This window comes from Corynebacterium sp. ED61, from assembly GCF_015233855.1.
GTDB classification, from domain to species: Bacteria; Actinomycetota; Actinomycetes; order Mycobacteriales; family Mycobacteriaceae; genus Corynebacterium; species Corynebacterium dentalis.
Genome location: NZ_JADGIT010000001.1, coordinates 115,344 through 346,029, shown reverse-complemented (window position 1 = coordinate 346,029; position 230,686 = coordinate 115,344). Strand labels below are relative to the sequence as shown.

194 protein-coding genes, 5 tRNA genes, 1 other RNA gene and 5 pseudogenes (2 of these 205 only partly in view) are annotated in these 230,686 nt (G+C 60.6%); 132 read left to right on the top strand and 73 right to left on the bottom strand.

Annotated elements, in window-relative coordinates:
• A protein-coding gene (locus IM764_RS01535; protein WP_194186633.1) for a hypothetical protein crosses the window boundary here: on the top strand, positions 1–185 show its end. The gene continues 520 nt to the left of window position 1, outside the view; only the last 185 of its 705 coding nucleotides appear in the window; the start codon falls outside the window, past its left edge; the stop codon is at positions 183–185.
• Positions 186–205: 20 nt separating this feature from the next.
• Here the strand turns inward: IM764_RS01535 and IM764_RS01530 are convergent, their stop codons facing one another.
• The 3 genes and pseudogenes from IM764_RS01530 to pepN all read right to left on the bottom strand — a co-directional run bounded on the left by IM764_RS01530 (position 206) and on the right by pepN (position 4,300).
• Positions 206–982 carry a TSUP family transporter gene (locus tag IM764_RS01530; RefSeq protein WP_099299173.1) on the bottom strand — a complete coding sequence of 259 codons (777 nt, stop codon included), beginning with the start codon at positions 980–982 and terminating at the stop codon, positions 206–208.
• Between the two features lie 156 nt (positions 983–1,138).
• Positions 1,139–1,510: pseudogene (locus IM764_RS01525) on the bottom strand (globin); the annotation flags it as partial.
• A 66-nt stretch (positions 1,511–1,576) separates the two neighbouring features.
• Complete coding sequence (gene pepN / locus IM764_RS01520) at positions 1,577–4,300, bottom strand: aminopeptidase N (RefSeq protein WP_194186631.1); 2,724 nt, start codon at positions 4,298–4,300, stop codon at positions 1,577–1,579.
• A 122-nt stretch (positions 4,301–4,422) separates the two neighbouring features.
• On the opposite strand from pepN, the gene IM764_RS01515 reads away from it, so the two are divergent.
• A complete protein-coding gene (locus tag IM764_RS01515) occupies positions 4,423–5,070 on the top strand; it encodes a disulfide bond formation protein DsbA (protein ID WP_194186630.1) in 648 nt (215 codons plus the stop codon).
• 39 nt (positions 5,071–5,109) lie between these two features.
• A complete protein-coding gene (locus IM764_RS01510; RefSeq protein ID WP_099299176.1) occupies positions 5,110–5,583 on the top strand; it encodes a ribose-5-phosphate isomerase in 474 nt (157 codons plus the stop codon).
• 172 nt (positions 5,584–5,755) lie between these two features.
• Here the strand turns inward: IM764_RS01510 and IM764_RS01505 are convergent, their stop codons facing one another.
• Positions 5,756–5,968, bottom strand: a complete 213-nt coding sequence (locus tag IM764_RS01505) for an AlpA family transcriptional regulator (protein WP_099299177.1) — start codon at positions 5,966–5,968, stop codon at positions 5,756–5,758.
• 226 nt (positions 5,969–6,194) lie between these two features.
• Between IM764_RS01505 and IM764_RS01500 the strand changes: the two genes are divergently transcribed.
• The 7 genes from IM764_RS01500 (at position 6,195) to clpX (ending at position 13,152) form a co-directional block, all read left to right on the top strand.
• Complete coding sequence (locus IM764_RS01500) at positions 6,195–7,952, top strand: pyruvate dehydrogenase (RefSeq protein WP_194186629.1); 1,758 nt, start codon at positions 6,195–6,197, stop codon at positions 7,950–7,952.
• Between the two features lie 113 nt (positions 7,953–8,065).
• A tRNA-Gly gene (locus IM764_RS01495) sits at positions 8,066–8,137 on the top strand.
• Between the two features lie 5 nt (positions 8,138–8,142).
• Positions 8,143–8,219 (top strand) — tRNA-Pro (locus tag IM764_RS01490).
• 463 nt (positions 8,220–8,682) lie between these two features.
• Positions 8,683–10,248: a trigger factor gene (gene tig / locus IM764_RS01485; RefSeq protein WP_194186628.1), complete on the top strand. Its 1,566-nt coding sequence runs from the start codon at positions 8,683–8,685 to the stop codon at positions 10,246–10,248.
• A gap of 226 nt (positions 10,249–10,474) precedes the next feature.
• A complete protein-coding gene (locus IM764_RS01480) occupies positions 10,475–11,071 on the top strand; it encodes an ATP-dependent Clp protease proteolytic subunit (protein WP_099299179.1) in 597 nt (198 codons plus the stop codon).
• A 2-nt stretch (positions 11,072–11,073) separates the two neighbouring features.
• Entirely contained in the window at positions 11,074–11,694 is a 621-nt protein-coding gene (locus IM764_RS01475; protein WP_099299180.1) for an ATP-dependent Clp protease proteolytic subunit, read from the top strand.
• 183 nt (positions 11,695–11,877) lie between these two features.
• Positions 11,878–13,152, top strand: a complete 1,275-nt coding sequence (gene clpX, locus IM764_RS01470) for an ATP-dependent Clp protease ATP-binding subunit ClpX (protein WP_194186627.1) — start codon at positions 11,878–11,880, stop codon at positions 13,150–13,152.
• Between the two features lie 16 nt (positions 13,153–13,168).
• Here the strand turns inward: clpX and IM764_RS01465 are convergent, their stop codons facing one another.
• A complete protein-coding gene (locus IM764_RS01465) occupies positions 13,169–14,047 on the bottom strand; it encodes a hypothetical protein (RefSeq protein WP_194186626.1) in 879 nt (292 codons plus the stop codon).
• Between the two features lie 167 nt (positions 14,048–14,214).
• Between IM764_RS01465 and IM764_RS01460 the strand changes: the two genes are divergently transcribed.
• The 6 genes from IM764_RS01460 to ndk all read left to right on the top strand — a co-directional run bounded on the left by IM764_RS01460 (position 14,215) and on the right by ndk (position 21,941).
• Positions 14,215–15,255: a malate dehydrogenase gene (locus IM764_RS01460; protein WP_194186625.1), complete on the top strand. Its 1,041-nt coding sequence runs from the start codon at positions 14,215–14,217 to the stop codon at positions 15,253–15,255.
• Positions 15,256–15,320: 65 nt separating this feature from the next.
• The gene (locus IM764_RS01455) at positions 15,321–16,418 is read left to right on the top strand and encodes an alpha/beta hydrolase (protein ID WP_194186624.1); all 1,098 of its coding nucleotides are present in this window, start codon (positions 15,321–15,323) and stop codon (positions 16,416–16,418) included.
• A 39-nt stretch (positions 16,419–16,457) separates the two neighbouring features.
• On the top strand, positions 16,458–19,256 hold the full coding sequence (locus tag IM764_RS01450) for a valine--tRNA ligase (protein WP_370551502.1): 2,799 nt from the start codon (positions 16,458–16,460) through the stop codon (positions 19,254–19,256).
• A 145-nt stretch (positions 19,257–19,401) separates the two neighbouring features.
• The gene (locus tag IM764_RS01445) at positions 19,402–20,931 is read left to right on the top strand and encodes a folylpolyglutamate synthase/dihydrofolate synthase family protein (protein WP_306345852.1); all 1,530 of its coding nucleotides are present in this window, start codon (positions 19,402–19,404) and stop codon (positions 20,929–20,931) included.
• A 107-nt stretch (positions 20,932–21,038) separates the two neighbouring features.
• Entirely contained in the window at positions 21,039–21,467 is a 429-nt protein-coding gene (locus tag IM764_RS01440; RefSeq protein ID WP_099299186.1) for a DUF4233 domain-containing protein, read from the top strand.
• 63 nt (positions 21,468–21,530) lie between these two features.
• Positions 21,531–21,941, top strand: coding sequence for a nucleoside-diphosphate kinase (gene ndk, locus IM764_RS01435; RefSeq protein WP_099299187.1), 411 nt, complete (start codon positions 21,531–21,533; stop codon positions 21,939–21,941).
• Between the two features lie 116 nt (positions 21,942–22,057).
• Here ndk and IM764_RS01430 read toward each other — a convergent pair whose 3' ends face one another.
• Positions 22,058–22,858 carry a hypothetical protein gene (locus tag IM764_RS01430; RefSeq protein WP_099299188.1) on the bottom strand — a complete coding sequence of 267 codons (801 nt, stop codon included), beginning with the start codon at positions 22,856–22,858 and terminating at the stop codon, positions 22,058–22,060.
• A 213-nt stretch (positions 22,859–23,071) separates the two neighbouring features.
• Between IM764_RS01430 and IM764_RS01425 the strand changes: the two genes are divergently transcribed.
• The 6 genes from IM764_RS01425 to IM764_RS01400 all read left to right on the top strand — a co-directional run bounded on the left by IM764_RS01425 (position 23,072) and on the right by IM764_RS01400 (position 32,064).
• On the top strand, positions 23,072–26,533 hold the full coding sequence (locus IM764_RS01425; protein WP_234990891.1) for a translation initiation factor IF-2 N-terminal domain-containing protein: 3,462 nt from the start codon (positions 23,072–23,074) through the stop codon (positions 26,531–26,533).
• Between the two features lie 351 nt (positions 26,534–26,884).
• Positions 26,885–27,187: a 50S ribosomal protein L21 gene (gene rplU / locus IM764_RS01420; RefSeq protein WP_099299190.1), complete on the top strand. Its 303-nt coding sequence runs from the start codon at positions 26,885–26,887 to the stop codon at positions 27,185–27,187.
• 41 nt (positions 27,188–27,228) lie between these two features.
• Positions 27,229–27,495, top strand: coding sequence for a 50S ribosomal protein L27 (gene rpmA / locus IM764_RS01415; protein ID WP_099299191.1), 267 nt, complete (start codon positions 27,229–27,231; stop codon positions 27,493–27,495).
• Positions 27,496–27,645: 150 nt separating this feature from the next.
• Entirely contained in the window at positions 27,646–29,160 is a 1,515-nt protein-coding gene (obgE, locus tag IM764_RS01410) for a GTPase ObgE (protein ID WP_099299192.1), read from the top strand.
• A gap of 69 nt (positions 29,161–29,229) precedes the next feature.
• Positions 29,230–30,585, top strand: coding sequence for a glutamate 5-kinase (gene proB, locus IM764_RS01405; protein WP_099299193.1), 1,356 nt, complete (start codon positions 29,230–29,232; stop codon positions 30,583–30,585).
• 174 nt (positions 30,586–30,759) lie between these two features.
• Positions 30,760–32,064 carry a glutamate-5-semialdehyde dehydrogenase gene (locus tag IM764_RS01400; RefSeq protein ID WP_099299194.1) on the top strand — a complete coding sequence of 435 codons (1,305 nt, stop codon included), beginning with the start codon at positions 30,760–30,762 and terminating at the stop codon, positions 32,062–32,064.
• 53 nt (positions 32,065–32,117) lie between these two features.
• Here the strand turns inward: IM764_RS01400 and IM764_RS01395 are convergent, their stop codons facing one another.
• Entirely contained in the window at positions 32,118–33,038 is a 921-nt protein-coding gene (locus IM764_RS01395; protein ID WP_099299195.1) for a YwiC-like family protein, read from the bottom strand.
• 127 nt (positions 33,039–33,165) lie between these two features.
• Positions 33,166–34,185: a 3,4-dioxygenase subunit beta gene (locus IM764_RS01390; protein WP_099299196.1), complete on the bottom strand. Its 1,020-nt coding sequence runs from the start codon at positions 34,183–34,185 to the stop codon at positions 33,166–33,168.
• A 218-nt stretch (positions 34,186–34,403) separates the two neighbouring features.
• Here IM764_RS01390 and nadD point away from each other — a divergent pair, with 218 nt between their 5' ends.
• From nadD to holA, 7 genes are all read left to right on the top strand, one after another.
• Positions 34,404–35,111: a nicotinate-nucleotide adenylyltransferase gene (nadD, locus tag IM764_RS01385; RefSeq protein ID WP_099299258.1), complete on the top strand. Its 708-nt coding sequence runs from the start codon at positions 34,404–34,406 to the stop codon at positions 35,109–35,111.
• 159 nt (positions 35,112–35,270) lie between these two features.
• The gene (gene rsfS, locus IM764_RS01380) at positions 35,271–35,744 is read left to right on the top strand and encodes a ribosome silencing factor (RefSeq protein WP_099299197.1); all 474 of its coding nucleotides are present in this window, start codon (positions 35,271–35,273) and stop codon (positions 35,742–35,744) included.
• A gap of 37 nt (positions 35,745–35,781) precedes the next feature.
• Positions 35,782–36,552: a histidine phosphatase family protein gene (locus IM764_RS01375; protein WP_099299198.1), complete on the top strand. Its 771-nt coding sequence runs from the start codon at positions 35,782–35,784 to the stop codon at positions 36,550–36,552.
• Positions 36,549–37,424, top strand: coding sequence for a DegV family protein (locus tag IM764_RS01370; RefSeq protein WP_099299199.1), 876 nt, complete (start codon positions 36,549–36,551; stop codon positions 37,422–37,424). The genes IM764_RS01375 and IM764_RS01370 overlap by 4 nt, the downstream gene beginning before the upstream one ends.
• Positions 37,425–37,532: 108 nt before the next feature.
• Positions 37,533–38,429 (top strand): helix-hairpin-helix domain-containing protein, encoded by an 897-nt coding sequence (locus tag IM764_RS01365; protein ID WP_099299200.1) that lies wholly within the window; start codon positions 37,533–37,535, stop codon positions 38,427–38,429.
• The gene (locus IM764_RS01360; RefSeq protein WP_099299201.1) at positions 38,416–40,410 is read left to right on the top strand and encodes a ComEC/Rec2 family competence protein; all 1,995 of its coding nucleotides are present in this window, start codon (positions 38,416–38,418) and stop codon (positions 40,408–40,410) included. The genes IM764_RS01365 and IM764_RS01360 overlap by 14 nt, the downstream gene beginning before the upstream one ends.
• Positions 40,411–40,418: 8 nt before the next feature.
• Entirely contained in the window at positions 40,419–41,390 is a 972-nt protein-coding gene (gene holA / locus IM764_RS01355) for a DNA polymerase III subunit delta (protein ID WP_099299259.1), read from the top strand.
• On the opposite strand, the gene IM764_RS01350 is transcribed toward holA, so the two are convergent.
• The 3 genes from IM764_RS01350 to IM764_RS10315 all read right to left on the bottom strand — a co-directional run bounded on the left by IM764_RS01350 (position 41,387) and on the right by IM764_RS10315 (position 43,687).
• Positions 41,387–42,442 carry an ADP-ribosylglycohydrolase family protein gene (locus tag IM764_RS01350; protein ID WP_099299202.1) on the bottom strand — a complete coding sequence of 352 codons (1,056 nt, stop codon included), beginning with the start codon at positions 42,440–42,442 and terminating at the stop codon, positions 41,387–41,389. The two genes, holA and IM764_RS01350, sit on opposite strands and share 4 nt — an antisense overlap.
• Positions 42,443–42,621: 179 nt before the next feature.
• The gene (gene rpsT, locus IM764_RS01345) at positions 42,622–42,885 is read right to left on the bottom strand and encodes a 30S ribosomal protein S20 (RefSeq protein WP_099299260.1); all 264 of its coding nucleotides are present in this window, start codon (positions 42,883–42,885) and stop codon (positions 42,622–42,624) included.
• A 223-nt stretch (positions 42,886–43,108) separates the two neighbouring features.
• Positions 43,109–43,687, bottom strand: a complete 579-nt coding sequence (locus IM764_RS10315) for a type II toxin-antitoxin system PemK/MazF family toxin (protein ID WP_228073198.1) — start codon at positions 43,685–43,687, stop codon at positions 43,109–43,111.
• 121 nt (positions 43,688–43,808) lie between these two features.
• Between IM764_RS10315 and lepA the strand changes: the two genes are divergently transcribed.
• Positions 43,809–45,659: a translation elongation factor 4 gene (gene lepA / locus IM764_RS01335; protein WP_099299203.1), complete on the top strand. Its 1,851-nt coding sequence runs from the start codon at positions 43,809–43,811 to the stop codon at positions 45,657–45,659.
• Between the two features lie 92 nt (positions 45,660–45,751).
• The gene (locus IM764_RS01330) at positions 45,752–46,345 is read left to right on the top strand and encodes a hypothetical protein (protein ID WP_099299204.1); all 594 of its coding nucleotides are present in this window, start codon (positions 45,752–45,754) and stop codon (positions 46,343–46,345) included.
• Positions 46,346–46,396: 51 nt separating this feature from the next.
• Here the strand turns inward: IM764_RS01330 and IM764_RS01325 are convergent, their stop codons facing one another.
• From IM764_RS01325 to IM764_RS01315, 3 genes are all read right to left on the bottom strand, one after another.
• Positions 46,397–47,314, bottom strand: a complete 918-nt coding sequence (locus IM764_RS01325) for an NADP-dependent oxidoreductase (RefSeq protein ID WP_228073197.1) — start codon at positions 47,312–47,314, stop codon at positions 46,397–46,399.
• Between the two features lie 54 nt (positions 47,315–47,368).
• A complete protein-coding gene (locus IM764_RS01320; protein WP_194186623.1) occupies positions 47,369–48,154 on the bottom strand; it encodes a DUF2786 domain-containing protein in 786 nt (261 codons plus the stop codon).
• Between the two features lie 156 nt (positions 48,155–48,310).
• Entirely contained in the window at positions 48,311–49,354 is a 1,044-nt protein-coding gene (locus IM764_RS01315; protein WP_194186622.1) for a bile acid:sodium symporter family protein, read from the bottom strand.
• Positions 49,355–49,551: 197 nt separating this feature from the next.
• On the opposite strand from IM764_RS01315, the gene IM764_RS01310 reads away from it, so the two are divergent.
• The 4 genes from IM764_RS01310 (at position 49,552) to IM764_RS01295 (ending at position 53,693) form a co-directional block, all read left to right on the top strand.
• Positions 49,552–50,154 (top strand): metallophosphoesterase, encoded by a 603-nt coding sequence (locus tag IM764_RS01310; RefSeq protein WP_194186621.1) that lies wholly within the window; start codon positions 49,552–49,554, stop codon positions 50,152–50,154.
• 79 nt (positions 50,155–50,233) lie between these two features.
• Positions 50,234–51,166, top strand: coding sequence for a hypothetical protein (locus IM764_RS01305; RefSeq protein WP_194186620.1), 933 nt, complete (start codon positions 50,234–50,236; stop codon positions 51,164–51,166).
• Positions 51,167–51,168: 2 nt separating this feature from the next.
• Entirely contained in the window at positions 51,169–51,951 is a 783-nt protein-coding gene (locus tag IM764_RS01300) for a hypothetical protein (protein WP_194186619.1), read from the top strand.
• Positions 51,951–53,693, top strand: a complete 1,743-nt coding sequence (locus IM764_RS01295; RefSeq protein WP_194186618.1) for a thiamine pyrophosphate-binding protein — start codon at positions 51,951–51,953, stop codon at positions 53,691–53,693. The genes IM764_RS01300 and IM764_RS01295 overlap by 1 nt, the downstream gene beginning before the upstream one ends.
• A gap of 73 nt (positions 53,694–53,766) precedes the next feature.
• Here IM764_RS01295 and IM764_RS10515 read toward each other — a convergent pair whose 3' ends face one another.
• The 7 genes from IM764_RS10515 to IM764_RS01260 form a co-directional block, all read right to left on the bottom strand.
• Positions 53,767–56,274 (bottom strand): DEAD/DEAH box helicase, encoded by a 2,508-nt coding sequence (locus IM764_RS10515; protein WP_194186617.1) that lies wholly within the window; start codon positions 56,272–56,274, stop codon positions 53,767–53,769.
• A 201-nt stretch (positions 56,275–56,475) separates the two neighbouring features.
• Positions 56,476–57,237, bottom strand: coding sequence for a site-specific integrase (locus tag IM764_RS01285; protein WP_194186616.1), 762 nt, complete (start codon positions 57,235–57,237; stop codon positions 56,476–56,478).
• 141 nt (positions 57,238–57,378) lie between these two features.
• Positions 57,379–57,618, bottom strand: coding sequence for a hypothetical protein (locus tag IM764_RS01280; RefSeq protein WP_194186615.1), 240 nt, complete (start codon positions 57,616–57,618; stop codon positions 57,379–57,381).
• An 80-nt stretch (positions 57,619–57,698) separates the two neighbouring features.
• Entirely contained in the window at positions 57,699–58,619 is a 921-nt protein-coding gene (locus IM764_RS01275) for a hypothetical protein (RefSeq protein ID WP_194186614.1), read from the bottom strand.
• Positions 58,620–58,707: 88 nt separating this feature from the next.
• Positions 58,708–59,097 (bottom strand): hypothetical protein, encoded by a 390-nt coding sequence (locus IM764_RS01270; RefSeq protein WP_194186613.1) that lies wholly within the window; start codon positions 59,095–59,097, stop codon positions 58,708–58,710.
• On the bottom strand, positions 59,094–59,495 hold the full coding sequence (locus tag IM764_RS01265; RefSeq protein WP_228073196.1) for an ImmA/IrrE family metallo-endopeptidase: 402 nt from the start codon (positions 59,493–59,495) through the stop codon (positions 59,094–59,096). Before IM764_RS01265 ends, IM764_RS01270 begins: the two co-directional genes overlap by 4 nt.
• Positions 59,479–59,790 carry a hypothetical protein gene (locus IM764_RS01260; RefSeq protein ID WP_194186612.1) on the bottom strand — a complete coding sequence of 104 codons (312 nt, stop codon included), beginning with the start codon at positions 59,788–59,790 and terminating at the stop codon, positions 59,479–59,481. Before IM764_RS01260 ends, IM764_RS01265 begins: the two co-directional genes overlap by 17 nt.
• Positions 59,791–60,685: 895 nt before the next feature.
• Between IM764_RS01260 and IM764_RS01255 the strand changes: the two genes are divergently transcribed.
• The 3 genes from IM764_RS01255 (at position 60,686) to IM764_RS01245 (ending at position 63,871) form a co-directional block, all read left to right on the top strand.
• Positions 60,686–62,557, top strand: coding sequence for a BCCT family transporter (locus IM764_RS01255; protein ID WP_194186611.1), 1,872 nt, complete (start codon positions 60,686–60,688; stop codon positions 62,555–62,557).
• 124 nt (positions 62,558–62,681) lie between these two features.
• Positions 62,682–63,539: a 3-hydroxybutyryl-CoA dehydrogenase gene (locus tag IM764_RS01250; RefSeq protein WP_194186610.1), complete on the top strand. Its 858-nt coding sequence runs from the start codon at positions 62,682–62,684 to the stop codon at positions 63,537–63,539.
• Positions 63,540–63,664: 125 nt separating this feature from the next.
• A complete protein-coding gene (locus IM764_RS01245) occupies positions 63,665–63,871 on the top strand; it encodes a CsbD family protein (RefSeq protein ID WP_194186609.1) in 207 nt (68 codons plus the stop codon).
• A 113-nt stretch (positions 63,872–63,984) separates the two neighbouring features.
• On the opposite strand, the gene IM764_RS01240 is transcribed toward IM764_RS01245, so the two are convergent.
• From IM764_RS01240 to IM764_RS01225, 4 genes are all read right to left on the bottom strand, one after another.
• Positions 63,985–65,352, bottom strand: coding sequence for an aspartate aminotransferase family protein (locus tag IM764_RS01240; protein ID WP_370551510.1), 1,368 nt, complete (start codon positions 65,350–65,352; stop codon positions 63,985–63,987).
• Between the two features lie 111 nt (positions 65,353–65,463).
• A complete protein-coding gene (locus tag IM764_RS01235) occupies positions 65,464–67,422 on the bottom strand; it encodes an ABC transporter ATP-binding protein (protein ID WP_194186607.1) in 1,959 nt (652 codons plus the stop codon).
• 35 nt (positions 67,423–67,457) lie between these two features.
• Complete coding sequence (locus tag IM764_RS01230) at positions 67,458–68,666, bottom strand: MalY/PatB family protein (RefSeq protein ID WP_194186606.1); 1,209 nt, start codon at positions 68,664–68,666, stop codon at positions 67,458–67,460.
• Entirely contained in the window at positions 68,659–70,161 is a 1,503-nt protein-coding gene (locus IM764_RS01225; RefSeq protein ID WP_194186605.1) for a carboxylesterase family protein, read from the bottom strand. Before IM764_RS01225 ends, IM764_RS01230 begins: the two co-directional genes overlap by 8 nt.
• A 41-nt stretch (positions 70,162–70,202) precedes the next feature.
• Here IM764_RS01225 and IM764_RS01220 point away from each other — a divergent pair, with 41 nt between their 5' ends.
• On the top strand, positions 70,203–72,329 hold the full coding sequence (locus IM764_RS01220; RefSeq protein WP_194186604.1) for a M3 family metallopeptidase: 2,127 nt from the start codon (positions 70,203–70,205) through the stop codon (positions 72,327–72,329).
• A gap of 15 nt (positions 72,330–72,344) precedes the next feature.
• Positions 72,345–72,602, top strand: a complete 258-nt coding sequence (locus IM764_RS01215; protein ID WP_194186603.1) for a hypothetical protein — start codon at positions 72,345–72,347, stop codon at positions 72,600–72,602.
• A gap of 106 nt (positions 72,603–72,708) precedes the next feature.
• Here the strand turns inward: IM764_RS01215 and IM764_RS01210 are convergent, their stop codons facing one another.
• The gene (locus tag IM764_RS01210) at positions 72,709–74,931 is read right to left on the bottom strand and encodes a 4-alpha-glucanotransferase (RefSeq protein WP_370551501.1); all 2,223 of its coding nucleotides are present in this window, start codon (positions 74,929–74,931) and stop codon (positions 72,709–72,711) included.
• Positions 74,932–75,165: 234 nt separating this feature from the next.
• Between IM764_RS01210 and IM764_RS01205 the strand changes: the two genes are divergently transcribed.
• The 14 genes from IM764_RS01205 to IM764_RS01140 all read left to right on the top strand — a co-directional run bounded on the left by IM764_RS01205 (position 75,166) and on the right by IM764_RS01140 (position 90,025).
• Positions 75,166–76,998 carry a long-chain fatty acid--CoA ligase gene (locus tag IM764_RS01205; protein WP_194186601.1) on the top strand — a complete coding sequence of 611 codons (1,833 nt, stop codon included), beginning with the start codon at positions 75,166–75,168 and terminating at the stop codon, positions 76,996–76,998.
• 163 nt (positions 76,999–77,161) lie between these two features.
• Positions 77,162–77,881 carry a hypothetical protein gene (locus tag IM764_RS01200; RefSeq protein ID WP_099299224.1) on the top strand — a complete coding sequence of 240 codons (720 nt, stop codon included), beginning with the start codon at positions 77,162–77,164 and terminating at the stop codon, positions 77,879–77,881.
• Positions 77,882–77,888: 7 nt separating this feature from the next.
• Entirely contained in the window at positions 77,889–79,166 is a 1,278-nt protein-coding gene (gene hemW, locus IM764_RS01195) for a radical SAM family heme chaperone HemW (protein ID WP_099299225.1), read from the top strand.
• 73 nt (positions 79,167–79,239) lie between these two features.
• On the top strand, positions 79,240–80,265 hold the full coding sequence (gene hrcA, locus IM764_RS01190) for a heat-inducible transcriptional repressor HrcA (protein WP_099299226.1): 1,026 nt from the start codon (positions 79,240–79,242) through the stop codon (positions 80,263–80,265).
• A gap of 127 nt (positions 80,266–80,392) precedes the next feature.
• Positions 80,393–81,544 (top strand): molecular chaperone DnaJ, encoded by a 1,152-nt coding sequence (gene dnaJ / locus IM764_RS01185; protein WP_194186600.1) that lies wholly within the window; start codon positions 80,393–80,395, stop codon positions 81,542–81,544.
• Complete coding sequence (locus IM764_RS01180; RefSeq protein ID WP_194186599.1) at positions 81,545–82,309, top strand: 16S rRNA (uracil(1498)-N(3))-methyltransferase; 765 nt, start codon at positions 81,545–81,547, stop codon at positions 82,307–82,309.
• A gap of 1 nt (position 82,310) precedes the next feature.
• Positions 82,311–83,393, top strand: coding sequence for a PhoH family protein (locus IM764_RS01175; RefSeq protein ID WP_228073195.1), 1,083 nt, complete (start codon positions 82,311–82,313; stop codon positions 83,391–83,393).
• Positions 83,390–83,950, top strand: a complete 561-nt coding sequence (gene ybeY, locus IM764_RS01170) for an rRNA maturation RNase YbeY (protein ID WP_099299230.1) — start codon at positions 83,390–83,392, stop codon at positions 83,948–83,950. The genes IM764_RS01175 and ybeY overlap by 4 nt, the downstream gene beginning before the upstream one ends.
• 33 nt (positions 83,951–83,983) lie before the next feature.
• Positions 83,984–85,423: a hemolysin family protein gene (locus tag IM764_RS01165; protein ID WP_194186598.1), complete on the top strand. Its 1,440-nt coding sequence runs from the start codon at positions 83,984–83,986 to the stop codon at positions 85,421–85,423.
• A 69-nt stretch (positions 85,424–85,492) separates the two neighbouring features.
• Positions 85,493–86,443: a GTPase Era gene (gene era, locus IM764_RS01160; protein ID WP_194186715.1), complete on the top strand. Its 951-nt coding sequence runs from the start codon at positions 85,493–85,495 to the stop codon at positions 86,441–86,443.
• Between the two features lie 68 nt (positions 86,444–86,511).
• Complete coding sequence (locus IM764_RS01155; RefSeq protein WP_194186597.1) at positions 86,512–87,300, top strand: DUF4282 domain-containing protein; 789 nt, start codon at positions 86,512–86,514, stop codon at positions 87,298–87,300.
• Positions 87,301–87,327: 27 nt separating this feature from the next.
• Positions 87,328–88,077, top strand: coding sequence for a DNA repair protein RecO (recO, locus tag IM764_RS01150; RefSeq protein WP_194186596.1), 750 nt, complete (start codon positions 87,328–87,330; stop codon positions 88,075–88,077).
• A 97-nt stretch (positions 88,078–88,174) separates the two neighbouring features.
• The gene (locus IM764_RS01145; protein ID WP_370551500.1) at positions 88,175–88,915 is read left to right on the top strand and encodes an isoprenyl transferase; all 741 of its coding nucleotides are present in this window, start codon (positions 88,175–88,177) and stop codon (positions 88,913–88,915) included.
• Between the two features lie 9 nt (positions 88,916–88,924).
• Positions 88,925–90,025 carry a VIT1/CCC1 transporter family protein gene (locus IM764_RS01140; protein WP_194186594.1) on the top strand — a complete coding sequence of 367 codons (1,101 nt, stop codon included), beginning with the start codon at positions 88,925–88,927 and terminating at the stop codon, positions 90,023–90,025.
• Here the strand turns inward: IM764_RS01140 and IM764_RS01135 are convergent.
• From IM764_RS01135 to IM764_RS01120, 4 genes and pseudogenes are all read right to left on the bottom strand, one after another.
• On the bottom strand, positions 90,022–90,468 hold the full coding sequence (locus tag IM764_RS01135) for a Fur family transcriptional regulator (RefSeq protein ID WP_194186593.1): 447 nt from the start codon (positions 90,466–90,468) through the stop codon (positions 90,022–90,024). The genes IM764_RS01140 and IM764_RS01135 overlap by 4 nt on opposite strands.
• 485 nt (positions 90,469–90,953) lie before the next feature.
• Positions 90,954–91,235, bottom strand: coding sequence for a hypothetical protein (locus IM764_RS01130; protein ID WP_194186592.1), 282 nt, complete (start codon positions 91,233–91,235; stop codon positions 90,954–90,956).
• Between the two features lie 222 nt (positions 91,236–91,457).
• A pseudogene (locus IM764_RS10305) lies at positions 91,458–91,604 on the bottom strand (alkane 1-monooxygenase); the annotation flags it as partial.
• A gap of 166 nt (positions 91,605–91,770) precedes the next feature.
• Complete coding sequence (locus IM764_RS01120; RefSeq protein WP_194186591.1) at positions 91,771–94,437, bottom strand: excinuclease ABC subunit UvrA; 2,667 nt, start codon at positions 94,435–94,437, stop codon at positions 91,771–91,773.
• A 47-nt stretch (positions 94,438–94,484) separates the two neighbouring features.
• Between IM764_RS01120 and IM764_RS10435 the strand changes: the two genes are divergently transcribed.
• Entirely contained in the window at positions 94,485–94,766 is a 282-nt protein-coding gene (locus IM764_RS10435; protein WP_370551499.1) for a DUF488 family protein, read from the top strand.
• Positions 94,720–94,911 (top strand): DUF488 family protein, encoded by a 192-nt coding sequence (locus IM764_RS10510; protein WP_370551498.1) that lies wholly within the window; start codon positions 94,720–94,722, stop codon positions 94,909–94,911. Before IM764_RS10435 ends, IM764_RS10510 begins: the two co-directional genes overlap by 47 nt.
• 925 nt (positions 94,912–95,836) lie before the next feature.
• On the opposite strand, the pseudogene nhaA reads toward IM764_RS10510, so the two are convergent.
• Together nhaA and IM764_RS01105 are read right to left on the bottom strand one after the other, a co-directional pair.
• Positions 95,837–97,639 (bottom strand): annotated as a pseudogene (nhaA, locus tag IM764_RS01110) (Na+/H+ antiporter NhaA); the annotation flags it as partial.
• A 140-nt stretch (positions 97,640–97,779) separates the two neighbouring features.
• Positions 97,780–98,778 (bottom strand): annotated as a pseudogene (locus tag IM764_RS01105) (ISL3 family transposase).
• A gap of 167 nt (positions 98,779–98,945) precedes the next feature.
• Here IM764_RS01105 and IM764_RS01100 point away from each other — a divergent pair.
• Together IM764_RS01100 and IM764_RS01095 are read left to right on the top strand one after the other, a co-directional pair.
• Positions 98,946–99,476 (top strand): DDE-type integrase/transposase/recombinase, encoded by a 531-nt coding sequence (locus tag IM764_RS01100; RefSeq protein WP_194186590.1) that lies wholly within the window; start codon positions 98,946–98,948, stop codon positions 99,474–99,476.
• Positions 99,477–99,699: 223 nt separating this feature from the next.
• On the top strand, positions 99,700–99,840 hold the full coding sequence (locus tag IM764_RS01095; RefSeq protein ID WP_194186589.1) for a hypothetical protein: 141 nt from the start codon (positions 99,700–99,702) through the stop codon (positions 99,838–99,840).
• 346 nt (positions 99,841–100,186) lie between these two features.
• Here IM764_RS01095 and IM764_RS01090 read toward each other — a convergent pair whose 3' ends face one another.
• From IM764_RS01090 to IM764_RS01070, 5 genes and pseudogenes are all read right to left on the bottom strand, one after another.
• Positions 100,187–101,317: an FAD-binding oxidoreductase gene (locus IM764_RS01090; protein WP_194186588.1), complete on the bottom strand. Its 1,131-nt coding sequence runs from the start codon at positions 101,315–101,317 to the stop codon at positions 100,187–100,189.
• 141 nt (positions 101,318–101,458) lie between these two features.
• Positions 101,459–101,761: a putative quinol monooxygenase gene (locus tag IM764_RS01085; RefSeq protein WP_194186587.1), complete on the bottom strand. Its 303-nt coding sequence runs from the start codon at positions 101,759–101,761 to the stop codon at positions 101,459–101,461.
• Positions 101,758–102,328, bottom strand: a pseudogene (locus IM764_RS01080) (type 1 glutamine amidotransferase domain-containing protein). Before IM764_RS01080 ends, IM764_RS01085 begins: the two are co-directional and overlap by 4 nt.
• A gap of 1 nt (position 102,329) precedes the next feature.
• The gene (locus tag IM764_RS01075) at positions 102,330–103,496 is read right to left on the bottom strand and encodes a glutathione-independent formaldehyde dehydrogenase (RefSeq protein ID WP_194186586.1); all 1,167 of its coding nucleotides are present in this window, start codon (positions 103,494–103,496) and stop codon (positions 102,330–102,332) included.
• A gap of 336 nt (positions 103,497–103,832) precedes the next feature.
• Complete coding sequence (locus tag IM764_RS01070; protein WP_194186585.1) at positions 103,833–104,006, bottom strand: hypothetical protein; 174 nt, start codon at positions 104,004–104,006, stop codon at positions 103,833–103,835.
• Positions 104,007–104,547: 541 nt separating this feature from the next.
• On the opposite strand from IM764_RS01070, the gene IM764_RS01065 reads away from it, so the two are divergent.
• From IM764_RS01065 to IM764_RS01055, 3 genes are all read left to right on the top strand, one after another.
• The gene (locus IM764_RS01065; RefSeq protein ID WP_228073193.1) at positions 104,548–104,814 is read left to right on the top strand and encodes a response regulator transcription factor; all 267 of its coding nucleotides are present in this window, start codon (positions 104,548–104,550) and stop codon (positions 104,812–104,814) included.
• 1,079 nt (positions 104,815–105,893) lie between these two features.
• A complete protein-coding gene (locus IM764_RS01060) occupies positions 105,894–107,273 on the top strand; it encodes a glycine--tRNA ligase (RefSeq protein ID WP_099299238.1) in 1,380 nt (459 codons plus the stop codon).
• Positions 107,274–107,304: 31 nt separating this feature from the next.
• The gene (locus IM764_RS01055; protein ID WP_370551497.1) at positions 107,305–107,874 is read left to right on the top strand and encodes a hypothetical protein; all 570 of its coding nucleotides are present in this window, start codon (positions 107,305–107,307) and stop codon (positions 107,872–107,874) included.
• A gap of 42 nt (positions 107,875–107,916) precedes the next feature.
• On the opposite strand, the gene IM764_RS01050 is transcribed toward IM764_RS01055, so the two are convergent.
• A complete protein-coding gene (locus IM764_RS01050) occupies positions 107,917–109,947 on the bottom strand; it encodes a TPM domain-containing protein (RefSeq protein WP_228073192.1) in 2,031 nt (676 codons plus the stop codon).
• Between the two features lie 51 nt (positions 109,948–109,998).
• On the opposite strand from IM764_RS01050, the gene IM764_RS01045 reads away from it, so the two are divergent.
• On the top strand, positions 109,999–110,682 hold the full coding sequence (locus IM764_RS01045; RefSeq protein ID WP_099299052.1) for a YdcF family protein: 684 nt from the start codon (positions 109,999–110,001) through the stop codon (positions 110,680–110,682).
• 4 nt (positions 110,683–110,686) lie between these two features.
• Positions 110,687–111,970, top strand: coding sequence for a deoxyguanosinetriphosphate triphosphohydrolase (locus IM764_RS01040; RefSeq protein WP_099299051.1), 1,284 nt, complete (start codon positions 110,687–110,689; stop codon positions 111,968–111,970).
• A gap of 40 nt (positions 111,971–112,010) precedes the next feature.
• Here the strand turns inward: IM764_RS01040 and IM764_RS01035 are convergent, their stop codons facing one another.
• Positions 112,011–112,472, bottom strand: a complete 462-nt coding sequence (locus IM764_RS01035; protein WP_228073191.1) for a ribonuclease domain-containing protein — start codon at positions 112,470–112,472, stop codon at positions 112,011–112,013.
• A 60-nt stretch (positions 112,473–112,532) separates the two neighbouring features.
• On the bottom strand, positions 112,533–114,329 hold the full coding sequence (locus IM764_RS01030; RefSeq protein ID WP_194186582.1) for a GMC oxidoreductase: 1,797 nt from the start codon (positions 114,327–114,329) through the stop codon (positions 112,533–112,535).
• Positions 114,330–114,548: 219 nt separating this feature from the next.
• Between IM764_RS01030 and dnaG the strand changes: the two genes are divergently transcribed.
• The gene (dnaG, locus tag IM764_RS01025) at positions 114,549–116,567 is read left to right on the top strand and encodes a DNA primase (RefSeq protein WP_194186581.1); all 2,019 of its coding nucleotides are present in this window, start codon (positions 114,549–114,551) and stop codon (positions 116,565–116,567) included.
• Between the two features lie 62 nt (positions 116,568–116,629).
• Here the strand turns inward: dnaG and IM764_RS01020 are convergent, their stop codons facing one another.
• Complete coding sequence (locus tag IM764_RS01020; RefSeq protein ID WP_194186580.1) at positions 116,630–116,962, bottom strand: hypothetical protein; 333 nt, start codon at positions 116,960–116,962, stop codon at positions 116,630–116,632.
• Positions 116,963–117,117: 155 nt separating this feature from the next.
• Between IM764_RS01020 and IM764_RS01015 the strand changes: the two genes are divergently transcribed.
• From IM764_RS01015 to IM764_RS00995, 5 genes are all read left to right on the top strand, one after another.
• Positions 117,118–118,221, top strand: a complete 1,104-nt coding sequence (locus tag IM764_RS01015) for an S-(hydroxymethyl)mycothiol dehydrogenase (RefSeq protein WP_194186579.1) — start codon at positions 117,118–117,120, stop codon at positions 118,219–118,221.
• Between the two features lie 78 nt (positions 118,222–118,299).
• A complete protein-coding gene (locus IM764_RS01010; protein ID WP_099299075.1) occupies positions 118,300–118,935 on the top strand; it encodes an MBL fold metallo-hydrolase in 636 nt (211 codons plus the stop codon).
• Between the two features lie 546 nt (positions 118,936–119,481).
• Entirely contained in the window at positions 119,482–121,959 is a 2,478-nt protein-coding gene (locus IM764_RS01005) for a cation-translocating P-type ATPase (protein WP_228073190.1), read from the top strand.
• Entirely contained in the window at positions 121,959–122,273 is a 315-nt protein-coding gene (locus tag IM764_RS01000) for a metal-sensitive transcriptional regulator (RefSeq protein ID WP_194186578.1), read from the top strand. The genes IM764_RS01005 and IM764_RS01000 overlap by 1 nt, the downstream gene beginning before the upstream one ends.
• Positions 122,274–122,482: 209 nt before the next feature.
• Positions 122,483–123,001 carry a DUF6764 family protein gene (locus IM764_RS00995; RefSeq protein WP_194186577.1) on the top strand — a complete coding sequence of 173 codons (519 nt, stop codon included), beginning with the start codon at positions 122,483–122,485 and terminating at the stop codon, positions 122,999–123,001.
• Between the two features lie 172 nt (positions 123,002–123,173).
• Here the strand turns inward: IM764_RS00995 and IM764_RS00990 are convergent, their stop codons facing one another.
• From IM764_RS00990 to IM764_RS00980, 3 genes are read right to left on the bottom strand one after another with little or no spacing between them, the layout of a single operon-like run.
• Positions 123,174–124,550, bottom strand: coding sequence for an APC family permease (locus IM764_RS00990; RefSeq protein ID WP_194186576.1), 1,377 nt, complete (start codon positions 124,548–124,550; stop codon positions 123,174–123,176).
• Positions 124,551–124,607: 57 nt separating this feature from the next.
• Positions 124,608–125,372, bottom strand: a complete 765-nt coding sequence (locus IM764_RS00985) for an anti-sigma factor (RefSeq protein ID WP_194186575.1) — start codon at positions 125,370–125,372, stop codon at positions 124,608–124,610.
• Positions 125,369–125,929 carry a sigma-70 family RNA polymerase sigma factor gene (locus tag IM764_RS00980; protein WP_194186574.1) on the bottom strand — a complete coding sequence of 187 codons (561 nt, stop codon included), beginning with the start codon at positions 125,927–125,929 and terminating at the stop codon, positions 125,369–125,371. Before IM764_RS00980 ends, IM764_RS00985 begins: the two co-directional genes overlap by 4 nt.
• Before the next feature lie 220 nt (positions 125,930–126,149).
• On the opposite strand from IM764_RS00980, the gene IM764_RS00975 reads away from it, so the two are divergent.
• The gene (locus IM764_RS00975) at positions 126,150–126,839 is read left to right on the top strand and encodes a fasciclin domain-containing protein (RefSeq protein ID WP_194186573.1); all 690 of its coding nucleotides are present in this window, start codon (positions 126,150–126,152) and stop codon (positions 126,837–126,839) included.
• A 169-nt stretch (positions 126,840–127,008) separates the two neighbouring features.
• Here IM764_RS00975 and IM764_RS00970 read toward each other — a convergent pair.
• Positions 127,009–127,081 (bottom strand) — tRNA-Asn (locus IM764_RS00970).
• 205 nt (positions 127,082–127,286) lie between these two features.
• On the opposite strand from IM764_RS00970, the gene IM764_RS00965 reads away from it, so the two are divergent.
• The 10 genes from IM764_RS00965 (at position 127,287) to IM764_RS00920 (ending at position 138,753) form a co-directional block, all read left to right on the top strand.
• Positions 127,287–127,360, top strand: a tRNA-Ile gene (locus IM764_RS00965).
• Positions 127,361–127,539: 179 nt separating this feature from the next.
• Complete coding sequence (locus IM764_RS00960; RefSeq protein WP_194186572.1) at positions 127,540–128,859, top strand: glycosyltransferase family 4 protein; 1,320 nt, start codon at positions 127,540–127,542, stop codon at positions 128,857–128,859.
• A gap of 4 nt (positions 128,860–128,863) precedes the next feature.
• Positions 128,864–129,493, top strand: coding sequence for a hypothetical protein (locus IM764_RS00955; RefSeq protein WP_194186571.1), 630 nt, complete (start codon positions 128,864–128,866; stop codon positions 129,491–129,493).
• Positions 129,494–131,611: a glycosyltransferase gene (locus tag IM764_RS00950; protein WP_194186570.1), complete on the top strand. Its 2,118-nt coding sequence runs from the start codon at positions 129,494–129,496 to the stop codon at positions 131,609–131,611.
• Positions 131,612–131,662: 51 nt separating this feature from the next.
• Positions 131,663–132,616: an ABC transporter permease gene (locus IM764_RS00945; RefSeq protein ID WP_194186569.1), complete on the top strand. Its 954-nt coding sequence runs from the start codon at positions 131,663–131,665 to the stop codon at positions 132,614–132,616.
• A gap of 4 nt (positions 132,617–132,620) precedes the next feature.
• Positions 132,621–133,490, top strand: coding sequence for an ABC transporter ATP-binding protein (locus IM764_RS00940; RefSeq protein WP_194186711.1), 870 nt, complete (start codon positions 132,621–132,623; stop codon positions 133,488–133,490).
• Positions 133,487–134,632: a hypothetical protein gene (locus IM764_RS00935; RefSeq protein ID WP_194186568.1), complete on the top strand. Its 1,146-nt coding sequence runs from the start codon at positions 133,487–133,489 to the stop codon at positions 134,630–134,632. Before IM764_RS00940 ends, IM764_RS00935 begins: the two co-directional genes overlap by 4 nt.
• A gap of 248 nt (positions 134,633–134,880) precedes the next feature.
• On the top strand, positions 134,881–135,717 hold the full coding sequence (locus IM764_RS00930) for an ATP-grasp fold amidoligase family protein (RefSeq protein WP_194186567.1): 837 nt from the start codon (positions 134,881–134,883) through the stop codon (positions 135,715–135,717).
• A gap of 98 nt (positions 135,718–135,815) precedes the next feature.
• Complete coding sequence (locus IM764_RS00925; RefSeq protein WP_194186566.1) at positions 135,816–137,792, top strand: hypothetical protein; 1,977 nt, start codon at positions 135,816–135,818, stop codon at positions 137,790–137,792.
• A gap of 1 nt (position 137,793) precedes the next feature.
• On the top strand, positions 137,794–138,753 hold the full coding sequence (locus IM764_RS00920; protein ID WP_194186565.1) for a glycosyltransferase: 960 nt from the start codon (positions 137,794–137,796) through the stop codon (positions 138,751–138,753).
• Positions 138,754–138,827: 74 nt separating this feature from the next.
• On the opposite strand, the gene wecC is transcribed toward IM764_RS00920, so the two are convergent.
• The 5 genes from wecC to IM764_RS10300 form a co-directional block, all read right to left on the bottom strand.
• Positions 138,828–140,084 (bottom strand): UDP-N-acetyl-D-mannosamine dehydrogenase, encoded by a 1,257-nt coding sequence (gene wecC / locus IM764_RS00915; RefSeq protein ID WP_194186564.1) that lies wholly within the window; start codon positions 140,082–140,084, stop codon positions 138,828–138,830.
• 78 nt (positions 140,085–140,162) lie between these two features.
• Complete coding sequence (gene wecB, locus IM764_RS00910; RefSeq protein ID WP_194186710.1) at positions 140,163–141,326, bottom strand: non-hydrolyzing UDP-N-acetylglucosamine 2-epimerase; 1,164 nt, start codon at positions 141,324–141,326, stop codon at positions 140,163–140,165.
• A 133-nt stretch (positions 141,327–141,459) separates the two neighbouring features.
• A complete protein-coding gene (locus tag IM764_RS00905; RefSeq protein ID WP_194186563.1) occupies positions 141,460–142,320 on the bottom strand; it encodes a serine hydrolase in 861 nt (286 codons plus the stop codon).
• A 436-nt stretch (positions 142,321–142,756) separates the two neighbouring features.
• A complete protein-coding gene (locus tag IM764_RS00900) occupies positions 142,757–143,476 on the bottom strand; it encodes an SDR family NAD(P)-dependent oxidoreductase (protein ID WP_370551509.1) in 720 nt (239 codons plus the stop codon).
• Between the two features lie 34 nt (positions 143,477–143,510).
• Positions 143,511–143,897, bottom strand: a complete 387-nt coding sequence (locus tag IM764_RS10300) for an acyl carrier protein (protein WP_228073188.1) — start codon at positions 143,895–143,897, stop codon at positions 143,511–143,513.
• A gap of 305 nt (positions 143,898–144,202) precedes the next feature.
• On the opposite strand from IM764_RS10300, the gene IM764_RS00890 reads away from it, so the two are divergent.
• Complete coding sequence (locus tag IM764_RS00890; RefSeq protein ID WP_194186562.1) at positions 144,203–145,210, top strand: alpha/beta fold hydrolase; 1,008 nt, start codon at positions 144,203–144,205, stop codon at positions 145,208–145,210.
• A 218-nt stretch (positions 145,211–145,428) separates the two neighbouring features.
• Here IM764_RS00890 and IM764_RS00885 read toward each other — a convergent pair whose 3' ends face one another.
• Positions 145,429–146,316, bottom strand: a complete 888-nt coding sequence (locus tag IM764_RS00885) for a pirin family protein (protein WP_194186561.1) — start codon at positions 146,314–146,316, stop codon at positions 145,429–145,431.
• A gap of 113 nt (positions 146,317–146,429) precedes the next feature.
• Positions 146,430–149,225 carry a pyruvate dehydrogenase (acetyl-transferring), homodimeric type gene (gene aceE / locus IM764_RS00880; RefSeq protein WP_194186560.1) on the bottom strand — a complete coding sequence of 932 codons (2,796 nt, stop codon included), beginning with the start codon at positions 149,223–149,225 and terminating at the stop codon, positions 146,430–146,432.
• A 416-nt stretch (positions 149,226–149,641) separates the two neighbouring features.
• Here aceE and IM764_RS00875 point away from each other — a divergent pair, with 416 nt between their 5' ends.
• From IM764_RS00875 to IM764_RS00860, 4 genes are all read left to right on the top strand, one after another.
• Positions 149,642–150,085, top strand: coding sequence for a DUF3052 domain-containing protein (locus IM764_RS00875; protein ID WP_099299015.1), 444 nt, complete (start codon positions 149,642–149,644; stop codon positions 150,083–150,085).
• A gap of 151 nt (positions 150,086–150,236) precedes the next feature.
• Positions 150,237–150,309: transfer RNA gene (locus IM764_RS00870), tRNA-Val, on the top strand.
• 59 nt (positions 150,310–150,368) lie between these two features.
• Entirely contained in the window at positions 150,369–150,551 is a 183-nt protein-coding gene (locus IM764_RS00865) for a hypothetical protein (RefSeq protein ID WP_194186559.1), read from the top strand.
• A 54-nt stretch (positions 150,552–150,605) separates the two neighbouring features.
• Positions 150,606–151,757, top strand: a complete 1,152-nt coding sequence (locus tag IM764_RS00860; protein ID WP_194186558.1) for an SURF1 family protein — start codon at positions 150,606–150,608, stop codon at positions 151,755–151,757.
• A 59-nt stretch (positions 151,758–151,816) separates the two neighbouring features.
• Here IM764_RS00860 and IM764_RS00855 read toward each other — a convergent pair whose 3' ends face one another.
• The gene (locus IM764_RS00855; RefSeq protein WP_194186557.1) at positions 151,817–152,326 is read right to left on the bottom strand and encodes a low molecular weight protein-tyrosine-phosphatase; all 510 of its coding nucleotides are present in this window, start codon (positions 152,324–152,326) and stop codon (positions 151,817–151,819) included.
• A gap of 187 nt (positions 152,327–152,513) precedes the next feature.
• On the opposite strand from IM764_RS00855, the gene IM764_RS00850 reads away from it, so the two are divergent.
• From IM764_RS00850 to IM764_RS00815, 8 genes are all read left to right on the top strand, one after another.
• Complete coding sequence (locus tag IM764_RS00850) at positions 152,514–153,683, top strand: Nif3-like dinuclear metal center hexameric protein (RefSeq protein ID WP_370551496.1); 1,170 nt, start codon at positions 152,514–152,516, stop codon at positions 153,681–153,683.
• A 3-nt stretch (positions 153,684–153,686) separates the two neighbouring features.
• The gene (locus tag IM764_RS00845) at positions 153,687–154,409 is read left to right on the top strand and encodes a zinc ribbon domain-containing protein (protein WP_099299012.1); all 723 of its coding nucleotides are present in this window, start codon (positions 153,687–153,689) and stop codon (positions 154,407–154,409) included.
• A 109-nt stretch (positions 154,410–154,518) separates the two neighbouring features.
• Entirely contained in the window at positions 154,519–155,715 is a 1,197-nt protein-coding gene (locus IM764_RS00840; RefSeq protein ID WP_194186556.1) for a bifunctional RNase H/acid phosphatase, read from the top strand.
• 63 nt (positions 155,716–155,778) lie between these two features.
• Positions 155,779–156,203: RNase P RNA component class A (rnpB, locus tag IM764_RS00835), an RNA gene on the top strand.
• A gap of 73 nt (positions 156,204–156,276) precedes the next feature.
• Positions 156,277–157,722: an RNB domain-containing ribonuclease gene (locus tag IM764_RS00830; RefSeq protein ID WP_194186555.1), complete on the top strand. Its 1,446-nt coding sequence runs from the start codon at positions 156,277–156,279 to the stop codon at positions 157,720–157,722.
• An 84-nt stretch (positions 157,723–157,806) separates the two neighbouring features.
• Complete coding sequence (locus IM764_RS00825) at positions 157,807–157,989, top strand: hypothetical protein (RefSeq protein WP_099299009.1); 183 nt, start codon at positions 157,807–157,809, stop codon at positions 157,987–157,989.
• On the top strand, positions 157,955–158,365 hold the full coding sequence (locus IM764_RS00820) for a YidH family protein (RefSeq protein ID WP_099299008.1): 411 nt from the start codon (positions 157,955–157,957) through the stop codon (positions 158,363–158,365). Before IM764_RS00825 ends, IM764_RS00820 begins: the two co-directional genes overlap by 35 nt.
• The gene (locus IM764_RS00815; protein WP_194186554.1) at positions 158,365–158,736 is read left to right on the top strand and encodes a DUF202 domain-containing protein; all 372 of its coding nucleotides are present in this window, start codon (positions 158,365–158,367) and stop codon (positions 158,734–158,736) included. The genes IM764_RS00820 and IM764_RS00815 overlap by 1 nt, the downstream gene beginning before the upstream one ends.
• A 52-nt stretch (positions 158,737–158,788) precedes the next feature.
• Here IM764_RS00815 and panB read toward each other — a convergent pair whose 3' ends face one another.
• Positions 158,789–159,649, bottom strand: coding sequence for a 3-methyl-2-oxobutanoate hydroxymethyltransferase (panB, locus tag IM764_RS00810; protein WP_194186553.1), 861 nt, complete (start codon positions 159,647–159,649; stop codon positions 158,789–158,791).
• 120 nt (positions 159,650–159,769) lie between these two features.
• On the opposite strand from panB, the gene glnA (IM764_RS00805) reads away from it, so the two are divergent.
• From glnA (IM764_RS00805) to IM764_RS00790, 4 genes are all read left to right on the top strand, one after another.
• Complete coding sequence (gene glnA / locus IM764_RS00805; protein ID WP_194186552.1) at positions 159,770–161,110, top strand: type I glutamate--ammonia ligase; 1,341 nt, start codon at positions 159,770–159,772, stop codon at positions 161,108–161,110.
• Positions 161,111–161,172: 62 nt separating this feature from the next.
• Positions 161,173–164,433 (top strand): bifunctional [glutamine synthetase] adenylyltransferase/[glutamine synthetase]-adenylyl-L-tyrosine phosphorylase, encoded by a 3,261-nt coding sequence (locus IM764_RS00800; protein WP_194186551.1) that lies wholly within the window; start codon positions 161,173–161,175, stop codon positions 164,431–164,433.
• Positions 164,434–164,557: 124 nt separating this feature from the next.
• Positions 164,558–165,202, top strand: a complete 645-nt coding sequence (locus IM764_RS00795) for a hypothetical protein (RefSeq protein ID WP_194186550.1) — start codon at positions 164,558–164,560, stop codon at positions 165,200–165,202.
• 77 nt (positions 165,203–165,279) lie between these two features.
• Complete coding sequence (locus IM764_RS00790) at positions 165,280–166,746, top strand: nitrate/nitrite transporter (RefSeq protein ID WP_370551495.1); 1,467 nt, start codon at positions 165,280–165,282, stop codon at positions 166,744–166,746.
• Here IM764_RS00790 and IM764_RS00785 read toward each other — a convergent pair.
• Complete coding sequence (locus IM764_RS00785) at positions 166,667–167,962, bottom strand: hypothetical protein (protein ID WP_194186549.1); 1,296 nt, start codon at positions 167,960–167,962, stop codon at positions 166,667–166,669. The genes IM764_RS00790 and IM764_RS00785 overlap by 80 nt on opposite strands.
• 78 nt (positions 167,963–168,040) lie before the next feature.
• Here IM764_RS00785 and IM764_RS00780 point away from each other — a divergent pair, with 78 nt between their 5' ends.
• The 3 genes from IM764_RS00780 (at position 168,041) to IM764_RS00770 (ending at position 171,312) form a co-directional block, all read left to right on the top strand.
• Positions 168,041–168,796 carry a fructosamine kinase family protein gene (locus IM764_RS00780; protein WP_194186548.1) on the top strand — a complete coding sequence of 252 codons (756 nt, stop codon included), beginning with the start codon at positions 168,041–168,043 and terminating at the stop codon, positions 168,794–168,796.
• Positions 168,797–168,914: 118 nt separating this feature from the next.
• A complete protein-coding gene (gene thrC / locus IM764_RS00775) occupies positions 168,915–170,369 on the top strand; it encodes a threonine synthase (protein ID WP_194186547.1) in 1,455 nt (484 codons plus the stop codon).
• Between the two features lie 10 nt (positions 170,370–170,379).
• Positions 170,380–171,312, top strand: a complete 933-nt coding sequence (locus IM764_RS00770; RefSeq protein ID WP_194186546.1) for a 2-dehydropantoate 2-reductase — start codon at positions 170,380–170,382, stop codon at positions 171,310–171,312.
• A gap of 16 nt (positions 171,313–171,328) precedes the next feature.
• On the opposite strand, the gene hchA is transcribed toward IM764_RS00770, so the two are convergent.
• Complete coding sequence (hchA, locus tag IM764_RS00765) at positions 171,329–172,189, bottom strand: glyoxalase III HchA (protein ID WP_194186545.1); 861 nt, start codon at positions 172,187–172,189, stop codon at positions 171,329–171,331.
• 507 nt (positions 172,190–172,696) lie between these two features.
• Positions 172,697–174,133 (bottom strand): type I glutamate--ammonia ligase, encoded by a 1,437-nt coding sequence (glnA, locus tag IM764_RS00760; RefSeq protein WP_194186544.1) that lies wholly within the window; start codon positions 174,131–174,133, stop codon positions 172,697–172,699.
• 437 nt (positions 174,134–174,570) lie between these two features.
• Between glnA (IM764_RS00760) and IM764_RS00755 the strand changes: the two genes are divergently transcribed.
• Complete coding sequence (locus tag IM764_RS00755) at positions 174,571–175,047, top strand: RDD family protein (RefSeq protein WP_194186543.1); 477 nt, start codon at positions 174,571–174,573, stop codon at positions 175,045–175,047.
• A gap of 10 nt (positions 175,048–175,057) precedes the next feature.
• Here IM764_RS00755 and IM764_RS00750 read toward each other — a convergent pair whose 3' ends face one another.
• From IM764_RS00750 to sucB, 5 genes are all read right to left on the bottom strand, one after another.
• Positions 175,058–175,717, bottom strand: coding sequence for a LysE family translocator (locus IM764_RS00750; RefSeq protein WP_194186542.1), 660 nt, complete (start codon positions 175,715–175,717; stop codon positions 175,058–175,060).
• The gene (locus IM764_RS00745) at positions 175,714–176,487 is read right to left on the bottom strand and encodes a DUF4191 domain-containing protein (RefSeq protein WP_194186541.1); all 774 of its coding nucleotides are present in this window, start codon (positions 176,485–176,487) and stop codon (positions 175,714–175,716) included. The genes IM764_RS00750 and IM764_RS00745 overlap by 4 nt, the downstream gene beginning before the upstream one ends.
• 99 nt (positions 176,488–176,586) lie before the next feature.
• Positions 176,587–177,630, bottom strand: coding sequence for a lipoyl synthase (lipA, locus tag IM764_RS00740; RefSeq protein ID WP_194186540.1), 1,044 nt, complete (start codon positions 177,628–177,630; stop codon positions 176,587–176,589).
• 10 nt (positions 177,631–177,640) lie between these two features.
• Positions 177,641–178,339 carry a lipoyl(octanoyl) transferase LipB gene (gene lipB, locus IM764_RS00735; RefSeq protein ID WP_194186539.1) on the bottom strand — a complete coding sequence of 233 codons (699 nt, stop codon included), beginning with the start codon at positions 178,337–178,339 and terminating at the stop codon, positions 177,641–177,643.
• 72 nt (positions 178,340–178,411) lie between these two features.
• A complete protein-coding gene (sucB, locus tag IM764_RS00730) occupies positions 178,412–180,697 on the bottom strand; it encodes a 2-oxoglutarate dehydrogenase, E2 component, dihydrolipoamide succinyltransferase (RefSeq protein ID WP_194186538.1) in 2,286 nt (761 codons plus the stop codon).
• Between the two features lie 219 nt (positions 180,698–180,916).
• Here sucB and IM764_RS00725 point away from each other — a divergent pair, with 219 nt between their 5' ends.
• The gene (locus tag IM764_RS00725; protein WP_194186537.1) at positions 180,917–181,303 is read left to right on the top strand and encodes an oxidoreductase; all 387 of its coding nucleotides are present in this window, start codon (positions 180,917–180,919) and stop codon (positions 181,301–181,303) included.
• 36 nt (positions 181,304–181,339) lie between these two features.
• Here the strand turns inward: IM764_RS00725 and IM764_RS00720 are convergent, their stop codons facing one another.
• Positions 181,340–182,884: a leucyl aminopeptidase gene (locus tag IM764_RS00720; RefSeq protein WP_194186536.1), complete on the bottom strand. Its 1,545-nt coding sequence runs from the start codon at positions 182,882–182,884 to the stop codon at positions 181,340–181,342.
• 81 nt (positions 182,885–182,965) lie between these two features.
• Between IM764_RS00720 and IM764_RS00715 the strand changes: the two genes are divergently transcribed.
• On the top strand, positions 182,966–184,084 hold the full coding sequence (locus IM764_RS00715) for a branched-chain amino acid aminotransferase (RefSeq protein WP_194186535.1): 1,119 nt from the start codon (positions 182,966–182,968) through the stop codon (positions 184,082–184,084).
• Between the two features lie 20 nt (positions 184,085–184,104).
• Here IM764_RS00715 and IM764_RS00710 read toward each other — a convergent pair whose 3' ends face one another.
• Positions 184,105–185,118 carry a nicotinate-nucleotide--dimethylbenzimidazole phosphoribosyltransferase gene (locus IM764_RS00710; RefSeq protein ID WP_194186534.1) on the bottom strand — a complete coding sequence of 338 codons (1,014 nt, stop codon included), beginning with the start codon at positions 185,116–185,118 and terminating at the stop codon, positions 184,105–184,107.
• A 3-nt stretch (positions 185,119–185,121) separates the two neighbouring features.
• The gene (locus IM764_RS00705) at positions 185,122–185,889 is read right to left on the bottom strand and encodes a DUF3043 domain-containing protein (RefSeq protein WP_194186704.1); all 768 of its coding nucleotides are present in this window, start codon (positions 185,887–185,889) and stop codon (positions 185,122–185,124) included.
• A 244-nt stretch (positions 185,890–186,133) separates the two neighbouring features.
• Between IM764_RS00705 and IM764_RS00700 the strand changes: the two genes are divergently transcribed.
• The gene (locus tag IM764_RS00700) at positions 186,134–186,478 is read left to right on the top strand and encodes an iron-sulfur cluster assembly accessory protein (protein WP_099298988.1); all 345 of its coding nucleotides are present in this window, start codon (positions 186,134–186,136) and stop codon (positions 186,476–186,478) included.
• Positions 186,479–186,648: 170 nt separating this feature from the next.
• On the opposite strand, the gene asnB is transcribed toward IM764_RS00700, so the two are convergent.
• Complete coding sequence (gene asnB, locus IM764_RS00695) at positions 186,649–188,586, bottom strand: asparagine synthase (glutamine-hydrolyzing) (RefSeq protein ID WP_194186533.1); 1,938 nt, start codon at positions 188,584–188,586, stop codon at positions 186,649–186,651.
• A 262-nt stretch (positions 188,587–188,848) separates the two neighbouring features.
• Between asnB and IM764_RS00690 the strand changes: the two genes are divergently transcribed.
• Positions 188,849–189,943 carry a cytochrome c oxidase subunit II gene (locus tag IM764_RS00690; RefSeq protein ID WP_194186532.1) on the top strand — a complete coding sequence of 365 codons (1,095 nt, stop codon included), beginning with the start codon at positions 188,849–188,851 and terminating at the stop codon, positions 189,941–189,943.
• Positions 189,944–189,969: 26 nt separating this feature from the next.
• Complete coding sequence (locus IM764_RS00685) at positions 189,970–190,401, top strand: cytochrome c oxidase subunit 4 (RefSeq protein WP_194186531.1); 432 nt, start codon at positions 189,970–189,972, stop codon at positions 190,399–190,401.
• A gap of 195 nt (positions 190,402–190,596) precedes the next feature.
• Here IM764_RS00685 and trpD read toward each other — a convergent pair whose 3' ends face one another.
• Positions 190,597–191,709 carry an anthranilate phosphoribosyltransferase gene (gene trpD / locus IM764_RS00680; RefSeq protein WP_194186530.1) on the bottom strand — a complete coding sequence of 371 codons (1,113 nt, stop codon included), beginning with the start codon at positions 191,707–191,709 and terminating at the stop codon, positions 190,597–190,599.
• Between the two features lie 401 nt (positions 191,710–192,110).
• On the opposite strand from trpD, the gene IM764_RS00675 reads away from it, so the two are divergent.
• From IM764_RS00675 to IM764_RS00660, 4 genes are all read left to right on the top strand, one after another.
• Positions 192,111–192,722 carry a heme-copper oxidase subunit III gene (locus tag IM764_RS00675; RefSeq protein ID WP_194186529.1) on the top strand — a complete coding sequence of 204 codons (612 nt, stop codon included), beginning with the start codon at positions 192,111–192,113 and terminating at the stop codon, positions 192,720–192,722.
• Between the two features lie 74 nt (positions 192,723–192,796).
• A complete protein-coding gene (locus IM764_RS00670; protein ID WP_194186528.1) occupies positions 192,797–193,696 on the top strand; it encodes a cytochrome c in 900 nt (299 codons plus the stop codon).
• Positions 193,693–194,901 carry a ubiquinol-cytochrome c reductase iron-sulfur subunit gene (locus IM764_RS00665; protein ID WP_194186527.1) on the top strand — a complete coding sequence of 403 codons (1,209 nt, stop codon included), beginning with the start codon at positions 193,693–193,695 and terminating at the stop codon, positions 194,899–194,901. Before IM764_RS00670 ends, IM764_RS00665 begins: the two co-directional genes overlap by 4 nt.
• Complete coding sequence (locus tag IM764_RS00660) at positions 194,898–196,523, top strand: cytochrome bc complex cytochrome b subunit (protein WP_194186526.1); 1,626 nt, start codon at positions 194,898–194,900, stop codon at positions 196,521–196,523. The genes IM764_RS00665 and IM764_RS00660 overlap by 4 nt, the downstream gene beginning before the upstream one ends.
• A gap of 138 nt (positions 196,524–196,661) precedes the next feature.
• Here the strand turns inward: IM764_RS00660 and IM764_RS00655 are convergent, their stop codons facing one another.
• Positions 196,662–197,258: a PolC-type DNA polymerase III gene (locus IM764_RS00655; RefSeq protein WP_288801830.1), complete on the bottom strand. Its 597-nt coding sequence runs from the start codon at positions 197,256–197,258 to the stop codon at positions 196,662–196,664.
• 449 nt (positions 197,259–197,707) lie between these two features.
• On the opposite strand from IM764_RS00655, the gene IM764_RS00650 reads away from it, so the two are divergent.
• The 8 genes from IM764_RS00650 (at position 197,708) to IM764_RS00615 (ending at position 206,004) form a co-directional block, all read left to right on the top strand.
• Entirely contained in the window at positions 197,708–198,307 is a 600-nt protein-coding gene (locus IM764_RS00650) for a C40 family peptidase (RefSeq protein ID WP_194186525.1), read from the top strand.
• Positions 198,308–198,510: 203 nt separating this feature from the next.
• Positions 198,511–199,665 (top strand): NlpC/P60 family protein, encoded by a 1,155-nt coding sequence (locus IM764_RS00645; RefSeq protein WP_370551494.1) that lies wholly within the window; start codon positions 198,511–198,513, stop codon positions 199,663–199,665.
• 22 nt (positions 199,666–199,687) lie between these two features.
• On the top strand, positions 199,688–200,869 hold the full coding sequence (locus IM764_RS00640) for a glycosyltransferase family 4 protein (RefSeq protein ID WP_194186524.1): 1,182 nt from the start codon (positions 199,688–199,690) through the stop codon (positions 200,867–200,869).
• A gap of 78 nt (positions 200,870–200,947) precedes the next feature.
• A complete protein-coding gene (locus IM764_RS00635; protein ID WP_194186523.1) occupies positions 200,948–201,928 on the top strand; it encodes an ROK family protein in 981 nt (326 codons plus the stop codon).
• A gap of 71 nt (positions 201,929–201,999) precedes the next feature.
• Positions 202,000–202,728 (top strand): 1-acyl-sn-glycerol-3-phosphate acyltransferase, encoded by a 729-nt coding sequence (locus IM764_RS00630; RefSeq protein WP_194186522.1) that lies wholly within the window; start codon positions 202,000–202,002, stop codon positions 202,726–202,728.
• A gap of 119 nt (positions 202,729–202,847) precedes the next feature.
• Positions 202,848–203,966, top strand: a complete 1,119-nt coding sequence (locus IM764_RS00625; protein ID WP_194186521.1) for an acyltransferase family protein — start codon at positions 202,848–202,850, stop codon at positions 203,964–203,966.
• A 10-nt stretch (positions 203,967–203,976) separates the two neighbouring features.
• On the top strand, positions 203,977–204,489 hold the full coding sequence (locus tag IM764_RS00620; protein ID WP_194186520.1) for a polyadenylate-specific 3'-exoribonuclease AS: 513 nt from the start codon (positions 203,977–203,979) through the stop codon (positions 204,487–204,489).
• Between the two features lie 123 nt (positions 204,490–204,612).
• Positions 204,613–206,004, top strand: a complete 1,392-nt coding sequence (locus IM764_RS00615; RefSeq protein WP_194186519.1) for a class II 3-deoxy-7-phosphoheptulonate synthase — start codon at positions 204,613–204,615, stop codon at positions 206,002–206,004.
• 55 nt (positions 206,005–206,059) lie between these two features.
• Here the strand turns inward: IM764_RS00615 and IM764_RS00610 are convergent, their stop codons facing one another.
• Positions 206,060–208,411, bottom strand: coding sequence for a PASTA domain-containing protein (locus tag IM764_RS00610; RefSeq protein WP_194186518.1), 2,352 nt, complete (start codon positions 208,409–208,411; stop codon positions 206,060–206,062).
• Between the two features lie 234 nt (positions 208,412–208,645).
• On the opposite strand from IM764_RS00610, the gene IM764_RS00605 reads away from it, so the two are divergent.
• Positions 208,646–209,008: an Rv2175c family DNA-binding protein gene (locus IM764_RS00605; protein WP_353955899.1), complete on the top strand. Its 363-nt coding sequence runs from the start codon at positions 208,646–208,648 to the stop codon at positions 209,006–209,008.
• On the opposite strand, the gene IM764_RS00600 is transcribed toward IM764_RS00605, so the two are convergent.
• Genes IM764_RS00600 through IM764_RS00590 form a run of 3 tightly spaced genes read right to left on the bottom strand, consistent with a single transcriptional unit; the run spans position 208,977 to position 213,413 of the window.
• Complete coding sequence (locus IM764_RS00600; protein ID WP_194186517.1) at positions 208,977–210,551, bottom strand: alpha-(1->6)-mannopyranosyltransferase A; 1,575 nt, start codon at positions 210,549–210,551, stop codon at positions 208,977–208,979. The genes IM764_RS00605 and IM764_RS00600 overlap by 32 nt on opposite strands.
• Positions 210,548–212,251 carry a phytoene desaturase family protein gene (gene crtI / locus IM764_RS00595; protein WP_194186516.1) on the bottom strand — a complete coding sequence of 568 codons (1,704 nt, stop codon included), beginning with the start codon at positions 212,249–212,251 and terminating at the stop codon, positions 210,548–210,550. Before crtI ends, IM764_RS00600 begins: the two co-directional genes overlap by 4 nt.
• 4 nt (positions 212,252–212,255) lie before the next feature.
• Entirely contained in the window at positions 212,256–213,413 is a 1,158-nt protein-coding gene (locus IM764_RS00590) for a polyprenyl synthetase family protein (RefSeq protein ID WP_194186515.1), read from the bottom strand.
• A 77-nt stretch (positions 213,414–213,490) separates the two neighbouring features.
• Here IM764_RS00590 and metF point away from each other — a divergent pair, with 77 nt between their 5' ends.
• Complete coding sequence (metF, locus tag IM764_RS00585) at positions 213,491–214,459, top strand: methylenetetrahydrofolate reductase [NAD(P)H] (RefSeq protein WP_194186514.1); 969 nt, start codon at positions 213,491–213,493, stop codon at positions 214,457–214,459.
• Positions 214,460–214,504: 45 nt separating this feature from the next.
• On the opposite strand, the gene IM764_RS00580 is transcribed toward metF, so the two are convergent.
• Complete coding sequence (locus IM764_RS00580; protein ID WP_228073187.1) at positions 214,505–215,092, bottom strand: N-acetyltransferase; 588 nt, start codon at positions 215,090–215,092, stop codon at positions 214,505–214,507.
• Positions 215,093–215,311: 219 nt separating this feature from the next.
• Here IM764_RS00580 and IM764_RS00575 point away from each other — a divergent pair, with 219 nt between their 5' ends.
• From IM764_RS00575 to murG, 12 genes are all read left to right on the top strand, one after another.
• Complete coding sequence (locus tag IM764_RS00575; RefSeq protein ID WP_194186512.1) at positions 215,312–215,722, top strand: SAV_6107 family HEPN domain-containing protein; 411 nt, start codon at positions 215,312–215,314, stop codon at positions 215,720–215,722.
• A 352-nt stretch (positions 215,723–216,074) separates the two neighbouring features.
• Positions 216,075–216,476 carry a DUF3040 domain-containing protein gene (locus IM764_RS00570; protein WP_194186511.1) on the top strand — a complete coding sequence of 134 codons (402 nt, stop codon included), beginning with the start codon at positions 216,075–216,077 and terminating at the stop codon, positions 216,474–216,476.
• Positions 216,477–217,571: 1,095 nt separating this feature from the next.
• The gene (gene mraZ, locus IM764_RS00565) at positions 217,572–218,003 is read left to right on the top strand and encodes a division/cell wall cluster transcriptional repressor MraZ (RefSeq protein WP_194186510.1); all 432 of its coding nucleotides are present in this window, start codon (positions 217,572–217,574) and stop codon (positions 218,001–218,003) included.
• A 227-nt stretch (positions 218,004–218,230) separates the two neighbouring features.
• Entirely contained in the window at positions 218,231–219,268 is a 1,038-nt protein-coding gene (rsmH, locus tag IM764_RS00560) for a 16S rRNA (cytosine(1402)-N(4))-methyltransferase RsmH (RefSeq protein ID WP_194186509.1), read from the top strand.
• 59 nt (positions 219,269–219,327) lie between these two features.
• On the top strand, positions 219,328–220,167 hold the full coding sequence (locus tag IM764_RS10500) for a hypothetical protein (protein WP_304503314.1): 840 nt from the start codon (positions 219,328–219,330) through the stop codon (positions 220,165–220,167).
• 177 nt (positions 220,168–220,344) lie between these two features.
• The gene (locus tag IM764_RS00550; protein ID WP_370551492.1) at positions 220,345–222,234 is read left to right on the top strand and encodes a peptidoglycan D,D-transpeptidase FtsI family protein; all 1,890 of its coding nucleotides are present in this window, start codon (positions 220,345–220,347) and stop codon (positions 222,232–222,234) included.
• Positions 222,235–222,236: 2 nt separating this feature from the next.
• Positions 222,237–223,883, top strand: a complete 1,647-nt coding sequence (locus IM764_RS00545; RefSeq protein ID WP_194186508.1) for a UDP-N-acetylmuramoyl-L-alanyl-D-glutamate--2,6-diaminopimelate ligase — start codon at positions 222,237–222,239, stop codon at positions 223,881–223,883.
• A gap of 6 nt (positions 223,884–223,889) precedes the next feature.
• On the top strand, positions 223,890–225,404 hold the full coding sequence (murF, locus tag IM764_RS00540; protein WP_194186507.1) for a UDP-N-acetylmuramoyl-tripeptide--D-alanyl-D-alanine ligase: 1,515 nt from the start codon (positions 223,890–223,892) through the stop codon (positions 225,402–225,404).
• 4 nt (positions 225,405–225,408) lie between these two features.
• Positions 225,409–226,509: a phospho-N-acetylmuramoyl-pentapeptide-transferase gene (mraY, locus tag IM764_RS00535; protein WP_099298958.1), complete on the top strand. Its 1,101-nt coding sequence runs from the start codon at positions 225,409–225,411 to the stop codon at positions 226,507–226,509.
• A gap of 55 nt (positions 226,510–226,564) precedes the next feature.
• Positions 226,565–228,058: a UDP-N-acetylmuramoyl-L-alanine--D-glutamate ligase gene (gene murD / locus IM764_RS00530; protein ID WP_194186506.1), complete on the top strand. Its 1,494-nt coding sequence runs from the start codon at positions 226,565–226,567 to the stop codon at positions 228,056–228,058.
• Positions 228,058–229,686, top strand: a complete 1,629-nt coding sequence (ftsW, locus tag IM764_RS00525) for a putative lipid II flippase FtsW (protein WP_194186505.1) — start codon at positions 228,058–228,060, stop codon at positions 229,684–229,686. Before murD ends, ftsW begins: the two co-directional genes overlap by 1 nt.
• Positions 229,687–229,692: 6 nt before the next feature.
• A protein-coding gene (gene murG, locus IM764_RS00520; RefSeq protein ID WP_194186504.1) for an undecaprenyldiphospho-muramoylpentapeptide beta-N-acetylglucosaminyltransferase crosses the window boundary here: on the top strand, positions 229,693–230,686 show its 5' portion. 125 nt of this gene lie beyond the right edge of the window; 994 of the gene's 1,119 nt are visible here — the first part of the coding sequence; its start codon is at positions 229,693–229,695; the stop codon falls past the right edge of the window.

Here is a 230,686-nt window from a genome sequence, read left to right as displayed (position 1 = left end):
CGGGCCGACACATCGCCGCACTGGGTGGACTCGGCATTGCGGCCAAACCAGGGGACCCGCGAATGGAAGAATACGACCTGGTGCGGGTGTCTGTGACTGGGTCGTGGATCAGAATTGACGCACTCTTTGGCACGATCTACTCGCCGCGGCCGGGCGGTCTGGCTCGGGTGCCCCAACCAAGTTAGGCTCCAACCAAGTTCGCAAGTTAGGCAGCGACGAGGTCGTAGGTGAGCTTGATGCTCATGGCGATGACCACCACCAGCAACATGAGACGTACAAAACCAGCACCTCGGGTCATGACCATGCGCGCGCCGAACTGTGCACCCACAATATTGCCGATGATCAGGGCGAAGCCCAGCGCCCACCAGACGTGACCGGACACTGCGAAGACCACGAAAGCGCCCAGGTTGGTGGAGGAGTTGATGACCTTCGTCATCGCGGAGGACTGGATAAAGCTGCGGGACAGCAGCGCCGTCAGCACGATAATCAAGAAGGTACCGGTGCCTGGGCCAAAGAAACCGTCGTACAGGCCGATGGTGCCGATCACCGCGATGGCGCCCAGCCATTTGGCCTTCGTGACGGTGGTGGCACGCTCGATCTCCGTGCCGAAACCGGGGCGCAACGTCACGTACACGCCCACGCACACCAGCAGCACGATCACCACAGGACGCATCACATCGCTGCTGATCAGGGTGGCCAGCAGAGCGCCTCCTGCGCTGCACAGACATGCCAGTGGCGCGGCGATGGTCAGCAGCCTTCGGTCCACCTTGACGCGCCGGAGCATGCTGATGGCTGCGGAAGTGGTGCCGCCAATCGAGGTGAGCTTGTTTGTACCCAGCGCCGTGGCTTCGTGCAGACCGGGAGCTGCGATGAGCAGCAGTGGGATCATGATCAGTCCGCCACCGCCGACGATGGCGTCGATGAATCCGGCGATCGCGCTGCCGCTGATCAACAACGCGATGGCATGGGGAGCTAGCTCCACGTTCTAGGAACCCGAGTGCTCATTTGGCTTGGAGCTGGTGGAGGACTCAGGCGAAGTGCCGTGAGGGATCGTCTCGGGGGTCATACCTTGGCCACTGCTGGTGCCCATGCCCGGGTGCATACCGGGGTGCATTTCGCCGTGCCCACCGGAAGGAGCATTGATGAGCATGTTGGCAACCCGCTCCATGTGCTCCCAGATCGCCGCGCGGTACTCGTTGGGCAGTTGTTCCGGGCTGATCTTTTCAAGAGCGTTGGACATCAGCTGCAGCCAGCGGTCACGACCAGCCTCATCGATGGTGAACTGCGCATGGCGCATTCGCAGGCGAGGATGCCCGCGCTTTTCATTGAATTCCTGCGGGCCGCCCCAGTATTGAGCCAAGAACCAACGCAGGCGATCTTCGGCGCCGTCGAGATCCTCGGCCGGGTACATCGGGCCGAGGATGTCATCTTCTGGAACTTGCTTGTAGAACTCGTGGACGATGGCGCGGAACGTCTGCTCCCCGCCAACGGCCTCGTAGAAGTTGCTCACTGGAGGTTCCTCCTCAAGAGAAAGTGGATCCGATACCTCCAGTGTAGAGGCACGTGAGGTCGGTTCTTAAGAGCGGTCGAACTCGCGTGCCGCCTTAGCCCGAGCAACGCGATCGCGTCCCTCGCGCAGCGTACGGCGCAAGCCTGCGGGAGTAGCTGGTGCTTCAATCAGCTCCGCGATGGCCTGATCCGTGCTGTCCCGGTGATCCCACGATGGGTACGTGCCCTCGAGAGTGCGCAAGGCCATCTCTGGGGACAGCGCCTCCCACAGCTCTGGAGCAACGGTGACGTACTTCGGGCCGAACTCGTCCAATAGGTGGCCTTGTCCGACATGCGCGAAACCGGCCATGCTGTGGCGCAGCTTGAGGTTGGACAGCTCTGGTCCGCGCACGGTGATGTCCTCCCAGACTCGTGCCTTGATCTCCGCATCAGGGAGTGCGGCCCGAGCTTGCACAGCCAACATGCTGCCGGTTGAGGAAGAATCCCGTTCCAGCTCCGCAGCGATGCGCTTCTCCACGTCCTCGGCGGATTCGCCGGTGGCATCCTGTGCACCGGACAGCGCGATGATGAAGGTCCATCGCAGGTCTTGGTCAATCTCCAGACCAGGTGCCATTTCCTGTGCAGCCTTGCCTTGCAGCGGGCCAGCCGTGCTGACTGCATCAGCTTCACCCAACAGAACGCGCAGGACATCCGCGGAGTGCTCAGAGTGCTTGGACCCCGCGAAAGCACGAGCGAAGGCCAGCTGTGCCTGGCCAGTCGAGGACGTCACCCCATTGAGCAACGCGCCACGCAGTTCGCGCCAACCTTCCGTGCGTGCCCACTGCTCGTCTGCGTAATTGCTGACCGCCGCCCGGCTCTGCAACAGCAGCTGTTCCAGGACAGCCATTTCCGTCTCGGATGCGGCTCCTCGAGCCACGAGTGCCACGAAGTCCCGCGCCTTCATCTGCGCGTTGCGCGTCATCTGCCAGGCCGCGGACCAGATCAGAGAGCGAGGCATCGGATCGGCGATCTTGTCGATGTTCTCCGTCGCCGTGCGCAGCGATTCCTGATCCATCTCGATGAACGCGTAGGTTAGATCATCGTCATTGACCAGCACCAAATCGCCGGACTGCGCACCGATCAGCTCGGTGACGTCCGTCAGCTCGCCCGCAATGTCCAGCTCGGCGCGCGCCGTGCGCTCCAACTTTCCGCTGTCCTGGTTCAGCGAGTAGACGCCCACCGCCGCGCGGTGCGTGCGGGTTTCGCCCGCGCCGGGCTGCGCACCGGACTGGCTCACGGAGAAGCTGGAATACGTGCCGTCCTCAGCAATCTCGAACTTCGGCGCCAAAGTATTAATGCCGGTGGTCTTGAGCCACTGATCTGCCCATGCGGACAAGTCGCGGCCAGAGGATTTCTCCAAGGCCTGCAACAGGTCATCAAACGTTGCATTGTCCCAAGCGTGCGCAGCGAAGTGCGCACGGATTCCGGAGAAGAAGGCTTCCAGCCCCACGTAGGCGGCCAATTGCTTGAGCACGCTGGCACCCTTGGCGTAGGTAATGCCGTCAAAGTTGGCATCCACCGTGACGATGTCCGAGGCATCGCTGAACACGGGGTGCGTGGAGGAGAGCTGATCCTGCCCGTAGGCCCACGCCTTTTCCTTGTTGGCAAAGGTCACCCACGCGGTGGTGTACTTGGTGGCTCCTGCTTGGCTCATGGCCGCAGACCACGTGGCGAAGGATTCGTTGAGCCACAGATCATCCCACCACTGCATGGTCACTAGATCGCCGAACCACATGTGCGCCAGCTCGTGCAGGATCGTGTCCGCACGGCGTTCGTACTGGTAGTGGCTGGCCGCCGAGCGGAAGATGTACTCGTCGCGAATAGTCACGCAGCCCGCGTTTTCCATCGCGCCCATGTTGTACTCGGGACAGAAGATCTGGTCGTACTTGTAGAACGGGTAGCCCACCCCGAAGTGCTCCGCGTAGTAGTCAAAGCCCTGCTTGGTAACTTCAAAGAGCTCATCCGCATCCAGGTATTCCGCCAAGGACTTGCGGCAGTACAGCGCCAGCGGCACGGTCATTTCGCCCTCGGTGGTCAATTGGCCACGCTCGCGAGCAGCTGCTGCCGCTTCCGCGGAGGTCTCTGGGTGGGAAGTCACCGTGCCCGTCCATTCGTCGCGCACCACGTGCCATGGCCCCACGCAGAATGCGATCAAGTAGGTGGACAGCAGGTAGTCCACCGTGGATGTGTGCACGGTCTTGTTTTCTTCGACGCCATGCTCCTGCGCGACCACGTTATTGGTCACCACACTCCAACCGTCCGGGATGGTCACGGAGACGTCATACGTTGCCTTGATATCTGGCTGGTCAAAGCAAGCAAATACCCGCTTGGCATCGGCTGTCTCAAACTGGGTGTACATGTACACCTCACCGTCCGCTGGGTCGGTAAAGCGGTGCAAGCCCTCGCCCGTGGTGGAGTACGCGCCATCGGCGCGGATGATCAACTCATGCTGGCCTTCAGAGAGGCCCTGAAGCTGAATGCCGTTGGTGGCGTCGAACACAGAATCAACACGGGGAACGGCAGCATCCGTGATGTCCTGACCATCCAGGATCACGCTGTGAACCTCCGGGGCACGCAGGTCAACGAAAGTGGAGCCTGCCTGGGAGGTAAAGCCGATGGTGGTGTTGGTAGCAAACGTGGTGGTGGACGGTTCGCCACCGCCGCTGAGATCCAAATCGATGGTGTAGTGCACGTCGCTGATCAACTGCGCGCGCTGTGCGGCCTCATGGCGATTCAGGTTTGTTGAAGTCATGTTTCACACCCTACTCACGGCCCAGACTAAACCGGCTCGGACAAGACCTTGAGGGGACAGGTGAAGAGCAATTTCAACCGCCAGACAGCGCCGGGGAGACTGATTTGTCTACAGTGGGTGACATGACTACTAAGCAACCCGTCACCATGTACTTCGATGTCACCTGCCCCTTTGCCTGGGTCACCAGCCGCTGGCTCAAGGAAGTAGAAAAAGTCCGCGAAATTGAGCTCAACTTCGCACCCATGAGCCTGTTCATCCTCAACGACGGACGCGAAGGCCTGTCCGAAGGCTACGAGCGCGCCATGACCGCAGCTCGTGGACCAGCACTCGTGGCTGCGGCTCTGCACACCGAAAGCCCAGAGCTGGTGGATCCGTACTACACCGTGCTGGGAACCAAGATTCACTCCGAAGGCAACAGCCACAAGCAGGATCCGCACGGCTACGACGAGCTCATCAAGGAAACCCTGGCGGAAATCGGCGCCAAGGCGGAACTGTTCGACGTAGCGCACAAGGATGCGGACGCTGAGGGCTCAGTCATGAAGCAGCTGCAAGACAGCCACGATCACGCCATCAGCCTGGTGGGCGACGACGTGGGAACCCCAGTAGTACAGCTGGGAGAGCGCGCATTCTTCGGTCCCGTGCTCACTCGCATCCCAGAAGGCGAGACGGCAGGCGAACTCTTCGACGCATCCGTGACCTTGGGCGGCTACCCGCACTTCTTCGAACTGAAGCGCTCCCGCACCGAAGACCCCAAGCCAGAATTCGCTTAAGCGAAACGGCTCGGAAGCTATTCGCTAAGATCTGCAGACATGCGTATTTATCTTGGTGCCGACCATGCCGGCTTTGAAATGAAGAACGTGATCAAAGATCACCTGACCAACAAGGGTCTGGAGGTCATCGATTGCGGTGCACACGAGTACGACGCCAACGATGACTACCCAGCATTTTGCATCGAGGCAGCACGCCGCGTTGTAGAGGACGAAGGATCCCTGGGCATCGTGCTGGGCGGTTCCGGAAACGGCGAGCAGATCGCCGCGAACAAGGTCAAGGGCGCACGCTGCGCACTGGCGTGGTCCGTGGAAACCGCCAAGCTGGCTCGCGAGCACAACAAGGCCCAGCTCATCGGACTCGGTGGCCGCATGCACTCCGAGGAAGAAGCACTGGCGATCGTGGATGCCTTCGTGGAGCAGCCGTGGAGCGGCGAAGAGCGTCACCAGCGTCGTATCGACATTCTGTCTGAATACGAGCGCACCGGAGACGCTCCGGCATTGCCGGAAAACTAAGGGCAATAGTAAAAGCACAAGCCAAAGGCGCTGAGTAGGTTTTCCTACTCAGCGCCTTTGTTCATTGGCTAACGGCTTTAGGCTCACTGCATTTTGCTGATGAGTTGAGACGCTAAGCCACGTGGTGATGTCTCAATCAGCCGTGCTCTGTGATTAATCGTGCTGGGAGGTTTTAACCCCGCTGGGCGGTGCGCTTTTCTTGCCACTGCTTAATGTCATCGGAGTTCCACAACGTCAGTCCGTGGAACTTAGTGACGGGCTTGGGAGCGCGTCCCCTGCCTGCATAGCTGGTGAATGTCCCGCGAGCCGTTCCAGAGAACTCTGCGCATTGGATTGCGGTCCACAATTCCACACTGCTGACTCGATCAATGATTACCGGTTCCATGTGTATGAACTTTAGAGGAAAACTAAGCGCACGCTAGGAAATTGCAAAGATTGCTACATTTTTTGGACAGTCCACCTCTATTTTTGCTCCGCGTAACATGGATAACGTTCACACCCACCAAGGCAGCACCCGGGTTCCGCGGCACCATCTCGACCGTGCCACTCGGTGCAGCTGAAGGCATGTGACGAACTTCCCACAAAACATTTTTCGGAAAGGTCACGAAACCGTGTCACGTACGTACGCAGAACAGTTGGTCGAAACTCTAGAAAACAACGGGGTACAGCGGATCTACGGAGTGGTGGGCGATAGCCTCAACCCGATTGTGGATGCGGTCAAGCGCAGCTCCATCGAATGGGTCCACGTGCGCAATGAAGAAGCGGCGGCATTCGCTGCGGGCGCGGAATCGTTGATGACGGACAAGCTCGCCGTGTGTGCGGGCAGCTGCGGACCGGGAAACCTCCACCTGCTGCAGGGACTTTATGATTCGCACCGAAACGGTGCAAAGGTCCTGGCCATCGCCAGCCATATCCCGAGCCAGTTCATCGGCTCGCACTTCTTCCAGGAGACCCACCCAGAGCAGCTGTTCGCCGAGTGTTCCGGCTACTGCGAGATGGCCAATTCTGCGGAGCAGGGCGCCAAGATTCTGCAGCACGGCATCCAATCCACGATGGCTGGCAAGGGAGTGTCCGTTCTGGTCATCCCCGGTGATGTGTCTTCGGAGCAAGCGGTTGATGCTCCACAGCTACAGTCCACCATTTCCGCTGCTCGTCCCACTGTGGTGCCTGCTCAGGAGCAAGTCCAACAGTTGGCAGATGCCATCAACCAAGCGGATAAAATCACCATCTTCGGCGGAGCTGGCTGTGCCAATGCCCGTGAGCAAGTCCTGGCGCTGGCGGAAAAGATCAAGGCGCCCGTGGGGCACGCCTATGGAGGCAAGGAATACCTGCACTACGACAACCCCTTTGACGTGGGCATGTCCGGCCTATTGGGCTACGGCGCCTGCTCCAAGGCGTTCCATGACGCAGACCTGCTCATCCTGATGGGCACCGATTTTCCTTACTCCGAGTTCCTGCCGGAGAAGACCCGCACGGCGCAAGTGGACATTAAGGGAGAGAACATCGGGCGCCGCACGTCCGTGGACGTTCCGGTTCACGGCGATGTGGCAGCCACGTGTGAAGCGCTGATGACGCTGGTGGAGGACAAGCCCAACCGGGACTTCCTGGATGACATGCTGGTGGAGCAGGAAAAGAACCTGAGCCATGTCGTCGAGGCTTATACGAAAAAGCACCACCAACACACGCCGATCCACCCCGAATACCTCGCGGACATCATCGATACGGTCGCGGACGAGGATGCCGTGTTCACCGCCGATACCGGCATGTGCAACGTCTGGCACGCGCGTTACATCAATCCCAACGGCAAGCGGAAGCTGCTCGCGAGTTTCCACCACGGCACGATGGCCAACGCGTTCCCGCAGGCCATTGGCGCGCAGTTCGCGGATCGGGACCGGCAGGTCATCGCCATGTGCGGCGACGGTGGCATTGGCATGTTGCTGGGTGAGCTGCTGACAGCGAAGCTGCACGACCTGCCGATGAAGGCCGTGGTGTTCAATAATTCCTCGCTGGGCATGGTCAAGCTGGAGATGATGGTGGCCGGCCTGCCGGACTTCGGCACGGACCACGAGCACGTTAACTACGCGGACATCGCCAATGCTGCCGGTATGAAGGGCTACCGCGTGGAGCGCCCCGAGGACATCGAGTCGACCTTGCGCGAAGCCTTCGCCCATCCGGGACCGGTTCTGGTGGACGTGGTTACCGATCCGAACGCGTTGAGCATCCCGCCGGAGATATCTCTGGAGCAAGTTGCGGGCTTTTCTCGAGCCGCAGTGGAGACGGTTTTGGAAGGCGGAGTGGGCAAGATGGTGGACTTGGCGCGTTCCAATTTGCGCAATGTACCTCGGCTTTCAGGTTTCAAGGGCCTGTGATTATTGCCCTTGGGAGGTGATGATGTAGAGTAACTTCTCGTGGAAATCACACGGACTTCGGTCCGCATTTCACATGGTCACCCCTTGGGGTGACACCGATTAGTGATGGACACGGGAACGTCGTATAGTGGCTAATACCTCAGCCTTCCAAGCTGAAGACGCGGGTTCGATTCCCGTCGTTCCCTCTCGTCGGGATGTGGCGCAGGTTGGTAGCGCATCCGCTTTGGGAGCGGAGGGTCGCAGGTTCAAATCCTGTCATCCCGACCATTAACGTCAACCGGCTTGTCAGAATATTCTGGCAGGCCGGTTTTCTTATTCTCTTTTTCTTCCCGTCCTTATCGTTCCGACGCCAAGCTCGTTTCCGGGGCGAGCTGAGTGCGTGACCTGGGCGAGTCTCGGCCACTGGGGGCGCGGGCGCTTGGGGTAGATCAAACTTCTGTACCAAAACTGCCGCCAGCTAGTCACATGCGCCACATTGTCCAGCGGAAATAATGGGAGCCCGGTGAGTTTTGGTACGGAAGTATGGCTGGGACGAGGTTGGCGTCGAAAAATATGGCCAACGAAGGTGCGCACGAGAGCGGGGGAACGGTTTGCTACTTGGCCAACAGAACGTGCAAAAGCGACCCCCAACGACGTGGATGTTGCCGACCAGATAAAATTGAGAGCCGACCACACAGGCATGCCCAGATCGGCCAGCCTGTAAACCAAAGAAAAACAGGAGTGTGCATTCGTGAAGAGCTCTGTAGAGAAGCTGAGCGCCACCCGCACCAAGCTCACCGTCGAGGTTCCTTTCGAGGAACTCAAGCCAGAGTTCGATCAGGCGTACAAGGCCCTGGCTCAGCAGGTTAATATGCCGGGCTTCCGTAAGGGCAAGGTCCCAGCCAAGATCCTCGAGGCTCGTCTGGGCCGCGGCGTGGTGCTGGACCAGGTGCTCAACGAGATGATTCCTTCTCGTTACAGCCAAGCCGTGGAAGAGCACGACCTCAAGGTGCTGGGCCAGCCAGACATCGACATCGCAGAGCTGAAGGACGGCGAGCAGGTCACCTTCACCGCTGAGGTGGACGTACGCCCAGAGATCGAGGTTCCTGATTTCTCCACGATCTCCGTTGAGGTTGCGCCGCTGAAGGCCGACGACGACGCGATCGCAGCCGAGCTGGAGAACCTGCAGGCACGCTTCGGCACCCTGAAGAACGTTGACCGCAAGGTCAAGAAGGGCGACTTCGTCTCCATCGACCTGTCCGCCACCATCGACGGCGAGTCAGTGGAAGAGGCCACTACCGAGGGTCTGTCCCACGAAGTCGGAACCGACTCCCTCGTTGAGGGCTTGGACGACGCACTGGTTGGCATGAAGGCCGACGAAGAGAACACCTTCACCTCCAAGTTGGTCGCCGGCGAGCACGCCGACGAAGAGGCAGAGGTCACCGTCAAGGTGAGCTCCGTCAAGGAGCGCGAGCTGCCTGAGCTGGACGATGACTTCGCTCAGCTGGCAAGTGAGTTCGACACCCTGGACGAGCTGCGCGACTCCCTGAAGACTCAGGTTGAAGAGCAGATGAAGAACACCCAGGCCGGAGAGATCCGCGACAAGGTTCTGGCCGCTGCTCTGGAGCAGACTGAGGTTGCTCTGCCTGAGGCTGTTGTCAACGACCAGGTTGAGGGACAGATCCAGCAGATCATCGGCCAGTTCGGTGGCGACGAGAAGACCTTCGAGGCCATGCTCGCAGCCCAGGACATCACCCGCGAAAAGTTTGAAGAGGACTCCCGCGAAGCTGCCGAGGATTCCGTGCGCACCCAGCTGTTCTTGGATGCCCTGGCAGACAAGGAGCAGCCTGAGGTTTCTCAGGACGAGTTGATGGATCACATCAACTTCACCGCTGCGCAGTACGGCATGGATCCCAATCAGTTCATCATGCAGCTGCAGCAGGCCGGCCAGCTGGCGAGCCTGTTTGCCGACGTTCGCCGCGGCAAGTCCTTGGCTATCAACATTGCCAAGACTTCCGTGAAGGATACGGACGGCAACGACGTTGATCCGAAGCAGTTCTTCGGCATCGACGAGGCAGCTGCCGAGGGTGCTGAGTCTGAGGAATCTGCTGACAAGGCTGAGGACAAGAAGGACGATAAGTCCGAGTCCAAGAAGTACGAAGGCAAGAAGGCTGACAAGGATGCCAAGCCATCAGCCAAGAAGGCTCCTGCGAAGAAGGCAGCAAAGAAGACCCCAGCTAAGAAGGCTGCCAAGAAGACCGAGAAGAAGGAAGAGAAGAAGACCACGAAGAAATCCACCAAGAAGGACTCTGAGTAGTCTCTGACTCTCTAAATTCTCGAAGCACCTCGAATCTGCGGCGCCTTTACGGCACAACGATTCGAGGTTTTTCGTTGCCTGGGATCGGGAGCCTCAAGGTCCGAAAAGCAGCGGCGCGGGAAGTCCGTGCGCTGTCAGCGAACAACCCCGATCCGAGGCACAACCTTGGCCTAGCGATGACTAGGCTTGAGACCCATACATCAACGTCCATTCCATGAGGAGCACCATGAGTACTCATTCCATTCCGCTGGCTAACGGCGGCGGGGAAATGCCGAACATGACTGATTCGGTATTTGAGCGTCTGCTGAAGGAGCGCATTATCTTCCTCGGTAGCCAGGTTGATGACGAGATCGCCAACAAGCTGTGCGCCCAGATCCTGCTGCTTTCTGCAGAGGATCCCACCAAGGACATTTCCTTGTACATCAACTCTCCGGGCGGATCTGTCACTGCGGGCATGGCCATCTTTGACACCATGCAGTACGCACCGTGCGATATCGCTACCTATGGCATGGGCTTGGCCGCATCCATGGGCCAATTCCTGCTCTCCGCAGGTACCAAGGGCAAGCGCTACGCTCTGCCACACTCCCGCATTATGATGCACCAGCCATCCGCTGGTGTGGGCGGCACTGCAGCGGACATCGCCATCCAGGCCGAGCAGTTTGCTCACACGAAGAAGGAAATGGCAGAGCTCATCGCTGAGTTCACTGGCCAGTCCGTGGAGCAGATCGCCAAGGATTCTGACCGCGACCGTTGGTTCACGGCCAAGCAGGCCAAGGACTACGGCTTTGTTGATCACGTCATCACTTCTGCGAAGGAGAAGTAAGAATGAAGATGCCTGATATGCGTTACATCCTTCCTTCCTTCGTGGAGCACTCCACGTACGGAGCGAAGGAATCCAACCCTTATAACAAGCTGTTCGAAGAGCGCATCATCTTCCTAGGAACCCAGGTGGACGATGCTTCTGCGAATGACATCATGGCGCAGCTTCTGGTCCTGGAGGGACTGGACCCTGATCGCGATATTACGATGTACATCAACTCCCCAGGTGGCTCTTTCACCAGCTTGATGGCCATTTATGACACGATGCAGTACGTCCGCCCAGACGTGCAGACTGTCTGCCTCGGCCAGGCTGCATCCGCAGCCGCTGTGCTGTTGGCCGCCGGCACTCCCGGCAAGCGTGCGGCACTGCCAAATGCCCGCGTCCTGATCCACCAGCCCGCTTCCGGCGGCGTACAGGGCCAGGTTTCTGACTTGGAGATCCAGGCCAAGGAAATCGAGCGCATGCGTACCTTGATGGAAAAGACGCTGGCTCGCCACACCGGCCGCACCGAGGAGCAGGTTCGCATCGATACGGACCGCGATAAGATCCTCACCGCCAAAGAAGCCAAGGAATACGGCATCATCGACCAGGTATTCGAGTACCGCAAGCTGTCCGCTCAGGAGTAATCCGCGGCAGTCACCATATGCCTGCCGATTGTTCGGCGGGTACGTTTCCCCAGTGTCCGACACGGCACTGGGGAACACCTTTTTGTCTCACCCCGGAGTATTCTTGGGGGCAGTCGTTTCAACCAGTCAATGCGCGCGGAACTCGCTTCTACGCGCGTCGATAGAAAGCAGTAGCAAAGTCGTATGCCAGAAAGTGCTGAACTGCTGAAGTGCTCCTTCTGTGGGAAGAGCCAAAAGCAAGTGCGCAAGCTCATCGCCGGCCCGGGCGTCTACATCTGCGATGAGTGCATCGAGCTGTGCAATGAAATCATCGAAGAGGAGATGCTCGCGGCTCCGTCCTCGGAGAATTCCGAGCAGCTGCCCACTCCTTCTGCTATCGCCAAGTTCTTGGACAAGTACGTCATCGGGCAGGACGAGGCCAAGCGCACTCTAGCCGTGGCTGTGTACAACCACTACAAGCGCATCCAGGTGGAGCAGTCCAACGCGACCGCCCGCCGTTCTGATGATGAGGTGGAACTGTCCAAGTCCAACATTTTGATGTTGGGCCCGACGGGTTCGGGTAAGACGTATCTTGCCCAGTCGCTGGCTCGTATGTTGGATGTTCCTTTTGCTATCGCCGACGCCACCTCTCTCACCGAAGCGGGATACGTGGGTGAAGACGTGGAGAATATTCTGCTGAAGCTGCTGCAGGCGGCGGATTTCGATGTGGATAAGGCCCAGCGCGGAATTATCTACGTGGATGAGGTGGATAAGATCTCCCGCAAGTCTGAGAACCCCTCGATTACGCGTGACGTGTCCGGCGAGGGCGTGCAGCAGGCGCTGCTGAAGATTCTGGAAGGCACTGTGGCGTCTGTTCCACCGCAGGGTGGGCGCAAGCACCCCAACCAGGAGTTCATTCAGTTTGATACGAAGAACGTTCTGTTCATCGTGGCGGGCGCTTTTGCCGGTCTGGAAGGCGTGATCGCGGAACGTCGTGGCAAGAAGGGTCTGGGCTTCGGTGCAGAGATCTCTTCTAAGTCTGAGGCGGACGATAATCCGTTCGAGTTCGTGGAGCCGGAAGATCTGGTGAAGTTCGGCCTGATACCAGAGCTCATCGGTCGCCTTCCGGTGCTCACTCACGTGGGGCACTTGGACGAAGAAGCATTGGTGCGCGTGCTCACCGAGCCGAAGAACTCACTGGTGCGTCAGTACGAGCGCCTCTTCGATATGGACGGCGTGCGCCTGACCTTTGAAGAAGATGCGCTCAAGGAGATCGCTCGGCAGGCGCTGGCTCGCGAAACTGGAGCCCGCGGATTGCGTTCCATCATGGAATCCATTCTGCTGCCAGTGATGTTCTCCATTCCGGAAGATGAGGACACCGGAGAGGTCATCATCACCGTAGACTGTGCTGCGGGCAAGGCTGAGCCCACGCTGCTGACCCACGAAGAAGTAGCTAAGCGGGACAAGAAATCCGCCTAGCGGATAAGCACACCGGCTACTCGTGCCGATACAGATCGGTAGCTGAGTAGTCGGTGTTTGCGTCGGACGAAGAAGAAACAACACCACGAGACAACGGGGCGGGGGACTGCTCGCGGGAGTACAACGTCGCTGCGACCGACGGGCCGACAGCCAACGAGAGCGACGAATGCGTGTAGCTACTGCCCTGCGAGGTGGGCATGGGGGTGGTGAGGAACGCGAGGACGGCATCAGTCGCCAGAGCTTCCAGACCAGCAGTGTTGCTGGCATCGGTGGCGTTCATGCCGTAGAGCTTGTGAAATGTTGACCCCATGGAGACGGGGAAACTGCACAGGGACAGCATGAGGACGTATACATCCTCGGCGGAGATGCCCGCGCGGAAAGCTCCGACATCGTGGCCGCGCATGAGAATTCGATCCAGCTGCAGCATCATTGGGGAATCGTCCAAGGGGACGTGACGGCGGGACAGCTGCGCGGAATCGAAGAGGTTCTCCGACACAATGAAACGCAGCGCCTGCGGATTGTTTCGTCCGCATCGGAATAACTCGCGGAACAGGGTGCGGATCGCATCGGCGGGCACGGCGGAGGAGACGGAATCGGCGGAGACCACGTCAGCCGCGGGCCACAGTTGGGATAAGGCAAAGCGCAGGCACTCGTCGTAGAGCAACTCAGTGTCCTGAAAGAGCTGGTGAGATGGCTCGTGACCGGCGGATTCCGCCAGCTCTGCGATGGTGGCCTCTGGAACCGCGGGACCAGTGCGCACTAACACGAACAGCGCCTGTTGCATGAGTTCCTGGTACTGCGTGGCGGTTAACCCATAGCGCGACCACGACGAAGGCAGCGGTACGGAGCCACTGTCTCGCCGAGATGAAGCCGCAGGATCTGATGGGGAGGACACGTCCTCATGCTAGTCACGGCCTGCCTGCTGGCACCCGGAGGGGGAGGTGAGTGGAGGGGAGACGAATGGAGGGGAATCAGCGGGAAGCTTGAGAGCGTAACCCCTAGGTGCGGGTTCGACTACCGTGGAAGTTGAACCTTAAACCATCACCATCGCAGGAGTTCACGATGACTATTCAAGAACCCACCTCCGCCAACCTCGCAGGCCAGACCCAGGGCAACGGGGAGCCGCACAATGCAGAAGTCAACGTGGCTATCACGGGCGCTGCCGGGCAGATTGGCTACTCCCTGCTGTGGCGTCTGGCCACTGGCGAGGTGTTTGGCGAGCGCCGCGTGAACCTGCGACTCATCGAGGTGGGCGAGGGCGTGAAGGCCGCCCAGGGCGTGGCTATGGAACTGCTCGATAGCGCGTTCCCGCTGCTGGGGCAGATCACCGTGACGGAGGATCTGCACGAGGGCTTCCGTGACGCTCACGCCGTGTTCTTGGTGGGTGCGAAGCCTCGGCAAAAGGGCGAGGAGCGCTCTGATCTGCTGGCGGCCAACGGGGGGATTTTTGGCCCGCAGGGCAAAGCGATCGGCGAGGTTGCCTCTCCCGATGTCCGCGTCCTGGTGGTGGGCAACCCGGCGAATACGAACGCGGCGATCGTTGCGGCGCATGCCGAGGGAATTGCTCCGCGACAGATCACGGCCATGACCCGCCTGGACCACAACCGCGCGTTGGGTCAAGTTGCAGAGAAGCTGGGTGGGGGCGTGGCCGAGCTGGATCGGATGATCGTGTGGGGCAATCACTCGGCATCACAGTTCCCCGATGTCACGGAGCTGACGCTGAAGGGAAAGCCGGTGGCGGACCAGTTGGATCAGGCCTGGCTGACCGAGGAGTTCATCCCGCGCGTGGCCAAGCGGGGCGCCGAGATCATTGAGGTGCGCGGGCGTTCTTCAGCTGCCTCCGCGGCAAGCAGCGCGGTGGATCACATGCGCGATTGGTTCAATGGCATTGAGGGTGAGTGGGTTTCTGTGGCGCTGCCTTCCGATGGGTCCTATGGGGTGCCGGAGGGCATTGTGTGCTCCTTCCCGTGCCGGTTAGTTGACGGCCAGTGGGAGATTGTCCAGGGACTGAGCATCAACGAGTTCCAGCGGGAACGCATTGAAAAGACTGTGGCGGAGCTGCAGGAGGAGTTTCAGACCGTCAAGGACCAAGGACTGGTCTAACTTCTTTCGGGCGAGTATTGCCATTACCGCCCACGGAAACGTGCGGTTATGTTTGGCTATAAAACATGACTACGCCCCACGCGCCTACCACTGTGGCACCACCGACGTTCCCGCTGGCCACGCACATCACTGCCCGTGCTGCGGGCGCGCTGACATCGCTTCCGCCCTTCGTGTTGCGCCTGTTCGGGCAACTCACTAACACCGACGGCGACACATTGGACTCTGATGTCCGCGCCTCCTTGCTGGCGCTAAAAGTGGTGTCTGGCGAGGACTTCGCGGATCTAGAGCCAACTTTCGGTCGTACCATCATTGACCACGAGGCACACCTGGGCGCGCTGACGTATATGCAGGTCGGCTCTGTCACGGAGTATCTGGTCGACGGCGTACGAGTTCGTCATTACCGGCCGGCTAGGCGAGGCGGCACCGCACCGGAGTCAGAGGACATGCCCACCTTGATCTACATGCACGGCGGAGGTTGGGTGCTCGGCTCGCTGAATTCCCACGATTCCACCTGCCGCTGGATCTGCGCAAAAGCCGAGGTGGCCGTGATCAGCGTGGATTATCGCCTGGCGCCGGAGGCACCGTTTCCTGCGGGATTGGTCGACGTCACGGCCGTGGCCAGCGCCGCCTTGTCCGGAAAGATCCCAGGGGTGGACCGTCATCGCGTGGCAGTGGGAGGTGACTCCGCAGGAGGCAACCTCGCTGCCGCACTGTGTCTGCGGCTGCGCGACGAGGGCAAAGCGCTACCTCGGCTACAAATGTTGTTTGTCCCTGTGACCGATCTGCGCACCTTGGATACCGCAAGCCACCGAGAGTTTGCGAAAAATTTCTTCCTCACGGCCAAGCACATGCGTTGGTACCGCGAGCACTACACACCCAATGAGGACGATAGGGATAGCCCGTATGTTTCCCCGCTCGCGGCGCAGGACCTATCTGGGTTGCCGCCTGCCTATGTAGCTGTGGCGGGATTCGATCCTTTGCGTGATGAGGGGGAGGAGTATGCAAGGAGGATGCGAGACGCGGGAGTGCTGGTGAGTTTGCGTCGACACCCAGGATTGGTGCACCCCTTCGTGAATTCCACCGGGGTATGGAGAGGAGCACGGGCCGCACTCGACGAAGCAGTGGGCGCATTGCGCTTGGGCTTGGGCGTGGTTACGCCTTGAATGAAGGGGCTGTCCGGAGGTCTATTACACTGGTGATTCGTGAGCACATCTAGCCTGAACCCCCAGTCCTCCGGCGCTGCTGGACGTTCCATCGGCGCCGACCGTTCCTCCCAACTACCTGCTGCATGGAACCCGGCAGAGGTAGAAAAGGACCTCTACCAAGGGTGGGTAGACAAGGGATACTTCACGGCGGATGCGTCCAGCTCGAAGCCACCTTTTAGCATCGTGTTGCCACCGCCGAACGTCACCGGCCAGCTGCACATGGGCCATGCCCTAGACCACACCCTGATGGACCATATGGCGCGCCGCAAGCGCATGCAGGGCTTTGAGGTGCTGTGGCTGCCTGGTGCTGACCACGCAGGCATCGCTACCCAGACCAAGGTAGAAGCCAGCCTGAAGGAGACCGAAGGCAAGGGCCGTTTTGATTACTCCCGCGAAGAGTTCATTGAGCGCGTGTGGGAGTGGAAGGAGCGCTACGGTGGGGTCATCCAGAACCAGATGCGGGCCATCGGTGACTCTGTGGACTGGTCCCGTGAGCGCTTCACCTTGGATGAGGGGTTGTCCCGAGCCGTGCAGAAGATCTTCAAGGCTCTGTTTGATCAAGGGCTGATCTACCGCGCGAACCGCCTGGTGAATTGGTCTACGACCTTGCAGACCGCGATTTCCGATATCGAGGTTGTGCACTCGGATGACGAGGGCGAGCTCGTTTCTATCCGCTACGGTTCCCTCAACGATGATGAGCCGCACGTGATTGTGGCCACCACTCGCGTGGAAACCATGCTGGGCGATGTGGCCGTGGCCGTGCACCCAGACGACGAGCGCTACGCAGATCTGGTGGGCACCACGCTGCCGCACCCATTCCTGGATGACCGCCGCATGATCGTGGTGGCCGATGATTATGTGGACCCCGAATTCGGAACCGGTGCGGTGAAGATCACCCCGGCGCACGATCCGAACGACTTCGAGCTGGGCAAGCGCCACGATCTGCCCATGCCGGAGATCATGGACGAAACCGGGCACATCGCCAACACGGGGACACAGTTCGATGGAATGGAACGCTACGAGGCGCGCGAGCAGATCCGCCTAGCTTTGGAGGAGCAGGGACGGATCGTAGGCCGAAAGTTCCCGTACGTTCACTCCGTGGGCCACTCCGAGCGCTCCGGTGAGGCCATCGAGCCGCGCCTGTCGCTGCAGTGGTACGTCAAGGTAGACCAGCTGGCCAAGATGGCCGGCGATGCTGTGCGCGAGGGCGATACCGTGATTCACCCCGCCTCCCAGGAACCACGTTGGTTTGACTGGGTGGATGACATGCACGATTGGTCCATTTCCCGCCAGCTGTGGTGGGGTCACCGAATCCCGATTTGGTACGGGCCAGACGGCGAAGTGGTGTGTTGTGGTCCCGACGACGATGCCCCGACCGGCGAAGGCTGGCGGCAGGACGAAGACGTTCTGGATACCTGGTTTAGCTCTGCGCTGTGGCCGTTCTCCACGATGGGCTGGCCGGATGCTACTGATGAGCTAGCCAAGTTCTATCCGACATCCGTGTTGGTCACCGGCTACGACATCCTGTTCTTCTGGGTGGCGCGCATGATGATGTTCTCCACCTTCGCGGACACCCTGGACGGTTCCCCGCTGGCGGGCGGCCCTAATGGCGTGCCGTCTGCAGAGCGCGGTGGACGTCCGCAGGTGCCGTTCCGCGACGTGTTCCTGCACGGACTGGTGCGTGATGAGCAGGGCCGCAAGATGTCCAAGTCTTTGGGCAACGGCATCGACCCTATGGATTGGGTGCGGGACTACGGCGCCGATGCGCTGCGCTTTACCCTGGCTCGTGGCGCCAACCCGGGCAGCGATCTGCCCGTGGGCGATGATTCCGCGCAGTCTTCCCGAAACTTTGCCACCAAGCTGTATAACGCCACCAAGTTTGCGCTGATGAACGGCGCTCAGGTGGGTGAACTGCCTGCCCGTGACGAGCTGACTGACGCGGACCGCTGGATCCTGGATCGCCTAGAAGCCGTGCGCGAGCACGTGGACATGGCGCTGGATCGCTACGAGTTTTCCTGGGCTAATGAGTCCCTCTACCGCTTTGCCTGGGGCGAGTTCTGCGATTGGTACCTGGAAATCGCCAAGGTGCAGATCCCACGTGATTGGGATGCTGCCAGCCAGGAGGAGATTGCTCGCGGCATCAATACCCAGCTGGTGCTGGGCCGGGTGCTGGATTCCGTGTTGCGCTTGCTGCACCCAGCGATGCCGTTTGTCACAGAGACACTGTGGACGACGCTCACTGAAGGCGTGGAGGGCTACGAAGAATCCTTGGCGATCAGCCCGTGGCCAGACCAGTCGCTGACCAACGGTGGAGCAGAGCAGGACCAGGACGCTGTGCGTCGTATGGAAGACGTGGAGAAGCTGGTCACGGAAATCCGCCGTTTCCGTAGTGATCAGGGAGTCAAGCCCACGCAGAAGGTCCCTGCCAGCGTGGACTTCGCTGCAGCTGATCTGGTGGAGCTGGAGCCAGCCGTGCGTTCGCTGGTGCGCTTGGGACAGCCGGAAGCAGATTTCACCGCTACCGCCTCGCTGGAGGTGCGCTTGTCTCAAGCCACCATCACCGTGGAACTGGATACCTCCGGCACCGTGGACGTGGCTGCCGAGCGCAAGCGACTGGAGAAGGACCTAGCCGAGGCGCAGAAGGAGCTGGACAACGCAGCCAAGAAGCTGAGCAACGAGAACTTCCTGGCCAAGGCGCCAGAGAAGGTCGTGGAAGGCATCAAGGAGCGTCAGCGCGTGGCACACGAGGAGCACGAGCGCATCTCTACCCGCTTGGCCGAACTGCCGCAGGCCTAGAGCCAGCTGTCGCATTCAGTTACTTAGCACGCACCTCGCCAGCCAGAACAGAGAAACGGAGACATCAGTGAGCAAGGACAACCGTGGCGCGGAGAACGCAGATCTCGAAGCCACAACTCAGGACGCGCCCACCGATGACGCGACGATCGAGGCGGCCCTGGAGCAACTTCCCGAGTTCGGCGAAGTCACGCTCGATGAGTCCGGACTGGCCTTGCCGATCGACGCCAACGCCGAGCACACCTCTGCAGCTGACTCCGAGGAGGCGATTGTCCGCCCCGTGACCGCCGAGGAAATGCGGGCGCTAGCGGAGACCGAAGCAGAGCTGGATTTGCGCTGGCCAGAGACGAAGATCGATCCGTCGATGGAGCGCATCGAGCTGCTCATGGATCTGCTGGGTAACCCCGAGCGCGCATTCCCTTCTGTGCACGTGGCTGGCACAAACGGCAAGACGTCCGTGGTGCGCATGGTGGAATCCCTTCTGCGCGCATTCCACCGTCGCACCGGGCGGACCACGAGCCCGCACTTGCAGCTGGTCACCGAGCGTATCGCGGTGGATGGCAAGCCCATTCACCCCGCCGATTACGTGGCGATCTGGAACGAGATCAAGCCGTACGTGGAGATGGTCGATGCGCGTAGCGAGGCCGACAGTGGCCCGAAGATGAGCAAGTTCGAGGTGCTCGTGGCCATCGCCTACGCTGCCTTCGCGGACGCGCCCGTGGACGTGGCCGTGGTGGAAACCGGGATGGGCGGTCGTTGGGATGCCACCAACGTGGTCAATGCAGACGTGGCCGTGATCACGCCCATCGGGCTGGACCATACGGATTACCTGGGCGAGACCATCGAGCTGATCGCGGGGGAGAAGGCAGGCATCATCAAGTCCCGCTGGGACGCCGAAGATTTGCTCACTCCGCCGGATAACGTCACGGTGATCGGCAAGCAGGATCCGGCCGCGATGAGCGTGCTGCTGGAGGAAGCCGTGGAGAAGGATTCCGCGGTGGCGCGTGACGGTGCGGAATTCGCCGTGTTGGAATCCAGCGTGGCCGTGGGGGGACAGCGTTTGACCATCCAAGGTTTGGGTGGTGTTTACGATGACATTTTCCTGCCCCTTTCGGGAGCTCATCAGGCAGATAACGCAGCGATGGCGCTGGCCGCCGTGGAAGCCTTTTTCGGCGCCGGTGGTGAGCGCCAGCTGGACATCGACCGCGTCCGCGAGGGCTTCGCTACCGTGGAATCGCCGGGCCGTTTGGAGCGCGTGCGCTCTGCGCCGAACGTATTCATCGATGCCTCCCACAACCCCCACGGTGCCAAGGCGCTGGCCGCGGCGATGGATCGCGATTTTTCTTTCCGACGCCTGATCGGCGTGGTCGGAGTGCTGGGCGATAAGGATGCGCGTGGCATCCTCACCAACCTGGAGCCCGTGTTGGACGAAGTAGTGGTGACCCAAACGAATTCGCCTCGCGCATTGGATGCGGATGTGTTGGCGGAATACGCTCGCGATGCCTTTGGGGAAGAGCGCGTCCATGTGGCCTACAACCTGCCCGGAGCGGTGGAGCTGGCCACCCAACTGGCGGAGGAAGATGACGATGGCATGCTCTCTGGTTCCGGCGTAATCATCACCGGATCCGTGGTCACCGCAGGTGAGGCGCGAACCTTGTTCGGCAAGGATCCTGCCTAGTTCCGTATAGCAGACAATTTTTCGCGGCGGAACTGCAGCGCAGTACAGTAACCAATCGGAGTACACCTCACGTATCGCGTGAATCAGCCGACAGGAGTGCCAGACACATGGCGAGCAAGCAGCAAGACAAGATGGGGCCACTAGGCCCCGGGCATGCGCCGAAGAACGATCCTCTGAAGGGCGTGCGCGGTGTGATGGCTGGTACTCACATCATGGAAGCCATCGTGATCCTGCTGGTGCTGACCGTGGTGACCCGCGTGGACAATGGCGAGGCTGCCACCACGCTCAACCTGATCTATGTGTCTGGCTTGGGACTGCTGATGGTGGCCGCCGCGTTCGTGCAGAAGGCCAAGTTTGCCGACGTACTGAATATCGGTCTGCAGGTAGTGGCCGTGGCGGGATTTTTCGTCCACATTTCCATGGGGGTGGTGGCGCTGATGTTCGCCGCCGTGTGGTGGTACATCTACCACCTGCGAAATAACCTGCAGGAGCGCATGAAGCGGGGCTTGTTGCCGAGCCAGCACCTAGACATTTAGGCCCGCGCAAAAGGGGGACTGCGAACGCGCGAGGGGAGCGCGTGGGCTGTAGAATCGGCAACCATGACTGAACGTACACTCATCCTGATCAAGCCAGACGGCGTCAAGAACGGCCACGTTGGCGAAATCATCGCCCGCATCGAGCGCAAGGGCCTGAAGTTGGTGGAGCTGGATCTCCGCACCGCTGACCGCGAGACCGCTGAGAAGCACTACGAAGAGCACTCCGACAAGCCATTCTTCGGCGAGCTGGTGGACTTCATCACCTCCGCACCACTGGTTGCAGGCATCGTTGAAGGCGAGCGCGCCATCGACGCTTGGCGTCAGCTGGCCGGCGGCACGGACCCAGTGTCCAAGGCCACTCCAGGCACCATCCGCGGCGACTTCGCTCTGACCGTGGGCGAGAACGTGGTTCACGGCTCTGACTCCCCAGAGTCCGCAGAGCGCGAGATCGGCATCTGGTTCCCCAACCTGTAAGCCTTCACGCTGTCGGTGGGGCCTTGCGCCCGCCCAACGAGCAATCCCCGGTAGCACCATTTAATCGGTGTAACCGGGGACTTTTGCTTGTGCCTTTGCTAGTGGAGTGTGTCCTGCTATTGGCCGTTTTTGATCCGTTCCTGGTACTGATGGCTGGACTTGGGGGATAGGGTGACCCACTCCAGTGCTTCATCCCGGCTGCGCAGTTCGCGGATGGTCACCACGTCACCGGACTTCTTGGCCTGCGTCAGAGCGTTGTTGATATCCGCCTCAGAAGCGCGCAGCTTTTCAGAGAGGATCTTCACCATTACCGCGTTGTGCATTTGAAATCCGCCCGGAACCAGCAGCAGTGCATAGGCTCCGGCGATCAGTGCCTCGGGGCCGCGGGCTAGCACGGCATCTTCTTGTGCAGCGCCCTTTTCTTCGACGCCATGCTCCCCACCTGCAGACCCGTCGCGAGCCTCCAGGAGATCCTCCGGCAGCGTGTAATACTGCGGCCGAGACAACTGGCGTCCAAGAAGCGTGTAGAACAGTGCGAATCCAATGAGCCCCACGATGAGGCCGGTGCCCCAACCTGGCCAGATGCGACCGATGTTGACGAGGAAGAATCCGGAGACAACCACTCCCAACAGCCGCATCTCTTCTCTCCAATTGGTAGCCGTGCGCTGGGCTTCCACATCCGTCTTGAGCGGATCGTAGTTATTGAAGCGCTCCCCGGGACGGCGCATCGCCTTCCACCACACCACTGCGCACCCGGCAAGACAGACCAACAGAATCAGAAATCCCACAGTTCGTCCCGGCTGGGCAACCGTCACGGCAATGGCCACGGCGAGGAGCGCAGCAAAAGCAGCCCGCGTTCCTACGCCGATGCTTCTGTTCTTGCCGAGGTCAATAAACTGCTGCGCCGTGATTTCCATGCAGCTCACTTTAGTGGTCCACCGGACAGGCTTCATGCGCAGCCTGTCCCGCGAGTGTGCAAGAATGGAACATGGATATTGACCCACAACGACGATGCGGCCGATGTCTAACCAGACCTCACTGTACTTTTTATTGCGCAGCGGTCGCCCGAGGCATGCTTTCGGTTGCGACGCATTCCTCAGAGGCGATTTCCGCCTGCATGAAGGAGAAATGTGGCTAACCAAGCCCAAAAACTAGCAGCTCAAGCTGCACAAATTAATCGCACGGAATTGGGGGAGAAGACCCGAGTCCACGCGTTGGCAAAAATGCTGGGAGTATCCAGCAATGAAATGCTTAGCGTCCTGACTTCGCAGGGCATCAGTGACAAGCGCGCTGCCTCGACCGTCACCAAGCAGCAGATAGAGACCGTGCTGGATAGCTTGGCGTCGGATAAAAAGGATGAACCCAAGACCGCCGCGAAGAAGACTGCCAAGAAGGCGGCGAAGAAGACGGTAAAGAAGGCCGCGAAGGAGACTGCGACCAGAAAGTCGACGACGAAGACCGCTAAGAAGTCCACCAAGAAGACGGCAAGGAAGGCGGAGACGAAGACGTCCGCCAAGCCGGACGTCAAGGTTGTCGAAGAACCTGCGGTACAGGGTGAGCAGGCGCCGGAGTCCGTATCTGCCGAGCAGTTGGCTGATGGGGGAGCTACCGGCGAGTTCGTTGCGGTGGCAGAGCCAGCGACGGAGGTCGCGCCACAGGTGGCTGAGGCGCACACTGAGAGTGCTGATGAAGCTAAGTCTGAGGCTGAGCCTGAGGCTGAGAACGATCCTTCGGATGCCACGGTGGATCAGATCATCGCGCCGCTGTTTAACAACGATGGCGATGCGGATTCCTCCGAATCGGTGCAGTCCAATGAGTCCACGGAGTCCGAGCAGAAGCCCAAGCGTCGGGTGCGCCGGGTTCGTCGTGTGGTGCGACGAGTCGGCGTGGATGCGGGAACTGCAGCAGATGGTTCTCAGCCGGAGAAGTCAGACTCAGCACAAACCGAGTCGGACAGCGCGCAGTCGGAAGACACCCAGCCGGAAGACACCCAGCCGGAGAAGTCTGACGCGCAGAATTCCGATGCGGACGAAACCGCCCCAGAGAAGAAGGGGCGTGGAAATAATCGGAACCGGCGTCGGGCAAAGAACAACCGACGAGGCGACCAGGCGGAAGATCGCACCGACGATCAGCAGGTAGACAGCGCCGACGATAATGCCGACCACGACCCTTCCGACCTGCACCCCGCAGAACGCGACGAGGCAGACATCGTCGATGAGCCAGTGCGCTTCAAGGGCAGCACGCGCCTGGAGTCCCGCCGCCGGTGGAAGCAGGAGAACCGCAAGGAATCCCGCCATGTGGTGAGCCGCAGCGAGTTCTTGGCGCGCCGGGAATCCGTGGACCGCGTCATGGTGGTGCGGGATTCTCAGCGCACCGACCACGAGGGTCTGACCACGCAGGTGGGCGTGGTGGAAGACGGCATGCTGGTGGAGCACTTTGTGACCAGCGAAACCCAGCACTCGATGGTGGGCAACGTCTACCTGGGCACCGTGCAAAATGTGCTGGCCAGCATGGAAGCTGCATTCATCGACTTGGGAACCGGTCGCAATGCGGTGCTGTACTCCGGCGAGATGAACTGGCATTCCCCCCACTTGCACAGCAAGAACCGTCGCATCGATTCCGCGCTGCGACCGGGTGATCAGATCATGGTGCAGGTCATCAAGGATCCCGTGGGCCACAAGGGCGCACGCCTGACTGCCCGCGTGAGCTTTGCCGGGCGTTACCTCGTGTACTTCCCAGGCGGCACCACCGCGGGGATTTCCCGCAAGCTGCCAGAGGCAGAGCGCAAGCGCCTGAAGGGGATCCTTTCGCGAGTGATCCCGGGCGAGGGTGGCGCGATCATCCGCACGGCTGCGGAAAATGCCTCCGAGGACAACATCGGCGAGGACGTCAACCGTCTGCACAGCGCGTGGGAAAACGTGCTGGAGCAAGAGAACAAGGCGCGTTCCTCCAAGGGCTCCCAGCCGGTCACGCTCTACGAAGAGCCGAACATGCTGATCAAGGTGATCCGGGACATCTTGAATCCGGACTTCTCCCAGCTCATCGTGGATGGCGACAAGTCCTGGGCCACCGTGCGTGATTACGTCAGCCGCATGGCGCCGGATCTCAAGGACCGAGTGGTCAAGTGGCACCCAGAGCAGCATGCAGACCAGGACATCTTCGCCGGCATGGAGCTGGATGAGCAGCTGTCCAAGGCGCTGAGCCGCAAGGTGTGGCTGCCATCGGGCGGTCACCTGGTCATCGACCACACCGAGGCGATGACGGTGGTGGATGTCAACACCGGATCTTTCATCGGCTCTGGCGGCAACCTGGAAGAGACGGTCACGCAGAACAACCTCGAGGCAGCCGAGGAGATCGTGCGGCAGATGCGCCTGCGTGACCTGGGCGGCATGATCGTGGTGGACTTCATCGACATGGTGCTGGAGGAAAACCAGGATCTGGTGCTGCGCCGATTGACCGAGTTCTTGGGACGCGATCGCACCCGTCACAAGGTCTCAGAGGTGACCTCTCTGGGTCTGGTGCAGATGACCCGCAAGCGCTTGGGTATCGGTTTGTTGGAGACGTTTTCCACCGTGTGCGAGCACTGTGGTGGGCGTGGCGTGATTGTGCACGCAGATCCCGTGGAGCACGAGGAAGAAGAGGACACTCATCCGCGTCGGGATCATGGTCACCGTAAGGAGCGCCAGCAGGCCAAGCGGGAAAAGCAGCGCCGTGAGGAGCATAAGGAAGAGCGGAAGGAAACTCGCAAGGACGATCGCAGGGCTCCAAACAAGGCCGAGCAGAAGTCCGAGAGCAAGCCTGAGCGCAAGTCCGAGCGCAACCACGGCAAGCGCGATGCCGAGCAGTCGAACAAGCGCGCGGAGGAGTCTCGCGAGCACAAGCAGCCGCGCGAGGAGAACAAGGCCAATGGCCGCGGTGGTTCCGGCAGTGGTGCCACGGCCACGCAGCGCCGTCGGGTTCGTCGTGTTGTCCGACGCCATGCTCCCGCCGACCACCAGACCTCCTCGGATCAGTCTGCGGGTGGCAAGAAGAAGGAGTCCGGCCGCGGTAAGTCTGCCCAGGATGCGAAGCAGGGTTCCGGTTCTTCCCGTTCCGCTTCCCACCGCGCCACCAGCTCTGCTGACCGTGTAGCGGCGCAGCGTTCGGAGTCCAAGCGCACGAAGCGTCGAGTACGCCGGGTAGTTCGCTCTGCTGCGCCTGCGGTTCAGCAGGACCAGGGTCAGCAGGGGCAAGCTCAGCACGATCAGGCTCGGCAGGATCAGACTCAGCAGGATCGTGGCCGGCAAGATCGCGACCAGCGGAAGCAGCAGCGGAAGCCCGCTGAGGCACGACAGAGTTTTGCGGAGGCAAAGGCGGAGTTCGATTCCTCGCCACGTCGCAAGCGCAATACTCGAGGCAATTCCCGGTCGGATATCCCTCCGCGTCCGGAGGACTTCCAGCAGCAGGCGGATGCACCTAAGGACGATGCACGCAGGGATACTGCCCGGAAGGACTCTGCGCCCAAGGACACTGCCCAGAAGCCGAAGGAGGCGAAGGTGGCGTCGAACAAAAAGAGGGGACGCGGACGGCGCGTGGTACGTCGGTCCAACTAGGCCGGCCACGCACGGAGGTTCCGCGCTGGCATGGCGCGGAAAATCGCCGCCGTGAGCCAATCCAGGGAGATTTTGGTTATACGGCGGTCAGCGGGTAGTCTTGAGCAGTCGCTGTTCAAATCGCTGGCGACGTGCGCGTTTGCTGCGCACCAGAATCCTGCCCGCGGGATTCCCAGACGGTTCGTGAAACACCTAGCAGATGCCCTTTGCATCGCCGCGAGTTCCCGAAGCGCTCCAGCGAAAAGAACGCAGTGAAAACTATTGTCCAGTCAGGGCGAACACGCAGCCTAGCTTCGGCAAAGCCGCGCGCGAGTTCCTGAGTCGAAGAGAGAAAAAAGGGGTAGCCCTACCATGTACGCGATCGTCAAGACCGGCGGCAAGCAGTACAAGGTTGCCGAAGGTGACCTCGTCAAGGTCGAGAAGATCGAGGGTGAGCCGGGTAAGTCCGTGGCTCTCACCCCGGTTCTCGTCGTCGACGGAGCAGATGTCACCACCGGTGACAAGCTTGCCAAGATCACTGTTAATGCTGAGATCGTGGAGCACATCCGTGGCCCTAAGATCCGCGGCATGCACTACCGCAACAAGACCGGCTACAAGCGCCGTTACGGCCACCGCCAGGACCTCACGGTTCTGAAGGTCGCCGGTATCAAGTAAACTACCGAGACACTTACTCTTCCTTAAGGAGGGAGACACTCATGGCACACAAGAAGGGTGCATCTAGCTCCAGCAATGGTCGCGATTCCGAGTCCAAGCGTCTCGGTGTGAAGCGCTTTGGCGGTCAGCAGGTCAAGGCTGGCGAGATCCTGATCCGTCAGCGTGGAACTTCTTTCCACCCAGGTGAGAACGTCGGCCGTGGTGGCGACGACACCTTGTTCGCTCTCAAGGCAGGCGCCGTGCAGTTCGGCACCAAGCGCAATCGCCGCACCGTGAGCATCGTTGAAGACGAGGTTGTCGAGGCCTAAAGCCCCGAACTTCGTTTTACCGCCAGTGGGATGGAAGACATCCTGCTGGCGGATTTTTTATGAGTGCGAGATGAACTCGTTGAGCACTCGCAGTTTCGTTGTAGCTTTGTCTTTAGACAACACCCTCAGCATGAGGAAAGGAATCCGCCCATGCCGCAATTCGTTGACCGTGTGGTCTTGCACCTGCAGGCCGGCGACGGAGGCCACGGCTGTGCCTCCGTCCACCGCGAGAAGTTCGTACCCCTCGGCGGACCGGACGGCGGTAATGGCGGACACGGCGGAGACATCGTCCTCGAGGTCTCTTCCCAGGTGCACACCCTGCTGGACTTCCACTTCCACCCGCACATTAAGTCCGGGCGTGGAGCCAACGGCGCTGGCGATCACCGTCACGGTGCCCGCGGTGAAGACCGCGTACTGCCCGTGCCCGAGGGCACCGTGGTTATCAACGAACGCGGGGACGTGCTGGCGGACCTTACGGGTGTGGGCACACGGATGATCGTCGCTCAAGGTGGCCACGGTGGCCTGGGCAATGCGTCGCTGGTCTCTAAGGCACGCAAGGCTCCGGGTTTCGCACTGCTCGGTGAGCCGGGGGAGCACAAGGACGTCACCCTGGAGCTGAAGTCCATGGCCGACGTGGGATTGGTGGGCTTCCCGTCTGCGGGCAAGTCCTCGCTGATCTCCGTACTCTCGGCGGCTAAGCCGAAGATTGCTGACTACCCCTTCACCACGCTGGCTCCCAACCTGGGCGTGGTTAATGTGGGCAATGAAGTGTTCACTATGGCGGACGTGCCGGGTCTGATCCCTGGTGCCAGCGAAGGCAAGGGTCTTGGCCTTGACTTCCTGCGCCACATTGAGCGCACTGCCGTGCTGGCTCACGTGGTGGATGCCGCGAGCTTGGAGGCCGAGCGCAACCCGATCGATGACATTCAGGCTTTGGAGAAGGAACTGGCCAATTACCAGTCTGAACTGTCCACGGATTCCGGTTTGGGCGATCTGCGAGACCGCCCGCGCGTGATCATCCTCAACAAGATGGATGTTCCGGACGCGGAAGACATGGCTGACCTGCAGGAAGAAGAGCTCAAGCAGTTCGGCTGGCCGATCTTCCGCATCTCTACCGTGGCGCACAAGGGACTCAATGAGCTGAAGTACGCCCTGGCAGAGATCATCGCCCAGCACCGTAAGGATCACCCGATTGAGTCCAAGCCGGCGCAGGTGATCACCCCGCAGTCTTTGCGCAAGAACTCTCGCGGTGGACACTTTGCGGACTTCGAGGTCTCCGTGGACCCCGAGTACCCAGATGCATTTATCGTGTCTGGCGAGAAGCTGGAGCGCTGGATCAAGCAGACAGACTTTGAAAACGACGAGGCCGTGGGCTTCCTCGCGGACCGTCTGGCCAAGGCTGGCGTGGAGCAGGAGCTGTGGAAGGCCGGAGCAGTGGAGGGCTCTGAGGTGACCATCGGAGCAATCACGTTCGAATGGGATCCACAGACCGCTGCGGGCGTGGACATGACTCCTACCGGCCGCGGTACGGACCAGCGTTTGGAGAAGAACCAGCGTGTGACCTCCGACGAGCGCAAGCGTGCCTCCCAGGCGCGCCGAGGCTTGATCGACGAGTTGGATTTCGGCGACGGCGAGCAGGCGGATACCGAGCGCTGGGAAGGTTAAGCGCACTTAATGCGCTTAATGCAGCGTAGTTTTTCACCGAAACATTAAGTAGCTGGCATACTGGGACGCATGTCAACTGCGGATAACGAAGAGAATTTCGCACAGCCGAGCGAGGTGCCAGGGGCCTCCAGCGCGGCATCGGGTTTTGTGTATTCCGGCCCAAGCGAGATCGCCGAGCCCTTTCAACCTGTTGGGGGCTACGGCACCAGGCCGGTGCACCGCCCAGGTCCGGTGGTTCCAGCGACCACCATCGAGTTCCCGGATCCGGACATCGATGAGGATCACCCAGCGTTTGGCCATGCCTCTCGCTACCGTGAGGACATCGCGTCCGCGCGCCGCATCGTGGTGAAGATTGGTTCTTCTTCTTTGACCGACGACGACGGCCGCGTGGACCCAGATCGCATCGATACCATTGCCGATGCCCTCGAGGCGCGCATGGCACGAGGCACCGACGTGATCGTGGTGTCCTCCGGTGCTGTGGCCTGCGGCATGGGTCCTTTGGAGCTCAGCCAGAAGCCCACCGACTTGGCGACCAAGCAGGCTGCTGCCTCCGTGGGACAGGTGCTGTTGGCTCAGGAGTGGGCGCGTAGTTTTGCCCGTTACGGTCGAACGATCGGCCAGGTGTTGTTGACTGCGTCCGACGCCGGGGTTCGCGATCGCGCACGTAATGCCCAGCGCACTGTGGACCGTCTGCGCCAGTTGAAGGCCGTTCCGATTGTGAACGAGAACGACACGGTGGCCACCTCCGATATGCGCTTCGGCGATAACGATCGCCTCGCTGCACTGGTCAGCCACCTCGCCTTCGCTGATGCTCTGTTCTTGCTCTCTGACGTGGACGGCCTGTTTGACCGTAACCCCGCTGAGCCTGGCGCGCAGTTTGTGCCCGAGGTGAAGTCCGGCAAGGATTTGCGCGGAGTGGTGGCCGGCGACGGTGGCCGCTTGGGTACCGGCGGCATGGCAGCCAAGGTTTCCGCAGCCCGGCTGGCTTCCCGCGCGGGCGTGCCCGTGCTGCTGACCTCTATGGATAACATCGGCGCCGCACTGAATGAAGCCCAGGTGGGAACCTGCTTCTGGCCACGCGAAGATCGTTTGTCCGCATGGAAGTTCTGGGTCCTCTACGCGGCCGAGTCCCATGGTCGCTTGCACTTGGATAAGGGTGCTGTGGATGCGGTCATCGAGGGACGCAAGTCGCTGTTGTCCGTGGGTATTACCCGCGTGGAAGGCGATTTCTCCCAGGGCGACGTAGTGGACATCGTGTCCGACGAAGGGCGCCTGGTGGGCCGTGGCGAGGTCAGCTACGATTCCACGATGCTGGACGGCATCATCGGAAAGTCCACCAATGACTTGCCTGATATCGCGCAGCGCCCAGTGGTGCACGCGGACTACCTGTCCACGTACTCCAACCGCGCCGAGCTTCCTCGGTAGTTCTTGCTTGAGCGCTTCGTCGGTGGGCGCCGAGGTAGCGAGACCCGAGTAACTCACCGGCGTCCAGGTAGCGAGACCCGAATAGCTCATCCCATGTAGCGAGTGCAATGAGATTTTTGCACTCGCTACATGCATATCTGCAGGTTGCGTTCAACCTCGGTAAAGTGGAAGGACATGACTAACGAGAACAATCAGAACGCAACTGACCTGACCCCCGAGCGCCAAGCAGAACGCGATGAAGTTCTCGCCAAGGCACGCAAGGCCAAGGACGTTAGCCAAACCACTCTCTTGACCACCGAGCAGAAGAATGACCTCCTGCTCGATGCAGCCGATGCACTTGAGGCCAATACCGAGTCCATCTTGGCTGCCAACGAGAAGGATCTCGAAGCCGGCCGTGAGCGCGGTTTTGATGATTCCCTCCTGGATCGTCTGTCCCTGGATAAGGAGCGCATCGCCGGTATCGCCGACGGTCTGCGCCAGGTTGTGGGCTTGCCTGATCCGGTGGGAGAGATCGTCCGTGGTTTCACCCGCCCCAACGGCCTGCGCATGAAGCAGGTTCGCGTGCCACTGGGTGTGATGGGCATGGTCTACGAGGCTCGTCCCAACGTGACCGTGGATGCCTTTGGCCTCGCTATCAAGTCCGGCAATGTCCCACTGCTGCGTGGTTCGAAGTCCGCTCGCCACACCAACGAGCAGGTCGTGGAGATCCTGCAGGACGTCGCTGAAAAGCACGGCGTATCCCGCGACATCGTCCAGCTGCTCCCTTGCGAGACTCATGACTCCGTGCAGGACCTAATCACCGCTCGTGGCTTGGTGGATATGGTTATCCCTCGCGGTGGTGCCGGCCTGATCAACGCCGTGGTCACCGGTGCTACCGTGCCCGCCATCGAGACCGGTACGGGCAACTGCCACTTCTATGTCGATGCCTCCGCGGACGTTGACGAAGCCATCCAGCTGGTGATCAACGGCAAGACTCGCCGTTGCTCCGTCTGCAACGCTACCGAGGTGGTTCTGCTGGACAAGGCGCTGTCTGACGAAGACAAGAAGCGCGTCCTGACCGCCCTGCAGGAAGCAGGCGTGACGATCCACGGTGAGAAGTCCGAGCTGGACTCCCTGGTCGATGACGTGGTGGAAGCAGAGGACAAGGACTGGACCGATGAGTACTTGAGCTTCGATATCGCTGCCGCCATCGTCGATGGCGTGCAGGGTGCCGTGGAGCACATCACGAAGTACAGCTCCGGACACACCGAAGCTATCTCCGCTCGCGACTACTCCGCGATCAACCATTTCGAGACCTACGTGGACGCAGCGGCACTGTCCATCAACACCTCCACTGCATGGACCGATGGAGAGATGTTCGGATTCGGTGCGGAGATCGGCATCTCCACCCAGAAGCTGCACGCCCGTGGCCCAATGGCACTGCCAGAGCTGACCTCCACGAAGTGGGTCATCAATGGTGACGGTCACGTGCGCCCATAAGAGCAGTAAGAGGCGGCTCGTTAGAGGCAGCCCGATGAGGGCTGCGTGAGCCGCTAGAGGCACAGCACGCAGGCGATGCCGAGGACGAGAGTCGGCGGCATTTCCCACACACCCACGCGCTTGGGAGTCCACGCGCGTGGGTTTTGTGCTGCCAGGGCGGGAATTTTCCGAGTGCGGTAGAGACACCAGCCGAACAGCCCTATCAGCAGCCCACCACTGACGAGGAAGCGTCCACCGGCCATGAGCCAGAGGCTGAAGGCAGCGACGATGAGAAGCGCGGCGAAGTGGTAGAAGAACGATAGCTTCAGGTAGGCGGGATTGCCCTTTTCCCTGATCAGCGTCTTGACATACGGAATGGTGCCGACGAAATACAAGGCAACCGCCACGGTGGCGGTGAGGAGTTCGAGAGGCTGGAAAGACAAGAACTCCGGCAAGGGCACAGTGGCGGCCGAGACCATCACGGGGATCATCAGAGAGCTCGCGAGTGTGGTGGAGATGCCGCTGGAGAGGGAACGAGGTTGGCGTCGGACAACTTCGACGAATGCCCACGTGACCAACGGAAGAAAGAAGAACACCCACAGCACCATCTGCCAGCGTAAGGCGAGTGTGAGGAGGCCGAAGCCTGCCACGAGGCTGCCGTATGTGAGCATGGGCGTGCGATAACGGCGCTTGCGCTGCGGATTACGGGCCTTAAACCAGAGGTCAAAGGCGAAAAACATGAAGTAACCGAGGATCCAGGTGGCGGCGATGCTCAGCAGGAGAACAAGAGTGCGCGGGCTCTGGAAAGGGGCGGGGGACATGCGTAGTCCGAGGATGAAGCCGATCAGCAGCGGCAGGATGAGCATGGCCCACGCGCCGTGCTGATTGGGGACCCACGGGTTGATACCGCCTCGCTTGAATTTGGGCCTTGTTTTGGACTTGGCTTCGGCACTTGCTTCGGGCGTGGTGGGAGTGGGCGGGCGACGCGTGGACATCGATACCTCTGCTTAGACATAAAAGGTGTTTATATGATACATCTTTAAGCCTATGGGAAGAGGGGCCTAGCGCGAAAGCATGATTTCCGCGCCTGACCCCTCATCTTGGGTGAAGCTCTAGTGAATCTTAAGAGCTGGCACTGCTGGAGCTAGCGTTAGGAGGAGTGCCGCCCGGGCCTCCCATATCGCCGGACGGGGGAGTGCCGCCGGGGCCACCCTGGCCGCCGCCCATGCTCGGAGATTCTTGCTCCGTGGTGGTGTCCACGCCCACGTTGATGTTCATGGTGTAGCCGGACTTGATATCGCCGGTGGTCTCCGGCAGCTGCGCATCCGCGCCATCGCTGAAGATTCCATCCGTATCCAGGCTGACCTTGGCGAGGTTTTCCGCGGAGCCGTCATAGTTGCTCACGGCGTAGACGTCATTACAGACGTCTTCAGGGATCGCGATTTGGCTGGTCAGCACGGCATTAGTGGCGTCGGAAATGGACTCCTTGTCCGGGAACACTTCGAAGTGCAGGTGTGGCCAGCGGCCGTCGTAACAGCCAGGGATGATGCTGGTGAACGTTACCTTGCCGTCTTCGCCTACCACCTGTACGCCACGGCAGTAAGTTTCATCCTCCACGCCTTCGCTGTACATGGAGTAGCGACCTTGTGCATCGCAGTGCCAGAGGTAGACGGCGGCGCCGGTCATTGGACCGTTGTTGTTGGCCATGTCGATGATGTTCATGGTCAGCGTCATAGGAATGCCGTCTGCCGTGGCGCCGCCACCGATGCTGCTGCGGATGTCTTGGCGCTCCACGCCGACTTCCTCGAGCACGTCGGGGCCGTTGCTGCCGTCGCCAGGGTAGGGGCCACCAGTTTCGGTGTTCATCTCGGTGATGTTGTCCACTGAGGCGGCAGTTGTGGCAGCAGCGGAGGAGGTAGCGGAGCTGCTCGCTGCAGAAGTACCGGAACCAGGAGAGCATGCGGCGAGGACCGTGGCGCCAGCGCCAATGCCGAACATGCCCAGCAAGCCGCGGCGAGAAACGCGGTTCTGAATGGTGGTCAGATCGAAGTGTAGACCCTGGTCTTCGATGTCCTCTTCCGGGCGATCAAGGGGACGACCTTCAAAGGTCGTCTGGTTGTTGGTGTTCTGAATGGGAGACATAGCGGGGTGTCCCTTTCTAGTCGAGGGGGCAAGTGGTCATGCGAACAAAATTGAGACTAAGATCCGCTGCTGTGATGGATGTCCCATCCGCATTCAGGTAGCACAGGAAACGAATCTGAGAATCCTATGAGGGACATGTCATCTTCTCCTGGCTGCCTGCGAGTTTTCTGAGAGCCACAGCCCGGAAAACCCCTTCACGAGAACGTATGCTGGTGCGCATGACTTTTCAGCGACCCACGCGCCGGATCGGCATCATGGGCGGCACATTCGACCCAATCCACCACGGACACCTAGTGGCGGGAAGCGAAGTGGCGGATCTTTTTCACCTGGACGAGGTGGTCTTTGTCCCCACCGGGCAACCGTGGCAGAAGAAGGACAAGCACGTCTCCCCAGCGGAGGATCGCTACCTCATGACCGTGATCGCCACCGCGTCCAACCCGCGCTTTCAAGTCTCCCGCGTGGATATTGATCGAGGGGGAGACACCTTCACCATCGACACTCTGGCCGATATGCAGCGCGAATACCCCGATGCTGAGCTGTTTTTCATTACGGGTGCGGATGCCCTCAGCAAGATCGTCACCTGGCGCGACTGGGAGTCCATGTTTGATCTCGCTCACTTCGTTGGCGTGACGCGCCCGGGTTACACCTTGCCGGGTATTGGTGATGGTGAAGACGCCGACGCCACCCTTGCCCCACTTCAGTCTGAAGTCGACGCTGGGCGCTTGAGCCTCGTGGAGATTCCGGCAATGTCCATCAGCTCCACTGATTGCCGAGACCGCGCGGCACAAGGTCGGCCTGTCTGGTACTTGGTGCCTGATGGAGTGGTGCAGTACATCGCTAAGCACCGCATGTATGCCCCAAAAGACAATGCTGCGAATCAGACGTCAGTGATGGATCTCGCGGACTCGAGGGAATCCGCAGACTAGGACACTTGCTGACTAGGGGCTAGCGGCCACAACGCGATACGATAAGTGTGTTTGCGCGAAGCGCACGTCCGCCATTTTTCTATTTCGATTCTTGAGCCTGTTTTGAGATTCCCATGAGGTTTCTCGACGGCCGCTCAAGACACTGTGAAAGGTTTATTTTTGACTGCCACCCCTGAAGCCATTGACCTAGCCTCCGTAGCAGCGCGTGCTGCCTCGGACCGGCTGGCAGAAGACATCTTGGTTATCGATGTTTCTGACCGCATGGCCATTACCGACTGCTTTGTCATCGCTACCGGCGATAACGAGCGCATGGTCAACTCCATCGTCGATGAAGTTGAAGAAGCACTGACCGTCCAAGGCATCAAGCCGTTGCGTCGTGAAGGACGCGGCGATGGACACTGGGTGCTGCTGGACTACGGCTCCATCGTGGTGCATGTGCAGCGCAACCAGGAGCGCGAGTTCTACGCGCTCGATCGCCTGTGGCGTGACGCTCCGCAGATCCCCGTTGAGGGCGTGGAGCAGGCGCAGCGCAGCAGCAACTGGGATGACGACGTAGACGTGGACGTCCTGGAAGCAATGAGCATCGATGACTTGCCATTGGCAGGTCCTACTCCCGATAGCGACGAGCTCTAAGCCCGGCCACTTTAGGCACAGGGAAAGCGGAAAAACCATGGCAGAGCGAAGAATAGTTCTGGTGCGGCACGGCGAAACCACCTATAACGCCACCGGACGGATGCAAGGACAGCTGGATACCGAGCTGTCTGACGTAGGCATCGCTCAGGCCACCGCAACGGCACGAGAAATTGCCGATTGGAACGTAGCTGCGGTGTACTCCAGCGACCTCAAGCGAGCTCAGCATACGGCGGAATTGCTGAGTGAGTTTTGGGGAGTTGGCGTCGAAACAGATGCACGCCTGCGCGAAACGGACTTGGGGGAATGGACGGGGGCCAGCCACGAGGAAATCGACCGCGACTACCCAGGCCAACGCGCGTATTGGCGACACGACCCACAGTGGGCGCCACCCGGAGCAGAAACGCGCGTGCAGGTGGCCAGCCGGGCGCACGAAGCGGTCAACGAGCTGATGGAAACCGATGTTTTTGACCGCGGCACCGTGGTGATGGTGGCCCACGGCGGGACCATCGGCGCGTTGACTGCGCAACTGCTGAATTTGCCGATCTTGCACTTCTCCATGTTCTCCGGTCTGGGCAATGTGCGCTGGTCACAGTTGGTGGCCCGCCCCAAATTCCCGGTGGAGGCTACGGAACAATCGCCTGCTGCGATCGACGGCTCCCGCGTGCCCATGACTGTCATGGACAGCGAGAACTGGTGGCGAGATCCGCGCTGGCACCTCGAGGGATGGAACATGGCAGCCACCCCAGGCACCGCCCCGAACGCGCAGTCCGCGAGCCCCGACGAAGGTGGAGAGGACGCACCAGCATGACCGTTCACGTAGTGACCGATTCTTCCTCCTGCCTGACCCAGGAGATGGCGGACAAAGCAGGCGTAACCATCGTTGACCTGCACACCAGCGGCAAGGGTGCAGAGCGCACCACCGCAGGGCTGGGCGCGCTCGAACTAACCGCCTGCTATGCGCGACTGCTGGAGCGTGGAGGAGATGACGGTGTGGTGGCCGTGCACATCTCCAAGGAACTGTCTGCCACGTGGAGCAACGCCACCACGGCTGCGGGTATTTTCGATGGTCTAGTGCGCGTGTTGGACACTAACAGCGTGGCCATGACCAACGGCTTTGCTGCACTCAAGGCCGCCGAGGTGGCGCGCGAAGGCGGCAGCTTGGACGAGGTGGCCAAGGCCGCTCAGGCTGTCATCGCGGAGTCCAACCTGCTGTTGTACCTGCACCGGCTGGATACGATGCGCAAGGGCGGACGCTTGTCTCCCGGCCAGACACTGCTGTCCACGGCCCTGGCGATCAAGCCGATTCTGCGTCTGACCGAAGGCAAGATTGCTCTGGCGGCCAAGACTCGCACCCAGCACAAGGCCATGGAGAAGATGGTGGAGATGGTCACTGCGGTGGTCACCGACGAGGTCCAGCGTGCGGCAGAGGCAGGTACAGACCCGCGCACGGTCAAGGTGGCCGTACAGCAGGTTTCCGCGGTCGAGGTAGCTGAGAAGCTGGTGACGTCCATGCGAGAAAACATTGCGTGCACGGCAGCTGCTGCGGAAGATGCGGCCAAGGAATCCGAGGCTCCGGCACCGAAGATTCCAGAGGTGGATTTTGAACTCATGGAAGCTAGTGAAGTGCTTGCGATTCACTCTGGACCGGGAGCGATCGCGGTATCGACCGTGCTGTGGTGAGCTGAACTTTCCACAACGTTGCATTTTCCACAGGCTCCTGCACTTTCAGCGGAGTAACGGTGGGGTTCGGGCGATAGTTCGGCGCATGTTCGTGGTCGACTCGTCCCCATGGGGGCACAGTGGACGAAGCAATCAGGAAGCGCACAGATCCGGCAACGGATCGATGCGCTGGTTCAGCCCATGCCGGATCACGAGGTAGAGCCGGTGGACTTTGATACCACCGTGGGGATGGGGCGAGTTTCTGCCAAAGCAGTCATCGCGATGGTGGCGGTGCTGGCAATGGCAGGAGCGGTGCTCTTTGGGTGCAGCATGCAGTCCGAATCTCCGGTGGGATCGTCCCCGCAGAACTCTCTTGGTGGCGCGCCGAGCGAAGCAAGTGCTTTGCCCGGACAGATGGCGGCAACGGACGTGCCTGCTGAATCTTCCGCCTCCGTCAGCGCGACTGATGCTGCGAGTGCGAATTCGCAGACCGACGACCCCGAGGTGCCGTTGGTGGTGAGCGTGCAGGGAAAAGTCCCACGGCCAGGCTTGTTGGAGGTTCCCGCGAACACCCGCGTGGGACAAGCGATTGAACAGGCCGGTGGAGGCCTTGCGGGTGCGCAGTTGCATCACATCAACCTGGCAGAGAAGGTGGTGGACGGCATGCAGATCCTCGTGGATGCGCAAGGCAGCGCGGTGACGTATCCCGGAGGGCTGGCAGCTGGAGGAAGTGCTGGAGGAAGTTCTGGCGCCGGTGCCCCTGGTGCGGGGACTGGTGCGCCAACTGGCGGTGGCGGGGGAGCGGGCAGTGGCGCCACGGGGGACGCAGCGAACGCGAAGATCGACATTAACACCGCAGATTCCACTGCACTGGAGACCCTGGACGGGGTAGGGCCAGCCACCGCGACGGCGATCATTACCTGGCGGGAATCCAACGGCGCGTTCACCTCCATCGAGCAGCTCATGGAGGTCCGTGGCATCGGGCCCGCCAAGTTCGAAGCGATGAAAGATCATGTCACCGTCTGATAGTGCGCATGCACTCATCGCTACCCACCGGCAGCGTGCTGATCGGGATGCGCATTCTCCGGAGGCCATCCGTGAGCGCCGCGGGCACGACTTCCGGCTGGTTCCTGCAGCACTGGTTATGTGGCTGGCCGTCGCCGCGACCATTATCACTCGTGGGCCGTGGCCGACCGCCGTCTGTTTCACTCTGGTGGTTGTGCTCGTGGCGTTCCGTTGGCGGGGTGCCTTCGGCCCGACGAGCGCTTTCACCGACCATCTTCTGACCTGGTGGCGCACCGCGGTCGTGGCTCTGGCAAGTGGCGTGATTGGTGCCGGGAGTGCATGGGCTCGGGTTCTTATTCTCGACGCCACCCCGGCGCTCACACAGGTCTTCGCAGGTGACAGCCCGCGTATCGTCGGCGAGTTCACGGTGGCGGGCACTCCGAAGCAACTGGCAGAGGGAAGCGTTCTGATCCCCGTTGATGTACCGCAGCTCGGGACTATTCCGCTGTTCCTCAACGTGGAGAGGGCGCACGGTTCAGCACACCAAGACTCGGCCGAGGCCGCGTCAGTCAGCGGAGCTGAAGCAGGTGAGATCGATGCTCTGAACCTTCAGCCGGGACACCGAATCAGCATGTCCGCAACGATGCAGCTAGACGACCGCCCGGGATTGGCTCCCGTGACGCTACGGGGTGAGCGTGGTGTCGAATGGGCACACGATCCCGAACCAGACGGCGTGTGGGCATGGACGGCGTGGCTGAGGGGCGGACTGCGATGGGCGGTCTCGCCGTTACCAAGCGACGAGGCGGGGCTAATACCTGGCATGGTGGTGGGGGATACCAGCAGGCAATCGCCCGAGGCGGGGGACTGGTTTGTCTCCACGGGACTGAGTCACCTGACGGCGGTCAGTGGGGCCAACGTTGCTGTGGTGATCGGGACAGTGTTGGTGATGCTGACTGCATTGTCGGTGCCGCGACGGTGGACGGCGCTGGGTTGCGCGGTGGCACTTGGCGCATTTGTACTGGTGGTGGGGCCAGAGCCCAGCGTGCTGCGAGCCACTGTGATGGGTTCCGTGGGAGTGGTGGCTGTGGCGACGGTGCGGTGGTCGGATGTGGTGGCTTCGCTGTGCTTTGCGGTGATTGTGCTCTTGCTGCTGTCACCCGGGCTGGCCGTAAGTTTCGGCTTTGCGTTGTCTGTGGTCGCGACCGTGGGCATCGTGCTGTTGGCACCGCGGATGAGCACTAGCTTCTTGAGGTGGTGGACCCACCGTTGTCACGACTGGTGGGCTCGAGAGCCCACCGTGGCAGAAGCGCTGCTAGTGCGGTTGGTGTGCGTGTCCATTGCGGCGGATGCTGTTACAGCTCCGGTGATTGTGCTGATGACCGGTACGGTTTCAGTGACCGCGATTGCAGCGAATCTACTGGTGGCCTGGTGCGTGCCTCCCATCACGGTGGTGGGCCTAGGGCTTGCTCCCATCGGTGGCGTGCTCAGCTCTTTCCACGTGCCACAACAACTAGCGTGGTTGCTGAGCGGAGGGCTCTTGCCACCTGCGTGGTGGATCGTCACGGTCGCGGAAAGCTTAGCCCAGGTGCCGCGAGTGGAAACACCGGGCGGAGCCGTTTGGGGCGTCATCTGGGCAGCGGTTCTCGCCCTGGTGATCTCCAGCGCGTTCTTCCTGCACCGTTGGCGGCAGCTCAGATGGGCGTGGTTAGCCGTTGCTACCGCACTCGCCCTGACGCTGAACTTCGAGGAGCCGCCTCCTGAAGAGCGCGACATGGCCGCGGTGCCCAGCACGGTGAGCCTCGCTGGGAAACGAGTCCATGAGGTCAGCGATGACGAGTACGCACTACGCCTCGAAGGACTGGATCCGCGCGTGGATGTCATCGTCAACCGCAGCTGCGGCCGCCCTCATAACCGGCCGAGCGTCACCCACGACGGCGTGCCGGTGTTCTACCCGTGCCGCGACGGAACAGAACTGACGGACTACACCGGCGGTATGGAATGATCGAACGCATGAGTTCCACCGCCGCGCCGGCCCCCGTCAACCTCATCGTGGGCGCCGATGAATTCCTCGCAGAACGTCGCCGTCAGGTCATCGTCGAGGCCACCCGCAAGCACGCGGGAAATGACGATCTGCCAGTGGAAATCCGCAAGGCATCGGAACTGTCCGCGCCGGAGATCATCGAGCTGCTCAGCCCCTCGCTTTTCGCGGAGGATCGCATCATTGTGGTCTGGGGAATCGAGGACGTGGCCAAGGAAATCGTGGATGCGTTGGAAGCCTCCATCAAGGATCCCGCGCCGGGCGTGGTGCTGATCCTGCTGCACACCGGCAAAGGCCGGAACAAGAAGCTGGTGCAGTCCTGGCCGAAGTTGGGTGCGGTGGTGACCTCTGCCGAAGAGCTGCGGGGACGCGAACTGGCATCCTTTGTGGACCAAGAGTTCCAGGATCGGAGAGTGCGCGTCACGCCCGAGGTATCCAACCTGCTGGTCGAAGCCGTGGGCACCAACCTCCGCGAGCTATCCAGCGCGGTCAGCCAGCTAGTCGCCGATACTCATGGTGAAGTGACCGTGAAGGCCGTGAAGAAGTACTACTCGGGCAAGGCCGAAGTCAGTGGTTTCGAGGTCGCAGACCTGGCGGTTAACGGTCGGGTGGCGGATGCCATGGCCGCGGTTCGCCGCGCCCTTCAGCTGGGGGTGTCCCCGGTGTTGCTGGCCAGCGCCCTGTCCGGAATGGTCGCAGACATCGCCAAGGTGGCAGAGAATCGTCGTATTGATTCCCGACGCCAAGCCGCCGAATTCGGCATGCCCCCTTGGAAACTGGATAAGACCATCAAGCTGGCCCGCCGCTGGTCCCCTGGGGCAGTAGCCCGCGCCGTGCAAGTCACCGCTGACCTGGACGCAGGCGTGAAAGGCCAGGCCGCGAACAATGACTTCGCCATCGAGTTAGCCGTCCGCACGATCGCGGAGCTGGCCCGCTCGAATTAGCGAGCGTCTGCCGCAGGACGAGTCTTCTTGAAGCCCTTCCAGCGGCCGGTGTGAATTGCCTCGTTGTAGCGATCCTCGAACACGTAGCTGCAGTCCTGCTCCCACAGGTCAGCGGATTTCAAATGCGCACCGATCATGGCGCCGGTGACGGCCGCGCGGGTGTTGCGGTTGCCCGGCCAGCTGACGGCCACGTGCAGGAAATCGTGCGGCGCGTACTGATCCTTGTGGTCTAGGTACAGCTGCGCTAGCAGAAGCGCGGACGCGGTACAGGAGGCCGCGTCGTAGCTCTTGCCGAAGATCTTCGCGAACTTATTGCGGTGGGCATAGAGCTCCTCGAAGTTACCGTCCTTCAGGTGAGGCGTGAGGAATTTACGCACCTCGCGCAGGCGCGCGTAGATTTCCGTGAGCGGAACCGCTGGACCCTGCAACTTCCGAATAGCCGCGGAGTTGATGGACTTCAGAATCTCCGACTTTTCCTGATCGCTGAGCAGCACATCGTGGTCGAAGTGGGAATCGCCCGCCAAGCCCTCGGCGATGTCGAACAGGTTGCTTCCTCGTGGTGCCAGCATGACCGTCGCCATGGTGGCAGCAGCGGCGCGGGCGAGATCAGAATCGTGGGTGATGATCGCCTGCAACACGGACCAACCCACACCTTGATCGGAAGGCGCCAACAGGGCACTGGCGGAGGCACGCATGATGGCCGCGGCACCGTTGGAATGTGAAGAGCAGGCTTCCCAGTGGTTGGTGCCCAAATCTTCTAGTCGGTCCAGAGATTCCGTGGTGGCGGTGCCGGAGGAGCGCTCGTAATCCGGATCTTGGTAGTAATCCAAGAACTTCTCGCCGATGACAGCCATGCCTTTGTCTCGATCCAGATCGTCCTGATCGATCCTGCGCATCGCGGAGGACAAAGCCAGAGTCATCAGTGTGTCATCGCTGACAACCAACTTTTCTGGGAGGGGAGTGCACTGTGGATCGTCCTCGTTCTCGTAGGGGTAGCCCCACGCATCGCCGAGGGCTGTACCCAAAAGAGCTGACCGGAAACGGTCGTTCATCGTGAGACTTCTCCTTGAAATCCTTGAAACATGTCAGATCACAATGGCGGTTAGTGACTCACCAGCGTACCCCTAAGCACTATAAAGGCATAAAGCCAGATGGGTGCGCATAAGAAAAAGTCTCCACGTGAAAAAATTCCACATGGAGACTTGTTTCAAGCAAGCCGAACGAGCTGCTATTAAGACAGCTTGTTCAGACGCTGAGCCATACTGGACTTCTTGTTCGCCGCGTTGTTGCGGTGAATGGTGCCCTTGGTCACTGCTTTGTCGAACAGGCGGGAAGCGGTGCGAAGCTGAGCTTCAGCGCCTTCCTTGTCGCCGGCGTCAACGAGGGAGTTGAACTTGTTGGCTTCAGTGCGCAGACGGGCACGGATGGCCTGGTTGCGCTGGCGAGCGATCTCGTTAGTGAGAACGCGCTTCTTTTGCTGCTTGATGTTTGCCATGAGTGGCATACCTCTTTCTATAAATCAGTGTGTGCGTCACTAGTGGCTCACCAGGAGTGTGTGCCCGTGTGTTCTCTGACAAACCGCCCAAGGTCCTGCGGTGTGCGACACGAGCCCCCAAAAGATGAGCCCACATATGAACGAGTTACTAACTTACCAGCACAATTGCCCGAATAGCTAATTGCTTGCGTCGGGAAAAAGAGGGCCGGGAACAAACAGCGGGCTAGGTCCAGCCGAACTCGGAACGCAAACGGGCGGCGATGCGATCAAAACGACGCTCCGGCATGGACACACCGCGACGCTGGATCTCGGATTCGGGGATCTCCAACACCTTGTCCAAACACACGGAAGACTCGCGGCTTTCTCGATCCCACGGACCCGCACCGATGCGCATCCAGTTGTGCTTGTGCATGTGCGCGGGATCAGAGCTGATGAGCAAACCAAACAGCGTGTGCTTGTGACGGCCGACAATCAAGATGGACCGCAGCTGCAGGTCGCCGCCCTTTTGAGTGCGGATGTAGGTCCAAATGACCTCGCCGGGGTCCGCCTGGCCATCCATGTCCGGGGCGTACATCACCGCGCGCGCAAGTTGTTGGGTGGGGACCTTGACGGTCTCGTCCTTGGTGGCCGAATAGATCTGGGCGCCCGACGTCAGGCCCAAGTACTCGTTGAGCAGTTCGAGGCCGTCTTCCAGGTTGTTCTTTGTGGTGAAATTCTTGCGCAGAAAACGGCGCACAGCGCTCCCAGAAGGCTTGTCTGATTGGCCCTTCTGGGAAGTGTGGGAGGCGGGGCGCGCAGTCATGGGCTTGATCATAACGCGAGTGACACTCGCTAGAGGTGCCCTTGACGGGAATGTCTGGGTTTGGGCTGGTCTCTAGTAAGGTTCAGGGGCAGTTACCGATATTTTTTAAGGGGTTCCACGTATGGCAGGCAAGAAGCAGAATTACGCCGCGGAGACGTTCACTGATCCGAGCCGAATTCGCAACTTCTGCATCATTGCCCACATCGATCACGGCAAGTCCACATTGGCGGACCGTATTTTGCAGCTCTCCGGTGTCATTGAGGATCGCGATATGCGCGACCAGTACTTGGACAACATGGATATCGAGCGCGAGCGCGGCATCACCATCAAGGCGCAGAACGTGCGCTTGCCGTGGACGCCACGCACTGGCATGCACGAGGGCGAGCAGCTGGTCATGCACCTGATTGATACGCCCGGTCACGTGGACTTCACCTATGAGGTCTCCCGCGCCTTGGAGGCGTGTGAGGGTGCGATTCTTCTTGTCGACGCCGCTCAGGGCATCGAAGCACAGACCCTGGCCAACCTGTATCTGGCCATGGAAAATGAGCTGGAGATCATCCCGGTTCTGAACAAGATCGACTTGCCTTCTGCCGATCCGGAGAAGTACGCCTCCGAGATCGCGCACATCATTGGCTGTGAGCCGGAAGATGTACTGCGGGTATCCGGTAAGACGGGCGAGGGTGTCCCGGAACTGCTGGACCGCGTGTGCGAGCTGGTGCCAGCTCCAGTGGGCGATGCGGACGCCCCTGCGCGTGCGCTGATCTTCGACTCTGTCTATGACACCTACCGCGGTGTGGTGACCTATGTGCGCATGATGGATGGTGCCCTAGAGCCACGGCAGAAGATCCAAATGATGAGCACGGGCGCCAACCACGAAACCTTGGAGATCGGAGTGGTGTCCCCACAGCCGCTGAAGTCCAAGGGTCTAGGCGTGGGCGAAGTGGGCTACATCATCACGGGCGTGAAGGACGTGCGTCAGTCCAAGGTGGGTGACACGATCACGTGGGCTGCCAACGGCGCTGACGTTCCGCTGAAGGGCTATGCCGAGCCGAACCCGATGGTCTATTCGGGACTGTTCCCGATTTCTGCAGATCAGTACCCCGACCTGCGCGAGGCGATTGAGAAGTTACAGCTCAACGATGCGTCTTTGACCTTCGAGCCCGAGACCTCCGTGGCCCTGGGCTTCGGCTTCCGCTGTGGCTTCTTGGGCCTGTTGCACATGGAGATCACCCGCACGCGCCTGGAGCGCGAGTTCGACTTGGATCTGATCTCTACTGCACCGAGCGTGGTCTACCGCGTGGTTTCGGAAGACGGATCCGAACTGATCGTGCGCAACCCTTCCGACTGGCCGGGCGGCAAGATCCGCGAGGTTTACGAGCCGATGGTCAAGATGACCGTGATTGTGCCTTCCGAGTTCTTGGGTCCAACCATGGAGCTGTGTCAGTCCAAGCGTGGACAAATGGGCGGCATGGATTACTTGTCCGAGGATCGCGTGGAGCTGCGCTACACGATGCCGCTGGGTGAGATCATCTTCGACTTCTTCGATCAGTTGAAGTCTCGCACCAAGGGGTACGCGTCTTTGAACTACGAGGAGAGCGGCGATCAGCTTTCTGACCTGGTCAAGGTGGATATCCTGCTGCAGGGCGAGCCAGTGGATGCGTTCTCGGCGATCGTGCACCGCGACAACGCGCAGTGGTACGGCAACAAGATGACTGTCAAGCTTAAGGAACTGATCCCGCGTCAGCAGTTCGAGGTGCCTGTGCAGGCGGCCATTGGTTCCAAGATCATTGCCCGCGAGAACATTCGCGCACTGCGCAAGGACGTACTGGCCAAGTGCTACGGCGGCGATATCAGCCGTAAGCGCAAGCTGCTGGAAAAGCAGAAGGAGGGCAAGAAGCGCATGAAGAATATCGGCAGTGTTTCTGTGCCTCAAGAAGCGTTTGTGGCTGCGCTGTCCACGGATTCCGATTAATCTGCTTGTGATGTCTTAAGATTTTTCACGCGGGCTGAGTGGTATTGCGGGTTAAAGGCCAAAGAAAGCACAGGAAGCAAGGTGCAGCGCGCATGAATTCTCCGTATGGATCGCCCTATGGCGAAACGTCGCCCACTAATAACCAGGCGTTGAATGCGTGGTTGCAGGGACTGTCCGCACCGCCTCAGTTGCAGGTCAGGGATCAACAAGGGCTGCACACGCAGTTGGCAAACCAGGACGCTCAGCACAGACTAGAGAAGTACCGGCCCACGAAGCCGAAGAAGATTGCGGCGTGGATCGGCGCTGGAATCGGCGGATTGATGCTGTTCGGAGCGGTGATTCCGTCCAGTAGCATGCCATACCTACAGAACTTGCTTTATGGGCTGTCCATGGCCGTGATGTTCGGTGTGCCCGGTAGTTATTGGTTGTGGCGCAACCACGAGGATCAGAAGCTCGTGCGCAACTGGACCCAGGCTAACGTTGCCTACCGCAGGGATTTGGGACGGATGAGTCCGCAGGACGCTCAACTATTTTCGGAGCCTGATCAGGTTCCGGTGCTGCCGAAACGGCGCTGGCTATCGATCTGGGCTGCGGTGATCGTGGCGCTAGTCGTGTTCAGCGTGGTGAGTCCGGACACGACAGATTCAATTGCTCCGCAAACTTCCGTTCCGGGCACACAGTACTAACCACTTCACGGGTGCCATGGCGCCTTGCCAGGGCTCGATCCAGGTCGTTACCTAGACCGGCTGGCCGGGTAGCGTGACCACAGTTTTGCCCTGGGCATGGCCGGTTTCCACGTCTGCCACGGCTTGCGCAGCATCGTCCATGGAGTAGGTTCGGCGCAGGTGGGCGTTGATCTTTCCTTCGGCCATGAGGTCCGCGAGTTCTTCGAACACTGCCGTGTTTCGACGCCGAGTTATCCCCGAACCACCGAGCTGTTCTGCCAGCTTCTGGTCGGCCGCACTGCGAATTTGGCCCTGTGGCACCAGCGTTGCAGCACGCCGGAGTGTCTCCCCACCAGCAGCGTCGACCACCGCGTGGAACTGTTCAGCGGCGCTGTCTAGCTGTTCGGTCCAATCGTTAGCATCGTAAGGAACGAAGGTGGCCCCAAGTTCTTCAACGAAGCCCTTCTTTGCGCTGCTGGCAATGCCCACTACGCGAAATCCCAATACGCGCGCCAGCTGCACGGAGGCCGAGCCCACCCCACCGCCTGCGCCGTTGACCAGCACGGTATCTTCCTCAGCGAGGTCGAGTTCGTGCAGAGCATCCCACGCGGTGCCGAAGGCGACCGGAATGCAGGCTGCATGTCCTGCTGCGAGTCCGCGGGGCACCACTGCGGATTGTTCCATGTTCAACAGGACAAACTGCTGCATCGCTCCGGTGCCTGCCGATGTGCTGCCGAAGACGAGCTGACCGGCATGGAAAGGGGAGTCCATTGGGGCTTCGCGGACAATCCCCGCGGCTTCGCGGCCGATCGCCATCGGAAATTCCACGTCTACTTTGCCGCGCCGATCACCGTTGCGCACTTTGATGTCTGCAGGGTTGACGCTGGCTGCGCGCATTTCGATGAGGATGTCCTTGTTACCCGGCCGAGGCCGAGGGACATCAAAGAACTGCATAACCTCGGGGCCACCGTATTCAGAAAATCCAAACATGCGCATGCTGACCTAGTGTAGGGAAAACCCTCATCACGCAGGCGGCCAGAACAGCTAGCCCGCGTTGCCTCGGGGAAGCACGCCCACAGTGCGCCCCACACGGGTTTGCCCCAAGTCCATGGCTTGGCCTTCTTTGGCACCGTGGTGAAAACTCTGTGCATCGAACGTCCTGTGCCCGGATCTGCTCCTGCGCAGAAAAGGGAAGTGCTCGCGCGCGAGATCTTCGGCCAGTTCTCGATCCTTCTGCAGTACCAATGCGCCACTCATGCCACCGCTGCGTCCAGAAGAACTGTCGGCGTGTGAGCCATCAGTGCTGGCGGCCTGGCCGTAGTCCTCAGTGTGATCGGCTTCGATGATACGCAACCGTGCAGAAATTTCCGAGATGAATCCCGTCATCCAGCTGCGCTTGCGCGTGGGCACTGAGACATTTGGATTCGGCCACATGTCCGTCATCGTGGTGGCTCCCGCAATCATCGCGTTGCTCAAGAATCCATAGAGCATGATCGCCCGTTCGACGTGGTGTGGGCGCCCAAAAATTACTGCTTTGGACACCTTGGAGCTGCGCGGCACCTTAAACATCACCACTTGAGAGTGCAGCACCGTTCCCAAGGCATTGAGCAGCATGAACTGCATGTCCGTATACGTGCCCACGAGGTCGATATCTCGCCGCTCAGCCGTTGCTTTCTCCCCGGCGTTGAGCTGGGATTTTTCCACCCCGTATTGCGCCATCAGCTCGAAGGCCTTGTCTCGGAACACATCCCCCTCGGCTGTGCCCTCGCGGTCTGCGGCCATGCGCAGAAGCTTTTCTACTTTGAGCGTGATTGTCTCTAGTGTCGCCATCGCCGTCCCCTCCCTACAAGTTTGTTTGTTCGACGTCACGCCCGAACTTGTGCGCGCTCGGTCACGATAACAAACGGGTCGGACAGTCCCGCTGGATCAGCGGATATGCCGGTTCGGTTATCCACACTCGCGTTGACTGTGGATAACGAGGACCACCTAGGTCACAACCGTGGAGGGATCCTCGTGCGACTGTGGGGAGGTGGCGGCAACGCCCTTCTTGGCGTCGATCCTGCGCATCAGGAATGCGAACAACGCACCTGAAATGTTGTGCCACACCGCAGCCACCGCACCGGGGATGGCTGCCTCAGCGGACCAGTACTTGCCGGACATACCGGAAGCCAGGCCGGCGGACTGGGTGGCGACCTCGATGGATGTAGTGCGCGCGACCGGCACGCTGAAGCCGAAGACCTTAGCGGCGCCGTAGCCGAACGCGTAGCCCAAGAGGTTGTGGATGATCACAGCCACGATGATGATCAGGCCGATGGACAGCAACGTTTCGGAAGATTTGGCGACGGCAGGGAACACCACTCCGCCGATGGCCAAGATGGACAGCCACGGGAGGATCGGCAGGATCAAGGAAACGAAGCGGTCGAAGATGACACGGATGACTAGGCCGCCGATCACCGGCAACAGCACGGTTTGGACGAGTGACCAGGCCATGGAGGTTCCGTTGACGGGAGTCTCCTCGCCGGCGAGCAGCAGCATGATGATGGGCGTGACCAGGGGAGAAAGCAGGGTGGAGACGCTGGTCATGGTCACGGAGAGGGCGACGTCGCCACGGGCGAGATAGGCCACGACGTTGGAGGTGGTGCCGCCGGGGACGGATCCGAGCATCAACAGGCCGATGGCCAGCATTGGGTTGAGCCCCAGCAACTTGGCCACCAGTATGGCGCCGAGTGGCATGATCACGAACTGGGCGATGACTCCCACCAGGATGGGGAGTGGACGGCGGATCACCAGCGTGAAGTCTGGGAGGGTCAGCGTGAGGCCCATGCACAACATGATGATGGCGATCATCACGGAGATGTGTTCCGCCAAGGGGAGGAAGGGGCTCGGCATGAATAGGGCGAGGATGGCGCCTAGGAGAATGAAGGCGGGGAACGCGAAGACGGCGATGCGGGCGGAGCGCTCTTCTCGTGCGGAGGCCGAAGGTGGCTGTGGAGCAGAGGATCCGGGAGAGCTATTTGCGTGAGACGTCATGTAAATCACCTTATGGGATAGGGATCCTAAAGAATGAAATTTGGGGAATGGAGCGGAGGACAAGGGGAGAAGAAAAGGGGGAGTGGAAGTTTTCACTAGGCTGGGGCGAAGAGCTTTAGAAGTAGCTGCTCGACATAGCGCGTTCGAGGCGCCAGCGGCAGCGGTCCGATTGCGGGCAAAGAGCGAAGGAGAGGGACATGCCAACCACCTGGTTCACCAGCGACCTGCACTTGGGGCACCCTTTCGTCGCTGAACTGCGAGGTTTTGATGACGTAGAAGAGCACGACCGCGTGATCTTGAACAACCTCCGCGATAGTGTGCGGCCGGGCGACACTCTGTGGGTACTCGGGGATATTTCGAGTGGCTGGAGGCCGCAGGAAGAACGTGCGCTTGAGCTGCTGGATGATCTGCTCACTCCTTTGCGCCAGGCGAGCGAACCTCTGCACGTGCACTTGATCAGTGGCAACCATGACTCGTGCCACTCGTTGCACGAGAAGGCCTATGAACGCCAAGCGCGATTTCTTGAAGTATTTGATTCGGTGCAAGATCAGCAGATCATGCGCTGGCAGGAACAAAACGTGTGGTTGAGCCACTTTCCTCGGCCTGGCTTTGAACATGAAGGCATGGCCTCCCGTTTCGACGAGCTGCGCCTGACTGTTCCGTACTTGGTGCATGGTCACCTGCATTCCTCCACACCAGTAACTGCGCCAGGGCAGGTGGACGTGGGAGTGGAAGCCTGGGGGCTGAGCCCCGTCAGCCAGCACATAGTGGAACAAACTTTGTTCGAGAGTGCCCGATAAAGTTCCTAGAACCTGTCCGTTGGTTTAAGATTCCTTGGGAATAATCGAAATAAATTTTCATGAACCAAGGAACACTGACGTGCACAAGAGCAGCTCAGCCTTTTCCATTCGGCGCGTGACGCGCTGGGTGACCAGCGTAGCGATCGCAATGGCGGTCACGGTCGGAGTTGCTGACCCGGCAGCAGGAGCACAAAACGCTCTTCCACAGTTGCCTGCTTTGCCCGCGCTTCCTGGTTTCGATCCCGCTCAGGCTTTGCCACCAGCGCCTGCTGTGCCGAACTCATCTGATGTGCTGGGCAACGTGCCCGTTCCACAACTGCCTGCCGTTCCCGGGATCACCGATAACCCAGCTTTCCCGGATCCTTTGGGTTCCATCGATAACGGCCAGGCCGCCCCGCAGGGCGACGTGATGCTGACCAACGTGCCTGCTCGCACCTCGATGGCGGTGATCATGCCAGGCCGCGTGATCCAAACCCCGAACGCAAACGAGGCTCGTCCAGGGTTGTCTATCGTCAAGCTGTACTTGGCAGATTATGCCCTGCGCAAGGGTGACGGCTCGGACCGCGATACGTACTTGGCAAAACGCATGATCCGTTTCTCTGACGATAATGCCGCAAAGATTATCGACCGCAAGTACCCGCAGGCTATCAACTCCGTGGCCAGGGAATTTGGCCTGGGTAACACGTGGCGGGGCTCCCACTGGGGACTGTCCTACACCTCCGCCATGGATACCGCTCGATACCTAAACAAGGTGCGCCTGTCACGCCCTAATTCCCTGATTCTGAACTGGATGCGCCAGGCTTCGCCGGTAGCTGCCGATGGCACCCAGCAGAACTGGGGAACGTCGACGCTCCGCGGTGTCACCGGCACCAAGTGGGGCTGGTCGGATTACGGTGAGCCGACGGTCGCCTCGGCGTCGATCTCACCAACCTACACCGCCGCAGCGTTCACGTTCGGTGGACCGGGCACGCAGAACGTGGATGTTCGCAGCGCAAACGCGTACATTCACTAGACATGACGGATAAGCACACGGGCGGAAACCCCGACGAATGGGAGACTCGCCACTCGGAGTTCGACAACCCCGACGATCAGCCCACCCAGATGTTTGATCGTGTCCAGCCGCCCGCCGATTCTCCGCGTGACGGCCACCGCGATGATGCGCGCGAGCAGCCTGCCGATCCGAACGGACCCAAGCCACCGGAGTATCACCGCGCTGAGGAATTCCAGCGACCAGATCCGGGCTACCGTGGCGCGCCGGGCGGCTATCCACCGCAGGGAGGCTACCCACCGCAGGGCCGCAATGGATATCCAGCGGGCGCGCACAACCCAGGTGGCTACGCGCCGGCCGGAAACAACTACCCGCCAGCTGGTGGTCCCTACCGTAACGATGGCCCCGGTTACGCCCCTCAGCCGAATCCCCGCGCTCGCGACTACCAGCCCGCCGAGCAGCGACGCTCGGGCAACAGCGGACGCATCGCCGCCTGGGTTCTGGGCATCGGCATCTTGTTGTTAGCACTGTTCATCGCTGGATACATCCTGCTCAGCGGAGATGATTACTCGTCCTCGGACCGCTCGTCCACCACGCGCAGCACCACCGAAACCACAACGACCACTACGGAAAGCTCGCAGGCGCCGACCACCGAGAGCACCCCGGAAACCAGCAGCAACCCGTTTCCATCGTTGCCGGAAGCCCCAACCTTGCCCACGTTCGAGGCTCCCACCATCCAGCCACCGAACCCGGAAGAGCTGCCGAGCTTGCCGGAATTGGACCTGCCAACTGAACTTTTGGGACAGTAATGACGAGTTCTTTGCGGCAAACTCCGCGCACGGTTTCCCACGCGATCGCTCTAGAGATTCTGCGTCGTGGCGCGCGAACCTACGGCGTGGTGGGCAACGGAAACATCTACCTGGCCAGTGAACTGCAGCTCCTGGAGTCCCCGTATACGGACATGCGCCACGAGGCGGGAGCTATCGCCGCTGCGGATGCGCACTACCGCGCCACCGGCGATGTTGCCGTAGCTACCACCACGTACGGGCCGGGCTTCACTAACGCGCTCACGCCGCTCTCCGAGGCTTTGGCCGCGCGCATTCCGTTGGTTTATGTAGCTGGTGTGGAGCCGTTTGTCGACGACACCCTGCGCCCCCGAGCTATGGACGTGGATTCCCTAGGGATCCTCAATGCGCTGAAAGTCCGGACCATCATCGCCGGACCAACCTCGGCAGAAGCTGCCGTTTATACGGCCTTCGAGTTTGCCCGCGATGCGCGGCAGCCAGTGGTGGTAGCCGTGCCACACAACCTGGTGGACGCTCAGCTGGAGCGCGAGGCGATTGAGGACGGCGTGGCCCACGAACTACCCGTGACGACATCGCTGACGGACACCGCCGGGGCGGACGACGCGCAACGCGCAGCGGAGTCCATTATTGAGCAGCTGCAGAATGCTGAACGTCCGTTGTTGCTGGTAGGGCGTGGAGTAGTGGAGTCCGCAACTGCCGTGGAAACCAAGCTGCTGGGCGATCGCCTGGGCGCGCTGTTCGCGACCACCGCGATGGCCCGCGGGGCTGTGGACTCCGAGTGGAGCTTGGGGATCTGTGGCGGCTTCGCTCAGCGCGGACGGCTGGAGACCTTCCGCGCGGCTGATGTGGTGCTGGTGCTGGGCGCCAGCATGAACTTGCTGCAGATGCGCAAGGGCACCGTTTTTAACTCTGAAGCCAAGATTTTGCGCGTGGACTGGGACCCTACTCCAAAGGCCAGCGCGCTCCGCGCACCGTTCATCCAGGTCGATCAGCTGCACCGCGTTCCTTTGGAACAGCTGCTGCCGGTGATGCTGCAGGAACTGGGAGACGCGGATTCGGCAGGGGTGACGCGGGATAAAAAGACCTGGCGCGAGACCATTGGCCAGATCCCGGATGCCGAGGACGAGGCTCTGGACCCGGGTTGCTTCGCCGAGCGCGGCGACGACGGAAAGCTGGATCCCCGGCACGTCTTGCGTCGGCTAGATACATTGTTGCCGCAGGAAAGAAGCGTGGTCACAGACGGTGGCCACTTCCTGGGATGGGTGGGCAAGTACCTGAGCTGCCCCGATCCGCAGGCTACCGTGCTGGTGGGTGGGGCGATCATGACCATCGGATTGGGACTGTCTTCGGCCACGGGCGTGGCCACGGCGCGTCCGGATCGCTTCACCGCCCTGATCAGCGGCGATGGAGGCACGCAGATGGCGATGGCCGATCTGGGGCCGTTCCTCAACGCTGCCTCTCAGGGTGCAGGCGGTGCGCTGTTCGTGATGAACGACGCAGCCTACGGCGCGGAAGTACACCAGTATGTGCCGAAGGGCCTGGAGGAGCAGCCGATGCTGCTGGACGAGGTCAATTTCGCGGAGATTGGGCGAGCGTTTGGTGTGCCCGGCCTGCGCGTGAGCGAGCCGGAGCAGCTAGCCGATGGGGGAGAGCTGGCACAGTTCCTGGCGGATCACCGTGGCAGCGCATGCATCGTGGACCTGGTGATTAGCCGCGTGCCGGTGGCGGACTTCCTGAAGGAATAACAGCTGGTGGTGCTGGCCGGAGGCGCTGTTTGGGGGGCGACGAAGGCCAGCGGCGCAGTGTGGCGATTTCGGCCTAGAGGCGGGGTGCCTCACCGATGCGCTCTCGCTCAGCGGCGATGACCTGATCGATCAGCTTGGCCTCGGAGACATCCACGGCCTCCGGGGTGGAATCCGCCGTGACGGAATCTCGGGCGAAACGATCGAACAACGCGCGCTTGCTGTCCAGCATCTCCATTAGTCGCTCCTCCACCGAGTGTGGGGTGAGCAGGCGGTGGACCTCCACCGTGTTGACCTGGCCCATGCGGTGCGCACGAGCAATAGCCTGGGCCTCTGTGGCGGGGTTGAGCTGCGGCTCGAATAGCACGATGCGGTTGGCGGCCTGAATATTCAAACCCTCGCTGGCCGCGGTGATCTGGCATACCAGCACGGCTCCGGCCTCGGCCGCGGTGAATTCGTCCACGGCTTTTTGCCGGTCCTCGTGGCTGACCCCGCCTGCGATCGGGCCATAGGCACGATCGCCCAAGGTGGATGTCAGGCTCTCCAGCACGCTCCGGAAATAGGTGAAGATGATGGTTTTGCCAGCCTCCGCGCCGTCGTCCAGCAGCTCGGTGACGCGCTCCATCTTGGCGGATTCCTTGCTAGAGAACGCCTGCCGCATGTCCATGAAGTGTCCGCGTCGCACCGCGTCCTCGTAGCGCTCCACGTCGCCGGGCTTGGGTTCCACCCACTCTTCGACTTCCGTCAGCGGAGGCAGCTCGTTCAGCACGTCCACCTGGTTGCGTCGCAGGTAAACCCCTGCGATGGCGTTCTGGAACCCGCTGGCCGTCCCGCGAACCTCCTCCAACTTCTTGGGCATTTCCGCGTCCAAATAACCTAGCAGCACCTCGAATTCGGACACGCGGTTTTCCAGCGGCGTGCCCGTGAGGTACACCGCCAGTTCGGCCTGCTGGGTCAGCGAGTGCACACCTTGGGACTGCTGGGAATCCGGATTCTTCGCACGGTGAGCCTCGTCCACCGCCAGGACATCGATGCTGGTACGGAGACTTTCTGCCAGCATCTTTCCCTTACGAGTCTCCGGATAGCCCGCGATCGCCACACCGCCAGAATGCTGCCACGCCTCAAATTCCACGTCCTTGTCCGCTCCGTGCAGCATGTGCGTGGGCAGATCCGTGAATTTCGCAATTTCGCGCTGCCAGTTGATGCGCAGGGACGGCGGGCACACCACTAGAGCGTGCTTCTTGCCCTCGTCCGCCAGGTGCGCGAACACAGCGAGCGCCTGCATCGTCTTGCCTAGGCCCATCTCGTCGCCGATCAGCACCTTCTGCTGCGCCAGGATGAACTTGGAGCCGAAGGACTGGTACCCACGCAGCGACGCATGCAGCGTGCCCCGCAGCGTAATATCCGCGATCCGCTCCGCGATCTCCGTGGGCACCTCAGAACCGGAGCCCGAGTCTCCGTACGCGTGGAATTCCGCCGCCCGCACCGCGTAGAGATTCCACGCCTCGTCACTGCCGATAGGACGGTGCGGACGCTCAAACGTCCCACCCTCGATGAGGTCATTGACACCCGCGACCGCCACCATCGTCCCGTCCGGAACCGGCGTGAGATTCAGCGGGTCCACCGGTAGATCTCGCAGGTCATCGCGGTATGACAGCAGGTTCGCCAGCGCCGTGACGTACTCCGTGCACGGCACCTTGTCCTGATAGTTGATCACCGGCACTTGCGAATGAATCACGTCCGTGGAGTAGCTCCGCGCCGCCGCGATTGCCTGGTTCGCGGTCTTCTCGCCCACTCCATCGATCTTCATGAGTTCCGACGCCTGGCTCGCCGCAATCTGCGGGATCGTCATATGCGCCAGTTGATTCAGCCTCACGCGACCATCGGTGATCTGATCCAGCACCGATACATCAGTCCGGTTGAGTTCCGCCTGTGCCTGGGCGGTATTGAGCTCTCGGGCTGCCCTCTGCACGGTGGCTTCCAAAGCGTGCTCAGTGGCACGGGCCGCTTGTATGGACCCTAAGGCTTGGACGTGGCGATTGACGAGGTTGGCGTCGACCCAGCTCACGGGCCACCCGGTGAGACACACCAGGTCGGCCTCGATCTGACCACGGAGAGATTCCGGATGGAGGTTGATGAACTCGTTGCGATCCGTGGAGCCCAGGGCGGCGTCGATGCCGGAGAGGATGGAATGGATGGCCGGGACGTTGACGGATTCCATCCACGCGACGACCTGCTCGCCTTCGATGGGGCGGGAGGAGAAGATGCGGCGCAGGCCGCGGTAGGCGCTGGTTTTGCGTGCTTCGTTGGCTTGCGCTTCGAACTGGTTGAGGACGGGTAGCTGGATCCCCGCGAGGTCCTGGCGGAGCTGGCCGAAGTTCATATTGCGGAATTGTGCCAGGTAGGCGGCGGTTTCCGCGGTGGGTGGGAAGGCAAAGACGCGGGCATCGTCATCGCTGCCGATCGTCGGGGCGGTGCCGCCGGAGCTGATGGTGTCTAGACGCCACTGGGTGGCGTCGCGGTGCTGGATCGCGCTGCGGACGTCGCGGATGAGTTGCTCAAGATACTGTGCGTCTGTGCTCACGAACGGTAATGGTACTGGCCGGGCGGATTGCAGTGGTTTTTCTGGAAGGGTTCCGAGGGATCATCTTGGAAACGGTCGCGCGGGGCGAGCGTCAAGACACCTCACGAACATCATCAAAAAACACTTAACCCCCAGGTCCATGCGGATCCCAGGGGCTTCAGTGCTGACGTTTCAAGAGGAAAAGACACCGATCAGCACCAATCACTCGCTGACCTGCACATCTCCATCCACGCCATCGGCATTAACCCCATCGAGTGCACGCAAAGTGCACATCAAATCCTCACCCGCACGCGCTACACGATCAGCAGAATCAGGCCACAGATGCGCATAGGTGGAAAGCGTCACCGTCGCAGACGCATGACCAAGCGCCGCCTGCACACTCCGCACATCCACACCCGCTGCAATCAATCCAGACGCAAAGAAATGCCGCATCGAGTGAGGCGTGACCGCAATCCCCGTCGACCACCGCAGCGATGCGAAGTTGCTCTCCACATCCACCCGCGTCATCGGCTGACCATCCGGACGCAAGAAGATCGACTCATCCGCCCTGCCCGCACACAGCGGCGCCAAAGCCATCGACACATCCTGCAGCAGCGGCACAGTCCGCCTAGACGCCAGCGTCTTGAGCGGCCCTGCAGTGCGATCCACACCCATCTGCCGACGGACCTGAATACGGCGCTGCAAGAACTCCACATCGCCCTTCCTCAGGCCGCAGAGCTCACTCACCCGCAGCCCAGTGCCGGCCAAAGCCGTGACAATCGCCGGGGCATTCCCACGCTGCAAGTTCCCCGCGGCGCGGATCAGGTCCGCCACCTGCTCAGGAGTAGGGATCCTATCCGGGTCCACCTTCCCGCTGACCGCCTCAGTATGGATCCTCTTCGCCGGCGACTCAGGGATCAGCCCATCAAACACGGCCTGATGCAGCACCGTCTGCAGATGCTTCAACAACGACCGGACAGACATAGGCGCCAAACTCTTACCAGACACTGCGCCCGTACCATCGGCCAGACCATTAACCCACGCCTGCACATGCGACCTGCGCACCCGCGCCACCGGCATCTCGCCTAGGCTTCCAAGGTTCCGCGCCGTGTGCTCCCGCGCCGACTATGTATTAACCCGCGTCGCTGAGCCTGCCCACTCATCCACCAAAGCCTGCACCGTCACCGTGCCTAGCGGTGGATCGACCCACCGGCCAGAATTCAATGCCTGCTCCTGATCGGCCAGCCATGCCTTCGCCTCGCGCTGTACAGCGAAAGTCTTAGAATGCTGCCTACCCGCAGGATCCCGGTACCGGGCCACCCACCGGGGCTTGCCAGCCTTCGTGGTGCGTTTCTGCACACTCATATAGACTTCTCCTTGTTCCTACGTCTAGGGGACAACTTGCCCCTCCCAGCCACGCAACGGCCAGGAGGGGCTTCTTTTCGTTAGTTCAGCATTTCGGCGCACTCATCTGGTGTGTTCCCGCCCTGGATGCAGTTGTTCCAGTCGATCTGTCCCTGAACCCAGGGGGAGGGCTGCTGAGGAGACGGCTGCTGGGGGTAGCCACCCGGATACATCTCGTCGTAAGCAGGATCGCCGCCGAGGTTCTGCGAGGTACAATCAGCCGGATTATCGACAAACGCATCAGTGCCTGGACACTGGTACCCATCGCCTGGTGAGTTGAACACCGGATCTGGCTGTGGCGTTTCAACCTGAGTTGGAACCTGCTGCTCCGGCTCAGTCTGGCCCATCGCGTATCCCGGCACCTCGCCAGATCCGTCTTCTAGCTTCAACTTCGACATATCGAACTCATACGTGTTCTCATCCCACATTGTCGAGAATTGAATCTTCTCTAGGCCTGGCTTAACCGCCATGGTCAGCTCACCCTTGCGGGTCAGTCCAGGGTCTACCGGATTATCTAGGTTTTGGTCGACACCGAGATCGTCGCAGTCATATGCAATCCCTGGTTCTGCAGCAACGCCGTCCTTGGTGACTCCCTGAAAATCAGTTTCTTCAAGGCTGAAATTGCTCAGGCTGCTCACAACTTCGAACTTGCCGGAGACTGTGAGGTATTGCGTCCCCTCAGGATCCATCGACTCCATGTCTGGGAAGGAAACTCCATGGGGGCAGGTCTTGGTGAGCTTGATGTCATCGAAGGTCACTTTGACCTCGCACGGGCCGCCACCGTTGCAGTTCTCGATAGTGATTTCTTCACCAAGATTCAGAGGCTTTACTGCATTCTGAGCGGGTGATTCCGATTGCGGAAGGCTGCTTGGAGCAGGTTCGGTTTCAGTTTCCTGCCCGCACGCGCCGAGGGTTAGGGCAGGAATGGCTGCGAGGGCGAGGAGGGCTTTTCGTGTGTTCATGCGACTTCATCTTTCATGAGGTGTGGGTGGTACTAGCAGTGAGTTTCGACTGTTTTGCGGTTTTGTAGCTCTTGGTTGAAGCCACTAACTACACCACTCCTGCATCCTTGGCTGTCTGGTAGTCGAACTTGATGCCTAGCTGTTCCTTGTACCCGTCCTCTAACCACGGGAAATAGCCGGGTTCCCCCTCCGTGCAAGTGGGGGTTAAGTCCATGTTGATTGCCATTAGCTGGGATCGGATTATTTCTGCCCGCTCTAAGCTATCTGAAGCCGTTTTAGCTGCGCGGCCTCCTGCTGCCGAGTACACGAAGCCGGGATCATCCACTTGCATCTTTTTGCACGCGTATTTGCCTAGCGCCTCATCACGTTGCGCTTCGCTTTGGAAGTCGGTAGGCGTTTCGCTTTGAGTGGCGGTGCACGCGCCTAAGAGCATTGTGGAAACCGTGATTGACATGAGGGCGACTTTTCGTGTGTTCATGCTGCATATTCTTTCACGAGGTTCGGGTGCTGCTGCAGGTATGTGCAGAGCAGCTTAGGGGTTACTTCAAGGTCTAGGGCGAGGCTACGGAGGTCGTTGCCGCGCCACGGTGCGAGGTGCAGCAGACCAGCTTCGCTGATCAACAGTTTCGCGGCGAACCTGTCTGCTCTTGTTTCTTGACGCTGATCGAAATGTCCATTCGATGTGCGCTCGTCGCGGTACATCGCATGTCCGATTTCGTGGGCCAGCGTGGACTTATAATCCCCCACCGCCATGCCACGGCGAGTGGAAATCGTACGGAGACTCGGGGAGTACCAACCCTTCTTCCCCTCGTCATGGTGGGTGAGGGTCACGCCCAGGAGGTGGGCCATGTCCTGCAGATCATGGATCGAGATCATCCAGCGTGCCACCCACTTCCTCACTATCGTCCGCCGCCGCATCCGGCGGCATACCGTCACCATCCCACACAGGCGAGACAGGCTTGCCGGGAAATTCGAACACTGCAGCGCCCTCGTTCAGATCCACTACATCGCTGTCATCTGTGGCGGTGAATAGGTGGCGAGCTTCCGGGTCGGAGCGGCGGTTGACCTCCTCAAGCAGCTGCCGGTTCGTGGCCTTGGGGAGCACGAGGTTCACGCCGGGGGTTTCCACCTCGTGCGGGTAGACGTAGCCGGTCTCCACGAGTCCTTCCACCGCGGGGTGATCGTAAGCACGGCAGAGACCATTGACGACCTCGGGGCTCTTTTTACTTTGGCAATGGAGACGCTGGCAGGTTGGCTGTCGTGGGATCGTAATGGGCGCGAGGGAGCGCCCCCCTACTGTGCCTGACCGGCTGGGAGAGCACCTGCCGTGGCCATCCAAAGTTTCCTATGGATTGCGCACTCTCAGCGCGCCTGTCTGCTGTGTAAGCGTTGAAAAGCGAAGAATAGCGCCCCTCTTGGGCTGGCCGTATGGCTGGTTTGAGAGGGGCGTTTTTCTGTGTCCTGGAGTGGTTGCCGTGCGGTGTGTGGTTGGTGGATTTAGCGTTGGTGGTGGCCACTTCCCCCGAAAGGCCGCGTAACGGAGACCCATGCTGTGGTTGAGCCACCTTCGGCTCCCCGGTGGGGGTTTCCTGATGTCCGGATTGGCTGGGCGATCCCGCAAAAATCCCGCACGAGGTCACGCAGCCACAAAAACCGCCACAATTCACGCAATCGCCACAACGCTCTGACGATCGACTGACCTGCAGAAACACTTAACCCCCAGGTCCATGCGGATCCCAGGGGCTTCAGTGCTGACGTTTCAAGAGGAGAAAAATGACCGTTCGTGAATTGCTTCCTTTCTGTTGACCAGTGATGACTACGTTAAGGCGAGAATCTTGAAAGAAGCTGTGACCGCTCTGACAGGTCATTAGAGGTTCACTTGTGGTTGTTCCTATATGCGGGTTAAGAAATCCTCAAAAAAGATGTGTGCAAACAGGCAAAGATGTCTCGGGGCGTAGGTAACGTGGCCTGAGTACAGGGAAATGAACTTTCCACCACTACAAGACACCGCAGGCTCAGCCAGCACTGCGACCTGCAGGAACTTCTAGAAAGGATGTTGGTTTGCCATGGGCTCGAACTCGCCCGGCACCACGCCAAGTAAGTCCACGCCACACGCTGCGGATGCAGCGAAGGCTGGCGCCGAAAATAAAGAAGAGAAAAAGAACGGCAAGGTAGACCCGACCATCTTCGGGTTGGCCGCAGGATTCATCGTCCTGTTCGTGGCCGCCACCATCATCTTCCCGGACCAAGCGGCCAGCGGCTTGGGCAACGTCTCGGACTGGTTGCTCACGAACCTGAACTGGCTGTACGTCGGTGGTGTCTCCATCGCATTCCTGTTCTTGGTCTTCCTGTTCGTCAGTGGATACGGCCGCATGCGCTTGGGCCAGGATGGCGAACGCCCAGAGCACTCCACGCCGTCCTGGTTCGCCATGCTCTTCGCCGGCGGGCTGGGCTCCGTGCTCATGTTCTGGGGCGTGGCCGAGCCGCTCAACCACATGACCAACGTGCCGATGCAGGACGCGGAACCGGGCTCGCTCCCCGCCATCCGCGAGGCCATCGGCTTCACCATGTTCCACTTCGGCCTGCACATGTGGGTGATCTTTGCTCTGCCCGGCCTGGGCATGGGTTACTTCATCTACAAGCGCAACCTGCCGCCACGCCTGTCCTCGATCTTCTCGCCGATTCTGGGCGGAGCGATTTACAAGTGGCCAGGCAAGGTCATCGATGCGCTGTCCATCGTGGGCACCGTGTTCGGTATCGCCGTGTCCGTGGGCCTGGGCGTGCTGCAGATCAACTCCGGCATGGCGAAGGTCTTCGGAGCGCCGACCGTGGCGTGGATGCAGATCGCGATCATCGTGGTGATCGTGGGCGTGTCCTGCCTGTCCGTGGCCGCTGGTTTGGAAAAGGGCATTAAGTTGCTCTCCAATATCAACGTGTTGATGGCGGCAGCTTTGATGCTGTTCGTGCTGGCTGTGGGACCGACCCTGTTCTTGCTGCGCGGCACGCTGGATTCCGTGTCCATCTACGCGGAGTGGCTGCCAAAGCTGATGTTCTGGTCAGACTCCATGGAGGTCAACCCGGGTTGGCAGGGCATGTGGACGGTCTTCTACTTCGCGTGGACCATCTGCTGGTCGCCATTCATGGGCATGTTCGCCGCCCGTATCTCCCGCGGACGCACGGTCCGTGAGTTCGTCGGTGGTGTGCTGGTAGCGCCCACCTTGTTCACCATCATTTGGTTTGCCATCTTTGGCTTTGCTGGCGTGCACATCGAGCGCGAGGATCCAGGTTCGCTGACCAACCCGGTTGTCCACGAAGGTGACACAGCATTCGCCTTGTTCGGCTTCCTGGATTACTTCCCTCTGAGCACGTTTACCTCCATCGTTGCGCTGATTGTGGTGGCCATCTTCTTCGTCACCTCCATTGACTCCGCCGCGCTGATTAATGACATGTTCGCCGCTGGCGAGGAGGACAAGACCCCCACGTACTACCGCGTGGGCTGGGCCATCGCCATCGGTGCGGTGGCAGGAGCGATCCTGGTCATGTCTCCAGACGCCGGCATTACGGCGTTGCAGGAGACCGTGATCATCATTGGGTTCCCGTTCTTCTTGGTCTTCTTCGTGATGATGTATTCGCTGGTCCGCGGTATGTCGGACGACATGCAGTACCGTCCCGAGCCAAACACCCGCGAGTGGGGTAAGGCGGATTCTGCGGAGAAGCTGGAGATGTATGAGTCCAAGCCAGCCCCTGGTTATGACGAAGAGGGCAACGAACTGCCTCGCTTCGAATATGACGAAGAGGGCAACCTGATCATCCCCGGCAACGTACGCGTTGAAGGTGACCTCGGTGTGGTGGGTCAAGTTACGGACGATACGGAGGGATTAACCGATAGTTCTGTCGGCGGTGAGTCTCAGGAGAGCTCTACGGAGGAAAAGTCTTAGCCGTTCAGAGAGTGCGCGAGCCTTAAGGAAAACTCACATAAGTGAGGGGAGTCTCCCCATCTTCCTTAACTCGCAACTAGGCTAGATATGGATAAATCACATCCCCAACAAATAAGGAGTGACAATGGTTCAGCGCGTAGGTGTTATCGGTGCAGGTCTTATGGGTTCCGGAATCGCAGAGGTTGCAGCCAAGGCTGGCAGTGACGTTCTGGTCTGGGACGCCAAGCAGGAGTTTGCCGACGCAGGCAAGGGTCGCATCGAGAAGTCCCTCAGCAAGGCTGTTGAGCGTGGCAAGCTCAGCGAAGAGGATCGCGACGCAGCGCTTGGTCGCCTGACCTTCACCACTGAGCTGAAGGACTTCGCTGACCGCGAGATCGTTATCGAAGCGGTCATCGAGAACGAAGAGGTCAAGAAGGACGTCTTCTCTCAGCTGGATGAGATCGTGGAAGATCCCAAGGCAGCATTGTGCTCCAACACGTCTTCGCTGCCTATCCAGACGATTGCGTCGGCAACGAAGAAACCTGGCCGCGTGATCGGCCTGCACTTCTTCAACCCCGTCCCTGTCCTGCCACTGGTCGAGGTCATCCCCGCGCTGACCACCGATGAAGAGGTCATCGCGCGCGCAGAGGGCTACGCGACCGAGACCCTGGGCAAGACGGCCGTGCGCGCTAAGGACCGTTCCGGCTTCATCGTGAACTTCCTGCTGGTGCCTTACATGCTCTCCGCAGTACGCATGGTGGAGCAGGGCGTGGCTACTCCAGAAGACATCGATACCGGCATGAAGCTGGGTGCTTCCCACCCAATGGGTCCATTGACCCTGGCGGACATGGTTGGCCTAGATACCTGCGCCTTCATCGCTGACGTGATGTACAAGGAGTACGGCGATCCCTCTTACGCATGCCCCCCACTGCTGCGCCGCATGGTGACTGCAGGCCACACTGGACGTAAGTCCGGCAAGGGCTTCTACGACTACTCCAAGTAGGAAGGTGCCAGTAATCTGTCACTTTCCTGGCAGTTTGCAGGCTACATAGCTTCGGTTTGCTTTTTCGCTACGATCGAAAGAGCAAGCCCCCTCGCAGGGGTCACAAAGGCAAAAGGAGAAGCTTTATGTCTACTGATGAACTGAAGAACAAGGCTGAAGGTCTGGGCGGCAAGGCTAAGGAAGCTGCTGGCTCCGCAACGGGCAACGAGCAGCTGGAGAACGAAGGCCGCGCTGACCAGACCGTAGCTGGTGCCAAGGAGAAGGCTAACGAAGCCAAGAACAAGATCGCCGATGGCGTGAACAAGGTTCTGGGCGACGCAGGCGAGAAGTAAGAACTTCTACTCCTTGTAGAATTCTCGCACTGAGCACAAAAGGAGGGCCGAGGTGAAAACCTCGACCCTCCTTTCTTTGTGCCTAAATGCGGCTATTGAATCGCAAGTATTGACTACAGAGCGGCGTCTGCCTTGTCGATGGCGCTATCCAGCACATCGAGGAAGAATTGCAGCTCAGCAGCGGAAGAGGTCAGCGGAGGAGCGATGTGCACGCGGTGGCCGGAGACCATTGGCCACACACCTGCTTCCTTCGCTGCCGCGCCGAGCGCGCTCATAGCCTCAGCGCCCAGCGGGGTTTTGGCCTCTTGGTCGCTCACGAATTCGAGCGCCCAGAAGAAGCCGGTGCCGCGCACGTTGCCCACGGACGGGTGCTTCTTTGCGATCTGGCGCAGGCGTGGCTCCAGGTAGCTGGACGACAGCTCACGCACGGTGGAGTAGATGTTCTCTAGGTCGTAGACCTTCAGCGCAGCCACGCCAGGAGCGCACGCCAGTGGGTGACCGGAGTAGGTCAATCCGCCCGGGTAAGGAGTCTCGTCGAACGTGGACTTGATGGCCTCAGTCATGACCACGCCACCCAGCGGAGCGATACCAGCGTTGACGCCCTTGGCGAACGTGATCAGGTCAGGCTGGATGTCCTCGCCGCCGTTTTCGTAGGCGAACATCCGGCCCGCGCGGCCGAAGCCAACCATGACTTCGTCGGCGATCCACAGGATGCCCTTGCGGTCGCAGATCTCGCGGATGCCCTTCAGGTAGCCCTCGGGTGGGGCGATGACTCCGGAGGAGCCAACCATGGATTCCACCATTACCGCGGCTACGTCGGACTCGAAGTCAATCGTGTCCTCGAGGTGCTGCAGCGCGCGCTCGCACTCTTCGGCCTCGGTGGTGGCGTGGAAGGCGGAACGGTAGAGGAATGGTCCCCAGAAGTGCTTGATATCGCCGTCGGTGGTGGGGTTGCCGTGGCGGCGAGCTTCGCCAGTGGCCATAATCGCGGAGCCGGTGGCGCCGTGGTAGCTGCGGTAGGCGGTCAGGATCTTGGCCTTGCCGGTGTGCTTGCGGGCCATGCGGATGGCGTGCTCCACGGCATCCGCGCCACCGTTGGTGAAGAACACGTGGGAGAAATCACCCTGTGCCTTGCGGACGATTTCCTCGGCTAGTTCGCCACGCACGTCGCTGGCGAACGCAGGGTTGAGGTTTGTGACGCGGCCCAGCTGGTTGTTTATAGCCTCGACCAGCTTGGGGTGGTCGTGCCCCAGGTTGGCGGAGACGAGCTGGGAGCCGGCGTCGAAGTAACCCTTGCCGGAGTAGTCATAAAACCACGAGCCCTGGGCCTTGGCCACGGGCAGTGGGTTGATCTTGGCTTGCGCGGACCAGCTGTGGAAGACGTGGCCGCGGTCGTTCTCACGAGTCAGCTTTTCTGCAGCCTTGGCTTCGTCAGAGCCGACGGCGATCGTCTTTCCCTGTCGATCCTCGAATTCGGTGATGGTCAATGGGAATGATTCAGTCATAGGTTCTAATTGTAGTCCTACCTGCGGTATCTTCGCCGTTGAGCCTAGTTCTGCCAGCCTGCAGGCACCTTTACGGTGCCAAGTCACCTAATTGGTGGTGGATGTGGTCTGCGAGGTTGCGCCTTGCTCGTCTTCCTTGAGTTCGACGCCAAGCTCGTCTTCATCCTCATCATCCTCAGCCCCATCGTGGAAGCCGAACCGCTTGAGCCGCTCGCGATCCGCGGCGGAGCTGGAGGCAGTCAAGCGCAGAAGCTCGGAGTAGATGCCGCCAGAGACTGCCAGTTCCGCGGGCGTGCCTACTTCTTCCACGCGTCCCTGATCCAGGGTGACGATGATGTCCACATTCGCGATCGTGGACAGCCGGTGGGCGATGACCAGCGTGGTGCGCCCCACCATGAGCTTTTCCAGACCGGCCTGGACTACGCGCTCGGCCTTGGTGTCTAGGGCGGAGGTTGCCTCGTCCAGTACCAGCACGGGAGCGTCCTTGAGCATTGCTCGAGCCACCGCGATGCGTTGTTTCTGTCCACCGGATAGGCGCAGGCCTCGTTCGCCGATGAGGGTGTCATAGCCCTGTGCGAAGTTGGAGATGAAATCGTGCGCATAGGCCTTCTTAGCCACTGCTTCGATTTCCTCCTGGGTGGCATCCGGACGGGCGTAGGCAATGTTTTCCCGGACTGTGCCGGAGAACAGTGCGGGCTCCTGGAAGACCACGCCCACGGAGCTGCGCAGCTCCGAGGCGGTGGTATCTGAGAGCTCTTGGCCACACACACGTAGCGCGCCGCTGGTGGGGGAGTAGAGCCCCAGCAGGAGGTTGACCAGCGTGGACTTACCGCCGCCGGACTCACCGACTAGAGCGATCTTTTGTCCCTTGGAGGCAGAGAAGGACACGTTGTGGATCACGGGCTCGCCCTCTATGTATTCGAAGGTGACGTCGTCGAACTCAATGACCGGTCCGGTCGCCGGCGCCTGCATACGAGGACGCACGGACGCGTTGACGTCTGCCTCGGAGATGCTCATCGCACCACCCGGACGGGAGGCATCTACCAGCACCGGGTTGGCGGACTTTTCCTCGAGCTCGTCCATGGCCTTGAAGTAATCGATGGAACCGGCAGCCGCGCGCTGGGCGGTGTCCACCAACCAGCTCATCATTTGTGCTGGCTGGCGGGCCATCACCACGAACTGCAGCAGCAGAACCATGTCGCCCAGGCTGAAGTGCCCGGTCAGCGTGCGCCAGAACAAGGTGAAGTAGATGGCGCAGAAGATCAGGTTCATGATGCCCAGACGGATGATGTCCATCATGTGCCAGTACCGCGACTGCCCGCGGGTTAGGTCCACCACGTTGCTGAAGTGCTTCTGGAACAGGCTGAGCTCGCGCAACTCGGTGACGAAGGACTTCACCACCTTCACCTGGCCTACAACCTCGGCGAAGCGGCCCTGGGCGAGGTCGATGTTGGAGTTCTTTTCCTTCTCCCACACCATCCACTTCTTGGAGGTCAGGGTGGTGAAGTAGAGGTACATCGGGAAGATGATGGCCAGCAGCAGAGCCAGCGGCCAATAGTAGGCGGCGGTGATGCCCAGAATCATCACCACTGTCAGCAACATGGAGAAGAAGTTGTTGGCAAAAGAGTTGACGAAGTCCGTCAACCCCAAAATTGATCGGTCTAGGCGGGAGATGATGGTGCCCGTGACCTGGTTGTCGTAGTAGCTCTGTGGCAAGGACAGCAGCTTGGCGTAGTAACGATCGGACAGGATCTGGCGCATCCGAGTAGACAGCACATCGCCGAACCAGCCACCCACGTTTCGCACAACCGTGCTGGTCAGCTCCACTGCCAGCAGAGCCAGAGCGATCAAAATGATGCTCTTCATGGCGGCTTCGGCAGGGGAATCGTTGCGCAACGTTTCCACGATCACATCAGTGGCTCGCCCCACCAGGAATGGCGTGGCCAGCGCCAGCAGTGCCGTGGCCACGGAGCTGATCATCACCAGCACATAGAGGGGCCACAGCTCACGGGTAAAACGAAGAATTCTGGAAAAGGCCTTGAACATACGGGCAAGCATAACTGCCACCCGGACAAGAGTTGCTACTGAAGGTTGCGCACGGCTGCGCCTATGCGGTCCAAGGCCTCATTCAGGATTTCTCGGGAGGTGGCAAAGTTCAGGCGAATGTGCCCGTCGCGCCCCAGATCAAACACCGATCCCTCGGACACAGCGACCCGCGCCGTCTCCAGCAGGGTCTTGGCCGGCTGGATCGCCAAACCGGGCACTGCGGAAACATCAATCCACAGCAGGTAGCTGGCTTGCGGGCGGATGAACGTAGCACCCGGGAGCACCTCGGGGATGCGCTCTTCCAGCAGGTCCAGGTTGCCGCTCAAGTAGGCCACTTCCTCGTCCAGCCACTCGCGGCCTTCGTTGTAGGCCGTCGCCGCAGCGATCAGGCCCAGCGTGGATGCCTCACCCGTGCCCAGGTTGTGCACGTTCGCCATCTTTTCGCGATCCGAAGGATTGGTGAAGATCATCTGCGCGCAGTGCAGGCCCGCGGTATTCCAGCCCTTGGAAGTGGCCGTTACCGTCACAGTCAGCTCCGCAGCCCTCTCACTCAAAGATGCGGTAGGTATGTGCGTGGCGCCCGGGTAGACGATCGGCGCGTGAATCTCGTCAGAGATAATTCGCACGCCGTAGGTATCCGCCAGCTCCACGATGCGGTTCAGTTCCTCTGCACGGAAAGCCCTGCCCAGAGGGTTATACGGGCTGCACAGTATCAGCGCGCCCACTGGCTGCGCGGCATCCTCGGCGGCAAATGCCTTCTCCATGGCGTCGAAATCAAAGGTCCACTCGGACTTGCCCTCGCGCTCCACAACGATCATCGGGATATGCACGGTGGGGCGGTTCGTGGAGCGCGGCACGTCGAAGAATGGGTAGTAGGACGGCAGCGGGACGACCACGGAGGAACCGGCGGGCGTGAGCTCGTCCACAGCAACGGCCACGCCCTTGACCACGTCCGGAACTACGCGCACCCACTCGGGCTGGATCTGCCAACCAAAGCGATCCTCGCTGAATGCGGCGAGCGCCTCCTCCACGGGGCGGCCGTCCCCCTTGTAGCCGAAGTACTGGCGATGCACCGCATCGCTAACAGCCTCAAGCACGGGCGGGCACGTATCGAAATCAGACTCGGCCACCCACAACGGCAGCACATCCTCTGGATACCGCGTCCACTTCATGGTGCCGCGGGCGCGCAACGTGGCGACATCGGGGACGTGCAGGGACGGGGTAGTGGGTTGCGAGTTAGACATGTTTTCTACTGTACGTTTCCAGGAAGAAGCGGCGAACAGGACCATGCGCATCCTCCACGAGGTCCTCGGCACAGGTGGACATGTCGAATTGCTTAGTCAGCCGCCCAGTATCCGGATGGAAGGTGGGCCAGTCTGGTTCGCTGCCGTGGGCAAAATCCACGATCAGATGGTGGAAACGATCCGCTAATGGCTGCAGGCGTTGCTGTGCATTGGGTCCGCAGAAGCGAGCGATGGACACGGGTGCCACGTCCAAGCAGTTAAACGCCAGCGGAATGTCCGCGCAGTGCTGGGCGTCTGTGCCGCGGGCGCGCACGTCGCCCGCACCGCCGTGGAACTCGTAGACCCAGGTGGGAGCCTGTGGGGCGTGGGCTTCCATCGTGGCCACGTCGAACTTCCGGATCGCCGCATCGCCAATCGCCCGGCCTAGTGGACGCGGTGGTTCGATGCTGTCGCAGTACTCGCGCCAGGCCTTCTTTTCTTGTTTCGACGCTGCACTCGGCACTCCCAAACTCCTCGAGAAAAGTCGGATGGCCCTGTCTGCCAGCGCTCGGGTCACGGGGTTGCCTTCGCGGTAGGCCGTGTCCAAGCGCTCTGCTACGCCCATCCGAACGAATTCGTCGCGCAGCGTGCCGATCAGCACGGGGATCGGCGGCATGTTTTCCGGGGAGTGGGGAAATAGGCCGATGGCGCAGTCATCGAAGTAGCGGCGGGCGTAGCGGGAAAATCCGTGCGCCACCTGCTCGTCAGACAAAGTGCTGACGTGCTCAAAGGACAGCGGTCCGCGCAGCGCGCGCCGGGCCATGCGGGTGCGCGCCGTCCAGGGAACGCGGGGCAGGCCTTGGGAGAGAATCACGCAGCGCTGCACCAGGTCGCGGGCGCGCGGGCTGCCCAAGGTGTAGGTGATCAGGGAGCCTCCTGCGGATTGGCCCATGGCCGTGACGTTGTGCGGGTCTCCCCCGAACGCGGAGATATTGTCCCGGATCCAGCGCAGGGCCGTGATCAAGTCTTCAACGGCGCGGTAGTAGGGCGGCTCGGGGTTTGCCTTGGAAGAATTGGCACCGAAGTCAGAAGGAAGAGGTTCGCCTTCTAACGGCAAGAATCCCTCGAAACGGTAGCGGTAGTTCACGCTGATTACGATGCACCCGGATTCCGCGAAGGCATCGCCGCGGTACCACGGGCCGTTGGCGTGGCCGGACTGGAAGCGACCGCCGTGCACAAACACGATGACTGGCAAACCAGCCTGCGGATCCACTGGGCCGGCGGGAGCGGTGACGGACAAAGTGTGGCGGCCAATGTCCGCGTGCGGTAGGCACTCCCGTACCCCGGTGAACGGCTCGGCGGGCCGCGTGGGGCTGAATTTTTCTTTCACGGTGCGCGGCGGCTCGGCGTATTCGATGGCCGACCAGTGCGAGGCCCTGGGTCCACTCCACCCGCGATACGTGCCTAGGTGGGTTGATACGTCCAACTCAGGATTCGGTTCCGGGGCAAGGCTCATGGTCTGCGATCCTAGCGGGGAGGGTGGTTACAGTGGTGACTATGGAAGATTTTGTCACCCCATCAGAACTGCCTTACGAGCTCCCGGATTTTGCCCAGATTCAGGTGGACAGTCTGGTCCCCGCGTTCCGCACTGCGTTGGCGGATCACGCTGCGGAGATCACGGCAATTTCCCAGAATCCGGAGGAGCCGACGTGGGAAAACACCTTCGAGGCTCTGGAATCAGCGGGGCAGATGCTGCACAGGGTGCTGGCGATTGTGTTCAATTATGCGGGCACGATGGCCACCCCTGAAGTGCGCGAGGTAGAGGCGACCGTCTCGCCGGAGCTGGCCGCGCATGTCAGCGACATGCTGCTCAACGAGCAGCTGTGGGAGCGAGTGCAGGCGATCCCTGCTGCTCCTGAGGGCAGCGAGGAGGAGGCTCTGCAGACGTATTGGCGTCGCCGTTTCGTGCGTGGTGGTGCGAATTTGAGCGCGCAGGAGCGCGAGGATCTTCGTGGTATCGACGCCAAACTCGCCACCCTGACCACCCAATTCGGAAGCCACCTGCAAGCCTCCACTGAGGCTTCTGCGGTGTTGTTGACGGACGAGTCCTTGCTGGGAGGCCTGGACAAGGAGACACAGCGCCGGTTTGCCGAAGACGCGGCCAGTTCCGGGCAGCAGGGCTGGTTGATTCGCCTAGGTCTGCCCAGCGTACAGCCGGTGCTGGAGGAGTTGGCCAACCCTCGGGCGCGCCAACTGGTGCATGAAGCGTCGCTGGGACGGGGCGGCGAGCAGAACCAGGAGACGCTGCTGGAGATTGTCCGCCTGCGTGCCCGGCGCGCGGAATTGCTGGGGTACGCCAATCACGCGGAATACGTCACCGAGGTGGAGACCGCGGGTTCCGTGGATGCGGTGGAGGAGCTGCTGGGGCAGCTAACGCCAGCAGCGGTGGCCAATGCGTGGGGCGAGTTCAAGCGTGCGCAGGATCAGCGGAACGTGACGCTCAGCGCTACAGAGAACGCTTCGGGGGAACACGATCAGCCGATGACCGCAGCGGACTGGCCGTACTGGTCCGCCCAGCAGCGCGCCGAGGAGCTGGACGTGGACGAGGCCGAGCTGAAGAAATACTTCGCGCTGGACCGCGTGCTGGAAGACGGCGCGTTCTTCGCCGCACAACGCTTGTACGGCATCACCGTGACTCCGCGCGATGACCTCGCTGGCTACCACGAGGACGTGCGGGTGTGGGAAGTCCGCGAGGGGGAGGATTCGCTGAACCCCGGCGCGGAGATCGGTCTGCTGCTGACGGACATGTACGCCCGCCCCACCAAGCGCGGCGGCGCGTGGATGAGCAGCTTTGTGGACCAGTCCAACCTGATCGGACAGCTGCCCGTGGTGGTCAACGTCCTGAACGTGGCCAAGCCCGCCGCGGGTGAGCAGGCACTGCTGAGCATGGACGAGGTGGCTACCGTCTTCCACGAGTTCGGGCACGCCTTGCACGGACTGCTGTCCGACGTGCGTTACCCCAGCCTGTCCGGCACTTCGGTGCCACGCGACTTCGTGGAGTTCCCCTCGCAGATCAACGAGAACTGGGCGCTGGAGCCAGACTTACTGCGCAACTATGCCAAGCACGTGGACACCGGAGAACCGCTGCCGGAGCACCTGGCAGCTGCCGTGACCAAGCAGGCGCAGTGGGGACAGGGCTTTAGCACCACGGAATTCTTGGCCGCGTGCTGGCTGGATCTGGCGTGGCACAAGCTGGATGCCCAGCAGGCAGAACAGGTCACGGACGTGGAGGAATTCGAGCGCCGAGCCTTGGAAGAGGCAGGAGTGGATATGGAGTCCGCGCTGGCTCCTCGCTACCGCTCCGCGTACTTCAACCACATCTTTGCCGGTGGCTACTCCGCGGATTACTGGAGCTACCTGTGGGCAGAAGTGCTGGATGCGGACGGCTTCCAGGCCTTCGTGGATACCGGAGCGGCTCGCGGTGGCGTCGAAAATAAAGAAGAACAAGAAACGGCGATCGATCCTGACGACGTGCGCTTCGCTGGCGACCGATTCCGTCGCATGATCCTTTCGCGCGGCGCGACCATCGATTATGACGACGCCTTCTGGATGTTCCGCGGAATGCAACGTAGCGTGGAACCACTGCTGGTGCGGCGAGGGCTGACTGGCGCCGGGGGACAGTGAGGCTAAGATTCAACGGTGATGTTTGAATGGCTGATCAACCTACCAGTGTGGTTGCAGACCCCGCTGATGGTCGCGGTGGTGCTGCTCATCGCGGCGATCGTGGGATGGGGTCTCAATGCACTGATGTGGAGGGTGATTCCGCCGAACCACGAGGAACGTGCGATGCTGGGCATTGATACCGTGCCGAATCAGCCAACTTCAGCCACAGATCCGGAGCGCATCGCGCCAGTAGTAAACACGCCGCAAGAATCCACTCCCCGAAAGGACCGCTAGAACATGAAGCACCATTCCAAGGTCCGCCAGGCACTGATCCTGCTGATCGTGCTGCTCGTGGTGGCGTGGATCGCCACGCAAATCTTCTAGCCGAACCAGCTATTCGCTACAGCTCGCCCTTGGCTGCGGCCAACACGCGGCGAGCCAGTGGATGCTCAATGAGATCATCCGCGAATAGCGGGGTGCCATCGTGGTCGCACAGGGGGATGCACCAGTTGGGGTAGAGCTCGTGCGTGGTGCCCGGCTGGTTCTGCGCGCGCAGGTCACCCACCATGTCCACCAGCGCCACGCACTTGAGCGCCGAGGGGGTAAAGGACAGGAAGCGGTGCATGCCTTCGAGGATGCCGCTGGATTGTTCGCCCTCTAGACCGTCGGCGCCTCCCGGGCGCTGGTTCCGGCCGGTTTGGGGCTGCTGTGCCTCGTTGTGGATGCCGCCGCCGGGCCCAAAGTAGTCCTGGCAGGCCAGCCCCCGGAAAGCTCCCACGCTGCCCATGGTGGACAGCACCTGCTGTTGCCACTGCGCGTCATCCGCGTACTCTTCTTCCGTGTCACGAGTGAGTACGCCCAGCTGTTCGCGCAACTCAATGTGGCCGCCGCGCAGGTAGCTGGCCGTGGGCGGCAGATCGTGCGTGGTCACGGAAGTCAGCGCCAGCTGGCGGTAGCGCTTTGGAGTCTTAGCACCGTTTTCGTCGCCCTCGAACCAAGTCACCGAGGTGCCCATCACTCCGCGGCTGGCCAGGTAGTCCTGCACCCACGGCTCGAACGTGCCTAAGTCCTCGCCAATCACCACGGCTCCCGCGCGCTCGGCCTCGAGGACCAGGGTCCCGATCAGCGCCTCGTGGTCATACTGCACATACGTGCCCTGCGTGGGCGAGCTCATCCGCGGAATCCACCACAAACGGAACAGACCCAGCACATGATCCACGCGGATGCCGCCGGCGCTGCGCAAGATGGTGCGCAGCATGTCCCGCCATGGCTTGTAGCCCTGCTCAGCCAGCTTCCACGGGTGCCACGGTGGCTGCGACCAGTCCTGGCCCAGCTGGTTGTATCCGTCTGGAGGAGCGCCCACGCTCGCGCCGGGCGCCAGCACGTTGTCCAGCGTGTGCGCGTCCGCGCCGTCAGGGTGCACGCCCACGGCGAGGTCAGCCATCAGCCCGATGCGCATGCTCTCCTGCAGAGCCTGCTGAGCAGCAGTTTCCTGCTCCTGGCACAACATCTGCACCCATGCATAGAAGTCCGCGCTCAGCTCCATGTTGTGCTCAGCTCCGTAGGAGCGAGCCTCCTGCGCGCACCAGGTGACAAAGCCTTCTAGGCCCTCGCCTTCCCGTTCGCGGTAGGCGCGCAAATGTTCCTCGCGTTGTTCGCCGAGCCCTGCGGCCCACAGTAGGTACAACGCCTTTATTTTCGACGCCAGAACGGGGTTTCTATCCAGCTCTTCTGCGGAACCGTTGACTTCGGACAGCGATTCCTTCATACCTGCGATAGTTTCCCGCAGTTCCGGGTGAGCGCGGTATTCCGGGGTGTCTTCCACGCGGATGTAGATGGGGTTGGTGAACCGTCGCGTGGTGGGCAAATAGGGGGAATCTTCTACCGGTGGGGTGGGCTCCGCCGCGTGCATCGGATTGACCAATACAAAGTCCGCACCGCCGAGTCGCTGCAAGGCATCGCCGAAGGCGTGGAGGGTGCGGTAATCGCCGATGCCCCAGGATTCTCGGTCCCGCAGGGAGTAGAGCTGGGCCATCACGCCGACCGCCGGTTCTTTTGCGAACTTCTCCGCGGAGCTGAGCCTGGGAGGGGAGACCAAAAAGGTAGAGCTTACGTGGCGAGATTGCTGTCCGCCCTCTGTTTCCGCATGGAGAGTGTGCCATCCCGCAGGCAGGGCCGGGAGAGTGAAGGTGGCGGTGCCATATGTGGTGGCGCCGATGGTGACGGGCTGCACCCACGTGTCCGTCTGCACGCAATCGATGCGATGTCCCTCTGCTTCGGTTTCTACCCAGACGCGCACTGCGTCACCATCGTGGCAATGCACTCGGATATCGCGGTGAGTATCGGCGATCGCGGTGATGGTGGGCTCCAGCACCGCCTCCAAGTGTTGCTGGCGTAGGCGGGTTGTAGCGAGCTCAATGGACTCGCCATCGACCGGTTCCGGTAGTGCTACCCCGAGTTCGCGCAATGCGAAAATCATCGTGGCGGGGGAGACCTCCACCCGCTGGCCGTCTTGGCCGGTGTACCCCGTGGAGACTCCGCACAACTGTGCAAGTTGAACGAGCTTTTCGCGATCAGTGGTGGACAGAACGGGTGCGGTGGTGTGTGGGGGCTGGGAAGTCACGTGTTTCATTGTGCCGGTTGGGGGATGCCTGTGCCAGCGGAGTTCGCCAATAACCCACCCCGCGATTTAGCGTGGGAACGTGATCTGCTTCACTCATATATATTATTAGAAGCGTGAGTAACTCTGACGCAGACCGTTACGGTTCGCACCGCTGATTTGAAGTGCCGCCGGACGCAGCCGAAAGAGTGCCAGGGAACCTGACCAAGACTCTTGAGTGTCAATTTGAGGAGAACAATGACGGACTTCACTTCCGAGGCTCTGTACACGGTGGGCGAACGCGAGACAGTGATCTCCGCCGCGCGAGATTTCGCTGCGGAGCAGCCAGATGCGGTGAGCTTCCACCGCCCAGTGAACTTTGAATGGACCACCGTCACGGTGTCCGAATTCCTCGAGGAAGCCTATGCGGTGGCCAAGGGTCTGGTGGCCAATGGCGTACAGCCAGGCGATCGAGTGTGCATCATGTCCGGCACCCGTTACGAATGGGTTCTGGTGGACTTCGCCATCCAGGCATGTGGCGCCATTTCCGTGCCCATTTACCCTTCTTCCTCTACCTCTCAGTGCGAATGGATCGTGCAAGATTCCGGTGCCGTGGTGGCTATTGCGGAAGACAGCGAGCACACCCAGCGCCTGGAGACTTTCGTCAAGGAAGGCGAGCCGCAGGAGGGCACTGCGCACTTGCGTCGGGTCTTCTCCATCAACAACGGCGCCATCAAGGACCTGATCCAAGAGGGCACGGACGCGGGCATCGAACAAGATGAGCTGGACAAGCGCATCAATGACATGACCTCGGAGTTCATCAACTCCATCGTCTACACCTCCGGCACCACCGGCCGCCCCAAGGGCGTGGCGCTGAGCCACTACAACTGGCTTTCGGAAGTCCGCGGCCTGATCACGAACCCTATTGGCGAAGCCTGTGGACCCGGTTATGAAACGCTAATGTTCTTGCCACTTGCGCACGTGCTAGCGCGGGCGGTGTCTTATACCGTGTTCATCGGTGGCGGGCAGCAGACCCTGTGGTCTGAGGTCTCCACCCTGCTGGACGCCTTCCAACGTTCCCAGCCGCACATGATCCTGGGCGTTCCACGCATCTTCGAAAAGGTGCACGCCGGCGCCAAGGCAAAGGCAGCTGAGGCTGGCGGAATCAAGAATAAAATCTTCCTGGCCTCCGAAAAGGTGGCAATCGAATACTCCAAGGCGCAAGACAGCTCCGAAGGCCCAAGCCTGGCGCTGCGCGCCAAGCACCTAGTGTTCGACCGCCTGGTGTACTCCACGTTGCGCAAGCTGCTGGGTGGACGCTTGAAATACTGCATCTCCGGCGGCTCCGCGCTCAACCCGGAACTCATGCACTTCTTCCGCGGCGCAGGCGTGCGCATCTTCGAGGGCTACGGCCTGACCGAGTCCACCGCGGCCATCGCCGTGAACTTTGATCCAGACAACATCATCGGGACCGTGGGCAAGCCCGTTGGCGGCAACACCGTGCGCATCGCCGAAGACGGTGAGATCGAGCTCAAGGGCAGCGTGGTCTTCCCTTACTACTGGAAGAACGAAGAAGCCACGGAGAAGGACTTCACCGAAGACGGCTTCTACAAGACCGGAGACCTAGGCACGCTGCTGCCTACCGGCCACCTGAAGATCACCGGCCGCAAGAAGGAAATCCTGGTCACCGCCGGTGGCAAGAACGTCTCTCCAGGACCAATGGAGGACATCCTTCGATCCGCACCGCTGATCTCCCAGGCCATGGTGGTGGGTGACGATCAGAAGTTCGTCGGCGCACTGATCTCTCTGGACGAAGAAGCCTTTGAGCGCTTCAAGAAGGAAAACGGCCTGCCTGCCAACACGTCAGTCAGGGAAGCAGCAAAGAACCCGATTCTGCGCTCCTCCATCCAGGATGCAGTCAACGAGGCCAACCAGTCCGTGTCCAACGCGGAAGGCATCAAGAAGTTCCGCATCTTGTCCCGTGACTTCTCCGAGGAAAAGGGCGAGGTCACGCCATCCATGAAACTCAAGCGCTTTGTGGTGGCAGAGCACTTCGCGGATGACATCGCCTGGATCTACTCCGGCAAATAGGGACAAATAAGTCCGCCCCACACCGGCCACGCCTCCGCCCCGGAGGCGTGGCCTTGTTTTATGGTTGCAGGCGTGAATATCGCAGGCCGGCTGACGCGGCCCGCGAGCAATTTTCTAGGGCCCGGCCCTGAAAAGCGCCGCGACTGGGAGAGGAGTGTCACGCGTGCACTACGATGCTGCCTTGCGCGTTCGTGAACTCACCCAGAACATCTATGACATCGGCGATGAGATAGCCGGGTACATCGATAACGTCTCCCAAGCCATCGGGGATTGGGACCCAGAGTTGGTCCAAGACTGTCTGATGGAACTGGACGAGATCGTGGAGCAAGGTCGCTCCGAGGTTCGCCCTGAACTTTCCGAGCTCAACGGACTGCGCCAAGCGTTCGTCTCTGGTGTCCGCTCCGGGCAGATGTCCGGGATCACCTCCACCTATCCCCACCCCGGCCGCACGCTGAGCTTCCTGCATAAGACGGGCGCGGACGTGGCGGAGTTGGCGTCGGAAAAAAATAGCAACGCAACCACCACGGAGACCGCACCGGAGGAACCGGGCGCGATGGCTTCCACCGCGGCGTGGCGGCTGTGGATGCGCAGCAACGTGGAACGGCACATCGCCGAGCTGACTGAGCTGGCCGAATGGGTGGTGGAGCAGACCAGCCTGGCGCTGGAGGCGCAGTCCGTGCTGCTGCCGCAGACGTACTCGAAGGCGCGCCAGCACACCGTGGAGATCGCGGGGCGTTTCGGGGCGATCATCGACCGGCAGCCGGCGCTGGCGCACTCCATGCGAGGCGAGGCTCCACCGGAGTTTCTGCAGGAGCGGGCGCGGGTAGATGCGGTGGTTGCGCGCATCCTCCAGCGGCGCCAAGCGCGGGACGCAGTAGTCTAGTCACATCATGACAGACGCTGTTTCACCTGACTCTCTTTCCACCACACACCCCACGCACGGGCTCTACATCCACGTCCCGTTTTGCGCCACACGCTGCGGATACTGCGATTTCAACACCTACACCCCGCAGGAGCTGGGGGACCAACACGGTAACAGCATCCCTGGCTACCTGAACGCTTTGGAAGCGGAGCTGGACCGGGCCGCGGCGATGTGGGACGTGCCCGGGGACTTCGCGGGAGTGCAGACGGTGTTCTTCGGCGGAGGTACGCCCTCGATGCTGGGACACGAGGGCCTCAACCGCGCTCTGCGGGCAGTCAAGCGCACGGTGGGGCTGGCCCCAGGAGCGGAAGTCACCACCGAGTCCAACCCGGAATCCACTAGCCCGGAGTACTTCGAGAAGCTGCGTGAGGAAGGCTTCACCCGCATCTCGCTCGGCATGCAGTCCGCGGCTGGGCACGTGCTCAAGGTGCTGGAGCGTCAGCACACGCCGGGCCGCCCTGTGGCCGCCGCCCAGGAGGCGATGGCTGCGGGTTTCGAGCACGTTAACCTGGATCTGATCTACGGCACACCCACCGAAACCGACGATGACCTGCACGCTTCCCTGGACGCCGTGCTGGGCGCGGGCGTGGATCACGTCAGCGCGTATTCGCTGATCGTGGAGGACGGCACTGCGATGGCGCGCAAGGTTCGCCGGGGAGAGCTGCCCGCGCCCGATGAGGACGTCCTGGCGGATCGCTACACGATGATCGACCGCGCCCTGCAGGAGCACGGGTTCTCCTGGTACGAGGTCTCCAACTGGTCCAAGCCCGGCGGCGAGTGCCAGCACAACCTCATCTATTGGCGCGGCGGCCAGTGGTGGGGCGCAGGCCCGGGTGCGCACGGTTGCGTGTCGTTGAAGCCGCAGGCCTTCGGGCACAACCCAGGTGGGTTGACGCGCACGGTCAATGCCAAGCGTCCGGGTACGTACTTCGCTGGTCTGATTGAGTCCGACGCACACATCGACCAGCCCGCATCCATCACCTCCACCGAGCTGCTGACGGACCAGGATCTGCGCACGGAGCGCATCATGCTGGGGTTGCGTTTGGCCGAGGGGATCGTGGTGGACGATTCCGCGCGCGCGGTAGCTGCGGTGATCGATAAGTACGTCTTGCTGGGATTGCTGACCCGCGAGGCGGGGGAGGATCGCCCGTTCAACAGCGGGGAAGGTTCCTGGATCAAGTTGACTGAGCAGGGACGTTACTTAGCAGACGGTATCGTGACAGATATCATCGTGGCGCAGGAGTAGGGCGCAGGAGAAAAGCGCAGGAGTAAAGCGCAGCGGCGCTACTCTGCGGTACACAGAGGAAAGAGGAGGGCTTATGTCAGCAGGAACTGAACAACGCCGCAACGAGGTCCTGCGGGCCATCGTCTCCGATTTCATTTCCACGCAGGAGCCCGTGGGCTCGAAAATGCTGGTGGATCGGCACAAGCTGGGGGTTTCTTCCGCCACGATCCGCAACGATATGGCCGTGCTGGAGGCCGAGGGCTTCATTACTCAGCAGCACACCAGCTCCGGGCGTATCCCCACAGCCAAGGGCTACCGCCAGTTCGTGGATGCCATCCATCGGGTCAAGCCGCTTAGTCGCGCGGAACGGCATGCCATCCTGGACTTTTTGGAAAACGGCGTGGACTTGGAGGACGTGCTGCGCCGCAGCGTGCAGTTGCTCGCGCAGTTGACTCGCCAGGTGGCAGTGGTGCAGATGCCGGATTTGCGCGTGGGGCGGGTCAAGCACTGCGAAGTGGTCTCCCTGGGAACGCAGCGGCTGCTGTTGGTGCTGATCACCGATACCGGGCGCGTGGACCAACGCAATGTGGACCTTCCGGAAGCGCTGTCTGAGGAAGACGTGTCCCGGCTGCGCGAGTTCGTCAACCGCGCGATGGTGGGCAGAACGTTGGATGAGGCCTGCGCCCAGATTTCCGCGCAGGCAGGTGAGGCGAAGGGGCCTTCTATGGCCGAGCGATTGCGCGTGGCAATCGTGGCCGTGACCACCGTGCTGGTGGAAACGCTGTTGGAACGGCCCAACGAAAAGCTCATCCTGGCTGGCACCTCCAACCTCATCGGTGCTGGAGAGTTCGCCCCGCTGATCGACGCGTTGGAAGAGCAAGTGGTGTTCCTCAAGATGCTTAACGGAGCGCGAGACATGAACTGGCAAGTGCGCATCGGCGAGGAGAACGAGGATGAAGAGCTTCGCCATGCCTCGGTCATTTCCGCTGGGTACGGCAGCCAATCTGCCGTGCTGGGAAGCCTGGGCGTGGTGGGGCCAACGCACTTGGACTATCCCGGGACTATTTCCAGCGTGGCTGCTGTGGCGCACTATGTGTCTCGCATTTTGGCGGGCGAGTAGGGCGAGTAGACTGTGAGAGTTGATTAACTTACCTCGATAGACATTATCTGGAAGAACCTTTCCAGAAAATACGGTTATCGAGGACTCACTATGCCAACTACCTGATGTGAAGGGGCGAGACCGAAACGTGGCACGAGATTACTACGGCATCCTCGGTGTGGATCGCGATGCAACTGATGCGGAGATTAAGAAGGCGTACCGCAAGCTCGCGCGCAAGTATCACCCAGACGTAAATTCTACTGAGGAGGCCGCGGAGAAGTTCCGCGAAGCGGCGCTGGCACAGGAAGTGCTGACCGACCCGCAGAAGCGCTCCATCGTTGATGCCGGAGGCGATCCGGAAGAGCAGGGCGGCTTCGGCGGACAGCCAGGCGGCGGCTTCGGTGGCTTCAGCGGCGGCGGTCTGGGCGATATCTTTGACGCCTTCTTTGGCGGCCAAGGTGGCGACCGCGGCCCGCGCGTGTCCCGCGTGCGCCCCGGCGCCGATGCGCTGCTGCAGATGGAGATCTCCCTGGAGGACGCCTTCACGGGCGTGCAGCGCGATGTCACCGTGGATACCGCCGTGCAGTGTGATGTCTGCGATGCCACCGGCTCTGCCAGCAAGTCCGAGCCCGAAACCTGCCCGACCTGTCAGGGTCAGGGCCAGGTCGCGGAGCTGCAGAACTCCATCTTGGGCCGCGTGCAGGTGGCGCGCACGTGTTCACGTTGCCAGGGCACCGGCGAGATCATCAAGGATCCGTGCGAGAACTGCTCCGGCGATGGCCGCGTGCGTTCCCGTCGCGATCTCGACATTGCGGTGCCAGCCGGCATCGCCGATGGCATGCGCATCCGCTTGGCAGGCAAGGGCGAGGTAGGCCCCGGCGGCGGCCCGAACGGCGACATTTACGTGGATATCCACGTGGAAGAGCACCCCTACTTCCTCCGCGATGGCGATGACCTGCACGTCACCCTCCAGGTGCCCGCAGTGGACGCCACTCTGGGCGCCTCGGTGGACGTGACGATGCTCGATGGTTCCGTGACCACCGTGAACGTTGTCCCTGGTACGCAGCCTAATTCCACGGTCCGTCAGTCCGGGCTGGGCATGCCGCGGTTGCGCCGCGAGGGCTCCGGCAGCTTGATCGCCCACGTGGACGTCATGATTCCTACCTCCGTGGATAAGCAGAGCCAGGAGTTGCTGGAAAAGCTGCGCGCGCACTCCAAGCAGACCGCGGGCGTGGCCACCTTGTCCGAGGGCCGCAGCAGCGGATTGTTCTCCCGCCTGCGTTCCAAGTTCGGGCGCTAGATGATGGATCCGGTCTTTATCCACCCGCTGCCGGAGGATTGCGGTGCGGGATCCGCGTTTGCCTTGACGGGTGCCGAGGCGCGCCACACCGAGGTCAAGCGCGTGCGTGACGGCGAACCCCTGGTGGTCACCGATGGCGTGGGCAGCGCCATCCGCGGGCACTGGTCCGCAGGCCAAGTGGTGGTTGACGAGCAGCTGGAGGTTACCCGCCAGGTGCCACGCGTGACCGTGGTGCAGGCCATCCCGAAGTCCGACCGCGCTGAGCTCGCGGTGGATCTGATGTCCCAGGCGGGTGCGGACCGGATCATTCCGTGGGCTGCCTCGCGCAGCATTGCCAAATGGGACGGCAAGGAAGAAAAAGCGCGGATGAAGTGGGAAAATGCTGCCCGTTCCGCAGCTAAGCAGTCCCGGCGCTTACTGCTTCCCGAGGTCACGGAGCTGTTGCGCCACCCACAGGATCTGGGTTCTTTTTTCGACGCCAACCCCGCCTCCTCCGCACCAAAAATCTTGATTCTCCACGAGTCCGCCACCCAGGGGATCCAAGCCGTGGACTTTTCCGGGGTGGAAGACGTGGTGCTGGTGGTCGGTCCTGAGGGCGGTGTCAGTGAGGACGAACTGGAGCAGTTTGCCGCGCTGGGCGCACAGCCCATTCGGCTGGGTCCGGAGGTGTTGCGCACCGCCACGGCAGCCAGCGTAGCTTTGGGCGCGCTAGGCGTACTGACTGCACGCTGGGGAAACGAGACGGGTAAGGCTACAATCGGCTGACATGACACCACCAATTGATGCGCGTATGCGCAGCGCTGCTCGCCCTCGGGTCGCCAGCTCCACGGTGGAGGTAGATCCAGACGCAGTGGTGCAGGTGGCCGGAGCCGCCGATGAAAACCTGCGCGTCGTGGAAGATGCAGTGGACGCGGATCTGCTGACCCGTGGCAATCACATCACCATTCGTGGCGAGGCCTCGGAAGTCTCTCGTGCCCGGCGCATCGTCCAGGAGCTGATCACCCTGGCCGCTAGGGGATCTCAGATCACGCCCGATACCACCAGGCGAGTGATCCAGCTGGTGGATGAATCCACCTCGGCGTCGTTCGCAGAAGCAACCACGTCCACCGCACCCATCGTCAGCTACCGCGGCAAGTCCGTGCGCCCAAAGACGTTGGGACAGCGCGAGTACGTGGACGCGATCGATGAAAGCACCGTGGTGGTAGGCATCGGGCCTGCTGGTACGGGCAAGACGTACCTGGCGATGGCCAAGGCCGTGCAGGCGCTGATGAACAAGGACGTGCAGCGGATTATCCTCACTCGCCCCGCGGTGGAAGCGGGCGAGAAGCTGGGATTCCTCCCCGGCACGCTGGGGGACAAGATTGATCCCTACCTGCGCCCCTTGCACGATGCCCTGCGGGAGATGGTGGATCCTGAGTCCATCCCCAAGCTGATGGAAACTGGCGTGATCGAGGTGGCTCCGCTGGCCTACATGCGCGGGCGCACCCTCAACGGCAGCTTCGTGATTCTGGACGAGGCGCAGAACACCACTCCGGCGCAGATGAAGATGTTCCTCACCCGCTTGGGCTTCGGCTCGAAGATGGTGGTCACGGGCGACCTCACGCAGGTCGACCTCCCCGGGCACCAAGAGTCCGGATTGTCCGTGGCGCAGAAGATCCTGAACGATGTCGATGGGGTGCACATCGCTCGCCTGGATCAGGACGACGTGGTCCGGCACCACCTGGTCAGCCGCATCGTGGCAGCGTATGACCACTTTGAGGCGGAAGAAGAATTGCGTCGAGAAGATGAAAAAGAACGGCTACGGGAACAGGCCGCAACCAGGGCGACCAGCAAGAGGGGCAAGCAGTGAGCATCGAGGTTTTCAACGAATCCGGGCGCGGCGAGGTCAATGAGGAAGAATTGATTGACGTGGCGCGCTACGCGCTATGGACGATGGACGTGCACTCCGCCGCGGAGCTATCCATCCACATCGTGGACGAGGATACTATCGCTGACCTGCACGTTCGATGGATGGATCTGCCTGGTCCCACGGACGTGATGAGCTTTCCGATGGACGAGCTGACCCCAGGGTGGGGCCGCAAGGATGGTCCACCGACCTCGCCGGCGATGCTCGGAGACATCATGCTCTGCCCCGATTTCGCGGAAGGCCAGGCGACCCGCGCGGGCCATTCGCTGGCTCACGAGCTGGATCTGCTGACCGTGCACGGTGTGCTGCACCTGCTGGGCTTTGACCACGTCACCCCGGCCGAGGAGCAGAAGATGTTCTCGCTGCAGAATGAGATCTTGGCCAATTGGTACGACTCGCAAGTGGAGCGCGGCGTGAAGTTCGGGCCGAAGCCTTCCGGCGCCGGCGCGTTCCCTTCCGCGGCGGATCGCGATGATTCCTCCAGCATGGGCAAGGGTTAACAGCATGATTCAGCACGACGGAAAGCGAGCCGCATGGACACATTAACGGTGGTGGGGATCCTCATCGGGTTCCTGACCCTGGCCTTGGGCGGTGTGCTGTCCTCGGTGGAAGCCGCAGTGGTGACTATCTCTCGGGCGCGGGTGGAAAACCTGGTCAAGGAGGACAAGCCGGGTGCGGAGCGTCTGCTGCGTTTGGTGACGGACAAGGCGCGGCATGTGAACTTGCTGGTGCTGCTGCGCACCATCTCTGAGGTCACGGGCGCGGTGCTGGCGGCGGCTGTGTTGCTGCGCGTGATGGACAGCGAGACGTGGGCGATCGTGGCCACTATCGCTGTGGTGACCATCTATTCCTTCGTGGTTATCGGCGTGCTCTCCCGCACGCTGGGCCGCAAGAATCCGTATACGGTCAGCTTGTTGGCCGCTCCTGTGCTGTTGGCAGTGGGAACGCTGCTCAGCCCGGTTTCTCACTTGCTGGTGAAGGCTGGCAACGTGCTGATTCCTGGCAAGGGTTTCCGCGACGGTCCTTTCGCCACGGAGATCGAGCTGCGCGAGATGGTGGACATCGCCTCGGAGCGCGGCATCGTGGAATCCGACGAGCGGCGCATGATCCAGTCCGTGTTTGACCTGGCCAGCACCACGGCGCGCACCGTGATGGTGCCGCGCACGGAGATGCTGTGGATTGAGGGCGATAAGAACCTTCACCAGGCGCTGAACCTGTGCATCCGCTCTGGTCATTCCCGCGTGCCGGTGATCGGTGAGGACGTGGATGACGTGATCGGCGTGGTCTATCTGAAGGATATCATCGTGGAGACCTCCCGTACTGGCGGTTCCGTGACGGATGTTCAGCGGGCGATCCAGGTTCAGGAGGTGATGCGCCCGGCGAAGTTCGTGCCGGATTCCCGCTTGCTGGATGATTTGCTGCAGGACATGCAGTCTGAGCAGATCCACCTGTCTTTGCTGGTGGATGAGTACGGCGGCATCGCTGGTTTGATCACCATCGAGGACATCCTGGAGGAGATCGTGGGTGAGATCGCGGATGAGTACGATGCCACCGAGGTTTCTCCTGTCGAGGATCTGGGCGACGGCCGTTTCCGCGTGGTCGCGCGTCTGAGCTTGGAGGAAGTCGAGGAGTTGTTCAATGACCCCGAGATGATCACCGAGCTGGAAAGCCGCGATGAGGACGAGGACACGAGCCTGGAGGATCTGGACGAGGATCCCGTGGAGATCCTCGAGGACACTCCGGATATTGAGTTCTCCGATGAGCAACACGAGGAAGTGGAGACCGTGGCTGGTCTGGGCGCGTTTGAGCTGGGCCGTGTTCCGCTTCCCGGCGCCGAGATCACCACTGCTGGACTGCACTTTTTGTTCGAGGGTGGCCGCGATAGGCGTGGTCGCATGAAGATTCGTAGCGCGGTGGTGCAGCGTGTTGATTCTGTCTCCGACGCCACACCCCATTCACACCAAGAGAAATGACACCCCATGGCTACTGGCTTTCCAGATTTCCCCGACTTCCCCGATGAGTCCGCTTTACCCGAGGATGCGATGGCAGATGCCTCTGCGGGTGTAGATGCCCCTGTCGCGCGCGCTGATTTCTCCGCCCCCGAGGGGTTCCGCTCGGGCTTCGTGAGCTTTGTGGGGCGCCCGAACACGGGTAAGTCCACGCTGACGAATGCCTTGGTGGGCGAGAAGATCGCCATCACCGCTGACCAGCCGGAGACCACGCGCCACCCAATCCGTGGCATTGTGCACCGCGAGGATGCGCAGATCATTCTGGTGGACACGCCGGGGCTGCACCGTCCGCGCACGCTGCTGGGCGAGCGCCTCAATGAGATGGTCAAGGAGACTTACTCCGATGTGGATCTGATCTGTATGTGCGTGGCGGCGGACGAGAAGATTGGTCCGGGCGACCGTTGGATCGTGGAGGCTGTGCGTGCTGCCGCGCCGAAGACTCCGCTGGTGGGTGTGGTGACCAAGCTGGATAAGGCATCCAAGGATGAGGTGGGTGCTCAGCTGCTGGCTTTGCACGATCTGCTGGGCGGCGACGTGGTTCCCGTGTCCGCGACCAAGGATGTGCAGCTGGAGGTGCTCATGGATGTGCTGGTTCAGCATCTTCCGGAGGGCCCGCGCTACTACCCGGATGATCACATCACCGATGATGACCGCGATACCCGCATGGCGGAACTCATTCGCGAAGCGGCCTTGTCCGGGCTGCACGATGAGCTCCCGCACTCCGTGGCCGTGCAGATCGACGAAGTACTGCCCAACCCCACGCGCGAGGGCGTGCTGGATGTGCACGCGGTGATTTACGTGGAGCGCGAAGGCCAGAAGGCGATACTGCGTGGCAAGGACGGACGTAGGCTGTCCAAGACGGTGCATGATGCGCGCAAGCAGATCATTGATTTGGTGGGGCAGAACGTCTTTTTGGACGTGCGTTTGAAGGTCGCGAAAAACTGGCAGTCTGATCCGAAGCAACTGGGCCGGATGGGCTTCTAGGCTGGTAGGTTTTAGATCTGAATCTCGAAGGCACTGTAAGGCACTGACGGAAAGGTATCCCCACACTTATGACTACTCCACAAGATCCCAACAACTCTGATTCCAACCCAGAATCCAACTCAGCATCCAACTCTGAGTTCAACGGAAGTAACGATTCCACCGGCTCCACCGGTTACGGCTCCCACGCCGCCGGCTCTTCGTTTGGTTCTTCCCAGGACAACCAGGATCACACCACTCAGTTCGGTGCCAATGACCAGACTCAGCAGTTTGGTCAGGATCAGCAGTTCGGCGGCTACGACCAGACTCAGCAATTCGGTCAAGACCAGCAGTTCAACCAGAATCAGCAGTTCGGTCAGGATCAGCAGTCCGGCGGCTACGGCCAGACCCAGCAGTACGGTCAGGATCAGCAGTACGGTGCTTACGGCCAGAACCAGGCCGCGTTTGGCGCCTACCCGCAGCAGCAGGCTCCCATCGCCGGTGCCAAGAAGGACAGCTTCTTCAGCGCTCTGTTCGATCTGAGCTTCACCAAGTACGCCACCCCATCTGTGGCTAAGACCGTTTACATCATTTCGATGGTGGTCATCAGCCTGTACACGCTTTTCGGAATCATCGCCTGCCTGGCACTGTTGGCAGACGGTGGCGCAGAAGCTGTATTCGGCCTCATCTTCGGTGTCCCGATCGTCTTGCTGCTGGGTCTGACGATGCTGGCATTGTTCCGCGTGTCTCTGGAAGTCTCTGTAGCGCAGATCCGCACCTCGGAGGCTGCGATGAGCATGAACAACCGCCTCGCACAGTCCAACACTCAGGCCCCTGCCACCAACGATCCTTTCGGTGGTTACAACAACCAGTCCTTCTAAGGGCTCTCGCTCAATTAGGAAGTCCACATGCCTCGTTACGGTAGTCGCCCGAACTACCGCGACGAGGCTTTTGTGTTGCGCACCCACAAGCTGGGTGAGGCGGATCTGATTCTGGTGATGCTGACCGCAAAGCACGGTGTGGTGCGCGGGGTGGCCAAGGGTATCCGCAAGACGAAGTCTCGTTTCGGCGCGAGGTTGGATCGCTTTTCCCGGGTGAACGTGCAGATCTACCCCTCGAGCAAGTCCGGCCCCTCCGGGTTGGCGAATGTGACGGATGCGACCACCGTGGCCACTTACGCGCCCGCCATTGTGGCTGATCCGGACCTCTTTTTCGCCGCGTCCGCCCTGTTGGAGATGGCCTTATTGTTTGGCGATTCTGAGGTCTTTTTTCTCCTCGATGCCACACTCAACACCCTCGCCACGCCCGATTCGCATCTGCCACCGGTATCTGCCGTGGATCAGTTTGTCCTGCAGAGTCTTCAGCAAGCTGGATGGGCGCCGTCTTTGGTGGATTGTGCGCAGTGCGGAGCCCGGGGGCCACACCGGGCGTTTCACGCCCTAGCGGGTGGCGCTGTCTGCGGGTTGTGTCGTCCCCCGGGTGCCACACATCCGCCGGCAGAAGCGGTGCATGCGCTGTGGCTGCTTTCGAAGGGGCGCACGGATGCTGCGGCGGATATCTTGCAGGATTCCACAATCGCCCGCGCAGCCCACGAGCTATTGCTGGGGCATGTCCACCAGCAGTTGGAAGCGCCATGCACGGCGTACGGCGCGCTGTAGAAAATCCCGAGATCCCCCGGAATTCATCGAGGGACCACCCAAGAAGATCACCGTGCGCTTATTTATTTAAGGCGCACTCTTTGGCAATATGGGACTGGTGAACTTTGACCATATTGATCGCGCAGATATCCCCACGGAGTTAACTCCTCGTCACATCGCCATCGTGATGGACGGCAACGGCCGTTGGGCCGAAGAGCGGGGGATGGTGCGCACTGAAGGTCACGAGAGGGGCGAGGGCGTTCTGATCTCTCTGGTGGAGGAGTGCTTGGAACTCGGAGTGGATTACCTTTCGGCATACGCTTTTTCCACGGAGAACTGGCGTCGATCTTCCGAAGAGGTCCGGTTCCTGATGGGGTTCAACAGGGACGTCCTACGGCGACAACGCGACTACCTCAACAGCCTCGGCGTGCGCGTGCGATGGGCGGGCAGAAGGCCCAGGCTGTGGCGGTCGGTCATTTCCGAACTGGAAAAGGCCGAGGAGCTGACCCAAGACAACACCAAGATGACCTTAGTGATGTGCGTGAACTACGGGGGGCGCGCGGAGATCGTGGACGCGGCGCGCGGGGTGGCGGACGCGGTGGCGAAGGGTCGGATCAAACCTCGTCACGTCAACGAGAAACTGTTTGCGCAGTACTTGGATGAGCCGGACATGCCGGATGTGGACTTGTTCCTGCGGCCTTCGGGTGAGCAGCGGACCAGCAACTTCCTGCCGTGGCAGTCCGTGTATGCGGAGATGGTCTACCAGGACGTACTGTTTCCGGACTACACGCCGAATCACCTGCGTGCGGCTGTGTTGGAATACGCCAAGCGCGATCGCCGTTTCGGCGGGACGAAGTAGGGGAGAGCGGTGGTCGAAGAAACTGGGATTGAGCCGACGCGCCAGCAGATCTCGCGCTGGCGCAAGCACCTCGCCGACGAGCGTGCCGAGGGTGCGGTCTACCGCGAGCTCGCTCGGAAGAAGACGGGTGAGGAGCGCGAGATCCTCATGGGCATCGCGGATGCAGAGTCTCGGCACGAGGAGTATTGGCGCGCCCGCCTGGGCGAGAACGTAGGCCTGCCGCGACAGGCGAGCCTGAGCACGCGCCTGATGGCGTGGATGGCCAAGCGCTTCGGCAGCGTGTTTGTGCTGGCGCTGCTGCAGTCCGCGGAATCCCGCAACAGCTACATCAAGGATGCGGATGCCTCGGAGCAGATGATTGCGGACGAGGCGATTCACGCCGAGGTGGTGCGCGGACTGGCGGCTCGTGGCCGCGCGAAGATGTCCGGCGATTTCCGCGCGGCGATCTTCGGTGCCAACGATGGTCTGGTATCCAATTTGGCTCTGGTGTTGGGCATGGTCGGCACGGGCGCGTCGTCGCACGTGGTGCTGATTACGGGTCTGACTGGTTTGCTGGCCGGTGCGTTGTCGATGGCGGCGGGTGAGTATGTTTCGGTCAGTTCGCAGCAGGAATTGCTCGACGCCAACCGCCCCGATCCTAATACCCAGGATTCCGTGCCCAAGTTGGACATGGAAGAAAACGAGCTGGAGCTGGTCTATCGCGCCCGCGGCATGAGCGCGGATGATGCCCGCGCCAAGGCCCAAGATGTGTTTGAGCACATCCAAGTGGGAGCCAATGATTGGAATAAATCTGATCTGGAGCGCTCGGCGGTCGAGGACATCGAAGAGCCGGGCGGCTCGGGTATGTCCGCGGCGATCTCTAGTTTCTTCTGCTTCGCCGTGGGCGCGGTGATCCCTGTGGTGCCGTATGTGTTCGGTGCTTCTGGCACGTCCGCGGCGATTACCGCCAGCGTGATGGTGGGGATTGCACTGCTGATGACGGGCGCTATTGTGGGGCTGCTTTCCGGTGTGGCTCCGGGCAAGCGCGCGCTGCGCCAGCTGTTGATCGGCTTTGGCGCGGCAGGCGTGACGTTCCTGCTGGGAACCCTGTTTGGGGTCAGCGCGGGCTAGCTGGTCTTTTGGCAGTTCTTGCAAAGGCCGAAGATCTCGGCGGTGTGGCCGGACTTCTGGAAACCGTACTTTGTGGCGGTGTTTTCCGCCCAATCTTCCACGGGCCCGCCGTCGATTTCCACGGTGGTGCGGCAGTTAGTGCACACCAGGTGGTGATGATGGGTATCCATGGCACAGCTGCGGTAGAGGGTTTCGCCGGAATCGTCCTGGAGAGTGTCTATAGCGCCTAGCTCAGAAAGTTGCTGCAGCGTGCGATAGACGGTGGTTAAACCCACTTTTTGCTCCGCGTTGCTGAGCTTCATGTGGATGTCCTGGGCGGAGGCGAAGGTAGTGATTCCCTCCAACACGTCTTGGACGGCAGCGCGCTGTCGGGTGTTGCGCTGCCCGATCTTGGGCCGTGAACCCTCGGAAGTGTTCTGAGTTTCAGCGGTCGAACGGGTCATGGAAAACTCCTTGGCGCGCAGCGCTTCGCGCGGACGACGCGCGCAGCACTCCGATTGGTAGATGATGCGGCGAATGTGCAGGTAGAGCCCCAGCCTAGGCGTTTAGATCATCGTTTTCAATTAGGTGTCAATAAGCATTATGGATCCGACGCATAAAGAATGCCCCAGGACTTGACACCCATGAACACGGGACGTTTAATGTACGTAGTTCCCTGGCGCAGTGTTAATCCCCCCCCTACGCTGCGCCAACTTATGGGAACAGGCCCCATTCTCTTCGGAGAACAGCGTGGCCGGAACCCGCAGCAACCCCCCAAGCTGCGGGTTCTTTTACATCTTCTGCACCCTTCGCACCATCCTTGACCCCGCACTAGGTTTTAGTGTTTTGCACAAGGATCCCTCGGAACTATCCCGAATTTTTGCTTTACCCCGGTTCGCGGGACGGGGCGTGGTAGTTCTGGGGGATCATTGTACAAAACAGAGCTCAATCAATGCGTGTCCGTTTGTGCTGGACGATGTTTCTCCTCGGGTGTCTCTAGCAACGGTAAGAAAGTCGGCACCAGCACCAAGCCCAGTGCCAGGTACGCCAGAAGCGCAGGGGAGAAAATGATTGCCTCGTCTTGCTGTTCATGCATGAGGGAAAGACCGGATATAAACACCATCAAGCCGGCGAGGGTTAGCGCGGCTATCACTGCTGCTGAGGCGTTCCTCAACAGACGGAGAAAGTATCCGGCAAAGATCAGACCCGCTCCAGTAAAGATCACTGTCACCGGAGGGCTGGAAAATAGTCCTGAACGATCGCCCTTTTAGCCAAAAAGAGACCAGAAGAAAGCACTATGATTAGGAGCCCAACCGCGGAAATTGTGAGGGGATTCTTGATGGTCATCTGCCGGGGAAGGGGCATAGAGATCAAATCTCCGGCTAGGCGACGTCGTTGTGATTGCTCAGGCTAGGTACCTCGGGCAGGGCTCGCGGGAGCTTGCAGAATTCACCTAGCGGCTGGCTGGTTCCCAATCCAGTGCTGGGGCCACGTGCTCCGCGAAGTTCTGCAGAATTCGTAAATTGAGCACTACTCCGAGCTGGCTCGGGATGGTCAACATGAGGGTATCTGCCTTCATGACTACAGCGTCCGCTCGCAGTAGTTGCCATCGGCACTGCAGCAGGTCGTAGGCTCGGTCATCGTCGAGGTCTTCGCGATCAGATGAGGTAGAAGTCCTCTGACCTCGGAGACCTCGACCCATCTCCCGAGCAGCCCCGGCTACCGACGCGTCACCCGATACCCCACACTCAACGGCGAAGAGCCGGTTATGCCCCTGACGTCAGCGTCGCGGCCTCGGCGAGGGCGGCGGCGAGATACGACGCTGTAGCGCTGTTTCTCGACGTGGCAACCTCTGCTGGCGTTCCGGACGCGACCACTGTGCCGCCGTTGTCACCGGCTCCCGGCCCGAGATCGATGACGTAGTCGGCTGCGCCGACCACTCGCATGTCGAGTTCCACCATCACGACCGTGTTGCCCGCATCGACGAGAGTCTGAAGGTGGGTAACTAGACGGTCTGCGTCGGCACAGTGCAATCCGGAGGTCGGTTCATCGAGAACGTATAGAGTGTCGCCGCGCTGCGCTCGTTGCAGTTCGGTGGCCAGCTTCACACGCTGCGCCTCTCCACCGGAGAGCTCTGTGGCCGGCTGTCCCAAGCGCAGATAACCGAGCCCGACATCGACCAGCGAGGTGAGGGAGCGCATCACGTTGTACTCGCCGGCGAAGAACTCGTGAGCCTCTTCGACGCTCATCGCGAGGATTTCCGCGACGTTGCACCCTCGCCAGGTGATCTCCAAGGTGCTCGATTGATAGCGGGTGCCATGGCAGTCGGGACACTCGGTGTAGACCGAGGGCAGGAAGAGCAGCTCGACCATCACGGAGCCTTCACCCTCACAGGTCGGGCAGCGGCCGCCTGCGACATTGAAGGAGAACCGACCGGGCTTGTATCCGCGTATCCGAGCTTCCGGGGTCTCGGCGAACCGGCGTCGCACATGATCGAAGAGTCCTGTGTAGGTCGCGACGTTGGAGCGGGGCGTGCGGCCGATGGGTTTCTGGTCGATGCTGACCACACGCCGGACGGTCGTGAGATCGCCCTCGACGGACCCTCCGGGTTCATCGGACTCGTCAGTGAAGAGCAGGGCGTCAGCCTCAGCGCTTTCTTCCTCGACGCGAGGGGCGTCTCCTTGCTTGGCGCTGATGAGGGCAGGCAGGACTTGACTGACAAGGCTCGACTTCCCCGACCCTGACACGCCAGTGACAGCCGTGAGCGTTCCGAGCGGTAGCGCCACAGATACGTCTTGCAGGTTGTTGTGGGTGACGTGCTCCAGCTGCAACCAGTCGTGAGCTGCACGGGGCTGGTGCGGTGGAAGGCCGCTGCCCCCGAAGATGTATCCGCGCGTCACCGACTCGTCGACCTCCGCGAGCCCGTCCGTGGGTCCGCTGTAGATCACGCGCCCGCCGCGTTCCCCGGCTCCGGGGCCTATGTCGACCAGCCAGTCTGCGTGCCTTATGACGTCGACGGAATGCTCCACGACGAAGAGGCTGTTGCCGCGCTGCTTCAGCCCGTCGAGGATACCCAGCAGCGCGGTGACGTCGTGCGGATGGAGACCGGCTGACGGCTCGTCGAGGACGTAGACAACACCGAACAGTTCCGACGTGAGCTGCGTGGCGAGTCGAAGTCGTTGTAGCTCCCCTCCGGACAGTGTCGGCGTAGTGCGACCTAGCGAGAGGTAACCGAGTCCGAGATCGATGATGGGGCGCAGGCGGTCCAGCAATTCTGCGCCCAGGCGGGATGCCGCGGCGCGCTTCTCGACAGATTGATTCGGTGTGCGACGGACATCCGGCGCAGCGGAGTGCGCCGAGCCGCCAGCAGCAACGCGCTGCTCGATGGCTTCACGTCTAGTCGCGATGTCTACCACGGCGCCGGAGGTCTCGCCCTCGCGGTCAGACTCGGCGACGACGGACTCGAGGAGCTCAGCCAATTCACGCAGTGGCAAGGCTGAGAAGTCCGCGATATCGAGTCCTTCGAACGTCACCGTCAGTGCTTCGGGTTTGAGCCGCTTCCCATGGCACACCGGGCACACTGCCGCGCTCATGAACTGGGCTACGCGGCGCTTCATCGACGCGCTCTTCGTGTTCGCGAAAGTGTCGAGCACGTACCGCCGCGCGCCGACGAAGGTGCCCGAGTAGCTCGGTTCGATTCCTGCTCGGATCGCCTGGCGCGCCTCGGCGAGTGTGAGTCGAGAGTGGACGGGAACGGAGGGGGTCTCGTCGGTATAGAGGATCCAGTCCCGATCCTTCTTCGGCAGATCCTTCCACGGTACGTCGACGTCGTAGCCGAGCGCGACGAGCACGTCCCGCAACTGGTGGCCGTGCCAGGCGGTCGGCCACGATGCAATGGCGCGCTCCCGGATGGTGAGTGAGGGATCGGGCACCATCTGCTCCTCGGTCACCGTGTACACTCTGCCGATGCCGTGGCACTCGGGGCACGCGCCCTGCACGGTGTTCGCGGAGAAGTCCTCGGCATAGAGCATCGGCTGTCCATCTGGGTATTCACCGGCTCGCGAATAGAGCATCCGAACCACACTCGACAGCGTGGTGATGCTGCCTACAGAGGAGCGCGCGCTGCGCCCTCCGCGCTGCTGCTGCAAGGCGACTGCGGGCGGCATCCCGGTGATGGAGTCGACGTCGGGGACACCCGCCTGGTCGATCAGTCGCCGCGCGTACGGGGCAACTGACTCCAAGTAGCGCCGCTGCGACTCCGCGTACAACGTGCCGAAAGCCAAGGAGGACTTCCCGGATCCGGACACGCCCGTGAATACAACCATCGCGTCACGCGGAACCGTGAGATCGACGTCCTTGAGGTTGTGTTCGCGGGCACCACGCACCCGGACATCGGGCTGGACGTGGGGGGACAATGAGGGAAGCTGATCCATTTCGTGATTGTACCAATCGGGTCTTGTGGTAAGCAGGTTCATCGACCGTGGGAAGCAAGATGATGCGGCTGTTTTCCATCGGGTTCACGAAGAAGTCGGCGCGCGAGTTCTTCGGTCTGCTCTCCGACAGCGGCGCGACGGCTCTTGTTGACATACGGCTGCGGAACCGTTCGCAGCTCGCAGGATTCGAGAAGCGAGACGACCTCAAGTTCTTCCTCAGTGACATTTGCGACATACATTATCGGCAGGAGTTGCTTCTCACCCTGACAGAGCAAGCGCTAGGTGACCACCAGCACGGGGGCTGTGTCGTGGGAGCAATACGCCGCTGAACACGTGCGCCTCTTGGATGGTCGCCAGGTCGAAGCGGTGCTCAGTCCTGCTGACTTCAACGAGGCAGTGCTCCTCTGCTCAGAGGCCTCTCCTGATCGTTGTCATCGGCGTCTCGCCGCAGAGTATCTCGCGCCCGCCTGGTGACACAGGGATCGTGCATATCTTCTAACAGGTGGTGGCGTCGTCCTCACCCGTCGGATGCGGACGGGTTAGGCTCCGGCTTCAGTCTGGTCGGGAGCGAGAGCGAGCACACGGGGGCGGCAGCGCGCGACGTAGCCACGGAAGCAGTACGAGCGCCCCCGCAGGCCCCAATGTGAGTAGCACCTACGGCAACCACCCGACAACGTGAAAGTCGACATCAGAAGAGGCGCGGTGAGGCTGGAGACGCTGAATGAGTACTGGAACGCCGCGAGGTAGCGTCCAGCCTGTTCCGGCGGGGCGACCTCACTCGCGGCCGCGTTCATTCTCGTGCCGAGCACGACCGTTCCGACTCCGAGAATCAGCGCCGATCCGAACAGGGCCACCGCAAGCCACGCTGAAGGAACTGCGTAGACGGCGGCCATTGAGGCGATCCGCGCCAAGAGCAGCAGTGCTCCGAGCCGCACAGCGAATGCCCGAGAACGTGAGCTCGTCAGCGCCACCGCGACTCCTGTGAGGGTGCTCGACAGCACGGCCGGGCCGGCGTTTGCGAGGTCGGCAACCTTGCCTGCGCGCCGAGTGGTTCGACAGCGATCACCGGAAGGCAACTGGGAAGAACTCCATCACCAGGGTGATGAAAAAGCCCAGAAGGATGAGCCCGAGAAACGGGCGGTGCCGATCACCCTGTGAGGGCCAACTCGGTCAACCAGCGTCCGGGCGAACATGGGGAACAGCAGTCCGAGGCCTGCCCCGATGCCCAATGCGAGGCCCGCGTCCGCAACCGAGAATCCGCGAACTTAGATGAGGAATAGTGCCGCAACGGGGAGGTACATTCCCGCGCCACCGCTTTCGAGGGCGACGAACGCCCTGCCAACGGGTGTTCTTGTTCGCTCGGGCAAGTGTACCGACGCGCCCCGCGACGCCTGACGACTCAGGAGCGCACTTCCTGGGTTCGTGTGGCTCGGCGGCTGGCTTCGAGGGCTGAGGTGAGCGTTCGAGCGTCGTAGCTACCCAGCAACCGTCGACCGTCTACGAAGAACGTCGGGGTGGCGTGCGCCCCGCTGGCATCGGCGCTTTCGAGATCCCGCTCGACACGGGCACGTACGGCCGCACTATCGAGGTCAGCCGTGAACTGGGCGACATCCAGGCCCAGCTCTTCGGCGTAGCGGATCAGATCTTCGCGCTCGAGCGCATCTTGCCGCGTGAAGACTAAGTCCAGCCACGGCCAGAACATCCCCTGATTCGATGCCGCCTCCGACGCTCGTGCGGCTATGGGGCCGTGAGGGTGATGTGGTAACTGGCGAACGACATACCGGAGATCGTCCCCGAACCGGCTGTGAAGGTCCTCCCAGGAACCCGTTGCGTGCGCGCAATAGGAACATTCGAAGTCGATGTACTCGACGAGCGTGAGCTGGGCGTCCTCTGGTCCGCGGATGTGGTCGACTTCAGGATCAACGGGTGGTGTGAGCACCATCGGCAAATCTGCCGTCTCCTCTCCCCAGCGTTTCGCAGCAACCCGGAAAATCAGCCAACCAAGCGCGGTAGCGAGCACCATAGCGACCAACACGCCGACGGTCGCTTGCCGACCCAGGTCGGACGTCGAGCCGAACGCGAGGCCGATTACCAGGAGCGACACTGTGAACCCGATCCCCGAAAGCGCCGCACCGCCAAACACGCTGCCCATCCCGACACCCTCGGGTAGCCGACCGGCTCCAAGCTTCACAGCGACAAAGGTGGCGAGACCGATGCCGAGAAGTTTGCCGAGCACGAGACCTACGATGACTCCCCACGTCACGGGGGACTGGAAGGAATCGACGAGCACGCCGTCGCGCAGGTCGACGCCAGCGTTCGCGAGCGCGAAGATCGGGACGATGACGAGCGCGGTCGGCATGCGCAAGACCTCGTGCATGCGTTCATTTACCGAGATACCTTGCGCCAAACCTCGATCGACTGCGCGGGCCGATGCCGCGCTCGGCGACTGCCAGAAGTCGCGGAACAGCTGACGAGCCGCGACCACCTTCTGCCGACGCGTCGGGTAGGCGGGGATAAGGAGTCCTGCGACCATGCCCGCGAGGGAGGCGTGGACTCCGGAATCAACGGTCGCGAACCAGAGCACAATCACAATCAGTACGTACGGTGCGGCGCTCCATTGCCGCGAACGACCCAGAAGCCACAACCCAGCCAGGCAGGCAACTGCGATCAGCAGCGGAACGAACCGGATCTCGTCGCTGTAGACAATGCCGATGATGGAGACGGCGAGGAAGTCATCGACGACGGTGAGGGTGAGTAGGAACACCCGCAACTGGCCGGAGAGTTTCGGGCCGACGAGCGCGAGGGCACCCAACAGGAACGCGGTGTCGGTACCGACCACCGCGCCCCATCCACCGAGCCCGTCGCCGCCCGCGGCGGCCGCGATCAGGATGTAGAAAACTGCGGGCAGTGCCACGCCAGTGACGCCAGCGATCAACGCGAGACGCGCGCGGCTGGCGTCTCGGAGCGACCCATGCGCGAACTCCTGTCGCACCTCGAGGCCAACGACGAAGAAGAAGACTATCATGAGGCCGTCGTTGATCCAGTGGTGCAGGCTCATGTGCAGTCCGAACCCGCCGACATCGAACCCGATCTCGCTATCCCACAGCCCGAAATAAGCCTCGGAGAGTGGCGAGTTCGCCCAGAGCAAAGCGACCGCTGCGACGACGACCAAGAGCACAGCCGAACCCGACTCCGTGCGAATCGTTCGTCAACTAATGCCCCGTTTCATCAGCCCACTCTTCATGCGGGAAGCATAGCATGACCCAAGGACAGCGCCCGGCGGCGTGACTTGTCGACAGTACAGCGCACAAGGCTGAATGGAGACGAAGCGGGTTATGGGGCTCATCGCAATTGAGGGTGTAGCGACGGTCTGAAGCCTCCAGCTTCGAGTAGCGGACGGGCGATGTAGTGGGTCTGGTTGCGGAAGCCGAGGCCGGAGCCGCGGAGGTGTTCGAGGCGGCCGTTGACGGCCTCTGTCGGCCCGTTCGATGTGCCGGGCCGGTCGAAGTAGGCGAGGACGTCGGCGGCGCGTTGCTTCAGTGTCCGGGCGAACGCGTTGCCTGCGAGGCGGACGACGTGGAACGGATCTATGACGGCGACCGCGTCGGGCAGATCTTCTGCGGTGGCGGCCTTGAAGTCCGAGAACCCGTCCATCGCGACCACTTTGACGCCGTCGCGCCAGGCGGGTTCGCGGTCGGTGAGCCATTGCTTGCAAGCCTGCTTCGAGCGACCTTCGACCTTGTCCAGCAGGCGGGCAGGCCCGGTGCCGTAGCGAATCGGAGTGAGGTCGATGACGACGGTCACGTAGCGATCGCCGTGGCGCGTATGGCGCCAGACGTGCTCGTCCACGCCCAGCACCGCGACCGAGTCGAAGCGCGTAGGATCATCGAGCAGACGCCTGCCCTCCTCCAGCACCCCCGTGTCCGCGGTGTGCCAGGCGACCCCGAGACCAGCGGCGACCCGGGAGACGGTGAGGTGATCGAGCACCAGCCCCTCCAGCGCCCATCAAACGCCAGCGCGGGAGCTCTTCACCTGCGACTCCGCCGCCGCAGAGGGGTCCTGCCGCCGGACGCGGCCGCAACCGGAACACCTGTAGCGGCGCACGCGTAGCAGCAGTGTCGTCGGCCGGTGTCCGAACGGGACATGCGCCAATCTGCGCGTGACCGTGTCCCGCGGCACGCCCTGGCAGCCACAGGTTCGGCGCCAATCGCCCGCGTCGACGACCCGGCACGCGAGCACTGCGCGGCAGGGCTCAAGCCGTTGCCCCTCGACCTCCAGGCCCAGCTCGTCGAAGCGGCAGAACGTGGCCAGGTCAGAGGTCGCGAAGGTAGCGTGGAACACGTCGAGGTCTCTCTCGGACGGCTGGCCTAGGAACCTCCATCCTACGAGACCTCGACCCCTACCCGCCGCCGACGCGCTCGACCCCGACTACACCGTCAACTGCGAAGAGCCCTATTACCGCTGGTTGCGTAACCCCGCGAGTCAGCGGGAGTTGGAGGAGGCGTATCGTGCGAACGCGCTGTTCGACGCTCACCGCGACGACCCGAAGTTCGGGTATCGGCTCCTCGCTGACGAGGCTCGTGACGAGGGCGAGCCGAGGGCGGATCGGGAGGCATGGCGATCTCTGCGTCGTCATCGACGAGCACGGACGCGAGCATCACCGATTCGAAGCGGACCGGGCGAACCAGCTCTGGCTGAACGATATCACCGACCACAAGACCGCTGAGGGCAAGCTCTACCTCTGCGCTGTCAAAGACGCTTTCAGCGGTCGGATCGTGGGCTGCTCGATGGACTCGAGGATGAAGGTGCCGCTCGCGGTCGGCGCCGTCCGCAACGCCACCCGGATGCGCGGAGACGTGAACGGCTGCTTTGTGCATTCGGACTGTGGATCGCAATTTCGAAGCAGGAAACTTTGCCGCGAGCTCGCCATCCACAATCTCATCGGCTCGATGGGCAGAGTCGCGTCATGCGGCGACAACACCGAGAGAGAATCGTTCTTCAGCCTGCTGCGGAAGAACGTCCAGAACCGGCGCTCCTAGGCCACCCGTGAACAGCTGCGCATCGCCATCGTGACCTGGATCGAGCGAACCTACCACCGCCGACGCCGACAGGCCCGCCTGGGCCGTTTGACGCCCATCGAGTTCGAAACCATCATGAACAACGACCTGGCCCTCGCGGCCTAACCAGATCTGTCACCTGTTCCTGCATCAGACCCCTGTGCTGCGAGGAGCCCTGGTCGGCGGATTCCAAACGGTGTGGATTTTGGAATCCGAGAATCGCAGTGTGCTGCGCGAGCGAGGTCTGACCGTCCTCACAGAGATGTACGCACAGATGGACAAGCACTACGGTTTTCTCGAGAGCACGCCACTCGACGCTGCGGATCGTGCAAGCCTCGTCGATTAGCGGCGGTGGCTGAGCGAACGCCGTGGTGATGTGTCCTCAATCCTGACTTCAACGGCGACGCTCAACCTCACTGAGATCATCGGCGCGGCAGCTGACCACGCATTCCTGGACCGGACGTCGCGCGACACCGCCCGGCGGTTGTGGCATGAGATGAGCGCTGACGCTCACGTTCTTTGTGGGTCGCGTTTCCAGCGGACAACCTTCCGACCGGCACAGCGACACACTCGACGAGGTCGTAGTCTCAGGCGGGGAGATTAGAGACCAGGACGTCCAACTTCTCGATCGTGGGTTCGTTTAACAGCTTGCCGGCCAGATTCGCGGGTCCCCGGCGATTGGGAGACACGCCCTAGCTCTGGGCCTCGCCGAGGCGCGCTTCGGGCGTGAGCTCGGCGCGGAGACCGCCGCCGGTCGCAGCCCGGGCAAGAGCGCGACCCAGCGCAGGTGCCTGCTTGAATAGATTGTGACCAGCCACAAAAAGGACAGAGTCTGTCTCCCACACGGCCACACCGTCCTCACTCCACGGGAGGTCGGTCACCCAGCAGTGAAGGAAGTCGCGCGGCTCTGGGTTGAGGCCGGGCAGCGCTCGTGTCACGTATTCGCGTGCGCGTTCGTCCAGCGATCGAATCGCCGCCGGGTCGATGAAAGTTCCGTCGTCGCGGACGCCGACGGTGTCGCTGAGCCCGACCGAATAGTTTCTGTTGCCCGGTAGCGGCGTCGCGTAGACGCCGACTTCGCCGAAGACACCGCTACTGTCCTGCAGGCACGCGACTCGTGCCGGCGCGGCGGCTTTCACGTCGAAGGTCAGCCTGACGTGTGCGGCAAGGCGAACCGGCAGCGACAGGCCGACGCTGCGTGCCAGGCGGGCGGTTTCGCGGCCGGCGCACACGACTACCTTGGAGTAGACAGCCCGGTCGGTGACGCTGCGCACCTCGACCGTCCCGTCGGCGCGGGGATCGATGGAGATGACCTCACCGGTGGTGACCGCATCTCCGAGGGCACCCGTAAGTGCCGTGATCGCGGCTCGGGTGCGGATCGCGCCGCCCGACTCGTCGAGCACCGCTGGCCCCGAGTACCCAGCGAGCAGCGGCATCCGCTGGGCGACCTCGGCCGCGTCGATCTCGCGCGCTTCCACGCCGCCGAACTGGTCGAGCACCCGCAGCCGCGCCAGGGCGCTGTCTCCAATCGCCAGAACACCGTCTGATGAGACCAGCTCGACGTCGAAGTGTTCGGCCCACTCATCCCATACGCCGCGGCTTTCGCGCGCGAGAGCAACGAGTCGCGGGTCGTCGTGGGCATGCCGGAAGATCCGCGACTCGCCTGCGGACTGACCCGTCCCGGGCAGACCAGCCTCGTACAAGCGCACCGGTACGCCTTGCTCCCGAAGCGCGTACGCCGTCGACAGACCGACGATCCCGCCCCCGATCACTGCTACCTCGGGTGAACGCGTCGTGGTAACGCCGTTGTCAGATCCTGTCATCGCGGTTCCCCGATCTGTTGGTGATTAGCTATAGGTTGCAAGAGAAGGGGCCGCTGCCACGATGTCAGCGGGCTGCGTAAGCCCCAAGCCACCGCGCGCAGCGACCCCTCCTTTCTGGGCCAGTACTCCCGGTCTGTGGTGTCAGGCGGGGAGTTTGGAGCCTAGGACGTCCAATTTCTCGATCGTAGGCTCGCTAAACAGTTTGCCGGTCTGCTCGCCGAGAGCGGCAGCGACTGCGCCAGACAGGTGCGCGTCGCGGCCGGCGTCATCGGGGAACACGTCGAAGATTCCGAATGAGGACGGGCCGAGACGGATCGCGAACCACGCGGTGGTGGCCGGTTCCTCATCGACGAGCCCTCGCCCGATGCCGAGAAATTCCTGGACCTCGTCTTCCTTACCGGGCAGGGCCTCCAACCTGACAAGCAGTCCCTTCGTCACGCTCATGACAGTACCTCTTCCTGGGTCGAATTGCTTGCAAACTTCGCCACGATCTTATCACAGAACGCAGGCAAGTCATCGGGTGAGCGGCTGGTGATCAGGTTCCCGTCCACCACTACATCCTGGTCAACGACCTCCGCACCGGCGTTGCGCAGATCCGTGCGGATGCTCAGGGAAGGACGTCAAGGTGCGACCTTCGACCACGCCAGCCTCGATCAACGTCCACGGTCCGTGGCAGATCGCCGCCACGGACTTGCCGCTTTCGACGAAGTCGCGGACGAAGGAGACGGCGTCCTTGTCGACCCGGAGCTGGTCGGGGTTCACCGTGCCGCCGGGAAGCAGCAGGGCATCGTAGTGGGTGACAGAGGCGTCGGCGATCAACCCGTGGACGGTGAACATGCCCGCTTCATCCAGATCGTTCTTACGGGCCTTGATCTCACCGTCGTGGATGGATAGGACCTCGGTCTGAGCGCCGGCCCGTTCCAATGCTTCGCGGGGTTGCCCGAGCTCAACGCGTTCGACTCCGTCGGCGGCGAGGATGGCGACTCTCTTACCCTGTAGCGTCTCGGTCATATCAGTTAGCCTTCTTCTCGGTCGACATGCCGGGCTTGATGAGGACCTTGGTCCAACCCTTGGACCTGGTGTCGAAGTTCTTATAGGCATCGGCGGCGTGGTCCAGCGAGATCTCGTGGGAGACGATCCAGGACGGCTTCGCCTTGCCGGCCGCGATCAAGTCTCGCAGCTGGCGGTTGTACCGCTTGACCGGGGCTTGACCGCTTCCCATGGTCTGCCCCTTGAACCAATGTGTGCCGAAGTCGATGGCTGCCTTGCCCTGCGTGGCCAATTCGCCCTTGGCCCCCGGATCCTGGGGGACGAACACGCCAACGGTGCCGATTCCTCCGGTGAAGCGGACCGAGTTGATGAGCATGTTCAGTGTGGCGGCAGTGTCCTCGTAGCCCTGGGGATCGTGGGCCTGGTAGCCCACGCACTCGCAACCACGGTCAGCTCCCAGCCCCATCGTCTCGTCCAGCACAGCCTGCACGGGGTCTACCTTGGTGTCGTCGGTGGCAATCGCACCGATCTGCTCGGCCAGCGCGAGCCGGTCAGGGTGGCGATCGACCACCATCACCTTTGCTGCGCCCTTGATCATTGCGGACAGGGCGGCCATCAATCCGACCGGACCCGCCCCAGCGATCACAACACTGTCGCCGGGTATCACGCCGGCCATCTCGGTGGCGTGGTAACCGGTGGGGAAGATGTCAGAGAGCATGACGTAATCGTTCTCCCTCTCCTCCGCATCCTCGCCTAGGCGCAGTGCGTTGTGGTCGCCGAAAGGCACGCGGAGCAGCTCCGCTTGGCCACCGCCATAGTGACCCATGTCGGCGAACCCATAGGCCGCGCCCGCGGCAGACGGGTCAGGCTGGGTGGTGAGGCAGTAGTTCGTGAGCCCGCGTTCGCAGTTCTTGCAGAACCCGCACGAGATGTTGAACGGGAGTACAACTCGGTCTCCGACCCTGACCTTCTCCACGCCCTTACCGATCTCTACCACCTCCCCCATGTTTTCGTGACCGAGCGTCCGGCCTACTTCGAAGGAGGTCCGCCCCTCATACATGTGCAGGTCCGAGCCGCAGATGTTCGTCGTCGTTACCCTGATCAGGACATCGGTGGATCGCTCGATCTTCGCGTCCGGGACGTCCTTTGTGCTGACCTGACTGGGTCCCTCGTACACCACTGCTTTCATGACCACTCTGATTGACTTTTGTTGCTCGATGTCTTTCTGGTAAAGCGTCTCCGACGCCGTCCCATTGCTAATCAGCAAAAACCCTAGGAATCACGTGTCAAGGGGCTCGCCTCAAGTTGATGTGTAGCGATCGAGCCGGGATAGTACCCGGGTCCGCTGCTCGATCCCAAGGCATACGCTCTGTACATGCTTGCGGTGGTCGCGCCATTCGTCCTTGTTCTCGTTATCACCGTGACGTTGACAGCGGTTCTGATGATTAGCCGGTACCGCAAAGGGGTAAGCGTCACGACCGCGGTCGTCAGCATGGCCCTGTGCCAACAAACGCGCCGGCGCGAATCAGCGGAGAGTTGCGCGCCGCTTGCGCTGGCTGGGCAGGAAGCCGAGCGTCAGTGGAACAATGACTCCGAGGGCGCAGACGATGGCGATGATCGGGGTACTTATACGGCGGATCGTCTCATGGATAGTGCGTCGTGGGTAGCGGAACGATGCGCCGACTTTTTCGGCGATCACGAGGCGACTCCGCCGTAGACCATCATTCGCGGCAGGGCTACCAGACGTCGGTCGGGCCCGAGATCCGCTGGCATGCGCCCTGCCATATCCAGCACCGCAGCTTGTCGCCTTCAATCGTCACCTGGACGACGCACCGCACGTTCGTATCCCCGAACTGGAGCTAGGCGTGACCCCATATCGTCACCTGCTCGGGAACTATCGTAAGGGGTTGCGCGCGTAGTCGCAGCTGGGGGAATCGAGGGTGCGCAGCGGTCCATGCTTGCGTGCCTCGAGTAGCTTTCGCTCTTCACCCCGCTGCGCAGGCAGGCGGGGGTAGCGCTTGTTAGTTCCCACGGGTTCATCTCTGCGGAACATCGGACGCTGCCGGGTGGTCTACTCGGCGTTGTACTTCGGCTTGCCAGGTCGGGGCCAGGGTCAGGCGTCGACGACAGCCCACAGCTCGGACGCCGAGCGCGATACGACCTTGTACGGCCGGCCGGCCTTCGGCCACCACGGCGCCGAGGAACCATGAGGCGTCGCGCAGCGCGTCGGTGTAGCCGGAATGGCAGCTGGCGAAAGCGCCCTCGCACCCGCGGTGGTTGGCCGCCTCATGGCGCGCATGCGTGCTCCACAAGTCAGCCTGTCCGCCCGCGAAATCGAGGTCCCCCGACTCGTCGCCGAAGGCGCGTCACACATCGACGTGGCAGCACAACTCCACATCAGCGACGCCACCGTCAAGTCACACCTCGTGCAGGTGTTCTCCAAACTCGGTGTGAACTCGCGCACCGCGGCAGTATCCGAAGCCAGAAACCTCGGCGTCCTCCGCTAGCACCGCCCGCGGCGGCTGTGAACTTCGCTCGCCAGCCGCATCGCCGCGAAGCCCACCAACGTCCTTCTCACACGTGACGTAGAGGTCACCTAGCGAGAAGCACGCTCAGGTCAGCGATACAGCTCGATATCTGACGAACATCGAGAGGCGCCCCGTCGGGGGTTCCCCTAGGAGCACCAGAGGCGCGAGCATCGAACCGTGATCACGGCGACCACGACCGCGACCGACCCCACACGACCTGGTGCCCCCTTCCGTGCCCCTCGGGTCGCGCTGGTCTTGGCGTCGGTGACGCCCTGCAGACAGACGACACGACGCGAAGGCAAAAGGACGCCACCGAGCGAAGCTGCTCACACACGCATCGTCAATGAGGTTCACGAGAGCCGACTGGCTGACTAGCGCGGCGCTCTACGATTGGCGCGACGAAGTCTACTCATTCCACGAGTTCGGTTCGGGAGGTGGGGCATGAGAGAGAACGTCGCACGTGATTTGTCAGCGTAATTGGTTCGGCCTTCGGCATGCTGCGTGCAGCGGCGACCGTTGCCCGTCGACCTTGGCAGTCAATCGGTAGCAACTACTCCAAGCTCGGAGATGAAATCGGAGGCGAAGCTTGATTCGCACACACCGAAGTCGGATCGTTTATTTTCCCTGTAACTTTGAAGGTCAATCCGCCGGAGACGGACCCAGACACGCCGATCGACACCAAGGTGTTTGCTTCGGCGATGCCAGAATCTCCAGAACGTCGCGTCACTCGAACGTTCGCACAAGCAGTTTCCGCCTTCGAAAAACATGTTCTGCAGCTAGGTAAGGAACCGTGAATGCGGGACCTTACTCCCGTTATCATTGCAGCCTGAACACGCGAGATGTTCTCTCATGTGAGCCGGGCCATCGCTGAGTCTGGGATTTAGTTGACATCTCAGCTACTTGGTGGCGTCGAGCAAAACCCACCCAAACCCCAGTAACCGACGCGCGACTACAAAACGCTAGGATGTGGACAAGAACGGACGCTCGGGCATACCGTCGTGCTCAGCGCGCCCCACACCGGGCACCACCAACCTGATATCCAAGGAGCACCGCGAAACATGGCTGGCACTGTCGATGCTGTTGTAAACCTCGCTAAGCGTAGAGGTCTGGTCTACCCATGTGGAGAAATCTACGGCGGAACACGCTCCGCATGGGACTACGGCCCGCTAGGCGTGGAGCTCAAGGAAAACATCAAGAAGCAGTGGTGGCGCACCTTCGTCCAAGGCCGTGGCGACGTGGTGGGCCTCGATTCTTCCATCATCCTGCCTCGCCAGGTGTGGAAGGCCTCCGGCCATGTGGCTACCTTCACCGACCCGCTGGTGGAATCCCTGCACACTCACAAGCGCTACCGTGCTGACCACCTGCTGGAAGCATATGAGGAAAAGCACGGCCACCCACCGGAGAACGGCCTGGCGGACATCAATGATCCTGAGACCGGCCAGCCCGGCAAGTGGACTGAGCCGCAGATGTTCTCCGGCCTGATGAAGACCTTCCTCGGCCCAGTCGACAATGAGCAAGGCCTGCACTACCTGCGTCCGGAAACCGCGCAGGGCATCTTCGTCAACTTCAAGAACGTTCTGACCACCTCCCGCCAGAAGCCGCCGTTCGGCATCGGCCAGGTGGGTAAGTCCTTCCGCAACGAGATCACCCCGGGCAACTTCATCTTCCGCACCCGAGAGTTCGAGCAGATGGAAATCGAGTACTTCGTGCCCGAGGACATGGCGGACGAGAAGTTCCAGGAATGGGTAGATGCCTGCTGGAATTGGTTCGTTGAACTGGGCATTGACCCAGAGAACATGCGTCAGTTCGACGTGCCAGAGGACGAGCGCGCGCACTACTCCGCCGGCACCATCGACATGGAGTACAACTTCGGCTTCCAGGGCAACCCATGGGGCGAGCTGATGGGCGTAGCCAACCGCACGGACTACGACCTGAAGTGCCACATCGAGGAGTCTGGCGAGGATCTCAGCTTCTTCGAGCAGGCCACCGGCGAGCGTTACGTTCCTTGGGTCATCGAGCCTTCCTTCGGTCTGACCCGTGCGATGATGGCGTTCCTTGTCGACGCCTACGACGAGGAAGAAGTACCTAACTCCAAGGGCGGAACGGATTCTCGGACCGTGCTTCGCCTAGACCGCCGATTAGCTCCAGTGAAGGTCGCGGTGCTGCCACTGTCTAAGAAGGAGACGCTGACACCGACCGCGGAGAAGGTTGCCGCGCAGCTGCGTGGATTCTGGAACGTGGAATACGACACCTCCGGTGCTATTGGCCGCCGTTACCGTCGTCAAGATGAGATCGGTACGCCGTTCTGTGTGACCGTGGACTTCGACACGCTCGAGGACAATGCGGTGACGGTGCGCGAGCGCGACACGATGGAGCAGGAGCGCGTGCAGATCGAGGACCTGCAGGGTTACTTGGCGCAGCGCCTGGCTGGTTGCTAAACGGCAGATGAACAAGGATATTCGCTGGGGCGTGCCAAGTGATGGGCACACGTTCCCTATTTATGCTGGTCCGGCCGATGACATGGACCGAGTGGCTGAGTTTGCTGACGAGCGCGGCGTGACGCACATCCGCTTCGGTGGAGATGTGTGGAAGCTGGAGACGGCTGAGGTTTCCGGCAGTGGTGTTGGTGGTGATGGTGATGGTGACGCTGGCGGCAAAGTTGAGGGACTTACCGCGCAAACTGGGACTGGTGAGTGGACGGCGGTCGGTAACGACGAGTCATTCAAGAAGTCTGACCGGTACACGGTGAAGGCAGACCGGCACGTCATTGAGATTGTGGCGGAATCCAGCAAGAACTTTGTCCTCGACATCGACGGACAGAAGGCGGGTCAGTTCACCTCGAACAATCGAGGGTTGCGAAACCTGCATGTGGAATTTGAAGGACCGGGGGAGAAGCTGCCTATTGATGTGCAGATTTTCGTGTCTTGGGTGGCGCGACGCTGCATGGAAATCCGGATGGTGTCCTCCGTCTGGGCATGGACGCTGCTAATGCTGCTGTTCATTCCGTTCGCGGTGATGTACTGGATCGGACTTATCTAGCTCCTGTTTGGCATCCGCGCTGGTGTGCCAAACAGAGCCGAGCTAGAAGCTGCTGGAGCCGCCTCCGCCGAAGTCACCTCCGCCACCGAAGCCCCCGCCAAAGCCACCATCGCCGAAACCGCTGCCCCAGCCTCCACCGAAGCCACCATTTCCACTGAGCAAACTACCCAGCACCATGCCGGTGATCATGTCGCCGCCACCCCCGCCGCGGTAACTATTCCTCCGGTTGAACTCCTCAATATCCCGCTGGGCCTGCGCTGATGCCGTCGTGGCCATCTGGCTTGCTCGCTGGGCCGCCAGGAACGCCTCCTTCGGCTGCTCAGTCCGCCGCTGCACGGCAAAGTCCAGCGCCTCCCGGGCGGCCCGTGCCGAGGATCGCGTATCCACGCTAATGATCTTTCCGCGGTTGGAAATCGTGTCCTCTACGGCCTGCAAGCGCTGCTGCACGTCGTGGATCGTCCGGTCCACCATCTGGATGGTGCGCTGGTAGTTGTTATCGGCGCCGCGCGCTTCGTCCATCTCCAGGTCCAGCTGGCCGTCCGCTTCGAGCAGCTCGGAGTAACATCCCAGCGGATCCGTATCGCCCATCTCCTGGGCCCGCTGCAAGGCGCTTTCCGCGCGCGCCACCGCGGCGTCCAAGCCGGAGCGGTCAAAGTCCGCGCCGGATTTCCGCAGATCAGCGGCCTCAGCTAGCTCTTCGGCTACTTCAGTTTTCAGCGCGTCCAAGTTCCGGTTCGCAGCGGTCATGTGCTCTTCAGCCCGCTCCACGGCCGAAAGCTGCTTGTCCGCCTGCTGGCACGCCATGCGTGCGGCATTCAGCGCATCCACCAGCCCGGATTGCCGCCCGGCGGGCAGGTTCAGCATCGTACGTGCTTCATCCAGAGCTTTCTCCGCCTCGTCAATCTCGTGCTCGGCCACGTCCGGGTTGTCCACGATAGAGACCAGCTGCTCGCGGGAGTAGCGCTGCTCCAGTTGCGCCAACTTCTGTCGCGCATCCGGAATGCGCGTGCGCAGCGCGATGTTCTCCTGCCGTAGCTCGTCCACCAACTTCGGTGCGTCAATCAGTTCGCGCCGCAGTTCGGCGAACTCCTCGGAGCGCGCATCCAGCTCGTCATCGGCTTGCCCACACGTGGATACAATTTCCACCAGGATCGAGCGCTGCTCGTTCTCATCCGCGTACAGCTCGCTGCGTATGCGCTGGTGCAGGCCATAAGCGTTGTTCAGCGTCTTGCGGGAGTTAGACAGCGCGCGGGACAAGCTGCGCGTGCGCTCCTCGCCGAATTCCGCCACCGCCAGATCTAGCTCCTCGGAGCCCTTGCGGATGGATTCATCCGTGCTGTGCAGCTCCTCATCCGCCAGCGCGCGCAGCACGTGCGTGGGCTGGGAGGCGAGATCCGCGGTGTCATCCGGCGCGATCGTCCGCGCCGCGTCCAACTGCTTTTCTTCCCGATTCTTGCGGTTGCGGCGGGACCACACCACGCCACCGGCCGCGCCGCCGATGCCCACCACGCCCGCCGCGCCGAGCCACGCGACGGACGCTGGGTCCGTGGTTCCTGCGGCTTCGTCGGCGGCAGCCTTCGCGCCCCCTGTGTAGTCGGTCGACGCAAACTTCTCACGAGCCTTCTCGTGGATCTTGTCTCGCAGATTGGTGGGCACGCTGCCGCCAGCGTTAAAGCCAATCTGGCGCTTGACCGTATCCACCACCAGGACCATCGTGTTGCCCGTGTTGTCCTGCTGGCGAAGCTGCTCGGCATACGCCTGGGCTTCTGTCGGCATCGATTCCACAAACACCAGGTAGAGCTTGATGTTGTTCTCCGAAATGCCCTTGTGCAGCAGATCCAGAATCTCCGAGCGGGCGGAAGGATCAATTACTCCGGACTCATCCACCAGCTGGCTATCCAGCGTCACGTCCGCATCCGCCGTACTGCTAGAAGTGGCAGTGGAGGAGGACTGTGCAGAGGCGACGGGCATGGCGTCGGGAAAAAGGAACAATCCTGCCGCACCGGGAACCGCCAGCAGACCTGCGATGGCGAGGGAGGCGGCGACGCGGGAGGAAGAATTCACGGGATTCATGCAGCCCACCTTAACGGAAATTTACCCCTCGTCCGGCTAGGCTCGTTACCCATGCAAGCAATCCATACTTTCGGCCGCGGGGTGGCCGCTACAGCCAGTTTCCTGTATCGCAGCTTTGTGTATGTGGTCCTTGGAACAGTGCTCGTGGCGGCCGTAATCGCGACGGCCACGGCGGCTCATGTGTGGGCGTATGCGCGCCAGGATGCGCACCCTGCATCGGACACGATTTTTGTGTTGGGAGCTGCCCAATATGACGGCGAGCCCTCGAAGTGGCTGCAGGCGCGCCTGGATCAGGCGGCGGATCTGTACGAGGAAGGCGTGGCGCCGACCATCGTGACGGTGGGTGGCAGCCAGGACGGCGACCGATACACGGAAGCGCAGGCAGGCAAGATGTACCTGGTGGATGAGCGGGGTGTTCCATCTGATGCCGTGGTGGAGATCAACGCGGGCGTGGATACGCTGACCTCGGCTGAGGCCTTTGGGCAGTTGGCTCAGGACAACGTCTGGCAGTCTTCAGTGGTGGTGACCGACCCAGGGCACTCGTTGCGAGCCACGCGCATGGTGGAGGATCAGGGCATCACGGCGGAAGGCTCGCCGACGCGCCAGGGGCCGTCTGTGTCTAGCCGCGCAGCGCAGGTCTCCAGCATTCTGCACGAGACAGGCGGGCTGCTGTTCTACGAAGGTGTGGAGCGCGAGCGGGATAACTTCCGCAGCTTCATCACGGATACTCTGTAAGCCTATGGTTCAGAGATATGCATATAGCGCGCATGAGCTGGAGCGCATGCTGCCGGTGGGGGACAAGACACTCGGGCTGGCGGGGACGGTACGCGACGGGCGGGATGACTTCGACCGCGATCGCGCCCGCGTGCTGCACAGCGCTGCGTTGCGCAGGCTGGCGGACAAGACCCAGGTGGTGGGCCCGGGCAGCGGCGATACTCCGCGCACGCGCCTGACGCATTCGCTGGAGGTCGCGCAGATTGCCCGCGGAATTGGCAAGACCTTGGGCGCGGATCCGGACCTCACGGAACTGGCGGGTTTGAGCCATGACATCGGCCACCCGCCGTATGGACACAACGGCGAGCGCGCGCTGGATGAGGCCGCGCAGAAGTGCGGCGGCTTTGAGGGCAACGCGCAGACGTTGCGTATTCTCACGCGCCTGGAACCCAAAACTCTAGATGCCCAGGGCCGTTCCTATGGGCTGAATCTGACCCGCTCCAGCATCGATGCTGCGTGCAAGTACCCGTGGGGGCCGGTGGACGAATCCGGGGCTCGCCGGGTGAAGTACTCGGCGTACGCCGATGATCTGGAGGTGCTCAACTGGGCCCGCCAGGGAGCGCCTGCGGGCAAGAAGTGCCTGGAAGCGCAGGTCATGGATTGGGCCGATGACGTGGCCTATTCCGTCCACGACGTAGAAGATGGCATCCTGTCCGGCCGCATCACGCTGGACGTGCTGTGGGACTTGGTGGAGCTGGCCCAGCTGGCGGAAAAGGGCGCGCGCGTATTCGGCGGCACCCCGGAGGATCTGCTGGATGCCGCGGATCGCCTCCGCTGCATGGATTTGGTGGTCCGAGCGGCTGACTTCGGCGGCTCGTTGGCGGACCTCACCGCGCTGAAAGCTATGACCTCTGAGCTGGTTTCTCGCTTCGTCACCGCGTGCGTGTCCAGCACTCGCGCGGAGTTCGGTGATCAGCCCCTAGCGCGCTACGCCGCGGATCTGGTGATCCCGCCGCAGGTGCAGGCGGAAGTCACGCTGCTGAAGTCCGTGGCCGTGCTCTACGTGATGGACGAGCGCCAGCACATGGCCGATCAGGAGCGGCAGCGCGACCGCATCTTCCGCGTCACGGAGTACCTGTGGCAGGGAGGGGAGGGCGCGCTGGATCCGCTCTACCGCCAGTGGTTTGTGCAGGCAGACGACGATGTGGCGAAGTTGCGCGTGGTGATTGACCAGGTCGCGTCGCTCACGGAGTCTCGCCTGGAGCGGTTGGACCGCACGGCCTTTGGGGTCAGCGCAGCGTGGGCCTAGGGGGCCACGAACCCCCGACGAGGCGGGGAGTGCGGGAGGTCTAGCCCTCGGCGTCGGGGATAGAACAAAAACTTTCGAAGTGATCGCTGGTGTAGTACCACACATCCGGATCCGTTTTCGAGCCGCCGCCCAACACCAGACGGCGCTCACCGCGGTGGTTCATGCCGGGCGTTTTCACCGTGTATTCGCGGTAGTAGCTGGATTTTTCCTTGGGCAGCAGGCCTTCGTAGTTGCCGAAGTGCTTGCCATCCGCGGCGCCGTCATCGGGTTCGGCGCCCACGAGGATGTCCTCGATCTGGTCCTGCGCTTCGACCGGCAAGGAATCGTAGGTGCAGCTTTCTTTTCCGACGCCAACCTCGTCATTTCCGCCCTGGTCCTGTTGCTGGGACGAGCGGTTGGAGTTATCCGAAGAACCGTCAACCGCCTGCGAACCGATCCAACCGGTGGCGGCGAGTGCCGCGATGGCAAGAGGGGTGAGGCGCTTGAGGTTCTTCGAATTCATGGGACTCATTCAACCATGAGCCCCGTCATTCGAGAATCCGGAGCCGAGTGATGCTCTGGACTATCCCTTTTGGTCGACAGATTGCTCAATCGAGTCCGAGTTATCGGTGCTTCGATTGATCGGGGTCAGGGGCAGGCGCAGTGCTGCCGGTGCGGAGGCCGGAACCACTGGGTTCTTTGGCTCCACTGGGGTGATGCGGGTGTAGCCCTCGGACTGAGCGGGACGAGGATCCTCTTCGCCCTTGTTTGGCCACATCGCAGCGGCGCGTTCTGCACCGGCGGTGATGGATAGGGACGGGTTCACGCCCGGGTTCGCCGCGATGGATGCGCCATCGGTGACGAACATGGTGGGGTAGCCCCACACGCGGTTGTATCCATCCACCACACCCTTTTCTGGATTGGAGCCGATTGGGGCGCCACCCAGGAAGTGAGCGGTCAGTGGGATGTTGAAGACCTCAGACCACACGCCACCGGCCAGGCCCTTGTGCATCAGGTTGGCCAGACGACGGGTTGCCTCGTTGCCTTCAGGGATCCAGTTCGGGTTCGGATCGCCCATGCCCTGGCGGGAGCGCAGCAGCAAGAACGGGCCGACCTTCTTCACAAAGGTGGTCAGCGAGTTATCGCGGGTCTGCATTACCAAGTTGATCACGGTGCGCTGAGACCAGTTGTTCAGCTTCACCAGGCGAGGGATGTTCCGCCACTGAATGAAGACCTGCTTGAGGAATTCCAGGGCACGTGGCTGCAGCTTATCGCCGTCCGTCATCAGGGTTTGCAGCAGAGCCATGGCATTCGAACCCTTGCCGTAACGAACGGGCTCGATGTGCGTATCTGGCGCCGGGTAATAGGAAGAGGTGATGGCCACGCCCTCGGAGTAATCCACGTTCGGATCAAAGGTGCCCCGCTGAGCACCCAGGAGTGCCTCAGAATTGGTGCGGGTCAACTTGCCCAGGGAATCCGGCAGGTTAGGCAGGTTGCCCTTGTCCTTCTGGCGGTGCAGCAGGGTCTGGGTACCCCAGGTGCCAGCGGCCATGATGACGTAGTCCGCAGTGTAGGTCTTGTTGCCAGAGTGCTTCTTACCGCGCAGGCGCTTGAACAGGCTGGACGCGGCGTTATCGGTAGGAGTGGTCTCGACTTCCCAGGTCTCGCCGTTCTTCTTGATGGAAATCACGGTGCTGAGGTCATGCACCTCGGTACCGGCCTGCTCGGCGAGGTAGAGGTAGTTCTTCAGCAGGGTGTTCTTCGCGTTGTGGCGGCAACCCGTCATACATTCGCCACATTCGTGGCAGGCGGTGCGGTCTGGGCCCACGCCACCGAAGTAGGGGTCAGACACGGTCTCGCGAGGCTTGCCCTCTAAGCCCACCTTCTCGCCGAAGAAAACACCCACGGGCGCCATACGGAACGTATCGCCCACGCCCATATCCTCCGCCACGCGCTTGGATATCTTGTCCGCGTTGGTCATGGTGGGGTTCTCCACCACACCGAGCATCTTCTGGGCCTGCTCGTAGTACGGGGTGAGTTCCTCTTCCCAGTCGGTGATATCGGACCACTGGCGGTCCTTGAAGTAGAAATCGCTGGGCTTGTACAGCGTGTTGGCGTAGTTCAGGGAACCGCCACCCACGCCAGCGCCGGCGAGGATCATGACGTTATTGAGCAGGTGGATGCGCTGGATGCCGAAGCAGCCGATCTGTGGCGCCCACAGGAAGTCCTTGAGATGCCAAGAGTTCTTGGCGAAGTCCTTGTCCTCGAAGCGTCGTCCAGCTTCCAGAACTCCTACCTTGTAGCCTTTTTCCGTCAGTCGCAGTGCAGAGACAGATCCGCCGAAGCCGGATCCGATGATCAGAACGTCATAGTGAGTCATAGCTCTGACCTTAAAACAATTACCTGCGAACTAATGCATTTTGGAAAATCCTACGGCAGTGTGCTGGATTGAGGGTGAGGCTGCGGTGGTTACCACAGCGACCGGGCAACGACCGCCATGACGACCGGACGGTGACTATTGCAGCGACCTTATGGGTGATCACTACAGCGACCGTTCCGGTGCAGATGCCGATTTTGCACCCTGCGCTAGCATGTTCCTATGGCTAAGGGTCGGATCCCCGAGGGGGACATCGCTGCGATTCGGGAGAGGACTCCCATCGAAGAGGTGGTGGGCGAGTATGTCCAGCTCAAACCCGGTGGAGTGGATTCCCTTAAGGGTTTGAGTCCGTTCAAGGATGAGAAGACACCGTCCTTCCACGTTCGCCCGAACAAGGGCTACTTCCACTGCTTCTCTACCGGCGAGGGCGGGGACGTGTTCAGCTTCTTGATGAAGATGGAGCATGTGACCTTCCCTGAGGCCGTAGAGCAGTGCGCCGAGCGCATTGGTTACCGCATCAATTACGAGGGCGGCGGGCCAGCCAAGCGCGAGGAGCCGGGCACGCGCCAGCGCCTGGTGGCCGCCAACAAGGCCGCCTGCGAGTTCTACCAGCAGCAGTTCACCAGCGATATTCAAGGCGCAGACGTGGCCCGCGCGTTCCTCACGGATCGCGGATTCACCTCGGAGCAGGCGCAGCAGTTTGGCTGCGGATTCGCCCCCGCGGGCTGGGACACCCTGACCAAAGCCCTGCAGCGTCAAGGCTTCAACTTCAAAGAGCTGGAGGCCGCGGGTTTGTCTCGCATGGGGCAAAAGGGTCCCATCGACCGTTTCCACCGCCGTTTGCTGTGGCCCATCAAGAACGTGGCCGGCGACGTCATCGGGTTCGGTGCGCGCAAGTTGTTCGACGACGACAAGCTCGGCAAATACATCAACACCCCCGAGACCCTGCTGTACAAAAAGTCCAAGGTGCTCTTCGGAATCGACCATGCCAAGAAGCACATTGCCGCCTCTCACCAAGCTGTGGTGGTGGAGGGCTATACGGACGTCATGGCCATGCACGCCGCAGGTGTGACCACCGCAGTGGCTGCGTGTGGAACTGCCTTCGGTGGCGAGCACCTGCAGATGCTCCGACGGTTCATGCTGGACGATAAATTCTTCCGTGGGGAGATTATCTACACCTTCGACGGCGACGAAGCAGGACAAAAGGCCGCCATGCGCGCCTTCGAAGGTGATCAGCAGTTTGCTGGCCATAGCTACGTCACGGTCGCGCCGGGCGGCCAGGACCCGTGTGATGTCCGGATAGAGCGCGGCGACGCGGCGGTGCGGGAACTTGTGGCCTCGCGGATCCCGATGTTTGAATTCGTGATCCGGACACTGGCGGCCGAATACGACACGGCAAGTATTGACGGGCGAGTACACGCGATGCGGCGCATCGTCCCTGTTCTTGCTGGTATTCGAGACGAAGCGATGCGCGATGAGTACGCGCGCCAAGCCTCGGGATGGATCAGCTGGCCAGACCCGGACGAGCTGCTGGATCAAGTGCGGCGCGCAGCCCGGGAGGGGCAGAGCGCCAAGCCGCACTTGGAGCTGAAGCAGGGCGCTGCGCGCCGGGAGCGCGCCGCCCAGCAGGACAGTGAACCGCAACAGGAAGCTGAGTACGGTGGCCCGGGCGTGGCGTCGGACCACATCCAGGGCAACCCACAACACGCCGCACCCCGGCTGCGGGCCGTGGAGGGAATGGACCGGCCGGATCCGAACAATGACCTGCTGCGGGCCCCGCGTGAGGTGCTCAAGCTGGCGCTGCAAGAACCACAGCTGGCGGGCACGATCTTTGACCTGATGCCACCGGAGAGCTTCGGCCACCCCACGTATGTGGCGATCGCGCGCGGTATCGCGGAGGCAGGTGGCGCGGCGCAGAGCTCGGGCGGCGCGGAGTGGATTGACCTGGTGGCCTCGCACGTGCCGGATGCGATGGGCCGTGCCGTGGTCAGCGAGCTGGCGGTGGATGACGTGCAGTGCGAGACCAAGCGCCTGCCGTATTACGCGGACGCGATCATGGCTTACATGCAGGAGCGATGGGTAGGCAACGAGATCGCGGACATGAAGTCCCGAATGCAGCGCATGCGCGGTGACCTACAGGAAGCGGAGTTCCGCGGGGTGTTTGCGGACCTGATGGCGCTAGAAAAATACCGCCGATCGCTGCAGGAGCGCGCGGCGGCGTATGGAGAGTTCACGGACTAGCGTTTAGCTTGTCGCACGCTAGCCGGGCGCGCGAGACACGAGCGGACCTAGCGCTTGCTGACCTAGCGCTTTCGGGGGCGCTTGTTCTTCGCGCTGTCCTTCGCATTGCCTTTCGGCGTGATGCGGTCATTGGGGTGGTCGTAATCGGACTCCACGATGGTCACACCCTCGTCCAGGCCCTGGCGGGTGGCGCGGTTAAGGTCTCGGATCTCGTGCATCCGCGGATCCGGGTCCAAGCGGTTGGCCACCGCCTTGCGGCCCGCGTGAACTGCCTTGCGGGTGATTTCTGAGTTCACTGCGGTCTCGTAGCCGCGACGGATCTGCTCGTAGCGACGGCGACCAGCCTTGGTGCCCAGCAGGTACCCGGCGGCTGCTCCGACGACTAACTGAATCATTGCTGCTCCTTTAAGTGAACTGTTGGCCGAACAATGTTTGCCAGCATACGTGACGGGCTTCTGAGCGGCTCCGGAAAAGCGTGTAAGCATGGGGGAGACGTGATACACCGTGTGTACCCGTGAGTACACAGACAAGCAGGAGGCTTAAGACTCTCATGACTCAGACAGTGCAAGGCATCATCGCGCGGACCAAGGGCGAGCCAGTGGAGCTCACCGATATCGTCATCCCTGATCCCGGCGCCAATGACGTAGTGGTCAAGATCCAGGCCTGCGGCGTATGCCACACCGATATGGCCTACCGTGACGGCGGCATCTCCGATAACTACCCATTCCTTCTGGGCCACGAGGCCGCCGGAATCGTGGAGACCGTGGGCGAGGACGTCACCCACGTGGAGGTCGGCGATTACGTGGTGCTGAACTGGCGCGCGGTGTGCGGCGAGTGCCGTGCCTGCAAGAAGGGCCAGCCGAAGTACTGCTTCGATACCCACAACGCCTCCAAGGTCATGACCCTGGAGGACGGCACCGAGCTGGAGGCCGCGCTGGGCATCGGCGCGTTCGTGGAAAAGACGCTGGTCCACGAGGGTCAGTGCACCAAGGTGGATCCGGATGCTGATCCTGCCATGGCAGGCCTGCTGGGCTGCGGCGTGATGGCCGGACTGGGTGCGGCCGTGAACACCGGCGAGGTGCAGCGCGGCGAGTCCGTCGCCGTCATCGGCGTGGGTGGCGTGGGCATGGCCGCAATCGCCGGCGCCCGTTTGGCCGGTGCCACTACCGTGATCGCCATTGATATTTCCGACGCCAAGCTCGAGCGCGCCAAGAATGAATTCGGTGCCACCCACACCATCAACTCCAAGGACTTAAGCGATGACGAGTTGACGGAGAAGGTTCAGGAACTCACCGGTGGGTTCGGCGTGGACGTTGCCATTGAGTCCGTGGGTCAGCCTAAGACCTACCGCCAGGCGTTCTACATCCGCGACCTCGCGGGCCGCGTTGTGCTCGTGGGCGTGCCCACCCCGGACATGACCCTCGAGCTGCCCTTCCTGGACGTATTCGGCCGCGGCGGATCCCTGAAATCCTCCTGGTACGGCGACTGCCTGCCCGAGCGCGACTTCCCCATGTACGTGGACCTGTTCCAACAAGGTCGCTTCCCACTGGACAAGTTCGTGGATAACCGCGTGCAGCTGGGCGAGGTGCAGCAGGCCATGGAGGAGATGGAAAAGGGAGAAGTCCTGCGCAGCGTGGTGGAATTCAGCAAGTAAACCGGCCTTCCGCGGGTGCGGGGGCGAGTGTGGCGTCGGAAAGAAAAGAAGAGGAACAACATGGAAAACATGAAGACAATGTCCGAGACGGGCCTGCGGATCGACCGCGTGGTCACCAGCGGCGTGTTCGCGCTGGACGGTGGCGAATGGGACGTGGACAACAACATCTGGGTGGTGGGCAATGACGACGAATGCGTGATCATCGACGCTGCCCACGACGCCGCGCCGATCATCGACGCGGTGGGCAACCGCAACGTGCTGGGCGTGCTGTGCTCGCATGCGCACAATGACCACATCACGGTGGCGCCGGAGCTGGCGAAGGAATTGGACACGCACATCTTCGTGCACCCCGGCGACATGATGTTGTGGAACGAAACGCACCCCAACGTGGAGCCGTTCCACCTCAAGGACGGCGAAGATTTCCATATTGCGGGCACTGACCTGCAGATTATGAACACGCCGGGGCATTCGCCGGGCTCGTGCGCGTTCTACTTGCCGGAGGCGAAGGTGCTGTTCTCCGGCGATACGTTGTTCGCGGGCGGGCCGGGTGCGACAGGGCGGAGTTTCAGCGACTTCGACACGATCATCGACTCGATCCGCACCAGCCTGCTGACGCTGCCGGGCGAGACTGAGGTGTACACCGGTCACGGCGATGCGACGTCCATCGGTGCTGAGGCGCCGCACTTGGAGGAGTGGATCCGGCGCGGAGAGTAGGGGTTCTGCTGGGTTCGCTGGTGTTGGGGGCCGGTTCGTAAGCTGGGGGGGACGAGCGGTTCGTGAGCTTCATACTTCTGGCGCGCTCTTTGGGGCTCGTGTGGTTTTTGAGGTTCGCGTGGGGCCGAGCTTCATACTCCTGTACCAATTCTTGATGGGGCGCGCCACATGCGTCACATTGTCCTGGGGAAACGTGAGGGCCGTTTAGAGTTTTGGTACAGAACTATGGTGGCCTTCAGTCTGCTGGCCGGTGAGTGGCTGGCTGGCGGAGTGGCTGGGTGGCGGAGTGAATGGAGTGAGTTTCAGGCTTTCCTACTATTTCTTGCCGGTGCCGTTCACATGCGTCACATTGTCCTGGGAAAACAGGTGGAGCGTTTTCAAGGAATAGTAGGAAAACATGGTCAGTCATTTTTGGCCGCCCGGCAGAGTCTCGCGAGAGCACTGCGTGGGTTACCCGGGTCTCGCGAGAATCCCGCAAGGCCTGCGGGAGTCACCTAGGCTGGCCACCCCTAGATATTTATACCCCCTAGGGGTATAGTTGAGGTCATGGCAACCTTAGATCTGGACATCACGGGCATGACGTGCGCCTCATGTGCCAACCGCATCGAGCGCAAGCTCAACAAAATGGACGGCGTCACCGCGTCCGTGAACTATGCGACGGAAAAGGCGCACATCGACGCCGAGCAGAGCGACGATAGCCACGGCTCGCTGGAACCGCAGCCCTTCATCGACGTGGTGGAGAAGCTGGGCTACCAGGCGTTTTGGAACGATCCGCTGCAGCGCCACGGGACTAGCGGAAGCAATGCGGGTAGCGCTGACTCGGTGGACAGCGCAGGCGCCGCGGGTAAGTCAGGTAGCACCGAGTCGGCGGTCGCCGCGTCCTCTTCTTCCAGCTCGACGCCAACCTCCTCCCACACCAGCAGCTCACAATCGCCTGCGGGTCAGCCGTCCAGCCAGACCGCCAGCCCGCAGCCGTCCAGCCAGCAGCCCGGTAACACCACCACTCAACAGCACAACCAGCCCTCCCGCCAGGAGCTGGCCCAGCAGCAGGAGCTGACATCGTTGCGCCAGCGCCTCATCGGCGCCGCTATCCTCGCGATCCCGGTGATCCTGCTGGCGATGATTCCGCCGCTGCAGTTCACCAACTGGCAGTGGCTTTCGCTGACCCTTGCGGCACCGGTGATCCTGTGGGCCGGTTGGCCGTTCCACAAGGCCACGTGGACCAACCTCAAGCACGGCAGCACCACTATGGACACGCTCATCACGGTGGGCACTATGGCGGCGTTCGCGTGGTCGTTGGTGGCGCTGTTCTTCGGCAGCGCCGGTGAGCCGGGCATGACGCACAGCTGGTCGCTCTTCCCGGAGCACTCTCATCCGCTGGGCCAGATCTACCTGGAGGTCGCTGCGGGCGTGATCTTGTTTGTGCTGGCCGGGCGCTACTTTGAGAAGCGTTCGAAGAAGCGCGCGGGCGAGGCCCTGCGGGCGCTGACCAGCATGGGCGCGAAGCAGGTCACCGTGCTCACCGAGGACAGTACCGAGCAGCGGATTGATGTGGATCAGCTGCAAGAGGGGCAGGTTTTCGTCGTCCGACCGGGCGAGAAGATCGCTACGGACGGCGAGGTTGTTGAGGGCAACTCGGCGGTGGACGAATCGATGCTCACTGGCGAGTCCGTGCCCGTGGAGGTCAGCCCCGGCGATGAGGTGACCGGTGCGACGGTGAACTCCTCCGGCCGCCTGGTGGTGCGCGCCACCCGGGTGGGGCAGGACACGCAGCTGGCGCAGATGGCTCGGTTGGTGGAGGACGCGCAGTCCGGCAAGGCTGAAGTGCAGCGCCTGGCGGATCGCATCTCCGGGGTGTTTGTGCCGGTGGTCATTGGTCTGGCGATCTTGACCGTGGTGGCTTGGTTGGTGGCCACGGGCGATGTGTCCTTGGCGTTCAGCAGTGCGGTTGCGGTGCTGATCATCGCGTGCCCGTGCGCCCTTGGTTTGGCGACGCCAACAGCGCTCCTCGTGGGCACCGGCCGCGGAGCCCAGCTGGGTATCTTGATTCACGGCCCCGAGGTGCTGGAATCTGCTCGTGGTGTGGACACCGTGGTGCTGGATAAGACCGGCACGGTAACCGAGGGCAAGATGAGCGTCTCTGCTATTCGCGTAGCTGGCGAAGGTGCGGTTGCAGCGGATAAGCAGGCCGAGCTGTTGCGCGTGGCCGCGGCAGTGGAGCACAACTCCGAGCACCCCATTGGCCAGGCGGTAGTGGCCGCCGCGCAGGATTCCGAGCACAAGGAGGCACGGAACTTCTCTGGCGCGAAGGTTAGCGATTTCGAGAACATCGCTGGCCGGGGAGTGCAAGCGCGTGTCGATGGTCAGTTGGTGCAGGTGGGCCGCGGCTTTGTGGAGTCCGAGCGGGTTGAAGAGCTACTGGATGGAGACGCCATGGGCACGCGCGTGCCGGTGATCATTGAGGGTGACTTGGCTGGAGTGCTGGTGGTCTCGGACTCGTTGAAGCCATCCAGTGTGCAGGCGATCGCGCAGCTGAAGGACATGGGCCTGGAACCCGTGCTGCTGACCGGAGATTCCGAGCAGGTGGCAAAGGTTGTGGGCGCGGAGGTTGGCGTCGAAAAAATAATCGCCGGAGTGATGCCGGAAGATAAGGTCACCACGGTCAAGCGGCTGCAACAGGAAGGCCGCGTGGTGGCGATGGTGGGCGACGGTGTCAACGACGCCGCAGCGCTGGCGCAATCCGACCTGGGCATGGCGATGGGAACCGGCACGGATGCGGCAATTCAGGCCGCGGATATCACGTTGATGCGCAGCGATGTGGCGGCTGTAGTGGATGCGATCCGGTTGTCCCGCAAGACTCTGGGTACCATCAAGGGCAACCTGTTCTGGGCGTTTGCGTATAACGTGGCGGCGATTCCGCTGGCGGCGTTCGGACTGCTCAACCCGATGTTGGCGGGTGCTGCGATGGCACTGTCCAGCGTGTTTGTGGTGAGCAATAGCCTTCGATTGAAGGGATTTAAGTGATGAGTGACGCGCACGCCGAAGATTGCAGCTGCTCCCACCACGGTTACCTCTCCGATAAGCAGCGTTACCTCGCGCGCTTGAAGCGGATCGAGGGGCAGGTGCGGGGGCTGCACCGGATGGTGGAGGAGGAGCAGTACTGCATCGATATCCTCACGCAGGTTTCGGCGTTGCAGTCCGCGCTCAAGGGCGTGAGCTTGGCGTTGTTGGATGATCACATGCAGCACTGCGTGTTGAACGCGGCGCAGGCCGGGGGAGAAGAGGCTGAGGTGAAGCTGGCGGAGGCGTCTGCGGCTATCGCTCGGCTGGTGAAGTAGGGGTTTTAGGCGGGAGCGTTCGGCAGGCAGGTTGGGGTTGAAGGTCTTGGTAGGGGATCCTCCCCTCAACGGGGGTGCCAGCGATCTACGCCCCAACCTTCCAGTGGCTTGCTCCGAACTAACCGTGAAGCCGGAAGATGTCCTTGCCGGCGCTCATTACACCCAAGTGGAGGGCCCAGCAGCTTTTCACTCTGAAAGGATTGACCTCAATGTCTAAAGTTCTTCGTTCTTCCCGAATCGCCGCAGGGCTCTTCGCTCTTTCTGCCGCTTCCCTGCTTGGAATGGGGACCGCCAGTGCTGCTCCTGCACTTTCACCCATCCCACAACCCAGCGTGAATGGCGTAGATATTGCTGGAGCGTTACCACAGCAGATCGCTGCCAACGGTGAGGCCAGCGCGCAGGCGACTAACGCTATTGCGCTGGCTGTTACCGCCAACGGCGGTACCGCCGTTGCCGACGCTAAGAACTTCTCCGGACCAGCAGCTATCGCCGTTGGCGACAACGCTCATTCTGAGGCATGGGGAGTCAAGCCCGGCCTAGCTATCGCTATTGCCGGACCTAACTCTACTGTCCGAGTTACTGGTGACACCCCAACAGAGTGCGAAGGCACTTGGGGTTTCGCAGGTGACTTCCAAACATTGACCGGATGCGTGTTGTACCCAGCTGGGCAGAACGCAGTACACGTTCCGCTAGATGCACGTCCACTGGTGGCTAGCCTCCCTCGCTAATAGCAGTGAAAAGCGAGAGTAGATTTGATGCAAGCTGCTCCGGCAAGCGAATTCCGTGAGCCGAGCAACATTCACAATCTGTGCTCCGTGAATACCCGCCTCGAATTCTTATTCGAGGCGGGTATTCACGTCTTTGGCGGCAATTTTCCCGCTCGAAGTGAGACTGCACTCACTAGGTCCGAAAAATTTTTCTAACGCCGTAGACTGCCAGCCCCACCAGCGTTACTACCAGGCCCGCCACCAGCGACTGCCACGGCACGCTCACGGCCAGCGCGAGACAGCCGATCAGGCCCACGATGGGTACCAGCAGGAATGGCCGCTGTTGCTCCTTGGTGAGCGTCATCGCGCTGATATTGGCGATGGAGTAGTACAGCAGAACGCCGAAGCTGGAGAAGCCAATCACCGTCACCAGGTCTGTGAACAGCACGGCCGCGATAACCACCATGGCCACGGTCAGCTCCATGGTGCGGGGGACGTGTCGCTTGGGATCGACCGCAGCCAGCTGGTGAGGCAGGTGACCATCCCGAGCCATTGCCAGGCCGGTTCGTGAAACCCCCAGGATCATCGTCAGAAGACTACCTGTGGCCGCGACCACCGCCGTGATGCTCACCAGCGTCATGAGCCAGTGCACATCGGTGGCAAAGGCTAGCTCGCGCAGAGGTTGATCGGATTTCGCCAGTCCGCTCATTCCGAGCATCCGGTTCAGCATGAACGCCACCGCACCGTAAACCAGCAATGTGATGCCCAAGGCGATAGGGATCGCTCTCGGGATGGTCCGCACCGGATTCTTCACCTCCTCACCCAGTGTGGCGATGCGTGCGTATCCCGCGAAGGCGAAAAATAGCAATCCGGCAGCTTGCAGCACGCCGTATATGCCGGGATCTTGGGGGACGGTGTTACCGGAAACGCCACGGGCTCCAGCAGGGCTCAAATTCGCCGCTGCGGCCTCGTTCAGGGGAACGTACATGGTCCATCCGTCGCTGTATTGGCCCTTCGTGAACCACGCAACGGCCAACACTACGACCAGCGAGACCAGAACAAACGCCACGATCAAGCGAGTGGCCAGCGCGGACTTCTGGATTCCCCACAGGTTCAGTGCGGTGATGGCTACTACCACCAGCGCGGCAACGAGCCCTGTGTAGTTTCCGTGAGTGAAGGGGAAGAAGATGGGGATGAGGTAGTGGGCCACCGCCAGCGCCATGGCCGCGCAGGATGCGGTTTTGCCCGTGATGAATGACCATCCCGCGAGGTAGCCCCACAGCCGGCCGAGTTGCCTGGTTCCGTAGACGTAGGTGCCGCCGCTGGCTGGGTAGACGGCGGCGAGGCGTGCGGTTGATGTGGCGTTGCAATATGCGACGCAAGCAGCCAGCCCCAATGCCACGAACAGCAAACTGCCCGCCGCAGCTGCTGCGGGTGCAAAGGCAACGAACACACCAGCGCCGATCATTGATCCCAGACCGATGACAACAGCATCAAAGGTGCCGAGACGACGAGCTAACGCGGGCTGTGCGGAGGATGGCTGCGCTTCATCGCTGTGGGAGGATTCCATGCGAGGTGACGTTACCGTGTGTAACTTGACCCCGCCGAACTTCTTATCGGGGTGTGTTTACTCCTGTGCCAGCGAGAAGCTGGCCACCTGGTTATCCGATGGGGTTGCGGAACCGCCTGAGGGTTCCACGGAGATCATGAGCCTGTCCGCTTGCTGTAATCCGTCCACTGTGGCTTCCATATGCGGTTTGATGTCACTGCGTTCCATCACTCCTGCAGATGTGGAACTGTTTTCCCCTACCAGCCACATTTGGTATGCGCTACCTGGTTCTGGGGCGGGTATATTCTCTAACCGCACAATGCCGCTATCCGTGTCGGTTGCTCGTTCGAGAGAGATTTCGCCGCCTGCCACATTGACTTCGGTGATGGTGGATTCGGTTTGAGCCTTGTCCTTGGAAGGCCAGAGATTTGTTTGCCATGCGAATGCACCCGCAATCAGGAGGACCGAGGCGGCAGCCACTCCGAATAATGCTGTGACAACCGATGCCGAAGGCCGGTTGTGCGCCGCGCCTGCCACAGGCTTGGCTTTGCTTCGGGCTCTGAGCGGTGTCACTGATACCGGTTGGGATTGTTCGTGGTCATCCAACTGGGAGAAAATAGCGGTTTTCAGTTCCGCTGGTGCAGGTTCGGCCACATTCTGCGCCAGATCGCCGGCCGTTTTCTCATGCTGGGCAACCAAGACATCGAAGTCTGGGTGGGTGTTGCGTAGACGATGAACGATGGCAAGATCTTCTGGATCTACGGCATGCAGCGCAGTGAGTGCGGCCCACGTGTTGAGGTCAGCGTCATTGTCCGCAGATGGGTTTGGTCGGCTGTTGCTCACGCTGACATGCACCTCCTGAGGGCCAGCATTCCATCACGAATGCGCGTTTTCACCGCGGAGAGCCCAGCACCCGTGCGCTGGGCGATCTCCTTTTGAGTAAGTCCAGAATAATAGGCGAGGAATAAGCTTTCGCGTTGTAGTTCTGTCAAAGCATCAAGGCATAGGGATACCTCGGTGTTTTCCTCTTGACGTTCTACACCTTCCGTGACGGGTGGGGCAACCGTTGCGGCTTCTTTATTTCCGAATGTTTCCTGCCGGCGCCGGGACGCCTCATGGTTCCTCACGGCATCAACGGCCCTGCCGTGGGCGATTCGGGCGATCCATGACTTTACCGATCCACGATTGTGATCAAAGTGGGAAGCTTTTTGCCAGATTTCCAGCCAGACGTCCTGTGCAGTCTCTTGGGCAATCTCTCGGTTCATGGTGACTTTGAGGATGATGCCAAAGACGAGTGAGGAGAACGTGTCATAAAGCTCAGAGAATGCGTCTCTTTTGCCGAGTGAAGTCTCCGCAATGAGCTCTTCTGGCGGCCTGAGGGGTTGCGCGGTGCGGTCCATTGATGTCCTAGATGATGCTGCGTGGCGGGTTAATGCCCTTGCCATACGTTAGCAAAGGGTGCCGTGAGAACCGGTAAAAGACCAGATCGAGGGGATTTATGGATTGCTGAAAAAATTTTTCCACCTCGACCCAACCTTTGTCCCTTTGGCAACGAAACATGTAATGACGGCGGCAACGGGCTGCTGTAGGAACTTCAAAGAAGGATAGGGAGTAATTCTCATGAAGCGTGAACGCAACCGTGTTGGTTTGAAAGCAGCAAGCCTTGCTGGAGCAACAATCCTGTCACTGAGTTTGGTCGCATGTTCTTCAGATGACGCAGAAGAAACGATGTCCTCTGCCTCGGAAACCATGACGTCCATGTCCGAGAGTGCTACCTCTGAAACTGCGACTTCTGAGGAAGCTGCAAACGACGAGGCTCCTTTCGGACCGGGTTGCCAGGCGTACGCGGAGGCGCATCCGGATGGCCCGGCATCGTTGGATGAACTGAAGAAGCAGAACATTGCGGAAGCTGTCGCCAACATTCCGGAGTTGAAGACCCTGACTGCAGCTCTGACCGGTGGCCTCAACCCTGAGGTTGAATTGACCGATACGCTCCGAGATGGCGAGTGGACGGTTTTCGCTCCTACCGAGGAGGCTTTCGGGAAGCTGGACGCGGCGACCGTGGAGAAGTTAAAGCAGGATCCGGAGCTGCTGAAGAGCATCTTGACCTACCACGTGGTTGATGGCCAGGCTGCACCTTCTAAGGCAGTGGGCACCCACACCACTGTGAACGGTGCTGAGCTCACGGTTACCAAGGAGGGGGAAGACGTGCGCGTCAATGAAGCAGGCGTGCTCTGTGGTGGCATCCAGTTGGAAAACGCCGTGGTGTACATGGTGGATTCCGTGCTTATGCCTCCAATGGATAAATAACAGCAGGGGAAATCCCCCTAGAATCCCCCGGGAGTCCTCACAGTAACCGTGAGGAGGTTCTCGGGGGATTTTCCGCGGTTGGGGGAAGGCTTAACAGGAGTGAGGGCTGAAGCGGACCTAGCGAAAAGGCAAAACCGCCACCCGATGCCGGCTGGCGGTTTTTGTGTTGCTCCCCCAACTGGGCTCGAACCAGTGACCCTTCGATTAACAGTCGAATGCTCTGCCAACTGAGCTATGGGGGAAAGCGCTGGGAAAGAGTCTCACAGGGAGGTTCTCTTTGCAACGAGACCATACTTTATATGCCACGCAACGATAGGTACAAATCGGCAGGTGGGAGGGCTTAGAGGGGGAAGTAGCGAGGCGGGTTTCGGCCAGCGACGTCGGGATGGATATACTTCTCGCAGGCCAATCGCGCGCCACTTTGTAAGAGAGCGTGTGCGGTTGCCGGGGGCTATAGCTCAGTCGGTTAGAGCCGCGGACTCATAATCCGCTGGTCGCGGGTTCGAGCCCCGCTGGCCCCACAAATTAGCTTTCTATTCTAGGAATAGATGTTTTTCGCAGATGCTTGTAAAGTGGGAATTTATTAAATTCCCACGAGAGGCGTTCATTATCCCCCAAATGGATAGGGGGATTTTCTAGTTGCTCAGTAAATTTCACTCCTCTCGCTTAAACTGTCTTAACTGGCATAGACAGGAGGAGCATGAGGATTCTCGTTTTGTCGCAGTATTGGTACCCGGAAAACGGTGTGCCGCAGCGACGATGGGCATGGCTTACTGAGGTTCTGACCTCCGCCGGTCATCAGGTTGAGGTGATCGCCCCTTCTCCTCACTACAAGCAAGCTTTGTCTCTCCGAAGCTGGATTTCGGATACCTTCCGCCGTGCGAACCGGTTGGAGGAAGGCCCGCACGGTGAGTTCATCAATCGCGTGAGTTACTTGCCTTTTGGCACGTCAATCACCGGCCGGTCGATTAATCAGGGATTTGTTGGAGTTGCCACTCTGCTCATGGCGATTGGAAAGTTCCGCCTGAGGGGAGAACCCCGCCCAGATGTCATCATTGGCACAGTGCCGGCTTTGCCTACGTCATGGATCACCATGCTTACCTCCAAGGCGATTGGCGTTCCGTATGTCATCGACATTCGCGATGTGTGGCCCGAGCTGCTGAAAGAAAACAGGCGATGGAATCGCGCAGTTGGGTCCCGATCGATGCGGGAAAAGATTCTCTCTAAAGGGCCTTTGCAGATAGTGATCTGGCTGGTGGAGCGTCTAATTCGTCGCTCTCTGAAGAAGTCCGCAGCGATTATTACCACGTCCGAACGCCATGCGAAACATCTTCATGGAGAAGTAGGAATTCATCACCCAATTGTCACTATTCACAACGTGTTTCCTCCCAAGTCTAAGGCGGAGGAGCGAAAGCCACGATGTCTAGAGGAAAGGTCACTTCGGGTGGTTTACGCAGGCACTGTAGGCCTTGCACAGAACTTGAACAATGTCGTTAACGCATATCAATTGGCTATTGCGTCGGGGACGAGGATCGAGCTAAAGATCATTGGTGCAGGTGCAGCGTTTACTGCTCTCCGTGACCGAGTGAGGGAGGAAGGAATAGATATCGAAGTGATTGACCAACTCCCCAGCCATGAGCTCGGTGACTATTACCAATGGGCAGATACAGCATTGGTACATCTCACGGATTGGTCATCATTTGATATGGCCGTGCCGTCAAAGATTTTCGAGTTGGTTTCCAACGGTATTCATATCACGGCGGCTGTAGAGGGTGAAGCTGCTGAACTCATCCATAACCTAAATGCTGGGCAAATCGTTTCACCTGAAGAACCACAGGAACTGGCGCAATTTTGGGGTGAGCTGCAAGCTGATTTGAGTAAATGCGAAGTCTCTGACGAAGGAAGAAAGTGGGTGGATTTAGAAAGGACCGTTCGAGCTCCGGAAATTCTTCTTAAGCTCCTTGCGCCTTTTGATCCCAATGCGTTGAATCAATCTATTGGGCACAGGAAGCGAGCTTAAAACAATGGATAATGAGCACAAACCCAAGCTTGTTGAAATGATTGGAGCAAGACCGCTTCTTGTTGGGGCCAGTGAAATGTCAGAGACAATGATCCCAAGCGGTATTAGAGACTACATTTGGTGTGATAGTGAGGACTATCCGTCTTTGGCCAAAGGTGACGGTTCATGTCCTTTAGTGGTGTCTTGGCGATCATCCACTCAGTTAGCCCAACTGATTTCCCTTTCTGAGTACAAGGGCGCATGGGTGATTGCGGACTCCATGGAGAAAGTGGCGGATGTGTCTGCGCTTGACAATGAAATCCGATTGAGCGCAGTGGACTCTCTCGAGAAAATCCCGTTCTTGTATTTGAAAAAAGACTCTGAAGCCGAAGAAATACCGAGCCGGGTGGTCTTGGACGCAGTGGTCGCCACAGCGAGCGTAGAAAAGCGCCGACGGTTGAGCAGGCAGGGAGTTGTCGACGAGATCACTAAGAACATTGCCACCGAAAACTCTTCCGCAGCCAACCAGCGAGTAACGGATTCGCAACTTCGCCGACGTATTAAGTCGCTGCTCAACGGCAGAGAGAAACAACTTGCCGCGAGGCTACCTCGGCCGCTATTCCGGGTGGCACTCAAAGTATGGAAGGCGTTGTAGATGAATCAGTCTCTTCAGAAAGATCGTCTGTACGCCCCTGGGATCTCGGTAATTATTCCCACATTCCAAGGGCTCGATCGTCTGCCTTCACTCCTCGAATCGGTGGAGGCGCAGTCCCTTTCAACTGAGAATTTCGAAATAGTCTTTGTCATTAACGGGCCCGATGACAAGACCGGCGACTACCTTATACAGATCCGCAAGGAACGCCCAGAGCTCGTTCTTCGGATCGTCCGATCGCTCAAAAGCGGAGCGAGCGTGGCCCGGAATATCGGGCTGGCTACGGCAACCCGGGAATTTGTGACATTCGTGGACGATGATGACTTCATCGAGCCAGACTTTCTCAAAGATCTATTGGAAGCATCTAGTCTGCGACACATTGCACTGGCGCCAATGTGTGATCGTCTCGAGACCTCCGGTGAACTCCAGAACAGCACGCTGTCTCAGCGCATTCAGGCAAGGGCAAAAAAAGAGTTTGCTATCGATGCTGAGCCGTGGACGTTGGGTTTCAATGCTTGTAAGTCGCTACCCACCGTGATTGCTAACCAATTGCGATACGACGAGTCGTTGACCTCTGGTGAAGATGTTGCATATTTCGCAGGCCTGCTGACGTACCCCGGCCTCACGGTGCGTGCGCTGAAGGATTCAGGCAGTAACCGATATATTCGGACAATCCGGGAACAGTCTGTCTCTCGTAAGAGCGAATCATTCCAATTCGACGTGTCGGATAGGTTGGCGTGTATCGCCAGTATTCAAAGGCATTTAACTAGTGGCAAAGCAGAGGCAGCTCAACGAAGTCTGTGTGCCTCTCAATTTGGATTTGTGCAGCGCTACTGGGATACACACTCCGAAGAGCACGAGGCTATCCGGGATGCTATCGCTGCAGCCCATGTGAAATGGGTGCCGTGGGAGCAACTGAACAAGGGGAAAGCTAGACAACTCGTATTTTCCTATTGCTTCCCACCGTATGCCGACACCTCGGCCATGGTCGCTGCAAAACTCGTGTTGCAACAAGCGGAGTACGTGGACGTGATTTCCGCGGATATGTCCCGAGTGCGCAACGTGGACAGCTCATTGCTAGAACTAGCTAGCCGATGGATCGATAACCGCATTGAGATTCAAACACCGGCCTCTTTCGCCAATTGGAGCTTGATCCTAGAGTTCGCAGAAAACGCTGCTAAACAGGCGGAGAAATTGACCAGGGCTAGAGCCAAGCCCTACGACTCGTTGTATTCACGTGTCATGTGGCCAGCATCGCATCTCGCGGCTTACCTGTATAAGCAGGAGCATCCGGATGTTCCATGGACTGCGGAGTTTTCGGATCCCATGCGGTTGGATGCCAATGCAAAAGAGCGCGACTGTCCGTTGACCTCGGATGCATTGACCTGCAAGCTTTCAGCCGCTGCGGATGCAGAGAATCCGCATATGGACGTGGACAACGGATTCGATCTTATTGAGGCTCTTACCCTTATCCATGCCGATGAGGTCGTATTCACCAATGCGAACCAACGAGACGTGGTTCTGAGCGCGTACGGCAACGATTTTGCAGAGCAGGTTCGAACCAAGAGCGTGATTCGTCCGCAGCCGGTACCTACGGCAGACATGTATTCCGTAAACCCTCCAGCCGTCAGGTTGCCTAGTGAGACGGTCAATATTGGATACTTCGGCAATTTCTATCCCAACCGCGGTCTTGGAGAGGTCTTCGAAACTCTCGAGCAACTTGGATTGACCAACAGCAGGTCAATTCACTTCTACATCTTCACATCCAGTGTGGAACAGGTTCAGGCGTTGGTTCCAGAGCCGTTGCGGGAGATGGTCACCGTGTCGGCGGGCTTACCGTATTTGTCGTTTCTGGCCACATCTGCTGCGTTTGATGTTCTCTTCGTTGGCGACGCAGTGACGGAAGGAACGTTCATCAATAACCCCTTTTTGCCTTCGAAATATGCGGATTATCGGGGGAGTGGTGCCCGAATATGGGCTCATGTCGAACCAGGATCGCCACTGTCTATGGAGGATGTGGATTTGAAATCCACGATTGGCAATGCGGGTGAGATTCGAGAGATTGTCGAGGGCCTGCTCACCCATGTCAGCAGCGGGTTGGGACAAGGAACAAACGAATGAGAATCCTAGGTTTCTGCTTAGCGGGGCAGTCGGCGGGTATCCTCGCTCTACATGGAAAAGGAGTCGATCATCGGAGGTCATAGTTTTCCAGGCTCTGGCTCCACAGAAGTCGAAAGCGGAGTCGCAGTGGAATCGAAGGTTCCGGAGGAGTCTCGAGATCTGATTCTTGTTGAAGCCGCTGGATTGAAAAAACTCGGTGCACAGCCAGGTCTGCTGAAGTACTTGGCGGAATTGATTGGCCGCCGAGATTTTATCCTGGCCGATGCCCGGTCCAAGGCGTTTAGGACAACAAGAAACTATCGCTTTTGGAAGTTCTGGATCATTGCCGGTCCACTGCTTGATGCCCTGATGTACGGAGCCTTGTTTGGTCTCTTGCTGAAAACGTCGCGAGGTGTAGACAATTTCGTAGGCTTCGTGATCCTGGGCATCACCTTCTTCAGTGTGATGGTTAAGATGCTTTCTGCGGGGTCGGGACTGTTAGAGGCCAATAAGAACGTGATGAAGGCGTTCTCGTTCCCTCGTGCATCTATCGTGCTGTCGCAAATTCTGCGCTATGTCTATGACACCATTCCCGCAATCATCGTGGCTGTCATCGCTGCCATTGTTTTCCAATGGGACAAAGGACTGAGTTGGACAATCCTACTGACGGTGCCCATCTTCATCCTCATGTGTTTATTTGGTGGTGGACTCATGTTCATCGCTGCTCGCGCTACATTCTTCCTCGCCGACATCCGCGCCATCATCGATATCTTCTCTAGAGCATGGATGTTTGGCTCGGGAATTTTCTACGACATTTCGCGATTTGCAGAGAACCCAACTGTGTACAGCATCATGACGTTTAACCCCGCTTACCAGTTCATTCACGCAGCGCGCGAAGTGGTAATGAACCATTCCACGCTGACGATGCACGAATGGTTGGTCCTATCTGCGTGGGGATTCGGCACCTTTTGCGCAGGACTCATCTTCTTCTGGGGAGCGGAGGCGCGCTATGCACGAAGCAAGTAAGCCTATGAAGTCAGGCGGTGTCGTCTCGGATCCTACTGTGGTGGTGGAATCCGTCACCAAGCGCTATACAGTCAGAGATACCAAGGCAGACACCTCAAAGCCGTCGTTGTTTGGCAAAAGTTCGACAATGCAGGTCGAATCAGTCAAGAACGTTTCGCTGGTGGCGATTGCCGGGGAATCGATCGGCCTTATAGGTAAGAATGGTTCAGGTAAATCGTCTCTTTTGAAGTTGATTGCAGGGGGAGAATCTCCGACTGAAGGGCGTCTACTTGTTCGATCTCGGCCTACGTTGTTGGGTGTCTCGCCGGCTCTGCAGGTGTATTTGACTGGCGAGCAAAATATTTATCTTGGTTGTTTGGCTATTGGAATGTCCAAGGCCGAAGCCCAAGAGGCAGTACCGAAGATCGCAGAGTGGGCGGAAATAGGCGACGCTATCAAGCGGCCGATGAACACATATTCGGCAGGCCAGGGCGCCAGGCTCATCTTTGCGATTTCCACGGCAATCGATCCAGAGATCCTCTTGATCGATGAGGCCCTATCCACGGGTGACGCTAGCTTTGCGAAGAAGGCAGAACGAAGGATGAAGGAACTTCTTGACGGTGCTGGAAACCTCTTCCTCGTCTCGCACAGTACGGGACAAATCGAGAAGAATTGCGAGCGTGCCATCTGGCTTGATGAAGGATCTGTGATTGCGGATGGCAAAGCAGAGGACGTCTGTAGCCTTTATTCGAAGTGGTCCTCCTATAGTGCCGACAATTCCAAGAAAGATTCTGACGTGATGCTCGCTGAGATCGCATCTGACTACCGAGCTCCAAGAATCCAGGTCGGTAGCTTCCAAATTGGGGAGAAGAATTCAGAAGGGCTGTTCACATGAGGGAAGTTTCGTTTGAAAATCTGCTCCGCACCGAGCATGAGATCCGACTAGATGTACTGATTGGAACACAAAAGGAATCGCTATGGTTTGAGTTTTCTGAGCCAGCGCCACTATCCAACTCAAATCTAGCCCACGCTCTAGCTGCGATCGTGGGTACACATTTTGATCACATCAGATTTGATTTTCCGATTGCTAGCCAAGATCAAGAGCATATTGAACTGTGGACCAAGTCACGGGTGCACACCGTTGGGCATCTACAGGATCGACAGTCGCAGCAGCTAGAAGACTCTGCGGTGCTGAACTTCAGTGGAGGATTCGATTCATTATCTGCACTAGCCTTGCTACCTGAAGATACCGAACTGGTGTCCCTGGATTTTGGAGGAAGATTTTCTCGAGAGCGTGAATTCTTCCGACTCTTTGATCCAAAAATCGTCTCGACTAATCTCGCGCAAACAAGCTTGAGGCGCTTTTCTTGGTCTTTTATGGGAATTGGCCCGTTGTTGTACCGGGATTCAGTGAAGTCCCGTTACTTCGCGTTCGGATCGATCTATGAAGCTTCCGGTTTCAAGCTCAATGAGCCTACGAAGAAAAACTTCACATTTCCCGCGTTCAGCGGCGTTGGCTACGAGTCAGCAATGCCAGTTGCAGGCATCAGCGAGATTGGAACTGCACAAATCATACTGAATGAGAGCCCAGAAATTGTAGAACACTCTCTTCGTTCGTTAGCTAGTCCTGGAGAAGAGAAATACTTTAGAAAGATCGCGATTGTCCAAACGGTGGCGGACCGTTTAGGAATTGATGTGACTGTACCGCCGATGGACTTCGAACAAAAGGTGCATTACGAATTCGGTGAAAGTTTTGCTGTGGATGTTACAGCACTCTACCTCCTATCTGAAGGTAGAGGGTATCTTGCGGATAAGTTAGTGAAAGAAATTCCAGGGGTATTAAAGCGAGAAGCGTTGAACACGGATATGACATTTTTGCAGAGGGTAAATCCGCATCACTACAGTTCCTATCCTTCCGTTCTGTCAGGAGGGTTAATTGAAGGAATGCAGAGGGCTGGACTGAGATGGTATAAAGAGAATGACTTTGAAAATTTGAAAAAGTTCAAATATCTGACTAGAGATTATTACGCTTACTAACAGACGCAGGTTACACGGCTGTATCGAGTGTGTAAGCAGATGATGTAAGAGATTGCTCTTCTTTACGTAGCACTAGTCTCGAGTGGCAGGTGTTGCGATGTAAAGAGGGCCGAACGGGCAGTATGCCGCGCAGCCAAGTAGTTCCTTGCTTGCCACAACAGAGGGTCTGGGGATCCTAAGTTCAAAACCGATTGAACTTTGCTATGCCTTAAGCGGGGCGAGATTAAAATATGAAGTATCATCGCATTATGGATTACTTCCAAAGGATGAAGAGAAGGCTTGAAGGGCAAGAAGATGGCGTACCTGGTTACTTAGGAGAAAAGTACCGAGGTCGAAAATTCGCAGAAGGTATCGGCGTGAAGGTACCTGACCTATACTTCCGGGGCCCGTCGAGTCGGCTTACTTCTATAACATTCCCTCGCCGTTTCGTAATCAAACCCGAGTATGCGTCAACTTCAATCGGAGTGTTTCTACTTGAAAAAATAGAACCAGGGTTATATAAGGACTTAATTTCCGATGAGACGTGGTCGATTCAGAGGCTAGGACAATATTATTCGGATATGTCGAAGCAGAAATATGATGACTCGGAGCGCGGTTTAGTCCTAGTTGAGGAGCTATTAGAGAATTCTGACGGGACGTTTCCTCCTCCGGATGTAAGAGCCTACATGTTTCAGGGAGAATGTGGGTTCTATTTGGTGGAAGATCATATTGCCGGACAAGCCGCCGCCAGCTACTACAATGGCGATTTCACTCCCATGGCCGACGTTAAAAGCCGGTTTGGGGTACATGAGAAGGCTTCGCATCTTGAAAAAATAGTGACTAGGCCCGTTCCTGATAACGCGGACATGCTTGAGGCAGTTGCGAAGCGGGTTTCTGTTGCCGTACCAAGTAGCTTCTGTCGAGTGGATATGTATGACTCCAGTAGAGGTGTCATGCTAGGTGAGATCACCTTTTACCCGGGTACTTTTTACTATGGCAATCGGAAGATTATGTACGGAGAGGAAGCGCAGAGACTTGGTGAGCTTTGGCGCAGAGCCGAACAACGGCTAGCCGGCTCAGTGAAAGGTAAGCCATTTCCTCAGTGAAGCCCAGCGCCAGAACACCATAGGTAGTAAGATCGCTCAGAGGAATTAATTATCAGTTATTTGCGTTACCACTCCTCTAAATTGTCAAGATGGGTACAATGTTGAATCGTAAAAAAATGCTTCTTAAAGGCTCCGCCGCCCTAGATAAGATGAGGTCTTTGGGGGAGCGGAGTCGCCAGCTGGTAGTAGGTACTGATGAAGACTACCTGCCGGGTGACAGAATCTCAGAGTTTCAATTAGAGGCTGAAGTTACACCTGGTCAGATGGTCAGCGTCTTAGTTGAAACCGCCTCCGACAAGAATGATGCCAAAATTGCCTTAATAGCGTTCAAGTTTCTTGATTCGGCGGGGGAGGAGGTTCCACCAATAGAATGGGGGGCTATTAGTAGGACGGTGGGTCCTTATAAGTACATTGAGCCTTGTCTTAAAGAGGGAAGGGCGATTACACAATTAGATATACAAGCGCCGGATCGGGCAACACAAGTTGCTATCAGGGGTCATAAATGGAAGCCGACCGCCGAGACCTGGGTTCTACGTCATGAGCTAGTGGTTGGAGAAGAGAGCTCTAGTGCTATTGCAGTTGTTGGGCAATTTAGAGATGCTTTGACCAGTGCCAATTTGAACCAAGTTATCTCTTTAGGTGCGAATGCAGACATGATTGAACTGCAGGTGCAGTATATCCCTAACAGCGAAACTTCCGAAGCGCCGATTAGATGCTCCTTCCGAGGCCATGATGGGCAGTCTCTCTTGCCTATGGGCGATTTGCCCATTCATCCCGTTCATGGATCGATTTTGACGCTACCCGGCGGAAGTAAAAAGCCAACAGACCGGAAGTGGAGAATCTCAGTCCCTGACGGCGCTGTTTCGCTTCACCTAGAGGGTATAGATTGGGGGGTGAAGACCGCGAATTTGTGTGGTGAAGTTCAAAATGTTGGCGCAACGATATCGGTTGACGCGGTCGCTGATTTTCTTGCACAAGCACGTGTGTCAAATGCACCAGTTATTCTGATTGATACCACGGCGCCGCCAATAGGGCATGAGACGTTGGCTTTGAGACCTAATAACTTGAGTCTCGCTTACGCTCGACTTGGCTATTTTGTTATATTTGTTCCTTTTTCTACGCTTCAAGAGTTCAGCGCTCAACCCTATGATCGCATCTTCCAAATTAATCGAAAAGATTTTGGAAAACTGGTCCAGCTAATACAAGATTTCCGTGAGGGGCAAGGTTGTCACTATATTTGTAGTTCTTTCCCCGGGATACACGCAGTAACGGGATGCGAAATACTTAGAGAAAAAGGTTGGACTGTCACGTATGAAGCTCGTGACGATATGGAAGAATTTAATCGCGTCGGATATTCGAAGTGGTATAAACCTTCTTTGGAACGATTGATGATTAAGCAATCTGATGTGGTTGTTTCGGTGAGTATAGGGCTAGATGAAAAACTTCGGACATTAGTTCCATCAATTAAAAATAATTACATCGTGCCAAACGGGGTAAATCCTAGAGTGATTGAAGATGGTCGTGCCCTACGCCGGCCTAACATCTTGGATATTCGCAAGGCGTCAACGGTGGTCGGCTACGTTGGGCATCTGACGCCTTCGTGGTTTGACTGGGAGCTGCTTGTTGAGGCCGCGAAGCGAACTCCCGAACTTCAGTACGAAATTGTTGGTCATGGAGAGCCCGACGGGTTGGCGCTACCTGCTAATGTTCGACTGCTTGGCCCTAAGACGCATGAAGAGCTTGTACCTATCGTGCGGGAATGGAAAGTTGGCATTATTCCGTTTAAGAATCTTCCATTAACCCGTTCAGTAGATCCGAATAAGATCTACGAGTATTTCGCCTGGGGTTTGCGGTGCGTTTCCGCGCCGATGGGTATTGTCCATGAGTACCCGTCTACTTGGGTGTACCGAGAATTAAATGGTTTTGTTGAAAGCGTAAGGGATGCCGTAAGCACTCCGTTCACAGAAGCGGAGCTTCAGGGATTGGAGAAATTTCTCCATACCGCTTCATGGGATGATCGTGCTCGAGAGATGGCCGACATTATCGGGCTAAATGAAAAACGGGAGATGGATTAGTATGAAATTGTTGTTATATCCCAACTGCTCAAATGGTGGCGTCACCGCAGTTATTCGCTCTCGTGCTAATGCCGACAAGGAGAATACGTATTTGGTGGTGTTTACCAATGATCGTGGCGGCAGGCATTCATTTGACGATTTAGATAATGTGACTGTTAGAATAGTTCCCGATTTTCGTTTAGGTGCATTTCTAACCTACCTCTTCAATGAGTACGTATTTGATTCCATCAACGTATTCAGTATGCCAAAGATTGTCGAGCAAATGGTTCAGCGCGATGAATTGGCTGTTACATATGAATTCCATTCTTCGAATATGTCCATTGTGGAAAAGGAAATTTCTCAACTTCCTTTGGATCGGGTAGCTTCTTTGGTTGTCCCTTCCCAAGAGATGAAATCCAAGCTTTCCGAAAGGCTTCCGAAGCGTTTGCTTCCTCGCCTCCAAGTGGTTCCTAATTTGGTGGATGAGTTCGTTTTCAATACTAACGGTCGAAGTGATCGTCTTTCTTCGTTGGAAGAAGGTCTTATTCCTTTGGTCTGGATTGGCCGACTTGAGGCGTCCAAGGGTGCACATTTCGTTCCGCGGGTCCTAGCGCAGCTTCCGGAAAATTACGTAGCCATTATGATCGTTAGCCTGGAAAGTGATCCAACGAGGTTCGATCGTTTCTTGGCTGAATGCGACTCCATGGGGGTTGCCCATAGGTGCCATATTCTCATGGATCTTCAGCAGCAAACTGTAGCCGAGTTCTACAGATCCGCTGCTGCACGCGGAGGATGGTTGATATCCACTTCGCTCATGGAGTCATTTGGATATGCGGTGTCAGAAGCGATTTCTTGCGGTCTGCGTGTGGCGGCCTTTGAATTGCCTGTTTGGTCTCGATTCGAAGAAGAACCCAAACTGGTACAGGTCGATGCAGGCAGCGTCGTCCAGATGGCTAGCGCCGTTGCTGGCAAGGTATCGTAACGTGTCTTTTCTCTTTATTTGAGGTCCAGAAAATGTGCGAATGATTTCGATCTTCTGGCCTAGGGTGAAAAAGATTATCGCCAGAGGCCCTTTGTGTCTATGACGTTTTTGTTACGAAGAGCGTCCTGAGAGAGTGATTTGAACTCCTGGTGATCGACAAGCAGCAGGATTGTATCTGCTCGTTCGATTGCTTCTTCGACGGTTGCGAGTTCGATGTTGTCAAAACCTCGGAGTCTTTTCGGCAGCTCGGTGATATTTGGTTCGACTGCAAGGAAGTTAACGCCTTCCATTTCCTCGGCAAGACGAGTTGCAATGTCAAGGGCTGGGGATTCTCTCAAATCGTCAATATCAGCCTTAAAGGCCAATCCCAGGATTGCAAGTTGCTGATCTTCCTGCTCGGTGATCGCCTGCTTGGCTTGCTCGATGACCCAGTCTGGCTTTCCGTCATTGACCAGACGAGCGGTGTGGATCAACTTTGAGTTTTCTGGGTCTGCTGCGACGATGAACCAAGGGTCTACTGCGATGCAGTGTCCTCCAACGCCAGGTCCTGGCTGAAGAATATTTACGCGTGGGTGGTGATTGGCCAGCTCGATTAGCTCCCACACGTTGATCCCAAGGTTGTCTGCAATTAGTGACAGCTCATTGGCGAATGCGATATTGACATCGCGGAATGAGTTTTCAGTTAACTTCGCCATTTCGGCCGTCACATCATCTGTGGGGAGTAGCTCTCCTACACAAAAACTGGCATAGATCTTGGTAGCTCGTTGCGTGGCCACCTTAGATTGGCCGCCAATGATGCGGTCATTCGTCTTGAGTTCTTCCAGAGCATGGCCTGGAAGGATGCGTTCAGGGCAATGAGCGAAGTAGATGACGGGCTTGTCAGTTTGAACTGCATCATCACGATCGGCAACTAAGTCGGGGCGTAGTTCTAGGATTCGGTCAGCCATCTTCTGGGTGGTTTGTGGCGGAGACGTCGACTCGAGAATAACCAGTTCCCCGCCCTCGAGCTTTGGAGCTAAAGCCTCGGCTGCCGAGTAGATGTACTTCATGTCTACCGAGTAGTCATCGTTGAATGGCGTGGGCACAGCGATGATGTAGCAATCTGCGTGCACCTGTTTGGTCGTCGCGCGAAACCGGCCGGATTCAATAGCGGAAAGCAAGGCTTCTTCCAGCCCAGGCTCGACAATGGTCACTTCTCCGCGGTTGATGCGCTCGACATTCGCCTCGTTAATGTCAACACCCGTGACGTCGAGACCAGCATTAGCCATAACTATGGCAGTAGGCAGCCCGATGTAGCCGAGTCCAATAAAAGCAACTGAGTTGTTGTCCATCTTGATCCTTGTCTTCGTTTGTCTTAGTCAGCGTGTCCTCAAGCGGAACTGACGATTTTCGAGGTTGCTGGGAGAGAGTTAGTAACTGCTTTGAGCAAAAGTGTTGAAGTCCGGGAGGCGTTCACCTACGTTAAAGAGCTCAGAAATTGCGGCTACAGACCGTCGAGCACCCTTTCCGTCCCCGTAGGGGTTCACTGCGTGAGCCATTGCGTCATAAACCGGTTGGTTATCCAGCAAGGTTCGCACTTCTGCGACGATGCGCTTGCGGTTTGTGCCGACCAGCTTGACCGTTCCTGCTGTTACCGCCTCGGGACGTTCAGTGTTCTCACGCATGACCAGGACAGGCTTACCAAGGCTTGGAGCTTCTTCTTGGACTCCGCCTGAATCAGTGAGTACGAGCGTAGATCGGCTCATAAGTTTGGTGAACTGATCGTAAGGAAGCGGATCAGTAATGATTACGTTGCTGAGGTCTTCCACTTTGGGAAGCACAACGTTGCGAACAAGAGGATTCAAGTGCAGCGGCAGCGCGAAGTACACATCTGGGTAGAGCTCTGCAAGCTCGCGGACTGCTGTCCCGATCTCGGTCATGGCGTTGAGGTTTTCGCGCCTGTGAGTGGTTACTAGTACGAGCCTGTCATCCGTTTCAGCCAGCTTGCCTAGCTGCAGGTCCTCAAACTTGGTGTCCCATGACGCAGCTTCCAGCAGGGCATCGATGACGGTATTGCCCGTCACCACGATGTCCTTGGACCGAAAGTTTTCCCGCCGAAGATTCTCTTTCGACTCATTTGTTGGAGCGAGATGAAGTGAGGTTACTTGTCCGATAATCCGGCGATTGGCTTCTTCCGGAAAAGGCGATTGGATATTGCCGGTTCTTAAACCTGCTTCCAAATGAATAATCTTCGACCCGCGGTGAAAACCAGCCAGTGCCGCAGCCATTGCGGTGGAAGTATCTCCCTGAGAAATAATTGCATCTGGCTGTTCTTCGTCAATAATCTGATCCAGTCCCGCGAGTGCTCTCGATACCAATTCATTGAGCTGCTGCCCGGGCTTCATGAGTCCAAGATCGTGATTGGGAGTGATTCCAAACATGGTGTTGACCTGCGCCAACATCTCCTTGTGTTGGCCCGTGGATACCGCGATTGTATCGAAGCGGCTGTCACCTTGCAGCGCTTTAATGACAGGAGCGACCTTAATGGCCTCGGGCCGAGTGCCATAAACGGTCATGATTTTAGGCTTGTTCAACAAAAGCTCCTGAGTCAGTGCGGGTGCGATGAATGCGGGAATCTGAAAAGCGACAACGCTGGGGGTAAAAACTATTTAAATATTAAGAGTTTATTAGTTTTGCCAACTCGTATGTATAACCATTTTACTTCATTTATTCGCTCATCGTCGCCCAGAGAGAATCATTGAATTCCCCCCATCTCCCCTTCGCCCAATCGCCGAAATCCCTATCGGTCAGAACTGCCGCAGCGCGGCCGGTGGGGCGGTGTATCCACAAAAAGGTGCCTGACTGGCCGAAATGGCCAGCGGTATCGTCTGGCATTGTGCTTCCGATCCAATGCGGATCCTTGCCTCCGTGCAGCGAAAAGCCCAACCCCCACGTGCACGGATTGTGACGGCCATAACCTGGAACGATGCCCGCCAGATCCGGGTACTGGGGTGTTAACGCCTCTTTCAGTGTCTGCTCGCTGAGCAACTGCGGCTGCAAGAACTCCTGAGCCAGCACCGTCAAGGCATCCAGTGAAGCGCTGAATCCATGGCCGGCAGACCCCTCCACCGCGATCTCGATGCCCAAAGGCTGGCACAAACCCTCCTGGACATAATCAACAAAGGAGATGTCCGTGGTCTGCTCTAGAGCCTCTGCAAGCACCTCGTAACCCGCCGAAGAATAGATACGCTTGGTACGCGGAGGCTTTTCGGGCTCCCAATCTCTAAAACCAATGCCCGAGGCATGGGAGAGAAGCTCGCGATAGGTGGGGCTGGCGTCGAAAGAAGGAAGAAGAGAGGGCGGAACGCGATCATCAAGGGCAAACGCACCCTCCTCCGCAGCCAACAACACGGCGTAACCGGTGATCAGCTTACTGACACTGGCCAGCGGAAACACGGCGGAAGCGTCGCCAATGATTTCGACGTGGGGGGAGGAGCCGGACTGGGCATCGGGCGTGGTGATAGCGGCGGCCGCGACTGAATCGACAGGCCATTCCTCGGTGGACTTGAGAACTTCAGAAATGCGCATAATAGACGCGAGTGTAATGGTGAACCGAGGGGCACACAGGGGAACCGTGGTGGCGGCATGCACAAGCCCTTGCAGTCGCGGCGTGAACTGCGAGAACAAGGGCTTTCAGTAGGAGTGGCGCAAGCTAGCTCGGCGCAGGCGTGAGCAGCAGCTCGATGAGCTCTTCCTTGATCAGCTTGGAGACCTCGGCCAGGGTCATGGGTCATGGTGCCCTTCGCGGGCTGGGCAGTCAGGGGGCCATAAGGATTTGGCCCCGCCAGGGCCGGGGAAGTCCCGGCCATGGTGATGGCAGAAACGATACTAAGAGACACTAAGGAGTTACTTAAGGCTTTCTTCGTAAATCTAAGTAGACCATGAAATGCGCAGTTTTGGGAGTTGAATTACCTCAACGTGGGCGATGGGAGCTGACCCAGTGCCCCCACACGTTAGAGCTGTACTAGAACTTCACCTTGCGCTTGGTGGTCAGCTTCGCGTTCACAAAGCGTGTCATCGCCACAGGGGAGAAGTGGGACAGCGCAAACATGATCTTGGTCTGCAGTCCCACCGGCGTGTGCACCCGAGCAACCTTAACGCGTGGGCGCTCCACCACGTCAGCCACCTCGGCGGCTACGTCATCCGCAGTCAAACGAATACCCAAACGATCCGTGCCATCCGTGCGCACGTTATCCAACATGCCCGTCTTCACATACAGCGGCCAAATGGATTCCACCGTGATGCCGGATTCCTCCCACTCCAAATTCAACGCCTCGGTAATGCCGCGCACTCCGAACTTCGTCGCGGAATAGGTCGCCATATCCGGCGTGCCATAAATAGCGGAAGCTGAGCACATGTTCACGATCTTCGCGCCCGGCTGCAAGTGCGGAAACGCCGCGCGGCAACCGTAGAGCACGCCCTTGAGGTTCACATCCACCGTCGCGGAATCCTTCTCAAAGGACCCCTCCTTCGTGAACGCCCCTCCGAAAAGAATGCCAGCGTTATTCACCAGCACATCAATCTGGCCCACATTCGCCTCAAAATCCTCGATGCCAGCGTCCCAATCCTCCGGCTTGGTCACATCCATCACGCCGGTGTGATGCGCCTCGTGCGGATGATCCTTGAGGTCGTAAGCCCCAACCTTCCAGCCATCACAGCCACGCGAACCGACAGCGCAGAGAATAGGGAGACTGTCAGCAGCAGGCCCCCAGAAACAGCTACTTAACCCGCTTTTCCACTAGCTTAACCAACTGACCCACATTCCCGATGCCATTAATGGCCTCATCCTCCACCTGGATATTGAACTCCTCCTCCAGGCGCACCGCGATATCCACCAACGTCAAAGAATCCACGCCCAAGTCATCGTTGAGAGAGGACTTCCGGGTGATCTCCTCCCGCTCCACCCCAGTGGCATCCTCCACGATCCCCATCACGCGATTCTCCACAGAATCAGCAGACACGCCATCCCCAGCACCCTTGGAGGAAGTCTTGGTGGAGCTGGAGTGTGGCGTCGAACCAACATCAGAGCCCGCATCAGACCCTCCCAGTGCCGCCGCCAACTTCTGCTTCTGCTGCTCAGAGATGCCTGCCGTGTTTTCTGCCATGTGGAGAACCCTTCCTGATGTGGGCCAAGTGTGAGCGTGGTGAGATGGGCGCACACGCGGCCTCGCGAACGCAAAGCAATCGGATCTAGTCTATTGAACCGAGCGCGCGATATGTAAAGCCCTCCCCAAAGGATCAGGAACTGTTCAGGTTTCTTGCCTGAGGGGTGGTGGGAATGCGCAGGTGGGGAGGGGGAGTGAGGTTTTTGCGAAGACGGGGCGGTTTATTGCTTTCGCGCTGGAGGCGAGGACTAGGCTGTCAGAAATACATCTAATTAGAACTGTCCACTGGATATTCTAGGAGCGACGTGAGCCTTCTCAGCCATCTTTTCGGTACCGCCCGCTTCGTCGTCCGCCGCGCCGCACATCGCCTCGCCCGCCGAGTCCCCGAAGTCCCCGAGCTGAACCACGTGGTTGCCAGCCATGTCCATTTTCCTCCCGACGCCAAACTCGTCACCAAGGAAATCCTCTCCGCCCGCCAAGCCGAGGGCGCCGAACAGCTCACCGTGGTCTTCGCCCACGGGTTTACCTTGTCCTCCCGCTCGTGGGTGTTTCAGGCTGAGCACCTGCGCGAGATTCCTAACCTGCGGATGCTGCTTCCGGACCTGCGCGGCCACGGCGAAAGCACCGGGCCCGCCGAAACGTACACAGTAGACACCACCGCCAGGGACATGCTGGAAATCATCGGGCACCTCGCGCCCAGCGGCCCCTTGCTCCTGGTGGGGCACTCGCTGGGAGTGCAGTCCGTGCTGAGCATGATGCGCCAAGCAGACTCTGACCTTGTGTCTCGGGTGCGTGGGATTGCGCTGGTCAACGGGGCAATCGGTAGTTTTGCTTCGGCGGGCGTCACGCAAATCCTGCGGTCCCTGCCCGTGCGGCTGATGCGCAAATACGGTCAGCGCTACCCGCGCGTGGCCGCCCGGGTGAAGGGGAGCGTGGACTGGGTGCTGGAGCCGTTCATCGCCAGCTTCGTTTACCACGGGGCGCTGGAAGAAGGGGAGTCCGCGCGGTTCGATGTGGTGGAGTATCACGCTGAGGAAATTGACCGATGCACAGTGACGACGGTGCTGGGTTATATGGATGACCTCATCAACCACGATGAAACCGAGGCGGCTCCCACACTGGCGGACATCCCCGGAGTGGTGATGGTGGGGCAGAAGGACAACGTCACGCCCGCTTCGCAGACGCGCGCGATCGTGGAAGAGTGGCCGAAAGCGAGGCTGCGGGACATTCCCGAGACCGGGCACATGCTGCCGGTGGAGGCGCCGGAGATTGTCAACGAGGAGTTGGCTGCGCTGATCGCGCGGGTGCGATAGGACTGGCTGTACGTCCTCTGTGCCGGTTTTCAACCGCGTGCTAACTGGCACGTGTTGCCGGCCAGAATTCACAATTTTTCCCAAACTGCTCAGGGCACTTCCTATTTCCCCAGGTGGGTGTGACGGATGTGATTAGCGATCGTGGGTTGGGGAAAGATTGTGAATCTTCGGCGCGGATCGCGGTGTGGCGGCGCAGATTTCACTTATGGAAACGCTCTCTAGCGCTGCGTGCGACGTTCTTTTGCTGAGTAACTCATTCGCCACACCATGACTGCGGCCTCATCGGTGGAGGTGAAGGTGACTGTTGATTGATCAGAGCCAAGGACTTCTGCGCGGAGAACATCGCCTTCGTGCAGTTCCCACGTTCTATCGTCACTGGTCTCGACGGAATTGACTTCGCTGTTCTCGTTGCCGGCAACCCTATTGCCGCTATCGCCCGAGTCATCGCCATTGGCTGCGATGTTTATGGTTGCCGCCACTGAGCCGGAGGCCACGAAAATGTGGGAGTAGCGGGAAAGATCCAGCTGCGAGGTGGCTTGCGCGCTCAAATAAGCGATGTCTAAACGTGCTCCAGCTGAGCCGATGTGCAGCGGAGCGAATGCTTCATCGTGCTCGCTGCCGGCTGCCACAGTGAAGAATTCTCCCGTGGCCTTACTGTGCTCGATGCTTGCCGAGAAGTCTGCTTCGCCATGGTGAGGATCAGTATTTTCCTCATCGGGTGGTAGCCACATTTGAATCACGTGCAACCGCGAACGAGATGTATATCCCGCTGCGTTGACTTCGCTATGGCTAACTCCTCGACCTGCGCTAATGGCCTGTGCATGACCGCTAGGGAGGATGATGTCTTTGCCTCCGGAATCGCGGTGACGCAGAGCTCCATCGAGCACCCATGTGACGATTTCCGCGTTGTCGTGCTGGTGCATATCGAAGCCCTCGCCAGGTGAGACGATGTCGTCATTATGGATCATCAACAGTCCCCACGAGTTATCAATCAGGTCGAAATTGCCCGTGGCACGGAAAGACTGCCGAGAATCAACGGCGGAATCCTTCCATCGTTGACGGTCTGAGGCGGGAATGAGAGTTGCGGAAACCGCGTTAGTTGACATGTCACCTATTGTACTGCGAGCGTGTCTGCTTGGCTAGCGGGTTGAGCTAGCGGGAAAGATGAGGCCGCCCACAGCCGAAAGCCAGGGCGGCCCACACCAGAAACTAGGCCACGCTACTCGTGAGGATCCAGCACTGCCGTCGGATCGGTAATCTCAAAACGCTCCGCGGCCAGCGCTGCCACGTCCCGGTCAATCTTGCCCTCCTGGGCGAGGCCGAGGAGCACGGCGACCACCACGGACTCGGCGTCGATGTTGAAGAAACGCCGCGCCGCCTCGCGGGTATCCGAGAAGCCGAAACCATCCGCGCCCAGCACTACGTACTCGCCCGGCACCCACTTGCGCAGCTGCTCCGGAACGGCTGTGGCGAAGTCGCTGACCGCTACCTTCGGACCCTCCACGTCAGCCAGCGCGGAGGCAACATATGGTGTCCGTGGCTCAGCCGAAGGATCCCGCAACTGCTCCAGCTCCGCGGCCTGCCCATCGCGAGCTAGCTCATTCCAGCTGGTCACGGAGTAGATTGCGGCGTTGACGTTGTAATCCTTGGCCAGGATCTGCTTCGCTTCGATGGCAGCCTCCATGCCCACGCCTGAGGCCAGTACTGCTGCGGTGTGCTCGGCGGCTTTGGCATCTCCCACATCGCCAGCGGAATCCAAGCCGCTGCCCACCAGCTTATCCGCAGGGGAGTAGAGGTAAATGCCCTTGAGCAGGCCCTCCACGTCCAGGTTTTCCGGCTGCGGCGGCTGGTGCACCGGCTCGTTGTAGACGGTCAGGTAGAAGATGACGTTGTCTCCGCGGTCCTCGCCGTACATCCGGTCAATGCCTTCGCGGATGATGTGCGCCACCTCGTAGGCAAATGCAGGATCGTAGGTCACCACGGCTGGGTTGGTAGAGGCCAGCACCGGCGAATGTCCATCCATGTGCTGTAGGCCCTCGCCCGTCAGCGTGGTGCGGCCGGCCGTCGCGCCGATCAGGAAACCGCGCGCCATCTGGTCGCCCGCAGCCCACACAGAATCGCCCACGCGTTGGAATCCGAACATGGAGTAGAAGATGTACAGCGGAATCATCGCCTCGCCGTGCGTGGCGTAACTGGTACCCGCCGCAATGAACGACGCCATCGATCCCGCCTCGCTAATACCCTCATGCAGGATCTGGCCATCCTTGGCCTCGATGTACGTCAGCATCTGATCATGATCCACCGGCGTGTAGCGCTGACCGTGCGTGTTGTAGATCTTCAACGTCGGGAACCAGGAATCCAGGCCGAACGTGCGCGCCTCATCCGGAATGATCGGCACCAGGCGCTTCTTGATCTCCTCATCGCGCATCAAATCCTTAAACACGCGCACCAGCGCCATCGTGGTGGCGACCTTCTGCTTGCCGGAACCCTTCAGCGCGCTCTTTATATTTTCGACGCCAGGGACCGTCAAAGGCGAGTACGTACTGCGACGCTCCGGCAAGAAACCGCCCAGCTCCTTGCGGCGCTCAAGCATGTACTGGATTTCCTCCGAATCCTCACCCGGGTTGTAATACGGCGGCAGGTACGGATCCTTCTCCAGCTCCTCATCCGAGATAGGGATGGACTGCTTATCGCGGAAGGACTTGAGATCCTCCAGGGTGAGCTTCTTCATCTGGTGAGTGGCATTCCGGCCCTCGAAGTTGTGGCCGAGGCCGTAGCCCTTAATGGTGTGCGCGAGGATCACCGTGGGCTGATCCTTGGTTTCCATGGCCCGGGCGTAAGCCGCGTAGATCTTGCGGTAATCGTGGCCACCGCGGCGCAAGTGCCAGATCTCCTCATCCGTCATGTCCTCCACCAGCTTGGCGGTGCGGGGATCCCGGTTGAAGAAGAATTCGCGGACGTAGGCGCCGTCATTGGCCTTGAAGGTCTGGTAATCGCCATCCGAGGTGTGGTTCATCACGTCCACCAAGGCACCTTCGGTGTCCTTCTTCAGTAGCTCATCCCACTCGCGACCCCACACCACCTTGATGACATTCCATCCGGCGCCGCGGAAGAAGCTCTCCAGCTCCTGGATGATCTTCGTATTGCCGCGCACGGGGCCATCCAAGCGCTGCAGGTTGCAGTTGATGACGAACGTGAGGTTGTCCAAGTTATTCAACGCGGCCATCTGGATCAGACCGCGAGACTCCGGCTCATCCATCTCGCCATCGCCGAGGAACGCCCACACACGCTGCTGAGATGTATCCTTCAAGCCGCGATCGTGCAGGTAGCGATTGAAACGCGCCTGATAGATCGCATCCATCGGGCCCAAGCCCATGGACACCGTGGGGAACTCCCAGAACTCCGGCATGCCATGTGGGTGCGGATAAGAAGGCAGGCCAATGCCCGGCTTGGAGGCCTCCTGGCGGAACGCATCCAATTGCTCCTCCGTCAGGCGCCCCTCCAGATAAGCGCGGGCGTACATACCAGGGGAGGCATGGCCCTGGAAGAAAATCTGGTCTCCGCCGCCAGCGTGGTCCTTGCCGCGGAAGAAGTGGTTCAGACCCACCTCGTACAAGGGGGCGGCGGAGGCATACGTAGAAATATGGCCACCCACACCAATGCCAGGGCGCTGAGCCCGGTGAACCATGACGGCGGCGTTCCACCGGATCCACCGGCGATAGCGCCACTCGATATCCTCATCGCCCGGGAACTCCGGCTCCATCGAGGTAGGGATGGTGTTCACATAATCCGTGGACAACAAAGGAGGAAGAGGCACCCGGTTGGCAGTGGCACGCTCCAGCAGACGCAACATCAAGTAGCGACCACGATCCGGACCCGCGGCCTCCAAGAGACCGTCCAGCGAGTCCATCCACTCCTGAGTCTCTTCCGGATCAGAATCCCGGAGGTAGGAAGCCACGCCATCGCGGATCTTCGGGAAGTTGCTATCACTGAATTGAGGGGTGTCCTGTGCCATGTGATGGCCCTCCTTATACGGATGAAAGGTAGGTGGTTAGCGGTATTGCCCTTTGGTGAGCGAAATGCTGCAATATGCTGGTCAGCGTTCGATGGCCTAATTGCTGTTCGAGCTAACGAGTAGGACATGTTTGCTGCCAATAGTTGTGGCACCCACATTACGCCAGGGCCAAGACACTTGGTGGGGCAAAGCGAGGATCAGTTCCCAACAGAAACCCTCCCAACTGGAGAACAAACCGGCACGTCGACAAAGCGAAACACCATTGCGGAACAAGGAATTATGTTAGGTTGCACACAGAGCAAGGCCGTGTGAAGTCTGGCGTCGATTTGCCACCGCAGCATTAACGCGTAAACATCTAGGACGTGACTACACACAAAACGGCGACCATCACCGCAAATGAAAGGCAAGAAACACCAGTGGGCAACGCTTCGGGTACCGCTCCCGAGAAGGATCGAGACCAAGAAACTCCCGATTGGGCGGATCTACTGTGCGTCACTGCAGACGATGTCATCCAGGAAATCGGATGGGACGAGGATGCTGATTCCAGCATCAGTGAAGCGCTAGAGGACCTCATCGGCAGCCCGCTGCTGGAAGAGGGCACGGACGAGCTGGTGGACGTAGTTCTGCTGTGGTTCCGTGAAGAAGATGGCGACGTTGTTGATGGGTTGGTTGATGCCACCCGCAGCCTCGGTGAGGACGGACGTATTTGGTTGTTGACGCCAGCAGCCGGCACTCCAGGGACCATCGAGCCGGGAGTGATTGCGGAGTCCGCTCAGCTGGCAGGGCTGGTGCAGACCAGCTCCGAGCGCTTGGGTGACTGGCAGGGCGCGTGCTTGGTGACGTCCGGCACGAAGCGCTAGTTAGTTTTGCGCGCTGAGCTGGGGGCTGGTTGGCTGAACTTGCGCCCCGGTTTGCTGTTAATCGCGTGAGTGAAATGCTCGTTGAGCTGGGGTTTTCTTAAAAGTTAATGAGCGTGCTACTCTAATCAGCGCTGCCGAATACGGCATGTGCGCGCCTTTAGCTCAGCTGGGAGAGCAGCTGGTTTACACCCAGCAGGTCGGCGGTTCGAGCCCGTCAGGGCGCACGGTACCCAGAAGTTTGGGAAGTCCCGCTTGCGAGAGATCGTGAGCGGGACTTTTTGCTGTGTCTACCGGATTGCTGGGCGAGGGGGTGCTTGTGGCCGAAGACCGCCATCTCATTAGTTCACATGCATGGAGCTGGTGGTTTATTGGAGTGATGGCGGTGAACCTCGCGGTTGTCGTCGGAATAAATTGGTACTTCAACAACAAGAGGAAGCAACAACAGCCCACCACCGCGCCCCACTAACCACCTACTCAACGAATCGGAGCTGTCCTAGGCGGCTGATAAGTTGGGGGTGTGATGAATGAACCGAAACGGCGACAAGGGTGGAAAGCCTTCCTGACCCCCGGCTGGGTACTCACAGCCGTGCTGGTGCTGACTTTCACCTACTTCGCGTTCACATTCCTCGGCCCTTGGCAGCTGAACAAGGGCGAGCAGAAGAGCGCCTTCAACCATCGCCTCGAAGCCGCGATGCAGTACGATCCCGTGCCCGCCGCCGAGGTACTCCCGCGCGACGGCTCCTCCGCCGGGCTGGAGAAGGAATGGACTCACGTCCAGCTGCAAGGTCGCTTCATCACCGACGCCGAGGTGTTGCTGCGCAACCGGCCCGTATCGAGTTCGCCGGCGTTTCAGATCCTCACCCCTTTTCAGACCGAAGCCGGCCAGACGATACTCGTCAACCGCGGATGGGTCCCACCGGTGGAGGGTGCCGATGTTCCGGAGATCCCGAATCCTCCCGCAGAGGATGTCACGGTGACTGGGTATGTCCGGATGAGCGAGGCCAAGGCGAATACGCCACCCACTCAGTCGCAGGGGTTCACGCAGGTCATGGGTATCCACACTGAGACCATCGGGGAGGAAGTGGAGCCAGAGCTGGAGGCTGCTGGTGCGTTGTCCAGTGGGCAGGAGACTCCGCTGGTGGAGGAGTACATTCAGCTGGACGAGGTGTCCGTGGATGCGATGAATGAGCAGGATTCCTCAGACGCCACCATTAACGCCATTCCGCTGCCGCAGTTGGATAACGGCCCGCACCTTTCGTATGGCATTCAGTGGATCACCTTCGGCATCGCGGCCCCTGCGGCGTTGATCTGGTTTGGCTACTCGGAGATCCGCGAGCGGCGTCGGGAAAGGCAGGAGATTGCCGAGGCCGAGACGGCGAAGGGAGTGATCGGTGCTGGCGTAAACCCTGGTGGTGCAGATTCCACTGGCGCAGAAGCGGGTGAAGCGGAGCGGGAAGCTGCTGGCAGGGTACAAGAGCAAGTCTCCGCTAAGCGTGAGCAGAACAATCAAGCCCCTGGCACAACCGAGCTGAACAATTCCAAGAAGAGTAAATCCAGCGTCGAGCAAGCCGTGGAGGAGAACAGCGCCGAGCGCAAGCTCGCCGATCGTTACGGCGGAACCCGCTCCCGCTTCGAGGAGCGCCGCTCCCAAAAGCGCGGCGAGCGCTTCTAACCCCCGCTTTGAAACAGGCCAAGGTAGCTACACCAGCCTAGCCTCCACAGACAGCGCAGCTACTTACCCAGCAGCTCGCGCATAACCCCCGGCACGGCAGCCTCGATCTGCTCCGCGGCCTCGGTAAACGCGGCCTCGTCCTCGTAGTACGGATCCGCCACCTCGGGGGCCTCCATCGAGTGCAGGCCTTCGGGATGAGCTTCGGGATTGAAGGATTTGGCGTCGAACGCACGGAACAAGAAAATACGATTCGCATCCACGCCAAGATTCCGCAACCCACGCACATGGCCGCGATCCATCGCCAGGAACACATCCGCGTCCTCGTGTTCTGGGCCGAACTGTGCGGCGATGTGCTGCGAGCCGTCGTAGCCTTGCCGCTTCATCTCGGCGATGGCGCGCTCGTCGGCGTGCTGGCCAATGTGATAGCCCGCCAGCCCGCAGGAATTGACGGTCACGTCGCCAATCCCGGCATCCTGAAGCGCCGCATTGAGCATCACGTCACCCATCGGCGAGCGGCAGATATTGCCCGTGCACACCACCGTGATCTTTCGAATCTGCTGCTCAGCCATAGTTTGCCCCTTCCTTCGTGGTCTGTGTCCCTTGCGCAGCCTACCCGAGTGCCCGGTGGCGCTCCCGTGTCCTCCTTTTCTTCTGAGCGCCAACCTCGTCCCCACGTGCGCTCCCCGCGTTGTCTCGCGAATGGCTAGGGTGGACGGGGATTGTGGGAACTGAATAATTCAAGGTCAGGAGTGATCCGTGCCAGCCAATAACAGCACCGCGACCGTGGGGGACGTCATCCGCGTGATGGAGCGTGCCTACCCGCCGTATTTGGCGGAATCGTGGGACGCCGTGGGTTTGATCTGCGGCGACCCCGCCGAATCTGTGGAATCGGTGGTGTTCGCGCTGGATTGCACGGACGCAGTGGCAGACGATGCGATTGCGCGGGGCGCGGACATGCTGATCGTGCACCATCCGCTGCTGATGCGCGGGGTGAATTCCGTGGCGGCGAATACGCCGAAAGGGCGGATTGTGCACAAGCTGATTCGCGCTGGTGTGGCTCTGTTTGCGGCGCACACGAATGCGGATTCCGCGCGGCCGGGTGTCAATGACAAGTTGGCGGAGCTGCTGGGCGTGACTCCTGGGGCGCCGCTACGGCCGATCGTGGATGAGCTGGATAAGTGGGGATTCACGGTGCCCGCAGAGAGCGCGGAGGCTGTGAAGGACGCGGTGTTCGCGGCCGGTGCAGGAACGGTGGGGGATTACACCGAGGCTGGTTTCGAATTCGCGGTGACGGGCCAGTTCCGCCCGGGCGAGGGCGCGGATCCCCATATCGGTTCGCGCGGCGAGCTGGAGCGCGTGCAGGAACTGCGCGTGGAATTTGTGGCCCCGCGACGCGCCCGGGAATCCGTGCGGGCGGCGCTGGTGAAGGCGCACCCTTATGAGGAGCCCGCGCTGGACGTGGTGGAAACGCACTCCGGCACTCGCGAACTGGGCGAAAAAGACTTGGGCATCGGGCGCGTGGGTGAGTTGGATCAGCCGATGACGCTGCGCGAGTTCACTGAGCGCGTGCGCACCACGCTGCCCGCCACCACCTGGGGAGTGCGCGCCGCGGGTGATCCCGAGGCGATGATCCGTAAGGTGGCTGTGGCAAGCGGGGCAGGGGAAAGCTTCCTCGGCACCGTGGCGAAGATGGACGTCGACTGTTTTGTGACCTCCGACCTGCGCCATCATCCCGTGGACGAGCACCTGCGCGCCGGTGGCTGCGCCGTCATTGACACCGCCCACTGGGCTAGCGAATTCCCGTGGTGCAACCAAGCCGCTGAGGTGGTGGCACGCGGACTAGAGGCCGAGTCAATCCCCGTTGATACGCACGTACTGGACATCAGGACCGACCCGTGGACAATCCACGGACAGGGAGACGAGTAAACCATGCATTGCTCTACAGACGACCGACGCCAGTTGGAAACCCTGCTGGCCAGCAACCAAGAACTGTCCGTCCTGCAAGCGCGCCTGGATACCCTCGACGAGCGCGAGAAGCTGGAACACCTCAAAGCCGAGCAGATCAAGGCGCGCAATGAGCAGGTGCGCAACCGCGCGGCGGGCAACGAACACCGCACGGACGTGTTCCGCCTGCGCCAGGAAGTGGCCAAGCTCAAAGAGCGCGAGCGCGATGATCGCGCCACGCTGAGCACCGCGACCGACCGCGAGCAGCGCAGGGACCTCAAGCACGATCTCAGCACCACCTTGGCCAAGCTGGAGGATTTCGAAGATCGCCTGGAGCGGGCAATCCGCACCGCGGAGTTCTTCGACGGCAACGAGTCCGAGCAGCCCGATGCCTACCAGGCCAAAATCCGCGAAGCGGAAGACAACGTGCAGCGCGCGGAGAATGCCCTGCGCGCGGACATGGACGCCGCTACCGCTCGCGTTCAATCCGCCCGAGAGAACCTGGATGACAAAGTGCTGGCAGCCTACGACCGCGGAGTGGAAGAGCAGGGAATTGGCGCTGCGTGGCTCAAAGGGCGCATGTGTCAAGGCTGCTTCATGGAGCTGGACCCAGCCTCGCTGAAATCCATCCAACGCACGCCCGCAGACGAACTTCCGCAGTGCCCGGAATGTAACGTGTTACTGCTGGTGTACCGCGAAGACGAGTAATTTTTGCGTTACCCGTTGGGCGCCCACTGAGCGCTCAACGAGCGCCCATCGAGGATTCACACACGGGACACCCACGAAACACAGCACATAAGGAAAGGCGATAGGCACAATGCGACTTCGGTTGGAAGCTGACGGCGGTTCACGAGGCAACCCCGGACTCGCAGGCGCGGGCTCCAGCATCGTCGACCCCGCCTCGGCCATCGCAGGGCATAAGACCGAGCTGGCCTGTCAGTGGGAATACATCGCCAAGGCTACCAATAACGTCGCCGAGTACCACGGCGTGGTTAACGGCCTGATGCTGGCCAAGACCGTCGCCGAGCGTGCCGGGCACTCCCCATCCGAGACCACCGTGGACGTGTTCCTGGATTCCAAGTTGATTGTCGAGCAGATGAGCGGCCGATGGAAGATCAAGCACCCAGACATGAAGCCCCTGGCCCAGCAGGCCAAGGAACTAGAGCGCGAGTTCGCATCCGTGAACTACACCTGGGTGCCGCGCGCGCAGAATAAGCGCGCGGATGAGCTGGCCAATCGCGCCATGGATGACAAAGAATCCGGCATCTACTTTGCAGAGCCCGAGGAGCAGGACGAGACACCTGCGCAGGCTTCAGGGGACAAGGCTGTGGGGGAGGAGGTTGGCGTCGAGAAGGAAGAAAACACAAAGGAAACCTCCGCCGACTGGCACGGCGGCACCCAGCCCGCACGCTTCCTCCTGCTGCGCCACGGCGAGACCGAAATGAGCGTGTCCAAGCAATTCTCCGGCCTCTCCGACCCAGCGCTGACGGCCAAGGGCGAGTGGCAGGCGCGCCGGGCGGCCGAGTACGTGGGCGCGCGCGGAAATATCGCCGCCGTGCTCAGCTCGCCGCTGGGCCGAGCGCAACAAACCGCACGCGCCGTCGCAGATGCGCTGGGCACAGACGTGGTCACCGATGACGGCCTCATCGAGATGGACTTCGGCGACTGGGAAGGCAAGACGTTCACCGAGGTGCGCGCCGAATACCCCGATCAGCACAAGAGTTTCTTTTTCGACGCCAACTCCTGCACCCCAGACGGGGAATGCATGGAAGATGTCTACGAGCGGATCCAGGGGGTCATGGACAGGTTGGCCAGTGATTACGCCGGGCAGAACGTGGTACTGGTCAGCCACGTCACCCCGATCAAGGCCATCCTCCGCTACGCGCTGGGCGTAGACGCGACGATGTTCCGCACCCTGCACCTGGACCTGGCGGGACTGTCCATCGTGGAGTTCTACGGCGAGGGAAAAACTGTGGTGCGGCGTGTCAATGACACGCACTACCTCGAGGGCTAAAACCGAGACGGCACTCACGGGTTTTCGGTGATGGGCCAGCGCGCAGGTAGAGTAAGCACCTGCCGAGAAGACCGGGTGGTCGCGGCGAGCTGGAACCAATCCCACGCTGGGATGAGGCCGCACGTCGAGGAAAGTCCGGACTCCACAGAGCACGGTGGTTGCTAACGGCAACCCAGGGTGACCTGCGGGACAGTGCCACAGAAAACAAACCGCCCGCTTCGCGGGTAAGGGTGAAAAGGTGCGGTAAGAGCGCACCAGCACGCCAGGTGACTGGGGTGGCTAGGTAAACCCCACCGGGAGCAAGGTCAAGTAGTTGCACGGCTCGTTCCGTGCGGCTGAGTTCCAGAGCTGCTCGCTTGCTGATGAACAGGTAGACCGCTTGAGGTGCCCAGCAATGGTGCGCCCAGATGGATGGCCGCCTCGCGCTGAGGACACCTTCGGGTGGAATGAGCGTAGGACAAAATCCGGCTCATAGGTCTTCTCGGCGTTCAAAACTTCTTATGCTCAAACTTCTGCGCTTGGCGCAGCGCGCTGGCAGCCCAGTTGTGCCACTCTGGAGCAATGAAACTCTTCGCCGCCGAACTGGACTTCCGCGCAATCGCTCGGGAATTCGACCTGCCAGAGACCTTCCCTGAACAGCTCCACTCAGAGGCCATCCTGGCAACGGACAGGTACCCAGACGGCAGACGTGACCTGCGCGAGGTGGAGTTTGTCACCATCGATCCGCCCAGCTCCATGGACTTGGATCAAGCGGTGCACATCGAATCTTGGCAGGCAGACGGTGTTGCGGGCGCAGGTTCCGGCGCGCCGGGTTGGCGCGTGCGCTATGCCATCGCCGACGTCGGGGCCTTCGTGGAACCAGGTTCCGCCCTCGAAGACGAATCCATTCGCCGCGGGCAGACGATGTATCTTCCCGACGATCCCGTACGCCTGCACCCCGCGGAGCTCTCCGAAGGCAATGCCTCGCTACTGCCGGACCAGGACCGGCCCGCCGTGGTGTGGGACATCAACGTGGATGCCGATGGAGAAATCCACGACTTCACCGTCTACCGCGCGACCGTCCGTAGCCGCGCAAAGCTGAACTACGAAGGCGTGGAGGCAGACCGCCTGGCAGGCACGCTGCATCCCTCGATCGCACTCTTGCCGGAGTTAGGCGAGGCTCGGCAGCGCTCGGACTTGCGACGGGATGCGGTGAACCTGCGCTTGCCCTCGGTCTCCGTGGAAAAGAGCCACGATGAGCAGGCCGAATACCAATTGGTCATCGAACCGCGCCAGTTGATGAATGACTACAACGCGGAACTGTCTCTGCTGGCTGGCATGTGTGCAGGCCAGATGATGGTTAAAGTAGGCAAAGGCATCCTGCGCACCCTGCCACCGGCCAGCCCCAAGGACATCGCCAAGTTCGATTCCGCCGCCAAAGCGCTGGGCTTCGAGCGCGGCAACAAGAGCGTTGGCGAGCTCCTAGCCAGCATCGATGCCTCCACCCCGCAGGGAATGGCTTTGATGCGCGACGCCCAGAGATTGCTGCGTGGGGCTGGCTATGTGGCGTTTGGGATTGCTGGCGTCGAAAATAAAAACGAAACGTCCATCCACGCCGGAATCGGCGGCCACTACGCCCACGTCACCGCGCCGCTGCGCAGACTGAGCGACCGATTCGCCACGGAAATTTGCCTAGCTATCGCCGAAGAACGCGAGGTGCCAGCGTGGGTGGCCGAGCGCGCCGATGAGGTCATCGAGGCGATGAAGCGTAGCACGCAGCTGGCCAACCAAGTGGACCGGGCGTGCATGGGCCTGACCGAAGCGGTGGTGCTGCAGCCGTGGGTGGGGCAGAACTTCTCCGCCGCAGTGATGCATAGCAGTGGCAAGGGCGCTGATATTTTCGTCAGCGAGCCGCCCGTGATTGCGGACTGCCAAGGGAATCCGGAGGAGGCCTCCCAGACGGCGGTCACCCTGATTACCGCAGATCCGGAGACCCGGACCGTGGAGTTCGCCTGGCCCGCGGACTAGGTGCGGGACTTGGGATTAACTAAGTGTGGGAGGGGCGGGGGACTAGCCACGCGAGAGCCCGCACAACTGTGGTAGGAAAGTTCTATGACCGATAGATGGTACTTTGACACCGAAACCGGCGAAGTTACTCAGGGCCAGGTTGGCGGCTGGGAATCCCGCATGGGCCCGTACGACACCCGTGAAGAGGCTGCTCACGCCCTCGAAACCGCACGTAAGCGCAACGAAGAGGCAGATGCCTACGATCGCAATGAGCTCGGCGAGGACTAAACCGGCCAAGCCTTCCCGCTCGTGGCTAGCGCGCACGCTGCTGCCCACGGGCTCTGAACCCGACCCTCGCTTCACCCTCGCCAACGAGCGCACGTTCCTCGCCTGGATACGTACCTCGTTGGCGTTTTTAGCGGGCGGGATCGCTCTTGAGGCCTTCCGTTTGCCCAACGTCCCCAGCTGGCTGTGGAGCGGCGCGGCAATATTAGTACTGCTGGTGGGCATGTTCATTGCCCTGGGTGCGGCGGTGCGTTGGGTGCGGGTGGAACGCGCGATGCGGGAATCCCGCGCGTTGCCAGTGCCGGGCATCGTGCCGTTTCTCTCCGGCGTGGCAGTGATGGCCACCGTCACCGTGCTCGTGGTGGTGCTGGCCTACTAATGGCTGATTCTCGTTCTCCCTCTCCGGCCGATCCGTCCAGGGACATCTCCCTGCACAGCGACCCGGGCCTGCAGCCCGAGCGCACCACGCTGGCCTGGACCCGCACCGTGGTGGCGATGCTAGTGGTGGGCGCGGTGATGCTCCGATGGGCGCACTTGTATGGCTCGGCCGTGATGCTGGTAGCTGGGGCGTTGTGTGCGCTGGCCATCTTTATCGTGGCGACGCAAAGGCGGCGCTACCAGGGTGGATGCCGAGGAATTGTCCGGGGGAGAGCTGACCCGAATGTTGGATCCGTGGTGGCCTTGACGGGATCCTTGCTGCTGCTCGGTGCCGCCGGGCTGGTGTTCGTGCTGGCGGACGCGCTGGGATAGCAGATTTTTTTGGGGGGCTAGCTGTCTTGGACTCGCGCTGGGTTGGCCAGCGCTAGCTGTTGAAGGTGTGTTCCTCGGCCGGGAATGTGCCTTCTTGGACTTCTTTCTTATACGCCGCAGCGGCGCGGGTGAGTACCTCGCCCACGTTGCCCCACTGCTTGGCGAACTTGGGGCGGTGCCCATCCTCTGGGAATGCGACCATGTCATGCCACACCAGAACCTGGCCGTCACAATCCGCACCCGCGCCGATGCCAATGGTTGGTACGGGACATTCTGCGGTGACGCGCTTGGCGACGTCGGACGGAACCATCTCCATTAACACGATGTCCGCGCCGGCCTCCACCACGGCCTGCATATCCGCGATCAACTGCTCGGAGCCAGCCCCGCGCCCCTGCACCTTGAAGCCGCCCAAGTTGTTGACCGACTGCGGGGTAAAGCCAATGTGCGCGCACACCGGAATGCCCGCGTCCTTGATGGCCTTGATCCGTGGCGCGATGCGCACACCGCCCTCGAGCTTCACGCAGTGCGCGCCCGAGCGGTGCAAAATCTCCGTGGAACTGCGCACGGCCTGCTCATCAGAGGCCTCGTAGCTGCCGAACGGCAGATCCACCATCACGAAAGCTTTATCCGCACCGCGCACCACTGCAGCGGCGAGGTAGCACATCTCATCCATAGAAATATGAGAGGTGGTGGGGTAGCCAAATACCACGTTGGCAGCGGAATCGCCGACCAGCAGCACCTCCACGCCTGCGGCGGCAAACGCCTTGGCGGTGGAGTAATCGTAGGCGGTCAGCATGGCAAAAGGAGAGTCCGAACCCTTGCGAGCCTGCAGGTCCGTCAAACGAACCTGCTTGGTGGGCTCCATGTACCCGACGGGCGAATTATCAGAACGGTCAGCCGTGTTCTCAACCATGCATTCATAGTGCCAGAACCGCGGACACGTCACGGAATTGAGGCCAGCCAACCCCATTCATCAGCCCGGCAGATGGCAAGTCCGCCCGCGTTGTCGCGGGACTCTCTACAATGGAAAACCATGAATCGCCAGCAGGAATTTGTGTTGCGGACCATCGAAGAGCGAAACATCGGTTTCGTCCGCCTGTGGTTTACGGATGTCCAAGGCTTCCTCAAGTCTGTGGCCGTGGCTCCCGCAGAGTTGGAAGGTGCCTTTGAAGAGGGAATTGGCTTCGATGGCTCGGCCATCGAAGGCTTCTCCCGCGTCGCAGAATCAGACACCATCGCCAGGCCAGATCCCAGCACGTTCCAAATCCTGCCGTTCCAGTCAGACCGCGATGGTAGCCTATCTGCCCGCATGTTCTGCGATATCACCATGCCGGATGGCCAACCGTCATGGTCGGATCCGCGGCAAGTCTTGCGTCGACAGATGAACACCGCCGCAGAGATGGGCTTCACCTGCTACGTTCACCCGGAAATTGAGTTCTTCCTGGTGCAATCCATCGAAACCGGCGGGCAACCACCGGTGCCCACGGATACGGGCGGGTACTTCGACCAAGCCGTCACGGACGAGGCCCCGCACTTCCGCGCGGATGCCATCAATACCCTGGAGCGCATGGGCATCTCCGTGGAGTTCTCCCACCACGAAAACGCCCCCGGCCAGCAGGAAATCGACCTGCGCTTCGCGGACGCCCTGTCCATGGCTGATAACGTAATGAGCTTCCGCTACATCATCAAGCAGGTGGCCCTGCGCAACGGCGTGCGCGCTACGTTCATGCCCAAGCCGTTCCAGGAATACGCGGGTTCGGCGATGCACACGCACATGTCGCTGTTTGAAGGCGATGAAAACGCCTTCCACGATCCGGATGACGAAACCCGTCTGTCCCTGACCGGCAAGTCATTCATCGCGGGCATCCTGCATCACGCCTCAGAGATCTCCGCGGTCACCAATCAGTGGGTCAACTCCTACAAGCGCATTTCCACTGGTGACGAAGCTCCTCGTTCGGCCGCGTGGGGTGCTGCGAACCGCTCCGCGATGGTCCGCGTGCCGATGTACACGCAGAACAAGTCCGCCTCCCGTCGCGTGGAAATCCGCACCCCGGATTCCGCCTGCAACCCGTACCTCTCTTACGCCGTGCTGCTGGCCGCTGGGCTGAAGGGCATTAAGGAAGGCTACGAATTGGCAGCGGCCGCCGAGGGCGATATTGCGCTGATGACCGCCCGCGAGCGCCGCGCTGCCGGATTCAAGGACCTGCCGCAGGACCTGAGCTACGCCCTGCGCGAAATGGAAAACTCCGAGCTGGTGGCCGATGCCCTGGGCGAGCACGTCTACGAATACTTCCTGCGCAACAAGTGGCGCGAGTGGAACAACTACCAGTTGCAGATCACTCCGTGGGAGCTCAAGAACAACCTTGAGTTCTAGCCCCTTCGTCTTCGAGTATCCCCCCGCGTCAGTACAGCGTTTAGTTTGTGAAAGGCTCCAGCATGGATCGTCCACGGTCGTCCCGCGCCAGAATTCCCTCCGCGAAGACTCTGGGCCTGACCAGACCGCGTGCGCAAGACGATCTCAACGACCTCGGGTGGAATACCGAGGAGCACGTGGGGCTGCTGCGCACTCTGGGCGCCGCTGGCAATCCTGACCTGGCCTTGAATAACCTCGTGCGGCTGGTGGAAGCCCTGCGCGAGCGCGAGGATAATGACCAGTTGGCCGCCGTTTCTTCCTTGCCGTCCGTGGGTAAGGATGTGCCTTTTGCCGACGCCACCGCGGACACACTCATGGCCGCGCTCAAGGATGATGCCGAGTTGCGTCGGCGAGTGATTTCCCTATTCGGCGCATCCAGCCTGCTGGGAGACCACATAGTGGCTCACCCCGAGGAGTGGGTGAGCCTGTCTCTCCCTCTGCCAACTGCGGGCGAGATGACGGACACGATGCTGGACAGCGTGGGCGCTGTGCGGGTCGACGAAGTCTTGGCCATGGATGAATTCGCCGAGTTCAAGGACGATAACGGCGAGAAGGCTGTGGAACCTGCGGGGGAGAAGTCCCGCACGTATCGCGCTCGCATCATCGGGCATGAGGCGGACGTGGCGATGCGCGATGCCTACCGCACGCTGCTGGCGCGCATTGCCGCCATCGATTGCAATGGCACGTTCATCGTCAACCGGGATGACGAGCCAGACCGGCTGCCGTTTGTGACCCTGGGGCAGCGTTTGGCTGATGCTGCTGATGCTGCGCTGACCGCAGCGCTGGCCGTGGCGTGTACCACTGTGTACGGAGGTCCGGACGATGAGGACCGCAAGCCACCGGCGCGCTTGGCCGTGCTGGCGATGGGCAAGTGTGGCGCCCGCGAGCTGAACTACATCTCTGACGTGGACGTGATCTTCGTGGCCGAGCCCGCCGATTCCCGCGCCACGCGCTGGGCCGGCGAGTTCATCAACATCGGCACGCGCGTGTTCTTCGAGGTGGACGCGGCCTTGCGCCCCGAAGGTAAGCAGGGCGCGCTGGTGCGCACCTTGAGTTCCCACAAGAAGTACTACGACCGTTGGGCCAGCACCTGGGAGTTCCAGGCGCTGCTCAAGGCCCGGGCCATGACGGGCGACGTAGCGCTGGGCGAGAGGTACGTGGAGACGCTGGCGCCGCTGGTGTGGAGCGCCTCCGAGCGGGAAGATTTTGTCTCCGACGTCCAGGCGATGCGCCGCCGAGTCATTGAAAACGTCCCGGATAGCATCCGTGCCCGCGAGCTCAAGCTGGGCCCTGGTGGCCTGCGCGACGTGGAGTTCGCCGTGCAGCTGCTGCAGATGGTGCACGGACGCACGGACGAATCCCTGCGCGTGCGCCCGACCGTCGCCGCGCTGAAGGCCTTGATGAAGGAAGGCTATGTGGGTCGCGATGACGGCCAAAAGCTCATCGCCTCCTATGAGTACATGCGCCTGCTGGAGCATCGGCTGCAGCTGCAGCGCCTCAAGCGCACGCACACCTTGCCGCCCAAGGATGAGCTGGAGGCTCTGACCTGGCTGGCGCGCACCTCCGGGCATCTCCCGCAGGGCATGAATACCTACGCTGAGCAGCTGGAAGACGACGTACGCCGGGTGGGCGTGCAGATCCACCAGCTGCACTCCAAGCTGTTCTACCGCCCATTGCTGACCAGCGTGGCGGCCATGAGCGAGGACACCATCCGCCTGACGCCAGACGCGGCCAAGCGCCAGCTGGCCGCCCTGGGATACGAGAACCCCAACCGCGCCTACGAGCACCTGTCCGCCCTGGCCGCAGGGTCTTCCCGTAAGCAGAAGTTGCAGGCCATCATTTTGCCGACGCTGTTGGAGTGGCTCGCCCCGACCGTTGATCCCGACGCCGGGCTGCTGGCCTACCGTCGCCTCTCCGATGCAGCCTCGGAGAAGCAGTGGTTCCTGCGGCTCCTACGCGACGAAAACGTGGTGGGCCAGCGACTGATGTTCTTGCTGGGCACGTCGCCATACTTGGCGGAACTGTTGCTGAACAGCATCGATACCGTCAAATTGCTCTCTGACGGTGCCACGGGGCCTAAGCTGATCAAGCGCGACGCGGCCGTAGTAACGCACTCGCTGGTGGCCGCCGCGGCTCGCCACTGCGACCCAGACAAGGCTATCGCGGTGGCTCGCTCGCTGCGGCGCGCCGAGCTGGCACGCGTGGCTGCCGCGGATTTGCTGGGCTTCATGGATATTCAGGATGTGTGCCTGTCCCTGTCCCTGGTTTGGGATGCCGTGCTGGAGGCCGCTTTGCAAGCGGAAATCCGTGCCTGGGAGGACAAGCATGATCAGAACGCGCCCGCCCGGATCAGCGTGATTGGCATGGGCAGGCTCGGCGGAGCCGAGCTGGGATACGGCTCGGACGCGGACGTGATGTTCGTGGCCGAACCCGTGCGCGAAGAGGCGGAAAACTTGTCCGATGAGGAGTTTGACGTCGGAAAAGAGGATGCGGACTCCACAACGAACAAGGCCATGAAGTGGGCGGCCATGATCTGCGACTCCATCCGCACGCGCCTGGGACGGCCCTCCCAGGATCCGCCGTTGGAAGTGGACTTGGACTTGCGGCCTGAGGGGCGCAACGGTGCGATTGTCCGGACGATGAAATCCTACGAGCGCTACTACCAGCAGTGGGGCGAGACCTGGGAGATGCAGGCGCTGCTGCGGGCCACGTGGATTGCCGGTGACAAGGACTTGGGCATCAGCTTCCTACGCATGATCGATAAGTTCCGCTACCCAGAAGGCGGCGCTACTGACGAGCAGGTGCGAGAAGTGCGCCGCATCAAGGCGCGCGTGGATGCTGAGCGGCTTCCGCGGGGCGCGGACCGCAATACCCACACCAAGTTGGGGCGTGGCGCGCTGACGGACGTGGAGTGGACCGTTCAGCTACTGACCATGCAAAACGGGCAGGTCAGTGAAGGGTTGCGCAACACTTCCACTTTGGCCGCGCTGCAGGAGATGGCCGCAGCAGAGCTGATTAGCGAGGCGGACGCGGAAGTATTGCGCGAAGCGTGGATCACCGCGACGAAGGCTCGTAACGGCATCGTGCTGGTAAAGGGCAAGCGCAAGGATCAGCTGCCGACCTTCGGCAAGCCGTTGGCGCAGGTGGCTGCAGCATCGAACTGGGATCCCACGGAATCGCAGGAATTCCTGGATGACTATTTGAAGAAGACCAGGCGTGCGCGCAAGGTGGTGGATAAAATCTTCTGGGGTGAAGACGTGGTCCACGACTATCGTGAAGACTAGCCTTCTGTGCGGAAATAAGGCTATACTAACCTGCATTCGGTTCCGTGGATCACGCTCAAGAATCTGCACAATGATTGTGCACGGCCGATCCCGCACAACAACGATGAATGGAGGTGCCGCACACATGAGTGCAGTGGAAGAGTCCCCGCGCCACATCGACGTGGCACCGCTGGTCATCGAAACCGCTGGCACTGTCCGCGAAGTCCTGCACCGCTCACCCCTGTGGGAACGCATCACCAACGGCTCCATGCCCTTCGCCGGGCGCGCATCCTACTTGGAACAACACTGGGAAGGACTGCGCGTGCTCCTCGGTGCTGTAGAGCAGCTTGAGGCACGGACCAACGGTGTGGCAGAAATGCGAGACACCCTGCGGGAGACTACGGACAAGATGGGTAGTGCGTTGGACCGCTCGCACGCTACAGCCCGCTGGCGCGAGCACCACGTGACCATGCCCTCCATGCTGCAGTTCCGCCGTAGAGTCACGGAGATCACCGAAGCGGATGACGTGGTCAGCCTGTTTGCCCACTGCGCGGTACGTCTCGCGGCAGTCGGAGCTTGCCCCGTGCCCAGCACCACCGGCGCAAGTATTCCCCGCATCACCGTGGTCCGCACGGAGGAGCAGGAAGAGCTGTTTGCCGAAGAACTTTCCGCCGCGCTGATCGGGCTGCTGGCTCACGGAAGCGACGTGTGCCGCGCCTACCAAGGCCAAGAGCGCGCCCGCACCTGTGCAACCACCGCCGCGATGATCCGTAACGCACTGCGTGGTTAATCAGAGTAAGGCCTAGTCAGGCGCCTGTTTTCACCCCACTCCGGACACTGTCTCGCTGAGGAGTAAGGTGCCTTAAGGTGAGCACGCAGCCAGAGAACACTCCAGGAGAAAACAAGGCTGGCGTCGAAAAGAAGACGGCCAGCCACACCACCAACGTCTCTACGCACCCGGCCAAGAAGGCCGCACAAAGGGCAGCGCAGAAGGCGTTAAGCACGCGCGGACTGATCATCTGGCTGACCGCGGTTCTGCTGTACACGATGGCGGTCACGGGCAGGACGTCTTTCGGCGTGGCCAGCGTGGAGGCGATCGAGCAGTATCATATCGACGCCACACGCCTGGCAGTCTTCGCTTCCCTCCAGCTGGGTGCCTACTCTCTGTCCCAGATCCCCGTGGGGCTGATGGTGGACAAGTTCGGCCCACGCAAGTTGCTGATCGCCGGTGCGCTGGTGATGGGAGTGGGGCAAGTCATCCTCGCATTCGGATCCAGTTACCCGGTTGCGCTGTTCGCACGCGTGCTCGTGGGCATGGGCGATGCCACGGCGTTCTCCTCGCTGATGCGGCTGATCCCCGCATGGATCCCGCTGCGCCTGGCGCCGATGCTGAGCCAGCTATCCGGAGCACTGGGGCAGTTCGGGCAATTCCTCTCGGCGGTCCCGTTCCTGGCCCTGTTGCACGCAACCAGCTGGACCACGGCGTTCTTCTCCTTGGGTGCCATGGGGCTGCTACTGGCGCTGATGGCGGCCGTGCTGATACAGGATTCGCCCGCTGCGAAGGAGACTGCGCGGAGTGACGAGGATCTCGGTGAGGAGTTCGGCGAGGAGCTCAGTGAAGAAATTCGTGAGCCGGAGCAGCAGCCGAAGCTTTCTCTGACTCACACTCTGCGGGAAGTCCTCACCAATCCCACGTGTTGGCACGGCTTCTTTGTGCACTGGACTGGTCTGGGCACACTGGTGGCCTTCACGATGCTCTGGGGCGTGCCCATCTTGACCATCGGTATGGGGCAGAGCAGCGGATACGCCGGTTTAGCTCTGACCTTGGCTACGGTGGCAACGGTGTTGGCCGGTCCTTTCGTGGGCATGCTCTCCTCGCGCATGGGGCGCAAGCGTTGGATCGCCACTGTTTCCGGAAGCAGCGTCACCATTGCTTGTTGGATCCTACTGTTCCTCCCTGTAGATCCACGTGGCGCTGCATTCGGGCTGGCGTTTGCCATCGTCATGGGCACGATGGCGCCGGTATCCAACCTCGCATTCGATTCCGTCCGCGAACAGGTGGATCGCTCGATCTTGGCCACCGGCACCGGCTTGGCCAACATGGGCGGATGGACCGCAGGCATCATCATCGCCCAAACTACGGGACTGGTGCTCAGCTGGGCTGCGCCTGATGAAGACTATGCGTGGGCTGATTTCCGCCTCGCAACAATCGCCGCTGTCGCCGTGTGGATCTGTGGCGTGATCGGAATTGTGGCTACGCGCCCACGGACGTCCGCGCGCTCGGCACGGCCGATTTCAGCGTTGCGGCGGCAGAAGTTTTCCGCAGCGTCGTAAACAGAGCCACCGCCACGGAGAAGGTCATCAGCACCATCGCCAGATTGCGCACCGTGAGCACCAAGATGGGCCATCCGCTGGAATTATGCAGGATGGACTCGTAGGTCAACGGGTAGATCACGGTGGTCAGCGCAGCCACGATCAGCGTGCTGATGCGCAACGTGCGCATCGACGTGGCTGTGCACAGGATCGAGGCCACCGCCACCAGCGGTCCCACCCACGCGATGTACTGCGGACTGAACACCTTATTGCTCACGATCAGCAAACACACCAGCAACAAAGCGAACAACACCGCAGACTGCCGAGTCCACCCACCGCGCAGGAAACGCCACAGGGCAAAGCCCAGCGCGAAAACCAGCATGCCCACCAGCACTACGCTGGCGCAGGTCATCGCGATATCCGCGCCCGGACCGGCAATTTCAAAGCTTTTCGACGAAGCATAAGACACGTCCCAGCGTTTGTCGTCGAACAGACGGGCAACCATCAACGGGGTGGCGAACACGGACTCGATCTGCAACCCGCGAACATCTTGGTAGGTGATGGGGGACAGCAGGCGATCTGGACCCCACACCACTACCGTCACCATCGCCAAGGCCACCAGCGAGATGAAATAGGAAATCAGCCGCACCCACGTGGGGCGGGACTTCGCATGGCCCACCAAAGCAGAGGCCAGCACGCCCGGCCACAGCTTCGCCAGGGTGGCGTACGCCAGAATCAAACTGGAGAGGCGCGGGTAAGTGATCAGCAGAGCCATGGTCAGTCCCACGGCCACTCCGGAATACAAGTCCAAACGCGTCAGCAAGATGGGTCCTGCTGCGCCGCTGAATAACACCCAGAACCAGGCGGCGTGGAACTCGCTGTCGGTATTGCGCTCGTGGTGCGCCGAGCCCCAACGCAAAATAAACCACAGATAGGCGCCAGAAATGATCACGCAGACCAGCGAAAATAGGAACAGAAACGCGGATTCGTTGTCCTGGGTGACTAAGTCCAATAGGCGCAGTGGCCACACTCCAGCATCCGGATATTCGCCCAATGGAACCGCTCCGCTGGGAGTGTAAATGGAGCTCGGGCCTGGGGCATGATCTGCGTGGGGATTGATGCCGTGAAAGTAGTAGCGCACATCCTCAGTGGTGGTTTTGCGCAGCGAAACGAGAGCCAGCATCAGGCCGTTGATCACGGCCCAGCTTGCCCATATCACTTTCACACTTTTCAGCACGCAGATGATCCTAACCGAACCAGCACCGTAGACCGGCCATCGAGGGGCGGAGCGTTGACGTCAGGCACACTGGGAGCCATGTCCGTTTACATCAAGCACAACCCCGGCAGATCTGGAGAGTGGGAAGCAGCGGGACTGCGATGGCTCGCCGAATGTGCCAGTGATTCCTCGCTGCGCGTGGTGGAGGTGCTCGCCCGCGAGGGTGACGATCTGTACCTGGAACGCATCACCTCTGGCCAGCCCACCCGCGAAGCTGCGGAGAAGTTCGGCAGGGGACTGGCGCGCATGCATGCCACAGGAGCAGAAGCCTTCGGCACGGGCCCCGACGGATGGGATGGCGATGGCTATCAGGGGCCCAATGACGATCTCCTCGCTCTTCCTCTCCACCCCACGCATAGTTGGGGGCAGTTCTACGCGGCGGTGTTGGAGGAGCTTGCGGAAGGGGCGTTCTCGGCGTCGAACAAAAAAGACATTGAGGCACTGCTGCGGCGACTGCGCAACGGAGATTTTGACGAAACAGCCACGCCCGCGCCGCTGCATGGCGATTTGTGGAGCGGCAACGTCATGTGGACCGCCGAGGGCGACGTGGCGCTGATTGACCCGGCCGCGCACACCGGACACCCGGAGACGGACCTGGCGGCACTGCAGATTTTCGGCACGCCCCACCTGGAGACGATCCTCGGCGCATACGCGGAACAGGCAGGGTTGGACGCGGGATGGCGCGACCGCGAACCACTGCACGAACTACAGCTGCTGTTCCTGCACGTTCGCCTATTTGGCGGTGCTTACGAGGATCAAGCGATGGCCGCGGTGCGCGCGAGCCTCCGGCTGTAGCGGGCACGCCAACACCGAGGAACACCCAGGTGCGCCCAGGCCACAGCGTGGCGAAACCCTGCCGAAAACGGCGGGCGGATGGCCCGTTCACGCGCGCGACCGGCTACGATGAACAATCGTGGACTACATTTCAACGCGCGATGCCTCCCGTACCCCAGCGACATTCACCGACATCCTGCTCGGTGGACTAGCGCCGGATGGCGGCCTGTACTTGCCCGCCGAATACCCACAGCTGGACGATGTCACTTTGACCCAGTGGCGTGGTCTGTTGGACCAGCCGGAGGGGTACGCCAAGCTGGCTGCCGAGGTGCTCAAGCTCTTTATCGACGACATCCCCGCCGAAGACATTGAAGGCATCGCCGCCCGCGCGTACACCACCGAAAAGTTCGCGAGCGAGGACATCGTTCCCGTGACGCGCCTGACCGGTGACCTGTACATCGGCCACTTGTCCGAGGGACCCACCGCGGCCTTCAAGGATATGGCGATGCAGCTGCTGGGCGAGCTGTTCGAATACGAACTGGCGCGCCGGGGCGAGACGTTGAACATTCTGGGTGCGACCAGCGGCGATACCGGTTCTTCCGCCGAGTACGCGATGCGCGGGCGCGATGGCATCCGCGTGTTCATGCTCACCCCAGCCGGGCGCATGACCCCGTTCCAGCAGGCGCAGATGTTCGGCCTCGATGACCCGAATATCTTCAACATCGCGCTGGACGGCGTGTTCGACGATTGCCAGGACGTGGTCAAGGGAGTCAGCGCTGATGCGGACTTCAAGAGCGATAACCGCATTGGCGCGGTGAACTCCATTAACTGGGCGCGCCTGATGGCGCAGATCGTGTACTACGTGTCCTGCTGGATTCGAGTGACGGAGTCCAACGAGCAGAAGGTCAGTTTCTCCGTGCCCACGGGCAACTTCGGCGATATCTGCGCTGGCCACATCGCGCGTTCCATGGGACTGCCGATCGACAAGCTGATCGTGGCCACCAACGAGAATGACGTGCTGGACGAGTTCTTCCGCACCGGCCACTACCGCGTGCGCAGCTCCGCGGAAACGCACGAGACCTCCAGCCCCTCCATGGACATCTCCCGCGCCTCCAACTTCGAGCGCTTCGTCTTCGACCTGCTGGGCCGCGACGGCGCACGCATCGCCGACTTGTTCGGAACCCAGGTCAAGCAGGGAGGGTTCAGCCTGAACGAGGATGCGGCGTTTGCGGATGCCGCCGAGAAGTTTGGGTTCCTCTCCGCCACCAGCTCGCATGCGGATCGCGTGGCGACCATCGCGGAGTGCTACAAGGACTTGGGTGTGCTCATGGATCCGCACACCGCTGATGGTGTGAAGGCCGCTCGCGAGTGGGCGGGCAAGGTGGACTCGCCGATCGTTTGCCTGGAGACCGCGCTGCCCGTGAAGTTCGCGGACACCATCAAGGAAGCCCTGGGCACCGAGCCCGAGGTTCCCGAGCGTTTCCGCGAGATCATGAATGCCGACCGTCACGTGGTGGATCTGCCCAACGACGCGGACAAAGTCAAGGAGTTCATCCTCGAGGCCATCGCGGAAACCCCGGAGATCGCTAACTAGGCTGGCAACCATGAAGATCGGATTTCTTGGTGCAGGTGCAGTAGGCGGCTACTTCGGTGGCCTGATGGCACAAGCGGGGCAGGACGTGGGGTTCGTGGCCCGCGGCGAGACCTTGGAAGTGCTGCGCTCCACGGGGTTGACGTTGATTGATCCCGACGACAACACCACCACCGTTCCCGCCACCTCCGCCGAGTCCTTCTCTGAACTGCGCGAAGCGCTGGGCGGCCTGGACGTGGTGATTGTGGCAACCAAGGCGCTGCCGGGCAATGAGACGTTCCCGGATGTTGAGGGAGTTCCGGTAGTCACCACCCACAACTCCGTGGAGGTGCCGTATCTCGCGGCGGAGCGCTTCGGAGAAAACAATGTTCTGCCTGGGGTTATTCGCGGCTACCTGACGCATCTGGGCCCGGCGAAGATCAAGCTGCACCCGGGGCCGCTGAGCCTGAACGTGGGAACGTTCGCGGGTGATTCGGCTTCGGCTGGTGACCGGGCCGCTGCCGTCGCCCGCGAGCTGACCGAGCACCTGCACGCTGCGGAAATTGGCGGGAAGTGCTTGGACGACATCTTCGTGGACGTGTGGAGCAAGGCTCTGTTTGTCACCACTACCGGTGAGCTCGGCGCGCTGGCCAACCAGCCGCTGGGATACCTGCGCACCGAGCTGCGCGGATCTTTGGAACAGCTCATGCGTGAGGTGGAGGCCGTTGCGCGCGGTAACGACGTGGCGCTGCCGGAGAACATCGTGGAGAAGACCCTCGGCTTTGTGGACCAGCAGATCTCCGAGGCCACTAGCTCCATGCAGCGGGACATCACCGCGGGCAAGCCCAATGAGCTCGACGCTCAAGTGGGTGCCATTATCCGGATGGGGCAGAAGGCTGGCGTCGAAACTCCACTACATGATCTGGTGTACGGCGCGCTCCAGGGCCGCCTTGCGGCGACCAGCTAATCGCCGCAGCTAAGCGCTATTCGCCGAACTTTTCCAGCAAAGCCAGCGCGGATTCCTTACCCAGCTGGTGGGCGGCCAAAGGGCTGTCACCCGTGAGCAGATTGCGATCACGCGTGGTGGCGCCGGTCATGTCGTCGTTCTTAATGACCACGCCTGCTTCCTGCAACGTCTCACCCAACTTCCATGGCATCTCGCCCGGCAAGTAGCCGATATCAATGTTGGCGCCGAAGTCCAAGGAATCGGGGAACGCGACGATCTCATAGCCCGCGAACAAGTTCTTCTCGGAGTTAGTGCCTGCGGCCAGCAGAGCCGCCGGGCCGTGGCACAGGGTAATGACCAGGCGGTCGTTATCCACGAAGTACTGCAAGGCTTCACCGAGCTCCGTGCTGAAGGGGATTGAGTTCATGGCACCGTGGCCACCGGGGATGAAGATGGCCGCGTAGTCATCGAGGCCATCTGCCAGCACCGCAGAAAGCTTCTGAGGGCTCCGGAAGGCTTCCTCGGTCTGCTTCCATGCTTCGGCGACAGCCTCGTCCTTGTCTGGGTAGGCCCACCACTCGAACTTGCCGGGATTGCCGGAAACGGTCGCCACATCGATGCCGTAGCCCGCCTGCTGCATGTGATGGATGGGCAGTAGGGTCTCCACGGGGTGGTTGCCGGTGGAGAAGAACTTTCCGTTCTTCATCTGCATGTAGCGTTCGTCGGTAGCGATGACGAGCACCTTCCACCGGCCACCCTGATACTTCTGATCTGTCGCTAGTCCGTCGAAGTTCGTCTTGTCCGCGGTGTACTGAGACAGTGAATAAGGGGAGGGGAAGAAGGCGTTCGCTTCTGCTGGGTCGGCGGTGGGCTGGCGATTGTCTGCAGTGTCCGTCATACTTTCTGTCACTCTGACCTTTCTGGGGAGAGTTTGGTTGTGTTCGCTTTTACTGCGCTGCGGCAGAGCTTGCCGCATGCACATCCACCGTAACGCCGGAGCGGAGAAGTTTATTGCACGCTGGTGAAAGTGGGATTTTTTGTGCGAGACGGCAGCCTTTTGGTCTTCGTCCTGATTCTTCGACGCCAAAATCCTCTCCTTTTCTACCTATATCTGACCCCTGCCTCTTATCCTCACCGCTTGCCACTCCGCGGTATGCACAATGATCCCCCGGAAGTGCCACCGCTTCTGCAAAACCCCAGGTCAGATTTTTCGGGTGGCACTTCCGGGGGATCGTTGTGCAAAAGGCCTGCATGCACGCAAAAGGCCGGTGGAAACAATGTTTCCACCGGCCTTTCATCTGCAAGTTGTCAGCCAGCTGCGGCTAGCTAACAACCAACCAGCCGGTCCAACGAACCAACCAGCCAGCCGTCTAACAAACCAACCAACCAACTACAAGACTGCCGTTTAGCAGTCGTAGTACAGCTCGAACTCCTGCGGGGTTGGGCGCAGGCGGTTCGGGGAGATCTCAGCATCGTACTTGTAGCCGATGTATGCGTCGATCAGGTCGTCGGTGAACACGCCACCCTCGGTGAGGAACTCGTGATCTTCTTCCAGTGCCTTCAGGGATGCCTCGAGGGAGGTTGGTGCCTGAGGGATGGACTTTGCTTCCTCTGGAGGCAGCTCGTAGAGGTCCTTGTCCACTGGAGCGTGTGGCTCGATGCGGTTCTTGATGCCGTCCAGACCGGCCAGCATCATGGCAGCGAAGCCGAAGTATGGGTTGCCGGATGGGTCCGGAGCGCGGAACTCCAGGCGCTTGGCCTTCGGGTTGGAGCCGGTGATTGGGATACGCACGGCTGCGGAGCGGTTGCGCTGGGAGTAAACGAGGTTGATTGGAGCCTCGAAGCCTGGCACCAGGCGGTGGTAGGAGTTCAGGGTTGGGTTGGTGAACGCCAACACTGCGCCTGCGTGCTCCAGGATGCCGCCTATGTAGTAGCGAGCCATGTCGGAGAGTCCGGCGTAGCCGTTCTCGTCGTGGAACAGTGGCTTGCCGTCCTTCCACAGGGACTGGTGGGCGTGCATGCCGGAGCCGTTGTCGCCTGCCAGTGGCTTTGGCATGAAGGTGGCGGATACGCCGTTCTGCCATGCAGTGTTCTTGATGATGTACTTGAAGGACTGCAGGTCATCAGCTGCGTGCAGCAGCGTGTTGAACTTATAGTTGATCTCCTGCTGGCCGCCGGTGCCTACCTCATGGTGTGCGCGCTCCAGGTCGAAGCCCGCGTTGCCCAGGTTGCGGCACATTTCGTCGCGCAGATCCTGGTAGTGGTCGTATGGGGCGGTAGGGAAGTAGCCGCCTTTTGGACGGGTCTTGTAGCCCAGGTTTGGGGTGCCGTCGAGGTCGGTTTCGGCACCGCGGTTCCACCAGCCCTCTTCGGACTCAACCTCGTAGAAGGCCTGGTTCATCTCGGTGGAGTAGCGAACGTTGTTGAAGAGGTAAAACTCTGCCTCTGCACCGAAGAAGCAGGTGTCGGCGATTCCGGTGGAGTTCAGGTACTGCTCTGCCTTGCGGGCAACATTGCGTGGGTCGCGGGAGAATGGCTCGCGGGTGAAGGGGTCGTGGACGAAGAACTTCATGTTCAGCGTCTTGGCCTTGCGGAATGGATCGATTTTCGCGGTAGCGAGATCCGGGAGCAGGTTCATGTCGGACTCTTCGATGGAGGTGAATCCACGGATGGAAGAGCCGTCGAAGGCCATTCCGTCCTCGATTGCATCTTCGTCGAATGCGTGAGCGGCGATGGTGAAGTGCTGCTCTTGGCCTGGCACATCGGTGAAGCGGATGTCGACGAATTCAACGTCGTTGTCCTTGATGTACTTAACGACTTCTTCAGGAGTCTTGAATGACACTGTCTTAATTCCGTTCCTTGCGGTGGGATACTTTGCTACGAGTCGAGCCGAAAGCGGAGCTTCGGCGTCTCATTGGATCTAGTCTAGGGAACTTACGTTTCTCTATGGTCAACCCAATGTTTCGCCTTTGTTAACTTGTTGCCGTCTCACTTGCGATCTTGGCAGAGCGCGGCTCGACTTTTGGCCATATCTCACGCCAAACTTTCGCAGTTGCGAATCGTCGTACGCGAAACACTAGGTACAACCTTATAAGTTTTTCGTGAGTTCTGTGAGTGGGAGGGTGCCCTCGCTCACATGTGGCGCGCGATGTGGTGTGCATCGTTGTGCTTTTTCCTGACGCCAAGTTCGCCCTTCATCCCACCCCACACCATCCTTTTGCTGGGAGGAGGGCCTAAAATTAGGCAGAAGTTCTGCCTGCGATTAGTGTCTAAATCATCATGAATGAGAAGCGCTCTTGGCTGGAAGGCCCGCTGGTACCGGGCGAAAACGAGGATCCCACTAATCTCTCTGCCTACGCGGGCGAGAACTTGGGACTGCCCCAAAGTGGACCCGGTTCCCTGTCGGGATTGTTCCCGCGCATGGCCGCGCTGCTCATCGACTGGCTGCTCTGTTACGCCATGGCGGCATTCATCAATACGATGACGGACTCGTTGGGGGATAACGCGTTCCTCACGTTGGGGCTGTTTGTTCTTCTGCGCATCGTGACCGTCTTGCTGTTCGCGCAGTCCCCAGGCCACGCGATCATGGGCATCGGCGTGGCACGCGTGGACGAGCCGAACCAGCGAGTGGGCATTGTCCGCGCCGCATTCCGCGCGTTCCTCACCATCTTCTTGCTGCCACCGGTGATTCAGGACACTGACGGGCGCGGTATGCACGATCGCGCCACCGGCACCGCCGTCATCCGCACTCGCTAACTTTTAAGCGCTAGAGCAGCGCCGAGCCGCCCACAATCAGAAGCGTCACGCCGGCGATGCTGAAGAAAGCACCTGCCGCGAGGTCGATATACGGCCCAGCTCCGAGGAGCTTGCGTCGCATAGTGGAGGTGGACACGGACAAAGCGATGGTGGAGAAGATCACTAGAGATTCCATCACCACGGCCACCACGATCATCGCCACAGTCCACCACGGCGCGCCCACCGGCAGGATCGGCGCCATGATGGCGCTGAAGTAAAGAATCACCTTGGGGTTGGACAGATTAGTGGCAAAGCCCTGCGCAAACGCCGCCCGAACAGACCCCAGTTGTGAGCTGACGTCAATGTCTGGATGGACGCCAGCATGGCGTCGGCGCCAAGAAAACTCGCGCCACCCCGCGCGCACCAAGGACTGGGCCATGAACAACAACCACAGCCCGCCTGCCACCTGAATCCAGCCCAGCAGCCACGGGTAGCGGCCCAGCAGGGTCGCAGCGCCCAAGGCCGTGAGCAGCACCCAGCCCGTCAGGCACAGGTGAGAGCCCAGCACCGCCGCAATGGCATGACGCCGCGAACGGGATGCCAGGCGCAGCACCAAAAACAAATCTGGCCCCGGCGTGAGAATCCCGCCGAGGTTCAGCAGTAATAAGGTGCCGAGGAGTTGCCAGATCAACCGCGCTTGCCGCGATTAGCAGCGCGGCGCGCACGGCGGTTCATGCCCGCCACCTGGCCGCCCTTTGGCAGAGGACCCTTCGGCATCGCGTTGGCAGGGTTGTTCAAACGCGTGATGGAAGAGATCTTGTGCTCGAGGCCATCGACCTCGTTCTTCTTGATGTTGCGCGGAAGCCGCATCAGGTGGTTCTGCAGCTTCTTGACAGGCACTTGGCCTTCTTCGTCACCCACCACCACGTCATAAATCGGGGTCTTGCCCACGATGCGCGCCAAACGACGACGCTCCTGCGCCATCATCGGCTTCAGGCGGTGCGGCGTGCCCTCGCCCACGAGTACCACGCCGGGGGTGCCCACCACGCGGTGCACGGCGTCCATGTGGGAGTTCGTGGCCACGCCCGTTTCCGTCTTCCATTTCATTCCGACGCCATCGCGCAGGTTGGACAGAGCCCATGCTGCGGCACCGGATTCTCCCTCGATCTGGTCATACACACCAGCCTGGAGACGACGGGTGAAGATGAACAGAGCCGCTGCCACACCCAGGATGATGCCGACGATGAGGTTCAGCCACCACCAGCCGAAAACGAGGGAGAGTAGCAGCAGAAGGATCACGGGGATCAGGAACGCCAGCAGCATGTACGGGATGAGCTTATTATCCCGCTTGCGCTGCAGCTGGAATGCCTGCCACATCTGGGAACGGGTTTCTTTGCCCCGTGCCCGCTTCGCGGCCTTTTCGGCCTTCTTATTTTCCTTCTCGCGGATATCCTTCGCCATGCCCTTAACAATAGGCCATGGGCGAGACAGTGAAAAAGGCCAGGGTCGGCGATTCCCTGGCCTTCGTGCTGGCCGCAGCAACTACGGCCGAAAATTCAACTATCGCGCAGCGACAGGAGTTTCCTTGGACGCGCCGTACTTATTCAGCAGGCTGGATGCCTCCTGGGAGGTGGTGCCGTCCAGCGTCTTTTCCAAGTGACTGAGGTTCTCCGGGATCTGCTCGCTGCGGGCCTGCTTGGCCTGAGCGTACAGACGGCCCGCGCGGTAGGAAGAACGCACCAACGGGCCGGACATGACGGCGTTGATGCCGGCATCGTAGGCGGCCTCGGAGTGCTCCAAGAACTCCTCCGGTTTGACCCACCGTTCAATGGGGTGGTGCATCGCGGTGGGGCGCAGGTACTGGGTGATCGTCAGGATGTCCGTGCCGGCTTCAGCCAGGTCAGCGATGGTGCTGCGGACTTCCTCGGCGGTCTCGCCCATGCCCAGGATCAGGTTGGACTTGGTCACCAGGCCGTAATCGTGGGCGGCCTTGATGACTTCGAGGGAGCGCTCGTAGCGGAACGCCGGGCGGATGCGTTTGAAGATGCGGGGAACCGTCTCCAGGTTGTGCGCGAACACCTCGGGCTGGGAATCGAAGACGATCTTCAGCAAGTCCGGCTTGCCGGAGAAGTCAGGCGTGAGATTCTCCACACCGGTGTGCGGGTTGATCTCGTGGATCTTGCGCACCACTTCCGCATACAGCCATGCGCCTTCGTCATCCAGGTCATCGCGCGTCACGCCGGTGATCGTGGCGTAGTTCAACCCCATCTCCGCGATGGACTCCGCCACACGACGTGGCTCATCGCGATCCAGAGGGGATGGGCGGCCAGACTTGATCTGGCAGAAGTCACAACGGCGTGAACAGGTATCGCCACCGATGAGGAAGGACGCCTCGCGGTCCTCCCAACACTCGTGGATGTTCGGACATCCTGCTTCCTGGCACACCGTGTGCAGGCCAGCGCCAGACACTCGGTTCTTCATGTCCCGGTACTCGGGCCCCATCTTCGCTGTCGTACGAATCCACCGAGGTTTTGCCTCGATTGGGGTCTGAGAGTTCTTTGCTTCAATGCGAAGCATCCGTCGTCCATCAGCACTCACACTCATGGGCACCACCCTACGCTCCAGGCACAGGAAGGTCACCGTTGAGTGCATCGATAATGTTGCGTTCCAAGTCCTTTTCCACTTGCTCCACCGTGACCTCGCGGCCCAGCTCTGCGCTCAAGGACGTCACACCCGCATCGGAGATGCCACACGGCACGATGTTCTCGTAACACTCAAACGTGTTATTGCAGTTCAGCGATACTCCGTGCATCGTCACGCCACGGGTGATGCGGATACCGATGGCCGCGATCTTGCGTGCGGGCTTGAGCTCGCCGTCCACCACTCCCGCAGAAAGCCACACGCCCGAACGGCCTTCCACGCGGCCTGCGCCGTGAACACCAGCAGCCTCGCACGTAGCGATGAGAGCCTGCTCCATGCGTCGAACGTAATCAACCACGTCCACGGGATCGGCCAGCTGGATGATTGGGTAGGCCACCAACTGACCTGGCCCATGCCACGTGATGCGGCCGCCGCGGTCAACATCCACCACCGGAAGGCCGTTGGTGGGGCGATCCTCCGGCTCCGTGCGCTTGCCTGCCGTGTAGGTGGAGGGATGCTGCAGCATCAGCACGGTATCGGCGATCTCGCCGTCCGCGCGCTGCTTGGCCAGCTCCGCCTGATTGGTCCAGGTCTCGGAATAATCGACCTCGCCGAGATAAGAAACGTCAATGCCCTCCGCGGAATTGCGGATACTACCGTGCTGGAATCCCATGCAATCGATAGTACCGCCGCCCGCGGAGGGCACTGGCGAAAAGGCTAGAAAGAACTAGCCTGTGGAGCGCGCTTAGAGTTCGAGATCAGCCTCGAAATCGCCGGTCTCCAGGCGGTCACGGACCGTGGAGAGGAAGCGACCAGCGTCAGCGCCGTCGATGACCTGGTGATCGTAGGTCATTGGCAGCAGCACCATGTGGCGGATAGCGATGGCGGCGGCGCCATCCTCCGTCAGCACGATCGGACGCTGCACGATAGCGCCGGTGCCCACCATTGCAGCCTGTGGCGGAACCAGGATTGGGGTATCCGTCAAGGCGCCTTCGGAACCAATGTTCGTGATGGTGAACGTGCCACCGGTCAGGTCGGTTGGCTTGAGCTTCTTGTTGCGGGCGCGATCGGCGATGTCGACGATGGCCTTGGCCAGCTCCGGCAAGCTCAGATCCTGCGCATCGTGGATGACAGGGGAGAGCAGGCCAGCCTCGGTGTCCACCGCGATGCCCAAGTTGACCTGGCCGTGGTAGGTCATTTCCTTGGACTGCGCATCGTAGGATGCGTTGACGTTTGGATGATCCACCAGAGCCTCCACCATCGCCTTGGCGAAGAACGGCAGGTAGGTCAGCTTCACGCCGTGCTTGTCCTGGAATGCTTCCTTGGACTTGCTGCGCAGCTCCGCCACGCGAGTCATGTCGACCTCGTGCACCTGGGTGAGCTGAGCAGTGGACTGCAGGGACTCCAGAGTCTTGGCAGCCGTGATCTCGCGGATGCGGTTGACGCGCTGGGTGGTGCCGCGCAGTTCAGCCTTCTTGGCATCCACCTTGAAGGTGGAGTTGCGGGAAGCCGGTGCCTCGGACTTGCCGGACTGGGCCTCACCAGCGGATTCGCCGTTGGCTGCAGCCAGAACGTCCTGCTTGCGGATGCGGCCGCCCACGCCCGTGCCGGAGACCTGAGACAGATCCACGCCATGCTTGTCCGCCAGCTTGCGCACCAGTGGAGTGACGTACGGCAGGGAATCGGAGCTAGGCTGGCTGTCGGCGGAGGAGCTGGACTTCGCTTCGGAACTGTTGTTCTTCTTTTCGTCCTCCTGTGCTACTTCCTTGGCCTTTTCTGCAGCCTTCTCGCGAGCATCTTCCTTCTTCGCCTCGCCGGACTTTTCTTCGGAAGAGGACTCCTTGATCTCGGTGGACTCATCTGGAACGGACTCTTCGGTCTCGTCAGACTGCTCGGTCTTCTTGTCTGCGTCGGTCTCGGCCTTCTTGGACTCAGTCTTCTTGGAGTCAGACTTCTTGTCCTCGGACTTGGATGCCTTAGCGGAGCCGTCGCCGATGCGGGCGATGACATCGCCCACGTCGACGGTGTCGTCTTCGTTGGCCAGGATCTCAACCAAGGTGCCTGCCACTGGGGAAGGGATCTCGGTATCGACCTTGTCGGTGGAGACCTCGAGCAGTGGCTCGTCGACCTCGACCTTGTCGCCTGGCTGCTTCAGCCACTGGGTGATGGTGCCCTCGGTGACAGACTCGCCGAGCTCTGGCATGACCACGTCTTCAGCCTCGCCGGAGCCACCCTCGGAGCTGGAGTCAGCGGAATCGGAGTCAGAGGAAGATTCCTGTTCGTCAGCGTCATCGTTCGACTCTGCTTGTTCTTCAGACTTGGCTGGCTCTTCAGACTGAGCTGGCTCCTCGGCCTTCTCTTCCTTCTTTTCAGCCTTGTCCTCGGACTTGGAGGCTTTGGCGGAGCCGTCGCCGATGCGGGCGATGACATCGCCCACGTCGACGGTGTCGTCTTCGTTGGCCAGGATCTCAACCAAGGTGCCTGCCACTGGGGAAGGGATCTCGGTATCGACCTTGTCGGTGGAGACCTCGAGCAGTGGCTCATCGACCTCGACCTTGTCGCCTGGCTGCTTCAGCCACTGGGTGATGGTGCCCTCGGTGACAGACTCGCCGAGTTCTGGCATGACCACGTCTTCGCCCTCGCCGGAGTCGGACTCGGGAGCCTCAGCCTCAGCAGAGTCGTCTTCGGAAGTTTCTTCGTCCTCGTCGGCGGACTCCGCCTCGGCAGCTTCCTCGGAGGAATCCTCATCGTCGTCAGAGTCAGAGTCGTCGCTGGAATCCGAACCGGCCTCGTCCTCATCGCCAATCTTGGCGATCACGGCACCCACGTCCACGGTGTCATCCTCATCGGCGATGATCTCCAGCAGAACACCGGCCACAGGGGATGGGATTTCGGTATCCACCTTGTCCGTGGAGACTTCCAGCAAAGGCTCATCGACCTCGACCTTGTCACCAACTTGCTTGAGCCACTGGGTCACAGTGCCTTCTGTTACGGACTCGCCCAGTTCGGGCATTTCGACGGAATGCGCCATGGTCTTGAAGCTCCTCGTGCTTACGCGAAAATCAGCAGTGGTCGTATCTGATTGAAATACTACATAAGTGTACGCCCGCCGCTTTTTCGATTCAGGACAGCTAGCGTTTCTTTTCGACGCAAAACTCACCCTATTTTTCGCAAAATCCCGAATTGCTCACAGTGAGCTGTCAGGCGAACTCGTGGAGATGCACGAACCGGCTCGGATAGACTGAACCTCGTGTTTAATCTTTTCGGCCGTTCCAGGAAGTCCAATCTGAGGCCACCGCGCGCGCCAGGGGAAACTGTGCGCGCGAAAGACCTTGCGTACCTGCAGAAATGGTCAGCTTCTCGCACTGGCGTGGAGGGCTTCGTGGAGCCGGAGACCATCGTCAATGAGATGTCCGTGGTCTTCGTAGACGGCACGGGGGAGTGGACGCGGCGCAAGATCGGCGGACCCAAGGGGATCGACGCCGTTTTTCAGGGCACCGGAGTTCCGCTTTATTTCGCGGAGGAAACTGGTTACCCCCAGCGCATGCGAGATCGTATAGAAAAAGATCGAATTGTCCGCGAACGCCTCAAGCAGAGGGAGCGCCGCGCCCGGCTGGAACAAGAGCGCGAGCGCTAAGGCGTCTACAGATAGAGCCCCAACCCGCTAGCCCCTCTACTTAGCCAGGTCCTCCAACACCGCGATGATCGTGCGCACAGGCACGCCCGTAGCGCGCTTCGGGGTGTATCCGTAGGCGGAGCCGGTGTTGTATGCAGGGCCAGCCACGTCGATGTGCACCCACTCCACGCCCTCGGAGACGAAGTTGGATAGGTAGTGGCCAGCCACGGACATGCCACCAAAGCGCGAGTTGGAGATATTGCGCAGATCCGCCACATCGCTCTTCAGCGCCTCACCGAGTTCGGTCGGCAGTGGCATTGGCCAGCCGTTTTCGCCAACTTCCTGGCTGAGCATGGTCACGTGATCGCGGAACGCTGCCGAGCCCATGATGCCTGGGGTGCGATCGCCCAGCGCCACCATCTGTGCGCCGGTGAGCGTGGCGGTCTCGATCAAGTAGTCCGGCTCATCCTCGCAGGCGCGGGCGATGGCATCAGCCAGGATCAAGCGGCCCTCGGCATCCGTGTTGAGAACCTCGGTGGTCAGGCCACCGTAGTGTCGCAAGATATCGCCTGGGCGGGTGGCCGTGGCAGAAGGCATGTTCTCGGCGATGGGGATCGTAGCGGTGACCTGGGTATTGATCTGCAGTTTCGCCGCCGCCAGCGTGGCCGCGATGACCGCTGCGGAGCCGCCCATGTCCATGATCATGTCCCACATCTTGGCGCCCGGCTTCAGGGAAATTCCGCCCGTATCGAACGTAATTCCCTTGCCCACCAGGGCAACCTTGGACAGATCAGAGTTGGCGTCGGATGGAGAATACGTCACCCGAACCAAACGGGGAGGGTACTGCGAACCCTTACCCACGCCCACGATGCCGCCAAATCCCTGCTCTTCCAGCTGCTTCTCGTCGAGGATCTCCACCTCGAGCCCCGCAGCCGTGGCCTCGGCGCGGATGATCTCCGCATAGCGGGCGGGGTAGAGGTCATTGGCGGGAGCGTTGACTAGATCGCGGGCAAATGCCACGGATTCGGCAATCGCCGTCACGCGCGCCAGGATGTCCTGATCCGGCTCGGAAACCAGCGCCACGACCTTCCCGATGGTCTCCCTGGCCTCCGCCTTCTGGCCGGAGTAGGCGTACGCGCCCAGCGCATGGCCCAGCAGTGCCGCCTCTGGATCAAAGATGCCCAAGCTGGAGACCACGGTCTCTGCCTTGCCCACGCGCCGCGACGCCGCACCCGCCGCCTGCCGAATGTCCTCGTCAGATAGGTCCTCTGCGTTCCCCAGCCCCACAGCCAAGATCCGGGTGATCTCCGGGGAATTGTCCTCTTGTTCCGACGCCAAGATCTCGCCCGGCAAGAACGTCATCTCGCCGACAGTTCCCTGCGCACCCACGGAGGTGAGCCACTTCCATAGCTCAATTTCCTGCTCGGAAGTCAGCACGGATGCCGGGCCTCCCGCGAGCTCCAGGCCGTTTTCGCCTTGGAAGGCGGGAACGATAAACACATCGATGCTGCCATCGATGTCCGACCAGCTACCCACCATGCGCAGCTCTGGGAGGGTGCCGCGGGAGACGAGGGTGAAATCGGTGGACGAGGTGTCAGCCATGAAAATCCTGTTCCTAGAAAAGTTGCGTACTCAAACCCCTAGGCTACATCTACTCGGAGACACTGGAGTATGGTCTTGTCCATGAATACTGTGCCTGCAACGCCTGACTCTTTCACCATCGAGCGCACGGAAAACCCCACGTCTTCCGAGCGAATTGCGGAAATCCTGACCAGCCCAGGTTTCGGCAACTACTTCACGGACCACATGGTGGTTATTGATTGGAACGAGTCCGCGGGTTGGCACAACGCTCGCGTGCAGCCTTATCAGAACTTCCAGATGGATCCTGCGTCCATGGTGTTCCACTACGGGCAGGCCATCTTCGAGGGAATTAAGGCATACCGGCAGCAGGACGATTCCGTGGTGACATTCCGCCCGGATCAGAACGCGGCGCGCATGCAGTCCTCCGCGCAGCGCCTGGCGATGCCGGAGCTGCCAGAGGAGCTGTTTATCGAGTCCCTGCGCCAGCTGGTGGAGATCGACAAGCAGTGGGTTCCCGCAGCCGGTGGCGAAGAGTCCCTGTACCTGCGTCCTTTCATGATCAGCACCCAGGTGAGCCTGGGCGTGCACCCGGCTAACGCTTATACCTTCGCCGTGATCGCCTCCCCAGCTGGCGCGTACTTCTCCGGTGGCATCAATCCGGTCAGTGTCTGGCTGTCCAAGGATTACGTGCGCGCCGCACCAGGGGGCACGGGTGCGGCGAAGTTCGCAGGCAATTACGCGGCCTCTCTGCTGGCTCAGCAGCAGGCAGAGAAGAAGGGCTGCGACCAGGTGGTGTGGCTGGATGCCACCGAGCACAAGTATGTCGAAGAGATGGGCGGCATGAACCTGGCGTTCGTGTTCGGCTCAGGTGCGGATGCCCGCATCGTCACCCCGGAACTCTCCGGCTCCTTGCTGCCAGGTGTCACGCGCGCCTCGCTGCTCAACGTGGCCGCTGATCTGGTCTTTGACGTGGAAGAGCGCAAGATTTCCACCGACGAGTGGGAAGCTGCGGCAGAATCTGGCGAGCTCACCGAAGTATTCGCCTGCGGAACCGCTGCCGTGGTGACCCCAGTAGGCACCGTCAAGCACGAAGATGGCGAGTTCAAGGTTGCCGGTGGCAAGATCGGCGAGGTGACCATGCGCCTGCGTGAGCATCTGACGGGAATCCAGCGCGGAGCCGTGGAAGATTCCCACGGCTGGCTCTACAAGCTCGTCGACTAGATTCTGTTCAGCCTGGGCAGTTAGCCGGAGAACACCTCGGCCGCGTGCCGCACCAGCGGCACGGCCAGCAGAGCGCCGGTGCCCTGGCCAGCGGAGATGCCGGCGTCTAAGACAGGGGAGAGGCGCAGGGCACTCAAGGCTGGGGTGATCGCGGGCTCGTTGCCCTTGGACGCGACAACCCACCAGTCGGAGGATCCCGGGGCAATCATCTGCGCACACAGCGCGGCGGTAAGCACGCCCACGCCATCGATCAGCACGGGAGTGCGGCGCACTGCAGCCTGCGCCAACAGGCCAGTCAGCACGGCCAGATCAGCACCTCCAACGCGCCGCAGCACCTGCAACGCGTCCGCTCGGTCATCCCGCACGCGGTACATCGCGTCCCGGATGATGGCCGTCTTCGTCCGCCACGCCATATCGCCAATACCGGAACCCCAGCCCACAACCTTGACCGGCTCAATGCCGCACAGCGACCCGATGACTGTTGCCGCCACCGTGGTCAATCCACGGGCTGCATCGCCGACGGCCAGCAACTGCGTGCCCTGATCCGCTTCCGCATCGGCCAGATCCATGCCCTTTTGCAGGTACTCCGCCAGCTGAGCGACGGTCAGGGCATCCTCATGGTCGATTTCTCCGCTGGAGGTGGAGGAGTTGGCGTCGACTAACTTCACATCCACATTCAACGACCTCGCCGTGGACGCGACGGGGGAGGCACCGGACTCGATGGCCTCGGTGACAAGGGAAGACAACTCTGCGGGGAGAGTGGAGATCTCCGGGTGAGCGGCCGCGATGCCGTGCTCGCCGGTCACGATGATCAGGCGGGTGGATTCGGCGCTGGAAGACTCAGCCGAAGACTCACCGGAAGAGCTGGAGCACGCAGCGCACGCCGCCATCCACGCACCCAGTTGCTCCAACCGGCCCAAGCTGCCCGCGGGCAGCGCATACCCAGCAGGCAACTCAACGTGGTGGGACGTGGCTCGCTCTCGACGCGCAGCATCGGGGGCGACGATGGCGGGAAACTCCGGGAGATCGCTCATGGTTTAAACAGTATCGCCCACGTTCTTCTGTGGCGCAGGCGTGCGCATACGGCGGATCATCGTGGCGCGGGTAAATGCGTAGATACCCAGCGAGAACTTGGAATGCGGATTGTTAGGGAAACGCTCGTTAACCAGGCGATTAACCTTGCGTCCCAACCACAGACCCTCGGCGATCATGATCACGAAGATCACCACCATCACGATGGAAGACAAGTTGGCGATGGCCGGATTGCGCGTGCCCAGCAGCATGATGATGATCACGATGAACGTCATCGGCAGGAAGAAGTTCATGATGTAACGGTGCGCATCCACCCAATCGCGGACAAAGCGCTTCTCCGGGCCCTTATCGCGATCCATCAGATAGTTCTCATCGCCGGCCATCATGCGCTCGTTGGCCTTGCGGCGATCCCGGGCGGCCTCGTCGCGCTCGCGCTGCTTCATGGCCTTGTACTCGTCCTTGGACATGGAGTTCTTCAACTCCTTGCGGCGCTCTCGAGCTTCCTTCGAAGTAGAAGGCGCGTCGAAGGCTGTACGACGCACGCCCACCTCGCGCTCTACCTCGTTGCGCTTCGGCGTGGGGCGACCCTTCTTCGGGGTAAACGCCTTGCTCTGTCCAGTCTTCTCATCGGATTCCGTGCCTGGTGCGCTGTGCGTAGCACCAGCAGGGGAGGTGGACTCACCCGTGCGCTTTGACGAAGAATCGACAGGGGACTGATCTACTGATGCGGAAGCCACGTCAGCACCGGCTTCGGCATCCTTTTTCCACGGCATTTTCACGCCCTTAAGGTTAGGGGACGAGGTTTGGTGGGGCAAAGTTGGTGCCGGTTAACTACGCATCGAATTTCGCAAGCACTTCGCCAAGTACTCCGCAAGTACTCCGCAAGTACTCCGCCAAGAACTCCGCAAGTACTCCTGCAAGAACTTCGCGAACTTGCCGATGCGGGAACAAATTGTTGTCTCGCCTTGTTGTGGGGAGTAGTTTGGCTCATATCAGCAATCTTTACTAGGAGGAACCATGACTGCTCCCGAGAAGGTCACCGGTGTTGAACTGACCACCGAAGCAGCCGATAAGGCACGCGCCCTGCTGGCACAGGAAGGTCGGGATGACCTCGCCCTGCGTATTGCAGTGCAGCCAGGTGGCTGCGCAGGCCTGCGCTACCAGCTGTTTTTCGATGACCGCACCCTCGATGGAGACCTGGTGGATGACTACGACGGCGTCCAGCTGCGCGTAGACAAGATGTCCTCCCCATACCTGATGGGCGCAAAGATCGACTTTGCAGACACTATCGAGTCCCAAGGCTTCACCATCGACAACCCCAACGCTGGCGGATCCTGCGCCTGCGGCGATTCCTTCTCCTGATCAACTCTTAGGCGCCCCAGCGCCCAGCGGGGTGGTGGGATGAGTTGTTGATTTTTTGATCGACGCCAACGCGCCCGTCGTTCGTTTTCACGAACGGCGGGCGCGTTGTTTATGTCAGGAGTCTGGCGTCGGGCACAAAGACCGCGAGCCCGCCCCACCGAGGGGGGAACTTAGAGCTGCACGGGGTAATCGCGCTGGTCGATCTGCGGATCGATGCGTTTCTCCACGAAAATGCCATGCCAGATCATGAATGCGATGAGGGTCCACAGGCGGCGCGAGTGATCCGGACCGGAGCCGGAGTTCATCGCCACGCGGTGCTCATCCAGCATCTTCAGGACTTCCGCCTTATCGATGAGGTAATCCGTCTCAGAAGCCTCAATGTTCTCGCGAGCCCAACCGTAAAGCTCATCACCGGCCAGCCAGTGGCGCATCGGCACGGGGAAGCCCAGCTTCTTGCGGTGCAAAACGTGCGCGGGAACGATGCGCTCCATCGCCTTGCGCAGCGCGTACTTGGTCGTACCGTGGCTGATCTTCATGTCCACCGGCAGCGTCTCTGCGGCCTCGAAGACAACCTTGTCCAAGAAAGGAACGCGCAGCTCTAGTGAGTTAGCCATCGTGATCTTGTCTGCCTTGACCAAGATGTCCCCACGCATCCACGTGAACAGATCCAGGTGCTGCATGCGTACCACGGGATCCATATCCTGCGACTTCGCGTAGATCGGCGCGGTGACCTCGCGGTGATCCCACTCCGGACGGACGTGGCGCAGCACGCGCTCTAGCTGTTGGTAGTTAAAGGAACGGGCGTTGCCGTAGTAGCGGTCCTCCATGCGCATCGTGCCGCGCTGCAGGAGAGACTTGCCGCGCATGCCCTCGGGGAGAGCGTCGCCCAGCTTGCCCAGCACGCGGTTGATCGGGGAAGGGATCTTCTCAAACGGCGCGAGGCTCAGTGGCTCCTTGTAGATGGTGTAACCGCCAAATAGCTCATCGGCGCCCTCGCCGGAGAGCACCACCTTGACGTGCTTACGGGCTTCCGCGGCCACGAAGTAGAGAGGAACCAGGGAAGGATCAGCCACGGGATCATCCAGGTACCAGATGATCTTGGGTACAGCCGCGGCGTACTCCTCCGGGCTGACCACCTTCACGATGTGTTCCGCACCGATGGCCGCTGCGGATTCAGCAGCCACATCGACCTCGGAGTACCCCTCGCGCTCGAAGCCAGTGGTAAAGGTCAGCAGATCCGGATTGTGGCGCTTGGCCAGCGTGGCGATCGCGGTGGAATCGATACCACCGGACAGGAAGCTGCCCACCGTCACATCGGCGCGCATGTGCTTGGCGACAGAATCCTCCAGCGCCTCCGCAATCTTCTGGAACACCTTGTCCTCATCGCCGGCAGCCACCTTGCGCACGGGGAAGCGCGGCTCGAACCAGCGACTTTCCTGTGGTGACTGACCCGGCTTGATCACGGCGTAGCTGCCGGATTCCAGGCGACGGATGGACTTGTGCAGGCTCTCTGGCTCCGGCACGTACTGCAGATCGGTGTAGTGCGCCAGCGCCCGCAGATCCAGCTCCGTGTCCAGGCCGAGTGCGTCCGCCATGGAAAGAATGCACTTCTTTTCCGACGCAAACACCGTGCCCGCTGCGGTAGTGGCAACGTACATGGGCTTGATGCCGAACTGGTCGCGCGCGATGAATAGCTGCTGTTCGCTCGCATCCCAAATGCCGAAGGCGAACATTCCGCGCAGGTGATTGACTACATCCTTGCCCCAGTGGTGGAAGCCCACCACGATCGTTTCGCCGTCGCCTTCAGTATTAAAGGTGTAGCCAGCGGCCTGGAGCTCTTCGCGGAGCTCAACGTAGTTGTAGATCTCACCATTGAACGCCAAGGAGTAGCGGTTGGCCTGGCCTTCCGGGCCCCACTGCAACGGCTGGTGGGAGTGGGCGATGTCAATGATGGACAAGCGGTTGAAGCCAAAGACAACGCTGTCATCGCTCCACGTCCCGCTGTCATCAGGGCCGCGGTGGTGCATGCACGGCAGCGCCTGTTCGACGGCCGAAACATACTGGGAAGCCGAACCATCGGCCGAAATAAAACCAAGCAATCCACACATGGCTGCTGACTTTACGCGCTGGCTGTCCCGCCGAGCCACTTGCCACGCGGGGAGACCATGCACCCTTTGTGGGGGGAGAATGCAGTGGAGTCACACCCGAATAGGGAACGCACCCTGTGGGGATGGTGGCAAAGCGCTGCACATGGTCTAATGTTTCTGTTTGAACCGGTCTAGAACTTGAAAGCAATCTGCGAACTGCAGGTGGGTTGCTAACGACGTGAGTGATAGACCAAATGACGTGTTACGAGGAAGGCAAACTCGCGTGGAACAGCGAAAAGTGCACGGAATGACTCGCCGCCTGGGCTTGGCTGGCTTGCTTGGAGCAAGCGGAATTGCTCTGGCTGGCTGCTCTGTCGCTCCGCCGGAAAACGGATTCTTCCATGCCCTGCGCATGGGATGGCCAGAGGGCATCACTCCTGAGTCCCAGGAGATCGGCAACTTCTGGGTATGGACCTGGGTTGCTGCGTGGACCATCGGCATCATCATGTGGGTGCTGATGTTCGTCACGATCTTCCGCGACTCTGACCGCGCGTGGAAGCGCCGTGGAAACAAGGAAGAGTTCCCACGCCAGACCGGTTACAACGTTCCTCTGGAACTTGTGCTGACCACCCTTCCTATCCTGATCATCATGGGACTGTTCTTCTTCAACGTTCCCGTGCAGGACAAGGCAACTGCCTTGGACAAGGATCCAAAGGTCACCGTGGACGTCACCGCATTCCAGTGGAACTGGAAGTTCGGCTACGGCGCCATCGATGGCGAGCTGTCCCCAAGCAGCCGGGAGTACAACGGTGTGGACGAAGAAGCTCAGAAGGCAGCCGATGCCTCTAAGGACGAGCTGCAGGACGGTCAGGAGACCGGCCCAATCCACGGCAACTCCCGTGAGAACTTGAGCTACCTGAACTACGACAAGATCGAGACCGTCGGTACTACCGAGGAGATCCCAGTTCTGGTTCTTCCTTCCAACACCCCACTGGAGTTCAACGTCGCATCCTCTGACGTTATCCACTCCTTCTGGATCCCAGAGTTCCTCTTCAAGCGCGATGCTTTCCCACACCCAGAAGCTAACCGCTCCGAGCGTCGCTTCCAGGTGGAAGAGATCACCGAAGAAGGCGCATTCGTGGGCCGCTGTGCAGAAATGTGTGGTACCTACCACGCGATGATGAACTTTGAGATCCGCGTGGTTTCCCCAGAGAAGTTCACCGACTACGTTCGCTACCGCGAAGAGAACCCAGAGGCTCCAAACTCTGAGGCACTGGAAGCTATTGGCGAGAAGCCATACGCAGTGACCACCAGCCCATTCGTTACTGACCGTCAGGGCACCCGCGACGCGGGCTCCGACATCGACCGCAACGCCTAAACGATCAAGAGAAAGAGGAATAGATCATGGCCGCAGGCGCAAAACTCTTTTATGCCATCGCGACGTTCTTCGGTGTCGTGACCATCGTCTACATGGTTGCAACATCCTTGGTGAAGGATTCCGGATCCCTGCAGGGACTCGAGTGGGCTGGTGGAACGGGACTGTTCATGGCCTTCCTTCTGGCCCTGATGCTCGGCGTGTACTTGCACCTCACCGAAAGCAAGTCTGACATCGGACCTGCCGACTGGGAAGAAGCAGAGATCGTCGACGGCGCTGGCGTGCTGGGATTCTTCTCCGCTAGCTCCATATGGCCATTCGTTATGACCGTGGCCATCACGATCATGGCTTACGGCCTGGCCTTCTTCCACCTCTGGCTGGTGGCCTTCGGCGCAGCTGTGCTGATCTGGTCCGGCACCATGCTGAACCTGCAGTACGGTCTGCCTCCGGAGAAGCACTAAGGCTTTGCGCTTGAGCTTTCGCGCTCGCCGATAGGTTTAAGAAGAGCCCCACAGTTTCCACTGTGGGGCTCTTCTTTTTGGGCTTGGTGCACAATGATCCCCCGGAAGTGCCACGAGGCATTCTGCGACCTGGGAAAACGCAAAACAGGTGGCACTTCCGGGGGATCGTTGTGCAAACGCGCCCGCAGATCTGCGCTAGCCGATGAGCTGCTGCAGCTTTTCCTTAGCGGCTCCGGATTCCAGCGTCTGGCGCGCCACGTTCACGTAGTGCTTGATCGTCTCATCCAGGCCCTGTTCCTCCCAGCCATGCACGGTGGATAGGGCAGCAGCAGCATTGATCAAGACTGCGTCCTTGATTGCGCCCTCAAGTTGGTTGTCGAAAAGCTGGCGGGCGATCTGCGCGTTGTACTCCGCATCGCCGCCCTTGATGTCTGCGAGAGGGTAGAAGTCCAAGCCCATCTCCCGAGGGTTGATTACGGCTTCTCCGGTCCTGCCGGTGGAATCAACCGTCACCACTTCGGTTGGAGCGGAGACGGAGATCTCATCCATCCCATCCATGGAACGCACCACCAGCACGCGCGAACCCTGGTGAGAAAACGCGCCGCCCACGATCGGCATCATGTCGCGGAAAGCACAGCCAATGAGCCCAAACTTCGGGGAAGCGGGGTTGGTCATAGGACCGAGCAGGTTGAAAATCGTCGAGACACCCAGCTCTCCGCGCACCGGTCCTGCGAACTTCATGGCCGGGTGGTAGCTCTTGGCAAAGAGGAACGCGAAATTATTATTCTTGGCGTCGTCGACAACACTTGCTGGGGAACGTTCGATTTCGTAACCCAAAGATTCCAACATGTCCGCCCCACCACACTTGCTGGACGCCTTGCGGTTACCGTGCTTGACCACAGGGACACCGCAGGCTGCTACAAGGATGCCGGCCATGGTGGAGATGTTCACGGTGTTGTGTCCGTCGCCGCCAGTACCAACGATGTCCACGCGCTGCGGCACCTCGGAAAAGTCCACCGGCGTAGCGAAGCTGCGCATGGTTTCGGCGGCCGCTGCTAGCTCCGCTGCGGTGATGCCCTTAACGCGCAGGCCGAAGGCGAACGCTGCGATCTGAGAATCCGTGGCGGAACCATTCATGATCTGTTGCATGGCCCATTCCACCTGGGACTCACTGAGTTCGTCCTGGTTACCCAAGCGATCCAGCACGCCGGGCCACGTGAAGTAGCTCTCTGGCAACTGGTCGGCCTCAAGGTGCCTGCCCTTGGTTACGGAGACGGCAGAGGTGCTGCTGACCTGGGGTGCGTGCATTAGATCTTCTTCCTCACCGCGAGCCGCGGTCTGATTGGGGGACAGGGGCAGCACTTACGTGGGCTGCATTGGTCTATCGTATCCTTGCTGTGCGAGTGGGTGAGTTGCGGGGCAATCCGGTTGCTCTTTTGCCGTTTCGACGCCAGGGTCCGGCGTGGTTCCCACGGCGGGGGATTGTGACCACTTATGGGGGTGTATGTGTGGCTTCGAGTTTGCAAACTATGCGGGTGACCTGTTGGTTTGGCGCGCGTCGGATGCGGGGGCGCAAAAGTTCCCAACAACCCCCTAACGGGGTAGATTGCCAGCTAAACCCAAGCATTTACCTGCGGGTTTTCAGAAAGCTTCAAGAAACACTGCAGAGGGAATCGACTAACGGCTCAGGAGAGTCCATACTGATATGCGTGACGAGCGCAGTTGAAAACCCAGGTATGGCAGCACCACATCGTGTTGCGACGCTGAATCGACCAAACATGGTCAGCGTCGGCACGATTGTGTTCCTGTCTCAAGAATTGATGTTTTTCGCTGGCCTGTTCGCGATGTACTTCGTGTCCAAGGCCAACTCTGGAGGCGATTGGCCTTCGCACCCTACTGAATTGAATGTGCAGTTCGCGGCAGCAATCACCGTGATTCTGGTTTCTTCCTCTTTCACGGCTCAGTGGGGCGTGTTTGCCGCTGAGCGAGGTGATGTCTTCGCACTACGCAGGTGGTATGCACTATCTGCTCTGCTGGGCACCGTCTTCCTCATCGGACAGGGCTACGAGTACTTCAAACTGGTGGAGCACGGAACCACGATCTCCAGTTCGGTATACGGATCGGTGTTCTACATCACCACCGGATTCCATGGAGCCCACGTGCTGGCCGGTGTGCTGGCATTCGTAGTTGTCCTGCTTCGTACTTTTAAGTCGAAGTTCACCCCAGCCCAGGCCACCGCAGCCGTCGTTGTGTCTTACTACTGGCACTTCGTTGACGTTGTGTGGATCGGCCTGTGGATCACGATTTACTTCATTCAGTAGGCCGTAGCGGCCGGTAACTTCATCGGCCTACTTACAGCCCATCGCATTCCACAGACGAGTTAATAAGGAACAAGATGGATACCAACTCCACGAGCGTAAAGAGCGAAGGCGTGACGTCCTCCGCAGCACGTAAGGCGAGCGGCCTCCGCCGCCGCCGTAAGATCCGTAAGGCATTTGCAGGCGCACTCGCCATGGCAATTGCTCTAACGGGCGCAGGCTTCATCGCCAACGCCCTGACCCCAGATCCGCAGACCGCTGTTGCCGAGCAGGACACCACTGCACTGGTAGACGAAGGTAAGCAGATCTACCAAGTAGCTTGTATCACCTGTCACGGTGCCAACCTTCAGGGTGTGAAGGACCGCGGTCCTTCCTTGATTGGCGTCGGCGAAGGTGCCGTCTACTTCCAGGTTCACTCCGGACGCATGCCAATGCTCCGTAACGAGGCACAGGCTGCTCGTAAGACTCCTCGTTACTCCGAGCAGCAGACCCTGGCTCTGGCTGCCTACGTGAACTCCAACGGTGGCGGCCCAGGCTTGGTCCGCAACGAAGACGGATCCATCGCCATGGACTCCCTGCGCGGTGCGAACAACAACAACGGTGAGATCGACCCAGCCGACGTTGCTCGTGGCTCGGATTTGTTCCGCCTTAACTGTGCCTCTTGCCACAACTTCACCGGCCGCGGTGGAGCACTCTCCGGTGGTAAGTACGCACCGGTCCTGGATCCTGCCAACGAGCAGGAGATCTACCAGGCCATGCTGACCGGCCCACAGAACATGCCTAAGTTCTCTGACCGTCAGCTTTCCGCCGATGAGAAGCGCGACATCATCGCGTTCATCAAGTCTTCCAAGGAGACCCCATCCCAGGGTGGCTTCGGACTGGGCGGCATTGGCCCAGTTACTGAAGGCATGATGATGTGGTTCGTCGGCATTCTGGTGATGATCATCTTCGCAATGTGGATCGGAAGCCGGCAGTGAGCGATAACCTAAAGAATCAGTACACGGACGAGCAGCTCAAGAAGATGAGCAACGATGAGCTCGCCCGCTTGGGCACCGAACTCGATGGTGTCACCGTTGCATACCGCAAGGAGCGTTTCCCGCTCGAGAACGATCCCGCGGAAAAGCGTGCCAGCCTCGGAGTAGGCATCTACTTTGCCCTCTCCGTAGTCTTCGGTCTCGCTTTTATCGCGACCTACCTCTTCTGGCCATGGGAGTACAAGCACTTGGCCGAAGATGGCCTGTGGCTGTACACCCTGTACACCCCATTGCTGGGCATCACTTCTGGTCTGGCAATCATCCTGCTGGGCGTGGGTGCCGTGAAGTACACCAAGACGTTTGTGCCGGAGGAAATCTCCGTGCAGGTTCGCCACGATGGTCCTTCTGACGAAGCAGACCGTCGCACCCTGGTAGCACTGCTGAACGACTCTTGGCAGACCTCGACCCTGGGCCGCCGCCCAGTGATCGCTGGCCTGGCAGGCGCTGGCGCAGTACTCGCTGGCCTGGCCGTGATCCTGCCAATGGGCGGCATCATCAAGAACCCTTGGAAGCCAAAGGCCATGGGCATCCAGGGCGATGGCACCCTGTGGACCACCGGCTGGACCCTCGTTGAAGAAGGCGAGAAGGTCTACCTGGGCCGCGATAATGGCAACATTGCTGAAGAGCACGACGGCCAGTACACCACGCAGGGCATTTCCCGCCTGGTCCGTATCCGCGCTGTCGACCTCGATGCCGGCGCCATGGAAACTGTCTTCCCGCTGACGGAGGAGATGGTCAACGATGGTGACAAGTACGACCCACAGCGTGACGTGTACGAAGAGCACATGCACTCCGTCCACGGCTCACGTAATTCCGTGATGCTGATCCGTCTGCGTCACGAAGATGCACAGCGCGCTGTGCTGCGTGAAGGTCAGGAAGACTTCCACGCAGGCGATTACTTCGCCTACTCCAAGATTTGTACGCACATTGGCTGCCCTACTTCCTTGTATGAGCAGCAGACCAACCGCATCCTCTGCCCTTGCCACCAGTCGCAGTTCGACGCACTGCACTACGGCAAGCCAGTCTTCGGCCCAGCAGCACGTGCACTGCCACAGCTGCCCATCGCCGTTGACGAAGAGGGTTACATGTACGCCAAGGGCAACTTCGTCGAGCCTGTTGGCCCTGCTTTCTGGGAGCGCCGTTCATGACCACTAAGACTTCCCGCCTCAGCCAGGCGGCAAACAACATCGATGAGCGATACACGGCTTCTGGCCTGATTCGTCCACAGATCAACAAGGTATTCCCGACTCACTGGTCCTTCATGCTGGGTGAGATCGCACTGTACGCGTTCGTCATCCTGCTGCTGTCCGGTGTGTACCTCACGCTGTTCTTCGACCCTTCTCTCTCGAAGGTGATCTACGACGGCACATACGCACCACTCAATGGCGTGGAAATGTCCGCGGCGTACCACACTGCTCTAGACATCTCCTTCGAGGTGCGCGGTGGCCTGTTTATCCGCCAGGTCCACCACTGGGCTGCACTGCTGTTCGCCGTGTCCATCATGGTGCACATGTTCCGCATCTTCTTCACCGGTGCGTTCCGCAAGCCTCGTGAAGCTAACTGGGTCATCGGCTGCGTTCTGCTGCTGCTGTCCGTCGCAGAAGGTTTCATGGGTTACTCCTTGCCAGATGACCTGCTCTCCGGCGTGGGTCTGCGAATCATGTCTGCCATCATCGTGTCCCTTCCGATCGTGGGTACCTGGATGCACTGGATCATGTTCGCTGGCGACTTCCCAGGTGAGATCATCATCCCTCGCCTCTACATCGCTCACGTGCTGCTGATCCCAGCCATCCTGCTGGCCCTGATCGCGGCTCACCTGGCTCTGGTTTGGTACCAGAAGCACACCCAGTTCCCTGGACCTGGCCGCACTGAGAACAACGTCATTGGCGTGCGTATTCTGCCAATCTTCGGTCTGAAGGCAGCGTCCTTCGGTCTGATCACCGCAGGTGTTATCGCCTTCATGGCCGGTGCATTCCAGATCAACGCCATCTGGAACCTGGGTCCATACAACCCATCGCAGGTCTCCGCTGGTTCCCAGCCGGATATCTACATGCTCTGGACTGACGGCGCTGCCCGTGTCATGCCAGCGTGGGAGCTCTACCTCGGTAACTACACCATTCCGGCCGTGTTCTGGGTAGCCCTGTTGCTCGGCATCCTGGTTGGTCTGCTGTTCGCTTACCCATGGATCGAGCAGAAGATGACCGGTGACGATGCGCACCACAACCTGCTGCAGCGTCCACGCGACGTGCCAACCCGCACCGCGCTGGGTGTCATGGCCATCACCTTCTACGTGATCCTGACGATCTCCGGTGGTAACGACTTGTTCGCCTACCACTTCCAGATCTCCCTGAACGCCATGACCTGGCTGGGCCGCATTGGCTTGGTGCTGGCTCCGCCAATTGCTTACTACGTCACGCACCGCATCTGTGTGGGACTGCAGCGCAATGACCGCGAGGTTCTGGAGCACGGCATCGAGACCGGCACCATCAAGCAGCTGCCTTCCGGTGGCTTCATCGAGGTCCATCAGCCACTGGGCGGCATCGACGAGCACGGTCACGCCATCCCACTGGAGTACCAGGGTGCACCAGTGCCAAAGACCATGAACGAGCTCGGCTTTGCTGGCGCTCCGGGTCGCGGCGGCATGTTCTCGCCTGACTCCCCAGAGATCGCTGAAAAGGCAGAGGATCTGGACCACCGTAACCACGAGGAGCAGAAGGAAATGTTCACTCGTCTTACGGAAAAGGCCCGCAAGGACCACGGCGAGCACTAAAAGCTCGCAGCTAGCTTCCCGCTAGTACGCCTCCTGCTCCGCAGCGCCCCTGGTGGGGCGAGGAGTTAGGAGGCACAACGAGAGGGCCCTCAAGCATCGCGCTTGAGGGCCCTCTTGCTGTGTCTCAAGGGGGAGTAGTTAGGCAGGCGGGGGAGTGTGGCGTCGGGAAAGATCGGCGAGACCCACGAGGACCTCGAAGGTGGCCTGCGCGTCATCGAGAGCACGGTGAGAAGGCCGATGCGCAGTGTCCAGGTGCGCGGCCACATTGCCCAACTTGTAACGTCCAACGCGCTCACGGCTGATCAACTGGCGGGAATTTTCCGCCGTGCAGATCGAGGGAGTGCGCTCCAAGAAGTCCCACTGTGTGGAGTCAGCTCGCTTAGCTTCTGCAGCAAGGAAGCTGATATCGAAGTTGACGTTGTGGCCCACGAGGACCGGCTGCGGGCCTACTGCGGTCAGGAAGCGCTGCAAGGAGGGCAGTACCGCGTCCATCGTGTCAGCGTGTGCGACGTGGCTGTCTTGCAATCCCGTGAGTTCTACGACAAAAGCGGGGAGCGACTGCTGAGGATTCACGAGGGCGTGGAAGGAATCCGCCACCTCGCCATTTTCGATCCGCAGCGCGCCTATCTCGATGATGCGCTCGCGCTCTGGATCCAATCCTGTGGTTTCCAGATCGAGGACCACACAGCTGCGCAGCGCGTGCTGAAGATCGGCGGCCAAGGAGTGGTTATTCACGTTCGCCATCCTAATTGTGGGCGGGACAAGGCCGTGTGGGTGGGTGCGGGATGTGGTGTTTTTCGACGCCAACCTCAGGAATATCGTTAAATGTGACGAAGGTCACACAAGGAAATAGTGGCGGATATGCAGCCCGAGTGAGGATTTTTGCATGAATGCAAGCCATTGCGTTCGCGCAGGCCAGGGGAATATAACGACTTGATAACTTTCGTTGATATTTTCAGACTTACCCTCGGGGCAAAAGTGCACTAGATGCAATCCGTGACCAATTTGAGATTTTTGGCGAGTTGGGTTGGACACGGATCGCAATCATTTCGTAATCTTTTCGAGACCTGAGAGGCGAGGGCTACTCGTCTAGACCCTCCAATCAATCCGCGGTAGTGGCAATTGCTATCAGCGAGAGGCGCAACCGCCTCAGACTTAGGATCGAAAGGTACGAGACGAAACTTATGGGAAAGCACAACCTGAAGAACAACACCCACACCAAGCGTAATGCTGCCATCGTTGCAGCAATGGGCGTGGGCGCTGCAGTCCTGAACCCAGCAACTGCAGGTGCGGCTCCTGTATCCGTCCCAAACACCAACTACACCGTTGATGTTCCGGACGAGGCAATGCCATACGTTCAGCCATACATCGACCAGGCCACCCAGGCTGCTCAGCAGGCTGAGGCTCCATCCGCTCCAGCGGCTGCTTCCCCAATCAAGTCCGACGGACAGAAGATCGTCGACTTCGCCATGAGCAAGGTTGGCGCTCCTTACGTGTGGGGCGCTGCCGGCCCAGATGCCTTCGACTGCTCCGGCCTGACCTCCTGGTCCTACGCCCAGGCAGGTAAGCAGATCCCTCGTACCTCCGACGCGCAGGCTTACGGCGGCACCCCAGTGGCCCTGAACGCCCTGCAGCCAGGTGACATCGTGTCCTTCTACTCCGGTGCATCCCACGTGGGCATCTACATCGGCGATGGAAAGATCGTGCACGCACTGAACTCTGATTCCCCAGTGCGCGTGGACACCCTGGATTACATGCCGATCAACAATGCGGTGCGCTTCTAAATAAGTGCGCGTTGTGACTCAAGAATTATTCACTTCAGTCACAACAATTCACTCCTAGAACACTAGGAACGCGGGACTGATCTTCTACCCCTAAACGGGGAGGAGGCAGTCCCGTAACTTCGTTAAAACATGTGGCAAGATAACGAACCGTTACAACTTCTCCATGTTTTTAGTCTTTATCTTTTTTGAACAAGAAGGTTAGAGTGTCCAGCACCTCATCTCGCCACAGTGGTCGTTTCTCCCGCTCCGTCAGCGCAACACTCCTCGCACTGGCAGTCAGCACCTCCATCGCAAGCCCCATGGCGATCGCCGACCCAGCCCCAGCGGCTGCACCAGGGCCGGACAATCCGGCAGAGTTCGACCGCTACATCGACGAGCTGCTCCGCAAGCCCATCCCACAGGACGTGGACGGGCTGCTGGCACACATGCGCGAGATCTCCCGCGTCACCGGCGCGACCAACGAGCAGGTGCAGCAAAACCAGATTGATATCGACAAAGCGCAAGGCAAAGTGGGCCAGTCCCAGCAAGCCGTGGAAGAGACCAAGCGCAAGGCTGACGAAGCGCTGCGCAAGCTCGAAGTGTCCCAGGAAAGCATCACCGATGTTTCCCAGGCCATGTACCGCGGCGCCTCCGTGGATCCGCTGACTGCCGTGGCGGGCGCCACCGGCCCTCAGGCCGCGATGGAACGCGGTAGCTACTTGGCCAGCCTCTCGGACAGCAAGAACCGCGTGCTCTCCGTACTGGACGAGGATCTGCAGCAGGCAGTGGAGGCAAACTCTGATGCCAACCGCGCCAAGTTCCGCGCAGATTTCCGCATGAACGATCTGAGCGCGCAGCAGCGCAAGCTGGATCAGCGCAATTCCAAGCTGGATCAGCTCAAGGGTCGCGTCATGGAGGTCGTCAACGGCCTGAGCCCCGAAGACCGCCAGCGTTGGGTGGATAGCAACGGCCCCATCGACGTGGACGTCGATGAATTCCTGGGCAAGCTCAAGGCAGAAGCACCGGAAACCGGTGGCAACCACACTGGCGCCGTGGCCGCCGCGCTGTCCAAGCTGGGCGCACCTTACGGCTGGGGAGCAACCGGCCCTGACGAGTTCGACTGCTCCGGCCTGATGCTGTGGGCATACCAGCAGATGGGCAAGACCATCCCTCGTACCTCCCAGGCACAGCTCGCCGGCGGTCAGTCCGTCACCCGCGACCAGCTGCAGCCAGGCGATATCGTGGCCTACTACCCAGGCGCTACTCACGTGGGCATGTACATCGGCGACGGCCAGCTGGTCCACGCCTCTGATTACGGCATCCCCGTTCAGGTGGTTCCCGTGGATTCCATGCCAATGGTGGGTGCATCCCGCTACTAGTAGCCCACTACACTGAAGCACCATGACCGTTCGCGTGCTCGTAGTAACTAATGATTTCCCGCCCACCGTGGGCGGGATTCAAACGTATGTACGGGACTATCTGTCTGCTCTGAGTACGCAGGACGTGGAGATCGTGGTGTTTGCCTCCACCCAAGACGCACACGCCGCCGCAGAATTCGATGCAAGCGTGGACTACACCGTGGTGCGCTGGCCCCGTTCCGTCATGCTGCCCACGCCGGCCACGGCCAAGCGCATGCAGGAGCTGATCAAGCAGCACCGCATCGATACCGTCTGGTTCGCGGCAGCTGCCCCGCTGGCGCTCATGGCTAAAGCCGCCAAGCGTGCGGGAGCAACGCGCGTGGTGGCCTCCACCCACGGCCATGAAGTGGGCTGGTCAATGTTCCCCGGCTCGCGCCAGATCTTAGGGCGCATCGGGCATGGCGTCGACTGCCTCACATACGTCTCCCACTACGCACGCGGGCGCATGGCTGGCGCTTTCGGCCCCGACGTGGCCTGGGAGCCCATGCCCGGCGGCGTGAACACGGAATTATTCCAACCCGATCCGCAGATGCGAGAGCGTTTGCGCGCGCGGTATGGCGTCGAAAATAAGAAGGTCATCGTGGCGGTTTCGCGAATCGTTCCGCGAAAAGGCCAGGACGTGCTGGTCGAGGCCATGCCACACATCGTGGAACGCGAGCCGGACGCGCATCTACTCCTGGTCGGGCCCGGGGCGATGGGGGACAAGCTGGCGCGCCGCGCGGCCGCATTGGGCATTGCCGATTCCGTGACCGTCACCGGAGCCGTGGACTTCGCGGAACTGCCCGGACACTACTGCGCCGGCGATGTCTTTGCCCTGCCCGTGCGCACGCAGGCCGGAGGGCTCTCCGTGGAGGGACTGGGCATCGTCTTCCTGGAGGCACAAGCATGCGGCGTGGCAACCATCGCCGGCAGCGGCGGCGGCGCGCCGGAGACCGTGGTGGATGGACAGACAGGAACCGTGGTCAATGGTCGTGATGTGCGCCAGGTGGCAGCCAGCATCCTCGATCTTTTATCCGACGCCAACTTCCGCCACAGCATCGCTACCGCAGGAAGACACCGCGTAGAAGCTGCCTGGACGTGGGAACAGCTCGCGCACCAGTGGATGGCAGTGATGGAAGGCCACGGGGGAGTGCCGCCGCGCGTGGCGTGGAACGTGCCGATGTGACCGGCTGAGCCAGCGTGGGGACGGCGAGGATGGGTTTCACACCCGCGCAGGATAGAGTGAAACAGATTTTGTTGAGGGATGAGAGGCAGCGGCGTGAGTGAACAGCTTCTGACCATTGGCATCGATATCGGTGGGACCAACCTCCGAGCTGCAGTGGTGGACGAAAACGGGCAAGTGCTAGACGTGGAGCAGTTGCCAACGCCGCCATCCTCAGAGGCCTTAGAGATGGCCGTGGTAGCCGTGGTGGATAAACTACGGGCGCGCCACGAGGGTGTTGCTGCAGTGGGGCTGGCCGTGGCGGGATTCGTGGATGAGAACCAGCAGATGGTTCGTTTCGCGCCACACCTGCCGTGGCGGGAGACCCCCGTCAAGCGCGTCATGAGCCGAGCGCTGGAATTGCCGGTGATCCTGGAACACGATGCGAACTCGGCTGCCTGGGGTGAACACGAATTCGGAGCGGCCCGGGACGCGAAGAACTGGGTGCTGTTGGCGCTGGGCACCGGCATCGGCGGCGCGATCATGATGAACGGCGAAATTTACCGCGGTGCTTTTGGGGTGGCCCCGGAGTTCGGTCATCTGACCGTGGTGCCCAATGGACGCAGCTGCCCATGTGGCAAGCGCGGATGTTTGGAGCGCTACTGTTCGGGATCCGCGCTCCCTCTGACGGCGCAAGACCTGATCGCGCGTGGCCGGTTCCCGCACTCACGTTTGGCGCAAGACTTTGGCAAGTGCCCCGAGGAGATCAGCGGCCGTGCGGTGGTTCGCATGGCTCGGGAGGGCGACGAGCTGGCCCAGGCCGTCATCAAGGACATGGGCACCTGGCTGGGCCGTGGATTGGCCATGATTCAGGACGTGCTGGACCCGGAGCTGATTGTGGTGGCCGGGGGAGTAGCGGTGGATGCTGACCTGCTGCTGGACTACGCCCAAGACGTCATGGGCAAGACCATCGTCGGTGCGGGGAGCCGGCCGGTGGCTCGCGTTGCTGTTGCCGAGCTGGGTTCGCAGGCAGGTATGATCGGCGTGGCAAAGCTGGCGCGCACGCTGCTGCCGGAGCAGTAGGCGCGCTGGGCGCTTTACTTTCGGCGCTTTCGGCTTATCAACCTTGTTACCCGCGTGAAGGACAACTGGAAATGCAGAATAAGACTTATTGGTGGCTCAAGCATGTGTTTGTTGGACCTCTGCTGTGGGTATACAACCGTCCGTTTAACCGTGGAATAGACAAGATCCCTTCCGAGGGGGCGGCGATTCTTGCCTCCAACCACCTCGCGGTGATGGACAGCTTTTATCTTCCGTTGATGGCCAAGCGACAGCTGACTTTCTTGGCGAAGAAGGAGTACTTCACCACGCCGGGGTTGGTGGGCGGTATCCAGAAGTGGTTCTTCTCCTCGGTGGGGCAAGTGCCGCTGGATCGTTCCGATAAGGATTCCCAGAGCGCTGCTTTGGAAACCGCTACCCGGGTGCTCGAGCGCGGAGATGTTCTGGGGATGTACCCGGAGGGCACGCGCAGCCCCGATGGGCGTTTGTACCGCGGCAAGACCGGGCTGGCTCGCGTGGCGCTGAAGACCGGGGTGCAGGTCTATCCCACCGCGATGATCAATACGCGCAAGGTCAACCCCATTGGCTCCTGGATTCCACGCCCGTTCTGCTGTGGTGTTTATGTGGGAGACCCCATTGACCCGGCGGATTTCCGGGATGCCGGCGACGAGTACGCCCAGGCGCGCGCACTCACCGATGCCATCATGGAAGCGCTGGCGGGGCTGTCCGGGCAGGAGTACGTGCAGGACTTCTACGCAGCGGACGTGAAAAAGTCCCTGGAAACCGGCGACGGTTATCCGAAGGGTTCCGAGCCACGTTCTTAGGGCTTTCGCAGGGTCGCCTGGTTCACTGGCAATGCCGCCAGTTCAGGCAACCATCTGTGCATTGCTGGGCAAGACGGTTTGTGTTTTCTGCCTATGCCCTGTGATTCTTAACGGCAGTCATGAACGCCCCAGCACAGTCCCAAACCCGTCGGCAGTCGTCCCAACGACAGTCGGCTTCTGCAGCGTCCGGTCGAGTGAACTGGGCCGACTGTGCCAAGGGGCTGTCCATCATCGGTGTGTGCCTGATGCACGTGGTCACGGGCGCGCCGGGCGGCACAGACACCGCGTGGGGTCCGGTATCGAGCTTCCTCGATCCACTGCGGATGCCGTTGTTCTTCCTGGTCTCGGGCCTGTTTGCGCACCGCGTCATCACGCGCAACTTGGAAGATCTCTGGTACCGACGTCTCTGGTTCCTCTTGGTGCCGTATCTGATTTTCACTCCTTTTCAGGCCGCCTCGCGTTTCTACATCTATGATGAGCTGACCTGGCAGAACGTGGTTCGAGCGGTGATCGTTGGCGATCCTGGGTTGTGGTTCCTGTACACGCTGATGGTGTACAACATCGCGGCCGTGGTTCTTCGACGCCAACCTCCCTGGCTGGCCGTAACCTTGTCCTTCGTCCCCGCGCTCGTGGCGGCCATGAGTGGGCTGATGGTGCATCAAAGCGTGCACCAGGCATTGATGTACGGGCCGATCTTCTTCATCGGCTTGCACTACCGATGGGCGTTTTTCCAACTGTCTCGCCGCGCTTTTCACCTGCCGACGATCGCCTGGGCGCTCCTCCTGTTCGCTGGCTGGGAAGCGGTCTACCGCGGAATGCAGGCCTTCTACTTCGATGGATGGGATGAGGCAGTAGCAGGCCAGCAGGCAGTGCTCGCGCTGGTGCGCACAGTTACGGCAGCACCCATGGGCGTGATCATCGCGGTCTGGCTTTCCCGTATTCCCGTGGTGGAAAAGATGATCGGCTTCGTGGGTCGTCACACACTGCCTGTCTACGTGTCCCACCACGCCACCCTGACCTTCTTCGATTTCTACGTCTACCCACGTCTGTGGGAAAGCCATCCGGCCTGGCGCCACCTGATCGATGACCCGAACACCCGCATCATCTGGGGGCTGCTGATCTGCATCGCCGTGGGCGGACTGTTCTACGGCATCTCCAAGATCCCCGTGCTCAAGTGGTGCCTGTACCCGCCTCCGCTACGCCGACGCACTGCCACGCCCGCCACAGCCACCGTTTAAGCTGGGCACCGTGCGCTATTTTTATGACACGGAATTTATCGAAGATGGGGAAACCATCGACCTGATCTCCATCGGAGTGGTTGCCGAGGACGGCCGGGAGTTTTACGCCGTGTCCAAGGAGTTCGACGCCTCCCAGGCAGGGGACTGGGTGCGCCGTAACGTGCTGAACCAGCTTCCGCCCAAGTCTGACGCACGATGGATGGATCGCGCCACGCTGCGCCGCAAGCTCTACGAGTTCTTGCTTCCCGATCACGTTCCCGGCCAGCGCTTGGCACAGCAAGACCGCCCAGAACTATGGGCGTGGGTGGGAGCCTACGACCACGTGGTGCTGGCACAGCTGTGGGGAGACATGACCGGCCTGCCCCGAGAACTGCCCCGCTTCACCCACGAGCTCAAGCAACTGTGGGAAATGGCCGGTCGCCCCCGGCTTCCCGAATCACCCTCCAACGCGCACGATGCGCTCGCGGATGCGCGGTTCAACGTCATCAAGTACCGGCTTTCGATGGAAGCGCTGCGGCGCTAGGTTGGCGTCGAAAAAGGAAAAATTGCGCCGCCATGTACCCTAAACGGGGGCAAAAACACGGTGAGGTGGGCGAAACCATCCGCCCATTCCAGGTCAGACAACCGACCGCGTATGCTGTGATCCATGGCTTGGACTATTGACCTCCCCTTGGACGAACTTCCTGATCTCCCTCCGCTTCCGGAACCGCTAGCGGAAAAGCTGTACTCGGACGTGCTTTCGCGCGACGCGAAGCAGCAGCCTTCGTGGGATCCGGACCACGCTGCACGCGTGCGTAAGATCCTCGAATCTGTCCCGCCGATCGTGGTGGCACCGGAGGTACGTCGGCTGAGCAACCAACTGCGCGACGTGGCACTGGGCAAGGCATTCCTGCTGCAAGGTGGCGACTGCGCCGAGACCTTCGAGTCCAACACCGAACCGCACATTCGCGGCAACATCAAGACCTTGCTGCAGATGGCCGTGGTGCTGACTTACGGTGCCTCCACCCCGGTGGTGAAGATGGCTCGTATCGCTGGCCAGTACGCGAAGCCCCGCTCCGCAGACCGCGAGGCCAATGGCCTGCTGAGCTACCGCGGTGACCTCGTCAACGGCGTGGAAGCCAACGAAGAGTCCCGCAAGCACGATCCTTCCCGCATGGTGCGCGCATACGCTAACGCATCCGCGGCAATGAACTTGGTGCGCGCGCTGACCGGCTCCGGAACCGCAGACCTCTACCGCCTGCACGAGTGGAACCGCGAGTTCGTGGCCAACTCCCCAGCCGGTGCCCGCTACGAAGCGCTGGCCGAGGAAATCGACCGCGGTCTGGAATTCATGAACGCCTGTGGCGTGTCCGATTCCCAGCTGCACACCGCAGATATCTACGCCTCCCACGAGTCCCTGGTCATGGACTACGAGCGCGCAATGCTGCGACTGGGCCACGATTCCGAGGGCAATGACGCGCTGTACAACCTATCCGCACACCAGGTGTGGGTCGGCGAGCGCACCCGCGGACTCGAGGACGCACATATCCAGTTCGTCTCCATGATCGCCAACCCAGTGGGCGTGAAGATTGGTCCGACGACCACGCCGGAAGAGGCCGTGGATTACGTCCGCACCCTGGATCCACACAACATTCCGGGGCGCCTGACCCTGATCTCCCGCATGGGTTATGACAAGATCCGCACCGCCCTGCCTCCGATCGTCAAGGCAGTGGAAGCCACCGGGCACAAGGTCATCTGGCAGTGCGACCCGATGCACGGCAACACCTACACCTCCTCCAACGGTTACAAGACCCGCGACTTCGATCGGATCATCGACGAAGTACAGGGCTTCTTCGAGGTCCACCGCGAGATCGGCTCCCACCCCGGTGGCATCCACGTGGAGCTGACCGGCGAGGACGTCACTGAGGTTGTGGGCGGCGGCCAGTCCATCACCGACGTGGACCTGCCTACCCGCTACGCCACCACCGTGGATCCACGCCTGAACACCCAGCAGTCGCTGGAGCTGGCGTTCCTCGTGGCGGAGATGCTGCGCAACTAACGCTGGCATAGTCCGCCACACGCGATAACCCCTGCTGGGCACGCTCTGGAGAAATCTAGAGCGTGCCCAGCGTTATAGTGTCGCCCACTCGTACGCGAGAACCGAGGCCAGGGGACTGGGTGATCACTAGGCCGGAACTGTCTGAAGAGAACTTCACCTTCAAGCCCAGCGCCTCGAGCTTCTGCTTTGCCGAGGCCGCAGTGCTGCCGATGACAAACGGCACGCGCACCGAATCCGATTCGTGGATGGTGACGTTCGTGTCTTCTTCAGGATTGATCAGCTGATCGGCAGCAGGGGACTGTGAGGCAACGTGACCGGCCTCAACGTCCTCGTCCGTGATGGGATCGCCATGGACAGGATTGAGTCCAGCCTCACGCAGCTTCTCCTTGGCCTTGTCTGCGGATAGCCCCGTGATGTTCGGCACCTTGATGGCATTGCTGATCACTAGGGTGATTTCGCTGCCTCCCGGGGCCTCTTCTCCGGATCCAGGCCGAGTTCCTATGGCATCGCCAGCTTCCACTTGCTCGCTGAACTCCTGGACTACGTCGCCGACCTCGAGACCGGCCGCCTCGATGGTTTCGGTGGCGCGCTGTTCCGATTGTCCCTTCACTCCGGGCACACGAACCGGCCGCGGCCCCTTGCTCAACTGCACTTCCACGGTGGAGCCCGTGTTCACTTCTGCACCGCTGGCAGGCTTGGTACTTGCGATCTTGCCCTTCGGCACGTCATCCGAGTACACCTCGCTGCCGAGCCGTGCCTGCAGCGTGCGGTCTTCTAATTTCTGCGTATACGTGGCAACAGTGTCTGCGCTTCCAGGCTGCGGGACGGTGGGCTTTCCTAACGAGACGAGCACCGCTACCTGGCTTCCCCGCGGCGCTCGTTCACCGAAAGGGGGATCAGTCCCCATCACGGCCTGCCGGGCCGTGTCATTGGAGTATTGCTCCTCCAGATCCGAGGTAAACCCCGCCTCCTCCACAGTGGCCTGTGCGGAGGCCTGATCCATGCCCACCACGTTGGGCACCTCTCCATAGCGCCCGCTGGTCAGCCACCATGCGCCCGTGGCTACGGCAGCAACCAGCGCGAGGATCACCAGGATCCACACCACGGTGCGGCCGCTGGACCGGTTGCTCAACGCTGGCTTGCGGTTGCTTTCGTGGCTCTGTGCTACCTCTGCGGCATGTCCGCTGTGGTGTAGCGGACCAGCGGGATAGGCACTGGGCGGGTAGCCCTGAGGGTTTCCGGCATGGGCAGCACCGGGCTGACCAGCACCCGCGTGTGCTCCCGCCGGGTAGGCAGCAGCGGGACTGTGAGCGTCCACGCCGGGAGTGCCGGAATACGGAGAATAACCGCCGTCCGCAGGTTGAAGCTGAGTGTGCGCAGTTTCGCTGAATGGCTGAGCATGGCCGGGCTGCTCCGAGGTGCGCGGATCCGTGCCCAGTGCGACAGCGCGCGTGGACATGGACTCGTCATCCCAGGACAAACGCTCGCCGTAGTCCGCGCCTTCCAGTGCGCGGCGCACCGCGGAATCTGCAGGGGAGGGCACCTTGAAAGGCGGAAGGTTGAGATCCCTCGTGACGGAATGAACCGCGTTGAGGAACTCCGTGCCGTCGGAAAAACGGGTCTCCGAGCTGCGGGAGGTTGCCCGCGCAACCAACTGGTCGATCTCTTCAGGCACGCCGCTGATCACGCTGGACGGGGCCGGTACGTCCCGATTGAGGCGGGCCATCGCCGTGCCCACGGGAGAGTCCTCCTTGAACGGCGTGGTGCCGGTGATCAGCTCGTACAACAGGATGCCGGCGGAGTAGACGTCTGACGTTTGATGCAGCGACTTGCCCTCGACCTGCTCCGGAGACAGGTAGCCGACTGTGCCGATGACCTTGCCATCGTGAGCAGTGTGCGCACCCGAGTTCACCCCGGTGGCGATGGCCCGCACCAAGCCGAAGTCCGCGAGCTTGACCTGGTGGGAATCACTGATCAGTACGTTGTCCGGCTTGATATCGCGGTGAATCATGCCGGTGGCATGCGCCACGGACAGTGCTGTCAACACTGGCTCCATGACTGCGAGTGCGGCGTGGGGAGGCATGGGGCCGCGTTCTTTCAGCAGTTCACGCAGAGATCCGCCGACCACCAGTTCCATGACGAGGAAGACGTACTCTCCGTCCACTCCCTGGTCGAAGACGTTCACCAGCGCTGGGTGATTGAGCTTGGCCACGGCGCGCGCCTCGCGCTCAAAGCGGGCACGGAAAGAACGCTGGTCAGCCAGGGCGGGATCCATCACCTTGACCGCCACTTCGCGGTCCAGGCGGGTATCCACCGCGGAGTAGACCGTCGACATGCCACCGCGGGCGATCTGCGCACCGATGCGATAGCGATTGTCGAGCAGGTCTCCGGAGTACAACTGGCTCACAGCGGGTTCGGCCGTCCTTTCATCGCTTTGCCGAATGGGAATGGCTCAGGGCCCAATGGAAAGGCCTAGGTAAATCCCATCCAGACATAATAACTTCCCTCCATCTTAGGGCGCGGGGAGACAAGCCCGGCTTAGGCAGGGCGTTCGGACGGACGGGCGTGGGGGTTTGGCTACGTGTGCACTACAGTGGCAGCTGTGAATAACGAGCGATCAAAGACCACTGCACAGTCCGTTATTTTGGAAAAGCCCGTTGGTGGCATTCCTGCGGGAGAGTCCGTCATCTCCATCCCAGACGCCGCCGAGCGCATGGGCGTGGTGGTGACGAAGGTGATGGATCTGCTCCGCAACGGCCAGATCCTGGCGGTTCGCGTGAACAACGTCCGTTACATCCCGGAGTTGTTCTTCGATGAAAGCGGCCGGCTCAACCGGTTCGTCCCCGGCGTGGTTTCGCTGCTCGGTGACGGCGGGTATTCCTCGACGGAGGTTCTTGAGTTCCTCTTTAAGTCCGACGACACCCTTCCCGGCCGACCAGTGGATGCCCTCCATGGTCATCTGGCCCGGGAGGTCATGCGCCGAGCGCAAGCGATGGCGATTTAGCCGGTTCTTCCCGGGGGAGACGCGGTTCATCGAGAACCCACGCGTCTGTGTCTCGTGGCTTGCGCAAGGGGCTGTATCCCAGTGAAGAGCGCATTGCCCACCACATGATGGCACCGATGGTTAGTACCCACCAGAGGTTGTAGAGGCGGTTGTTGCCCCCGCCGTCGAACATCATGCACAGGAACGCGGAGAACCACGCAGCGAGGAAAATGATCCGGCGATCCGTGACCCACACGGCCAGCAGAGCGAGCACCGCGGCGTAGTACCACGGCAGGGTCACGGTGTTGAAGACACAGGTGACCAGGTAGGCCACGCACGCACCCTTGAGTGCTTGGAGCTCGTCGCGGCGGAAGACCCACCATGCCACGATCAGCCCGATGGCCATCAGCGCGGTGCTATAAGGGCGGAAGAAGTTCACCAGCACGTTGAAGGTGAGATCATCGTTGACTAGGCGCGTTAGCGCTGGTTCCAAGGTGGATGCCAACATCGAGGGCAAGGCCAGAGGGTTGATCACCTTGGTGTTGCCGGACATTTCCTCGACCCAGCCCCACGTCTGACCGGAGAGCATGGTCACCGCCTGCATGACCAGCCCGGTCAGACCCAGCGCGGCGATTCCACTGACAACCAGCGTTACTAAGCGTTTCCACGTTTCCTTGAACAGTCCCTCCGGGCCGCGCCCGGCCCAGCGGGCGACAAAAATCCACACGAGGAACGGGAAGGCCAGAAATGCCGTGGCCTTCAAAGACGTGCCCAGGGCAATCAGCAGCGTGCCCACCAACAGGCCGGGGATCGGCTTGAGACGGAAGCTAAACACCAGGCCTGCCATCACCAAGGCCATCATGGTGTTTTCATTGTGCATACCGCCCACCAGGTGGATGATGACCAGGGGATTAGCCACACCCAACCACAGCGCGACAGAGGGGCGCACTCCGAGGATGTGCGCCAGCTGAATCGTGGCCCAGCCCATCACCGCCACAGAAGCCAAGGACAAGACCTTGTAGGCGATGGTTCCGACGGTGATGTTATCGCCGGTCACGCTGGTGATGATCTCGCCGATCCACAAGTGCAATGGGCCATAAGGTGTGGTGGTATTGCGCCAGTCCGCGCTGACCTCAAACAAAATCGGGCCGGGGTTGGCCGCGGCGCCGTGCTGGTAGGGGTTGATGTCATCGCGAGCCAACGTGCCCTGCATGAGGTAGGAGTACAGATCCCGAGACATCATGGGGCCGGCGAAAAACAATGGCGCGATCCACGCGGAGACCATCCGGGCATCCAAGGACCGGCCGTGGCGCAAAATATGACCGCCGGCCACGATCCAGCTCAACAGCAGCAGAACCACGCCGATCCACATGATTACCACCAAGATGCCGGTGAAGTGCCCGAAGGTCAGCGAAGTCAGATTCAGCACGTGCAGCACACCACCGCGGGCGCGAACAGCACCAGCCGCATGGGAACTTAGCGCGAGAATGATCGAGCCGACTAGGCCGATGATCAGAGCCTGCTGCCAGGTGATGCGGCGCAACTTTAGGGTCAAAGGATTCATCGAACGCCACCTCCGGTGATTCTGCGGGCGGCAAGAGCGCCAGATAACAAGACCGTGGGCACGCCTACTCCCGGCGTGGTGCCGCTTCCCGCGAGGATCACGTTATCTACTCCGTAGCCGCTGACGTTGCGTGGCCGGAACGGGCCGGTCTGAGCAAAAGTATGAGCCAAAGCAAACGGTGTACCTTCGCCGTAGCCGTAGGTGTTCGCCCACGATTGCGGGGTATCTACCCGCGCGATGGATAGGGACGCACGTAGTCCGGAAAAACCTCGTTCCTCCAGTTCGCGAAGAATCTCCTCCACGTACCGGTCCTGAATGTTTTCCCATTGCACTGGAGCGGAGGCGAGATTGGGCACCGGGGCGAGGATGCTGATCGGCTCGAAAGTCTCGCCAGCGTAGACGGAATCCTCCGCACCCTGAATGATGCGGCTCGGGGCGGACTTCGCCGGGCGGGTGATCAACAGGGAAGGGTCGGTCATCAGTGAACCGCGCCCACGAGCGCCGGTGATCTGCGTAAACGTCTCATCCCAGGCTTCGCCGAAGCTCAACGTGTGATGGCTCTGCGAAGCAAAAGTATCGCTGACCGCGGTGGGCACCGTGCCGTGGATAACCACGGCCGACGGTGCCCAACGCAGGGGAACCGGCCGCCGCTGTGGAGTGCGCGGGCGGTTCATGAGGCGGTCCGTCACCGCGAGGTCAGTGGTGCAGATCACTGCATCGGCTTCGACGACCTCTCCGGAGGCCAGCCGTACCGAGCTCACGGAGGTGCCGGAGGCAGCGAAATTGAATCCGGCCACGGGAGTACCCGTGCGCACATCCGCACCTGCGGCCACCAACGCCCCGGCCATGGCCTCCGCGGCCTCACCGATCGAGTGCTGCGGGTAGAACACGCCCATTCCCGTGTCCATGTGGCTGATCACCGAATAGACAGCCCGTGCCTTCGCGGGTGCTTGACCTGCATAGAGGGCTTGAAAAGTAAATAAGCGGGCGAGCTCGGCGTCGGGCACAAAACCTCGCGTGGCGCGTGCCAATGAACCAAACGCACCCAAACCAACCAGCCGCCCCAGATCCGATGCCGAAGACGGAGTGGCCACCAAATCCAGGACCGAATCGAAGTCCGCGGCCAGGAAATTATCGAATGCGGCGCTGAACATGTCCTGCGACCAAGCACGATAGTCCTCGTAGCCACTGACCAGACGCTCTGCCTGGCGGGAGGCATCCTCCGGAAACTTGGCGGCGGCGAACTCCGCGATCTCCTGGCTCATGCGTGCCGGGTCCGAATACAGCCGGATGCTGCGCTCCGAGGCGAACTGCGCGGTATACGCGGGGCTGAGCTTGGTGAGCTTCCACGAGTCCGGCATCTGCTGACCCAGCGACTGCACCGCGGCCTCCACCAGCTGCGGCATGGTCAGAACCGTGGCCCCGGTATCGGCCTCGAACGCGCCATGTGCGCTGGTCAAGCGCTCGGTCTTGCAACGTCCGCCTACGGTTTCTTCGGCCTCCAGAACCGTGACTTTCAACCCGGAAGCGCGCAAACGTGCCGCCGCAGACAGCCCGGACAATCCCGCGCCCACAACCACCACGTGCTGAACATCTGCCGCCAACCGCCGACGCGTGGTCGCGCGCGTCATGGGAACCAGCGGACGGGGAAGCTTCAGGTGGCGCCTGCTGCCCGCCCTGCTCTCGTAGGTCTTGCGCATTGTCCTAGAACTTCCTATCGCTCAGCGCCACAGTCATCTCCACCAGCTCATCTGTAATTTGTGCACCGAGCTGCGCAGACGTAATGGTCTCGATGGCCCGCTGACTGCGCTGCGTGATCCAGCGCTCCACAGTTTCGGCCGCCCCGGTTGCCTCGATGACCTCGCGCAACGCATCGACTTCTTCTTCCGTGCTGGCCGTGCCCAGTCCATCTCGTAGTTTTTCGACGCCAACCCCCGCGCCCTCGCCACGATTTTCCGCCTGCAGCGCGAGGTTGATCAGCGCGGTCCGCTTGCCCGTGCGTAGGTCATCACCACTGGGCTTGCCCGTCACAGAAGGATCCCCAAACACACCCAGCTGATCATCGCGGAGCTGGAACGCCTCGCCGATGTCCTGACCGATGCTTCGCAACGTGTTCATTAGCTCTGGGTCCGCGCCCACCATCGCTGCTCCAATGTGCAGCGGGCGCGACACGGTATAGCTGGCAGTCTTGTACTCGATGACCTTCAGCGAATCATCCACACTCTCGCTGCCATTGGCCTCCATGGCCACATCCAAAATCTGCCCGGCGATGACCTCCGTGCGCATCGCCCGCCACGCCGGACGAACCGCAGCAAGAGACTGCGGGCTCAAACCAGACGCCAGCAACATGTCATCAGCCCACGCCAAAGCCAAGTCACCAGTGAGAATGGACTGGCTCACGCCGTAGTGCTCGCTGCTTCCCGCCCAATTGGAGGAACGGTGCTGAGACTCAAACCTGCGATGCGTAGTGGGATTGCCACGCCGGGTATCGGACTGGTCAATGATGTCATCGTGAATTAGCGCGCACGCCTGGATGAACTCAATCGCAGAAATTGCGGTGAGAAGTACGGAGGGATCGGGGTTGGCGTCGGGAAAAGGAACCTCGATGCTCCCGCGACCGCTCTCCAAACCAGCACGCACGCCAGCCCACGCGAACATCGGGCGCACTCGCTTGCCGCCCTGCACGGTGAACGCACGCAAGGCCTCGATGGCGTCTGCGAATTCGGGGCCGATCGCGGAAAACTCGCTGGTGCTGGCAGCAAAGTACTCCGAGACGCGTTGATTGACGGCCGCGGGCACATCAGCCAAGGAAGAAGACATACCCCAGGTGGCTGTACCCCGATCAAACTCAGCAGAACTCATGAGTCCTTATCCTACAGTGCCGCCATTTCCGCCCTCGCTGCACAGAGCAATGTGCGCTGGCATTATCATCATTGGGCATGGCACACATCCGCAGGCAGGTAGCAGTCTCTGACTCCCTCAAATTCACCACGCCCGGTCGAGTACCTTTCAGCGTGGAATTTATGCCTCCGCGGGACGATGCTGCAGAACAGCGACTGTGGAGCGCAGCGGAGGCCTTCCACGACCTTGGCGTGAGCTTCGTCTCCGTGACCTACGGTGCCGGCGGATCTACCCGCGGACGCACCCTTCGCGTGGCCGAGCAGCTGGCGACAAAGCCGCTGACCACGCTGGTGCACATGACGCTGGTGGAGCACACCGCTGAGGAAATCCGCTCCCTGATCAGGACTTTCGCTGACCTGGGGCTGACCAACCTGCTGGCACTGCGCGGCGACCCGCCGGGGGACCCGAACGCAGAATGGGTGCAGACCGAAGGCGGGCTGCTGTACACCAACGAGCTCATCGAAATGGTTCGAGAGATGCCCGAGTGTGAGAACTTCGATATCGGCATCGCGAGCTTCCCCGAAGGCCACTTCCGTGCAGCTGACTTGGAGATGGACACGCAATACACGCTGGCGAAGCTGCGCGCTGGTGCGGAGTACTCCATTACGCAGATGTTCTTTGACGTGGACCACTACCTGCGGCTGCGCGATCGCTTGGTGGCGGCGGATTCGGAGCACGGTTCCAAGCCGATCATCCCCGGACTGATGCCCATTACGTCCCTGCGTGCGGTGCGCAAGCAGATGGAGCTGGCGGGCGCGTCTCTGCCAAAGTCACTGGAGCGGCGCCTGTTGGATGCAGCGAATGGTGATGAAGAGGGCAACAAGGCCGCCATTCGCGAGGTGGGTATCGAAGTGTCCTCCGAGATGGCGGAGCGGTTGATCGCGGAAGGTGCGCCTGACCTGCACTTCATGACCATGAATAACGTGCGCGCCACGCAGGAAGTGCTGCACAACTTGGGCATGGCACCGGCGTGGGGGCCGGGGTACGGGCACGATATGGTCCGCTAGGTTTGTGGTTCTTTGGGGTTTTGATCTTTGTGGGGGCGCTTGGCTTTACAGCGCTTTGCTGAGGATCGCGAAGGGGCGCGCATCGGCAGGGAAGTAGAAGTTCCGCAGCACGTCTTGGAACCCTAGGCTGCGATACAGACGCCACGCACCGTTGGCTTCTCCTGGCACTTCGGGCGTGGAAAGCATGACGTGCTGCTGAGAGATCGACTTCATATGGACAGTCAGTAGCCCGCGCCCGATGCCGAGCTGTTGCACGCGGGGATTCACGTGGATTTCCGATAGCTCGGCGTAATCCTTGAGCACGGATTCTATCTGGCGCCGCGAGTGCCCTGCTTCGTGGAGACCGCGTGTGACCTGCTGATTCCACCAAGTATCTGAGCTGCCGCGGAAGCTAAAGCACACTCCCGCGCACGGTTGCTGTGGGTCGCTGGGGTCCGGGCGAGCATCGTCTGGGTGGACGAGGGCGAGGTGGCAGCGGAAATCAGGGTGGTGGATGTTGGACAGCCAGAGTGTACGTCGTTGGTCTTTGTACGACGCCGGGTAGTCCATAGCCGAGAGGTGTATATCTATCAGCTCGTCAATACGACGGCGGAACTGCGCTGGGGTGACAGCGACGATAGATACCAAAGACATGACGTACATCCTGCCATGTGGTGCAAAAGTGCGGTTGAGATTCCTCAACTTGGCACTAGTTCGAACAGGTGTTCTATTAATGAGTTGGTGGAGGCGGTTGTTGTCTCGCTGCTGAATACCTTGATGGCTAGTTGGATAAGCGAAGTGCTGCTTCGGAGCGTTGCAAGATCCAGCGCTGCAAGACCCAGTTAGCCAAAGATTAAGGAAGGCGAAGGCGCAATGAGTACGATACGAAAATTACGGGCGCACACGGTACATAAGAGCGCTGTGTCCTTCCTGGATGATGCGGAGCGACAGCTTGCTGCATCAAGGCAGGCGGAACGTTTGGATGAGGCTCTATCGCTTTCTTACCGTGCCGCTTTGCGTGCAGCGGGGGCGCTGATCGAGCACAAGATGGCAGGCCGAAAGCGGCGGCCGCAGGGGAGTGCGTGGGACAAGTTAAAGATGTTGGATCCTGCGATGGAACAGCGCTGCCAGCGTTTTGAAGTACACGCTCGTCTTGCGAGCCGGGCGGACATGGGGCTTGAGAAAAACGTCAATCCCTTGGTGGTGCAGAAGCTCTACGACCAGGCGTGTGTGCTGGTAGATGAGGCTCGGGCAGAGATCGAAGGCGCTGCAGTGGTTGCTTAGGCTTGGTTGGATCTCGGTGGGAGCGGTACGGCTCGATTGCCATGGTGGTTCGGATTCAGGTGATTGTTTGATGAAGCTGAGCGGAGGAAGCTGAGCGCGATTTCGGATTTTCTCTGGCGATGGGAACTAAATACGTATGCTGGACGTTGTACCTAACAGAGCCTTCATATCCGCTGGGTTGAGTTTGCGTCTTCTAGTGCGCGGATCGGATATTCAGTAGTTACCTTTCACTTCTTGAACCACCTTTTGAAGTTGTGAGGGGCACTGATCACCTAGCCGGTGAAGGCACCAAAACAGCAAGAACGATGAGCACCCACCAGGGGTTTCATCGCAGCGACAGTGGAGGTTGGACGTGGCTCTATCTGAGCAAGAGCAACGGATGCTCGAAGAGATCGAACGCGCACTCATCGCGGACGATCCGCGTTTGGCGCACCGGGCTTCGAGGGAAAGCAAGGGAACTTTCTCCTTCAATATTCAATCCGTGGCGATCATGCTGGTCGGCCTATGCATGTTGGTTGGCGGAGTGAGCCTCGCACAGTTTTCCCTATGGTTCGTGGCTCTGAGTATCCTCGGCTTCTTCATCATGTTCGCTGGAGGCATGATGGCGTTCCATGGCACTGGAACTCGCTCGAATGCAGCTAAGGGTAAGGGTGCTGGTTCAGCGAAGGTCTCTGCTGCTAAGTCGAAGGCGGCGAAAAACGGCGGTATCGGCGACCGCATGGAAGATAGCTTCCGCAAGCGCTTCGAGCGATAAGCGGCATCCGCGAGGCTCCTTGGGAGTGAGGCACCTTCTTCAGGCACCTTGATTGGCTGTCACGACTATCCTGATCGCTCCACTGGAAACGGTGGGGCGATTTTTCGTGTCTACTGTGCCTCTTTTATCTTCGCGCCTGCCTTCCTGACGCTTGTCCGCTTCTCCTTGTAGCACTTTCTCTCAGCACTACCAATTGTCTTCGTCCTTCAACCCGGAAATCAGTCCAATTCGGGCGCTTTTGCGCGGCGGGCAAGAGCCGTTCATACTTCCGTACCAAAACTCATTTAGAGACGTCACTTGCGCCACATTTACCTGGGGAAACACGGTGCGCCATTTGAGGATTGGTACAGAAGTATGACGCTTGGCAGAAGTCAGGGAAGTCGGGGAGTCGTGGAAGCGGGGGGAGTCGCTCGGGCGCGGAGCTTGCCATTAGTGCCGCCGCTCGCGCTGCTTGGGCCGACCACTTGCGCCGCCGCTTGCTCTGGCGTGGCCTGGCACCAGTGCCGCCCCTAACACTTCCGCTTGCACTGCCTGGGCCGACCACTAACGCCGCCCCTAACACTTTTGCCCGATCCCGCGGCTCACTTCTGGCCGGAGATTGCCGAAAATCTGCCATTAGGCCCCATTTTGCCCCCACTTTGCCCCACATTGGCTCAGTAAGGGGCCTCGGCAGGGTTGAGCAGCAGTCAAATGCGGCTGAGAGAGGAGTGGCGGAGATCCTCCGGAAGACAAAATAGTGCTCGTGAACTGCGATAATAGAACGAGCTCCGCAAAGCGGACAACAAGGTAAAAGGCCCACCTGGCTGACACACAGTGGTGGGGCCGCCGCCCTGCAAACCTGGACGAAAGGCGCGCGAACCGTAGAAGCACCTGTGAATCCCGCTTGCGGAAAATCTCCCCACAGGGAAAGATGGCGCAGGTCAGAGGAAACATCCGGAAATAAAAAGCCTTAAGTATTTGTTTAATGTTCGGCGTGTGGCTGTTCTGGTGGGGGACAGTGGGGTAAAGTGGGGCACAGCGACGCGCTGAATAACTGAACAGAGCTGGTGAAAAAGACAACGTTGTGTCGATCGGTAACAGGAAGGAGCCGCAGACATGTTCTTCGGCACCTTCACACCGAAGTTGGACGACAAAGGGAGACTCACCCTGCCGGCCAAGTTCCGCGAGGAACTGGCCGATGGGCTGATGGTGGTCAAAGGGCAGGACCGAAGCCTGGCGGTGTATCCGCGAGGTGAATTCATGGTCCGCGCCAAGAAGGCCGCAGCTGCTTCACGCACAAACCCCAGGGCACGAGCATTCGTGCGCAACCTGGCGGCGAGCGCCGACGAGCAGACTCCTGATTCGCAAGGCCGCATCACCATTCCCGCTGCACACCGCGATTACGCGGAACTCAGCAAAGAATGCGTGGTCATCGGCAATGTGGACTTCCTCGAAATTTGGGATGCCGAAGCCTGGGAGGCATACAGCGCCGAACATGAGGCTGACTTCTCAGTAGGCGATGACGAATCCTTCGCGGAGTTCCTCTAGAACTTTTTCGACACACAGAGTGTGCGCAGGCCCTTATCTGCGTGGACGACGTGACGTTTGATGTACTTCCCCGATATCAGACCCACACCCACGCAGGTAAGGCCCTGTTCACACTCTTTAACTTTGTCACCAGCTTTTTCACGTCGGCACGAAGCTGATTCCGCGAAGGGCGGCGTCGGCACAAAAAGAACAGCAAGATCCCGCAACAGCACGAAAGGAGGACAACAATGAACCCACGCCAACCTGGCCACACCCCGGTCATGCGCGATCGGATGGTCGAGCTGGTGCAGCGGGGTGTCCAGTCCTCCGATGCGCCGGTGACGCCGGTAATTGTCGACGGCACGCTCGGCGCAGGTGGACACACCGAGGCATTCCTTGAGGCGATGCCGCAGGTAGTGGTGGTGGGGCTGGATCGCGACCCGAACGCGCTGGCCGAAGCCAACGAGCGGCTGGCTCGCTTCGGTGAGCGCTTCGTGAGCTACCGCACCCGCTTCGATGGCATCACCGATGCTTTGAACGAGCTGGCGGAACAAGGGCGCATCCCCACGGACGTACGCGAACACGGAATCTCCGGATTCCTGTTTGACCTGGGTGTTTCCTCAATGCAGCTGGATCAAGCGGATCGTGGTTTTGCTTATAGCCAGGATGCACCGCTGGACATGCGGATGGACCCGGAAACCTCGCTGACCGCCGCGGACATCTTGAACACCTACTCGCACGGCGATCTTGCGCGCATCCTGAAGACCTACGGCGACGAGCGTTTCGCGGGCAAGATCGCCAGCGCCGTGCTCCGCGAGCGGGAAAAGGAAGCGTTCAGCGATTCCGGGCGCCTGGTGGAGCTGCTCTATGCGGTGATCCCGGCAGCGTCCCGGAGGACCGGTGGACACCCCGCCAAGCGCACCTTTCAGGCATTGCGCATCGAGGTCAACGCGGAGCTGGAAGCACTGGAAAACGTGGTTCCCGCAGCGGCAAGTTGGCTGCACCTCGGCGGCATGGGCGTGTTCATGAGCTACCAGTCGCTGGAAGACAAGATCGTCAAGAAGGCGCTGGCTGAGCTCTCCGCCTCGCAGACCCCCGCCGGTCTGCCGATGGAGCTTCCCGGATCAGAAGCGGAGTTCGAGCTGGTCACCCGCGGTGCAGAGAAGGCCACCGAAGAGGAAATCGAACTGAACTCTCGTGCCGCACCCGTGCGCGTGCGGGCTGCTGCTCGAGCGAGCATGCGGGGATACAGCACATTCCCCGTGCCCCCGAGGACAAAAACATGACCACGCGGATCCCCACCAACCCACGAGCAACCACCACACACTTTCCAGAAGGACACAGTATGACCACCGGAACGCTAAAGACCAGGAGCACCGCCTCACCACGCCGTGACTCTGGTGCTCGCTCGTACCAGTCCACGCGCAGCACTCGCGCTACTCGTACTTCGCGGACCGTGGAGCGGCCAGCCCAGCGAGGCGAACGCACCATTTCGCAGCCGCAGGCGTTGCAGGATCGACGCAAGCGCACGGGCCGTCTGGGCTCCCAGCAGCAAGTTTCGATGCGTGGTCGCCGGATTGCACCTCGGGATAACACTGATCCGCGGGCGCGCAACTTGGCCTTCTTCATGGCTTTCGCGCTGATTGCGGGCATCGTTTCGGTGATGTGGCTGTCCGGAATTACCACGGATCAGTCTTTCCAGATCGCGGATGCGCGCAAGCAGTCCACCAACCTGACCAATGAGCTGGAATCCTTGGAACGTGACGTCTCTGATGCACAGTCTGCAGCCAACATTGCGGCCCGCGCCTCTGAAATGGGAATGGTGGTGCCGGATCAGACGGGTGTGTTGAACGTCAACGGCGACAAGGTTGACGAGCAGCGTCCAGCTGACGCTGCCGAGAACCGTCCGGTGATCGACGTCAACGGCACTAAGAAGCCAAGTACCGCAACGTCCGATCCAGCCCAGACGGCGAACGTGCCGGGACTGGCCCCTGAGAGCCCAACCGGTGCCGCAGCACAGAACGGCACGGGCGAGGTTCCTTATTCCAATCAGAATTCTGCAGGCGGCGCAGCCGCGGGCAACCAGGCACCAGCGCCTGCAGCACCAGCACCAGCACCAGCCCCAGCGCCGGCTGCGCCTGCGCCGGCTCCCGCGCCAGCGGCACCCGTCGCCCCACCAAACTGATCAGAAATTACCAACTAGTTACCCACCGTTGACCTCAACGAGGTAGACACGCAATCGAAGGACAACCGTTGGCTCACCTCATGCTGACGGAGACACGCCGGGCAGGTTGCCCGGCACATTGCGTTCAGCGGTGGACAATGAAGCAACATGCTGTCCGCAGAAAGGAGTGAGTAGGTTTTGGCACAACAGCGAAAGCCTCAATCTTCGCGTACTGCGGAAGCAAACAGCTGGTTGATTCTCGATAACAGCAGCGCCCGGTTCAGCAAGCGTCTGCGCATGGTTCTGAGCCTGATCTTGCTGCTGGTCATCGCACTGGTACTGCGCCTGACGTGGGTGCAGTTGATCGCCGGACCTTCATTGGCCGCGCAGGCACAGATGCAGCGCACCACGGTGCTGGCCGAGCCTGCACACCGTGGAACAATCACGGACCGCAACGGCAATATTCTGGCCTACACCATGGAGGCTCGTTCGCTGTCGGTACACCCGGGCAAGCTTCGCGACTTCATGCAGGAGCGCCACGAACTCGACCCAGAAAACGTCCCAGAGCCGGACGAACGCCTGGATGAGATCGTCGAAAAGCTGCCGAAAATGATCGACCAAGAAGGCGCGGACATCAAGGAGTCCGACCTACGCAAGAAGCTCACCTCTGATGCCACCTACGAGGTCCTCGTACGCAACGTGGATCCGGACATCGCGCAAAAGGTGGTAGCCGAGTTCCCGGAGATCACCTCGGAGCGTCAAGACATTCGTCAATATCCCAACGGCGCAGTGGGAGACAACCTGATCGGAAAGATCAGCCAGGATGGCCAAGGCCAGTTTGGCTTGGAGCTGTCCCAGGACGCCCGCCTGCAGGGAATCAACGGATCCCGGACGGTGGACGTCGGCGGCGATGGATACGCCATCCCGGGCTCCGTCCGCGACGAACACCCACCGGTGGATGGAGATGCCTACCAACTCTCCTTGGATCTGGATGCCCAGACGTATATCCAGCAGCAGGTCCAGCAGGCTAAGGACAATTCCAAGTCGAACTCCGCCAGCGTGGTGGTTCTGGATGTGCAGACCGGTCAGGTTGTAGCCATGGCCAGCTCCGATACCGTCGACCCGAACGGCGACGTGGAAAAGCAGCTGGATCAGGACAAGATCTTCGGCGACCGAAACACCACCAATGCCTTCGAGCCGGGTTCCGTGGCCAAGATCATGACCGCAGCAGCGGCAATCGAAGAGGGCAAGACCCGCCCATCTGAGGTTCTGCAAGTTCCCGGCAGCATTGAGATGGCGGGTGTGACCGTCAAGGATGCATGGGAGCACGGCACGGTTCCGTACACCACCACGGGCGTGTTCGGTAAGTCCTCCAACGTCGGTACGTTGATGCTGGCCCAGCGCGTGGGTGAGGAAAAGTTCAACCAGTACCTGCGCGATTTCGGCGTGGGCCAGGCCACCGGCGTGGGGCTGCCGAATGAGACATCCGGTTACGTGCCGGAGCTCAACCAGTGGTCCGGAGGTACGTTTGCCAACCTGCCAATCGGCCAGGGCATGTCCATGAGCCTGTTGCAGATGACCAGCATCTACCAAGCGCTGGCCAATGACGGCAAGCGTATCGAGCCTCGCCTGGTGGAATCCATCACCACTGCGGATGGCTCCACCGTCAACCCGCCAGCACCGAAGGAAACCCAGGTGGTGTCCCCGGAAACCGCGAAGACGGTGGTGGATATGTTCCGTGCAGTCACCCAGTCTGATCCGACTGGCGTGCAGCAGGGCACGGGCGCTTCCGCATCTGTGGAGGGCTACCAGATTTCCGGCAAGACCGGCACGGCCCAGCAGATCAATAAAGACACCGGTGCCTATTCCAATTCGGATTATTGGATCACCTTCGCCGGTATCGCCCCAGCCGACAACCCTCGGTTTGCCATTGGTGTGATGCTCGATGACCCAGAGCGCGGCACCGATGGTGGTGGCGGCGGTTCAGCAGCTCCTTTGTTCCACGACATCGCATCGTGGCTGCTGGATCATTACAACGTTCCTTTGTCCGGTGACCCCGGCCCGATGCTGATGTTGGAGAAGCAGTAGTTATGACCACCCTCATTGAATTAGCGCGCCTTACCGGAGGCTCCCTTCTGCCTGATCCAGAAACTGCTGGACGGGTGGAGGTAGCAACCTGCACGCTGAGCTCCGACGAAGCCGGCACGGACACGCTGTTTTGCGGCGTGCCCGGCACCCGTACTCATGGCGCATCCTTTGCGGTGGATTCCGGTGCGCCGGCTGTACTGACGGATTCCGAGGGTGCGGCGATTATCACTGCGGCTAGTCCTGAGTTGCCTGTGTTGGTTGTTGACGACGTCCGCCGTTGGATGGGCGAAGTTGCAGCCGAGATTTACGGGCATCCCTCCAGCAAGCTGACCGTGGTGGGCATCACCGGCACCTCCGGCAAGACCACCACCAGCTACTTGGTGGAACGCGCGTTGATGGACAGCCATTCGGTGGGCATCGTCGGCACCACAGGCACCCGCATCAATGGTCGCCCGGTGGAAACCAAGCTGACCACCCCGGAGGCGCCCACCATGCAGGCCCTGCTGGCTCGCATGGTCGAGGAAGGGGTCACGCACGTGGTGATGGAGGTTTCCTCCCACGCGCTGGCGCTGGGTCGGGTGCGCGGTATTGGTTTCGACGCCGCCGCGTTCACGAACTTGAGCCAAGATCACCTGGATTTCCATCCCACGATGGAGGACTACTTCCAGACCAAGGCCAGCTTGTTCAGTGCGGAATACGGCGATCCAGTGCCAGTAATCTGCGCAGATGACGAGTGGGGACAGCGGCTGGCACAACAGGTGCTGCGCAAGGCGGAATCCACTACCGACGTGGCAGCTTTGTCCTATGTGGTGACCACGAATGCGGATGCCGCTGCGGCGACCAGCGAGTTGCCGGTATGGCACTGGAATGCCGATGACGTGCGCGTACAGCCCAACGGCACCCAGCTGATCCACGTTTCCCGCACCGGCCGCACGGCCTTGGCGGAGCGCGCGGACAACGAAGACTTTGAATACAGCATCGCGCTGGCGGGCAGCTTCAACGTGCCCAACAGCCTGCTTGCCCTGGCGTGTGTTGACGCACTGGGAGAACAGCAGGACGCGGGAAGCGCCGCAGAACTCGCCACCCGCATCGCAGAGGTGCAGGTGCCGGGCCGCATGCAGGCCATCAACGTGGGTCAGCCCTTCCTGGCGATGGTGGACTACGCCCATAAGCCAGGCGCGGTGGCCAGCGTGGTGCAGACTCTGGCGGACTACGTCCCGGCAGAAGACGGTCGCATCGCCATGGTTCTCGGCGCAGGTGGAAATCGCGATCACGATAAGCGCCCAAAAATGGGGTACGAAGCAGCTCGCGTGGCAGATGCTGTGTTCGTGACGGATGATAACCCCCGGGACGAACAACCAGCAGACATTCGGGCGCAAGTCCTGGAGGGAACGAAGCGGGCGGCGTCGGAAAGAAACGATCACCCCGTGCACATCGAAGAGGTCGCCGACCGAGCTGAAGCGATCTTCAAGGCCGTGCGCTGGGCTCGCCCGGGCGATGCGATTGTGGTGGCTGGCAAGGGGCACGAAAAAGGCCAGCTGGTTGCGGGCGTGATGCACGACTTTGATGATGTGGCCGTCCTGACGTCGGAGCTCAACGCTCTGATGGCGGACAACGGTGAGACGACAGACCACGGTGAGAGGAGCTAGGAAGACATGATTGAACTAAAGCTGGGGGAGATCGCCGACGTCACCGGAGGCAGTCTCATCAACGGTGCCGATCCCGAGGCTGTCATCGCTGGTCCCGTGGAGTTCGATTCCCGTGTGATCAAGCCGGGGCAGATCTTCATGGCGCTGCCGGGCGCGCGCGTGGACGGTCACGATTTTGCGCAGGGCGCGCTGGACGACGGCGCTTCGCTGCTGCTGGTGGGGCGTCCCATTGAGTTGCCCGCGTTGCTCGCGGCGCCGGTAGAGACCTCCGAGGAGGCCGCCAATGCCTCTGCGTTTGAGCACGATGACGAAGGCCACGGCGCGGCAGTGCTGGCCGCGGTGGACAAGCTGGCTCGGCACAACACTGATCGCCTGGTGGCCGAGGAAGGCCTGACCGTGGTGGGCGTGACCGGGTCTGCGGGCAAGACCTCCACGAAGGATCTGCTGGGCGCTGTGTTGCGTGCGGCGGGAGAGACCGTGGCGCCTCCGGGCAGCTTCAACAATGAGATTGGCCTGCCATACACCGCGCTGCGCGCTGGTCGCAGCACGAAGTTCCTCGTCTCCGAGATGTCCGCTCGAGGCGTGGGTCATATCCGCCACCTCACCGAGGTCACTCCGCCGTCCGTCGGCGTGGTGCTCAACGTGGGCAGCGCGCACCTGGGCGAGTTCGGTTCGCGTGAAGCCATCGCGCAGGCCAAGGGCGAGTTGGTGGAATCCTTGCCGGCAGAGGGCCTTGCGGTTCTCAATGCCGACGACGACAAGGTCAATGCCATGGACGCGCGCACCCAAGCCCGAGTGGTGCGTTACTCCACCAGCGAAACCACGGGTAAGGCTGGACGCGCGGAGTACTACGCCACCAACATCGCTTTGGACGAGGTAGCACGCGCTGAGTTCGACATGCACTATCCCGGTGGCGATCCAGTGCACATCAGCCTGGGTGTGTTCGGCGCGCATCAGGTATCGAATGCACTGGCCGCTGCGGCGGTGGGCATTGAGCTGGGCATGGACCCACAGGTTGTGGCTGATGCACTGTGCTCGCACGTGGCAGCCAGCGCCAACCGCATGGACGTGCGCACCCGTGAAGACGGCGTGACCGTGATCAACGATTCGTATAACGCCAACCCGGAATCCATGCGGGCGGGCATCGATGCTTTGGCTTATACCGCGGCCGGTCGCCCGGACGCGGCGAGCTGGGCTGTGCTGGGCCAGATGGGTGAGCTCGGCGAGGATGGCTCGGACGAGCACACAGAGCTGGGTAAGTTCTTGGCCAGCCGGCGCGTTGATCACGCCGTGATTGTGGGGCGTGGAGTCAACCAGAGAGCCTTGTCCCATTCTGCAAAGGCCGAGGGCGTGGATAGCCAGCTGGTGGATGACATCGATGCCGCCGTGAACTTGCTGGATCTTCAACTGCGTCCGAATGACGTGGTGCTAGTCAAGGCTTCGTATAGTGACGGACTGTGGGGCGTAGCCCAAGGGCTCTTGGCGAATCGCCGGGGCGAAGTGAACGAGGGAGACAACTAAGACCATGATGCAGATCTTTATTGGAGGCGCGGTGGCGTTTCTGGTCACCGTGTTTTTCACTCCCGTTCTCATCAAGAAGTTTTCCGCGGAGGGCTTGGGCCAGGAGATCCGCGAGGATGGTCCGCAGTCGCACTTGAAGAAGCGGGGCACGCCGACGATGGGCGGCATCGCCATCATCGCCGGTTTGGTGTTGGGATTTCTCGCTGCTGCGGTAGCTGGACTGCTCACTTCGGGTGCCGGTCCGGGTGCTTCCGGGTGGATCGTGCTGGGTCTGACCCTGTCTCTTGGAGCCGTGGGCTTTGCCGATGATTACATCAAGCTGGTCAAGGGCCGGAACTTGGGCCTGAACGCCAAGGCCAAGCTGATCTGCCAGCTGGCCATCGCAGTGATTTTCAGCGTGCTGGTTCTGCAGTTCCCGGACGCACGTGGTTTGACGCCCGCCAGCACCAACCTGTCCTTCATCCGTGATATCTCCACCTTCAACATCGCCATCGGCGGCGCCATCCTGGGCGGCGCGCTGTTCATGGTGTTCATCTACCTGGTGATCTCCGCGTGGTCGAATGCCGTGAATCTCACCGATGGTTTGGATGGCTTGGCCTCCGGCGTGACGGCCATCGTGATGGGCGCCTACGTGCTGATCACCTTCTGGCAGTTCCGTAACTCGTGTTCTTATGGCGCGTCCGTGGGCTGCTACTCCGTGCGCGACCCACTGGATCTGGCGATCTTGGCTTCGGCCGCTTTGGGTGCCTGCTTGGGCTTCCTCTGGTGGAACGCCGCTCCCGCGAAGATCTTTATGGGCGATACCGGATCCCTGGCACTGGGCGGCTTGGTGGCGGGCTTGTCCGTGACCACGCACACCGAGCTGTTGATGATCATCATCGGCTGCATCTTCGTGGCTGAGGCCGCCAGCGTGGTGATCCAGGTGGGATCCTTCAAGGCCACCGGCAAGCGCGTGTTCCGCATGGCTCCGATCCACCACCACTTCGAAAATGGTGGTTGGGCGGAGACCACCGTGGTGGTGCGTTTCTGGTTGATCGCGGCATTGGCTGCAATCAGCGGTTTTGCGCTGTTCTACGGCGAGTGGCTGACCACCACCGGTTTCTAAGTTTTCACCGAATCCCCGCACACCACACCACAGCACGTTAGTGAGGCGACTGACCATGACTCAGCAGACACTTTCCCCAGCCGAGGCACTGAGCCGCATGCTGGATTCTCGTGGCGTGCTGGTGGCAGGCGCCGGGGTGGCTGGTCGGGGAGTGCTGACGATGTTGCGGCACCTGGAGGCGCCCTCGATTGTTATTGCCGACGACAACGTGACCGAATCTGCCTTACTGACCATGGAGACCCCGGCGCACGCCGCGGAAACCTACGTTGCGGTGGAGCAAGCCCGAGCCTTGCTACGAGGCGAGTCTGAGGATTCTCCCGTGCCCGGGCTGGTCATCACGTCCCCCGGCTGGCGTCCGGATTCTCCGCTGCTCGTGGAAGCTCAAGAGGCCGGTATTCCCGTGATCGGGGATATTGAGGCCGCGTGGTTGGCTGATCAGGCGGAGGCCTTCGGCCCATCCCGCACCTGGTTGGCGATCACCGGCACGAACGGCAAGACCACCACCACCGCCATGCTCACCGCCATGCTGGTGGCGGATGGTCAGGCAGCCGTGGCAGTGGGCAACATCGGCAAACCTCCGGGAATCGCGCTCACCGCAGACTTGCGCGGCGAACCACGGGCGAACGTCCTAGTCGCTGAGGTTTCTAGCTTCCAACTGCACTGGGCGCCGTCGTTCCATCCTCACGTGGGCTGCGTGCTGAACCTCGCAGACGACCACCTAGATTGGCACGGAAGCTACGCGGGATACGCGGATGCGAAAGCACGGGTATTCCGCGCCGACACTGCAGTGATTCCTTCCGCCGAGGCAGAAGTGCTGGAAACTATCGAGCGTCTGTGGCCCACTGAAGCTGAGCGCCCGTGGGATACCGCGCGCTTGTTTAGCGCGGGCGAAACCCAAGACGTCCTGAAGGCCGAGCACAACGTGGGCATCCGGGATGGAAAGGTGGTTGAACTCGACGAGGAGATCGTGCTGGCCAGCGCCGAAGGCATTTCCCCTCCGGGGCCCGCCGGATTGGCCGATGCTGCAGCCGCCGCCGCGATGGCGCGCAGCGTGGGAGTTCATCCCAGCAGCATCGCCGAGGCTCTGAGTTCCTTCCGCGTCCAAGCCCACCGGGGACAGGTGGTGGCCACCACCGCGGGAGCGCAGTGGATCGATAACTCCAAGGCCACTAACCCCCATGCCGCCGCGGCTGCCCTGAAGGGCCAGAGCAACGTGGTGTGGATCGCTGGCGGTCAGCTCAAGGGAGCAGCCATCGAGCCATTGATTCGCGATGTGGCATCCAGCCTCAAGGCAGCGATTGTGCTGGGCACGGACCGCCAACGTATTGCTGATGCTCTTGCCGAACTCGCGCCAGAGTTGCCCGTCAGCCTCGTCGACGAGACCGATCCGGAGGAGGCAATGCGCTCCGTAGTGAGTCATGCACTCTCGTTCGCGGCTGAGGGCGATAACGTCATTCTTGCCCCCGCAGCAGCATCGCTGGATATGTACACAGGCATGAGCCAACGCGGGGATCTATTCGCACAGTTCGCCATGGAAGGTGGCCAGTGATGAGCACCCGGATGCCGGAGAAGAACTCCCGCGCACGCCGCCCCCAGGCTGCCCAGAAGCAGCAGTCGAACAACGCGGACCGGAACGAGTCAGCGCGGGTCTGGAAGACACTGGGCGGCCGCGTACAGGAAGTGCTCGCGAAGCCGCAACTCAACTACATGGTGATTCTCACCGTGACCATGCTGCTGACCGGGCTGGGCCTAGTCATGGTGCTGAGCTCGTCGATGGTGAACTCGCGCGCCAGCGGTGGCAGCGTGTACACGGAGTTTTTCCGCCAGGCTGCCATCGTGGTGGTCGGTTTGATTGCGATGTGGTTTGCGCTGCGCATTTCGCCGCAGCGGATGCGTAAGCTCTCGCCATATCTCATGGGGCTTGCTTTCATATTGCTGATTGCGGTGCTCATTCCCGGCGTGGGTGTGGGCGGTGACGAAGTGGGTTCCAACTCGTGGATTCGTTTCGCCGGCGTGGGCATCCAGCCCTCGGAGGCGGCCAAGCTAGCTCTCGCGGTGTTTGGTTCCTCGGTGGCGGCGCACGGCATTGCCAAGTACAACACCGTGAATCAGGCGCTGGGACCGTTGTTTGCGGCCGGCGGAGTATTCATGCTCCTGGTCATGTTGCAGAAGGATCTGGGCATGATGCTCTTGGTGGGCATCGTCATGCTCGCGCTGGTGTTCTTCGCTGGCACGAACCAGCGCGTATTCTTGGGCGCCCTTGGAGTTATCTTTTTGGTTGGTGTGGGGGCCATCGCCTTGCAGGCGTATCGTTCCGCCCGCATCACCACGTGGATGGACGCGCTGTTTTTGAACTTCTCTGATTCATCCACGCAGGGTTCTGCCTACCAGTCCCACCAGGGCATTCTTTCTCTTTCCGACGGCGGTTTCACCGGCCTGGGCTTGGGCCAATCCCGCGCCAAGTGGTTCTACCTCCCGGAGGCCACTAATGACTTCATCTTCGCCGTGGTGGGCGAGGAGCTGGGCTTCTTAGGTGCCATCCTGGTGGTGGTGCTGTTCGGCCTGCTGGGTTGGTTTGGAATTCGCACGGCGCTGAAGCACACCGATCCGTTCATGCGCATGCTGTCTGCCACGCTGACTTTGGGTGTGGTGGTGCAGGCGATGATCAACATCGGCTACGTGGTGGGCCTGCTGCCCGTGACCGGTATTCAGCTGCCGTTGATCTCCGCTGGCGGTACCTCCGCGGTGATCACGCTGATCGCCATGGGACTGCTGGCCAACTGCGCTCGCCACGAGCCAGAAACGGTCTCGTCGATGCAGCACGAGGGCCGTCCTTTGATCGACCGGATCCTCATGCTCCCCGAGCCTCTGCCAGTGATCGCTGGTGCGGAACGCCGCCAGAATCGTCGAAACACCACCCAGCAGTTCGGTGAACCCGTCACCCGCCAGCGCGGGGGCGCGGGGCGCGTGGGTCAGGATGCTCGACGCGAGCGTGACCGGCTGGAGGAATCTCGCCGCAGGGTCGGTGCCGAGTTCCACGAGCGCGACTACGATGGTCGCAGACACGGTTCGCTTCCCCCCGTGCGCGAAACTCGCTCCGAGCGAGCGGCGCGCGAGGGAATGCCGCGGACCACGCAGGCTCGACGAAGCAATCGCCCGGACTCAAGGAGGCGCTAAAACCCTATGAGCGAGACTCGGAACAAGGATGCGAGTTCAACGCTGTCTGTGGTTGTTGCAGGCGGTGGAACGGCGGGCCACATCGAGCCCGCATTGGCGGTCGCGGAAGCAGTACGCAGGTTGGTGCCGAACGCACGGATCACCGCGCTGGGAACCCCGCGCGGACTAGAGAGCGTGCTGGTGCCCGCTCGTGGCTTTGACCTGCGGATGATTCCGCCCGTACCGGTTCCCCGTAAGCCGAACAAGGACGCGCTGACGCTGCCTTTGCGCTTGCGCAAGGCCATCTCGGAGACCAAGAAGGTGCTCAAGGACGTCCAGGCGGACGTGCTGATTGGCTTCGGCGGCTACGTTTCCGCCCCCGCGTATTTGGCGGCCAAGGGTTTGGGCATTCCGTTCTTCGTGCATGAGGCAAATGCTCGGGCTGGGGTGGCGAACAAGCTGGGCGTGAAGCTCGGTGGCACCGCGCTGGCCGCAGTAGAGGGCTCTGGCTTGGATGCGGAAATCATCGGCATCCCTGTCAAGGAGTCCGTGCTGGAGCTGGACCGCGCAGCAATGCGCGAAGAGGCCCGCGAGTTCTTCGGAGTGGATCAGGACGCGCCATTGCTGCTGGTCACCGGAGGTTCTCAGGGTGCCCAATCCATCAACAACGCGATGGCAGAAGCGCAGCAGATCCTGGCCGATAGTCGCGTGGGCGTGCTGCATGCCTACGGCAAGAAGAATTCTTTCGACGTCACGTCCAGCGGTGGGCCAGCGTATGTCGCCGTGCCGTACATCGATCGGATGGACTTGGCGTACGCGGCCGCGGACATGGTGCTGTGCCGCTCCGGAGCGATGACCGTGGCTGAAGCTTCCGCGGTGGGGCTGCCTGCCGTGTATGTGCCTCTGCCACACGGAAATGGCGAACAAGAGCTCAATGCGCGCCCGGTCGTTGCGTCTGGTGGCGGGGTGATTGTGCCGGACGCGGAACTTTCTGCGCAGCGAGTAGCGCGGGAAGTAGTTC

Bases quoted from the DNA above. Each gene is read 5' to 3' on its own strand.
- IM764_RS01060 (WP_099299238.1), top strand. From the start codon at position 105,894: ATGGCTGGCACTGTCGATGCTGTTGTAAACCTCGCTAAGCGTAGAGGT.
- IM764_RS01265 (WP_228073196.1), bottom strand. From the start codon at position 59,495: ATGATCTCGATCCATGATCTGCAGGACATGGCCCACCTCCTGGGCGTG.
- IM764_RS01395 (WP_099299195.1), bottom strand. From the start codon at position 33,038: ATGTCCACGCGTCGCCCGCCCACTCCCACCACGCCCGAAGCAAGTGCC.
- IM764_RS01135 (WP_194186593.1), bottom strand. From the start codon at position 90,468: ATGACCCGTTCGACCGCTGAAACTCAGAACACTTCCGAGGGTTCACGG.
- lipB (WP_194186539.1), bottom strand. From the start codon at position 178,339: ATGGGATTCCAGCACGGTAGTATCCGCAATTCCGCGGAGGGCATTGAC.
- IM764_RS00700 (WP_099298988.1), top strand. From the start codon at position 186,134: ATGACTGCTCCCGAGAAGGTCACCGGTGTTGAACTGACCACCGAAGCA.
- IM764_RS00545 (WP_194186508.1), top strand. From the start codon at position 222,237: ATGACCACCCTCATTGAATTAGCGCGCCTTACCGGAGGCTCCCTTCTG.
- holA (WP_099299259.1), top strand. From the start codon at position 40,419: ATGAGTTCCACCGCCGCGCCGGCCCCCGTCAACCTCATCGTGGGCGCC.
- IM764_RS01000 (WP_194186578.1), top strand. From the start codon at position 121,959: ATGAGTGACGCGCACGCCGAAGATTGCAGCTGCTCCCACCACGGTTAC.
- rsmH (WP_194186509.1), top strand. From the start codon at position 218,231: ATGAACCCACGCCAACCTGGCCACACCCCGGTCATGCGCGATCGGATG.
- IM764_RS00630 (WP_194186522.1), top strand. From the start codon at position 202,000: ATGCAGAATAAGACTTATTGGTGGCTCAAGCATGTGTTTGTTGGACCT.
- IM764_RS00580 (WP_228073187.1), bottom strand. From the start codon at position 215,092: ATGTCTTTGGTATCTATCGTCGCTGTCACCCCAGCGCAGTTCCGCCGT.
- IM764_RS01515 (WP_194186630.1), top strand. From the start codon at position 4,423: ATGACTACTAAGCAACCCGTCACCATGTACTTCGATGTCACCTGCCCC.
- IM764_RS00925 (WP_194186566.1), top strand. From the start codon at position 135,816: ATGTTGAATCGTAAAAAAATGCTTCTTAAAGGCTCCGCCGCCCTAGAT.
- IM764_RS00825 (WP_099299009.1), top strand. From the start codon at position 157,807: ATGACCGATAGATGGTACTTTGACACCGAAACCGGCGAAGTTACTCAG.
- glnA (WP_194186552.1), top strand. From the start codon at position 159,770: ATGAATCGCCAGCAGGAATTTGTGTTGCGGACCATCGAAGAGCGAAAC.
- IM764_RS01510 (WP_099299176.1), top strand. From the start codon at position 5,110: ATGCGTATTTATCTTGGTGCCGACCATGCCGGCTTTGAAATGAAGAAC.
- IM764_RS01175 (WP_228073195.1), top strand. From the start codon at position 82,311: ATGACACCACCAATTGATGCGCGTATGCGCAGCGCTGCTCGCCCTCGG.
- IM764_RS01360 (WP_099299201.1), top strand. From the start codon at position 38,416: ATGTCACCGTCTGATAGTGCGCATGCACTCATCGCTACCCACCGGCAG.
- IM764_RS00995 (WP_194186577.1), top strand. From the start codon at position 122,483: ATGTCTAAAGTTCTTCGTTCTTCCCGAATCGCCGCAGGGCTCTTCGCT.
- rpsT (WP_099299260.1), bottom strand. From the start codon at position 42,885: ATGGCAAACATCAAGCAGCAAAAGAAGCGCGTTCTCACTAACGAGATC.
- IM764_RS00670 (WP_194186528.1), top strand. From the start codon at position 192,797: ATGGATACCAACTCCACGAGCGTAAAGAGCGAAGGCGTGACGTCCTCC.
- era (WP_194186715.1), top strand. From the start codon at position 85,493: ATGGCAGATGCCTCTGCGGGTGTAGATGCCCCTGTCGCGCGCGCTGAT.
- IM764_RS00640 (WP_194186524.1), top strand. From the start codon at position 199,688: ATGACCGTTCGCGTGCTCGTAGTAACTAATGATTTCCCGCCCACCGTG.
- IM764_RS00905 (WP_194186563.1), bottom strand. From the start codon at position 142,320: ATGCGCATTTCTGAAGTTCTCAAGTCCACCGAGGAATGGCCTGTCGAT.
- panB (WP_194186553.1), bottom strand. From the start codon at position 159,649: ATGGTTGAGAACACGGCTGACCGTTCTGATAATTCGCCCGTCGGGTAC.
- IM764_RS00940 (WP_194186711.1), top strand. From the start codon at position 132,621: ATGAAGTCAGGCGGTGTCGTCTCGGATCCTACTGTGGTGGTGGAATCC.
- aceE (WP_194186560.1), bottom strand. From the start codon at position 149,225: ATGGCACAGGACACCCCTCAATTCAGTGATAGCAACTTCCCGAAGATC.
- ftsW (WP_194186505.1), top strand. From the start codon at position 228,058: ATGAGCACCCGGATGCCGGAGAAGAACTCCCGCGCACGCCGCCCCCAG.
- IM764_RS01045 (WP_099299052.1), top strand. From the start codon at position 109,999: ATGCAAGCAATCCATACTTTCGGCCGCGGGGTGGCCGCTACAGCCAGT.
- IM764_RS00715 (WP_194186535.1), top strand. From the start codon at position 182,966: ATGAATACTGTGCCTGCAACGCCTGACTCTTTCACCATCGAGCGCACG.
- IM764_RS01255 (WP_194186611.1), top strand. From the start codon at position 60,686: ATGGGCTCGAACTCGCCCGGCACCACGCCAAGTAAGTCCACGCCACAC.
- IM764_RS00855 (WP_194186557.1), bottom strand. From the start codon at position 152,326: ATGGCTGAGCAGCAGATTCGAAAGATCACGGTGGTGTGCACGGGCAAT.
- IM764_RS01250 (WP_194186610.1), top strand. From the start codon at position 62,682: ATGGTTCAGCGCGTAGGTGTTATCGGTGCAGGTCTTATGGGTTCCGGA.
- IM764_RS00815 (WP_194186554.1), top strand. From the start codon at position 158,365: ATGGCTGATTCTCGTTCTCCCTCTCCGGCCGATCCGTCCAGGGACATC.
- IM764_RS01325 (WP_228073197.1), bottom strand. From the start codon at position 47,314: ATGTTTGGATTTTCTGAATACGGTGGCCCCGAGGTTATGCAGTTCTTT.
- IM764_RS01090 (WP_194186588.1), bottom strand. From the start codon at position 101,317: ATGACAGGATCTGACAACGGCGTTACCACGACGCGTTCACCCGAGGTA.
- IM764_RS01320 (WP_194186623.1), bottom strand. From the start codon at position 48,154: ATGGCGACACTAGAGACAATCACGCTCAAAGTAGAAAAGCTTCTGCGC.
- IM764_RS00625 (WP_194186521.1), top strand. From the start codon at position 202,848: ATGAACGCCCCAGCACAGTCCCAAACCCGTCGGCAGTCGTCCCAACGA.
- IM764_RS00955 (WP_194186571.1), top strand. From the start codon at position 128,864: ATGGATAATGAGCACAAACCCAAGCTTGTTGAAATGATTGGAGCAAGA.
- IM764_RS01275 (WP_194186614.1), bottom strand. From the start codon at position 58,619: ATGAACACACGAAAAGCCCTCCTCGCCCTCGCAGCCATTCCTGCCCTA.
- rplU (WP_099299190.1), top strand. From the start codon at position 26,885: ATGTACGCGATCGTCAAGACCGGCGGCAAGCAGTACAAGGTTGCCGAA.
- IM764_RS01400 (WP_099299194.1), top strand. From the start codon at position 30,760: ATGACTAACGAGAACAATCAGAACGCAACTGACCTGACCCCCGAGCGC.
- IM764_RS00685 (WP_194186531.1), top strand. From the start codon at position 189,970: ATGGCCGCAGGCGCAAAACTCTTTTATGCCATCGCGACGTTCTTCGGT.
- IM764_RS10300 (WP_228073188.1), bottom strand. From the start codon at position 143,897: ATGGCAGAAAACACGGCAGGCATCTCTGAGCAGCAGAAGCAGAAGTTG.
- IM764_RS01310 (WP_194186621.1), top strand. From the start codon at position 49,552: ATGCCAACCACCTGGTTCACCAGCGACCTGCACTTGGGGCACCCTTTC.
- IM764_RS01285 (WP_194186616.1), bottom strand. From the start codon at position 57,237: ATGTCTGTCCGGTCGTTGTTGAAGCATCTGCAGACGGTGCTGCATCAG.
- IM764_RS01075 (WP_194186586.1), bottom strand. From the start codon at position 103,496: ATGAAAGCAGTGGTGTACGAGGGACCCAGTCAGGTCAGCACAAAGGAC.
- IM764_RS00770 (WP_194186546.1), top strand. From the start codon at position 170,380: ATGAAGATCGGATTTCTTGGTGCAGGTGCAGTAGGCGGCTACTTCGGT.
- IM764_RS00885 (WP_194186561.1), bottom strand. From the start codon at position 146,316: ATGTCAACTAACGCGGTTTCCGCAACTCTCATTCCCGCCTCAGACCGT.
- IM764_RS00930 (WP_194186567.1), top strand. From the start codon at position 134,881: ATGGATTACTTCCAAAGGATGAAGAGAAGGCTTGAAGGGCAAGAAGAT.
- mraY (WP_099298958.1), top strand. From the start codon at position 225,409: ATGATGCAGATCTTTATTGGAGGCGCGGTGGCGTTTCTGGTCACCGTG.
- IM764_RS01180 (WP_194186599.1), top strand. From the start codon at position 81,545: ATGATGGATCCGGTCTTTATCCACCCGCTGCCGGAGGATTGCGGTGCG.
- IM764_RS01205 (WP_194186601.1), top strand. From the start codon at position 75,166: ATGACGGACTTCACTTCCGAGGCTCTGTACACGGTGGGCGAACGCGAG.
- IM764_RS01475 (WP_099299180.1), top strand. From the start codon at position 11,074: ATGAAGATGCCTGATATGCGTTACATCCTTCCTTCCTTCGTGGAGCAC.
- IM764_RS01505 (WP_099299177.1), bottom strand. From the start codon at position 5,968: ATGGAACCGGTAATCATTGATCGAGTCAGCAGTGTGGAATTGTGGACC.
- IM764_RS01030 (WP_194186582.1), bottom strand. From the start codon at position 114,329: ATGACTCACTATGACGTTCTGATCATCGGATCCGGCTTCGGCGGATCT.
- metF (WP_194186514.1), top strand. From the start codon at position 213,491: ATGGCACACATCCGCAGGCAGGTAGCAGTCTCTGACTCCCTCAAATTC.
- obgE (WP_099299192.1), top strand. From the start codon at position 27,646: ATGCCGCAATTCGTTGACCGTGTGGTCTTGCACCTGCAGGCCGGCGAC.
- IM764_RS10500 (WP_304503314.1), top strand. From the start codon at position 219,328: ATGACCACCGGAACGCTAAAGACCAGGAGCACCGCCTCACCACGCCGT.
- IM764_RS01040 (WP_099299051.1), top strand. From the start codon at position 110,687: ATGGTTCAGAGATATGCATATAGCGCGCATGAGCTGGAGCGCATGCTG.
- IM764_RS01270 (WP_194186613.1), bottom strand. From the start codon at position 59,097: ATGAACACACGAAAAGTCGCCCTCATGTCAATCACGGTTTCCACAATG.
- IM764_RS01085 (WP_194186587.1), bottom strand. From the start codon at position 101,761: ATGAGCGTGACGAAGGGACTGCTTGTCAGGTTGGAGGCCCTGCCCGGT.
- murD (WP_194186506.1), top strand. From the start codon at position 226,565: ATGACTCAGCAGACACTTTCCCCAGCCGAGGCACTGAGCCGCATGCTG.
- sucB (WP_194186538.1), bottom strand. From the start codon at position 180,697: ATGGCGCATTCCGTCGAAATGCCCGAACTGGGCGAGTCCGTAACAGAA.
- lepA (WP_099299203.1), top strand. From the start codon at position 43,809: ATGGCAGGCAAGAAGCAGAATTACGCCGCGGAGACGTTCACTGATCCG.
- IM764_RS01280 (WP_194186615.1), bottom strand. From the start codon at position 57,618: ATGAGTGTGCAGAAACGCACCACGAAGGCTGGCAAGCCCCGGTGGGTG.
- IM764_RS00920 (WP_194186565.1), top strand. From the start codon at position 137,794: ATGAAATTGTTGTTATATCCCAACTGCTCAAATGGTGGCGTCACCGCA.
- IM764_RS00590 (WP_194186515.1), bottom strand. From the start codon at position 213,413: ATGAGTTCTGCTGAGTTTGATCGGGGTACAGCCACCTGGGGTATGTCT.
- IM764_RS00960 (WP_194186572.1), top strand. From the start codon at position 127,540: ATGAGGATTCTCGTTTTGTCGCAGTATTGGTACCCGGAAAACGGTGTG.
- IM764_RS00830 (WP_194186555.1), top strand. From the start codon at position 156,277: ATGAAACTCTTCGCCGCCGAACTGGACTTCCGCGCAATCGCTCGGGAA.
- IM764_RS00650 (WP_194186525.1), top strand. From the start codon at position 197,708: ATGGGAAAGCACAACCTGAAGAACAACACCCACACCAAGCGTAATGCT.
- IM764_RS01440 (WP_099299186.1), top strand. From the start codon at position 21,039: ATGGCGAGCAAGCAGCAAGACAAGATGGGGCCACTAGGCCCCGGGCAT.
- IM764_RS00755 (WP_194186543.1), top strand. From the start codon at position 174,571: ATGAATGAGAAGCGCTCTTGGCTGGAAGGCCCGCTGGTACCGGGCGAA.
- IM764_RS01455 (WP_194186624.1), top strand. From the start codon at position 15,321: ATGACTACGCCCCACGCGCCTACCACTGTGGCACCACCGACGTTCCCG.
- IM764_RS01065 (WP_228073193.1), top strand. From the start codon at position 104,548: ATGGCAGCTGGCGAAAGCGCCCTCGCACCCGCGGTGGTTGGCCGCCTC.
- IM764_RS00820 (WP_099299008.1), top strand. From the start codon at position 157,955: ATGCCTACGATCGCAATGAGCTCGGCGAGGACTAAACCGGCCAAGCCT.
- IM764_RS01245 (WP_194186609.1), top strand. From the start codon at position 63,665: ATGTCTACTGATGAACTGAAGAACAAGGCTGAAGGTCTGGGCGGCAAG.
- IM764_RS01220 (WP_194186604.1), top strand. From the start codon at position 70,203: ATGGAAGATTTTGTCACCCCATCAGAACTGCCTTACGAGCTCCCGGAT.
- IM764_RS00980 (WP_194186574.1), bottom strand. From the start codon at position 125,929: ATGGACCGCACCGCGCAACCCCTCAGGCCGCCAGAAGAGCTCATTGCG.
- IM764_RS01375 (WP_099299198.1), top strand. From the start codon at position 35,782: ATGGCAGAGCGAAGAATAGTTCTGGTGCGGCACGGCGAAACCACCTAT.
- proB (WP_099299193.1), top strand. From the start codon at position 29,230: ATGTCAACTGCGGATAACGAAGAGAATTTCGCACAGCCGAGCGAGGTG.
- IM764_RS01365 (WP_099299200.1), top strand. From the start codon at position 37,533: ATGGGGGCACAGTGGACGAAGCAATCAGGAAGCGCACAGATCCGGCAA.
- ndk (WP_099299187.1), top strand. From the start codon at position 21,531: ATGACTGAACGTACACTCATCCTGATCAAGCCAGACGGCGTCAAGAAC.
- IM764_RS00720 (WP_194186536.1), bottom strand. From the start codon at position 182,884: ATGGCTGACACCTCGTCCACCGATTTCACCCTCGTCTCCCGCGGCACC.
- IM764_RS01230 (WP_194186606.1), bottom strand. From the start codon at position 68,666: ATGTCTAACTCGCAACCCACTACCCCGTCCCTGCACGTCCCCGATGTC.
- IM764_RS01120 (WP_194186591.1), bottom strand. From the start codon at position 94,437: ATGGATCAGCTTCCCTCATTGTCCCCCCACGTCCAGCCCGATGTCCGG.
- nadD (WP_099299258.1), top strand. From the start codon at position 34,404: ATGACTTTTCAGCGACCCACGCGCCGGATCGGCATCATGGGCGGCACA.
- IM764_RS00745 (WP_194186541.1), bottom strand. From the start codon at position 176,487: ATGGCGAAGGATATCCGCGAGAAGGAAAATAAGAAGGCCGAAAAGGCC.
- IM764_RS01350 (WP_099299202.1), bottom strand. From the start codon at position 42,442: ATGAACGACCGTTTCCGGTCAGCTCTTTTGGGTACAGCCCTCGGCGAT.
- crtI (WP_194186516.1), bottom strand. From the start codon at position 212,251: ATGCGCAAGACCTACGAGAGCAGGGCGGGCAGCAGGCGCCACCTGAAG.
- IM764_RS00705 (WP_194186704.1), bottom strand. From the start codon at position 185,889: ATGCCGTGGAAAAAGGATGCCGAAGCCGGTGCTGACGTGGCTTCCGCA.
- IM764_RS00710 (WP_194186534.1), bottom strand. From the start codon at position 185,118: ATGAGCGATCTCCCGGAGTTTCCCGCCATCGTCGCCCCCGATGCTGCG.
- IM764_RS01330 (WP_099299204.1), top strand. From the start codon at position 45,752: ATGAATTCTCCGTATGGATCGCCCTATGGCGAAACGTCGCCCACTAAT.
- asnB (WP_194186533.1), bottom strand. From the start codon at position 188,586: ATGTGTGGATTGCTTGGTTTTATTTCGGCCGATGGTTCGGCTTCCCAG.
- mraZ (WP_194186510.1), top strand. From the start codon at position 217,572: ATGTTCTTCGGCACCTTCACACCGAAGTTGGACGACAAAGGGAGACTC.
- IM764_RS00635 (WP_194186523.1), top strand. From the start codon at position 200,948: ATGAGAGGCAGCGGCGTGAGTGAACAGCTTCTGACCATTGGCATCGAT.
- IM764_RS00975 (WP_194186573.1), top strand. From the start codon at position 126,150: ATGAAGCGTGAACGCAACCGTGTTGGTTTGAAAGCAGCAAGCCTTGCT.
- hchA (WP_194186545.1), bottom strand. From the start codon at position 172,189: ATGACGGACACTGCAGACAATCGCCAGCCCACCGCCGACCCAGCAGAA.
- IM764_RS01035 (WP_228073191.1), bottom strand. From the start codon at position 112,472: ATGAATTCGAAGAACCTCAAGCGCCTCACCCCTCTTGCCATCGCGGCA.
- IM764_RS00780 (WP_194186548.1), top strand. From the start codon at position 168,041: ATGTCCGTTTACATCAAGCACAACCCCGGCAGATCTGGAGAGTGGGAA.
- IM764_RS00840 (WP_194186556.1), top strand. From the start codon at position 154,519: ATGCGACTTCGGTTGGAAGCTGACGGCGGTTCACGAGGCAACCCCGGA.
- recO (WP_194186596.1), top strand. From the start codon at position 87,328: ATGCCTCGTTACGGTAGTCGCCCGAACTACCGCGACGAGGCTTTTGTG.
- murF (WP_194186507.1), top strand. From the start codon at position 223,890: ATGATTGAACTAAAGCTGGGGGAGATCGCCGACGTCACCGGAGGCAGT.
- IM764_RS00845 (WP_099299012.1), top strand. From the start codon at position 153,687: ATGCATTGCTCTACAGACGACCGACGCCAGTTGGAAACCCTGCTGGCC.
- wecC (WP_194186564.1), bottom strand. From the start codon at position 140,084: ATGGACAACAACTCAGTTGCTTTTATTGGACTCGGCTACATCGGGCTG.
- IM764_RS00615 (WP_194186519.1), top strand. From the start codon at position 204,613: ATGGCTTGGACTATTGACCTCCCCTTGGACGAACTTCCTGATCTCCCT.
- lipA (WP_194186540.1), bottom strand. From the start codon at position 177,630: ATGAGTGTGAGTGCTGATGGACGACGGATGCTTCGCATTGAAGCAAAG.
- pepN (WP_194186631.1), bottom strand. From the start codon at position 4,300: ATGACTTCAACAAACCTGAATCGCCATGAGGCCGCACAGCGCGCGCAG.
- hrcA (WP_099299226.1), top strand. From the start codon at position 79,240: ATGTCAGCAGGAACTGAACAACGCCGCAACGAGGTCCTGCGGGCCATC.
- IM764_RS01005 (WP_228073190.1), top strand. From the start codon at position 119,482: ATGGCAACCTTAGATCTGGACATCACGGGCATGACGTGCGCCTCATGT.
- clpX (WP_194186627.1), top strand. From the start codon at position 11,878: ATGCCAGAAAGTGCTGAACTGCTGAAGTGCTCCTTCTGTGGGAAGAGC.
- IM764_RS01370 (WP_099299199.1), top strand. From the start codon at position 36,549: ATGACCGTTCACGTAGTGACCGATTCTTCCTCCTGCCTGACCCAGGAG.
- IM764_RS01235 (WP_194186607.1), bottom strand. From the start codon at position 67,422: ATGTTCAAGGCCTTTTCCAGAATTCTTCGTTTTACCCGTGAGCTGTGG.
- IM764_RS01155 (WP_194186597.1), top strand. From the start codon at position 86,512: ATGACTACTCCACAAGATCCCAACAACTCTGATTCCAACCCAGAATCC.
- IM764_RS00600 (WP_194186517.1), bottom strand. From the start codon at position 210,551: ATGAATCCTTTGACCCTAAAGTTGCGCCGCATCACCTGGCAGCAGGCT.
- IM764_RS00860 (WP_194186558.1), top strand. From the start codon at position 150,606: ATGAATGAACCGAAACGGCGACAAGGGTGGAAAGCCTTCCTGACCCCC.
- dnaG (WP_194186581.1), top strand. From the start codon at position 114,549: ATGGCTAAGGGTCGGATCCCCGAGGGGGACATCGCTGCGATTCGGGAG.
- IM764_RS01020 (WP_194186580.1), bottom strand. From the start codon at position 116,962: ATGATTCAGTTAGTCGTCGGAGCAGCCGCCGGGTACCTGCTGGGCACC.
- IM764_RS01390 (WP_099299196.1), bottom strand. From the start codon at position 34,185: ATGTCTCCCATTCAGAACACCAACAACCAGACGACCTTTGAAGGTCGT.
- IM764_RS00660 (WP_194186526.1), top strand. From the start codon at position 194,898: ATGACCACTAAGACTTCCCGCCTCAGCCAGGCGGCAAACAACATCGAT.
- IM764_RS00795 (WP_194186550.1), top strand. From the start codon at position 164,558: ATGAGTGCAGTGGAAGAGTCCCCGCGCCACATCGACGTGGCACCGCTG.
- IM764_RS01315 (WP_194186622.1), bottom strand. From the start codon at position 49,354: ATGACGTCTCACGCAAATAGCTCTCCCGGATCCTCTGCTCCACAGCCA.
- trpD (WP_194186530.1), bottom strand. From the start codon at position 191,709: ATGCACGCACCCCAGGTCAGCAGCACCTCTGCCGTCTCCGTAACCAAG.
- hemW (WP_099299225.1), top strand. From the start codon at position 77,889: ATGACAGACGCTGTTTCACCTGACTCTCTTTCCACCACACACCCCACG.
- IM764_RS00575 (WP_194186512.1), top strand. From the start codon at position 215,312: ATGAGTACGATACGAAAATTACGGGCGCACACGGTACATAAGAGCGCT.
- IM764_RS01010 (WP_099299075.1), top strand. From the start codon at position 118,300: ATGTCCGAGACGGGCCTGCGGATCGACCGCGTGGTCACCAGCGGCGTG.
- IM764_RS01430 (WP_099299188.1), bottom strand. From the start codon at position 22,858: ATGGAAATCACGGCGCAGCAGTTTATTGACCTCGGCAAGAACAGAAGC.
- IM764_RS01015 (WP_194186579.1), top strand. From the start codon at position 117,118: ATGACTCAGACAGTGCAAGGCATCATCGCGCGGACCAAGGGCGAGCCA.
- IM764_RS00800 (WP_194186551.1), top strand. From the start codon at position 161,173: ATGGATCGTCCACGGTCGTCCCGCGCCAGAATTCCCTCCGCGAAGACT.
- rpmA (WP_099299191.1), top strand. From the start codon at position 27,229: ATGGCACACAAGAAGGGTGCATCTAGCTCCAGCAATGGTCGCGATTCC.
- IM764_RS10315 (WP_228073198.1), bottom strand. From the start codon at position 43,687: ATGACTGCGCGCCCCGCCTCCCACACTTCCCAGAAGGGCCAATCAGAC.
- IM764_RS00935 (WP_194186568.1), top strand. From the start codon at position 133,487: ATGAGGGAAGTTTCGTTTGAAAATCTGCTCCGCACCGAGCATGAGATC.
- IM764_RS01295 (WP_194186618.1), top strand. From the start codon at position 51,951: ATGACGAGTTCTTTGCGGCAAACTCCGCGCACGGTTTCCCACGCGATC.
- IM764_RS01165 (WP_194186598.1), top strand. From the start codon at position 83,984: ATGGACACATTAACGGTGGTGGGGATCCTCATCGGGTTCCTGACCCTG.
- IM764_RS01225 (WP_194186605.1), bottom strand. From the start codon at position 70,161: ATGAGCCTTGCCCCGGAACCGAATCCTGAGTTGGACGTATCAACCCAC.
- IM764_RS01300 (WP_194186619.1), top strand. From the start codon at position 51,169: ATGACGGATAAGCACACGGGCGGAAACCCCGACGAATGGGAGACTCGC.
- IM764_RS01480 (WP_099299179.1), top strand. From the start codon at position 10,475: ATGAGTACTCATTCCATTCCGCTGGCTAACGGCGGCGGGGAAATGCCG.
- IM764_RS01050 (WP_228073192.1), bottom strand. From the start codon at position 109,947: ATGAATCCCGTGAATTCTTCCTCCCGCGTCGCCGCCTCCCTCGCCATC.
- IM764_RS00945 (WP_194186569.1), top strand. From the start codon at position 131,663: ATGGAAAAGGAGTCGATCATCGGAGGTCATAGTTTTCCAGGCTCTGGC.
- IM764_RS00950 (WP_194186570.1), top strand. From the start codon at position 129,494: ATGAATCAGTCTCTTCAGAAAGATCGTCTGTACGCCCCTGGGATCTCG.
- IM764_RS00990 (WP_194186576.1), bottom strand. From the start codon at position 124,550: ATGGAATCCTCCCACAGCGATGAAGCGCAGCCATCCTCCGCACAGCCC.
- IM764_RS01460 (WP_194186625.1), top strand. From the start codon at position 14,215: ATGACTATTCAAGAACCCACCTCCGCCAACCTCGCAGGCCAGACCCAG.